Genomic DNA, 224,491 nt, shown 5'->3' on the forward strand with positions numbered 1-224,491 from the left:
ATCACCTTTGCCATTGGTATGGGGGTGTTCGGCAGTTTTATCTTTAAAGAGTGGAGTAAATTTAAAAACCGTAAAATTCGCTTTATGAAAGCCTTAGCCGATAACCTGTACTTTAAAAACCTCGATAATAATGCAGGCGTGTTTCATACTTTGGTCGATGCGGCCGAAGAAGAAGACGTAAAAGAAGCACTCCTAGCCTACACCTTTTTACTGCACGCAAACGCAGCCATGACTGCCAAGCAACTCGATGACACCATTGAAACTTGGTTTAGCAACAATCACCACTGCACTGTTGATTTTGAAATAGACGATGCAATTAATAAACTGGTCAATCTTGAATTGGTCAGTGAAAACAAGGGTCAATACCTTGCCGTTGATTTAAGAACAGCAAAACAACGCTTAGATAAACGCTGGGATGCGTTTTTCAACTTCAGTTAGTGCTGCTTTATCTCATTGTCCTTGCGTGATTTATGGTCAGCTTTTAGGATGAAATTTTACGGCTAAAAAAAGACGCTAACATGCAATTAAAAAAACACTTCATTATTGGGGCCAGTTTGCTGTGTGCTGCAACAACAGCGCAGGTTTACGCGAACGACAAATTTGTTTCTGAGGATATTTTCCAACTTGAATACGCGGGCGACCCGCAAATAAGCCCTGACGGTAAAAAAATCGTTTATGTGCGAAGTGGCTACGACATCATGAAAGATGGTAACAAACGCAGCTTTTGGCTTTACGATTTAAAATCAGGGCAACACACTCCACTTTTTTCTGATGAGCACAATTACAGTCAGCCAACGTGGTCGCCAGACAGCCAAAAAATTGCGTTCACCAGTAATAAAAGTGGCTCAAACCAATTACACGTTTACTGGTTAGCACAAGACAAACAAGCACTGTTAACGCAATTACCAAAATCAGTAGGCGACTTAACGTGGTCACATGACGCTGAGCACATTGCTTTTACAATGAGCATTCCTGAAGGTAAATCGGCGTTTGCGAAATCGGTTAAGTTACCAAAAAAACCGAAAGGTGCCGATTGGTCAAAACCGGTCAAAGTCATTGAAAAAGCGCGTTACCAAGCCGATGGTGCTGGTTTCTTAGAACCCGCTTATCGCCATGTATTTGTGATTCCTGTTTCGGGTGGTACACCCCGCCAATTAACGTCGGGCAACTACCAACACCGCGGTCCATTAGCATGGGATCCAACCAATACCAAAGTCGTCTTTTCTTCAGACCGCCATGACGAGTGGGAGTACCGCACCACTGAATCTGATTTATACGAAATAAATGTAAAAACGGGTGAACTTACGCAATTAACAGACCTTCCGGGTCGTGAAAGTAACCCTCATTACGCTAAAGATGCAGACGAGCTGGCCTTTATTGCCCGTGATAACGCCCCCGTGCCTTACATAAACTCGACACTGTCGGTGCTTGACTTAGATGATAAGTCAGTAAAACACCTAACAGAAAAGCTGGATCGTTCAGTGGCTGACTTCAAATGGTTTGGTGATGGCGATTTTGTTATTCAGTATGATGACTTCGGTAAGCGCAAGCTTGCTAAAGTATCAAGCCGCGGTAAAGTCACCGATTTAACCGACACGGTCTCAGGCACCTCGATAGGTCGCCCGTATGTCAGTGGTAGCTTTAGCATGGCACGCAATGGTGCCATTGCCTACACGACCGGCAGTGAATACCGCCCTGCTGATTTAGGTTACTTGTACAAAGGCAAAAACAAAACGTTAACCTCGTTAAACGAAGATGTTTTAGGCCACAAAAAACTGGGCAAAGTGCACGAACTGAATGTGAAATCACAATTTGATGGTCAAGCAATTCAAGGCTGGTACATCACACCGCCCGACTTTGACGAAAGCAAACAGTACCCACTGATGGTTGAAATTCACGGTGGTCCTCATTTAGCCTATGGCCCAAGTTTTACAGCCGAACTGCAACGCTATGCTGCTGAAGGTTATGTGGTTGTGTATGTAAATTACCGTGGTTCAACTAGTTACGGTAAAGACTTTGCCTTACTTCTTGATGGTAAATACAGCTCAAAAGAAGACTTTGCCGATCATAATACCGCCGTGGATGCCATGATTGAAAAAGGCTTTATTGATAAAGACAACTTGTTCATTGCTGGTGGTTCAGCAGGCGGCATTGCAACGGCGTATGCGGTGGGTTTAACAAATCGCTTTAATGCGGCTGCTATCACAAAACCGGTTATCAACTGGTTAAGTAAAACGCTAACAGCCGACAGCTACATTGGTCAAATTCGTAACCAATTCCCAGGAATGCCGTGGGATAATGTTGAACACTATTGGCAACGCTCGCCTCTGTCTTTAGTGGGAAATGTGACAACACCTTCACTGATCATGACTGGCGAAGAAGACCGCCGTACACCGATTTCTGAATCGGAGCAATTCTATCAAGCTTTAAAACTACGTAAGGTCGATACAGTACTAATACGTGTTCCGGGTTCACCGCATGGTATTGCGGGTCGTCCATCACGGATGATTTCTAAAATTGAATACACGCTTGCGTGGTTTAATCAATATAAGAAATAATCATTTTGAGCAGTAATGGGGTGACTCATTGCTGCTCAAAAATAATGATGACTAAGCGCAAGTTGAGCACTGCCTATTGACTGCGCTTTTTCACCACAGACCCCAACACTAACGTCACACAGACGCAGCCCTCTGCTGTCTAAGCGTGCAAATGCTTCAAGTGTTAATTGCCTTACAACATCCAATGCGTCTTTTGGTAACGGTGAGTCGATAACAACAGCCTGCATATCTAATAAACTTAAACTGTGATGCATTGCCACACTTATCGCCTCAGCCGCCTTTTTAAGCCAAGGTAGTATCAGGGCATAATGTTCTTTAAATTGACTATCTGTAAGCTGATACACCGATAAATTTAACTGTGCAGCGTCAAACTGTTTTTGTAATTCTAGCAACGAGCATAACGTAAGCAACTGTTCATGCTGAGCATTTAACATTGAACCGATTGCGCCCGCGTTGCCACTTTTACCCTCAAGAAGCTGGCGGTTAATCACGACCGCGCCACCTAAAAACGCACCCAAATAAACATATAAAAAATCACTGTAATTTTGACGATTACCTAGGCTAAGCTCTGCGCAGCACGCCGCATTATTGTCATTACTGATGTAAACGGGTAGCTCAAATTCAGTTTCTAGATACGTTTTTAAATCGAAATGTTGCCATTCAAGTAATTGCGCTTGTTGCTCAGGATTCTCAGCATGCCAATGCCAAATATCAAAAGGCATTGCCACTCCTAAACCACATACTCGCGTGCTTAAGTCACAGCCTAACTCTCGCAATAGCTGTGGGATATTGGTTTTCAAAAAAGCCTTGAGTTCGTCAATGTTAGGCACATTGACCTCAACGGATACACTGGCTCTTTGCGTGCTTTGTAAATCAATTACAATCAAATCAAAACGTCGGCGTCCAATCTTTAAACCAAAGCTAAAAGCGCCATCAGGATTCAGCCGAAAAGGCACACTTGGCTGCCCTACTCGCCCTTTTACAGGGGCATCACGAAGCAATAATTTATCTTCTTCCAACTTATTAATATTCACCGTAGCAGCTTGTGCAGATAACGAGAGCGCTTTCGCTATTTGTGCTTTGGGCAGCGTTTCACATTGCCTAATCAAGCTCAAAATAGCTCGTTCATTATTACTTCGCCTTGTCGGCAATAAACTACGCTTCATAGCATCCTTCTTAATACGGTTAAAGACCCACCTATTAGACCTTTTTGCCATACTATCCGCTAGTTAAAATAATAAATCAACTATGTTGATTTATTATCTGGAGTCGTGAATACTATCGGCCACAACAATATGAACACAACAATCTGGTGATCTATGCCAACACAATCAGCTATTGTATCGCGCCAAATGCTATGGCCATTTATCTTGCTCGCCACCTGTTTCGCTGCATGGGGTACAGCAGCAAACATGACCGATCCTTTAGTAAAGGTTTTCAGTAAAACGTTTTCGATGAGTGCGCTGCAATCAGCATTGGTGCAATTTAGTTACTATGGCGCTTATTTTTGCTTAGCGTTGCCTGCGGCTCTAATTAATCGTCGTTTTAATTACAAAACAGGTCTGCTGGTTGGTTTAGCCATGGCCGCATGTGGCGCGTTGTTGTTTTATCCGGCGAGCCAAACAATGCTATACAGCCACTTTTTACTTGCTTTATTTATTCTGGCTGGCGGGTTATCTATTTTAGAAACCTCTGCAAATCCTTATGTAATGCAGCTAGGGTGCGAAAAATCGGCCACTCGCCGCCTAAATTTGGCGCAAGCATTCAACCCAGTGGGCACCAATATCGGTGTATTTCTGGCCGCCACGTTAATTTTACCCAGTTTAAATCAGGCCGATAATGCACACCGAGCACTCATGAGTGAAAGCCAATTAAAGGCGATTGTGAGCAGTGAGCTCAGTGCAGTGATGGTGCCTTACGTGGGGATGGCGGGTTGTTTAATCTTATTATGGCTGTGTATCTTTTTTAGTAAATCTCCTAAAACAATAACGCACTCCCACACCCCATCACGCAATTTAACAAGCGCTTTTAAAACCTTATATCAAAATAAGCATTATCGTTTTGGTGTTGTTGCGCAGTTTTTTAACGTTGGAGCGCAAACATGTGTCTGGACCTACACTATCGGTTACACCATGGAGGCACTCACAACGAATGAAGTCACTGGGGGTCAAGTGCTACAGTATTCGATGCTCGTCTTTTTAATTTCTAGGTTTATTATGACGTGGCTCATGCGTTTTTTGAGTGGTGCTAAATTACTGCGGATTATGGCCTTAGTCGCAGCTGCGCTGTGTGTTTTGGTTATCACTCAAGTTAATTTACTGGGAGTGGCGGCACTTGTGAGTATTTCTGGCTGCTTATCGCTTATGTTTCCGACTATTTATGGCACGGCACTCGAGGGACTCGGCGATGATGCAAAAATTGGCGCTGCAGGATTAGTAATGGCGATTCTAGGGGGCGCATTTTTACCGTTACTCCAAGCAACATTAATTGATACATTGGATACGGCCAGCTCATTTATTATTCCTCTTCTGTGCTTTTTAATTGTCTCTCTTTATGGCCACCATACTCGGGGCACCAAAAATACACATAAACACGAATAAGTAGTAACAATACGATATAAAAAATAAGGCGCTGAGCGTAAATCAGTGCCTTATCGTATTGTACTTTATGAGTATAAAATGTGAAAATTAGCGCCTTTATCACTACCTAAAAGTAAGTATGAAATCGCTTAAGTCCGCTTTACAACCCCACATGTCTAAACTGTGCACTCAGCGCATTTCATATCATTTCAGCTTTTTTTTAGTTAAGTATATTTGTTTCTTTTGTGGCTGCTTTTTAAGCTTTATTTTGCACGATAAATTCAATGTTCCCATTGTAGTGGCCGCAGCTGGCACTGGGTTAATTGGCACTTTTATTCCTTTTTCACGCGTGTATAAGTCTCACCCCTATGCAGCTATTTATGCGGGCAGCTTTGCGGGTATGTGCTCATCAAGTTTAATTAATAATTACTGGGAACTGGGTTTAATTTCATTTTTTGGTGCGAGCTTATATGTCATGACAATGAATCTTTTTGCTGGTTTTGGTGGTCGCTTAGGCAGTGTCGCATTTGCCAGTGTGGCCCTTTACATGTTTACGAAAAGTGCGTTTTTATGAACCTCGCGATTACTTTATTGTCAATATTTGCCGCATTTGGCACCTATCTTCTTGCACAACAAAATCGCTTTGACGGCATTCGTGCATCAGCCTCGTTAACAATTATTGCTTACTGTGTGATGGTTTATATCACCCCTCACGCTGATTTATACAGTGTGGCGTTTTTTGGCGGCACTTTTATTGGCATGAGTGCCCCTAAACGCTTTGGTATTTTTACCATTACCATTGCAGCCTTACTTTTTTCTCTTCTTTTTGAGTATCTTGTGCCTCTTTTAAATGGCTATGGTGGGGCTTTGGGGATCAGTGCATTTCTCGCCGTGTGTCTATGCCATATTGGTATATTGCTAGGTGCTCCACGCAGTAAAAAACCACATTAGTTTTTCACTTTATGCTGCAACAAGCACGCTTATTCTTACACGCATTAACACCAACACTTTAACCTTATTAATTAAAAAATTATTAAGATTAAAACACTGCTAACAACCCTGTTATCGCCTCTCAGGCCTTGATTAAGTGCAGACCAAGGTCGCATATTATTTAACCAAAAAAGCGCCTACATTTTAAATATCCACGCTCCCACGTGATAGCACTTAACATTGCATCTTCAAGGGGAGCGGATATAAATCTCTCACAAATAAAGTATAGGAGCCTCTTTATGTCGGGCGAATATCAACAACAATATCAACAGTTTCAGCGCGATCCCGGTCAGTTTTGGCTTGAGCAAAGTAAACGTATTGCGTGGTTTAAAGCCCCCAGCGCACCGTATCAAAACGATGAAAACAATTTTTATCATTGGTTTGCCGATGGCACGCTTAATACCTGTTATTTAGCACTTGACCAGCATGTAGATGCCGGTTTCGGCGAACAAACAGCATTAATTTACGACTCACCCGTTACAAACACAAAACAAAAAATCAGCTACTCAGAATTGCAAAGTCGCGTTGCAACATTTGCAGGCCTAATGCATTCATTGGGCGTTAGTAAGGGCGATCGCGTGGTTATTTATATGCCGATGATCCCCGAAGCGGTTATTGGCATGTTAGCGTGTGCACGACTAGGGGCTATTCACTCGGTGGTTTTTGGTGGTTTTGCACCCCACGAACTTGCCGTGCGTATCGATGATGCAAAGCCTAAACTTGTGCTTAGCGCATCATGTGGGGTCGAAATCAATCATGTCATTGAATATAAGCCACTGCTTGATGAAGCCCTTGAAACCGCAAAGCATCACGTTGAACACTGCATTATTTACCAGCGTGAACAAGCAAAAGCCGATATGCAAGCAGGTCGCGATATTGACTGGCAATCGGCCAGCGATGCAGCCGCTCCTATAGAGCCTGTCGCAGTAAATGGGGATGACCCGCTTTATATCCTTTATACCTCAGGTACCACAGGCACGCCAAAAGGCGTGGTGAGAGAAAACGGGGGGCATGCAGTTGCAATGCATTACAGCATGGAGACGGTTTATGGCATGAAGCCGGGCGAGGTCTTTTGGGCGGCTTCCGATATCGGGTGGGTAGTCGGTCATTCATACATCGTCTATGCACCTCTTATTTATCGCTGTACCACCGTTTTATATGAAGGCAAACCCATTAGAACGCCCGATGCCAGCGCATTTTGGCGTGTGGTAGAAGAGCACAAGGTAACCGCGTTATTCAGTGCACCTACCGCATTTAGGGCTATCAAAAAAGAAGATCCGACAGCCGAAGGCTTTAAAAAATACGATACCTCCTCGTTAGAACGCTTATTTTTAGCCGGTGAACGCCTTGACCCTCCGACGTATGAGTGGCTTAAAGAGCACACAGGATTACCGGTGCTAGATCATTGGTGGCAAACAGAAACAGGCTGGGCCATTGCTTGTAATCCAATTGGCATTGAGCAGCTAGGCACAAAACCTGGCAGTTCAACGGTGCCCACACCGGGCTTCGATGTGCAAATTTTAGATATGAATGGTGAGCGTTGCGCACCAAATGAAAACGGCGCGGTTGTAATAAAACTGCCTTTACCTCCGGGTTGTTTACCCACTATCTGGCAAAATGACGCGCGTTTTAACGCGGGTTACTTGAGTGAGTACCCTGGTTATTACCTCTCTGGTGATGGGGGTTATATTGATGACGATGGCTATTTATTCATTATGGGCCGAACCGATGATGTGATTAATGTTGCGGGTCATCGCCTATCCACGGGGGAAATGGAAGAAATTGTCGCGGCTCACCCTGCCGTTGCTGAATGTGCCGTTTTTGGTGTAAGTGATTCACTAAAAGGGCAATTGCCAATGGCGATGATCGTTCTAAAAGATGATTACCTCGGTGATAGCAAAGAGGTTGAAAAAGAGTTAATCCACGCTGTTAGGCATCAAATTGGCGCAATCGCCTGTTTGAAAAATATTCTGCATGTTGAACGATTACCTAAAACACGTTCAGGGAAAATTCTTAGAAAAAACCTTCGTCAATTAGTCGATGGGGAAGAATTAAACATTCCATCAACGATTGATGACGCCTCTATTTTTGACGAAATCAACCAACAACTAAACAATCGCTAAATGCTTTTGTAATGTTACCAAAGGCCTTTTAATAAGGCCTTTATACTCTATTGAAAGCCACGCTATGTATTATTTACCCTACCGACAATAAGCTGCTTTAAAATAAAACTAAACGTACCCAAAAAACGAATAACACGCTAAACTTATTGAACTTATTTCGTATTTTTATGAGCCTTAAACACATGAAAAAATGGCTTTACCCTCTTTTGCCTTTGGTTGTTTTAACGGGTTGTACATCACTGAGTAAAGATGAATGTTTGCAAGCAAATTGGTATGGCATTGGCTATCAACATGGTGTTAATGGCACCCAATACCAAGATGGCGTAAATGCGTTAGCACAATGCAGTGAGTTTGGCGTGCGTGCAGACATAAACGAATATAAATCGGGTTATGATCAAGGTCTCAATGTGTATTGTGAACCCGAAAACGGCTTTACATTGGCCATGCAAGGCATGCCTTATAACGGCGTGTGTAACAGCACTGCGTTTCGTAAAGCATGGCAAGAAGGTAACGACCGCTACCAAGTACAGCAACGGCTTATTGATATCGATGATCGTATAGAAGAAATTGATCGTCGGCTACATACTATTCGTGCTGAACTAAACAATAATCAGCTCGATAATCAACAGCGTAAAAACCTCTACCATGAGCGTAAAAGTTTAGAAGATGAACGTAATGACTTGCGCAAAGAACGGGCGCTATTGCCGCTACTCAATAAACTGCCCAGTGTTGAAATATCAACCGAATGGTAACGATTTTGGTATCGATTTCATCTTATACATTTGCTTATCAGCCATGGTAAGCAACTCTTTCACATTTTTGCCATGATGCGGATACAGCGCAATACCAAAACTTGCACTGACAGGCTGGGCAGTGGCATAGTTTTTTGCAATTACTTCCACCGCTTTTTGACAACGCAATGCAATTTCTTCGCATACTTCAGGCTTTACTAAACTAGGTAGTACAATCACAAATTCATCACCCCCTATGCGTGCAAGAATATCTTGCTCACGTAGCTGTAACGCTATCTGCTGGCTAATCGTAAGCAATAAACTATCGCCTTGTTCATGCCCAAAGGTGTCGTTAACCAATTTAAAGTTATCAAGATCAAGGTAAATTAACGCAAACTTAGGGTTATTTGCCGTTGTACTTTGCGTGATTGCACGTAACTGAATATCTAACCCTCGTCGATTAAGTAACTTAGTAAGCGGGTCTTGATTTACCAGCTCAGTTAATAATTGACGTTTTTCTACTGCCAGCGAAATATCATCAAAAGCACCTATGTAATGACTTACACATCCTTTTTCATCATATAAAGCATCGATAGAAAGCAGCTCTGGGAAAATTTCGCCCGATTTACGCTTGTTCCACACCTCCCCCTGCCAGCGACCTTTACTCAGTAGTGTTGCCCACATTTGTTGGTACACTTCTTTTCCTTGCTTTTTAGCTGAAAGTATTGCTGGACTTTGGCCTACCACTTCAGATTTACTGTATCCGGTTATTTGTTCAAATGCGGGGTTAACATCGACAATGCGTGGCTCTGGGGTTGTAATTAAAATTCCTCGACTGGTGGTTGAAAAGACGGCGGTTAACAATTTTATTTTTTCATTACTCGTCACTTCTTCACTGACATCTTCTAAGTAACCATTCCACTCAAAACAACCATCATGGCGCGCAATAGGCGACGATTTACCTTCAACCCATATGAGCCCTTTTTTTGGGTGATTTACCCGATAGATTTGATGCCAGTCACATAATTCAACTCGCGAACGCTCAATACTTGTCAACACACGAGGCAGATCATCGGGGTGTATTACCTGCATGGCAAAAGCATCAGACTCTTTCAATTGGTCTGACGTACAGCCATAAATTTCTATTACTTTTGACGTTGTGAAAGGAAATGAACCGTGACCTTTTTTATCTATTACGTACTGAAAAACAAGGCCCGGTAAGTTATCAGTAAATTTTTGCAGTTTGTTATGTAAAGACTCTATTTCGCACTCTTTTCGCCACTGATTGGTTATATCTATGTGAACGCCAAACATCCATTCAGGCTCCCCCTCTTCATCCCATGTTTGCACTTGGCCTTTGTCGAGTACTTTAATCCAGTGCCCTTTTTTGTGCTTCATTCTGACTTCGCATATATAGCGCTCAGTTTCGCCACTAAAATGGGCTTGAAGGTGTCGATGCGATTTTTCGAGATCATCAGGGTGTGCATGCACAAGCCACGTATCAATAGAAACCGGATGCAAGTCAGCTAAACTATAACCAATAATTGCCGCCCATTTTTCATTAAAAATGGTTTCACCTGTTTTTATATTCCATAGCCATATCCCCGCATCGCTACTATCAAGTATAAGCTGGGCGATGTCTATTCCGAGCTTCGACTGGATCCCCTCGTATCCTTTACTAAATGCCATAGTTAACCTTTTGAGTTGGATCACGGTGAAAAAGTAAGCCTTTATTTCTATTTTAGATAACAAAATAAAAAAAGACTAAAAATGACATTTAGATTTTTGATTTAAATTAAAATTACTCATTTAAGGGCCAATCTGCAGCATCGTATATATCAACAACACGACTCACTGTTTTATCACCTTGCCATTTGCGAATATAACACCCTGTTGGGTCATATAATGCCGTTTGCTTATTAATATGGAAATGACGCCCACCTCGCGGATCCACGCCAACTCCTGCAATATATTGCCAGTTACCCCAGTTCGCAGCGACATCATAGTCAATGAGCTGTTGCTCAAAGTAAGCCGCTCCAAAACGCCAGTCAACCGCTAACTCATTGACCAAACAACTGGCTGCAATTTGCCGCGAACGATTCGAAATATAGCCCGTTTCATTGAGCTCATGCATTATTGCATTTACCAGTGGAAAAGGTGTGGTTCCTTGGCACCAAGATGCAAAACGTTGACTATTAAATGTTGTTAGCGGCGCTGTTTTTTTCTGGCCTTTAAAGCGATATAGCTGTCTGCCAACATGCTTAGCATGCCACTTAAAATACTCACGCCAGAGTAATTCAAATTTAATCCAATACGTTGACTCATTCGCACCATTTATATGCTCATAATGTTCAACCTCAGCATACACTTGTTTTGCACTAATAGACCCACCCGCAAGCCACAAACTAAACTTAGTCGTGTTACTGAAGCCGTCTAATTCATTACGTGTTTCTTTGTAGCAGGCCGGTGCGGGCGATGAAAAATAGTGCTGGCAATGTTGTTGAGCAGCAAACAAGCCACCAGACACACTTTCAGGCTCTGTCACTGCATCTGGGATTGGTTGAGCTGGGCAAAGCTGCACTGGGTGTGGCAAACGCGAAACCGCATCACGCGGTGCAGCAATAGCCGCAGGTTCTGCTTCAACTTTTTTACGAAAAGCCGTGAAATTTTTTGGTAAATCGGCAACTGAGAACGGTAAATCAGGTGCTGTAAATAAAGTGTCTTGCTGGTAGGTTTTAATGTCAAGTTCTGGGCATAACTCAGTTATTTTATTAAGCTGTTTTTGCTCGTAATAGCCCACTTGCTCTGTACAGACAAGCGTTGAAATACCGTGTTTTTTTATACGCTCGTGAATAACCACTTCGGGCTCACCTGTGACCACATGTAAGGTTTGCCCAAGCGCCTCCACAGCGTTAGAAAAAGCCTGTAGGCTCTGTATTAAAAAACGATATCGATGCTTACCAACAGGCCGTTGTTGATAATTGCTTTGTTTAAACCACCTAGGCTCAATCACATAAACAAGGTCAAGTTCACCATTAAAGTGTTCAAGTTCAGATAGTATGACGTTATCACTCATTCTTAAGTCATTTTGCAGCCAATATAAAACACGCTTTTTCATTGTTTACTCTTTTAGAAATCTTAATAAATCATACGCAAGCCAGCCTTTTACCGATTAATTTCACGCTAACGCATTATCTAAATCAAAAGTTATCAAGCTCTTACAATCTTCAACTAAGTTTCAGTTTTAGTTAAGTTTTTCTTAAGTTAGTTCTTTTATGCTTTCAAAATGAAGCGTTTTTAACGACTTAGGTTGATGTAGCATGACAACCTCATCGCTAAGTATTAAGTAGGCATAGTTCCAAATGTATAAAATAACACCTGTTTTATTATTCACATGCACTGCTACAGGGACAGCTTATGCAAACGAGCCTTTAAGCTTAGATGTCGTCTGTGAGGTAAAAAGCAAACCCACTGCTGAGTTAAGCGAAGACAAAGACATCACTGTTGATAAACTCAACATTGATACACATACTATTTTTGATCCAAACGATCCTGAAACGACCGCCCTACACCGCTTTATTAACTGGTTACACATAGATACCAAAAACAAAGTTATCAGTGAGCAAATTACCTTTAAAGAAGGTGAGCAAGTAAGTGAGCGTCAGTTACAAGAAGCAGAGCGTATTCTGCGCAATAAAAAATACTTAAGAGATGCCAAAGTTAGCTATACAAAAGATTGCCTTGTGGATGAGCCTAAAGTTGTACAAATAGATACCTGGGATACCTGGAGTTTATTACCAACCGTTAATTTTGGGCGAAGTAGTGGCAACAATAAATACAGCTTGGGCTTTAAAGAAGAAAACTTTTTAGGGTACGGTATTCGCGCATCATTAAAGTATAAATCTGATCACGAACGCTCGGGCTTCCATTCAGTACTGCAAATGCCAGTACCTTGGCAGCCTCATGCGACCCTCACTTTACAAGCTGATGATTACGATGACGGGCAAGTCTTTTTAGTGGATTATCATCAGCCTTTTTATCAACGCAGCAGTGACGCACTAATGCGCTACTTTGCACAATCTCAAAAGCAAAAAAGTTATATCTATCAAAATGGTATAACTCGTTCAGAGTTTTTTACTGATGAATTAATCGCCCAGTTTGCCTATGGTGGTATTTTATCGCAAGACAGTCAGCAAACCTTCCACTGGCTTGCAGGGATTGACTACCAAGATGTCAGCTACCGCCCTTTTCAAACAGAACCTTTACTTGCAGGTCTCAACGATTACAGCATTGCTGCACCTTGGCTAGGATTGCATTGGTTAGAAGACAATTACGCTGTGTTGCACGATATTGACCTAATAAACCACAATGAAGACGTTAACCTAGGCTGGGAGTTAAACTCAAAGTTTGCCATCGATACGGTTAATTTGGGGCAAGGCTTTTTATTTGATACTAACCTCACCAAAGCGTGGTTTAACAATAATGCCTTGTATCGGTTTGCCACAGGGGTCAAAGGCAATATTGGTACAGAGCTTGATGACCGCTTAGCTATTTACTCAAAAGCGCAAATGAACTATCGCTGGTCAGATTCATTTGCCTTTTATGCGCATTTAAATGGTCATTGGCAAAACCATGAGTTTGCAGATAAACCGCTGGCTGTAGGCGGTGAAGAAGGCATGCGTGGCTTCCCTGAAAGTTACCAACATGGTACTTCAAGCGTACAAGCAACCGCTGAGCTAAGAATGTACCCAAATATCAATCTGTATCAGTTTGTAGATGTAGGCTTTGTTGGCTTTGTTGATGTAGGCCAAGCATTTGGCAGCACTGAAACTGCGAATATATCAGATTCAATGCTAACCAGTGCAGGTCTTGGTATTCGCCTATATTCATCGCGCTCAAGTAACGACAACGTTATACATATTGACTTTAGTACGCCTCTTGGCAGTTACCAAGACGTTGATTCATGGCAAATAGGAATGTCGGTTGAAACAACTTTTTAAGCATCCTGCTCTTTACTCATCAACTCGCTCATTCGCTGCATAAGTTCTTGCTCACTGAGGTCTTCTTTGTGTGTGCCTATAGTCCAAATATGACCAAAAGGGTCTTCTAAGGTCCCAGCTCTGTCGCCATAAAACTGATCGTGAACTGGGCGCAGCTCTTTTGCACCCAGCGACAACGCGTTGGCAAATACAGCATCAACGTCTTCAACATACAGCATAATACTCACAGGTGTACCACCAAGCTGATGTGGAGACTTAAACTGCACATCGGGGCACATATCTGAAAGCATGATGTGGGAATCAGCAATTTTAATTTCGGCATGTGCCACGCCACCGTCTGGTAAAGGCATTTGCATCACCAGTTCAGCAGCAAACGCTTGCTTATAGAACTCTATTGCCTTCGTGGCACCTTCAATAATCAAATAAGGCGTTACCGCATGGTAACCTTTAGGTATTGCAGATATAGCCATATTGAACCTCGTGTTGGAACGTGTCTTCTCTAAAGGTAGCAGTTGTTCACAAAATCACTAGCTTATGTACAAAAACGCCCACGAACATTCATGACCGCAGGCGTTTTTTAGCAAGGTTTATTGGTTATTCAGGCCAGCTTTGCTCCCCGTCAACGGTAAGCATAGGATGGCTAAGCGTTGTGCAATAGCCTGTCGCAGAGGAAGCAAAATAAACATCACCCAACACCGTGTAGCCTTTGGATTTCACTTGCTGCCGTGCTTTATCTGAGGTTGTCATGCCCCACATACTGAAGTAGTCGCTCAAATCGAGCTCTGTTACTTCTGACAACGCTATTAATAGCCAATCATTGTTACCTATGCTCTGTGCCTCCGACAGACTGTAGTTCGAAAAACCAAGTGCATCTTTTTGCGCCAGCCAATTAGCCTCGCTGTTATCAGCTAGATTAAAAGCCCGTTCAATAATGTGTAAACGCGGATACAGATGCCAGCCGTTTTCAAGCGTATTGTATGCCTGTGCCGCCATCATAATTTGTAAGTAAATTGCATGGCTTTGTGACCACTCTGACATCGCTAACTCTTGCATATAAGCATAGGGATTAGCCGTTTGCTGACTGGCCTGTAAGTGATTAAATAAACCTTCAAATGGCAAGTTTTGACACGACGCCGAGAATCCCGTTTCATCTTCAAATTTAGACTTACTGTAGTAGGAGTAAAAATTGGTATTGGAGTGACCACCAAAGCCTTCGATACGGAATCGGTCTTTTTCAAGACCATGGCCTAACTCATGAATATCGCCATGCCCAGTCGGATTAAAATTCCACCCCGCGTCATACGGGTTACCCGAGCAGCCCCAGCCGCATGTGGGTTGGTCGGCATTCATGTGCTTAACAATATCAATGGTCTGTATTTCAAGATTGCGTGCACTAGCAAAGTCATGAATTTCGATAACTACATCAATACCTGGGCCTTTAAAACCCGCTAATACATGCGGGTAGTTATGAGTATAACGCTCCACGGCATGGGCAAAGTCAGAGGCAATTGGCCAGTAACCTTCGTTGATCGAAATACGCATTTTCTCAAGCTTTGAGTGTACTTCAAAACCGCCTGTTGCTACTTCGGCCCAATCGTAGTCGCCTTTTTCAAGTAGCTCAGCAAAACGTGTATCATCGCTGCTGCTTCGCCAATACGGATGCTCACCAACATTGTTAAATTCAAAGCTGACGTCTAAATCATTTTGATCGAACGCAATTTGAATTGGCCCACCATAGGGTGAGGTAAAGTACACGGTTTCATTGCTTGTCACTGGCACATGCACCGACTGCAATTTAGCAGGACGATTATACCCATTACTGCTCATATAGTGCGTTGCGCCATCACGTAAGGTATTTACAAACACCTTGGTGTTAACGGCTTGGTTGTCGGTGCGCTTTATCGAGAATGTTTGCCCGGGCAGCGCATACACACCTGTTGAGCGAAAATGCGCTTTACTTTGCATGTTTACTGTCACGCTTTTTGGCGTTACATGGCTAAAGTCACTGCGGCTAAAATTTCCCATATCACTTTGGGTTGGGTTCACTTTACGCACATTTAATACCGCATGATCAGCAAATAACGAACGGAAAAAAGCATTATTATCAGTACTAAGCTTATCCATCGGAAAACGCACATCTTGGCGATAATGATCGCCAAGCAGCGCTAATAATTGATAAAAGCGATAGCCTTGCTCTGCAAAAATATCGGTTTTTGCTTGGTCAAAGCCTCTAAATAATGAGTTCACTTTAGTGGCTGCATCGCTGAATTGTTGCTGGTATTGACTATCACTCGGACAACTACGGTTATCACAGGTGCTTAAATCTACAGTGAATTCACCTGTTTTAAAACGGTTCAATAGGGCTTTAATAGTAAGCACATCACTCGGTAGGCTGTTGCTGATTACACTTGGGTTCCATTCTGCGAGTTCTAATCGGTGCCAATAGTTATCACCAGCAACACTGACATGGAATAACTCAAACAAGGCGTTACCCAACGCTGTTTGACTACCATCGCGCTGAACATAAATCACGGCAATATCATTCGCTAGCGCCTGCTTTACTGCTGCAACCACATTATCAATATTTAATCCTTCGCGTTCATGCTGAGAGATAATTAATATATCGGTGTCATCAGTTAAACATCCCGCCAAGGCATCGTTATCACAGCTGGCTTTCTCGTTATAACGAACTCGGTCCTTGTAATGCGTATCGAACCATTCTCTAGTGAGAATGCGGTCTTGAAAATAATAGCTCTGATCAAGCTGTGCCATTACAAGGTTAAGAGGCTGCTCTTCAGTTGCTTCTCTGCCTGCAAGCCAGCTATGGCTGTTTTTCAAAAAGCTGAGCATTTGCTCATTAATCGTATTGCGATACGGGTTACTGCCGAATACGAGGTAGCGGCCGCGCTGTGCATCACTGCTACCCACCACGGCGAGGTTTCTTACTTTTGCTTCATAACCTTCTTGCCAACTATTATTGGTTAACAGTACGGGCTCATTAAATGGATAAGTGGCCCTTAACAGCGTTGCATCCCATGTTGGATACCAGCTTAGTGCATCCAAGGGTGACTGTGTGTCTAAACCAAATAAACGATTTTTAATCGTTTGAAAGCGCGCTTTGTGAGTGTCAATTTCATTCAGTGCCGCATCAAGTAATAAATCACTGTTTGGCACATCAAGGGCGTTTCCCGATGCAAGAGCTTGTGCCACATAACTTTGCACTATGTTTAACACAAATTCATAGTTCGCGTGTTCACGTGAGTCACTGGCTGTGATAGTGAACCGAAGTTCACCTACATCCTCATCGCTAGGCGTGCCCGATAAGGTATTTGTTTGCGCATTAAAGCTAAGCCATGCCGGTAAACCTGCCACCGTTAGGCTTACCTCATCATTGTCAGTGTCATTAAGGGTAAGCGTTAAACTAAATGCGTTTTCTGCACGCGCCTCTGCAGCGAGTGGGCTGATGCTAGGCAATGAATTAGCGCGAGGAGTCACAGTAAATATTTGCTCAGCAAGCTGCGATACTTCGCCATCTGAATAACGAAAACGAATGAGCTGCTCGCCACGGTCAGTAAATGCAGGCGTTCCCGAAAAGCGCTGAGTGTTATTATCAAAAATTAACCAATCAGGCTGTGCAACGTCACTCACTATAATCGTATCGTTTTGTGCGTCGCTAAATGTGAGCTGATAAGCGTAGGCTTGGCCTTCATTCGCATTAGCTGGCGTTGAAGTAAGCGTTGGCGATGTGTTTTCTTCCCGCGCTTTCTCCACCTTAATATCAATCAACAGCTGTGCTGATAACTGCCCATCCGATACACTAAACTCTATGTTTGAAAACACGCCTGCCTGCTCAGGTATACCGCTTATCGCCCCCGTTGCTTTATCAAAATTGACCCAATTAGGTAAGTTGCTCACCGAAACTGTGAGTGGATCATTATCTGGATCAGACACTTGTGGGTTAAAGTTTAGCGTATCGCCGACCTTTAACGTTTGTGACTGCCCACTGATTTGAGGTGCTTGATTTTGCGGTGTTTCAGTGACCGGAGGTGTAACGGGCGTTTCTTGTGGCTCTGAACCACCGCCACACGCCGTTACTAAAGCGAGTATTGCTGTGCTTAAAAGCGCATGCTGGTATGAAGAAAAAGGTTTGCTCATTAATCTTATATTCGATGTATACATTTTTTTAACATTATAAGCGGATGAGCCACACTATTAACTCGCACGAAAGACGTAAATTGACAACGCTATCAAAACATTTTCAAAAAATAGCCGGCTCAAATAAGTTCTGAATTTTCTGAGTGTGCGTCATGTATTAAAATAACCTTACTAGGGCTAGTATTAATGAAGGAATAAACGAGCAATTTGAATTTGGAAAACCATGAAATCTATTAGCGTGATATGTATCACTTTATTCTTTTTAATAACCAGCTATCCCACAAAAGCTGACATTGCTATAAACGCCACCCCTTTTGACTTTGCCACAACCCTAAGCTTTAACTCTGAAGTGTTGCATCAAGTTCGCTCTATAAATGTGTATTTGCCGCAAAGCTATGAAAAAAATACAGGCAAACATTATCCGGTCATTTACTTATTAGATGGTTCTAAAAATGAAGACTTTATTCATATAGCGGGCCTGGTGCAATTTGCGAATTTTTCATGGATCAACATGATCCCCGACACCATTGTTGTCGGGATAAGTAATATTGATAGAAAGCACGACTTCACCACAAAAAGTAACAACCACTTTGACCAGCAAGAACTTCCAAGCCATGGGGGGGCTGAACAATTTATCCATTTTTTACAACATGAATTAAAACCATTAATCGCCAAAGAGTACCGTACTAACGGCACAGAGACCCTCATAGGTCAATCTTTAGGGGGCTTGCTTGCAACTGAAATATTGTATAATCACAGTGCGTTATTCGATCATTACCTAATCATAAGCCCAAGCTTGTGGTGGGACGATGAGGCGTTATTAAAAAGCCAATTTAAACCAAATCATCCTCCTAAATCGGTGTACATTGCAGTTGGCAAAGAAGGCCATGTAATGGAGCGAGTTGCGAAAGAATTATACAAACAACTTGCTCATTCACTTAAAGACAAAAGCCAAGTGAAATTCCAGTTTTTCTCCGAACATGAGCACGGCGACACATTGCATTTAGCGGTTTATGATGCCTTCAAAGACATCGACTACACGCGTTGAGTCATCGCTATAACCAGCAATAATGCCTAACCATTTGAACTTATAATTTTAGCCACTTAAAACAAAGCGGCTAAAAGCGTTACCGTGCAAATATGGCTCTCGGTTGTTCGTGTAAGCGCAAGCACGTGCCGAGTTCAGTATGTTTTTGGCAGGCTTTGGCATCTCATGTTTTTATAAAACAATTTATAAAGGAATTTATAAAGGAATTTATAACTCATTAAAATTTAAACGTTTAAACAGCGTTTCGTAAGCTTATTCCCCCACTTCACTTTTTCAATTACTTTGCTGCCATTACTTTTCTGCAATAAAAGTAATGATAGTTAATTACCCGCTATCAGCCCCTTTTTAAATAAGCTCCGTGGAAAGCTGGCTTTAAAACAAACGTTCAAATGCGAATTATTCTTGATCTTATTTGTGTTTTGTATACTATAACCGCCATCTTATATGGACTAACAAAAAAAATTGGGATCAACAATGAAATCAATAAGACTTAGCTTATTAACTCTGGCAATTACCGCACAATTTTCAGCAATAGCAGATGATGCAAAGCCTAAGCAAGACATGGAACGTTTAGTTATTACCGCCACTGGTTTTGAGCAAAAAGTAACTGAAGCACCTGCAAGTATTTCAATTATCACAAATGAAGATATTAAATCTCACGCCTTTACTTCGGTGCTCGATGCAGTGCAGTATTTAGAAGGCATCGACATTGGTACAACCCGCGACAAAACAGGCCAAGGCAGTGTGAGTATGCGTGGTTTAACAGGTGAATACACCCTGCTATTGATCGATGGTAAACGTCAAAACAACCACGGTGATATATACCCTAATAACTTTGGTGGTAACGCCTTTAATCACGTGCCGCCGGTTGACGCTATTGAACGTGTTGAGGTTATTCGCGGCCCTGCATCGACACTTTATGGAGCAGACGCACTTGGTGGTGTTATTAATATCATCACTAAAAAGCACACTGATAACTGGAGCGGTGCAGTGTCATTTAGCCGTTCATTACAGCAAAACGACGACTTTGGTGATGACATAACCACCGACTTTAGCGTGATGGGTCCGCTTATCAAAGATGTTTTAAGCTTAGGTGTGCGCGGCAGTATTTATGAGCAACAAGCCTCCTCGCCAACATTTGAACCTGCGGTCGATCCTAATGGTGTAGTGCATACTCGCTCACTTGGCTTTGGTAGTGGTGGTCGTACTGTTGATAATACCAACGAACAATACGGCTTTACTTTAACTTACACACCTTTTGATTCTCATCATTTACGGTTTGATTATGACAACTCAAGCCAAGTGTATGACAACACGCCAAGCTACGATATTGAATCAGGCACTATTACTTACCCTTTAGGCACTAAAGATAATATTGAATCTATTTGGCAAGACAGCCGCGGTCAGGTTAATCCACGTGCAGGTTATGCCGCCGATCAAGAGTTTGACCGTGAGTGGTGGTCATTTAGTTATGATGGTGAGCTTGAATGGGCCACTATTAAAGCGTCGGTATCGTATGTTGATACGCAAAATAACGGCCGCACTTTGCCTCTAAGCGTTAGTGAGCGTATAGAGCTGCAAGCTATGTACGATGGCACTGGCGAATATGAAGGTATGGATGAGCAAGCACGTAAAGATTTAGCCGAAGACACCTTCTTACCCCGCCCAGCTCGCCCACTCGAAAGCAGTCAGTACACGTATGATTTACGCTTTGATATTCCAATCACTGGCGGTTTTGGCAGCCACAATTTAGCGATTGGTGGTCAGTTAATTGATGGTGAGTTAAAAGATGGTGTATTTGGTCTTGAAAGTGACCAAGCCGGTCAAGTTCAAGAACAAAACATGTACTCGGTATTTGCCGAAGATAACTGGATGGCAACCGATAACTTTACTTTCACTTTGGGTGCCCGTTACGACGACCATGATGTATTTGGCAGCCAAGTATCACCCCGTGTGTACGCTGTGTACAACTTATCCGACACTTGGACTTTAAAAGGCGGTGTTAGCACTGGCTATAAAACCCCACAAACAACCGACCTATACGACGGTATTACTGGTTTTGGTGGTCAAGGCACCAGCCCATTTGCTGGTAACCCAGACTTAGAACCAGAAACCAGTGTTAACTCAGAAATCGCGCTTTATTGGACATCACTTGAAGGTGATCACAACATCAATGTCACTTATTACAACACTAAGTTCGAAGATAAAATAGCCCGCGGCGATACCATTTTAAGCTGTGAGCAAACCAATGGTGTGCGCCCGTGTGTTAACTTAGGCCAATACGATCAACTGGGCTATGACAGCTATAGCCAAAAAATCAATATCGACGAAGTAGACCTACAAGGTGTTGAAATTGCAGGCCAATATACACTAACCAACACGGTGTCAATCAATGGTAACTACACATGGACTGACAGCGAACAAAAGAGCGGACCAGAACAAGGCAAACCATTAACTAACAGTGCTGAGCACATGGCCAACTTAACGCTAAACTGGGAAGCCACCGACTCAATCAACCTTTATTTACAAGGTGTGTATCGCTCAGATCGTTACCGTGGCTGGGATAACGTGCACGATAAAGCGCTGTATTACAAAAACTACAACCTACTTAATCTAGGTGCACAGTTCTATGTTAATGAGTACGTGCAAATTAACGCTCGCGTAAACAACCTACTCGACGAAGATTTCACCTCTTATAGTACGAGCTATACCGACTTAAATGGGGATGGAGAGTACGAGTACCTAACAGGTCGTGGCGTAGTGAGTGAAGTCACTTTCACTGATGACTACAACGTAAAAGATAAAAGCCGTAATTTCTGGATTGGCGTTACCGCTTACTTCTAATATTTTTCTCCCTGAATATAGGCAGCACTCACTGTTGTGCTGCCTACTTCGAGCAGGTCGTCCGACTGTCACTAAACTGCCAACAATGCCATTTATACTTCATTAACCTGCGTAAGCCTGTTAGTTAAATAATGGAAAATATTCTCACAGCCAGCGGTATATCTATTAGTTACCAAGATAAAGGTGACCTTGATGCACCTGTGATCATATTGATTATTGGCTTAGGCGCACAATTTACCGTGTGGCCAGAGGCCTTGTATAGTGGTTTAGTAGAAAAAGGGTTTAGAGTAATTCGCTTTGATAATCGCGATGCAGGGCTGTCATCATCGCTCGATGAATTAGGCAAACCAAGCCTTATTAAACATTGGCTGAGCCGCCGTTTACCGCTACGCACCCACCTCCCCTACTCATTAGATGACATGGCCCGTGATGTAAAAGAGTTGATGAATGCACTTTCTATCAAACAAGCGCATTTAGTGGGGGCATCAATGGGGGGCATGATTGCACAAATAGCTGCTGCAAAGTACAAAAAGCGCGTACTCAGTTTAACCACCATTATGTCGAGTAGTTCACCTTGGTCGTTTTCAGGCTCGAACATTAATTTGCTCATAAAACTAGCTAAAATACAGCCACGAAACCGAACTAAAGAAGCCGAAATAAAATACAACATACGCCTTAATCAATTAATTGGCAGCCCTGCTTACCCGCAAGATGAATGCGCTTTGTATGAAAACGCAAACCGTTATAGTAAGCGTGCCGCTCATAATCAACAGGGTTTCAAACGCCAACTAGCAGCCATTGCAGCAACCCCTTATCGCGAAAAACTATTGAAAAAAATTAAAGCCCCGACCTTGGTTATTCACGGCAGTGCCGACCCTGTCATCCCTCTTGAAGCTGGCATTAATACCGCACTTATAATCAAACGCAGTAAATTAAAAGTGGTGCCCGGCATGGGGCATGATTTTCCACCCGCTTTAATGAAAAAGATGACTAAATGGATAGCAAAGCATGCCCGTAGAGCATCAAAAAAGCCCCGTTAAATAACGCATACTCATTACGAATGAAAAACGTTATGAGCAGCGCTTTAATCAACCACTAAACTGATGCCAAGGACCTGTTATGGCGAGTGTTTTTGCTGGTGAGTAAACATTCACAAACAAGGTACTGCCATCGGGCGAAAAACAGGCTCCAGCAAGTTCTGTTTGCGCAACCAAACGCGCAAAATTATAAACCTGTCCTTCAGGAGTCACACCACGTAAGTGATTATCAACCACATCGGTGTATTGATCTTCACAAACAATTAAATGGCCATTTGGTGACACTGTTAAGTTATCGCCAAAGTTATAGAGTGTTTTGCTGGTACTCTCAACAAACAACGATATCTTGCCAGGTTGCTCAGCTTCTTTATTAGTGCCTTCAAATTCTGATGGCTGGTATTTCATTACCTGACCAAGTTGCTTTTTACCGCCATTAGTACAACAAAAATAAAGCTCTTTATCACCCCAGTGAATGCCTTCACCTCGCGCAAATAAAGCAGCGCCTTGCTTAAAGCCACGTAAGCGTAAGTCATCTTTCGGGCTTTCAGGGTTATCTAAGTCAATCCACTCAACATCCAACTCTTGATGCAGTGGCATGGTCTTACTATGCCAGTTACGGCTATCGAACTGTGGTTTCCCTTTAACGACCATTGCTTGTAATTGGCCGCCTTTGTGCAGCTTGCCATATTCGTTAGGAATGAAACGGTAAAAAACGCTGTCACCCTTATCTTCGGTTAAATACACAATACCAGTGCGAGGGTCGACAGCGGCCGCTTCATGATTAAAGCGTCCCATGGCTTTCAATGGCTCAGGTTTAATGAGGCCTTTACTATTGGCAGGCACCTCAAAAATATAACCATGATCTTGATTGAATCCATCGGCTTTGGTGTCGGTTGTTTCTTCACAAGTCAGCCACGAGCCCCAAGGCGTAATACCACCAGAACAGTTACGAATAGTGCCCACTAACGAAAGATACTCTTGCTCTTTTTGATGGGTTTTTAAATTATAAATAATGTGGCTAGTACCACCAGGAAGTGCGACACCTTCGCGGTTAGTATCGAAGGCGAATGGTGTTTTATGCTGTGCGATACTGGCTTCGGCTTTAGTTAAATCTGTTGGTTTTAATTCGTGGTTACGCACCAAAGCAACACGGTCATTGCCAAGGGCAAGACAGCCCATACCATCGGCTTTGTCGGGAACAGTGAAGCCATCTGACATTTTCTCACCTAAGCTCGAAATAATCTGATAACTAAAACCTGCGGGTAAATCTAATAGCGCATCAGGGTCAGGCAATAAAGGACCAAACCCTTTGATCGTTGTTTGCAAATCATTAAGCGACACTTTGCCAATGGCACTTTTTGATAACCCTAAAAAGGCTAACGTACCCGCCCCTACCAAAAATTCTCGACGTGAAACCATGCTAACTCCAAGCTGAAACCAGCTTTATCATACAAATAAAAAGAGCATTATAAAGCAAAGAAATCATAAAAAGTTACAGTATCACAATCTTCACGAAAATGTCATAAAGCACCTAATAACGACGTTTTAATCACTACGAGTTGTTGATTAGGCACAATAAAATTAAATAACGGTGATATTCCAAACTGCAAAACTAACCATTCACATAACCAGACTAGCCATTTTATGAATGCGCTTAAAAGTCATCATCACAGTATTGTGAAAAGTTAATGTTTTCTCTAGTGGAGTGTTTCAAACTCGGAATAAGCAATTATTTTCGAGATGCTTATATTTTTGCTAAGTCGCCACAACTCGTTACTTGATTACGACCTTGATGCTTTGAACGATACAACGCATCATCTGCACGTTTTAGTACTGTTTGCCAACTTGTTTCTTGTGGGTTCAACATTGCAACTCCGACACTTACTGTCAGATACACAGTTTCATCGTCTAAAATAAGCGGTGTTTTTGCAACTGATTTTCGAATACGCTGTGCCAATAACTCAACGTCTTGGCCGCTTATGTGGCTCACTAACACAGCAAACTCTTCGCCTCCTAAGCGAAAATATTGGTCATATTCCCTGAGTTGCTGTTTAGCAATTGCGGTTACATGCGCGATAGCTTTATCGCCAAGTATATGTCCAAACTGATCGTTCACTGATTTAAAGTGGTCAATATCAAACACTATAAAGGCTAACTGGGCGTCATTGCGTATACATCGCTTTAGCTCTTTATTAGCAAATATCTCAAGCGCTTTACGGTTATACCACCCTGTTAAATGATCCGTTAAAGAATACTCTCTTAACGCGAGTTCTTTACGCCAAGTCACCACAACAGAAAATGCTATCGTCAGTAAAAAGTAAAAAGCGATAACCGCTAAACTACCTATGTTTAAAAGTTGATGCTTTTCAATCCATGGCGTATTTTCAATACCTGTCAGTAACAAATAGCCTCTAAATAACTGTTGCGCCGAGAAAATAAACAACAAAATAATGAGCAAGTAATACGCTTTGCCCGCCTCTTCTTTTCGGTGCTTCCAAAGTGCTAGCATCGCCGAAATATCAAGTGCAGCAATCATCGGATACAAAACAACAATACGCAGTTCAATTGACTCATTCATTGCTGGCACAAAATGCATAACAAAAATGCCAACAAAAACGATCAGCACAACCCCCCACATCGAACGATTATATAAGCATTTAGATACGCCACTGAAAAGCGCTGCATGCCCAGCTAAATAGCAAGCATTCGCAAAAGCAGGATGGAAAAACGAAGGAAAATCGACATTAGTCGCGAGAATACCCGATAAATTGGAAGCGAAAAATAATGCACCACACACCAGCCAATCAATTAAATAACTTTCGTTACGACTCGCAATGTACAAAGCAGCCATTGTTAACATCATTATAAAGCTAACCAGTGCCGTACAAACGAGCAATGTGTGGAGATCCATTCTTATTATTATCCCTTAATTAGAATTAGGGGGTGGATAATAAACCAACAATTAAGGCAAGTTCAATAGCCAAACTTAGAATATAATCCTCGAATTGACTATTATTTGTTCTATAGCGTAAAGATATAAAATTGAATATATTTTTCCATAACTTAAAAATAACTTGTTATTTTTACCTATAGACAAAAGCCCTCTCATAAAAACCGCCTCTATAAAAACAGCAACTTTACATTTAACACATTGAAAAAAAATGAGTTTAGAAAGTAACGCCATGCTGTATCGGCTAAACAATGCCTAACAAAACAGGGGATTTCTGGACTTTATAAGTAACCTTATTTAACAGGTACATTCTCAACGTATTGATTAAACGTATGAGCAGTCTGCTGTATTCATAGAGTGATTAACATGATTATTAAAATGCTTAAGAGTCATTTATCACTCTTTTAATCTCTCCTATTATGCTCGCTCATCTTTAGGAGACCCCATCACCACATGTGACGTAATGGTTCTTACCTGAGGAATTGAACCGAGCACATCAGCATGAAATGCTTTATATGATTTTAAATCTGCCGTTTCTACCCGCAGTAAATATTCAAACGCACCGGTCACGTTATGACACTCTTTAACTTCATCAATAAACGCGAGTGCTTGCTCAAATGCGAGCTGCGAGCTTGTTGAGTGGTCGTTTAAACCCACGCCTACATAAGCGATAAAACCTAAACCAACAGCGTGATGATTAATCACTGCGCGGTACCCCGAAATCACCCCGAGCCGCTCAAGTTCTTGAACCCTTCTTAGGCATGCCGATGGCGACAACCCCACTTTCTCTGCTAGCTCAGTATTTGCTAAACGGCCATCACGCCTTAACTCATGCAATATTCTGTCGTTAATTCTATCTTTCTTCATTTTAAATTGTGATTTCAAACTACCAAAAACAACATTAAGCGCGATAATTGCGTGCATTTCAATCTATAATTGCAACTTAACAAACAGGGAGAGACTATGATGAGTTTTGAGATGATGACAGCACTGGCGTTATTCGCCCTCGTTTCGTCAATTACCCCTGGGCCCAATAACTTAATGTTGATGAGCTCAGGTGCCAATTTTGGTTTTAAAAGGACCACACCGCATATGTTTGGGGTAACGTTAGGCTTTATGTTGATGCTCTTTTTAGTTGGCCTCGGCATTATGCAGCTGTTTGACTTATTTCCGCTAAGCTACCTCATTCTAAAAGTGTTTTGTGTTGTTTATTTGTTATATCTCGCTTATAAAATAGCCACCAGCAACGGACAACAACACACACAAAATAAAGGTAAGCCTTTTACTTTTATTCAAGCGGCCCTTTTCCAATGGGTGAACCCTAAAGCATGGGCAATGGCGCTTAGTGCGATAAGCTTATACGCTCCAAACAAAAACGTATCAGCGGTATTAATCGTCAGTGCCGTATTTGGTTTAATTAATTTACCTTGCGTGAGCTCGTGGACCTTAGTAGGCGAAAAACTACAACACTGGCTTTCAAGCCCCACTCGTTTAAAACTATTTAACTACTTAATGGCACTACTTTTAGTCGTGTCGGTCTTGTTTAGTTTGCTTTAGTAACGGGCCTTATTTAAAAATGAGACCAAGATTACAGAAATTGAAACTGTTCTACTTGTGTAAGTTTTAACTTTTCAATTTCTTTTTTAGCGTTTTTACAATGGCGACGTAACTTAGATGGCACATCTTTATTGTCAATAATGCTTTTAAGCAGTGATTGATATCGTGCAGTTTGAGCATTGGCAAAAATTTTACAATAGTAAGCGATACCATCGAGCATATTACCATCTGTAGTTTGCTTATTGAGCCATAGTTTACTGGCTAAAGCATCTAAATATTGCTCATCATAGACACCTATCCTGTCATATTTCCGACCAATACGTTGCGTATCTATTCCATCGGCTTGGTTAACCACATCAATAAACTGATAATGCTCTTGACTACTTACGTTATGAGTAAGTCTAGAGTAAAACTGCTGGTCTGTCTGTGACTTAACCATTTCAACAGCCCCAATATCTTTATAATGATATAACTGTATTTCGGGGCTATTATTAAAAAAGCCTTTTTCAATTACACGGATATGATCAGGCTTTCCTAACTTTGTAACTACAGCATCGACACTCAACCCTCTCTCTAGAAAAAATAATGGGTTATCAAATGGTTGATTGGTAATTAAGATTGACTTTTTAGGTGTAGCTTGATTTTTTTCAGGCTCTGGTAATTTGACTTCCCCATCAGATAACATCGCAATTTTTGTTTTACTTTCGTCAGGGTCACCTTCAAGTACAATGGCATCTGAAACTTGCTTTCCTGACATATTTTCAATCCATACAGATGAAAAATCGGGGCTTAAATACCCTTTGACAACATAATGTTGATTAGCTTCGGGTGTAAAAGACACATCACCAGACACGATAAAATTGCTTCCCGCATTGAACATATAATTGATGGGGGCGGCATGGTGTACTTGTGCAACTAAAGTTAATGTCATTGGCTCTGTCGGTACTTCACGGCTAAATCCAACCGGAGTAAGTAGCATTCCTTGCCCATATGATGCCTGATGCGTAGCCCGAATAGAATTATTAACCTGTTTTCCATCAACTTTGCTTAAATAAAAAAACTGCCCAGAACTCGTGCTCCCCACCTTGTAAGTATCATCAAGTTTAGCCGTGTTGCCTTGGTAGTTTTTAGGGATCGGGTTGTATGTTGCTACACAGCCAACAAGTGATGAAGCCAGCATAATGATGGCAAAAAAGCTTGCTATTTTTCTCATTTTTAAACCTAACTAACTATTTTAATTATTATTTTAGCTTTCAGAAGCATACACTAAGTGTTGAATTTGGGAGCATTGAAGCTCAAGTGGCATGTAAAGCGTTTGCATATTCTTACGACTCAATGCGGCATGAAGTGGTAAAGTGGCAAGCCCCTTAATGGTGATGTTGGCAACATCAGGGGTTTTAATTAACCTAACAACCTCTCTGTCACCATATTGAGAGATAGAAGGTATAAAAGGCCGTAATTGCTTAATTAGTTTCTCTAATAAAATATCACTGACATCACCACCAATGATGATTGTTTGCGTATTCAAAAGTGACTCAAGCGTATGAATAGCAATGCGCAGAGGCTCGGCGGCTTGGTCTACCCACCTATCTAAATGTTTACTTACAGCTGATTGGGTAATAACTTCTTCTTGCGTTAAATCATTTAAATTAAGCATCGCTTTTAAGGATGTTATCGATGCAAAGTCGTTTAACCGTCCTAACTCGGCTGTGCTTTCATCTGTTTCTGGTGTTACAAAAATATCACCTAACGCGCCTGTTAGGCCATTTTGACCAAGCAAAATTTGCCTATCATACACCACCGCTGATTCAACTCTTGAGCCTAAGTGTACAAAAATAAAGTTGTGAAGTTGCTGTGCTTCTCCAAATAACATTTGAAAAGCAGCACACGCCGAAGCTGAGGTTTCAAGCGCCACGGGTAATTGCAACTTATTGGCTAAACGTTGCTGCCATTGCTTGTTAAATGTAAAACGATTAATCGCCGTATCATCACTGACTTCGAGTGATAACCCAACGCCTAAAATTAATGACTTATCAATATTATCGATTTGCACTAGCGTGTCGACTAAATACGCTGCTTTATCTAACAGCGCATCAGGTTCAACCAAGGTATGCAGTCGGTTTATTTGCTCACCATTTAAGTAGAAAAGTCCCACTTCTAGTTCGTTATTCAACACTCTTATCGCAATGCTATAGGCTGCTTTCTTATTTAAAACGAGCATTTTAGACGGTTTTCCTGCACCTTCTGCCTTTTTAATCCCGACTTCTTCTACTAGTTTTGCCGCTAGCAGCTCTTCAACCATATTGGTGATTGTTTGCTTTGTAAGCTGAGTATTTCGCGCAATTTCCACACGCGAAACAGGGCCTTGAGTAACAATTTGCGAGAGTACAAGACGCAAATTTATCGCTTTATTTTGCTTTGCGTTAGATCCTTTCACTGTAAGCCCACCTTTTTTACATCTTTCTTCGTTTACAACGTCTTACGCAGTTTAAGCTATCGTAACAGGAAACCGAACAAAAATTAATTAGTAAAAACATTTGACATATTTATACTCATGCATAAATATGATTATAAATAAAACAACTTAGAAACGTTACTTTTACTTTAATTTCACATTGCAAAACAAGCTTACCTATAAATTACAATTAGTTACAGTAGGCTATGATAATTAAGTCAAAGTACGTGCATTAAACAGGATTGTTTAACATGTCATCGACTAAAAAAAACAGCAAGCAAAGCATACTCAAATCAGCAAACCGCTACTTTTTACACGTATTATGCTCGTTATGCTTTTACAGCTTTGCTTTATCGGCACAAGATAGCCAAACAATAGACTGGTCAAAAGCAGCGAATGCCAGCGACATAGCGCTCTCTTCAGAACAAATAAAGACTATAAAAAATAAACACCTTACCGCAGCACTCGCTTGGCATGGCGCAAGCCCGTGGATCAATGCCGTTAGCCGCGGAGCAGAAGATGAGTTTAAAAAGCTTGGTATCAAAGTGATTGCACAAACCGATGCGCAATACGACCCTGCAAAACAAGTGGCTGATTTAGAGAATATTTCAACTCTAGAACCCGACCTCGTTTTATCTCTGAGCATTGATGGCATAAGCACTAAATTAAGCTATCAAAAAATACTTGCCGTCGGCGCCAGACTGGTTTTATTAAGTAACCCGATTCCAGGATTTAAACATAACCAAGACTATGTCGGTATTGTGACTGATGACATGTTTGGTATGGGAGAAGCAGCCGCAGAATTAGTCGCGCAAGCATCAAATAATGCGGGCAAAGTAGGGCTTATTTTCCATGATGCTAACTATTTTATTACCAATAATCGCGATCAGGCTTTTCGAAAGGCCTTAGCGCGCTACAGCAATATTAAAGTGATCAGCGAAAAAGGCTTCGTAAAAGAACATGAAACAAGCAATATCGCTGCAGCAATGCTCTTACAACACCCTGAAATAGATACTCTTTATGTATCATGGGATGCCGCAGCAGAAGGCGTTATTGAAACGCTACGCTCGATTGGCCGTAAAGATATAAAAGTTATTACCCATGATTTAGGAGTAAATAACCTGCTTGATATGGCGATGAATGGCAATGTATACGGCACCATTTCAGACAGACCCTACGACATTGGTAAAACCATGGCTCGCATTGCAGCTGGGGCTGAAATAGGTATTCAAGCACCTGAATTTACACTGGTCCCTTTCGACTCAGTGACCCACGAAAATATTGCCCCTATTTGGCAAAAAGCATTTAAAGCACCGCTGCCTAAATTACTTGATTTAGCATTAAAACAATAAGGAACGACATGAGCATAAATCAACTAACACTAAACCAAATAAAGGGGATCGCGTTGAAGCGAGAGTTCTTTATTTACTATATTTTTCTGACCGTGATGCTGCTATTTACCATTACGCTCCATGACAGTGGCTTCTTTAGCCTCACCAATTTCATGAATATCGTAAGACAAACAGCGCCCGTCACTATTATGGCTATTGGACTTACGTTTGCATTAGCCGTTGGGCATATTGACTTGTCAATTGGTGCCGTTGTTGCACTTTCGGCGTTAGTCGGCGCGATTTTGCTACAGCATGTAGGCATTCCTCTTGCTGTTGTTGGCGCCTTGAGCGTGGGACTCATTGTGGGCCTTATTAACGGCTTACTAATCGAGCGCTTGCAAGTGTCTTCATTGCTTATCACCTTAGGTACAATGGGCGTAATTACAGGCGTTGCACGACAAATTACTAATTTAGAATCTGTGCCAATTATCGACCAAACTTTCACTGCTTTATTTGGAGCGGGCGAGCTTTTTGGTGTGCCTTCCTTACTTATTTGGACTGTTGTGGTAGCAGCAATTGCCTACATTGTTCTAACAAAGCTTTCTTTTGGCCGTCATTTACTCGCCGTGGGAGGCAGTCCAAAAGCAGCCCTCGCCATGGGCATTAAAGTGACACGCATTAGACTTTATGCATTGGTTATTTCTTCTTTAGCAGCGGCGCTTGCAGGCTTGTTGTATGCCGGTCGTTTACATGGTGCACGCTACACACTCGGCGAAGCAGACTTATTAACTGTGATTGCGGCTGTTGCCATTGGTGGAACCAGTCTTTTTGGTGGTCGCGCTTGCATTATTGGCGCAATTTTAGGCTCGTGGTTAATGGGTATGATCAATAACGGGTTAATCCTTTCTGGTTTTTCCACCAATGAACAAATGATTGCGCGCGGTGTAATTTTAGTGATTGCCGTTGCTATTGGCGTCAAGGAGTTAAAAAATGGTTAGAACAGCACTCGACCAAGTGGCCTTAGAAGTCCGAAATATACAAAAAAGTTTTGGCGGTGTTCACGCACTTCAAGGGGTTAACTTTACCATTAACAAAGGCGAAGTTGTTGGCTTACTCGGCGACAATGGCGCTGGGAAATCAACCTTAGTTCGCTGTGTTTCAGGCATTCATAGCCCAGACGAAGGCGAAATAATCGTGAATGGTCAAGTGGTCAATATTGACTCCCCTTTAGATGCACGCAATGTTGGGATCGAAACAGTTTTTCAAGACCTCGCCATGGTGCCAGAGTTCAACATTACAGAAAATTTATTTCTGAACCGTGAAATAAAACACAAAAACCCTATTCTTCGTCGACTAGGCTGGCTTGATAAAAAAGCCATGGAGAAAAAAGCCAAAAAAGCATTAAACCGACTTAACAGCCGTATTCCTAGTTTTGAAGAACAGATTTACCGTTTATCGGGCGGACAGCGCCAAGCTGTGGCCATTGCCCGCGCTGTAAACTGGGGAGCTGATATCGTTATTATGGACGAACCAACAGCCGCTTTAGGTGTTGAGCAAAGTGCCCAAGTCAATGAGCTTATCAACCTTATCAGCTCTCAAGGCGTTGCCGTATTATTGATCAGCCATAATATGCAGCATGTCGTAGAAACATGTGACAGAGCGGTTGTACTTTACCAAGGTAGATCGGTTGCCGATGTTGCTGTATCCGAGGTAAGCAAAGAAGACTTAGTTAGCCTCATCACAGGCGCTAAAACAGCAGCATAAGGAAGTATAATCATGAGCATAGAAAAAAAAGTAGCCCAATTAATCGACACCTTGCCCTTAGCCGAAAAAGTGGGTCAACTGTTCTTACTCGCTTTTGCAGGTAATGATTACGAATACGCAAAAGCATTAGTCAAATACTACCATGTGGGTGGTTTTTATATCACAGATGACAACGCTGCCAATCCTAAAGAGGCAACGAATTTGGCGACTATGCTACAACAGGAAGCCGCTTTAAGAGCATGTGATGTCCCTTTATTACTCGCAGTAGATCAAGAAGGCGCTTGGGGAATACTCACACACCATACCGATTTAGGTCCCGGTAATCTGGCGCTGGGCCAAGCAAATGATCGCGCACTTACCGCAGACATGTACCAAGTTTATGGTGAGCAAATGCAGCAAATTGGTTACAACACCCTGCTTTCGCCTTGTGCTGATGTCAACGCAAACCCTAATAACCCGATTATTGGCTTACGTGCTTTTGGTGAAGAAACGGTTGGAGTTGCCCATCATGTCAGCGCTGCAGTCGAGGGAGCAAATAAGTCGGGAAACCTGTGTTGTGCAAAACATTTTCCTGGTCATGGTGATACACAGAGTGATTCACATCAAACCCTCCCCATTGTAGATAAATCTTTTACCGCACTCATGCAACAAGATTTAGTTCCGTTTAAAGCCGCTATTGAGCAAGGCGTAGGGCTTATTATGACAAGCCACATTTGCTATCCGCAAATAGACCCTAAAAACCCCGCAACTCTATCGAAGATCATATTGCAGGACATTTTACAAAAACAATTGGGTTTTAAAGGGCTAATTATTACCGACAGCATGAATATGTGGTCAATGAGGCATAATTATGAGCCTGCCGAAGCCGCTATTAAAGCGCTTGAAGCAGGTGCTCATATTGTCATGTTAAGTGAGGAGCATTACGAAAACAGCACAACCCCCTACAAAGAAATTCAAGCGGCGACTATTCTAGGGGTTATCGACGCTGTAAAAAATAACGTTCTGGATGAAAAAGTCATTAATGACCGGCTTCAACAGGTACTCGTGTTCAAATATAGGCACTTTGCAGATTCGCCGACGCCAACGAACAGTCTGCTTAATAAAGCCTCTGACATTGCAAAACTTGCAGCAGAGAAAGCCATAAAAGTATTAAGAAATGAACAAGGACTTTGGCCACTCAACACTCGTCCATTTACCTTAGCATTTGCTGCAAACCCGCAAGGTTACGAAAAAATAACTAACGATAGAGGCATAGGCCCCAATGATCCTTTATCGGCTCAACATGTCATTGTAAGTACGCTGCAACAACGCAATACGCCCCACACACTGCTTAGCTATCAGCAACTGTTAGCGGCTCTGAACAGCGACGACTTCGAACTCAACACCCCCCTTGTGCTAGTAACCGAAGATTACCCTTTGCCCGGCGAGTCATTTGATGTTTCTGAGCAACAAAAAATACTCAAAAAGGCAATCGATAAATGGCCCGATCAGCTTATCGTTATTGCCATGCGCTCTGACTACGAACTCGAAAACCACCCGCAGTTAAAAACGTATATTTGCGCCTACTCAAGCAGAGCGATTAGTGCAGAAGTTATAGCAAAACTGTTATAGAGCGTTCATAAAACAACCAAATTAAACTTGACAATTAGTCAAAATGATTTAATAAATAATTAGTAAATCAATTTTATTAATTATAACGATAACAAAAAAAGGATAACCTAATGAAAACAACCACTGCTTTAAAAACCCATTATTTAACGCTATGCATAATGACAGCGCTATCAAGCGTATCGCTGTCAACTTATGCTCAGCAAAGTGAATCACAGGCACAAGAAAACAAGGAAATGGAGACCATTGAAGTACGGGGTATTCGTCGCAGCCTGACCGAAGCATTAAACACTAAGCGCTTTGCAGATTCTGTTGTAGATTCTATTTCAGCTGAAGATATTGGCAAATTCCCAGACAAAAATATCGGTGATGCCATGCAACGTATCCCTGGTGTGACTGTCGTACGTACATTTGGCGAAGTAGCGGGTGTAACCGTACGTGGCACAGCACCAGAACAAAGCATGGTATTACTGAATGGCCAAAATGTTGCCAGTGTCGGTTGGTTTGATTTAGGTGGAATGAATCGAAGTTTTAATTTTGAAATGCTGGCAGCAGAACAAATTTCTGGAATGGATTTATACAAATCAGCCGAGGCCGATATCAACGAAGGCGCAATGGGAGGCACAGTTAACCTCAGAACAAGAAAACCACTTAACTTAGAAAGTGGCACCGTTTACGCTTCTGTTGAAAACAGCTATCACGCCAATGCTAAAACATGGTCACCCGCTTACTCAGGCCTTGTAAGTTGGAAAAACGACGATGAAAACTTTGGTGTTTTAGTTGCCTACTCTAATGAAGAGTCAAAAGTATACCGCGAAACGCTATCAAACTTTGGTCCCGCTGGTAACACCACATTTGTCGATACAAATGGTGTAGAGCGCCAATCATATGGTGCAATGTCATCCATTTTATTTGATGAAGACAGAGAGCGAAGCAGCTCACAAATCACGCTACAATACGCACCTAGCGACGCCTTAAGCATGGATTTAAACTACAACTTATTTGAACTTGAAAATAGCCATGTAAACTCAGCACAATTTGCTATTGTCGGCTTTGGGCAAATGCAAGGTGACTCTGTTGTTGTCAATGATCAAGGTATTGTCACAGCTGCAACATCACTTGCGTCGGGTCCTGGGCTTGCTCCCCTTTTCAATAATACCGTATTACGAACACCCAAAATGCAAACCGATGCACTGAATTTTTCGGTTAATTACAATGCAGACACATGGTCAGCAGACTTTGTAGTTGGTCGCTCTAATGCCGAAGGCCGTACTTTACAGTCAAGTACGTGGTGGGGTGATATTACCGACACTGCAAACTCAAGCTTTAGTTTTGACGTTGCAGGACCTTTGGAGTTAATTCCAACAAACCCTGATTATATGAGCGATCACAGTAACTTTGCGCTATTTCAAGAGTTCACATTTATTAACTACAAACGCGATAATACGATTGATTACGCCCAAGCTGATTTTACTTTCCAGCTCGAGTCAGGCTTGTTTACATCGATACAAGCAGGCTTGAAAGTGCAAGAGCAAGTTTTTTCATCACAAGGTGATTTCCAAGATTTAGATGTCGCTGCAGCTCAAGCAGATAACTTAACCCTCGCCGATTTCAATGGTGGCTTTGTATCAGGCTTACACAGTGCTGAAGGTCGTGCAGGCAGTTTGTCAGCATTCCCTGTTGCAAGCACCGCAATATGGGATTACGCACACAAAAATAAGCCTTCTGAAATCACCGTAAAAGATGCTTTTTCGATTGAAGAAGATATCACTGCTGCCTACGTGAAAAGTAATTTTTCGGGTGAAGGCTTTAGAGGTAACATCGGCTTACGCTATGTCGACACAGATATTCTCTCAACCGGCAGCATTAATGGCGAGCCAGATAAAATCAACAAAAGTTACAGTAACTACTTACCAAGCTTTAACTTAGCTGTTGATTTATCTGAAGAGATGATTTTTCGTTTCGCCGCAGGTTCTGCAATTTCACGCCCTGATTATGACGATATGAAAGTGGCAGATATCATCTCAGAAAGCTTTCAAACAGCCAATGTCGGCAGCCCCGAGCTTGACCCCTATAAGTCAGATCAATATGACATGGGTATAGAGTGGTATTTCAGCCCATCATCTATTATCGGTGCTACATTCTTTATTAAGAACATTAGCGACTACATTGAGCAAACCACCGTTAAAGAAAATTACCCTGGTTGCGGTCCTGAATGTCTTGTAACACGTTCAAGAAACGTCGGTACAGCCGATGTACGAGGCCTTGAATTACAATACCAACAAGACTTTGATAATGGCTTTGGTATTCAAGCAAACTACACCTATACAGACAGCAGCCGCACAAATTCAGCGGACGAAGAAGTTCCTATTGAAGAAGTATCACAAAACTCATTTAACCTATCTGGTTACTATGAAAATGAAATTTTCAGTGCACGACTAGCCTATAACTACCGCGATGACTGGGTTCGCCAGTATAACGGAAGTAGTTTAGACAGCATGAACGACCCGTATGATCAATTAGATGCATCGATTGTTTGGCATGCGACTGATTATCTAGATATCACCCTTGAGGCAGCTAACTTATTGAACGAAGCCCTCGTCTTACGCCAACCAAAAGCAGGCAACATTGTGCACAGCGTAGATGAATTTGGCACCCGTTACTTTGTTGGTGCAAGTATACGATTCTAGACACCTAATTATGCATATTTTTGCATAATTGTAAGCAGCCATCGGCTGCTTGCACAACAGATAAGGCTTACGTTTTTCCTTATCTAGCTCTTTTAGCTAACACAGAGCTCCATGCTCTACCATAAGGCAAGTTGCCCAGCTTGCCTTACTTTCACATCTCCCAAAAAAAGCCCCAACACATTAGTAAAAACATTTGACTTATTTTAAAGGTACAACTACTTTTAATCTCAAGGTGAATAAACTGTTAACAAAAAACACCTTAAACCCAAATATATGGATAGTTCATACCGTACTTTTAAATTTTTCAGTAATTCATTGGTATGTGTTGAAAAAGCCATGAATAACAACATAAGCAACAGGAATAATCGAATGAAAATTACAAAAACAGCGGCAATAGTAGGCCTTGTTCTCAGTAGCTCAGCGTCAGCAGGCACAGGTGTGCAAAGCTTTTTAGATAGCCTAAGAGACTTTGAATCTGGTATTAACCCAAACCTTGCAACCTTTTACACTGACAACCTCAATAACCCTGTTTATACATACGCAAAAGTATCTGCCCCGGGTCGCATGATCAGAGACTGTTCAACGGGCAGTATGATCCCAGAACCCACTACCATTAATGAGTTCTTTACTAAGCTTGGGGTTGACGACATTTACAACCCACAAACGCCTAATGACCCACAAATGTTCAAAAGCATGCAATATAACTCAATGAACGCATGGGGATTTGTTGGTTACCAACTAGGTGAAGCGGTCTTGATTGACGCTGGATACTACAGCCCAAAAGTTGTCGAAATTGATGGTGTTGAATACGACAGCTTTTATGTGTTTGTTGATGATTCAACCTGGATTGGCTGTGAAACCGAAGCACTAGTAGAAATTGTTGGCTCTGGCGGTAACATGATTCTAGCGACAGATGTAAACAAGTGGGAAGGTAATTTTGTTGGCAAAAATGGAGTTAACTCATTTCAAGACCTTCTAATTCCTGACAATCAAGAATTAGTAATGCGTGACGCGATGCGTTTTAATTATGGCGTGATGACACAGTTACTGCAGGATGCAAACATGACATGGTCTCAAGCATTAGCTAAAAGCTGGCCCGATACTGACGATGCTGGTAATGCAATCCAAGTTCAAGCAACTATGTCTGGATTATTAGCCGCAGCTCACCTACGAGGTGCATGGGGCACGGCCAGACTACTTACCAACGATGAAATAACCTGTGATGAATTAGGCACATGTATCACTAAATATGTTCATAAGTTTGGTGGCTACAATACACTATTTGATACCCCTGCAAATGACATAATAGAAGGCTCACAGTACGATGAAAGGCTCTCTGCTGGGTGGGGCAATGACAGCGTTATCACGGGCGGTGGCAGCGATATTATTGAACTTCATGAACAAGCAGGCTCAATCACAACATTAAACGACTTTACTATCGGAGATGATTTAATTGTGCTTAGAGACTGGCAAGTGGCGAGTCCTCTGGCTAATTTAACAATTGCTGATGTAGCCCAAGGCGTTGAGCTAACATTCTCAGGTCAAAGCGTTGTAATCAAAAATGCTTCTGCTAGCCAAGTAAATCAAAATACTTCAAATGTAATTGCAGAGTCAAAAATATACGAAATAGCATGGTCAGGCACGCAAACTGTTAATGGCTTTAATCCTTTATTAGATAAAGTGCGTGGTACCGCAGGTATTGGTTTCAAACATTTAAAAGCATACGAAACAGATACATCGCTTGTAATTGGCATTCAAGCACAGGATGGAGGAATTTACAGCTCTATTGAATTAGTAGGCTTAACATTGTCAGATCTTACGCCAGAAATGTTCGATAACGTCACAGGTGGCTTTGACCGTTTAGGCTACATTGTACCTTTAAGCAACCAAAACTGGGGCTGGAATGTAGAGTTAACAATCAATAATTTTGATATTGATAAAACGGTAATAAGTATGCCGCTATTTAATTACAGTTACTCTATGTTAGTGCTTACACAAGAAAATAATGACACCGTCATTACACTTAATGAGTCTTCATCTCAGGGGGACCAAAAACGGTTAATTTTGAAAAATGTTGATGTTTCCACCCTATCGGCTGCTAACTTTGAGTTCATCTCAGGTAACTTCAGTGAAGCAACTATTGATATCCCTGTCTATTTTGACATAACAGCTCAAGTTGTTGGTAACGGCGGTGTTATCTCACCGACGCCAGATGCAAGTAATGTTATTGCAGCTCAAGGTAATCAAGATTTCACTCTTAACTTTATTGCTGATGCTGGCTACCGTGTAGCCACTGTAAAAGTGGATGGTATGCTCATTGCTGATCCTCAAAGCTCATATACATTTAATAACCTATCGGCTGCCCACTCGGTGGAAGTCACATTTGAAGTGGGAACCAGTTGCCCTGCAGCGTGGAATCCTACAGCTGTGTATGTAGGAGGCGACCAAGCGACATACAATGGTCAAACCTATGAAGCCAAATGGTGGTCTCAAGGGCATCAACCAGACTTAGGTGACCCATGGAAACTAGTAACATCTTGTAATTAATGAATAAAAAGCCGGGGCATTTAACCTCGGCTTTTTAACCTATTAGCACTTTTTAACAAGCTTATAAAAAATTGGGAATAAATATCTCGTCTGTTCGTTACCTCTATGTCAATTCGTAAAAAAGAGGACGAGACAATGACTCACTTTAAACAAACTTTAATCGCAATGTGTGTAGTAACTTCAGCAGGTTTAACAACGGCGAGCTATGCTGCAGATGTGCAATTATCGGTATCAACCGACCAACAAGCTTCAAGTAATATGCAAACATCTCTTGCACCGGCTAATGCAAGTCAAACAAGCACGACATCATTGATGCAAAATAGCCAAGTTTCAGGCTCAGCGACAACTCAAAACTCAGCCACAGAAACAAACACGACTACGAGCAACAGTGCACAAACCAATACTGAAACAAACACGGCTCAAAATGCTGAACAAACGCCTACTGCAACTACCGCAAGCTCACTTAATAGCATTAATGAGTCTGCCAACTCAGTGAGTGTAACAGCGATATCAAACCAAGCAGGTGCAACTATTGATAACAGCGTATCGATGGTTAATGCAATGACCACAAGTAATGCGTTTAACCCTACAGCACTGACCTTGCAAAACCAGCTAGATCAGCAAACAAGTTCATTAACTCAAGCGAACATAACCGAGCTCCCACTGCTTGATGTGAACCAAGTATCTGCCATTAGCAACAACCTACAATCAAGCCTGTCAGGGAATGTGCAACAAGCCGCTATCGACTCTGTGCAAAGTAGTGTTGAGCAAACGGTAACTTCTACAGTGAGTAATAGTGTCAGCCAACAAGTTGCTGACCAAGTCACCGCGACCACAACAACAGAAGTGGTTAACAGTATCCAAAATAGCCTTAATTTAGGCCTTTAAAGTCGTGTTGTGCCGGGTTATTACCCGGCGCACTTTTAAGGAGGTCGCTATGCGTACACTAACAACACTTGCTGTAATGAGTGCAATGACGTTAAGCATTCATGCAACCGCAGCCGATGCAACGTTTAATACACATGCTCAGATTGGTTTAACGAGCAACTCAGATTTAGCAATAAAAGAGCTCGATGTCATTTCATCGCAAAGTGACACTGGCACCTTGCTGTCTGCGGGTCTAAGTGCAGAATTTAAAGCAACCGATGCGCTCAAGTTCACACCCAGTTATCGTTATGAAAACACCAATTACCATACCTTGGATCAATACGACTTATCGCTCCATCAATACGGGTTAGACACAAATTATAAGCTAACACACACTGACATTGGCTTTCGTTATGATGGTGCAACAGCCCAAGTGGCAAACAAAACATTTTTAACGCTCGACCAAGGAAGTCTTTACATAGGTCACTTTGTCAATAACACCACATATTTAAGAGCAGCATTGAAAGCGGGTGAAAAACAATTTACCACTCAACCTGCACGTGATGCACAAAGCCTTGGCCTTGACACCAGTCTTTTTTATTTTATAAATCAAGGTAATACCATGTTGCTACTGGGTGCGAGCCTCGACAAAGAAGAGGCAACTGAGCAACAATATGACTTTTCTGGCTGGACTTTAAATACGCGCGTTTCACACACGTTCACCGCTTTCGGCAACACAAATAAAGCGAGCATTGGTTGGCGATATCAAGATAAAGACTATCAAGAGAATCCAAACGATATGCTCACTGAGCCAACTCCATCACGTGATGAAAGCCGCCATATTTTAACCGCGCATTGGCAACTATCGCTGCTTGATTCGTTAAGTTTAATTACCGAAGCTGAGTATGGGGATTATCAATCTCAGTTAGAGGCAAATACGTACACACAAAGCATTGCGTCCATTTCTTTGCGTGCTGAATTTTAAGCCTTAATAAGTGATTGAGCCATGCCCAAACACGCTATCTTTTCCGGGTTTTCCTTTATCGACTGCACGCTCAACTAACTTATTATAGATAGAATGGGGTGTGTAATCGGGGTTCGCCGCCAAACATGCAGCAGCCGCAGTCACCTGCGGCGCCGCCATTGAAGTTCCTGATTCAATCCCTAAACCACCGCCCGAGTTTAGTGTTAATACGTTGACACCTAAGGCTGCAAAATCAATGTAGTCACCTTTATTTGACCAACGGTATATTTGCCCATTTTTATCAACCGCACTCACTGCAATAACATTTTCATACGCCGCGGGATAAAGCGGCAATGCAGCGGGGCCATCATTACCGGCTGCTGCAACAAGAGTCACTTGCTGCGCAATTGTCGCCTTAATTGCTGCCGCTAAAATAGCATTATCTGGCCCAGTAAAACTCAGGTTAATCACTGGAACTTGCGCAGCCACCAGCCAATTTAAGGCATCAACAATAGCAGCCAATGTGGCACCCTGTGACAAGTCTGATTGACGATAAAAAACCGCCGCGCTGTATAACGTTGCTTGGTTTAATAATGGCGATAACTTGGCCGTTTTACCAATCATAACACCGGCGACCGCAGTGCCATGTAAGTCAGGTGATGCCACGGAATTGGGCAGAAATGACCGAGTCTCAATGGTGCTCCCCACAAAACCAGGGTGCGCCAAGTTAAGTGCGCTGTCGATCATGCCTACCCGCACAGGCAAGTCGCAAACGGGCAGGTTTTTATGTGTATTAACGCCTTGCAAAGGACCTTGCTGCGCTTGATAAATGTGATTACGTCCTAATAAGGCCGCATCATCTATCGACAAAAGACGTTGTAATTGAGCTTTTGAATCAAACTGTTCAGGCACCACAAATCGTAATAAAACCATTCCCAAAGCATCGTATGATTGACGACTGACTATCTGTGCACCAATGTGCTCTAGCTTCGCTCTATGCTGCTCATTGGCTAACAAAATCCATTGCCGTTCGACGGCTCTAAAACCCTGCTCTGTTTCGATTTCTATGAATGCTGGTTTTCCTACCGTATTCAAAATGGCCAACCGGCTGGGTAATGCGCTTATATCAGTCGCAAGTTGTTGAATAGAATCAATGCTAGGCAATGCGCGACGTGGAATATCGAGCCTATCTTCAATACGTTCAATAGCTGGGTCTATCTGCTCTATAATAGGGCTGATCGGTTTTATAACCGCGGCATATAAATTACTCGACATGAGCAATAACGTGCCAAAGGCAACATCTTTTATTTTCATGTTACAGTCACTTCTCTTTTGACTAAGGTTAAAGGTATAACGTTTGAAATAAAAATAAATTGCATATTTAGGGAATAAAAACAGTTTCTACTCGTTATAGTAGTGCGTGTAGGCTGAATCATTCATGAGTCACTTAATTTATAAGGCCGCACGCCCTAACAAATAAGGGAAAACATGACTAATACACTAACCAGTTTATTACCTGCACTTAGGCGTTTTGCATTTTCGCTAACCGGCAACCAAGCTGATGCAGATGACGTTGTGCAAATTACCATCGAAAAGCTATTGGTAAAAGGAATTCCTGACGATATTGAGCCACTAAAGTGGGCGTTTAAAGTATGCCGTAATGTATGGATTGATGAATATCGCTCGCAAAAAGTAAGGTTAAAAGCGGTTCAAAATACCGATTTACAAGAACCCACATGCGATGATGGGCAGGAACACCTGGCGACCTCGCAAACTCTTAAACGCGTCAACCACGCTTTAACTACCCTGCCCGATGAGCAGCGTGCAATCATCTCGTTAGTTGCAGTGCAAGGCATGGCTTATAAAGACGTTGCACACACGCTAGATATTCCTGTTGGAACCGTTATGAGTAAGTTATCGCGAGCTCGAAGTGCCTTGTATCAATTAATAAAGCCTGACTTCACTAAGGAAAACGCCTAATGATTGACGACCAAACTCTCAGTGCCTTTTTAGATAATGAATTATCAGCGCAAGAAATGGAGCGAGTTCGCAGCGCCATAGCGCAAAATGAAGACCTTGCCATACGCCTTGCCGAATTAAGCGAAGTTGATTTACTAGTGAAACAACATGCTGAGCAAATTGATGCAATGCCACTGTCTAAATCGCTAGAAAAAACCCTTGGCAAGCAAACAAACGACACGGTTGTTTCACTGTCGAAGTGGCAAAAAATAAAACAAGCCAGCCGTAAGCAACTCGCTGTCGCAGCAGGTATTGCTGTGCTATTTACTGTGGGCGTTGCCAGTTTAACGCAACAACAGCAATTAAATATTGAACAGCCCATAGCAAATGCATTAGAGCAGCAACTAAGCGGTGACAAAACAAATATAGATAGTGCACGCTCACTTACAGCACAATTAAGTTTTATTAATTCGACGGGGGACTTTTGTCGACAGTACACCCTTTACCAACAACAAACACAGCAGTCTCATATTGCCTGTAAAGAACACGGTACTTGGCAACTTAAAGTCTCTACTGAGCAAAAGCCCTATGATCGACAAACATATAGCCTCGCGAGTAACACGTCAGCGCTCGACACCTTTATCGATAATACAATTAAGGGGCAGCCGCTCGACCGCACTCTAGAACAGCAAGCACGCGAGAATAAGTGGCAATAGGTAAAATAACCATGAAGTTTTTAATCACACTATTAATAACCCTTATTCTCAGTGGCTGCAGCAGCACAAATCAACATAATGACATTGATAATCGTGTTGGACTGACAATTAAGCCGCTCGCAGAAAACCAATATGTGCTTCGCTATAAAAGTAATAGGCTATCAAAGCAAGGCGTGCTTGATGCTAGTTTGCATCACGCCGCCAAACTAACTCTAAAACAAGGTTACGACTGGTTCGTTGTCACCACGCAAGATACACACATATCGCACAACAATACAGCGCTTAACTCGCACAGACAAACTGCAACTTATACAACACGCTGTGGTTTACTTACCTGTTCAAGGCAAGCTTCACCTTACCCTAGTGAGTCGCCACCCCACATTGCAAAGCGTGAAATTACAACACAGTTAATCATTGTTTTGGGAAAGGGGATCAAACCCAGTATTGATGCAATAGATGCTTATTCACATATTCATCACCCTGAATAATCAGGGATATATCTCTTTCTCGCGGGGAAACTTTCTGTGCTACTCTTTACTAATACAGCGCATTTCAGTGTGACTCATGACTGGTAGCATCGAGAACTATTTTTATCACGGGTTCTATATTTTCTTAATGATCACCGTTATTACCTGCTCGGTTATTGCCACAAAATTAATGACCAGTGGGTTTAACAGTCGATCAATCTCACTATTTAACCTGTATTTCTATTTAGGAATGGCGGGCTTTTCGTGGTTATGGATACAGAATATTTTTGAGCTCACACCTGACTTTCGCTCAGGTGTCGCCATGTACGTGCTCTCTATTATGTTGCTTCAGTTAGCTATTTTTAATTACGACGAAAAGTCTCGCTTCAACCTGCAAGTAATAGCCTTTAGTCTCGTATGCGCCGTGTTTATATTTTTTATGAAAACCATAAACCAATTAGCTATCGCGCAGCTAAGTTATACATTTATAACTCTGCCCGTTCTTATTTATGTCAGTTTCAAACGCGCCATACTAAAAAGTAATATAGGCAATGGGGTACTCGCCACTGCCCTGTGTATTTTATTGATCATCGCAATAAGCCAATTAGCCATTGTAGTCTCTGGGAACCTAACTGTTGCGGTGCTTTATTCGCTAACGGTTGTTGGGCATGCCACTGTGTTTGTGATGATAGGACTAGGCCTCATAACAACGTTACTTATCGACGAGAAAAAACGTTACTTAGACCTTTCTTTAAAAGATCCCCTCACCAATTTATACAACCGCCGAGGGTTACAGTTTATACTTGAACAACAGCGTTTATTAACCTCAAAACACAACTCAAAACTGTATGCCAGCGTGGTAGATATAGACTACTTTAAACGTATCAATGATAGTTATGGCCATGAAGGGGGAGATCTCGTACTTGAAGTATTCTCTGAACTGTTAAATCACCATTTAGCCAAACAAGACTTATGTTGTCGTTTGGGCGGAGAGGAATTCCTCATTTTGAGTTTTGAGCCCAGCGAAAATGCAGCCCAACAAAAGCTAGAGACGCTTCGGACTATTGTTGAAACCAGCGAAATTGTTTTTCATGAAAATAACATCACACTCACTGCCAGTTTTGGACTAACCCGTTGGCAACAAGATGACACATTCGATAACCTAATTAACCGAGCAGATAAAGCGCTCTACTCGGCTAAAAATAAGGGCAGAAACCGGGTTGAAATAAACCTTTAAAGCATGGCTTTTAAAGTCATATCTTTATCAATAAAGTGATGCTTAAGTGCCGCTAAGATATGTAACGACAGCGCGGCTGATAATAAATAACCACACAAAATGTGAACTTGCCATCCTGCCTCACTTAACCAAGCAATAGAGGCAACCGCCTCGCCTGCCTCATTGTAGTTACTAGCAATGAGTTGCCACGAAAACAAGCCAATACCAAAGCCGCCAAACCCACTATAAAATGCGCCAGAAACAAGCATGATAGCTAATAAAGTTAACAGCCCCCAATGATAAACATGCAACCATTTGGTAAGGTGATTTTGCACAGCTGATTGAAACGGATTTCGTATTCGATAGATAATTCTGGCTACCCATAGCATCGCAATCATAACCGCTATCGACTTATGCCAGTGGTATAAGCTGTAATCGGTAACCCAGGTCATGTAGTAACCCATTACAATCACAGTCAAAACCAATAGCGCACTCAACCAGTGCAAGAACTTATGCGTAGTTTGCTTGGTGTTTTTCATTTAATTAATCCTTAAACAATGATTTTCATGTGTTCAAGAATAATGATTAACCTTATGATTTATATAGAACTGTGACGAAATCACCTATTTTGTGATGAATGAATCTTCGACGCTGAGCAAATCAGATACACGGGCTTTAAACGACTTACTCACTGGCACACTAAAACCTGCAGCCATCGTCAATTTGCGCTTATTGAGCGCTAGATTAAAATCAGCAATCTGGCCAACATTAACAATATAACTACGGTGTACTTGGCAAAATGTGTCAGACGGTAGTTCAGAATATAGATGTTTAATGGTATCTCGCTTTAAGTAACGATTCTCAACGGTCTGTATCTCTAAGTAATTACCTGCTGACTTTATAAAAACCACTGACGCTAACGGCAGCTTTTTAGCGACTCCTTTATGGTTCACTTCAATATAGTCAGTCTTTTCAAGATGCTCAGAGTGTTCAGGTAGGACCGTCGCAGGTGTTGACTCTGCTTGTACCGTGAAAACATGCCACAGTATTAATACTAGAGTGCTCGCAATGAAGTATTTTGGAAAAAGCTGAGTAACCGAGGCTGCGAGCGCATAACCATAAAAATCAAAATCTATTAAAATACGTAAGCTAATGATCAATGAGATGCTCATCAATAACATCGTAGGATAAAAGTAAATTCTACTTTTAACGCGCGCTTTTAAATTAAAAAATGCAACAACTCCTATGCTAAGCACGCATAAGCTTCCCCACTCTTTTAACCAAAATAATTGTGAATCAAAAAATTGGTAATGACCGCCACCAATATAGTGACGCCAAAAAAAGCAATAGGCATTGAATAACAGAAAAAAAGCAAACCACGCACCTGCTGCGCGCTGCCAAGGCTCAGTGAGATGCCGCCATAATTTATTTATTGCCATAACTTTCTCCTTTTAAGCTCTAAGAAAGTAGCAAATATACAGCCGTGTTAAAAAGTACTTTTAGTTATATTTAAAAAGCAATGAAAGTAACAATGGCAGGCTGTCACTGCTGATCTAAAAAATTTCATCGATCAATAAAACTTTGATCTGAACAAAGTGTATTCAGCCCAATTAAAGCTAAACTTATACCTTATTAATTACTTTGTAGGGAATAAACCATGACACACCTCGTCGCCGACTTAATGACTCCAGACCCATTTGCGATTAGTGCGCACAACACCTTGCATGATGCCCACAATTTAATGAAAGAAAAAAACATCCGCCACATTCCCGTTATTAACGAGCACGGTGGCTTAGTAGGCATGCTCACGCAGAAAATAATGATTGCCCAAGTAATGAACATTATGGCCAACTTTAGCGCCAGCGCACTCGAGCGAAAAGAAAAGCAAACCAAAGTAGCCGATATCATGGCAACCGATTTCACCAGTATTTCTGCAAAGCAGCCACTGCATGAGGTGGCTAAATTCTTTGTCGAGAATCGTCATGGTTGTATGCCCGTTGTCGACGAAGACAATAACCTAGTAGGTATTTTAACCTCGTCTGACTTTGTTCGTTTAGCAGCTGCATTGTTATCTTGATATATAAACAAGTAATTATTTCTACCACCGCACACTGAATTTTTTACATTCAGTGTGCAGAGTTTTCATAATGAGCTAAACCCGCAAACCTCACGGCACACCTCAAAATAAAAAACAAACAAATAAAAACAACAACTTATAAATATCATTAATTTTGGTACAACGCTTGCTCCTCTTTAAATAACTTCGCTTTCTGGTCATTACAGAAAGCATCATGGAACAACTTTTTAAAGAAACTCGGAGGAGTAATGAGTAACACATCATCGAAAGTCGCAGAATTCACAGCACCCGGTGTTAATAACCAATCAGCCGCTGACACGATTGCTATTTTAGACCAACGTATGGTCGCTTTAATCGATTTACACCTCACTTTAAAACACATTCATTGGAATGTAGTCGGCCCTAACTTTATTGGTGTGCACGAAATGCTTGATCCACAAGTAAGTGCCGTACAAGAAATGACCGACACTATCGCAGAGCGTATAGCAACTATGGGTGGCGTGCCCGTAGGCACACCTCAATCGATTGTCGACCGTCGTAATTGGAAAGATTATTCAATTGGCAAAGGGCTCGTAACCGACCACTTGTCAGCCCTTGATAAAGTGTATAACGGGGTGAATAAAGATCACCGCCAAGCCATTGAAAAGTTAGCCGAGCTTGACCCTGTTTCTGAAGATATGATCACAGGTCAATTAGCAGATTTAGAGCAATTTCAGTGGTTTGTTCGTGCGCACATCGAATCGTCAACGGGCGAACTGAAAAGTTAAACCCTCCCTTCTATCCGAAGACCCCTTGCCCAGCATCTGCTGGGCTTTTTTATTTATTAAAACAACGTTATAACCAGCCTTTGTGTTTAAAAAATAAATAAGGGGCAAAACCCGACAACAACATCACGCCAATCGCGAACGGGTATCCCCATGCCCAGTTAAGCTCAGGCATAGAGTTAAAGTTCATACCGTAAATACTGGCAACCACGGTGGGAGGTAAAAACACCACTGAGGCGATTGAGAAAGTCTTAATTATTTGGTTTTGCTCAATATTAATAAAGCCCTGAGTAGAATCCATTAAAAAGTTCACCTTATCAAACAAAAAGGTGCAGTGAGACATCAAGGTATCGATATCGAGGACAATTTCGCGCAGAGACTCGCGGTCTTCGCTGGGCGCTCCCAAATTACGCAGTAAAAACGAAATGTTTCGTCGCGTATCCATTAAACATAAACGTACTTTACCGTTGTTGTCCTCAAGGCGAGAAATTCGGCTCACTGCTTCCTCAAGATCTGAGTCATCCTCTTCGAGTACATACGCACTGAGTTTTTCGAGTTGATGATGCATATCTTCAAGCATATCTGCATGGTTTTCGACCTTTTGATCGAATAAAGTCACGAGTAATTGTTTAGGGTTATCACATGCCACTTGCCCTTTGCGAGCACGTAAACGCAATAAACGAAAATCGGCTAATTCATCATCGCGAATCGTTAGCAAGCAGTTATCTTGCAGTAAACATGCGACCGTCACCGTATTAAAACGCCCTTCGTTAGGCGACATAAACAATGCATGCACATGCAAGCCTTCGTGGTCGATAAAACACCGCGATGATGCTTCAATTTCGTCTACATCATCCGCCGCAGGAAGCGTAATATTTAATGTGCTTGCAAGTGCTTGGCGCTCTTCTTCACTTGGATTAATGGTGTCTATCCAATGCGCATTTTTAATAGCGGTTGCTAAAGGTGTATCGGGGGCTGGCTCAGTTTCGGTGATCACACCTTGGTTAATAGAAAAAAATCGTAACATACGCCCTGCCCTAATTAATCAAATTACTGAAATACTATAGTTGTTCGTCATAATGAACAATGCTCAATTTGTTAAGGCTAAAAAAAAGCCCCAACAAAGGGGCTTTAAACTTTATAATGGCAGTATTGCTATGCACCGAGCTGTTGCATTTGTTCTACTTCATTTTTATTTGCACTGACAAAGTCTTCAATATTATCGACGCCGTTCACTGTGTTATTTTATAAAAAGCGAATATCCTGATGGTATATTGAGCCAGTAAAAGCTGGCATTAACAAAACTTGTCAGTATAAAGCTTAATAGCTACTTGATTGCATCGCAGGAAGTAAAATAGCTGCCACGATACCCAGTATAAATAAGCCACCAACAATCAGTACACCCCAAAATGACCATTGTTTTTGCACTCGTTGAAAATGCTCAACACTGTCCCATCGTTTGTTTTGCCACGCCATCTCTCGGCCTTTAAAGCCCAAGTAAATAGACACAATAAAACCAATATAAGGAACTAAAGCTAATAGGCCTATCCACGTACTGTTGCCAATTGCCCAAATCCAGCTTAAAAAGAACGCTCCCCAACTAAACCCCTTTACGCCTTCTGGTAACTCGCCCACCTTACCTTGTCCTGAGTTATTCTCTGTGGGAATTTCAAGGCTTGCTTCAGGTGGTGTGTAATTATCTGTCATATGATTATCCTTATTTTAAGACAACTTATAGTAAAACTAATCGGCACTTTAATTTATAGTAATGACGATATTTTAAGCAAGCAAAAGTCGACTTAAATTAATAGCGACGTGGTGTGTTTTGTACCATTTATCTGATTCTCTGTGCTTTACTTAGAAGCATTGGCGAATCAATCGTGCCTTGAAAAAAGCTCGTAGAAAATATCCATCAACAGTTTCTTAGCAAGGTTTTTCAGCGTCGCAGTGCTCCCTAGTAAGTGGAGCACTCTAACCGCCCCTACTTAAGCCCACTTAAAAATTAAGTTAATAATGAACGTAATTGTTTGAACCGTATTTAGATACAGAATACAATTGTTATGATGTAACATAACAAAGAGAAAGTAATGAAATTTAAAATCTCCCTTTTATGCTTAGGTATCTCTTCATCTATGCACGCAAATGAAATCGAACACATAGAGATAAAAAGCGACATAAAAGACTATTCCCCCATAAACCAGGTTGCTGTAGGTAAGTCTGTATTGTCTGGTGATCTTTTAGAGCAACAAAAAGCAACAACATTGGGTGATACGCTTTCACAAATACCCAGTGTTAGTGCCAGTTTTTTCGGCTCTTCGGCAAGTCGGCCACAAATTCGTGGGCAAGGAGGCCAACGAGTACTGATCACCAGTAATGGCATGCCTATTCGTGATATGTCAGCGGTGAGCGACGATCAACTCATACCTATTGAGCCTTTTTTTGCAGAATCGATCACGGTACTTAAAGGCGCTCGTGCAACAATTCCTTTTGGTGGTGAAGCCATGGCAGGGATTGTTGATATAAATGATGGCCGTATTCCCTTACAACAAGGTATTGAAAAAGAAGACAAACTTGAAATTCAAACGGGCTACAATGCCCCGTCCTCTGTGCTTGGCACCGCAAGCGGTCAAGAACACGACTTTGCGTATAACGTTAACCTTCTTTATCGCGAGCAGAGTGATTATAAAGTTCCTCATACTAGCAAAGCAGCAGACTGCTCAAATTGGGACTCGTTGGTTTTAAATAGCCAACAGGTAAGCCAATGCCAAGTTTCTTTGGCAAGACCGACATGGGAGCATGATGGCACTCAGTTTGTTGATGTCACCCCTATTGAGCAGCAAATAATTACTCATCAACTCGCTAACTCTAAAAATAAAGTAGTCAATTCAAGTTATTACCAAACAAACTTAACTTTTGGTGGCAGTCAGCGATTTGACGATGAGCAGTTATTTGGCATGTCTGTGAATTACAACTCCGCAAATAGGGCAATACCGGGGTTTGTTCACATAGCCCGTCCAGCAGTGCATTCACACGATGCACAACAGACTGAACAGTCGGGAAATATTCGTATTTACTCATCTCAATATCGTATTGATGCACTTTACCAAAAACATTTTTCAGCTAATCCATACTTAAATGAGTTCAATATAAAAGCGGTGTACTCAAAACAGCTAGACGACGAAAATCTCGACGAGAGCAGCGTGAACACATTCGTTTTAAAAAACTGGCAACTTAGTCCAACGTTAAATTATCAATTTACAGAACAATTCGCTGGTGCATTCGGACTCGTTGTCGATAGGAGTGAAAAACAAGGCAGTGGCAAAAACAATTACCTACCCGACATTAACGCTAAACGCCAAGGTGCATACATACTGCAAGATGCAGCACTTGGGCCTGTTTCGTTGCAAATTGGAGCACGTTACGAAAAAGTCAATTACACGCCAACTATTAACGACCACTATCAGCCCGGACGAGGTCAAGGAGCAGCCATAAAAGATAATGAGTTTGAGCTGTTTAATCATTCATTGTCTGCAAATTGGGATATTTCTTCGTTTTGGTATGTCGATGCAAGTACGACCCATGCCGAGCGCGCCCCCGGTATCAATGAACTGTATGCAAGTAACCCACATTATGCACTGTTAATTGAAGAGCAAGGTAATTCAAGCCTCGAAAAAGAAGTGAATAAAGCGCACGAAATTGGCACAGGTTTTCACTTCGACAACCTAAGCCTGACTGCAAGTTGGTACAAAAATAACTACGATAATTATATTTACCTAGGCAGCACAGGAGTATACAGAGGAGGTGTGTATGTTAAAGAATGGCGTCAAGCAGATACCTTAAATAAAGGCTTCGAAGTTGAGCTCAACTATACACTCAACACGCAAAATTTAGGCGATTTCACCTTTACTGCGTATGCTGACGAAACAAAAAACACACCGGTATATCAATTTGACGGAAGCTATGACCCTTTTACACCAGAGGCTTTTTTTAACCCTGATGAAGCCCAAGAGGCAGAGTATTTTCGCCGTCGACTCGAAGGAGATAGCATTCCTCGCACGCCTGCCGACAGCTATGGCGCAGCAATTCATTGGCAATTTGAAAATATAAAAACCACGATTGATTACCAACACAGCAAAGCGCAAGAGCAGCTTGCAAAGTTTGAACACGCATCACCAAGCTACTACAGTATGGGCATGAACATTCGTTACGCAAATTCACTTTTGGGATTTGATAATGAGCTGTTTATAACTATAGACAACCTAACAAACCAAGAAATACGCCCACATCAAAGCTATTTACGATATTTAGCCCCGCAGCCAGGTCGCAGTATTGCCCTCGGTATACGCACCGCACTATAACAAAAATGGGCCACGTATTTACTCGTGGCCCTTATTAATTCGATTCAGAAAAATCTATTCAGCGATTATAGTCTCACTGTATTTGTGCTATTTCGTTGAATATCACGAATGCCATCTCGGCCTTCTTTTTCCATTGCTGCAATTTGTTCTGGAGTACGACAAACACGCTTAGGTATATTGCTACCCGTTGGCTTTTCCATTTTACAAATTAAACCATCATTACTTGCTTGTTCATCACTTGAACTCGCACAACCGGTCATTAACACGGCTAAAAGAGCAACACTTAAAAACTTCATATACTTCCCTTTTTTTAATTAATTTAGCGCTCGATAAGAACATATTATTATACTACAGGCATAAAATAACAACATTATAGGTACAAAACCCCGTTTTTAATGCGGTTTTTTCACGCCATATCGCACCATATCTTTACCATTCTCGTATACGTCATGACTAATATACCGACCCAGTAATAGTTGATGATTATCATCAAGAACAGCGACAAATGGGCGACCATCACTGTTATTTGTAGCCAAGGCGACCCCTGCTAAATTTTCAAGGCCTAAGCCACCATTTTCGACAAGACGTAAAAATGTCTCTAATTCATCTAATGTTTCGATTACATCATTATCATTAATCATCTTAAACACTCAGTGATTGCTAATAAAGCTAGCATAACAGGATTAAAAATCGGGTGCGAATGACTGTAGACAAATAACATTCAAACATGTCGTTTTTTTGCAATATTTAAATCTATGCGTTTTCTAAACTGGCCCTAAATTGTTATTTAAGGAACCGTTATGAAACGTGCTAATTATCTTTCTTCATGCCCCGTGCTTATAAAGCACCTTATTAACCAAGAATCATTAATTAAAAATGCTGCTGAAACGACTTTCGGCTTAACAATATGGGAGCTGATAAAACTGAGGGTATCGCAGCTTAATCAATGTGCTTTTTGTATTGCAATGCATACTAAACAAGCACGCGAGTATGGCGAATTACCTAATCGCATTATTGGTTTAAGTGCTTGGCAAGACATGCCGCTTTATACTGAGCATGAGCGCCTTGCGTTAAAACTGTGCGAAAAATTGACACAAGCGCAACCAATTGATGATACTTTCTATCAAACACTGACTGACGCATTTTCAGCGCAAGGGCTTGTTGCATTAACGGTTGCCATTAATGCAATTAATAGCTGGAATCGTATAGTGAAAACATTTAAACCTGATGTCGAGTTTAATGAATAATCATTTAACACTTGAGCTCATGACGCCACAAGGTGACATAGCCGAAATTATTCAAGCTATCTGGTGTGCTTCGGCGCATTCAGAGGGTGAACAATGGCTCGCGTGCGATGGGGCAACTGGGGTTATTTTTCCTGTGGCTGGTGAGCTTTTTCTTGATGATCAGCCAGTCGCCCCACCCTATGCTTTTCAGCAAACATCGACACATGCATCAAAATTGAGTTTTTCAAAAGAGGCACGATTTTGCGGCATACGTTTTAATCCCACAATACTGCCGCAGCTGCACGCCACAACACATTCTTTAGTTAACGTTGAGTCACTCAATACAATAGCAACAGGCCTTACAAAAGACGCAAGCCTTAGTGCTTTTGTGGCTCTTTTAAGCGAGTACTTAACCCTACCCAAAGTGATTAATCGCGGAACTGAGCACTCTAAGCACTTAATTCGTAACCTAATTAATTTAACCCCACTCGAAACCGCCTATCAGCGAGCACCACTCAGTCAAAGACAACTTGAACGACAAGTTAAAAACCAGTGCGGAGTAACACCTAAGTATTTTGAACGCATTTATCGCGTAAAAATGGCCAAACAAGCCATAAAAGATCACCCTTTTATGAGTTTTGCCGATATAGCGCAAGCGTGTGGCTTTACCGATCAGCCGCATTTTATTAAAGAGTTCAAAGCGATTATGCACATTACACCTGCCAAGTACCGAAAGCTGCTTTCAGACTCACAGAGTAAACAAACAAAACTGATCCTAAGATAGTTGCACGCACGCTTTTTTGTCTGAATGTAGGCAATAGCGGCACTGAACGATTTTATTTGCGCTGGGCTTTTATCCATAGGATAGTTAACTTAGTCTAAAAACTTGCTGTAACTTAACAGGATAACTATGAAAAACGTTTTACTTGCTACCAGCCTTATTGCCTCATCATTTACTGCGTTTGCAGCAGAGCTAACTGTTGAAGAGCTTCGTATCGAAAAAGCGACAAAAGCCATGCCAACAGTGTTAGCTGCTTTTTCGAAAGAGGTCGCGCAATTTGAAAAAGACTGGCAGGCGGTGTCGAGCTACCAGCAAGCAAGTGATCTTATCGATGATTATTCAAAACAACTTTGGCGCAATGCAAGAGCACGTATCAGCAAAACAAATAGCTTTGATGACCGCGAACTATATTGGGCACGCCTCCTTTCAAGCAAAGTGATGCGTACCAGCAAACCACAGTTTGCCATCACAGACAGCGAACAAACCGAATTATTAATCATGCTTGAAAATGGCAGCCGTGGTCGCACCGATCTTGATTACAGCAAAAAAACCGACAAAAAGATCTTAATTACCGGCTTTGATCCCTTTTTACTTGATAAAAACATTAACCAAAGTAACCCATCGGGTGTGGCAGCGCTTTTGTTAGATGGTCAAGTAATTAGCTATCAAGGTATTAGTGCCGAAATAAACACGGTCATGGTGCCGGTACGCTATGAAGACTTTGATCAAGGTATTATTGAATCATTACTTGCACCGTATTATGCGCTGAATAATGTTGATATGATTGCTACGATCAGCATGGGCAGTAAAGATTTTGATCTTGAACGCTTTCCGGGTAAACGCCGTAGCGTCACTGCGCCAGACAATGCGAATATAGTGTATGGCGGTACTGCAACTGCACCAAAAATATCACACCTTCACGACCGCCCATTGCCGGGTAATGAATTTGTGACTTTCAGCCTACCTGTAGAGCATATGCAAAAAGCGAAAGGCCCATTCACAATCAACGACAATCATAAAGTGGTCACTCTTGAAAAAGCATTTGAACCACAATCACTGAAAGAGCTTGAAGGTGCAATTGCGGTTAAAGGTGGCGGTGGTGGCTACCTATCAAACGAAATTTCGTACCGGAGTATTCGCCTACGCGATGAGCTTAATTCAGACATTCCAACGGGTCATATTCATACGCCACGTATCGCACAATTTGAGCCCGAAACAGAAGCCAAAATCGTTGCACAAATAAAAGCCATGCTTGAACAGAGCTTAGTCGCACTGTAATAAACTTGCTCAGCGCCTGTGAAAAACATTCGCTGAGCAATAAAACGGGCTCTTAATCTATTGAGGGCCCGTTCCTCCATCTACTTGGCTACCCAAAGTATTTGCACTGTCTAATCGATATGGGTAAAGCTGCACATCACTAAAGACCGTTGCACCACTATCACGATATTGATCTGTTGCTGAACGTCCTGTGTAAATGTTTCCTGAGGCACTAAAATATCCAGAGCCTTGATTCCAATGAGGCTTTGCTGAGTTTTCAAAATAATTGTTCTCAACAAGTACTTCAGCACCATCACTCGCACTAATTGCAAAATAAGTAATGTTTTTCCAGTAATTATTAAACATATGAACGCGTGAATTATAGCCATCTATTTTAGGGTTTCGCCCTGCTGCTGTATCCCAAAAATTGTGATGAGCAGTCACCTGAGAGTTTCTGAATAAATGAGTGTACCAATGCTGATTAGCGCAAACTTGGGTGTTATAACCATAGAAGCGATTCCAACTCAGGGTAATATTCTGACTATTATCAATATCGATATAGCCATCACTTATTTTGTTAAAGGCCATATGATCAATCCAAACATGGCTACTATCATCAATTGAAATACCATCGCCCGCTTCTACAAGTGCAGGATTAATGTTTTCGAGCATGACGTTTTTAATAATAATATTTCGTTGCTTGCTTATAACGAGGCTGGCACCCACTATTTTTGAGTTTTTACCTAAACCTTGTAACGTTTTATTAGACTGAACAATAATACGGCGTTCATTACGCGTCACATTAACCGGTAAATTTGAAGAGCTGCCCAATTCACTACAGCTTTGATTCCCAACAGGCACTCGGTACCATGTTTTACCGTAATCGTTCCATTGACCACAGTCTAAGGGACATGCCTGCACAGTTCTGTTGCTGGTCTGGCAGTTAATCGTCGTGTTATCAGGTATGTGGATCACCGCAGGAGATGTCGAGCTTAACGCCGTATTTAACGCGTTACAGCTTGTTACCGTAATAGGTGTTGCATTACCGCCACCCGTCGTTGTTGATAAGCCATCTTGGCCTGGTTGTGCAGCAAATCCCACTAAATTACTTGGCGTTGGTTGGCTGCCGCCGCCACTGCTGCTGCCACATGTCGCATCAACAGGGTTTATGAACCATCTTTGAGAACTCATACCTGCGTCATCATTTTGATAAACATTAGCCGCATTGTTTGACCCTGCCACAGTCAATGACTTATTAGTTAGCTTATTCGTAATATTAAATCCGCCTGATGACGATGCTTTAAGTTGCCAGCGTTGATTTGCGCCCTGCCAATCATCATAAACAATAACGTTTGCTCCATTAGACTGAGACGAATCAAGCACATCTAACACTTTATTGTTGTACTTAGAGCGGATAATCCAATAGCCATCACTCTCTTTAATAAATTGAAACTTTTGATTATTGCCCCCCCAATAGTCATACGTTATGACATTAGGTGCAGCTCCCGAATCAGTCGTATTAATATCTAACGCTAAGCCAGAGCCTCGGTTAATAACAGAATACAATTGACCCGATTCAGGCATAGCATTGCAATCTTCAGCCTGCACTGAATAACAGGATAGCGATCCTAACAAAGCAAACCCCCACTGCAGTAGTGAAGTTTTTTTAGATTTTTGTGTCACTTTATACATAAAACAAATCCCTTCTCTAATAGTATTATTAAATTACATATTGGAGCATTAAGATTAATTCACATGTAAAAAATTAAAAACTAAAATGTATAAGTTTTGTAAACAGATGTATAAATAGGGAGAGCCTACCGCTACAAAAAGGCGTGTTTTTATAATCATATTACAGCAATAAATATTATAAAATTAGCGACTTAACACACAACAATTTCGGCCTTGGGCTTTTGCCTGGTATAGCGCTTCATCAGCCTGCTTAAACAGTGTATTTGAGTCAAACGGCTGTGATACAGCTTTACTGGCAATGCCAATCGATAATGTTACACATTTAACGTCCTTTCGCCCCTCATGCACAATGGCAGCAGACTCTATTGCTTTACGAAGTGTTTCAGCGACAGCGAGTGCTGCTTGCGCATCAGTGTTACTAAGCACAATAACAAACTCTTCGCCGCCATAACGTGCAACAAAGTCAGTTCCTCGTTTTGTAAATGCTTTTAGAACTTGAGCCACTTTACAAAGCGCTTTATCACCTTGGTCATGGCCGTAATAATCATTATAAAGTTTAAAGTGATCGATATCAGCAACGATCAACGACACGTTTTCGTTTATATTCTCAGGGTCATTCGCAAGCGTTTCTAAGTGAGTATCCAGCGCACGACGATTTGCCAAGCTTGTCATCGCATCGGTGTTGCTTATATGCCTTAACTTTTCGTGTCGCTCTATAATTTCTGCTCGCTGAGTTTCAATTAGCATAAATAGCTCATTCATCCCCCGACCTAACTGATGAAGCTCATTGTCGCCTTTATATTCTGCGCGCACAGTGAAATCTTTATGATTAAGCGCACTGCTCACCGACACAAACATTTCTGACAATGGCCGCAGTAACTGCTGATTAATATATAAATAAAACAACATAAATACCGAGCCCGATATAAGCAGCCCCGTGATCAAAGAACTGTCAAATAAACTTCTATCATAGGTGCGTTCACGCATTGGAATAGACAAAACAAATAGCAAGTTAGCGTGTTTATCTTGCACTCCTATATAGAGCTTTTTGTCATGCTCTATCGGCGTATTAACGGTATTTTCATGGCCAAAAAACGACGTGATGTACGCATTTAAAGCCTGTGCTTTTTCACCTTGGTAATACGTAATATCGTCAGCTAAGCCAGGGGTGAGGTTTTCAATAAATTCTTTATCAATAAAGCTCCACAATAATAGCGTACCAACAGGAGAACCTGTTCCGTCTGATTTAGTCACGTTATAAGCAACCGTCACCGCAGGTAACTCATTAATTTTTAAAAAGTGAATTTTAGAGGTCATGGCTTTTGAATCTGCGATGATCTCTTCAGGTAAAATAATTAAATCATTGTCTAAAAGGTGTTGGGGTACTTCGAGTATGTCTGGTGAGTAAGGTTGATAATTATTATCAAAGCTTCCTCCGCCAATGATCGTCGCGTTGGTGTCGTAAAGATACCAGCCATTAACGTCTAAACGCTCAAGTGCATCCGCTATTACATAATCATTGTTGAACCACGCTGTACGGCGGTTTTTGGCTGCATCGTACATGCTATCCCATGCCGCACTATCGAATACCATTTTCGATAACGCATCTATTTGCTGTTGAAGCTGAGATTCAACTCGCTGAATGTCTATCCGATCATTTTGTTTAGCCATCGTTTCAAAGGTAGGCAATATCCAAAAATGCCGAATAATCGTTTGCGCACTAAGAATAGCGATGCAGGCTGCTGTAAAAGCCAGTAATAATTGCTTTCTGAGTTTTGTGCCTATCACCATAAAATAGTATGCCAAATTGTAAAAAACGAAATTAGTATTAAAAAGTATAACGCTGTTTCGTGTGTTTGCTTATCAAGTTGCAATAAATCAGTAAATTAAACGCGTTCAAACCATCAAGGTTTGACCTTGAAAAAGGGAACGTAACAATTGAAATTAGGTAATCAATCGTGGAGTTTTTTGGCCTTAAACATACAAAAAACAATCGTCGAAAAGCTGTTAATACACTGCAATAGACGTAGTTAAATACACTGCAAAAGGCGTCGTTAGATACACTAAAAAGCCCTGTATGAGTACCTTGTATGAGTGCCTTGTATGAGTGCCTTGTATGAGTGCCTTGTATGAGTGCCCTTTGGGTGAACACTCGGGGGTATTTTTTAAATGGATACACACGTTTGCATTAAATAATTGCAAAAAAAATCAACAAAAATAAGGAGTGAAAAACTCACTCATCTACTCAGCAAGCTCAGGTAAACTTGAATTTTGCACCTTATCATTTTGTTTTCTAAACTCGTTTGGGATCACGCCCACGATGCTTTTGAACACACGATTAAACGTAGCCAAAGAAGCAAAACCACTTTCCAATGCAATACTCAAAATGCTCCAGTGCCGTGCTTCATCTTTTAGTAATAAGGCCTGAGCATGCTTAACCCGATACTGATTAATAAATAAATTAAAGTTAGCTACTTTGTAATAATGTCGAATTGCGCGACTTATTTTGTACTCTGGCACTGAAAGGGCTTGCGCAAGATCTGAAATTTTTAAGTTACTTTGTAGGTATAATTGCTGCTCATTAATCAATTGGTTTATCCCTTTAATGAGCTTTGGTGATATATCCATTTGCTCAAATGGCTCATCAACTTTAACACGATTCACTTCATCGCTTGTTTCGCTTTCAGTTTGATTACAGCAATGCGTTTTATCTCTACTTTGTAAAACCATGACAACCTGCATTGCTAACACAATTAATAAGGCAGAAGAAGTAATGATAAACGGCTCGTATGCTTTGATATCGGCTTCACTAAACAGGAATTTAGGCAGAATGCTGGCATTAAAAACCGCAAAAGCGTAACTACTAGCAAAAATAATTGCCTGTAATTTTTGGCTTTCATTTTTTTGTTTATAGCCCCTCAATGCTTCCCAAAATGACAGCACAAGAATACTGGATGACAGTAAAACTGTTATTTCATTCATGCCTTGCTTTAAACGCCACATTTGCTGGCTATCGGGGAAAGGTAAAGCGTCGATACTGACTAAGTAATGCCACGTTTGGTTGAACATAATCAGCCCTGCAATAGACACTGCAACTGCAATATGAACACCTGATATAGGCTTACTTTTACGAAATAATGTTCGTGATACTAGCCAAGAAACATTACACGTTGCACACGTAAATAACCCAATTAAATAGTGATAGACGCCAATCGTAGGAGCACTGAGCTTTTGTACCCCCACCATACACAGCGAGCCGCAAAATATCGCAAATAAATAATGAATAAGCTGCTTATCGCTTTTTAATGCATTAACCAGCATGAGCACCATACAAACAATCACAAGGAAGTAATAGGAGGAATTATTTTGCATAGCCGTTTATGCCTTTATAAAGAGTGTGCTTATTCAATTATCGAGCGTTACACGTATCTTACAAACTAACTTTCATCTTAGCAAAAAGACTTTGTTAGTGAATGTGTCTAATTAATTCAACACACAGGCAAAAATTAACACGATTTCATTGCTCAAATTTCGAATTTGAGAAGAAATTAAGCTGCAGCCCTTTATATTTGAGGCATTATAAAAGTGAAATGGAAAGAGACATGGCTCCCCATACAACAACACACACCCCTATTAACCTACTCGAAACAAGTAAAAAACTCTGGTTTATTTGCTTACTCCTTGCACAAGTCTGCTTTGTGACTTACCTGATCCTCGGTTATGCAGTAACAGGTATTACTCATGGTTTATCACAGTGGACTCGCCTGAATAATACAGCGTACATAGCAAATGATATGACCGGTAACGTCATGTACGCTGCTCATGTTTTACTGGCTGTTATTATGATCATCGGCGGGAGTTTGCAATTAATCCCCACATTAAGAGCAAAATATAAAACATTTCACCGCTATAATGGCTATGTGTTTGTTATATTGGCGTGTTGTATTTCACTCGCAGGATTGTACTTAATTATAGTAAGGGGAACTGTTGGTAATACACTGATGCATGCGCTCACCATGTTTGGAGGCTTATTGGTCATTGTATCGAGCATATTTGCAGTAAAAACGGCTAGAGCGTGTAATATCCATGCTCATCAAATATGGGCTATTCGTTTATACCTTGCTGCTAACGGCGTGTTATTTTTTAGGCTGATGATTTTTGCATGGTTTATCGTATTTGGTTCACTGGGAATAGATACCGCCACTTTCACCGGACCGACGGTCATCTTTATTAGTTTATGCTCCTACGTGTTCCCTATTTTAATTGCCGAGTTAGTGAGATATGCAGCTAAAAAAACCTCACATAGATTAATAACACTCACTTGTGCCTGCTTAATGTTACTGATATCTGCGATATTTTTGACCGGTTTATTCGGCGTAGTCCTCGCAAGCTGGTATCCCGCTATCGTTGCTTAATATAAATACAACAGAGCCACCTAATTAGGTGGCTTTGAATTTAGCGTAATGCTCATTAATACAACGCAAATAACGGTCTGCCATTTTCGTCATAGTTAACTTCCATAACACGCGCATGTCGATTTGGATCATAGAGTGGATCTTTAACAATCTCTTCAAGCGGACGCGTGTCGGTTTTTGGCACAACACTTGGTTCACCCACTGCGTGTTCGTAATCACGAGCATGGTAAATACACAGAGGTGTTTTATCGTCTTCGGCCACCGTAAAACAGTTATGACCCGGACCAAATATTCTCTTTTCAACACTTGTCTCAAGCACCGGCATACGCGTTTTTGTCCATGAATTGCGGTCTAACAGATCGCTGTTTTCATCGGCTTCCATGTAACCCATGCAATAGCATGCACCTGTTGCACTTGCAGAAAAAGCAATGAAGATTTTACCGTTATTTTTAAGTACGGCAGGACCTTCGTTAACCCAAAAATCAACACGCTCCCAATCATAGTCAGGCGTGGTCAGCATAAACTGTGTTGTTTTTAGTTTTATTGGCGATTCCATTTCCGCTAAATACAAGTTTGATGCAGCAAATTGACCACCCGTTTTTTCTGCCCAACAAAAATAACGCTTGCCGTTGTTTTCAAAAATTGTGGCATCTAATGAAAAATCGGTAAATGACTTATCGTCGCCATCGGCTGCTTGCATCATACCCAGCTCAACCCATTCATCATTTAATGGATCTTGGCCTTTACACTCAAGAACATAAGGACGTAATGCCCAAATATCGTCTTCTTGGCTGGCTGCAAAATAGATATACCATTTACCATCAAGATAATGGATTTCAGGTGCCCAAATATGACGGCTCATAGGGCCGCTGTCGTGCTTGAACCAAATATCAAACGTTTCTGCGTCTTTTAACCCTTCGAGAGTCTGTGATTTTCTAAGTTCAATACGGTCGTAGGTTGGTACAGAGCCAGTAAAATAATAAAAACCATCATTGTGCTTATGTACAAACGGGTCGGCACGCTGCTCGACTAACGGGCTATTTGTTTTTAATGTCATCTTGAAACCTGATCGTTAAATTTAATTTGTATTATTTTATTACTTTTAAGTAAGAAAACAAATATAACATCATTTTTAACAAACAGTGAAAAGAATTGTCGATAAGCGACCGACCTCATAAATGATACAAGCATGACCGACTCTCGACTCTGCGCACACCTTAAACTACATAAATAGCATAGTAACTTCTTTGCTGAATAAGCAACAAACCATTAGTCGCACTTATTCTGAAAACGAATTAATCCTGCAAAATATTGTTGGCCTCGTTAAAGCTTAGGTATAATCTCTTTTTCGACTGAATTTTGGTTTTTAAATGAAAAAGCTTTCTAAAGTACAACAAAAACAACAAGCGCTTGTATTAAACGTTGCCGATGCCCTTGAAATTCAAGGCCGCGCAGAGCTTGAAGGTATGGTGCAATGCTGGTTTGATGTTGAATATCACTTATTTCCTGGCTCATTATTGCTTTGTTTTCAGTTCGAAAACCAACAAACACTCGATGCTGCAACCCCAGAATTATTAACGTGGCAAAAGCGCCTAAGTGGCGCAATGCTAAAAAAAGGCGTGATTTTAAAAGACATGCGCAGGCACTTAGTATTTACCCTAAAAGGGCCTGATGATTAATCGTTAAAATATAATACCGGTTACAAGGGGCAAGCCTAATAGTCCTTGTAAGCAGAGTAAATTCACGCCTACGATTAAATAGCAACGTGTTGCAATAATCGTAGGCGTAACTTTAGCCGTAAAGGGCTTAGCTTAGCGCCAACCTCGTTAAAAGGTATATTTTAAGCTTAATTTATAATTTATTGGCTCGCCTGGCTGAGTCCAAATAGCAGAATAAGAGTTGGCGTAATATTTTTTATCCAATAAGTTATTTACATTAAATTGTATGCTTACATCATTGTTCACATGATATTTTGCAAACATATTTACTAAAGTGTAAGAAGGTAAATAATAAGTAGGATCAATAGTTTCACCTAGCCTTTCACCAACATATTGTACAGCGAGTCCAACCGTTGCATTTAAATCGACTAAGTCGTTTAAATCTCTTTTTATTTGAGCATTAGCGCTGTGTTTAGGAATATTAAGTAACGGACTCCCCTTTGGCAGTTTTACCCACCAGTCAGGGTTAACAGTGTCGTTTGCTGTTTTGGCATCTGTGTAGGTATAGGCAAAATCGAATGACATACTGTCTGTCATGTCACCATGTAAATCAAGCTCAACGCCATCACTTGTCACTTCACCTAACGCCGTTGATACACCTGCTTGCAAGTCTGTTGTTAACATATTGCTTTTTTCAGCACTAAATACTGTAAAACTACCACTGACACTATCGGTATTAAACTTGATACCGGCCTCGAAAGAAGCGGTTTCTTCAGGCTCAAATGCATCGCCGTTACTGTCGTAACCACTGTTGGGTCTGAAGCCTTCAGAATAACTCGTGTAGTACTGCAGGTTGTCTGAGTGGGCATACACTAAACCTACACGCGGGCTAAATGTACTTTGATCACTTTTAGACTGCTTTAGATTAATATGATTATCTATTTGCTGATCAAACCAATCAAAACGACCACCTACTTGTACTTTCCATTGCTCACTGACATCTATTTGATCTTGAATATAAACCCCATAGCTATGCTGTACTTCAGTGCTGTTATATAAAAGTGACCCTTCTGGCGCTGTTTTTCCATACACAGGGTTGTACATGTTAATGGCATAACGGGTATCTTCCAGTGTAGGACGGTATCGATACCACAGTTTATCAAAGTCGAACTTGCTGGCATCTGCGCCAATTAATAAATGGTGTGTAAAACCAGCGAGCTCAACACTCCCGCTAAGCTCTGTTCGCGCAGAAAGATACGCTGTTTGAAAGTCGCGTTGATTATGTTGCCGACTTAATGTTTCGCCATCTTTAAAATAAACTTGTCTACTGGGTGCCAGTTCGGCATCACTTGATTCACTTAAAAATTTTGAATCACTGTAACTAAAGCCATTCAAAAGAGACCATTGTCCAATTTGGTGTTCAAAAGTAAGTTGATGAGAAATAGCATCGACCTCTGTTGGCTTGTCACTGGGTTCACCTAAAAAAGTCTCAATGGGTAATGAATCAATTTTTCCATCAATGGCAACAATACCGCGGTCAAAGGTTGTGCTTTGATCGACATACTCAAGTTCATAATTTAACTTTGATGTGTCTGAAATTAACCATAATATTGAAGGAGTAACCACCCTTTTACTTGACTCATGGTAGTCTCGGAAACTTTCACCATCTTCGACAGCCCCGTTTATTCTAAAAGCAACGTGCTCTGAAATCGCGTTAGTATAGTCGGCTTCTGCACGGTAATTTTGCCAGCTTCCCCCCGTTACTTTTACATAACCCTGCTGTGCAAACTGTGGCTTTTTAGTAATAATATTAATTGTACCGCCAGGCTCAGAACGACCATAAAGCGCAGAACCCGGTCCTTTCATTACTTCTACGTAATCAATATTGCTCGTATCACGCGTACCGCTGAAGCTTCTCCCAGATGAGTAACCATTAATTAAAAAGCCTGACGGAATACTCTCATCACCGACTAATCCACGAATAGCAAAGCTTTCCCATAAACCGCCAAAATCATTTTGCTCAGCAATACTTGGGGTTAAATCAAAGATATCGGTGAGCGTGTTCACACCCGCATCATCAAGACTTTCAGTAGAAATAAATTCAACACTTTGCGGTTGCTCGTTCAGAGGAATATCCCCACGGAACGCTTGCCTAACACCCGATACAGATATTTTCTCTATATTCGGTGACGCTGTTGTTGCATTAACAGCAGGAGTTAAAAGCGTGCTAATAGCAATTGAAAGGGCTGACAAGTGGTATCGGTTAATTATAGTCATTCTATCTCTTGAGTATAAATACAGCTTAATCGGTTAAGTTCTCACTCAAATAGTGTCAATAAAACCCATAAGATACTGCGTTGAGTGAAGGTAAACTTACAGGCAAAGGCATGTTTATGAGTATAAAAACAACAACCATTATCATTTAGATAGATAATAACTAAACATAATAAAAAGCGCCACCCCCCTTCCATATAAATATTACAAAAGTATTGAATGACTAAATTAAGGGGGTTGTGAGGACTAACGAGTGAATTTTTAAAAACCTTTCGCACATCGCAATTTTACAGCAACGATTAAGCAACAGGCCATTGTAATCTTGGCATAACTGGCTTTCGTCGTGGGGGTTTTAATTCGGTATTTATAGTTGCTTACAGCTTTTCAATCGCCTGCTGTCTCACATGTTCAACCAATTCAGGGAAGAAAGCTAAAAACACGGCGTCTAAATCATGGTAATGACGGGCGATGTCTTCAGCTGCACCCGCAAAGTTATTAGCAAAGCGAATGCGTCGTGCAATGTTATCGAGCGCAAGACCTACTCCATCGAGAGTTTCGTACTCTTTAAACCAGTCATTTTCAGTCATGCTTTTTACAACATGCTGCATACGCAAAGGCATCATGGCGCGTCGCGCATTTAAAAGCGAATAACTCATGTGTTTAAAGTCATGCAATGGTTGGCTATTAAAACGCGACCAATGTTGAATTAAAAAATGATCAAACGCCACATCAAGTGCAACACTGGCAAAGCGTTTACGTGCAGGTGAAAAGTACTGTTTGGCCTCTTTAACGAGTGGATGCGTATCAGTAAATTTATCAACGAGGTAGTGATTTTCAAGGCCAAACTTAACGGGCTTAGGTAACTGTGCCAAATGCCTACGCCCACCAAAATCTCCCAGCAGATTGCCAAAATGCGAATCAGCTGTTGGTTTTGCTAAATAAAGATGAGCCAAGTAATTCAACGTATTCTCTAAGATAATGTGTTTGTGACAGTTTAAAAGATAACAGGCTGTAGAATCTAGAGTGAAGGCTAAACGTTAAAGCCACAAAATGCGGATTAAGACTCTTTGGCGCTAAATAAATTTCACGGCTACAAAAAGCATCCTAAATCACGGTTAACCCTAAAAGAGGCTTAACCGTGAATGGTTAAAGTAACGCGCCCAGCGCCTATAAACACAGTAATCTCGTTGCGGCTACACTAACTGCCCAACTAAGTTCACCGAATTATGCGCCAAAATAGGAAATACAAGGCTGCCTGTACGCTCTCTTAACCACAGTAAAATAAAACCATAGGTGCTCGTTAATGCGATTCTAAAGGTAGAAAAAAACCATTCTCCCTCGCTATACATGACCCCATGCGCTAAACCAAATAGTAAAACCAACAGTAAACCAGCAACATTTATTGGCGCACCCAGCAAGTTAAAACGCGTTGATATGACTGCTAAAGAAAAACAAAACAATAATACCCCTCTAAACATAGGCTCTTCATCAAATCCGGGGATGACTGCTTGATACAGTAATGTTTCAAGATCATAGTTAGGATCGCTTCCTAAAATCAGGGTGATAACTACCTGCAAAATAATAAACAAACCCATCATCATAAACGCAGGTTCAATAGAGCCTTCATTTTGCTTAAAGGTAAAACCAGCCTCTTTAATTTTAAAGTCTTTTTTAAAGCGAATTAAAGCAAGTAATACACCCCCCCAGAGGATAATGGCGGCTATTTTTCCTGACCAATTCCACCTAAGATCTGAGAACAATACGTCGAGTGGAATAATCGCTTTACCATTAAACAAGGCGAAGCAATAACAAATAAAAATGACTAATGATATGCATAACCAACGAGGGCTAATGGTCACTTTTTTAAGTAACGTTAAGAGCAAAACAATGAAAGCTATAAAGCCAATATTGGCCAAAACTGCTAAATAAATACCTGGCATTCCCTTTCCTTAGTAAAATTGTCAGTCCCACATTTTTATGTCCAAATTTTATCTTAAACATAAAAGGCGCATTATTAAACAGATATTTAGCCCTTTAGTGCGAAATAAATTTCACGACTTCAAGTAACTTAAAATACTTTGATACAGCTGAAATGGCTTTAGTCATTAAGAGGTGTAATCAACTTACTTAGGGGGTCATTTGCTAATAGCTCAGCCTTAAGGCACAAAAAAGCCAGTTTATGCACCGGCTTACAAATTGGTTAGTTGTGTTTATTGCCCCTGTGCAAACTTTAACATTCGCGTTTGGTCGGTAAGTTCAATATCCACCAGCTCAAACGGGGCTTTAGCAGCTTTTGAAACAGAAAATGGCATCATAAATTGATCATAGTTGTCTATTTGCTTAGCCACTTCTACTGTTGCTAGTTTTACGCGTTCGCCCTTATCGCCTTTACCGGTTAAAGTGGCACGAATAGCGTAACGTCCAGAGTCAGTAACTTGCACAGGCACCCATGCTTGGTACTGGTTGTTGCCAAGTGCCGTAACTTTAGCCTTATCCATAGTAATGGTTTGCGAACTGTTCACAAACGGCATTTTTATAGAGCGCTTTACAGTTTGCCCATTTACTTTTGTTTCGACATTCGCCTCAAGCTCATAATAGCCATTTGCTGCACCGAGGGTTTCAAGCGGGTATGTGAAAACTGCCTCACCATTTTCATAGCGTACATCAAGTTGCTCGCCTTCAGGGCTGTATAAGCTAAGTTGCACCTCGTTATCTTTAACGCGCTTTTGCCCCATACTCAACTGCATGCCTACGCGCTGCTGCTGGTCGTTTACTTTAAATTGCGTTTTGGCATGTAAGGCGTTACGCGAGCCTTTTTCAATAACATGTACTAAGTAGGTGTCGTTGTCGTTAAGCGCTTGGCTTGTTTTTAACATTGCCTTAGCGTTAACTTGGCCAAGCTTAAGGCCAACACTGCCATCAGTAAAACCGGCATTTTGCATTTGCTCACGCGCCGCAATAGCGTGCATTGGCAGCTGTTGCGCATTGGCATCACTCACTGAAAACTTATCGAGCTGCAAGCCGCGAGGTTTAAACACTTCACCGCTCTCAAAACGCGCTTTAGGGGCGATACGAATAAAATGTTCCGCTTGGTTCACAAACACCGGTACACCGCGCTTTAGCTCTTTGCCTGACACGCGTTGCCAATACTCTACGCTGTCTTTTTCAAGCATTTGTAACTGCGCTACAGACGCCGATTGAACCTCAGGAAATTGATAAACGGTTTGCTCATTTGCATTTGCCGCAGAGCTCACAAGCAGTATTGCAGCACATATTTTGCTTAAATTATTGATCATTGTCTGGCTCCTAAATTCGATTTTTAATCATGTCTGGCAAGCCAAAACAATTGCGACGACTTTGCTGGTGGCTTAAAGGCTCACTGCCTTTCGTGTGTGATTTATCTGTAAACCACACCACCCCCGCTAGCGACTGAGAGCTACAATTTAAAAAACCATCTGAACAGCTGTCTAACCAATTTTGTGTCACTTCAAGTGCCACTTGATTTTGGTATCCGCCGCAATAACTATCGCTATCCCACACAGCCGAATCAACATCACTGCCGACAACCGTTTCAAAACGAGATGGTAAACTTGGGCGGTTTGGTGTGCCGTACAACCACTGAGCGTTATACGATGCCATCCACGATACTTGTTGTTGTTTTACTGCATCGTTGCCATAGCCCAGTAACCACCCTAAGCTTTGCTCAAACGAGTTGCCCGCAACAACCGCATCAGCCAACGGCGTGCCACCACTTGATGGAGCCAGTGCAATGGTGCGCGTTACTTTATTAATAATATTTGGAAAACGGCTGTCCCATGTCGGGTTCGATAAAATCCAACGCACCACATTGCCACCGTTAGAATGAGTGATCAGTGTTAAGTCAGTAATATTTTTATTATTTATAAATGTGGTTAGCTGCCCAGCTAAACAGCCCGCGGCTCCATCGGCCCACATATACTGCTCAAAGTCACAATTGATCACCGTGTAGTTACTGGTGTTTGGTAAACCTTGGCGTACCGTATTAACAAAACTGCCTGTCCAATAGTCGTTATATGCATCTGTTTGCTGGCCTGTGCCGTGAACAAATGCAACCCCTTGCGCCGCAAACGCGCTGTGGCTCATACCCGCGGCCAGTACTAATGCCGGCACTAGTGAGAGTGTTTTTATTTTCATGTGTGTTCCTGTTGATTGTAATTATATCTATCAGGTTGGAGGAGTGACCTCCGATCAGAAAATAGACTAAACAGGTACGATTGCAAGAAAATATTTACAATTATTTAACTTTAGTGTTGTTTTTAAGTACAAATTATTAGGTTTTGGGAGAGAGGTTAGCGGTTAGCGGTTAGCGGTTAGCGGTTAGCGATTAGCGGTTAGCGATTAGCGGTTAGCGATTAGCGGTTAGCGGTTAGCGGTTAGCAAAATAAAAAATCATGCATTGCATATTACGAAATAGTGCTGCTGCACGAAAGTACTATATCCAGCCCTGTTTAAATTTCATACGTTGTAAAATAATTGTTAAACAGGAGAACACTCAATGAAACGCCTACTCACTTTATTTACCCTCTGCTTGGGTATGTGTACAACTGCTTTTGCAGCATGTAGAGATAATGTGGTACTGGTGCATGGCAACACTGCATCCCCCTCTAGCTGGAACAACACCATCAATGAATTAAAACGAAAAGGGTATGCTAGTAGTGAAATTTTCACCCCAGATTGGGGCTCAAAATCTTGCGCTAGTTGCAATGATCACAATGGCAGTGAAGAAACACCAGTACGCAACGCCATTCTTACGGCTATTAACCAATCATGCACAGGTCAAATTGATATTATTGGTCATTCAATGGGGGTCACACTGGCCGCACAACAAATTTATAAATTAGGCATGGCAGCATACGTTGATACCTTCGTTGGTGTAGCCGGTGCAGCTCGCGGCTTATTAAGCTGCGGCGTTTACCCGTACAACGTGTGGAATAGTACATGTGGTTACTATGGTTTGTCGGTGGGTAGCCCCTTACTCAACAGTATTTATGGCGAGGCATTGGGCGACAAAGTGTATTCTATAAAGAGTTACTCTGATCAAATCGTATGCTCAACGGGCACATGTTATGTGTACGGTATACACAGCAGCCGTTTATGGAATGAAAACGCCACTTACACTTATGTTTTAGGGCATTTTGGTTTGCAAACCGACACCTATGTAAAACAAGTAAGCTTAATTCAATAAAGCCAGATTCAAGCGTACAGAATATGCGCTCCGTACGCTTGAATACCCGCACTGTCAGCTTACTGATCAAAACACCTAAAGCAATTAATACATACCCAAACATATGTCATTTATCAATTCACTCAACACAGCTTGAGTCATGTTTACACTATAATTCGGCATTTTTATGTGAATACATTTTATGTAAGTTCAATAGTTTATCTTTAAGTCGTTGCGAGTAAGTCACAAAATTTGTCAGCGCGCCAGCGTCTTTTCTATTGGTATCGGCAAGCAGCATTAACAACTTTCGCTGCGCTTGATTAAGGTGCAATTGCAGTGACTTCGCTGCTTTTTCTATTTCATCATTTTTAGGTTGTTCAAGGTGCTCACTCGTATGGGTAAACAGGGTAAGCGTATCGCTCGAAAGTTCGCGGATCAAAATCAATATATCGCTTTTTAGCTCAATAAATTGCTCATTCATAATGCGTTTGCTTTCAAACAGATCGATGATGGAGTCGTGAATTTGAAACAAATAATCAAAGCGATTAATTTGCAGCATTAATTCTCGTGACTGCTCTTCATCATTGATTTTACTAACAATAGTCGTGAAATAAGTAATGTATTCCTTTTCAACAAAACTGGCATATTCCAAGCGCTTTTGCGCGGTGTCTTGAATACCCTTAAAGTTTGTTTCTAGGCTAAGCGTGACTTGGTTGTAATTCTCTTTCAAAAAGTTAAGCAGTTGTTGGTTCCCCGACTCCAGTTTATCAACAACGTGCTGAAACTCTTCATCTTCTTGGTAGGTAGGTAACTCAAGACGTTCAAAATCCATTTTGCCTTCGCCAAGCAGAAAATCCACAAATCGCGTAAAAGGATTAAGAAAAAGAATAAAAACCAAGCTGGCAACCACATTAAAAATAAAATGAATATTCGCCAACGCAATTGCTGGCTCCATCTTGATTTCACTTAACTTATTACCAAACAGTAAAATGAAAGGCAGAAACAACAGCACCCCACCCACATTAAACAAAAAGTGACTAAGCGCGGCTTTTTTCGCGGCGATATCCATGCCAAACACCGCAATCATGGCTGTAGCCGTGGTGCCAATGTTCGCGCCCATAATAAGTGGCACGGCATTCTCAAGCCCCAAAATACCTTGTTGTGTAAATACGATTGCCAACCCCGTTGTTACCGAGCTCGACTGCACCATAGCAGTAAATACACAGCCCACTAAAATCGCGATAAGCGGATTTTGCGGCTGCGTTAAAATTTCAATTAATGCGGGGTTATTTTGCAGCGGCGCAAGTGACGAAGAAATCAGGTTAAGGCTAAAAAACACAAAGCCGAAATAGAAAATAGCCTTTCCAAATATTGAAAAACGGTTACGAGTCAGCGACAGAAAAAAGCCAATAATAATGATCACAGGGGCAAACACAGTTAGCTTAAAAGCCACCAGCTGAGCTGTGATGGTGGTGCCCACGTTCGAACCGAAGATAATACCAACACTGTTTTTAAACGTTAACACCCCGGCATTTACCAGGCTAATAGTGATCACCGAAGTTGCAGAGCTCGATTGAATAAAAGCCGTCACCACCGCACCAATTAACACCCCTAAAATAGGAATATTCGTTGCGCGACTTAACGACTTACGAAAGTGCTCGCCAGATATATTCTCGATCTCCCGAGAAAAGTTCTCGAGACCAAAAATAAAAAGAATAATGGCGGTAAGCCCAGCCATGGCTATAGTAAGATTTTCCATTCGCTTATAACGTACTGATATTATTAATCAACATCGATACAAAAAAGTATAGATTTGAGTACCTTATAGCGCAATGATCGAAAACAAACTAACTGGTTTTAGGAGCGAGTTGCAAGGAACGAGATTCGAGTCGTAGGAGGCGTTTTAACGCCGAACAAAAAAGGAGATATTAGATATCAGTCGTTAGAAGTCAGATGAAAAACACAAGTTAGCGAGTTGCGAGTAGACATCGCGTGAAATAAATTTCACGCCTACGGTGCTAGGTGCTAGGTGCTAGGTGCTAGGTGCTAGGTGCTAGGTGCTAGGTGCTAGGTGCTAGGTGCTAGGTGCTAACAGCATAGTGTTGGTTTAGGATTGGTAAAGGAGTTAGAGAAAAAGAAAGGCCTGACCCCTTGGTTTTTGTGTTACCTAAAGTCCAATATGATATTTTTAAGTACTTTGCTATAGTCCTTTCCCCTTCGAAACTCAATCGAAACTTGATTTTTGCCATCTACCTTCTCAACACTTACTATCGCAAAGTTATTACGTTTAAATATTTTGGGCTTACCAAAGGCCGTTTTAATCACACTTTCTGAATGATATTTGGAAAACGTGGCATTACCATCTTCAACATGGTCTGCCCTCGCTTTCTTTGCTAATAATTTGCCCCAGTCAAAATGATCTTCTTGCAAGCCCAAAACAAACCAATGAAAGGCAGAAGATATGACATTAAATACTTTAAAATCTGGATCATCTTCATGAGTCAATTGAGCAGCGGCTGAAATATGCACGTCACCTGATAAAAACACTACTTGAGGGCGTTCATCAAGTGTTCGAATATAATCGAGTAACTCTACACGCTGCTTTGCGGCTAAGAACCATTTATCTTCAGGAGTGCCTAGTTTACCTCTGGTATCAGGAAATACGGGAATAGAACTAGCAATAAATTTAACGTTACCACTGCCATCACTTAGCCATGAACACAACTCAGTATATTGAGCATCACTCAAGATTTTCGGTTCAGTGGTGTGTTCAGCTTCATATTTTTTAGATCTTACTTCACTATCACCGCGCACATCTAGAAAGAAAAAGTCACTGTTGCTATGAGTAAACTTGTACCAATACTTTTTGCGGTTTTCGGTTGGATGGAAGGGGAAATTTTGTTGGATAAACTGTTCAGGGTCTTCAATTAGGTTAGAGAAGGCAGCTTGGTGTGCCTCATATGCCCTAAGGCCATATTTAAGAGTATTTTTATTGAACTGCTGATTAACTTTATTTTCGTCTTCTTTGAATTTACCTAATGACCAATCATTTTGTATTTCATGGTCGTCCATCATCATATAGCAAGGTAGTTGCCGAGTGACTTTGTTAAACATGTATAAACCAAACGCTTCGCTATATTCTTTGAAATAGTCTTCAATTTTAGGTCTAAATTGATACTTATCTAAAATATGCGCATGGTCGATGTATATTTGATCACCTAACATAAACAACATGGTTGGTCTTAGTTCTTCGTCAATTTCATCAAGGTAAGCATATATATTGTCGAATGTCTCCTCGCCTTTATTGCCGAGGTTGTCACGGCATGACCCCATAATAAATCGAGTAGTAGCATTATTTTCGTCTGGAAAAGTCGTTATTTGTCCATTTAAATCTGGAGTCTTTTCAGCTCCCCAAACCAGCTTATCTTCTTCAATTGCTTGATTTAGTTCAGCCAACGTATCGCAGATTACATAGCCGACTTCGTAAATGTAGGTCGTATTAGCTTCTAGCGACAAAATATCAACAATGCCCATATCATTGTAATAGGCACTGAAATGAAAAGTCTGAATGGGGAAAAACTGAGGTGATTCCGATTCTCTAACTCGAATAACACCAATACAACTATCAGCATTTAAACAACTACCACCAACACGAAAACTTGACGATGTAGTGTGCCCAACAATTGGACCAATCAATAAAGGTTTAACGAGCATCGCATATCCTTGCTTATATTTCTTATGTTCAAATAATAGGCAAGGTTATATTATTTCTCCAGACATTAATTCTCAATAATTCCGTTAAATAGAGAAAATTCATACTCTGCCCTAGTAAACTAACTACAAAAACAAACCTTTTAACGCATTGTAAATTAACATGATTATCAAGAATTTCACGGTTAATACGGAGGTCTTTCTTTTTGACTTTACTCTAACTCCTCCGCGCAAAATAAATTTCACGTTTACAGTCTAGTTTAGGCGCTAAATCTCTATTATTCGGTAAACCAATGTTTAGTTTTATTCACAATAGCTACAAGAGAAAGCATAACGGGTACTTCAACAAGCACGCCAACCACCGTTGCTAATGCCGCACCAGAATGTAAGCCAAAAAGAGAAATTGCTACTGCTACCGCCAACTCAAAGAAATTTGAAGTGCCAATTAAACAAGCAGGCGCTGCAATATTGTGTTTAAGCTTAAGTTTTACCGCAATAAAGTAAGCAATAATGAAAATGCCGTAGGTTTGAAGAATTAATGGAATAGCAATTAATACAATATTTAAAGGTTGCTCAATAATTGTATTCGCCTGAAAACCAAATAAAAGTACCACGGTTGCCAACAAGCCAATTACAGAAAACGGCTTTAACTTATCCAACAAGCCAGCAATAGACGCTTCGTCTCGCCCTGAACGATTAATACTTTTTCGTGTAAGTACACCCGCGATTAAAGGCAATAACACGTACAACACGACAGATATAAACAAGGTGCCACACGGTACATGAATATCTGTCACACCGAGTAATAAACCAGCAATAGGAGCAAAAGCAAAAATCATGATGATATCGTTTACCGACACTTGCACTAAGGTGTAATTAGCATCGCCCTTTGTTAATTGCGACCACACAAACACCATCGCCGTACAAGGGGCTACTCCCAGTAAAATCATACCCGCAATATATTCTTGAGCCGTTTCTGGTGAAACAAAGTCGGCAAACAATCCTTCGAAAAATAGCCACCCTAATGCAGCCATAGAGAACGGCTTAATAAGCCAATTAATCACCAAGGTTAATACCAGACCTTGCGGGTTTTTACCGACCTCTTTAATGGTTGAAAAGTCGACCTGCACCATCATTGGGTAAATCATCACCCAAATAAAAACAGCAACAACCACGTTGACATGTGCAACTTCGAGCTTTGCAATCGCTTCAAACAAAGGCGGATAAACAATGCCTAACGCAACCCCTGCGGCAATAGATATCGCGACCCATACAGATAAATAGCGCTCAAAGATTCCCATACTTACACTCCCTAGTTACAGTAGCTCGCCATTCGAGTTATGGCGTTTTACCCAGCATATTTTATAAAGCTAACTCATGTTCATTGAAGGTCATACTCCTTAAATCTTACTTATAGCTATGGTGAAACAAACACTTTCAACTCAACATCATTATTGTGAGCTGTTGCTAACCAACTGTTTAATAATTGAAAAGCTTGTAAGGTTTCGCCATTGGCCTCTGAGCCTAACTTTAATTGCTGCTCAAAATGTTCGGCAGAAAAACCATTAGCAACAACAACCCAAATCTCTTTTTTTACTGCTGTTGAGCGCCTTCTTGCGGCAACTGTACTCCACAGCTCATCTAATTTTTCTAACCTTTCCTGCTCATTTTGAGCAGTAAACCTAGCACCTTGGAAAATTCTAATTCTCTCAGGAATGTTTGGGTTATCATTCGGTCTAGGCCATGCCGTATACAAACTATTCCAGTTTGAAGGTTTTAAATTAACATCACTACTAATAAGCATTTCGATATTTTTTATGGCTTGAGACCCAACTTCAGCAAGAGCTCCTGCTGATGATCGGGGGGTTATTGCACTGCGACATTTAACATGAACGAATGCTAACTTGTTTTTTGACGATACAATAAAGTCAGCAGGTTCGGTTCCCATATCAGTGTTAATCAGCAAGTCTGCATCGGGTATGTAAGGAGCAAATGGACCTAGTTCGTTTTTTGTTGGGTTGGCTAAGCCATTAGCTTTCAATTGATCCACTAAATAGAAAATCGAATCACTGCTAAAGCCTCCATCAACAACCTGAAGAACACCATTTTGATACCCTTTCTCATCTAAATTTTCACCAGTAAGAGATTCAAGTCCAATAACAACATTGGCAAGGTTGGAATCAACTAATTCAAAACTCTCAGCAACAGGAAGCGTTAATTGATAGAACTTACCATTTGAAAAACTTACGCCATCAGCTAGAAGAGCTTTGTGTAGGTGCTTGTTAAGAAAGTCAGTTATCTCTTGGTATTCCTCACCTTCAAGTGAATATAGTATTTCCGCTTCTGACACAATTTCTAGATACGGTTCTTCTTGCTTAAAGTTTGCTAAAACTCTACTTTCTTCAATACCATCAATAAGCAAAGCGCCGTTGTCATAAATTAAATAGATAAAAGAGTTGTCAAGTAAATAGGATTCCCCGTCTATCAAAATACTTATTGGGGACACTAACCCTGTAAAAAAATCAAAAATTAAACTTTGAACCTCAAAACTTTTATTCACAGGTATTGGTTTTGCATATGAATGAACCAAAGCATTATTTATATCAATATTAGCAGATATAACGTTATCGATACCGATAAGCCAATCATTAAGGTCATCCAAAGTAAACGATGACTCTTTTTGATCTGAGATTCGTCCAGAATCAGCACCTACATAATAACTACCTTTCTTTTTATTGAATTGGTCATAGGTATCACAACGCATTGTGGCTAACCGATATGAAGCATTAGCTTGCATGTCAGCCATTTGCTCTAAGTTACGTCCTTTTACCGCGATGCTTTCAGGACGTTTTCTAGCAGAACTAATCGATTTACTACTCGCTTCTTTCGTTGAGGCTGATTCACCTAATGACATTACCTTAAGCAGTTTATCTAGAGATACCGCAGAGCCGAGTTTTAAATCTTTCTCACCATTAAACCTGCGGCCTCGGCTATCATAAATTGCAACAATATTGTTCGAGAGCTGTTTGCATAATGTTATTTCAAGTGAAGGCTCAAAGAAAAACTGATCTGTTAAAAACCGAGACTTATTGAACGCAATTGATATAACACCATGAATACCAGACTCTGTAGAAAATGTTCTCGCGAGTTCACCTGCATTATTACATCGCCAATATAGATGATCTGATAAAAGTTGAACGTTGAATCCCTGCGACTGATTCAAAAAACAAATTGATGCTGTTGGGATATTAAGAGAACTTTTCGGCTCGAAAGTATTAAGATCAAACTTACTTACAAATCGGTTTCCGTAATAACTCACATCAGGAAACGCCTCTAGGTAACGCTCAACCAACTTGTTGCTGTCTAATGATGCTATGAATTTTTTAACTGACTCGGTGGTATTAAGTGAACGGTCAAATCTTCGGTAGTTTTGCCACATTTGGCTATTTGCATCGTTTTCAATTTCCAAAATCTTAGGTTCAATATCACCATACAGACGAACTACTCTTCCGATGGTTTGAACTAGTTCGCGACCACTATTAACTGCATAGGCCAAAACCAATAACTTAGCTTCGGGAATATCGACCCCTTCATCCAGTTTTCGCTGGTGAATAATAACTTGATAATCAGAACCTTTAAGATTCGCTGGCACGGAAACTTTTACATTATCTCGTTCATCTTTAGTAAATTGTTCATGTATTGCTAACACCGAAAAGCCATCATTTAGCAAATCGTAGTAGCTTTTTATATCTTCGAACTTTTCACATTTGATAATGCACTTTGTTCCATCATTAGCCTTTAAGAATTCTGTGATTGTTCCGCTTAACTCAGATAAAGCAATTGACTCAAAAGTTGGTTCTTTTAAAACACCATCTGCAAGTGCTCTCTCAAAGGTATAAATATAACTAGCGTCTTCGGTAACATCGAATTGATACAAGTCATTCCTGTACGGAGTAGCAGTTATAACAACTTTATGAGCTTTAATACCACGTACCAAGGTGCTCCATACTGGAGAAGGTTCGGCGTGCCCTTCATCAATAATAATAAGATCAATATTTTGCTTTAGCAGCTCAAGCTGAGCATTATCGAAAGTTTGTAGTTTCTGGAAGGTTGATACATAAACGCCGTTTTTAGAGGTATCGTTCACATCACTATAAACTGTCTTTAGCTTGATGACCTCACCTTCAACACGATCCCTAAAGAACTTTCCATTTATTTCTTTAAAGAGTTGATCACACACAGCGCGTCGATGACATAATACCAACACTCGTTTTTGGGTTGCTTTGTGAGAGATAATACCTATTACACCTGACTTACCAGCACCTGTTGGCAAGCTAATAAGGCAAGAGTTCGCATTTTCATTTAACGGCTTTTTCAAGTAACTTAACGCCGTTTGAATACTTTCTTGCTGGCAGTATCTTAGACTTTGCCACAAATCTTCATTAACGATGAAACCACTAACATTCATTGAAACGTCCTTGTTGTTATTTTTAAATTCCAACTATTTAAACTCATAAAGTCAATAACCGTTCAAATTAATCAAGCTTTGCTCTAACTTCTTTCATATAAATAATAAATATTTATCTTCTTAAATAAAAATATCTGTAATGGATAAAAAAGAAGGTACCGACCTGTATTGTCATTGTGTAGAAAGAGGAAAAAATCCATACCGACCAATTTCTTTGTTCTTAGAGAAGTGGTAGTAAGTCATTTTTGGTTTCAAATCTTCATCTGGTTCTTGGTTCTCAAACACAATTATTTGCTTATCTTTAAACGAATCACAAAGATCAATGTAGAAAGCAAAAATCATATCTTTTTGTAGTTGAACCTCATCATCATTCTCATCATTGTCACCCGCTCGATAAGTGGTCAAAGGAGAATCCAGAATTACAAAATTTGGATGGCGTTCATACTTAGACAAGTATTCCATTAAGCCTAGTGAAAAAGCTGCATACGAAATTGCTCGGTATCCTTTACCAAAATGGGATCTTGGCTTGCCACTAATTACCAAATCCCTAGCTTTCATATCAAAAGTAACGTCTTCATATCCGGGAAATGACCAACGCTGTAAAATTGCACTAATGTTCTTACACAAAGCTGTTAACTCGGCACTAAAATCAGGAAATACGTATTTTTCAGTTCTGTCTTCAAGCTGGACACGCAGTTCACCTATCTCTTTTAATAAGCTTTCACGAGAATCCACTATGGCTCTTTGTTTCAAAAATTCAATCTTTTTACTATTTAATAGCCGAATAGCTACGTTATAGTCCTTAAACTTTGAAGATATATTCCCTTCTATTATTTCTGATAGCTCTTTAACTACTGCTTCTTTTTGAACTATCTCTTTTGCAAGCATTTGATACTCTTGCTTTAGGTCCTCAATTGAATCAGTTAACCCATTAACTTGAAATTTATTTTTATTAATTTCCGCCTCAGTGCTTTGCACTAATTGCTTTAGCTCTTTTGCATCTTTTTCTTGTTCAAACTCTTGTCCGCAAGTAGGGCAATTCGACATCTCGTATAGCTCAACAAAAGAAGCGGCTTCAGCTCCTGCCTCTAACCTTTCCAAATCTGAGTTATATTTATCAACTAAAAGGCTAAATCTCCCCTGTAAAAGAAGGTTTTCTTTTTCTGATTCACGTAATTTACTTAGATCCCCCCTGAGTTTATTTCTTTCAGAATCAAGTTCACTATTGGCTTCAACCAGTGCGGTTAGTTCGTATTGAGCCTTAGATAACGATTCCTCTAACTCATTCAGTTCTGAGTCTAACTTTTCTGTTGAGGACTTTACTTCTTCATGGTTAGAAAATTTCTTGGCAACATATTCCTCCAGAGCTTTGACACGCGATTCCACAGCTCCTTCAGTATCTTGTTGTTGTTTCAACTCTTTAACTACTGAATCATCTGCACCAGTGAGTAAAGTTTTAAGTAGTGATGTTTCTTGAGTATAGTCTCGCTGGCCTTCACCCAGAGGTGAAGATTCGGTAATTATTCTGCCTTCATCGACCAAAAATAATTTACTAAGTACGCGCAATGTCAAAGAAGAGGTTTTTAAACTCTGTACACCGTTTACTAATACTTTGTCGTTTAAGCCCAATTTTTCGAGTATATGTGCTGATAGATTATTTTTTCCTTTGTGGCTTGGATTTAAAACAATTGTTTCTGACTCTGTGCCATCTGGCTCAAGTTCAATTAGAGTAACTTTGGGTTTGGCAGCCGATATCTCCCTTCGAAGAATAAAGCTTTCATTTTCGTCAACTTGAATTTCTGCTTCAATGGTATTGTAACCTTTAGCTTCGTCAATATCTTTAGGAGGCTCTTCACCACCAAAAATATACTGAAAACACTTGATGACATATGACTTACCAGTATCAGATGCACCAGCAACAACATTTAGTCCTTTATCAAAGCAAAGTTCAGCCTTCGGTTTGCCTTTTCCTATTACGGATATTCTTTTAATAATCATGCCGAACTCGATACTCCTTTTCTTAACTCCATTATTGGTATCTGGATAATCCGATTGTAATGCTCAGACAACCAACTTAATCGTTCCCAAATTTTGATGAAATAACTTGAATTTAAGCAGCTAACAAAGCTATTTGTATTTTCATTCGCACAAAAAGATTTTCCATTTTCATCATAGTGAACATCAATTAGCCCTTTTTTAATAAAAAACAAAAGCGACTTAGGTAACAGCTCTCTCCGTTGTGCAATTTCTGCCAAATGATTTGGGACAGCAGGATGAAGGTTTGATGGCCCATTAAATTCGCTTGAATATAACAGCGCGTAATCTAATAAGACCAATTCATCTATGTCGAATTTCTCACCTTCCATACTCGACAGTATCAGTGCGGCTCTAGTTGCCAATTCAACATCACTATTAAATATCTGAGGGACTTTAAGTTTTACTTGTTCCATTTAAAAGATCCTTTATTCACCAATTGGTGGCAAGCGCCTTTCTTGTCACGAACACTCATGTATAGATTTAATGGATGCGATGAAAATGAAACTTGTGTTACGTGGTTCGAGATAGCCAAATATTTATCCCAGCCATTGTTGTGAACCATCAGAACGAGGCTAGAAATTGCTTCATAACAATCTTCAAGCAAATTTTCGTATGTATTAGGAGGCATTGAGTCTCTGGAAAATTTTTCTAAGCTTTCCGCTGAATAGAAGTTTTTACGCGCACTTTTTAGTTCCGTTAAAAACTCAGGAAAGGCTTCTAAATCATCAATAGAACTCACCTGAGATTCTATAGATTCTATTGCCTTTAGTAACTCTGCAATATATTTCAATTCATTGCTTTGAATATCATTTGGAGGTGTTGAAGGGGCTGGACGATCAAACTCTAATGCTCCAAATCTTCTTATGTAATAAGGAGTATGATTTTTATGTAATTCGATAAGCTTCAACTGTGGGATTTGATCAAATATTGTAAAATCAACATCATGCTCAACAAACTTAAGAAAATCGCCTTCGAGGCTTACACTCTTTTTCTTGGTGATTTTGTCTTTGCACTTTTTATCCCAACCAGAAATGAGTTCTGCTTTCAGCTTACTTGAATCTTTAAGGGCATTAAGACTAATGCCATTTAAGCCACTCTTAGCAACAAAGTAATATTTTGCAGGCATAGAAAAATGCCCTTGATGTGAGTGGTAGCAAAGCTTACCAATTTCTAAAAGAACATCTGTCAAATTCAATGATGAGCTGTAATATTTACACTGAAAATTTTCCCAACTTCCATCTGGAGTGTAAGCAATAACATCACGCCCCATATCACCAGCCCCCCCAACCCGATTGACTCGCAAGTACTGTGTTTTCCAATAAGTTGCTAGCTCGCAGGTAAATTCTTCCCAATCCTCTTCGTCCATATGCTGTAATCGCTTTAATGGCGATATGACTTCACCAGCTAAAGCGGATACTGCCGACAAGGGAGCATTCGCACTTTTTGGGGAGGGGATCTCCGATTCTAGTTCCATCTAAATAAATCTTCCAAACGTAATATTATTGTTTTTGTTGAGAGAGTATCGTATCAAGGAAAAGATTCAACTCTAAACATTTTCTCACTGGCTCTAAACCTAAATATAGCACTAATATACTAGTCGCCAACATACTAACAAAACTAAACACTCATAATATTGAATAATTGAGAAAAACCTTAAGGTGGATATTCACAAACAAAAAAGATGAGCTAATTTTCTCATCTTTTCAAGAGTTATAGTTTGGGAAAATGCAGCCTCAAAATGCTCATTTTCCTTTATCCAATTTTAATTTATAGATTGGGAATCTATTTATTAAAAATGAGTTCTCTATTATTAGCCATAATTAAAGTTTGGGAATCATAAACAAGTGAAATTCTCTATCTATATCTAGGCTTTCTCAAATGCCAACCACTACCTACGGGACACCTATAAGCTTCGAGCTCTCGATTGGAGCGCTCATATAAATCATCAGCAGCTCTTTCTGCTTCAATAGAGATACCGTAAATTCGCTTTTTAATACCATCACCAGAGACACACTTTTTACATGTCGTAATACCTGACTGAGCTATTCGAGCTTGGTCATCATGAACACCTGACCCAAATTTCAACATTTGGTAGTCAGACTCAATATCAGCTTCTATTTGTCTAATGTGTTTTTTAAATAAATTTTCAGAAAAATTAGGCATACGTATACTCCTTGACTGGCCATATTGACCGTAAAGTTTTTACATGGCGGACGACTAGCGTCAAAGTAAGGGCATCAGGCTCTAGTACACCAAGTTTAGTTTTTAGATAAAAGGTAATTAATAGTTATGGGTTGCGCATTAGATTACGCCTAGTTCTTACGGCCTTTTCAGAGTCAGTTTCATAACCTAACTCAGTTCGCTGACACATAAGAAGCCACCATTCAGCAGCATTGATGCTTCTTTTTATATCTTGAATAGTGGGATCTTTCTTAGCATGTCTTCGAACTGCCTTATAACACTCGCTGGCAATAGCTCGCACATCCTCATTGGGATCTGATTTTTTAGTGAAGTTGACTGTTTTATGGACTTTTCCATTCAAGTCTAAACCTAATTCAGTAAGAGCTTTTAAGTAACCTTGCCTCCAAATTGATGATTGCTCTGTTACTTGGCTCGTTTCATATTTATCATCTTTAGCTTTTTCACCTCTACGAAGACGAAGGCGGCTTAGGAAAAATTCAGCTAATTGTTGGGAAAATTGTACATAAAAGTCTTCTTGAAATTGTTTATGCTTAGCTGTTGTAAGATTTCTATGCTCATTTATTTTTTTTGCACACTGATCTGCTGCTAGTTGTTTTAAAGAGTCGTACCATTTACTAAAACCTTTTTGCTCATACGAATAATCAAACTTTGAAAGAGCCTCATCAGAGAATGGTTCGGTCGAAGAGCGCATTAGAAAAAGGCGATGTCGTAAAGCTTTATCTGGTGCAGAACGATCTAAAAAACTAAGTAACCTATCAAGTTTTTGATGATATGCCTCAAAATTTTCTTCATTCTCCTCTTTTACGATTTCACCACGTATTATCCCAATGCTTTTGTCTATATAGGGAACCACCTCTTCTCGTTCTAGCCTTTCAATTCCGGCAAGAGCCCAATTAGGTATTAAAGCTTTAGGAAAATCTTTAGCGTCAATCAAGTCGGTAAAAAGTTCATTCCACCAAGCAGCGCATTCAGGATATAAATCCTCGGCTCGACTACTATCGAAAGGAATATGACAAGATAAAATTCGCAGTTTACTTTGATAGTCTAATTCTTCAAGAGCGACTAAAAATACATTTTTCCATAAGGTGAAATACTTACCATAGCCCCACAAATTAACGCTATCCTTAAATTCACCTCGAAGATTGCTAGGCTTTGATTCAAGCAACCTTCGAAAATCTTCTTTTACAGAAAACTCAATCCAAGCCGATATTTGTAGCGGTTTCAATTTTAAACAAAACTCATGATGAGCATTGTCTTTACACTTATAAAAATCATGAATATTTGAGCTGTTGTGGTTATAGTGCCTTTCGAACTTATGATACGTAAACGAGCTATAGTATGCATCTAGGTCTCTAGCCCACTGTTCATGCATTTCTGATGGAACAATATCTAAATCAGTATTTATAAATTGTAAATTTTGAAGCTCAAGCTTCGTGTTCTCAAGCCATTCATAATTTAAAGCTTGAGTTTCATCACTATCTATAAGCTCAAGAGATATTGAATCACCAAGATTAGAGAAGGACTTATTGTAACAGTATAAAAAGTCAGACCAATTATGATTAAACCTACCAGCTTGAGAGTCGTACGTAATCCATGCCCTTAGAAAATCTAAACCACGGATTATATTAGTTGAAGTGCTAGTTACCTCTTCAGTTTGAGGGCCTTGCACGACGTTTGAAGTAGCTATATAAGTCATAGCTTTATATAAACGCTTGCTATCTAGTAACTGTAATCGATGAGATATTTCATCAAAGAAACTCCAAAGTAGCAAAGCTCTATCTCTATTGTTTAACAAACATAATGAAGTATCATCAAAAAATGCTTTAGTAAGGCAGTAATCCTTTCCATATAACCATGATGAAAACATCATATAGCTACCACATTTATCCATATAGTCATTAAATAACCCAAACAGTGCATTTGGGTAATAAATGTCAGCTACATCCTTTAAAAAGGCAATTATTGCCTTATCATCCAAAGTGGGTAAATAATATCCGTAATAGCTTGAAATACTATTTTCGATAGTTTTTTGTTGAGTCAATAAAATAGAAATGCACTTTGCTGAATCAGATGAATGGGGTTTTGTCTCAGATAAAGCGTCTTCTAAGGCTTCTACACTTCTAAATACATTAATCCATGCATCAGCAAAGTGTTTAATCATTAATGTTCTGAGATTGCCTTGTATATCAAACTCATCTAGAGCTTGTATAAAGCGTTCTTTAGGATCGTTTTTCTCATCGAAGGTGATATTACCAAAAGGCGCATCAATCCTGCACATAGTATTCTCCAAAAATAATGAAGTTAGGTTTCACAAAAGTACCCGGCATTACCGGTTTGCAGCTGAAACCTCCCGTGCAATAGAATGGGAGCGGAGTATAAAGTTAGAGCAAACATGCTCTGTAGCCGACTGCAAAAGTCTTATTTACTATAAATAAACTTCCTTAATAATGTCAATAAAATGTTGCTGTATTTTTAATTGGAAATCTAGGGGCCAGGTCTTGCTCTTTGATTTTACTCTAGCTTATTCGCGTGAAATAAATTTCACGCCTACTGCAGCGGGATTAGCCATAGCGAGTACAGGCACAATCCAACTTATAGTTCTTTTCTTTCAACCTGACTTCTAACCACTGATATTTAATAACTCTTTTTTCGGCGTTAAAACGCCTCCTACAACTCACATATCGAAATTCGTTCCTCGTAACTTTCCCCTCGCAACTCGCTAACTTTCTCCAACAAAAAAGCCGTTACATTGCTGCAACGGCTTTTTGGCATTTGATTTAATCAAACCTTAGTCACGGTATGTCTCAACCGCTGGGCATGAACAAACTAGGTTACGGTCGCCGTATACGTCATCGATACGGGTTACTGTAGGCCAGAATTTGTCTTTTGCTACGCTTGGTACTGGGAATGCTGCGTAGAAACGGTCGTATGCACGGTCCCACTCATTGCCTAGTACGTCTGCTTGTGTATGCGGTGCAAACACTAGCGGGTTGTTTTCAATTGACCATTCGCCAGATGCGATACGGTCGATTTCTGACTTGATTGACACCATGGCTTCGATGAAACGGTCAATTTCAACTTTAGACTCAGACTCAGTTGGCTCAATCATCAGTGTGCCAGCCACTGGGAATGACATAGTTGGTGAATGGAAGCCGTAGTCTTGAAGACGTTTAGCTACGTCCATTTCTGTCACGCCTGTTTGCTCTTTAAGTGGGCGTAGGTCAACAATACACTCGTGCGCAACGCGGTTGTTACGGCCACGGTATAAAATTGGGTAGTGTTCGCTTAGCTTCTCAGATAAGTAGTTAGCGTTCACGATAGCCATTTCTGTTGCTTGTTTTAAGCCTTCAGAGCCCATCATGGCAATGTATGCCCACGAGATTGGTAAAATTGCTGCTGAGCCGTAAGGGGCTGCAGAAACCGCGCCGTTACCAATGTTTGTGCCAGCAACGTTAATTACGCTGTGGTTAGGCATAAATGGCGCTAGGTGAGATTTAACACCGATTGGGCCAACACCTGGACCACCACCACCGTGTGGAATACAGAATGTTTTATGTAGGTTAAGGTGCGATACGTCAGAACCGATTGAACCTGGGCTTGTAACACCTACTTGCGCGTTCATGTTTGCGCCGTCCATGTACACTTGACCGCCGTGCTGATGCACGATGTCACAGATTTCACGAATTGTTTCTTCGTAAACGCCGTGTGTAGATGGGTATGTGATCATAATACACGATAGGTTTTCAGATACCTCTTCGGCTTTCGCTTTAAGGTCTGCCATATCAACGTTACCGTTTTTATCACAGTCAACAACCACGATTTTCATGCTTGCCATTTGTGCAGACGCTGGGTTTGTACCGTGCGCTGAACTTGGGATCAAACATACGTTACGGTGACCTTCACCGCGTGACTCGTGGTATTTACGAATAGCGATTAAGCCTGCGTATTCACCTTGTGCACCTGAGTTAGGTTGCAGTGAAACGGCATCGTAACCTGTGATGTTTACTAACCAATCATGTAATTCAGTCATCATGATTTGGTAACCCGCTGCCTGATCAAGTGGGCAGAATGGGTGTAGGTTTGCAAACTCAGGCCAAGTGATTGGGATCATCTCTGCTGTCGCATTAAGTTTCATGGTACATGAACCTAATGAGATCATTGAGTGGTTAAGCGCTAAATCTTTGTTTTCTAGACGCTTGATATAACGCAACATTTCAGTCTCGCTGTGGTACGAGTTGAAGTTAGGGTGCGTTAGAATTTCGTCATCGCGTACAAGGCTTGCAGGAATTGAGTTGCTGCCGTTTACTTCGATTTCGTTCGCAAGTGCGTCAACGCTTAGGCCGTGGTCGTCACCTAAAATGATGTCGAATAGCTCTGCTACGTCTGCACGCGTTGTTGTTTCTGATACAGAAATTGAGTATTCACCCGCACGGTTTGACGCAAAGTTAACGCCATTTGCTACTGCGCGTGCAACAACTTCGTCTTTGTTGTCTGCAACAACGGTAATGGTGTCGAACCATGTGTCGTGCTTAAGGTTTACGCCTTTCGCTTTTAAGCCAGTCGCTAAAATATCAGCAAAACGGTGAATACGCTGAGCGATTGTTTTAAGGCCTTCTGGACCATGGTAAACCGCGTAGAACGCAGCCATGTTCGCGAGTAATACTTGCGCTGTACAAATGTTTGAGTTGGCTTTTTCACGACGAATGTGTTGTTCACGTGTTTGCATTGCCATACGTAGTGCGTCGTTACCTAAACGGTCTTTAGATACACCGATAATACGACCCGGTAATGAACGCTTGTACTTGTCGCGTGTTGCAAAGAATGCAGCGTGTGGACCACCGTAACCCATAGGTACACCAAAACGCTGTGCTGAACCAAGTACTACGTCTGCGCCAAGTTTACCCGGTGCTTTAAGTAGTAATAAGCTCATGATGTCTGCGGCAACACAGGCAATTGCTTTTTTGCTTTGAACACCAGCGATTAAATCGGTTACGTCTGTAATTTCACCCGTTGTTGATGGGTATTGGAATAACGCACCAAAAATGTCGTGGTCTAGCGCTTCTGCCGCTTTACCTACGATAACGTCAAAACCGAACTGCTCTGCACGTGTCGCAACAACGTCGATTGTTTGTGTGTGTACGTCATCAGCGATGAAGAATGCATTTGATTTTGATTTAGCAACACGCTTTGCAAGGCCCATTGCTTCAGCCGCAGCTGTAGATTCGTCAAGTAACGATGCGCTTGCAAGGTCAAGACCAGTTAGGTCTAGGGTCATAGTCTGGAAGTTTAATAATGATTCTAAACGACCTTGTGCAATCTCTGGTTGGTATGGTGTATACGCCGTGTACCAGCCTGGGTTCTCTAGTACGTTACGTAAAATTACGTGTGGTACGTGAGTTGGGTGGTAGCCTTGACCAATGTAAGATTTGAACACTTTATTTTTGCTTGCTACAGATTTTAAGTAGCTTAGTGTTTCAACTTCAGTGCGGCTTTCACCAATTGATAAACCTTGCTCTAAGCGAATGCTTGCAGGTACCGTTTGACCGATCAGCTCTTCAACACTCGATACTCCAAGAGCGCTCAGCATGTCGCTTACTTGCGCTGGGCTTGGCCCAATGTGACGGCGAATAAAATCTTGCTTCTGCTCTAATTGTTCAAGAGATTTGGCGTTTGACATTTGTCCAGATTCCTATGATCCAAAAAAAAGTGGTTACTGCCAATGGGTAACTGGCAATAACTTAAAAACAGGGTGATTCAATAACTTACAGCGTATGGAAAGGTAAGCTATAAAATCATAAAAGCCCCTATGAAACCCAAGCTACGCATTTAATTAGCTGGGGATCTAGACGGGGCTTTTAGTCGGCGTGACTAATTAATTAGTCTTCGTCGATTGTGTTAGCGTAGCCTTCAGCGTCTAACAGGTTATCAAGCTCTGATGTGTCAGATGCTTTGATACGGAATAACCAACCGTCGATGTATGGGTCGTTATTTACTGTTTCAGGCGAATCTTCAAGATCTTCGTTGATTGCAACGATTTCACCGCTGATTGGTGCGTAGATGTCAGATGCTGCTTTAACAGACTCTGCTACTGCGCAGTCTTCACCCGCATCAACTTCATCACCAACTTCTGGTAATTCTACGAATACCATGTCGCCAAGAAGTTCTTGTGCGTGCTCAGTGATACCTACAGTAAACGTACCGTCACCTTCGTCGCGAACCCACTCGTGTGAAGTAGCATATTTTAATTCGCTTGGGATATTGCTCATTTTTTTGTTCCTTTGGTTTATATTGGGTGATAACACCAAATTTTTTATATTACTTAGATAACTGATTTACCGTTACGTACAAAGCAAGGTTTAACAACCTTAACGTTAACCAGTTTTTTACGCATCTCTACTTGAGCTGTTTCGCCAGTTGAACGCGGAACGCGTGCAAGAGCGACACTGTGACCAAGTGTTGGTGAGAATGTACCAGAGGTAATCACCCCTTCACCACCTTCAACGATGACTTTTAAACCGCTACGCAATACGCCTTTTTCTTCAAGCACTAAACCAACTAGTTTGTCTGTGCTTTTATCAGCGCGTTGCTGTTCTAATACTTCACGACCGATAAACTTACGATCTTCTGGCTCCCACGCAATCGTCCACGCCATGTTAGCAGCAAGTGGTGATACGCTTTCGTCCATATCTAGGCCGTAAAGGTTCATACCTGCTTCTAGACGAAGTGTGTCACGTGCTCCTAGACCCGCTGGCGCTACGCCTGCATCTAGAAGTTGTTGCCACAAATCAGCAGCTTGATCATTAGGTACTACGATCTCATAACCATCTTCGCCAGTATAGCCTGTTGTTGCAATAAATAAATCACCAGCTTGCACACCAAAAAACGGCTTCATACCTTCAACAGCAGCTTGTTGCTCTGCAGTAAGTACAGTGGCCGTTTTAGCACGTGCATTAGGGCCTTGAACGGCAATCATTGCAAATTCAGGACGCTCAGTAACCGTTACGGCGAAATCAGCCGAAACTTTAGCTAAATGCGCTAAATCTTTTTCACGGGTTGCTGAGTTAACAACTAAACGGTAGTCAGTTTCTGAGAAGAAGTAGATGATAAGGTCGTCGATTACGCCGCCTTCTTCGTTAAGCATACCTGTGTAAAGTGCTTTACCCGGTACCGTTAACTTAGCAACGTCGTTTGCTACTAGCTTACGTAAGAACGCTTGTGCTTGTTCGCCTTGCACATCAACAATTGTCATGTGCGATACGTCAAACATACCTGCATCTGTGCGAACCGCATTATGCTCTTCGATTTGTGAGCCGTAGTTGATTGGCATTTCCCAGCCGTGAAAATCAACCATTTTTGCGCCAGCTTCAAGGTGCTTAGCATGTAAAACTGTTTTAGAAGTCATAATATTCCTTCACTTTTAAATTAACCCACTGAGTGGGCGTGGCCTCAATTTAATGAGGGGGAATAACATGGGCGGCGATTATACATTAGTTGCACAGTTGTCACACCCAAATTGCGATTTGTAACTACAAAAAACAGCTAAACACCCAAGTGTGTAGCTGTTTTTAAAATTTATACTTTAAGCAACATCCGCTAAGGTTAAATCAAACCCGAGCTGCTGTAAGTGCGCTTGCCATTTATCAAGCTCTGCTTGGCGCGCTACCAGTTGAAACTGCTGCTGATCTTGGTTATCAATCGCGGTAATAAATACCTCACCGCTTTGTGCACCATAACAGCTGCGCATGTCAGATAAACGCAGGCCTGGTGTTAGCTTAAAGTTATCTACCAAGGCATCAAACGCTTGCTCACCACTTAAGGTTAACGCGCTTAAGTCGTTACGCATAACATAATCAATATCGTAACGCAGTTGTTGCTCGTTTATTAGCGACTGTAGCTGCACGCTGGCGTCTTTGGCGAGTACAAAACGAAAAGCGGTTTCGTTAAAGTAATACAACGCATAAGCGTAGCTGCTTGTTAGGTCATCGTCTAATGAGCTGCGTAAGCCTAAACCGCTGGCGGTTAGCTTATTAATATCAAGACCTAAAATAGTCGTTAAAAATGGGATTGCTTCAGTACCACTAAAATCCATAATGGCAGTATCGCTATTTGCTTGTAGCACGTTGTTTGCTGGCGTATTAGCTTGGCTGTGGCGAGCAAACATTATTGGCGTAAAAGTCATATGTGACACCTATCAATCTTTAATGCTTGAAGTATATTGCCCCGTGCTTGCAACAACAAATTGTAATTATTTATCAATTGATAAATAATACTTATATATGCAGCCCTATAAATAGAATTTTTAAATGAAAAATATTTCTACCGATAGTTTACGCACCCTCGTTGCGGTTGTTGAAGTAGGTGGTTTTGCCAAAGCTGGCGAGTTATTAGGGCTGTCACAACCGGCGGTTAGTCTGCAAATAAAACGGCTTGAAGATATGCTTGGCCACAAGCTATTTAAAAAGCAGGGGCAACGCCAAGTACTCAATCAATACGGTGAGTTATTGCTGCCTTTGGCAAAACAAATGTTGCAACAAAACGATGCCATTTTGCAGCAGTTCACCAGCGAAAACGTAACCGGTAAAGTACGCTTAGGTATTCCCAGCGAATTTGCTGCGCGTATCTTGCCTTCTATTATTGGCGACTTTGTGGCGCTCTACCCTGATGTATCGCTAGAGGTTCGCTCGCGCTTAAGTAAACATTTATTGTCGGTATCGCGCCAAGATCAGTTTGATCTGGTGCTTGCTCTAAACGAAGAACTCGAGTCGGCCAAGTTCCCTATTTTTATGCAAGATCAACTGGTGTGGGTAGGCGATTTAAACCTAGCACAAAACGATGTAGTTACCCTTGTTACCGCTCCCGAGGGGTGTATTTATCGTCGCCGCGCGATTGATGCATTGCAGCACGCAGGGATTAAATACCGTATTGCGTACAGTAATGCCGATTTAACAGGCCTTACTGCGGCATTAAAAGAAGGGTTAGGTATTACCGTTTTAGCAAAAAGCACCGTACCGAATGAGCTAAACTATCAACTACACACCAAGGATCTGCCTGAATTAGGCCAAATAGGGATTAGTTTAATTAAGCGGGCTGACGAACCGGGCAATGCGGTTGATAAACTTGCCGAGTTTATTGCGCTGCGTTTAACGTAAGCGAGTGGCGATTAATTCATTGATTGAATGTTTCGATGGATGAGTATTTCGATGAGTGTTGTTTTATTTCACCTTGAAAGTCTTTTTTCGGCATTAAAACGCCTTCTATGTTTCGTATTAAGCCGTTTCTCGCAAAATAAATTGCACGCCGACACCTAATCCCCCCCCTGCAATACCCTACTTGTGTGCACGGTTTTCGCCGTGCAGGTTTAAACTTATAACCTGCAAGTGGTTAGCGTGTTATGCAGCAACACATATTACCTTTGCATCATACTCACCCAATTAGCACATCGTTAAGTATTACTTAACGAGGTATCGCACACAAATAATACTACAATACTACTGTATTTATTATTTTCATTTTAATTCATGAACTTATGCTTTATATCAATTTTATTACAAATAGGATTGATTCGCATTACTTTACATGTTTAAATTGCGCCGGTTAAAAAAATCTAAACATACACAGGACGCACAATGAAACCTACGTTTATTGTTTCAACTCTTTCTACTGCCATAGCGTTATCACTTAGCGCTAATGCTTTTGCTAAAGATGTAACTAAAGAAGAAAAGAACTTCGAGCAAATTACTGTCATTGGCTCTGCATCTGCTATTAACGATATTCCGGGTTCTGCTACTTTCATCAGCGAGCAAGATCTTGAAAAGTTTGAATACACCGACATCTCACGTGTTTTAAGTGCGGTACCCGGTGTATACGTTCAAGAAGAAGATGGCTATGGTCTTCGCCCTAACATTGGTATGCGTGGTACAGGTACTGGCCGTAACGATAAAATCTCTGTAATGGAAGACGGCGTTCTTGTTGCTCCTGCTCCTTACTCTGCACCATCGGCTTACTACTTCCCTACTATGGGCCGCATGGAGTCTATCGAAGTACTTAAAGGTGCTGCATCGGTTAAATATGGTCCACGTACAACGGGCGGTGTTTTAAACTTAGTATCACGCAGCTTACCGACCGAAGGTTCTAAAGGTTTATTAAACGCTGAACTAGGTAGCGATGGTTTTTACAAAGGCCACGCATACTTCGGTAAAAAGAAAAACAATGCAGCAGGCTTAGTTGAAGTATTCACTTACGGCGCAGATGGCTTTAAAGAATTACCGGTTGGTAGCGATAACTCTGGTTTTGAAAAGAACGACTTCTTATTAAAGTTTGGTTTTGATTTTGGTGATAACGAAGCTCACAGCCTTGAAATGAAAGTTAAATACTCAGACGAGCGCTCTGATGAAACTTACATGGGCTTAACCGATGCAGACTACCAAGAAAACCCATATCGTCGTTATGCAGCCTCGCAAAATGATGAAATGAACACACAACACAATGCATACCAAGTTAACTATGCATATCGCTTTGGTAAAGGTTACGAGTTACTTGCAACTGCTTACTTAAATGACTTCCACCGTAACTGGTATAAAGCGAGCAAAGTAAGCTCAAGCTACCTTGAACAGTACAGCGAATTTGAAGCAAACCCAACCAGCGAAGGTATCGAAGGGGTTGCTGTTAAAGCAAATAACCGTGACTACCAAGCGAAAGGTTTACAAACAGAGTTCCATATTCCTGCGGGTAACCACTACATTACAGTGGGTGCGCGTTACCACGAAGACGAAATGGATCGCTTCCAATGGCAAGACAAATACACGCTTAATCAAGACCTTTCAATGACGCTAACTGAAAAAGGCGTACCAGGTTCAGATAGCAACCGTGTAGATAGCGCTGAAGCTACAACGCTATTCATTCAAGATGAGTGGTCATTAGACGCATTAGTAATTAGCGCGGGTCTGCGTTATGAAGATATCACGATTAAACGTGAAGAATGGGCAAAATCAGATCCAACACGTGCAAACGGTTTAACTAAAAATATCAGCAACGACACTGAAATTTTAGTGCCGTCACTGGGCGCAACATACACTGTTAGCGATAGCTTAACGCTACTTGCTGGTATTCAAAAAGGGTATGCGCCAGCAGCACCAGGTAATGCTGATCAAGAAGAAGAAGAGAGTGTTAACATTGAGCTTGGAGGTCGTTACGACTATGCAGGCTTTAATGGTGAAGTGATTTACTTTAACTCTGACTACACGAACATGCACGGTAACTGTACTGCTGCTGTAGGCTGTAACGACAATAACATTGGCGACCAGTACAACTACGGTGAAGTGTCGGTATCTGGTTTTGAAGTGAGCGCCGGTAAAGTGTTTGCAACAGATACAGCCTCATTCCCTGTGCGTTTAACGTATACTTACACAAACTCTGAGTTTGAAAATGACTTTGAATCAGATCTTTGGGGCAGCGTTAAAAGTGGTGATGCTATGCCATATGTGCCAGAAAACCAGCTAGCGCTTTCGTTTGGTGCCGAGTTCTCAAGCTTTGTGTTTGATACGCAAATGCGTTATGTGTCTGATGCACACGCTGACTTATCAACTTCAGGTCGTAACGCAATTGACAGCCGTGTAGTGTGGGATTTAGCCGCTAAATACCTTATCGACGACAAACAAAAAGTATACCTAACGGTCGACAACCTGTTTGACAAGACCTACGTTGCAAACCGTGCAAACGGAGGTATTCAACCTGGTAAGCCACGTACCCTTCAAGTAGGTTACAGCTACTCTTTTTAATACCCAAGCGTATTAATAAGAAAGCCGCGTGATGAAAGTCACGCGGCTTTTTATTTTGCTTTTTTCAAGCATAACTTTTCACACATAAAAAAACCTCCCGCAGGAGGTTTTATCAGTCTAAATAAACGGTGTGTTTATTATTGACCTTTCACTTCTTTAAGACCATTGAAAGGTGCTTTTTCACCTAACGCTTCTTCAATACGAAGAAGTTGGTTGTATTTAGCAACACGGTCAGAACGGCTTAATGAACCTGTTTTAATTTGACCAGCCGCTGTACCAACAGCAAGATCTGCAATTGTTGCATCTTCTGTTTCACCTGAACGGTGAGAGATAACAGCAGTGAAACCAGCATCTTTTGCCATTTTAATCGCAGCAAGCGTTTCAGTTAATGAACCGATTTGGTTGAACTTGATTAGGATTGAGTTAGCAATACCGTTATCAATACCACGCTTTAAGATTTTCGTGTTTGTTACGAAAAGGTCGTCACCTACTAATTGAACTTTATCGCCAATTAGTTTTGTTTGGTGTGCGAAACCGTCCCAATCAGACTCATCTAGGCCGTCTTCAATTGAAACAATTGGGTACTGCTCTGTTAGGTCTTTAAGGAAATAGTTAAATTCTTCTGACGTGAATTTTTTACCTTCGCCTTTCAGGTCGTAGATGTTTGCTTCTTTGTCGTAGAACTCAGATGCAGCACAGTCTAGCGCTAAAGTAATGTCTTTACCTAGCTCGTAACCTGCATTTGCAACAGCCACTTTAATTGCAGCAAGTGCCGCTTCATTTGATTCAAGGTTTGGTGCAAAACCACCTTCGTCACCTACTGATGTAGAGTGACCGTCTGCTTTAAGTACTTTTGCAAGACTGTGGAATACTTCTGCGCCCATGCGCAGTGCTTCACGGAAGTTTGCAGCGCCAACTGGCTGGATCATGAACTCTTGGATATCAACAGAGTTATCTGCGTGCTCACCACCGTTGATGATGTTCATCATTGGTAATGGCATAGAGTAAACGCCCGGCGTACCATTTAAGTCAGCGATGTGCTCATAAAGCTCAACACCTTTAGAGTTTGCAGCTGCTTTAGCTGTTGCTAAAGATACCGCTAAGATTGCGTTAGCACCTAATTTTTCTTTATTTTCAGTGCCGTCTAAATCTAGCATTACTTGGTCAACAGCTTGTTGATCAAGTGCGCTTTGGCCTTTAAGAGCCGCTGCGATTTCGTTATTGATATAACCTACCGCTTTTAAAACACCTTTACCTAAGTAACGTGCTTTATCACCATCACGTAATTCAAGCGCTTCGCGAGTACCTGTTGATGCACCAGAAGGTGCTGCAGCACGGCCCCATGAACCATCAGCTAAATGTACATCAGCTTCAACAGTTGGGTTACCACGCGAGTCCATGATTTCGCGACCAATCACTTTTACGATTTCTGACATCTTGATTCCTCTTTTCCCGAAAATGGTGAGTTTATGCCAACTTTGTTAATTCGTTGGCTTTTTAAAACAAATAAGCCGTGCATATAGCACGGCCTATTTAAATTACGATGACGCTTTTTGGTGAGTGTGTGCAGCTGCAACAAACCCTTCAAATAACGGATGACCATCACGTGGTGTTGACGTGAATTCCGGGTGGAATTGCGCGGCAATAAACCAAGGGTGATCTTTATTTTCGATAATTTCGACTAGTTTCTTATCTTCAGATAAACCAGTGAAACTTAAACCTGCTTTTTCAAGCTGTTCTACGTAGTGGTTATTTACTTCGTAGCGATGACGGTGACGTTCAACAATTTCGTCACTACCGTATACTTCACTTACTTTAGAGCCTGGCGTTAAGTGACATTTTTGTGCGCCTAAACGCATTGTGCCACCAAGGTCAGACTGCTCATCACGTACTTCAACGTTACCGTCGGCATCTTGCCACTCGGTGATTAAGCCAACCACTGGGTGTGCTGATTTTGCATTGAATTCCGTTGAGTTTGCATCTGCAAGGCCTGCAACGTTACGCGCATACTCAATAAGTGCCACTTGCATACCTAAACAAATGCCTAGGTAAGGTACTTTGTTTTCACGTGCGTATTTAGCCGCTAAAATCTTACCTTCAACACCACGACCACCAAAACCACCTGGTACTAAAATAGCGTCAAGGTGAGAAAGCATCTCAGTGCCTTTGCTTTCTAAGTCTTGTGAATCAACGTATTCGATGTTCACTGTTAAACGGTTTTTAAGACCCGCATGCTTTAATGCTTCGTTTACTGACTTGTAAGCGTCTGGTAGTTCAATGTACTTACCTACCATACCAATTGTCACTTCACCCGTTGGGTTAGACTCTTGATATAATACTTGCTCCCACTCAGATAAATCTGCTTCTGGGCACTCAAGGTAAAAACGACGACACACAAAGTTATCAAGTTCTTGTGACTTAAGTAACGCAGGGATCTTGTAGATGCTTTCTACGTCTGGTAATGAAATAACGGCTTTTTCTTCCACGTTAGTGAAAAGTGCGATTTTCGCGCGCTCGTTATTAGGTAATTTACGATCAGAACGACAAATTAAGATATCTGGTTGGATACCAATCGAACGTAATTCTTTTACTGAATGTTGTGTTGGTTTCGTTTTAACTTCACCTGCAGGGCCTAAGAATGGCACTAGCGTTAGGTGAATAAACAATGCGCGCTCACGGCCGATTTCTGTGCCAAGCTGACGAATTGCTTCTAAGAACGGTTGTGACTCAATGTCACCCACTGTACCACCAATTTCAACGATGGCTACATCGCGACCTTCGGCACCGTCGTATACACGTTGCTTAATGTCGTTTGTGATATGTGGAATAACCTGAATTGTTGCACCAAGGTATTCACCGCGACGCTCACGTCGTAAAACATCTTCATAAACACGGCCTTGTGTGAAGTTGTTGCGGCTACTCATCTTAGTACGGATGAAACGCTCATAGTGACCTAAATCAAGGTCAGTTTCTGCACCGTCTTCAGTAACATATACTTCACCGTGCTGAATTGGGCTCATAGTGCCTGGGTCAACGTTGATGTAAGGATCCAGCTTTAAAATAGTCACGTTTAAACCACGTGCTTCTAAAATTGCGGCTAACGACGCTGCTGCAATACCTTTACCCAACGAAGAAACAACCCCGCCAGTAACGAAGATAAATTTTGTACTCATGCGAACCCTAGAATATCAGGAATTAAAAGGAATAATATAGAATCAAGACGGGGCGATATTATAGCAAAGGCACTGCTATCAATCCAGATAAAATTAGCAAATAAGTGCACAAAAAACGAGCGCGGCATTCCTGTCCCTATGCTGTGTCATTGTGGGTGCTTTTTAATGGCTTCCCACGCGCTGTCCATCTCTTCTAAACTGGCGGTCTCTAAACATTGCCCGCGCTCACTTAAATAAGCGGCCACTTTTTCAAAGCGTGCCATAAACTTAGCGTTAGCACTGCGTAATAATTGCTCAGGGTCGCGCTTAATATGACGGGCCACATTGACCGTTGCAAATAACAAATCGCCCAGCTCTTCTGCGCTGTGTTCTGAGTACGGATCATGCGCAAGCGCTTCTTTCACTTCCCCGACTTCTTCGGCCACTTTATCAAGTGCCCCCTGATAGCTTGGCCAATCGAAGCCAAGACTTGCCACCCGCTGCTGAATCTTTTTCGCCTTAGTAAGCCCTGGCATCGCATCGGGAATGTCTTGCCATAAACTCAGTTGCTGTGTGGGTGCTTTTTGCGCCCGCTCTTGTGCTTTTATTGCTTGCCACTGCTGTGATAATTCAGCCTCTGTGAGTGTTGTTTTTTCAGCGAACACATGAGGGTGCCTGCGCACTAGTTTTTCGTTTAATGTGCTGACAACGTCATTAAAATCAAATAGCCCCTGCTCTTTTGCAAGCTGCGCGTAAAACACAACCTGAAAGAGTAAGTCACCCAGTTCACTTTTAAGCTCACTCAACTCGCCCTTTTCAATGCAGTCAGCAACTTCGTAAGCCTCTTCAATGGTATGAGGCACTATCGATTTAAAATTTTGTTTTAAATCCCACGGGCACCCAGTATCTGGGTCCCGTAGTTTTTCCATGATCGCTAATGAGTCATCAATACTGTGTTTATCTGTCATTACGCATGCCCACGTTTTGCTTCATGGACCCCTTCAATTTGGTGAAGTTTAGACAACAAGCGGTTTGTGCTTGATAAGTCGTGAACTTCTACCTGCATTGAGAAAAGTGCTAATTGCTTGTCTTCGACTGTGTTGACGTTCATGTTCAGCACATTTACTTTTTCATTGGCAAGTACAGAGCTAATATCACGAATAAGCCCTGATCTATCGGTTGCCTCTACTTTAATGGTTAGCGTGTAAGAGCCATTTACATCGTCTGACCAACTTACTGAGATCACACGCTCTGGGTGCTTTTCTCGCAGTTTTTCAAATGAATCACAGTCTTCACGGTGAACGGCAATCCCCCGCCCTTGCGTGATATACCCAATAATTTCATCGCCGGGAACAGGGCGACAACATTTAGCCACGTGGCTCAATAAACTGCCGACGCCATCAACTACAATGCCATTTTTATCACCGTTGACACTTTTTGGTTTTTTAAACCTGATTTGTGGCTCGTCGTCATCACGGTCGCTAATAAAGTTAAGCAACTGATTAAGACGCACATCACCTGCGCCAACAGCAACCATTAAATCTTCAAGACCCCGCAAGTTAAAGCGCTCTATCGCGGGGGTAAGATCTTTGGTTGTAAGATCGAGCTTGTGTAGTTCTGTTTCTAGAATTTCTTTACCGGCACTTAAGTTTTTATCGCGGTCGAGCTGCTTAAACCAATGATGAATTTTCGAACGTGCTCGCGACGATTTAATATAGCCTAACGACGGATTTAACCAATCTCGGCTCGGGTTCGCTTGCTTTTGCGTTAAAATCTCAACCTGATCGCCCGTACTTAGTTGGTACGTAAAAGGCACAATTTTGCCAAATACTTTTGCGCCAATACACCGGTGCCCTACATTAGAGTGGATGTAGTAGGCAAAATCGAGCGGCGTCGCACCGAGTGGTAAATCAAAAATATCGCCTTTCGGGGTAAACACGTAAACACGGTCTTCCACCACCTGATTTTTAAGCTCTTCGGCTAAGTCGCTGCCATCAACAACTTCTTCTTGCCATTGCAGTAACTTACGCAACCAGCTAATTTTTTGCTCATAACCTGAGCCACGCCCCGGTAATGCGCCTTCTTTGTACATCCAGTGAGCCGCGACACCGAGCTCGGCATCTTGGTGCATCTCGCTGGTACGAATTTGAATTTCGACGGTTTTACCTTCAGGACCAAACACCACGGTATGAATCGATTGATAACCATTTTGTTTTGGCGTTGCAATGTAGTCATCAAACTCTTTATTTAAATGACGCCAGTTTGTGTGAACAATCCCCAAGGCCGCGTAGCAATCTTGCAAACGCTCAACCACAATACGCATGGCACGAATATCAAATAATTGATCGAACTCGTAGTTCTTCTGCGCCATTTTTTTATAAATGCTGAAAATATGTTTCGGGCGACCATACACCTCGCCAGCAATGCCCGCTTCTTGGAGGCGTGCTTTAACCAGTGCCACCATATTTTCCATGTAGGCTTCGCGGGCAAGCCGTTTATCGTCTAATTGCTTGGCAATATTTTTGTAGGTGTCTGGGTGCAAATAACGAAAAGATAAGTCTTCTAGCTCCCACTTAAGCTGACCTATCCCTAAACGATTGGCGAGTGGCGCAAAAATATCGCGCGTTTCTTTTGCTGCTATTACGCGCTCTTCTTCACTGCCATTTTTCACTTCGCGTAGGTAACACACTTGTTCAGCCAGTTTAATAACCACCGCACGCACATCTTCAACCATTGCCAAAAGCATACGGCGAATATTATCAATTTGAACGGTGCCTTTACCTTGATGTGCTAAGGTGCTGATGGTTGCCATTTGGCTCACACCAGTAAGCAGCAAGGCAACGTGGTTACCAAGCTTATCTGTTACTGTGTCGATAGAAATTTTTTCAGCTAAAAAATACGGCGTTAAAAAGGCGGTTGCCAATGAATCAGCATCTAAATTTAGCTCAGCTAAAATCTCCACCATTTCAATGGCCATATTCTGGCGTTTAACATCATCGCAATGCAGGCACAATTGATGCGCCTGTTCTAATAAGGTAGATTTATCTTCTGTTAGCGCTAACAGCTCTATACGGCTGGTAAAATCACTCGGCTTAGTAAGCTGATGTGACTGTCTAGTGGCTACCATAGTGCGCTTTACCTCCTGTGAAATAACGCCATCGTTTCAATATGCCCTGTATGCGGGAACATATTCATAAGCCCAATTTTTTCAATGCTGAAGCCTGCTTGTAAAATAATTGCACTGTCACGGGCTAAAGTAACAGGATCACAAGAGACATATAAAATCGTTTTAAACTGAGTAAGTGGTAACTGCTCTAAAATAGCCATAGCGCCAGTTCGTGACGGGTCAAGCACCAATACATCAATGTCTTTGCTGAACCTCGCAGCTGATTGCATTGATTGAGTTAAATCAAAGCAATAAAAATCGGTATTCGATAATGAGTTAGTTTGCGCATTTTGTTTCGCTAATGCAACCGCAGAATCCACTCCTTCGACACCAATAACGTGTTTTGCATACTTTGCAATCAATAATGAAAAATTACCAATACCACAAAATAAATCCAATACCTGTTCATGACCCTGTAAATCAAGCCACTCTTTTGCTTGATGTAACATGGCTTGATTAACATGCGGATTTACTTGCACAAAGTTCTCTAAGCCAAACTCAAAGGTTAAGTCGTACTCTGGTATAGTGTAGTACGGCATTGGATGATGAGTGTGATCAATCTCACCGCTGTGTGATTGCCATACTAGGCACCATTGATACTCATCACAGGCTTTCTCAACAACCGTTTTAAGCGTATTGCTAATTGGTTTTGTATGGCGAATGACAACATAAGCGGCATTGTCTGCCTCGCACAGTTGTAAGTGACTAATACAGGTTAGCCCTGCGTGGTTATTTATCAGTTCATCAAAGACCGTAAATAACGCGCTAAATTTAGTTGAAAGCACATCACAACGCTCAATACTCACGAGCTGCTTTGACCCTTGAGCACGATAACCAACGCGCATTTTTTTCGCGGCTTTATCATGCATTACGGCAACACGTGCCGACCGTCTGTAATGACGCGCTTCACTAACAAGCGGCGCTTGCCAATTTAAATTCTCTGCTTTGGCAAATTTACTGAATAGCTGGCTCACAGCTGCTTGCTTTTCAACTAATTGCTGCGATGCATCGAGGTGTTGTAACTGACAACCACCACATACTTGATAATGCTGACAAAAAGGCGTTACTCGATGCGCTGACGCGCGCAATACTTTTTTGCAATCAGCACTGGCAAAACGTGCCTTATCGTCAATGAGCTGTGCTTTAACTTCCTCGCCGGGCAGCGCACCGTTCACAAAGCACACTTTACTGCCTTGCTTTGCAACACCTCGTCCTTGGTGATCCATGGCCGAAACGGTGAGTGTGAGCATTTTTTGTGAGACGGATTTCTTTTTAGCTTTGAAAATCTGTGCCATCGGGCAACACCTTAATTATTGATAAAGCGGGAGTAAGTATATACTCTTAAACTACGATAATAATGATAACAACATCTTTTATGACTAAATTTGGCTTACGTGACTCAGTCTTAACCCTCACACTTATACCGACTGTGATCATAGGCTTGTTGCTGGGCGGTTATTTTACAATAAATCGTTACATTGAGCTCGATGAAATTTTGTATCAACAAGGCGAGACCATCATTGAGCCGCTTGCTATTGCTGTAGAGCAACCTTTACTTAAACGAAATAAAGCGCTGTTAACTCGTTTAGTTAGTCATACTCACAACAAACACTCGCCTGCTATTCAATCTATTGCTATTTTTGATGAAAATAACGAGCTGGTTATTTTCAGTAAATACCAAAGTGAATTTAGAGAGCTGATGAACACGAACAAACCGATATTAGACGGTGTTCATATGCAAAGCTCAGAACATTATTTAACCTTTTCAACGGCTATTATTAATCATAGCCGCCAAGACATGATATGGAATCACCATAGTTATCAGGCTTCTTTAGGCACTGTGGTGATCATGCTCAATAAGCAGCAAGCCATCATTGGTCAACAACGTGCGTTATTAGTGAGTGGTGTAGTTATTTTACTGGCGCTTGTTTTAGCAACCGTGCTGGCGTTTAGATTATCGCGTATGTTTATTCAACCTCTTAATAAGTTAGTACTTGCTACAGATAAACTTAATGAGGGTAAAGTCGATACAGGCCTTGATCAAAAAATGTTTGGCGAATTTGAGCTCCTTCGTGAAGGACTTAATACGATTTCAGACACCATGGTGATGCAACGCGATGAAATGCAAAAGCACATTGACCAAGCCACTGCAGATTACCGAGAAACACTCGAACAGTACGAAACACAAAATATTCAGCTGAGTATTGCAAAAAAAGATGCTCAAGATGCCAACCGTGTTAAATCAGATTTCTTAGCGAAAATGAGTCACGAATTACGTACTCCTTTAAATGGGGTTATTGGCTTTACGCGTCAGCTATATAAAACGCCTCTGAATAAACACCAAAAGGATTACCTCGATACGATTGAGTTGTCTGCTAACAGCTTAATGACCATTATCAGCGATATTTTAGATTTCTCGAAATTAGAAGCCGGTGCGATGGAACTCGAATCGATGCAGTTTCAACTGCGCGATACCATCAATGAAGTATTAACATTGCTTGCTCCTAGCGCCCACGAAAAACAACTCGAGCTATCTATATTTATTCACCCGCAAGTGCCCGATAACTTAACTGGCGACCCGACTCGCTTTAAGCAAATTTTAATTAACTTACTCAGTAATGCGATAAAGTTCACCGAAAAAGGGTCTATTAAAGTCGATGTCGGTTATCGTTTGCTTGATGAAGAGCGAGCCTCTATTTTGGTGTCGGTAACCGATACCGGTGTGGGTATTCCTATGGATAAGCAAGATGCTTTATTCACACCATTTGGCCAAGCCGATTCAAGTATTACCCGCAAATTTGGCGGCACAGGCTTAGGGTTAATTATTACCAAGCATATTGTTGAAGCCATGAACGGCCGCATTACCTTAAACTCAGCCCCCGGTAATGGCACCTGCTTTACGTTTAATGCGGTGTTTAGAACGCCGTCTAATTCAATCACTAGTGACTTACCAACTCAATCACTGATTAATAAACGCATTCTATACTTAGAACCGCACGAACATACGCACCAAGCAACCTTGTCATTGTTGAATGAGTGGCAAACACAAGTTACCGCCTGTACCGATGAAGAAAGTTTCTTAAACGAGATAAACAAAGACTTTAGTTACGATATTTGTATTATCGGTCACACCGCAACAATCGATGATATGCAGCAGCTTAAAGGCTACGTTAAAGCGGTAAGACCTGTCACTGACTATTTATACATTATGCTCAATACGGTGTCGCATAATATGCGTGAAGCCTTTGTGGGTAGTGGTGCTGATGCCTGTTTAAGTAAACCACTTAATCATCGTAAATTATGTGAAGTATTAGCAGCCCCGTATCGCCTTGACCATCCGGTACACAATATTGAGCAAGGCGATGAAAAACTACTGCCATTAAAAGTGCTGGTTGTTGATGATAATGACGCAAATCTAAAACTTATTTGTACACTATTAGATGAACAAATTGAGCTCATTGATACCGCCCATAATGGTTCACAAGCCTATAGCTTAAGTAAAAGCCATAAATACGACTTAATATTTATGGATATTCAAATGCCTATTATGGATGGCATTACAGCGTGTAAGCTTATTCGTGAGTCATCACTTAATGAAGACACCCCAATTATTGCGGTAACAGCGCATGCGTTGGCTGGTGAAAAAGAGCAGCTGCTAAAAGATGGCTTTAAAGGTTATTTAACCAAACCGATTGACGAAGATATGCTAAAGCAGATCATTAGTGATCATAGCCCACAATCCCCTATTAACCGAGAGCGAAGCAAAACAGTTGCCGTTCAATCTGAACCTCCATTTGAGAGCACACGCCTAGATTGGCAGCTTGCGCTACAGCGCGCAGGCGGCAAAGAAGAACTCGCTCTTGAAATGCTCAATATGCTGTTACTCAGCGTGCCTGAGACCTTGCGTCTACTCAATGAAGCAATAGAAAATGAAGATTGCGAGCATGTACTTAGCATCGTGCATAAGTTCCATGGCGCATGTTGTTACACCGGCGTACCAAAGCTAAAATCGCTTGCCGAAACCCTTGAAACGTCACTAAAAGGCGATTGTGATTTAAATTATATTGAACCTGAATTATTTGAGCTTATTGACGAGCTGAATAATTTGTTAAGTGATGCAGGCATGGTAGAGCAGCAACGATAAAAGCCGCTCAATAAAACGATATAAAGGAATATATAAATGAAAAGTTATTTAATTTTAGCGGGCAGTTTACTTGCCTTTGGCTGTGCTTCAACTGCAGATAAACCGATGACACTAGAGTATGCGGATTTATCAGTTAGCTATGATGAATTGAAAACACCAAAATGGCAGCAACTTGAGCGCTTTCCTGCCAGATACCCAAAAAAAGCAGTTATCCAAGCAACAGAAGGGTGCGCGACCATTGAGTATGTTATTACGCCACACAATGAGATTAAAGATATTCAGGTAGTTGCCTCTACTCACCCTGTATTTGCCGATGCAGCAAAAGAAGTAATCACGCATTGGCACTGGAATGAGCTGCCGCAAAATATTACTGATAAAGCGGTGAAAACCCAAACTCGTTTTGATTTTTGTTTTGACACACCCGAGCAATCTTGTAGAACACTAAAACCTAATTATTCATGCCCTAGTCGCGATATTATTTATTCTACGGGTACACGAATTGTGAAGTATTAAAGGGAGCCTGCTTTGTATTTTATCTTACTTATTCTCTTTAGCGCTATTTCACTCACGTGGTTTTTCCTTCGCTATAAAAAACTAAGTAAAGAAGCTAATAACTACGTAAAAATCAATTACGCTGAGCAGTGGCAAACATACGAAAGTAAAGCCCGCTTAATGAGAGCAACACCCAACTCAATTGTGTTTCATTCAATTAAACAAGGCGAATTGTCGGCCATTAATGATGGTGTTTTAAAAAGCTTTAAGAAAAAGCATCAGTACATAGTCACTCTACTCTGTATTTCACCTTTGTTATCATCATTGCTTGCACAATTTATTGCGTATTTGATGAAATAAAAAGCGCGCTGGATACAACATCCACCGCGCTCTCAATTCAATACTTGCTTAAAAGTGCTTGAAGCTTATATTTACAAACGCGCCTCAATCATCAGGCGTTTCATATCACGTACTGCTTTGTCTAGACCATCAATCGCGGCACGCGCAATAATCGCATGACCAATGTTTAACTCGTAAATTTCTGGCATTGCAGCAATTGGTTTTACGTTGTGGTAGTGCAGGCCATGACCAGCATTTACAATTAAACCAAGACCGTGGGCGTATTGTACACCGCTGCGAATACGCTCAAGCTCTGTATGTAGCTCTTCGTCGTTTTCTGCATCTGCATACGCGCCAGTATGAATTTCTACATACGGTGCGTTACAGGCTTTAGCAGCATCAAGTTGCGCGTTATCAGCATCAATGAATAACGATACTTTAATACCCGCTGCCGTTAATTTTTCAGTCGCCGCTTTTACTTTTTCAAAGTTACCCACTACGTCTAGGCCGCCTTCTGTTGTTAGCTCTTCGCGTTTTTCAGGCACTAAACACACATAAGCGGGTTTTACTTCAAGCGCAATATCAATCATTTCATCAGTCACGGCAACCTCAAGATTCATACGCGTTTGAATGGTTTTAGCCATTACATACACGTCACGGTCTTGAATATGACGACGGTCTTCACGCAAATGAATGGTGATACCATCTGCACCGGCATGCTCTGCAACACTGGCTGCATGAGCAGGATCTGGGTAACTTGTGCCACGCGCTTGGCGTAAAGTGGCAATATGATCAACGTTTACACCAAGAAGAATATCTTTCATTTTTTTACCTGTTTAAAACAACGATTAACGGCTGCTATTCAGCCTACTTAATAAATAACTCACGACTTTTTAATGGCTTTTTACCGAGTAAAGGCTTGAGTAAGTAACGACTTAACTGCTTTGCCATATATAACACATCAGGCGCGCTGAAGTCATGGGCAGCAATGGCATTTAATTGCGCACCTGAAAAACCACTGTGCGGGTCGTCATGCAGCAAAAAGCCATATTCAGCAAAGTACTGGTAACTGGCACTGCCAATGATCTCATCACCGTGCGCGTCGACACTAAAATCAACCCCATAACCGAGCAATTCGAGTAACTGAAATTCATACGAACGTAACACTGCTTGCAAGTGTTGAGTACCCGATAAATCACTCAAGTGCTGTTTATACAAATGGTAAACACTTTCCATGGGTTCATTGATAGGTACGATACGATTGGTTAATTCGTTTAAATAAAATCCACAATACAACTCATTCCCCGTGAGCATGGTTTGCGTGCCATGGGGTTCAAAACGATTAATGTATTTTAAATCTGATTTACCGCTGTATTGTACCAGCAGTGATTGGAAAGGTTGCAGTTGTGCTTTATGTTTAGTGGCCTGGCGACCACTAATTCGGGCCAGCATTCTAAGCTGACCCACGCCTTCTACCAGCATATCAAGCATTACTTGTGAGTCACTAAATGGACGTCGGTGCAACAAGTATGCTGTGTAGAAATCGCTATCCATGGCGTCTCAAGCTAAGCTTAATCTTCACCATAGCCTAAGCTGCGTAGCGCACGCTCATCATCAGCCCAGCCAGACTTCACTTTAACCCAAAGTTCTAAAAATACTTTGTTATCAAGCATCTCTTCAAGGTCTTTACGTGCTTCACGGCCAATAACTTTTAGCTTTTCGCCTTTATTGCCAATAACCATGCGTTTTTGCGTTTCACGCTCAACTAAGATCAGGCCATTAATTTGCCACACGCCGTTATCGAGCCATTTAAACTGCTCTATTTCAACGGTAACAGAATACGGTAATTCATCACCCATAAAACGCATTAGCTTTTCACGGATAACCTCTGCCGACATAAAACGCATCGAACGGTCTGTCACATAATCTTCAGGGAAGTAAAACTCACACAGCGGAAGACGCTTGGTTACTTCTGCTTTTATAAGCTCAATGTTTTTACCCTGTTTTGCTGAGACAGGAATAATGCCAACAAAATCAAATTTATTGCCTAAAAACTGCATGTGCGGAAGCACTAAGTCGCGGTCTTTTACTTGGTCAATTTTATTCATAACCAATAACACTGGACGACCACTTTGACGGACTTTATTCAGTACCATCTCGTCATCTTCATTCCAGTGAGTGCCTTCAACCACAAAAATAATCAGCTCTACATCACCAATCGAACTGGATGCAGCACGGTTCATTAAACGGTTAATGGCACGCTTTTCTTCAACATGTAGACCCGGTGTATCAACGTAGACTGCTTGGTATTTACCTTCAGTATGAATACCCATAATACGGTGACGCGTGGTCTGTGGTTTGCGCGAGGTAATACTCACCTTTTGCTCAACAATGTAGTTAAGTAAGGTCGATTTACCCACATTTGGACGACCAACAATGGCCACCATCCCACAGTGCGTATCAAGCTCTGCAGGTTCTTTGCTAATTAAATCATCAAGATTCATTTTTAAGTATCTTTAAGGCTTTTTCAGCAGCTTTTTGCTCGGCTTTACGACGCGAGCTCCCTACTGAGATAATGCTATCCATCCCTTCAACAATACATTCAACCGTGAATGTTTGATTGTGCGCTTGGCCTTTTGTATCAATGACAGTGTAGCCCGGTAACGATAATTTGCGCGCTTGTAAGTACTCTTGAAGTAATGTTTTTGGATCTTTTTGGTTTAAGCCAGGAGAAATTGCATCAAGGCGTGATTCATACCAATTTAAGATTAACTCACCACATTGTTCAATGCTTGAGTCTAGGAACACGGCACCAATAATGGCTTCTACTGCATCGGCAAGAGTCGATTCACGACGGAAGCCACCACTTTTCAGCTCGCCAGGCCCTAAGCGTAAGTAATCGCCCAGACCAAATTCAAGGCCAAACTCAGCCAGTGTTTGACCACGTACTAAGGTTGAGCGCATGCGGCTTAAGTCGCCTTCACGTGCTTTTGGAAATTTAGTATAAAGCGCATTCGCAATCACGAAGCTCAAAATCGAATCGCCTAAAAACTCTAAACGCTCGTTATGTTGACCTTTGTGGCTGCGGTGCGTCATTGCCTGTTCAAGCAAAGCTTGATCAGTAAATGTATAACCTATTTTGTTGTATAACTCTGTTACGTTTTTTTTCATCGTTACTGAATATTACCTAGGCGTTCAAAACGAACACCAGTTGGAACCCAGCCTGGTAAAAAGTCATCTGGGCCATTTTCAAATTCAAAACTCATCCATATAAAGACGGCTTTACCTACCAAGTTTTCTTTTGGCACAAAGCCCCAAAAGCGACTGTCTTGGCTGTTATCACGGTTATCACCCATCATAAAATAATGATCGGCAGGAACAACCCACTCGTCAGAGCGTGTACCCGGTTGTTGATAATAACGGCCTTTCATTTCAAGCGCCTCTGGGTTAATCAAAATGTTGTGATTCAATGGGCTTAGGTTTTCTTCTAAACGCACTAAATTCATTGACCCTTGCTTGAACTCGTCACTATTGAGAATTTCCATATCTATTTTATTGTATTCATTACACAGCAAATCACCTTGCTGTTCGACACCTTCTTCACATTTTGGCTGAATATAAAGGTGTTTATTGCGATAAACAATTTTATCGCCAGGTAAACCAATGGCACGTTTAATGTAATCAATACGCTCATCTAATGGGTATTTAAATACCACAATATCACCGCGTTCTGGCTCATCCACATCCACTAGTTGGGTGCGCCAAATTGGGTCTTTAATGCCGTATGAGTACTTTTGTACCAAAATAAAGTCACCAACAAGTAATGTTGGCATCATTGAGCCTGATGGAATTTGAAACGGTTCAAAAATAAATGAACGGAAAATAGTAATAGCCGCAATCATCGGAAAGATTGATTTAGCCGTTTCAGTAATACTTGGCTCTGGTGCAATTAATGCAGCGGTTTCTTCGTCTAATTCACCACCCGCCGCGTTTTGAGCAAGGGCGATACGCTGTTGACGTTTAGGCGCAAACATAAAGTGGTCAATTAACCAAATTAAGCCTGAGCCTAGTGTTAACAACACTAAAAAAATCGAAAAGTAACCCGCCATGCATTAATTCCTTTATTTACTTCTAATTATTTACCAACTTTGAGGATAGCTAAGAATGCATCTTGCGGTACTTCAACGTTACCTAGTTGCTTCATTCGCTTTTTACCTTCTTTTTGCTTCTGAAGAAGCTTTTTCTTACGGCTCACGTCACCACCGTAACATTTTGCAATTACGTTTTTACGTAATTGTTTAACCGTTGTACGCGCTATAACATGCTGACCAATTGCCGCTTGAATTGCAATATCAAATTGTTGACGCGGAATTAGCTCTCTAAGCGCTTCAGCTAACTGACGACCACGCGATTGTGCAATATCACGGTGTACAATAATAGCTAATGCATCTACACGTTCACCATTAATAAGTACGTCAACACGTACCATGTCTGATGCTTGGAAATGCTTAAAGTTATAATCAAGCGAAGCAAAACCGCGGCTTGTTGATTTTAACTTATCAAAGAAATCCATAACCACTTCAGCCATCGGTAATTCATACGTTACCGCAACTTGCTTGCCGTGATAGTTCATTTTAGTTTGTACACCACGCTTTTCAACACAAAGCGTAATAACGTTACCTAAAAACTCTTGCGGAACTAATATGTTAGCTTCAACAATTGGCTCACGGATTTCAAGAATGTTGTTTACCGGCGGAAGATCAGATGGATTATCAATCTGTTTAACGCCCTCTTTGGTTTCTACTTCGTAGATTACCGTAGGTGCCGTAGTAATAAGATCAATGTCGTATTCACGCTCAAGACGCTCTTGAATAATCTCCATGTGTAGCATACCTAAGAAGCCACAACGGAAACCAAAACCAAGTGCAGTTGAGTTTTCTGGTTCGAAGAATAACGATGCATCGTTCAAGCTAAGTTTATCTAGCGCATCACGGAATGATTCATAATCATCCGATGAAATTGGGAACATACCCGCGTAAACCTGTGGTTTAATGCGTTGGAAACCCGGTAGACGCTCTGGTGCAGAGTTGCGCTGTAACGTAATTGTATCGCCAACAGGTGCACCATGAATCTCTTTAATACCAGCAATAACAAAGCCTACTTCACCGGTTTTTAATAAACCTGTGTTAGTTTGTTTTGGAGTAAAAATACCCACTTTATCTGCAATATGAACTTGTTCGTTCGACATGATCTTAATTTTATCGCCCGCGCGTAATTCACCGTGTTTAATACGCACAAGTGACACAACGCCTTGGTATGGGTCAAACCATGAATCAATAATAAGCGCTTGTAATGGCTTATCTTTGTCGCCAACTGGTGGCGGAATATCTTTAACAATAACTTCGAGTACGTCTTCAATACCCACGCCTGTTTTTGCACTACAACGCACGGCTTCAAGCGCATCAATACCAATAATGTCTTCGATTTCTTCTGCAACACGAAGTGGGTCCGCTTGCGGTAAGTCGATTTTATTCAGTACTGGAATAACTTCTAAATCCATTTCAATTGCTGTGTAGCAGTTAGCAAGTGTTTGCGCTTCTACACCTTGACCAGCATCAACAACTAAAAGCGCACCTTCACAGGCAGCAAGCGAACGTGATACTTCGTAAGTGAAGTCAACGTGTCCTGGTGTGTCGATAAAGTTTAATTGGTAGGTCTCGCCATCTTTGGCTGTATAATTAAGTGTTACACTTTGCGCTTTGATGGTAATACCACGCTCACGCTCGATGTCCATTGAGTCTAACACCTGCTGCTGCATTTCACGGTCTGTTAAACCACCACAAACTTGGATAAGACGGTCAGAGAGAGTCGATTTACCATGGTCGATATGGGCGATGATCGAAAAATTACGGATATGCTTCATAAACTGGATTCTAAACTTCTATATAAAATGGACTAAGTGTATAAAGCGGCAATTTTACATTTAATTGGCTTTAATCACCATCTATTTGAGTGAAAGGAATAGTAATTGGGTGAATTTTTATTACTTTAATATCATGTTTTAGGCTCTTAACCCTTGATTTAGCTATCGCATAGCCAGTTAAGCCCCCTAATACAGCAGCTAAAATTTGCCAGCCTTCAGCAAGCGAAAACACTGAAAAAGCAGCCAAAGCAAACCCTAAACTAAATAATAACGGCAACATGTACACGGCCATTGCGTGTTTTACAAGGTGGCTATCGTCTAGTGCTAAGGTGACTTTTTGTCCGACTTTTAGCTCACTGTCGAAAGTGTATGGGAATGTTTTTTTGGCAGTACCAAATAACTTGGCAAAGATTTGCGAGCCACAACGGCCATTGCATCCTGCGCAGGCTTGTTTTTGCTCGGCTTCTAAATCGGCTGTCGTGCCTTTTACCGACACGACAGTGAGTGTTTGTTCTATCATTATTTAAAGAGGTCGCGCTACCGACTCTGCAATGGCTTTGGCTGTCATAGCGGGGATATTACCAACAACCGACACGTCAAAGCTACCACCATTGTGAACATACACGGTTGTCGCACCCGATGACAGCGCCCCACTGGGTCGTTTACCAGGCAGTGGTCTTTGTACGAACACAGAAACCTCAACAAAACCATCAGAGTACAAGTAGTAATCGGTTAGTTCGTTATTTAAATCTAACTTGTGACGGTCTGACTTTAATAATTTAAAGCCTGCTGGCAACCAGCCAATTTTCCAATTATTAACCGCACTGCCTGTGCTTTCGTTATCAATTTCACTGACCGGAAGCGGAGGAGGAAAATCACGATTTTGCATTTCTAACAGCATCTGTGCAGGTTGCTCTGTTACACTAATGTGGGTCAACTGTAATTGCTCAAGCATTTCACCTTTGTGGTTCACATACGCTGATTTCAATAACAGTGATGATTCTAAATCTAACCATATCCAATAATTGAATTTGTACTCATCTTTTGACTCAATACGCACAAGCTGCGCTGAGCGCCCTGCTATACGACCTTTTCCGCCTAGTACAAAATCGTACTGCGCACTTAAACGCTCTATATCTTTAAAAAGTACTTCAGGAATAGGCCCTGCAATTGAATCAGTTTGCACAGAATATGGCTCTGAATGGGGCTCAAAATAAGTCACTTGATCGTTTACGCGAGCCATTTCAAGCCCTGCGCCATTCAGTAAACTTAAATGTTCAAGCTCTACATTACCTTGCTTGGCATGCAGCCAGCGATAAGGTTCCATTGCTTGGCCTTTAACGACGACAAACGATGCGTCGAAATTGCGGGTATGAACGGCTTCAGCCATATCGAGTAATAATGCTTTGGCGGGGTTTTCGTCGCTGGCAAAAGCGGGAGCTATTAACACCAGCGACAAAATAAAAGTAAACACTTTCATTTAATTAGTTTTTTTCCTCATCTGCGTTAGCCGCAGTTTGTGACTTTTCAAGCGAATATGCAACACGTGCTTGACGTTGGTGTTCAAGTACAAGCGCACCAATACGTTGCTGTTGTAATTCGCGTAAACCTTGTTGGGCATTTTCAAGTGCAGGTTGCTCAGATGAGTAACTGACAGGTGATGCCACACCGGTTAGTGGTGTTGTTTGTAATAAAGGAATTTCGCTCTGCGGTGATTCGCTGTTTTGCGGCAGTGTTTGTACACCAACAATCGCAAACATAGCCACACTTGCAGCAATCGCTACTTGGGCAAAGGGTCGACGCCAATTAAATGCAACGACATTGTCGGTGCCTGTTGCCGCCACGATTTCTTCGCTTTTTGGTGCCGTTGTTTTATTCGCGAAATCTGCGTACACAGGTTCATGTTCGAGTGCATCTGCCACTGCATCAGCAATGTCAAAATTGAAGGCGCTGTTATTTGCCTCAGCACGCATTACGTCACCGATCATTGCATAACGACCAAATGTTGTTACATCGTCGTTTGTAATCGCTTCATCAGTTAACTGCTGCTCGCCGTCAAGTAATGCGGATAACTGCTCATTATCCAACTTGTTAACGTCTGCTTTTGTCATACTAAGACTCACCTATTAATGGATTTAATTTATTGTCAATCGCTTCACGGGCACGGAAAATACGCGAACGTACCGTCCCCACGGGGCAATCCATAACCACGGCTATTTCTTCATAGCTCATACCTTCGATTTCACGAAGGGTAATCGCAGTTTTAAGATCTTCAGGCAAACTATCAATCGTATTAAAAATTACAGCACGTACTTCGTCACTTAATAACAGGTTTTCTGGCGATGCGTTTGAACGCATTGCGTCTGCACTGTCATAAAATTCTGCTTCTTCGGCATCAACATCGTTAGCTGGCGGCTTACGCCCCTGAGCAACTAAGTAATTTTTAGCACAATTTACGGCGATACGGTACAACCAAGTATAAAAGGCGCTATCACCTCTAAAGTTAGGCAAAGCACGATAAGCTTTAATAAAGGCTTCTTGTGCGACATCAGCAACATCACCTTGGTTTGAAACATAACGTGAGATCAAACCTGCAATTTTATTCTGATATTTTCTAACTAATAGGTTGAAGGCGTTTTTATCTCCTTGCTGGACCCTTTTTACTAGCGCTAAATCCAAATCCTGCTCGCTCATTCGAGCCGGTACTCCTCTGTTTGATTCTTGCTTGCTATTCATATACTCGCCATTGTTTACACAAACTATGACTGCACCATGAATATAAAAGTTCAGTTTAAAATAATTTTTTTATAAAATAGCACGCAAATAATGTGAGTTATACCAATCTTATTACTCGACAATCCTAGTAACTGCTGATAATTCAACGGTTATCTCTATTCATAGTCAGTTTGATTCACAATGCTAAACAGTTAAAAATTCGCTGTTTAAGTGACGATAAACCTAATAATATTGGTATAACGTATTAAAATGACTAATAGTGTTACGGCAAATATGGTACATATACGTATATCATATACAATTTTTTTTGCTCATACTTTTAGCACTATTTCCAGAGCATTGTAACTGCAAAGACCACAGACATGAACCAAAATAAACATCACATTACTGATGTCGCTATTATCGGCAGCGGCGCCGCTGGCCTCTCGCTTGCTTTATCACTTGCTAATCACTGTAACGTCACCGTGCTTAGCAAAGGCGCATTAACTGAAGGCTCTACTTTATATGCACAAGGTGGTATTGCCGCGGTTTTTGATAAAAAAAATGACAGTATTGAGTCACATGTTCAAGATACGCTCGATGCTGGCGGTGGTTTATGTGACCGCGACGCTGTGCACTACACTGCCAGTAATGCCAAAAAATGTTTAAAATGGTTAATTGAGCAAGGTGTGCCTTTTGATATGGAGTTTGATTCAAAAGGCAAAGAACGTTTTCATTTAACGCGCGAAGGTGGTCACAGTCACCGCCGCATTTTGCATGCTGCCGATGCGACAGGTCGCGCCGTTCAAACTACGCTTATCAGCCAAGTGCAAGCCCACCCAAATATCACTTTATTAGAAAACTACAATGCCATTGATTTAATTGGTGATAAAAGCTTAGGCCGAAAAGGTAAACACATCCACGGTCTGTATGTGTGGAATTGTGAAGACAAAAAAGTAGAAACAATTGCAGCCAAGTTTGTTGCGCTGGCGACAGGCGGTGCGAGTAAAGTGTATTTATATACCTCTAACCCCGATGTATCGAGTGGCGATGGTATTGCCATGGCATGGCGAGCGGGCTGCCGTGTTGCCAATATGGAATTTAACCAATTCCACCCTACGAGCTTGTACCACCCTGAGCTGCAAAACTTTTTAATTACCGAAGCAATGCGTGGTGAAGGTGCGTACTTAAAACGCCCCGATGGCACACGCTTTATGAAAGACTTTGATGAACGTGAAGAACTGGCTCCCCGCGATATTGTTGCCCGCGCGATTGATTTTGAAATGAAACGCTTAGGCGCTAATTGTGTTTATTTAGATATTAGCCACAAAGATAAAGATTTTATTATTGAGCATTTCCCGACAATTTACGCAAAATGCTTAAGTGTTGGTTTAGATATCACCAAAGAAGCTATTCCTGTCGTCCCTGCAGCCCATTATACCTGTGGGGGTGTCATGACTGACTTTAATGGACGTACTGATTTAGATAACTTGTATGCAGTTGGTGAAGTTGCTTATACAGGTCTGCATGGTGCAAACCGAATGGCAAGCAACTCATTGCTCGAATGCATTGTTTTTGCCCACGCAGCAGCACAGGATATTCTGAGTAAAATTGATGCAAGTCCTGCACTTGAAACACTACCGCTGTGGGATGAAAGCCGCGTTACGAACTCTGACGAAGAAATTGTTATCACGCATAACTGGCATGAACTACGGTTATTTATGTGGGATTACGTTGGCATCGTGCGTTCAACTAAACGTTTAGAACGTGCATTGCATCGTGTTGAATTACTGCAACAAGAAATTCACGACTACTACGCTAACTTTAGAGTTTCTAACAACTTATTAGAGCTACGTAACTTAGTGCAAGTCGCTGAACTGATTATTCGCAGTGCGCTGGAACGTAAAGAAAGCCGAGGCTTGCATTACACCATTGATTACCCAGCGCAAAATGAAAACCCAACGCCTACGGTACTTACACCGAAGTCGGTTGCTGCACAGCAATAATTGCCCGTTTTAAGCGTGAAAAGCTTATCTCATCAACACTGGCTGCCGTTATAATCAGCCAGTGTGATTTATAAAATCCCGCTAGTTTTATAACCACAAAACTCGAAAAGATCTTACTCTTGGGGCTTATCGCACCTTGCATTTGCACACGATTATTTAAAAAACGAAGCTGTGACTGTTCTAAAATAATAGCGCCATGTGCTGGCTGTAATTGCGTTACTTTTTTATAGCTAATCACCCCAATAATAAAGCTTGAGACGAAAACAAGACATTGAGAAAAAAGTTGCTGATACGCAAAGCTAAGTATGATGGCTATAAAGCAAAAAAAGACCACAAAGGGTTTGTGGTCTGGTGTGTTCTGTTTAACGCTAAATCTATACACGAACTCGGTCTAAAATTAATGAGACCATGCTATTAAGCTCGGGATCTTTACACGTTTCGTGACCCATGAACCATGCAAACAAGTCTGGATCATCGCATTCTAGTAAGCGTTGAAATGTGGCATGTTGCTCTTTGCTTAACGAGTCAAACGCTTCTTCAACGAATGGCATAAATAAAACATCAAGTTCTAACATGCCACGACGGCATGCCCAACGAATACGTTCTTTACTGTGAATTTCAGTCATTTTAAACCTCGTACTTATTTGTCAGCAGTTTAACAAATTGCTATCGAATAAACAGCTATTTAAATTGCCACCCTAACTAAGTTATCATTAGCACTCATTTATATCGTAAAGAAGGTTTTTATGTCGACTGTTTACGCAAGTCCATTATCTCATACGCTTATCAGCCTGACTGGTAAAGATAAGTTGTCTTACCTTCACGGACAAATTACACAGGATATCAATAAGCTCACTAACGATACGTTCTTGTGGGCAGGTCACTGTAATGCCAAAGGTAAGCTTTGGGGCGTTTTTCGCTTGTTTACCTACCAAGACAGTTACTACCTTGTTGGTTCTAAAGCCGAAGTTGAGCAGTCTCTGGTTGAGTTAAAAAAATATGCGGTCTTTTCTGCTGTTGAAATAGAACCCTGTGAAAAGCCATTAATTGGTTTGATGGGTGATGACCTCTCAGAGGTGCTAGAGGCACTTAATATTCAATTTAATGATGAGCAAACGGCTGTCGATTTTGCCGACGGTAAAGCCCTTAAGCTTGCAGAAAACCGCGTGTTACTCATGGTCAATAGTGACTTTAGTTTACCCGAAAACGTTATTGCACTCGATAACGATGCCCAATGGCAACAAGCAGCGATTGCCGCGGGTGAGCCTTCACTTAACAGTGAGGCCATTGGCGAATATGTGCCACAAATGGTTAACCTACACGCGATTGGCGGTATCAGCTTTAGAAAAGGCTGTTACACAGGCCAAGAAACCGTTGCCCGTATGAAGTATCTTGGCAAAAACAAGCGCGCCATGTATATCGTTGCGGGTGAAGCAGATGGTTTACTCGATGAGCTTGAACTCGAAACACAAATGGGTGAAAACTGGCGTCGCGCTGGCAAGCTTATCAGTCAAAGTTATAATCAAGAAACGCGCACTTTAATGGGACTCGTTGTGTTACCGAATGACAATGAAACAGGCCAATTATTACGTGCTAAACACCTCCCTCAGGTTGAGCTATCGATTCAAGCTCTGCCTTACTCTCTCGAAGATGAATAAATAGGAATGACTATGATCGCAGCAGAAAACAAAGTGGTAAAAATGCATTATTCAGTATTGGATAATAACAAAAACACCATCGACAACTCGTTTGATGGTGAACCACTGGTGTTTATCGTTGGCACAGGTTACTTGATCCCAGGCCTAGAAAACGCACTACTAGGTAAAGAAGCTGGCGATACTTTCAGTGTTACCGTTGAACCAGACCAAGGCTATGGCGAGCGTCACGACGACTTAATGCAAGCGGTGCCTAAGTCAATGTTTGAAGGGATGGACATTGAAGTGGGTATGCAGTTTCGTGCAACAACCGATGCAGGCGATCAATCAGTGATGATCATCGATATCCAAGATGAAGAAGTGATTGTTGATGGTAATCACCCATTATCAGGGATTACTTTACACTTTGATGTTGAAGTACTTGAAGTACGTGATGCAACAGAAGAAGAGTTAGCACATGGTCATGTGCACGGTGAAGGCGGTTGTGGTCACAGCCACTAAACACCCGCAGTATAAAAAAGCGCCTGAGGCGCTTTTTTTATACCAATTCGCTTAATTAATCATCCACTTGCTCTGGTTCTGGTTTATGTTCCGGCTCTGGCTTAGATTCAGGTTCAGTTATGTGTGCCTGCAATGCCGCTAGCAAGCCTTCTTGGTCGTTGGTGCCTAAACGATAGTGAGTGCCATCTTTCATTGCTAATTCTACAGCTTTAAACCCTGATACACTGTAAACCCAGCCATCGTGAGTTATTCGTAAACCAATTCCATGGCGAAATGAATTACTGACCGCTCTGACTGATTCAATGTCGTCAAAGCTCACCGTTTTACCAAATACACCCGGCCCAAATGCCCAGCTCACTGTTTTATCGGTTACTTTAATAGTTAAGCTATGAAATAAAAAAGCCACTAACACTAAAATAGCGCAAAACCCCATTAATGGCACATCTGCGCCGATTAAGTTCCACGCCAAGGCAAGAAAACCACCTATCCAGCCCAAAACAACAAAAATGAACACTGCGTATTGCTTATGTTGATACATAAAGAATTCTCTAATTAGAAGCTATAAACAAAGGTCGCACTTAGCTCTGAGTCATACTTAAGCTTGTCTTCCTCTGGTTTTGAGTTGTAGCGATACATGTAGGTAAATTTAAGTGACACATCGCCCATAATCTTACTGATCAATGATGTTTCTGACTTTAATCGCGAGTTAAGACCTGACAAAGATTGCTCGTAACTCACATCTTGATTAAAGCGTGTGCGCTCTGAAACGGTACGCTCCCATTGCAACGCTAAACGAAGCAGATAACCGGTTTTTGTTTCGTCTTCTTCCGTTGCAATTTCTTGATCGGCAACTGAACGATAAAGGCCCGGCCCAACGTCTATATCGACTTTATTTTTACTGCCTTGATAAATACGATTGCCATACCCTGTTGCAACCGTACTCTTAAACTCAAGACCACTAAATTTATCTTCTTCGTAATCTCCGTAAATGAAAAAAGACTCATTTTTCACGTTCAGCTTATAGTTTCCTTGCCCCGAGACAAAAATACGATCTGCTGATACTTCTTCATCGCCGGTTTCTTCATTGCGATCGCGTTTGTAAAGCGTGTCTATTTTGAATTGATTACGCCACTTTTCAAAGTCTTGATAAAGGTTACCTTTGAACTTGAAACTCGTTGAATTGGTATTGCCTCTACTTACCATAAAACCGAACTCCATATCACCATATAGCATTTCGCCTTTATGGATTTTATGGATTTCTTCTTCTGACAACTGCCCGTATTCATGAAAATCTTCAAATGGATCAACAGCAATAGCCTGCCAACTGCTAAGCAGTAAGGCGGCTAAAAAAACACGTTTAATTGTACTAAGACAACAAAAAGTAGAGTCAAACATCGGCTGGAGAGTTATTCGCTATCTTTCCAGAGAATGTGGCAAAACGGTGCATCTTTATCTCGGCTAATTAAAATCTTGGCAAATAAAATATCTTGGTTATCAAACTCAAGCCCTACTAAGACTTGTACAAACAGCTCAGGTTCAATTTCTAATGCAACAAAATCTTGCCATTGATCGTCAGGCTCACTTTCTTCGATAAAACCTAACTCTTCTCTGTGCTCGTTAAAATCATTAATATCTTGTTCGCTTAAGTTATCGGGTGCTAACTCTAAAAAGATATCATACGCCTGATGTGTTACTTCTTCTTCACTATATAAGCGTGGACCAGCCATTCCTTAAACCCTCTGCACATGCAAACTGCGTTATTTTAGGTATGATAACAAACCTCTTTTCTGTTTTGCCAAAAAAAAAGCCAGGTTACCCTGACTTTTTTATCGTTAGTGTCTCTTTTTTAGTTTTCGACCCTTTGGCCTTTCACTTTTTCACGCATAGCTTGCACTAATGTATAAAATAGCGGAACAAGCAACGTGCCAAAAATAGTGGCCGCTAGCATACCAAAGAGCACAGTCACACCTAATGATATTCGGCTGCCTGCCCCTGCCCCACTCGCAAACACAAGCGGTAATACGCCAAGCACAAATGACAAGGCCGTCATTAATACCGCTCTAAAACGCAATTTTGCTGCGTTGAGTGCTGCCTCAACGATGCCTTTTCCGGCGGCACGCTCTTCCATCGCAAATTCAACAATTAATATGGCCGTTTTCGTCGACAGACCTATCAGCAACACTAAACCAACTTGCGCATAAATATTGTTTTCCATCCCAATCACGTACAGTGCAAGCATGGCACCAAACAAAGCTAAAGGAACAGCTGCAATAACTGAAAATGGAATAGTCCAGCTTTCGTACTGCGCAACTAAGAACAAGTAAACAAATACGACCGCTAAACCAAATAAAATTGGCGCGACGTTGCCCGCTTCAATTTCTTGCTTAGATTGCCCTGCCCACTCATACACGTACCCAGAGGGTAGCTTAGCGGCCAATTCTTGCATAACAGCAATCGCATCCCCACTTGAATACCCTTGCGCTGGCTGGCCACTGATACTGGCACTTCGGTACAAATTAAAGTGCGTTAAACTTGTCGGGCCAAGAATCGGTTCAAGTTTGGCCAGTGTTGTTAAAGGAACCATTACCCCTTCGTCGTTACGCACGTAATAGTACTGTAAGTCTGCGGGGTTTTGACGATACTGACTTTCGGCTTGCATTATGACCCGATACGTTCGGCTAAATTGATTAAAGTCATTAACGTACAAAGAACCTAGCTGTGCTTGCAGCGTTAAGAAGATATCACTCAACGCCACACCTTGTGCTTTGGCTTTATTACGGTCAATTTCTAAAAAGTACTGCGGAACATTTGCTCTGAATGTACTGTACACATTTGACAGTTCAGGCCGTTGATTAGCCTCGTATACTAAGCCGTTAAGCACCTGAGAAAGCGCAGCGGGTTCACGCCCTTCACTGTCTTGCAGTCTAAATTCAAAACCGGCACTGGTGCCAAGCCCCGGTATTGATGGCGGGTTAAATGCCATTATCTGTGCGTCTGGCATCGCCCAAAACTGCCCCATCAAACGACCTAACACCGCTCGCAGACCTAAATTAGCGTCTGTGCGCTCTTCCCAATCTTTTAGTACCACAATACCCAAGGCATTATTTGAACCTGCACCGCCTAATAATGAAAAACCTGAAACGGCGATAAAATCAGTTGCTGCGGGTTCATTTTTAATAATATCACCCAATTTATGCATGACTTCTTTGGTGCGGTTACTTGCCGCAGCATCTGGCAGTTGCACATCAACAAATAGAAAACCTTGGTCTTCGGCTGGCACGAATCCGGTGGGGACTGTTTTAACTAACCATCCCGCGGCCGCAAAAATGATAACCGCAAACAGCGCCATTCGTGCGCTACGCTTTAGAATAAAGTTAACGACTTTACTGTAGCCACTGGTCGAGCGCGTAATAATATTTTCAAATGGGGCTAGCCACTTAATCGGTTTCATCGCTTTTTCATTCAGTAATAGCGTACAAAGCGCCGGACTCAAGGTTAATGCATTCACCGAGGAAATTAGCACTGCAAATGAAATAGTCACCGAGAACTGTTTATATAACTCTCCGGTGATGCCAGGCATAAATCCAACCGGTACAAACACCGCTAGCAACACCAGTGTGGTTGCAACAATAGGCCCAGACACTTGTTCCATTGCTTTAGTAACGGCTTCTTTTATTGGTAGTTTCTCTTCTTTTAAAATACGCTCAACATTTTCTATAACGATAATCGCATCATCCACCACAATACCGATTGCCAGTACTAAACCAAATAAGGTGATTAAGTTGATGGAGTAATCCATCATCATCATAAAAGCAAACGTCCCCACCAAAGACACCGGAATAGCAACAGTGGGAATCAGGGTTGCGCGCCAATTTTGTAAAAACAAAAATACCACTAAAATAACCAAACCAACCGCTTGTAAAAGGGTTACCACTACTTCTTCAATAGAACGGTTAATGAATTCGGTTGTATCGTAAGGAATAGAATACTCGATGCCATCGGGTAACTGCTTTGCCAGCTCAGCCATACGGGCTTTAACATCCTCTGCAACCTGCGTGGCATTGGCTTCTGTTAACTGATAAATAACGATAAATGCTGTATCTTGCTGATTCAATTTAGCGGAGGTGCTGTAGCTTGCCGCCCCCATTTCGATACGGGCAATATCATGTAAACGAACAAAGTTACCGTCTTTACTCGAACGAATAATGGTTTGGCCAAATTCCTCTGGGGTTTTTAAGCGCCCTTTTGCTTGAATCGAATATTCAAATTGCTGACTGGGCCCCGTAGGAGCCGCGCCTAACTTACCTGCTGCAACAATGGTATTTTGCTCTTGCAATGCGCTTCGAACATCGGCCACCGTTAAGCCTAATGATGCCATTCGATCTGGGCGAAGCCATAAACGCATCGAATAGGTTTGCTCACCCATCACCTCCGCAGAGGCAACCCCATTAATACGACCAAGTGGCTCCGTTAAATAGTTTGTTGCATAGTTACTTAGAAAAATAGCGTCGATATTATCTTTACTCGAGTAAAGGTTAATCCCTAACAACATAGAGCTCGACTTTTTCTTAACCGATACCCCTTGGCGCTTAACTTCCTCAGGTAATCCTGCTTCAGCAAGCGCAACACGGTTTTGCACGTTCACTTGTGCTATGTCTGTGTCGGTACCAACCTTAAAATAAACAGTAATATTTGCCGTGCCGTTATTTGTCGAAGTCGATTCTATGTACATCATGTCTTCAACCCCATTGACTTGCTCTTCAATGGGCCTGATCACCGACTCTTCCACTATTTGAGCACTGGCTCCGGGGTAACTTGTCGAAATTTGTACTTGCGGTGGCGTGATCTGCGGGTACATATTCACCGGCAATAATGTCATTGAGATTAAACCCGCAATCGTAATGACTATCGATATTACCAGCGCAAATTTAGGGCGAGATATAAACGTTTTACTAATCATCTCTGCCCCCTAAGAGTTGGCTTTGCTAGTAATAGTGCCCGTTGTTGCATCAACATTTTTTTCAACGGCTTTGACTTCTGCACCTTGGCGGACTTTTTGTAAGCCTTCAATAATCACCTTTTCGCCTGCTTCAAGGCCTGACTCAACCACCCACATCGCGTTAATACGGCGACCAAGTTTCACAACGCGCATCGATACTGTGTTTTCATCATTAACAACAAGTACAAACTTACCTTGTTGATTTTCTTGTACTGCAACTTGTGGAATCAAGGCTAATTCTTTTTTGTTGGTGCTCTCGACTATTAATGTAACAAACAAGCCAGGCATAACCATGCCGTCGGGGTTGTCGAACGAAGCCCTTAATTCAACGGTCCCCGTGTTTCGATTTATTTTAGTATCCGCAAAATCAAGGACTCCCTTGCCTGGAAAAACGGAGTTATTTGGTAATCGTAAACTTAAATCAATAGGTACATCACGTGGGTCGCGATCTGGGGTTTGATGTTGCTGTCGGTAGCTTATGTAGTCAGCCTCTTCAACTTGAAAGCTCACATAAATGGGGTCTACATCAGTCAGCTCTGCCAGTTCATTCGATGAGGGCCCAATAATGTTGCCCACATCGTAGTTCACTTTACCTATACGACCCGCGAATGGGGCTCGAATTTCAGTGTAGCTTAAATTCAACTTTGCCTTTTCAAGCTCAGCTTCGGCCGCTTTCACCGCGGCTGTCGCTTGTTCAAAGTTAGTTAATAACTTGTCTAAATCGGACTGCGAAATAAACCCTTGAGAGGCAACATCTCGACCCCGTTTTAAGTCTCTTTGAGCAGCACTTGCAGCAGCCTTTTTACTTTTAAGATCGGCTTCAACCTCGGCCACCGTGGAGCGGTATTCAGACGGGTCTATACGCAATAATAACTGATCTTTTTCAACCGCAGATCCTTCGTCAAAGTGACGCTCAATGAGCTCCCCCTCAACACGGGCTCTAATTTTAACTTCTTGAAACGCTTCAGTGCGGGCGACAAACTCTCGATAATCTCCGACTTCTTGGGTAACAACATTAAAAACAGATACCGCCGGTGGCGGCGTAGCCTGTTTCGTTGATTTATCATCGGAACAGCCTACTAAAGCCGAGCTAAAAGCCACGGTAAATAAGGCGGTTGTTATAAAAGATGATGATTGATTCTTTATGCGAGCTGTTTTGCGCATCAGCATATGTATACTCCTTGTAGCGCGACTTAACGCTAAGTCTAGTCGTGTCGTGGTATTTTGCGAAAGTTTGAGCCAGTATCTTACCGATAGCAAAATTGAGCTAGTTGAAAACCTGCTTCTTTGTTTTAAAAATATACATCAATTTGTAATCAAGCATATGACAGAGTTACCGTTTTTTGAAAAAATTAACGTTTCTTTGCGACACATCAGCATTTCTTTACATACTTGTCATTAGCTCGTAAGCTCTAACACACAGGTCAGAGGAGTTGCCATGATAAAGCTAGAAATAAAACAACACGTCGCTTGGGTTTACCTTGCTCGTCCAGAAAAGCAAAATGCGCTTAGTTTTGATATGTTTGTCGAGCTGTCACGCGTCATCAAAAAAATTAAACGTGACCCTCGCTTACGCGCTGTGGTGATTAGTGGTGAAGGTGAACACTTTTGTTCTGGGCTCGATGTCGCAGCCGTTATGAAAAAGCCCAGTAACATCATGAAACTGCTTTTTAAGTGGCTGCCGGGCAATCAGAACCTTGCGCAAAAAGTGGTCTTAGGCTGGCAAGATTTAAGTATTCCTGTAATCGCAAAAATTTCGGGGCATTGCTTTGGCGGAGGAATGCAAATAGCACTCGGTGCCGATTACCGAATTGTAGATAAACACGCCAAACTGGCGATTATGGAAGCACGCTGGGGGTTATGCCCCGATATGGGAGCAAATGTGGTGCTTGCAGGATTAATGAAACGTGACCAAGCACTCTGGTTGGCAAGTCATGCCGGTCCCGTATCTGCTGAGGACGCTAAAGACTATGGGCTTGTTACCCAGCTTACAGATGATGTTGATAAACACACCGCGGCAATGCTCGAAACCCTCATGGCGCGTTCACCAGATACATTGGCAGCAATTAAGCGGCTTACTCAACAGAGCTATCGCTCGCAGCAACGTAAAATCTTAGCAAAAGAAACCTGGAGCCAAATTCGCTTATTAATGAACCCAAATACCAAAAAAGCCATTGCTAAAGCAAAAGGAGCAGATGATATTGAGTTTAACAACGCCAAGTCATGGTAAGCTAAAGTCGCATAGTACTACTGACAAGGGTATGATGTAGTTGAACTTTCACAAGCCATTTTCCATCTATCATGAAATACCTGTTCAGTAGTGCCATTATTCTTGCGTGCTTAGCGGTCGCTAAGTATTTAAGCCTGTTACTTAACAGCTCTTTTCCTGCGCCATTGCTCGCTATGGTCATGTTACTTTTACTGCTATTAACGGGGGTTGTTAAAGAGCATCAGCTAAAACCGACAGCCAGCCCTCTGTTAAATTACATGCCATTATTTTTTATTCCAGCGGGCGTTGGCATCATTGAGCACCTTGGTTTAATTGGTCAACATTGGTCGCTTCTGCTCACTGTATTTATTATTGTGCCTTTGAGCAGCGTATTGCTCATTGGTGGCGTTATCGCCTATTTTAAGGGGCGTGAAAATGACGACTAATTTATGGTGGTTAAGCGTTCCAGTCATTATTTGCCTTTTTTTGTTACTAAGAGTCCTCAACAACAAAACAACTCACGGTGTTTCAAAAGCACTTAGCAACCCTGTTTGCTGGGCTATTTTGATTATTGCTGCGTTACTTGTAACACTCGACTTACCTTATGCGCCGTTTGCTGAGCACAGCAAAATACTCAGCTGGTTATTAGAACCAGCGATAGTCGCCCTCGCTTTGCCGCTGTATCAGCAGTTTGTGCACGTAAGAAGAAACCTATTACTCATCGTGATTAGCTGTAGCTTAGGGGTGATTAACGCCACTGTTGTTGCCTCACTCATTTGCTATTTTTTTGCTGCCCCTGCTGAGCTTAGTGCATCGCTTGCCAGCCTTTCTGTTACAACGCCCATCACGTTAATTGTCACGGATGCACTGGGCGGTATTCCTTCTCTTGCTGCTGCAATGGTTATTTTTATTGGTGTACTGGGTGGGATTTTTGGCAATTTAATTTTTTCGCTATTAAACATCCGTAATGCACAAGCTAAAGGTGTTGCCATCGGCACCGCGTGTCATGCTATTGGCACCGCCTCACTTATTACTGAAGAGGCAAAAGCCGGCGCATTTGCATCGGTCGCAATGGCACTGAGTGCGCTTTTAAGCGCTATAATAGTGCCCTTACTCTATCCTGTTTTACAACATGCTCTGGTATAGTCAGGGCAAGCAGTAACCTTGTTAGGAAAACACATGATCGATTCTGAATTACAACAAGTTGAAAAATACTACCACTTGATTACCGAATACCTCGTTACCTACAGCATGCAAATTTTTGGTGCCATCTTAATCCTGTTCTTTGGTTTATGGGTCGCACAAAAAGTATCAAAAATGATTGCTGGATTAATGCAACGGCACAACATTGACATAACCTTAACTAACTTTGTCAGTAACGTTGTTAAAGTACTGCTTATTATTATGTTTTTGGTTATCGCACTGGGTAAAATAGGCATCAGTGTTACACCATTTGTTGCAGCAATCGGTGCTGCATCGTTAGGGGCTGGTTTAGCACTGCAAGGTATGCTGTCAAATTATGGGGCTGGTCTTGCAATCATTGCCACGCGCCCTTTTGTTGTTGGCGACACGATTGAAGTAAAGGGCGTTAGCGGACAAGTTAAAACTATTGAACTTGGGTATACTATTTTGATTAACGAAGAAAAAGTCGAAATCACTATCCCAAACAAACACATTGTTGGTGAAATTTTACATAATTCGTTTAGTTATTCACTGGTAAAAGGTGAAATTGATATTGCCTACGATGCCAACGCAGACTTAGCAATTGAACTCATCGAAACAGTATTAAAAGAGCACGAATTAGTTGCCGACGAGCCTCATTCACAAGTGGGTATTGAGCGCTTTGCAGACAGCGGCGTGACATTAAGTTATCGTTATTGGGTGCCGACGACCAAAATTATTGAAACCAAGCTCTCGGTTAACCGCAAAGTATTCAGCGCTATTCAGGGTGCAGATATCGACATTCCCTTCCCACAGCGGATCGTTACACTTAATCACACACATGAGAAAGGTGCTGAATAGCACCTTTTTTACCTCGCTACGACAGAGATTGTGTTTCATTAAAGCTTTGTAGTACAATTTGAATGATAACAATTACTATCATCAATTAAATGTCGGGCTATTTTTCATGAGTAAACGTCTTTGGTTCCAGCTACACGGTTGGTTTTCGCTGCCTATCTGGGTGTTATTCTGCTTTATCTGTGTTACGGGCACAATTTCAGTAATAAGCCATGAACTGACGTGGTTAACCAACAGCGAAGCACGCGCAACTAACCCTAATAATTTACCGGCGATGCCTGTTGATCAGGTTATTGAAAGCGTAGAAAGTGCTTACCCAAGTGCCGATGTTATGAGTGTACTTACTTATGAGCCTTACCTTGTAAACGCAGTCATTTTTACCGACACAGACAAACCTTATGCTGTTGCTTACGTCAATCAATACACTGGCGAAGTGCAAGCTGTAAACAGCACCATTTCGTTTATTGAGTTTATGCGTACCCTGCATGGTTGGTTATTTTTCCCTTGGCAAGAAGGCTACAGCATTGGTTATTACTTAGTAAGCGCAATGGCATTTGTTATTCTGGGTGCTCTAATCACTGGCTTAGTAATTTATAAGAATTTCTGGCGTGCATTCACGCAACCAAAATTGCGCTTTAATCAAGGCCGTAAAACCTTCCTCAAGGACTTACATACACTCAGCGGAGTATGGTCAATTTGGTTTATGGCAATCATGGCGTTGACTGGCTTATGGTATTTTGTACAAGCCTTTATGTGGCACAACGAAATTGATATTGAAGAGCACGCCCCGTTAGTGGCGGTGTCGACATTGCCCGCCACAAAACAAACACCACCAACTGATTTAAAAGCCGCATTAGCAGCCACAAAAGCAAAGTATCCCGACTTTAAACCGAGCTATGTGATGCTACCAGAGCATAATCGCGGTATGTTCAACATTATGGGCAGTGGTGATACGATTTTTTATGATAACTATGCGTACTCAACCTCTGTTAATCCATGGACCGGTGAGATTGCAGCCAGCAAAAGTCCAGAAACAATGACAGGATTACAAACTCTATCGCACATTACCGACCCCCTTCATTACGGTAATATTGGTGGCCTTTGGACCAAAGTTATCTGGTTTATCTTTGGCTTAATTTTAAGTGGTATGTCGGTCACAGGGTTTATGATGTACACCTCGAAATTGGTAAAAAATAAACCTGAAAAAGCACGCCAAGCTGCGCCCGTTAATAACATTCAGGAGGCAAACTAATGGCACGTTTAAACGCAACGTGGTGGCAACGTAAAAAGTACCTGTTACATGCAATTGTGCTCGCCTTACCGGTGTGGTTTATTTACCAATCGCTCAACCCACAATTCCCTGCTCTTTGGCAAGAGCAACAAGCTGGTGAGTTTAAAATTGCGCCAATGCCACTTAATGAAGATGCCCCCTATTCGCATCATAACGAGTATGTAAAAGATTTCTTTATCGCCTTTAATCAAGGTGATATTAGCAATATACGTCAAGCCTATTTAAATATAGGTGAAGCGCCGCTGCCACTCACTGAATTTGCAAAAGATGAAGAAGGCCTTATGCATGGAACGGCACATGGTCAACACGCACATGCAATAGCCCCGAAAGCTATTTCGGCCGATGACAAATTGTGGGTCACAATTCAGACATGGCAGGGTCAATTACACACCCTACAATGGGACATTCCTAATCAGTTTATTAGTCAATAATTTTTAAAGCCACTCACTGAGTGGCTTTTTTATAACTTCCCTCTCTAACCGCCACCAAGTAAATTATTTGTTAATTTATTTCACCAAAACCTTTACAAAAATAATAATATAATAAAGTATTATAAATAGTTTGATTTCTTCAAACTAATCCTAGGATCAGAACACACCAAGGAAAGCTCAAAAACAATGATTTGGAGACACAATGATACTTTCTAAAAATACAGTTGGCGTTATCGGATTAGCCGCCAGTTTGCTGTTACCGAGTGCCTATGCCATTGATAACGGCGTCTATACGATTAAATCGAAATACAGTGAAAAACTTGTCGAAGTTGGTAACGCCCAAACCAATGATGGCGCAAACGTGAGTCAATGGGGGAATACGAACCACGATACACAGCGCTGGCTAATTACCAACATTGGCGGCAGTAATTATTCGGTCATTAACTTGAACAGTGGTAAAGCTCTCGAAGTATTTGATTTCTCGACTGACGATGGAGGCAACGTTGTACAATATGAGTATGCAAACATTGCCAGTCAGCACTGGCAAATCAATGAAGAAGGCAGTGGCTATTATAGCTTTATCAATGATCACAGCGGTAAAGCACTCGACTTATATGAATTTAATGGTAATGATGGCGCGAATATTAGTCAGTGGAGTTACAATGGCAGTGATGCTCAGCAATGGCAACTTACTAAACTCGCCAATGTAGAATCCACTCCTTTTGACCCATCGACCACCAATGGTGCAGCCAATCACTGGCCATTAACAGGCAGTTTAGTGACCCATGATCCGACTATTGGTTACGAAAATGGCACATGGTGGATTTTTCAAACAGGTCCCGGTATTTACGGCAAATACTCAAGTGATGGCGTAGATTGGAATGATGCTTTACCTGTTTTTCCAAACGGACTTGCTTGGTGGGGCAACTATGTACCTGATCATGATGGAATAGATGTGTGGGCGCCTGAATTAAAACGATACAATAATCGCAGCTGGTTATACTACGCTATTTCGACATTTGGTTCACGAGTCAGTGCCATCGGTTTAGCATCAGCCAGTAGCGTGGCCGCAGGCAATTGGCGTGATGATGGCTTAGTGATCAACACCACAAATAGCAATAATTACAACGCGATTGATCCCGATTTAATCGTGGCTAAAGATGGTGCGCCTTGGCTTACATTTGGCTCATGGAATTCAGGGATCAAGCTTACGCGCATTAACCCAATGACCATGAAACCCTTTGGCGAAATTTACTCATTAGCGAGTCGCTCTGGTGGTATAGAAGCCCCTACTATTATCTATCGCCAAGGTTACTACTACTTATTCGTTTCTATGGGTAAGTGTTGTGAAGGCACTAACAGTACCTATCGAATTGCATACGGCCGTTCAACTGATATCCGTGGCCCTTACCTTGATAAAAATGGTAACAACATGCTATCAGGGGGCGGTAGTATCCTTGATGCAGGTAACAGCCAGTGGGTCGGTCCAGGTGGACAAGATATCCTTAATACCGATGTGATTGTGCGCCATGCATATGATGCGGGTGACAATGGCAGACCAAAGCTGCTTATTAGCACACTTAATTGGGATGCGAATGGGTGGCCTAAATACTAGTTTTCTTTCATGAAGCGCGTGCAAACGCGCTTTTTAGAACCTTTCAAAAATACTGCGAATAAAGTCAGAGTTTAAAATTTGTGTGACAACGCCACTGCCCCACACATATGCTCGCTGTAGCGGGTATCCTTTAAAAATCCAGCGTTTACGAACATGATTAAAGTCATGCAAATACGCCGCTTTTGCTTGCGGTAATGAGTCGTTTGCTAGTTTTTGCCATGCTTTATAAACCCCACTCATATCAGCCCCTCGCATAAAGCGCTGCAACCAACGTGGAAAACGAGCAAACCGAATTGCCGACTGAAAATCAATGATATAGGGCTTACCGTCTTGTGAACAAATCACATTACCCAGATTACGCAGGTCTAAGTGCACCACACCGTGGCGATGCATTTTTGCGACTAAACGCTCAAACTCTTTAAAAAAGTCGCGCGGTAATTGCTGCTGTTGCAATGCAAGCTCCCTTAGTGGTGTACCTTCAATAAAATCATAGGCAATGGCAATAGGCGATAAACGACAAAAGTGGTCTACCACACCGTCAACACCTTTAAGCCGTGACAATCCCTTGTACTCTTGATTTATAAACAGTGGAGCAATGGTTTTTCTAACCCACCACGGGCTATGCTGAAAATCTTTAATGATTAAATCGTGTTGTGCATCTTTATAACGATACACAATTGCATTGGCAAAGCGCCCTGTATGCAATACAGACAAGCCTTCACGACTAAATTGATGTGATGGAAACTGAGCTTGAAGCTGAGCGAGTAACGATGATTCAAACATAACAACCCAGTATTTATTAAATTAAATGCCTAGGCAACTATATTATCAAAACGACACGGCAGCGACAATGTACCGCTTAGAGAAATTTATGCTTTTAAATTATGAATCGCTCTAAAGAGTAAGCTGGCAAGTTGGTTTTTCTCATCCTCAGAAAAGCCCGCTAATGCCTCACGGTAAATATCATTAACGGTGGGCAGTATCTCAGGATAAAGCTGTTTGCCCTTTTCTGTAAGGCATAAAATGGTTGAACGGCGATCTTCTATTGACTGCTGTTTAGCCACTAACCCTTTATCTTCTAAACGGCTTAATAGGCGACTCATGGCACCACGGTCATACACCATGTGCTCGCACAGTTCAGCCAACGTTGTTACTTTTCCTCGAGCAAGCAGTACCACCACAATGTATTGTGCCGAAGTCAGTTCTTTACTTTTTAGAGCACAGTCTAGGTGAGTCACTAAATTAGAGCGCAAATACGACACCAATCGCCCGAGATCTTGAACGGGATCTAAGTCTTCAATACGGCATTGCCCAATAGATACAGGTTCTTTCATAGTTCCTCACCGCAGTTAATCGTCATTCATAGACCGTTAACCACTAAAATAATTCAATCTGAGTTCATTGCTTCAACGCCTATGATTAGTGTAGCGTAGGTAAGCGTACAAATTTCAGAGGGCGTTATGCTAAGTAAACAACATATTATCAAGTATTTAAGCCTCATAGTACTGTTACGGCTGTGTTGGTTAGAACAGTTTCAGCAGTATATTATGAGCTTTATTGACAGCGCCCTGCTGCAATCGACTCTTGTGTATGCGTCTTCACGTACCGTCAATGCGGCAATTTCTTTATTACAATCCGCCGAAGTCGGTATTGGTATAGCCAGTATTCAACCAGCTCAGCTACTTGACCCCGTCAACGATTTAGCGGAGTACATGTCGGATGCGATGCGTCTTGCCATTGGCTCACTATTTTTACAGCGAATTTTATACACGATTTCATCCGGCATCATATTTAGCAGTGTTTTTACAGTATCAGTAATTGCATACCTTATTTGTGAGTGGCGTGATTTTTACCCAACGCTTCGCCATAAATTAATGGCGAGCCTGATCCTTATTCGCTTTTTAGTTCCTGCGGTGGTGCTAACGACGGGGTTGGTAAGCCAAGTATTTTTAGACGAGCAAATAAACCAACAAAGTGAGCAAGTCAGCGAAAAAGTGGCTACCGTAAATAATAATGCCAGCACAACGTCGGCACTGTCAGCAAAGCTAAAAGCCGAAGTCGACAGTCAAAAACAGACCCTCTTCGACAAGCTATCGTTACTTAATGATCAGCAAATTAAAAACCACCAGCAAGCGACCGAGCTCAAACTACAAATGGCTGAACTCGACAAAAAAATAGAAGCGATTCAAGCCACTCGCAGTTTATCTGAGGTAATCACTTTTAAAGAACTAGCCAAAGCAAAACCATTACTCGATCAAAAGCAGCAACTCACCGCCAAGTTTAATGCTGTGCTTGAACAACAAATGGCGCTTAATCAAGAAAAAGACGCCTTAAACGAGCAACTTGACACCCTGAATGCGTCGCTTAACCACGATTCATCATCACAAGTGAGTAAAATTATCGACACCGTCACCTCGGGCATTAGTAATATGGTGGCCACCGTTGAAGACTTGTTTATCGACTTTTTAAATATTTTGTCGTTGCTTATTTTAAAGCTGCTATTAATGCCTTTAATATTCTTATACTTGTTCAATAAAGCATTCAACGCTATTTGGCAGCGCCGTTTTATCGATGTCATAAAGCAAACAAAAGAACAGGCTTTTAATCACTGATAATTAGTCTAAAGTTATAAACTGAATTCATTTTTAAAGGATATAAGTATGACTGAGCAACGCCACAACCACATTCCCCAAGAAGCCTTCGATTGGTACGACGAATATGCCCATGGCTTGATAGACCGTCGTACTTTTATGAAAAAACTCGGTGGTCTTGTGGCTCTTGGTTATTCGATGGCAGTATTAAGTAGTGCTCTACTGCCTAATTACGCCTTAGCAGAGCAAGTATCCTTTAACGACCCAGACATAAAAGCCAGCTATAAAACCTTCGACTCCTTTAAAGGGCATGGCGAGGGTAAAGGCTATTTAGTCGAACCGACAAATTTAACCTCTAAGCGCCCTATTGTACTCGTTATTCACGAAAATCGTGGGCTTAATCCTTATATTAAAGATGTCGCTCGCCGCCTTGCCAAAGCAGGATTTATTGCGTTTGCCCCAGATGCGTTGCACCCGTTAGGTGGCTATCCTGGTAACGATGATGAAGGCCGCGCAATGCAGCGTTCAATGGATAAAGAAAAAATTCAGCAAGACTTTGTCGCCGCAGCAGAGTACTTAAAACAACACCCAAACAGCAATGGCAAACTTGGCGCTGTGGGCTTTTGCTTTGGTGGTTATATGGTGAATTACTTAGCCGCTATCGACAGCACGTTAATTAATGCAGGCGTGCCTTACTATGGTACGCCCGCGGTTAAAGAGCTTAGAAAAAACATCAAAGCACCGTTATTGGTACATTTAGCTGAATTCGATACACGTGTGAATGAGACTTGGCCAGATTATGAGGCTGATTTAAAAGCTCACCAAGTCCCCTACACGATGCATATGTACGAGAAGGCAAACCATGGTTTTCATAACGATTCAACATCACGCTATGATGAAAAGCAGGCAGAGCTTTCTTGGCAACGCACACTCGCATTTTTTAACGAGCAATTGATTTAAGCGGAGCAATTACATACACTCTCGAAAAAATTTAAAGGCTAATAAGTACATGGAATCAGAGGTTCGTTATCGCTTTGACTCTCAACAAACCGCTAACCGCTTTTTAAATAAACTCAGACACTGGTCTGTGGCTAATGTTAAAGCCAGCCTATGCCAAGGCGGTTTTGGCGTGAAGATTCGCTATGAAGCGGATAACTCAGGGTTTGATTATACCTTAGCCGAGCTTGATGACTTGGCCATGCAACACGAAGGCATAGAGTTTTAATTATCAGCATTAAAAACGGCTAACCTAGGTTAGCCGTTTTGATAAATAGAGGGGGTTCTTTTTACAGATCAAAACTGCGCGAAATAGACGCGACGATACGCTCATCGGCAGTATCCCAGTCTAGACTGGTGTTTTCACCTGCAAGCTCAAAGTCAAAACCTGCAAAACTAGTTTGGTACGCCAAACGATAATGGTTATAAGATTTATCGTTGCCATCCCACGCAAATTTATTACCATCTAACGAGTTAGAAATATCAAAACTTGCACGTATCGCATGATTCGGCGCAATTTCAACCGTGTGGGCAATCATAGAAATCACATGGCCTGCATCGGTACCAAAATAATCCCATGCATACCAAAAGTTCAACTCTGTGAAACCTAAGCTGTTGGTATAACCAAATTTAGCGTAGGTTTCAAAGTAGTTACCATCGCTAGAATAATCTTCACCGTGGTACGAGTAATATGCAATACCATAATCAACACTGAGGGCCTCATTGAGCTCAACAAAATGACCTAAGTAAGCATCCCATTCAATGTCGGTGCCTTCACCAAAATCAACATTTGAGGCCCACGTACCGACATACATGCCTGAATCTGCAAAGGCATAATCTAGGCTGCCCTGAATAGCAGGGTCGTTCATCGTTTGACTAACACCGTTGAAGGTATAGTCAGATGCAAGTGTAACGGTGGTAGATAAGTCAGCCATCGCTGATGTCGAAAGTAGTGCCAATGGCAACGCTGTTGCTAATACTGTTTGTCTTGTTGTCATGTTGGTTTCCCTTAGCTAACTGTTTCTATTTTTGTAAAATCTAATTTGTTGTCTTTTGGCGAGCCTTCGATGTTTTTCACGGTTTTATATTTGCTATAGCCAATAAACACGGCGCAGCCGAAAAATAACGCGATAACTAACGCACCAACCCATTGGATCTGTAAAAAGTCGAACTTAAACAGCAGAGTCAGTAATGAAAGCGCAACCACATTTAAGGCAATATAATTAAGTTTGCCTAAACGCTTCACCGTTAAGTTTAGATTATCTGTGTATAAACGGATCAAAGAATCGAGTGAGTTAATCACAAACACCACACCAACAAATACCATCGCTATGTTTTTAAGGCCCGCAGTGGCAATACCCGCTTCGTGGTACTGGTATAAAACACTAAACCAAATAGCAATAGGAATAGACGGAAAAATTAACATTGCAGCGAGTACTTGATAGGTTTTTAAACCACCTACAAAACGTGACGTAAATTGACCAATCATAATACTCCACGCAAACCACCAAAATAGATAAAAAGCATGGTAATCATTTAGGGGTAATACAAACTCATCGATGTTGCCAAAATAGCCACCTATTAACGCTAAGTTATCAACAAATGCTGATGTTTGCGCTTCAGAGCCAACAAATGCACCGACCCACATAAACGCAATTAATGCGATAAATAACCACGTTGTAGAAATACTTAAAAAGCGCACATATTTAATGTCAGTACTTGAGTACACCGCAAAACAGATTGCTGCAAACACCAGTAAGTAGAAAGTCGGAATAATTGACTCACCATCACCTAATGAAGGTAAATACCACGGTAAGTTCGACAGTAGTAAAAATGCAGTAAATGCGCATGTACCAATAATAACGATGTTATTAATTAGTTTTACCCAAGCGATTTCAAAAAACTTCACTTTGGGTTCTATTACACAGAAATAAAAGCACGTAAGGAAATAAAATCCCCAGATCAAGAAGCCCCAAAAACCAAACTCAATGGCTAATGGATTGGCAAACGCATACTCTGGGCTTGCTTTTATGTCTGCATAACCTGCAAACTCTGTCAGTGGAAACATAATCAAGCCAACGTCTAGGCCTGATGTAAATAAAATTGCTATGAACGTAAATGTTCTCACCGGTGTGACACCTACACACCTTACAGTACCCCATTTAAATAAAATAACCGCAATTGCTAATAGGGTAAAAATGATGCCAGCACTAAGCCATAAGGTCATAGTTACCCCCCCAAAATAAGTAATAATACTTCATTGTTTCTCCCATTTTTTTCCCTCGCATTAACGCATCATAAACAACTTATGATGCGCGCCACTGCAAGCCCCACAGCCGACACTGCGGGTGGCCTTATTAAATCTCCGAACTACGCTGCGTTGATTGCCATTGTTTTTCCATAGCAACATCTGCGCTTGATGCCGTTAATAAAGGCTTACCTAAAATTAGATCTGCCGCTTTTTCTGCCACCATAATGGTAGGCGCATTTAAATTTCCGTTTGGAACGGTTGGGAAGATAGACGAATCCACGACCCTTAAACCTTCAATGCCGTGTACTTGAGTTTGCGAGTTAACAACTGCCATCTCGTCTTCACCCATCTTGCACGAACACGAAGGATGATAAGCACTTTCGACCGCTTGACGAACAAATGCATCGATTTCTTCGTCGCTTTGCACATTTTTACCCGGTTGAATTTCATCATCGCGATACGCATCAAAAGCGCTTTGTTCAATGATTTCTCGAGTTAAGCGCACGCAAGCTCTAAAGCCTTCAATGTCATCTTTGTGTTGTAAATAATTAAATTGTATTTTAGGTGCAACCCTAGGATCAGCCGACTTAATCGTCACCTCACCACGGCTTTTAGGTTTGTTATGACCAACATGCACTTGGAAGCCATGCCCATCAAAAGCACTTTTACCATCGTAACGAATCGCTGCTGGTAAAAAGTGATATTGAATATCTGGCCATTCGACACCGGGTTTTGAGCGAATAAACGCACACGATTCAAAGTGGTTCGTCGCCCCTAAACCTGAGCGGTTTAATAACCAACGCGCCCCAATTAAGCCTTTCGAAATAAGCCCTAACTTGCCATTTAAAGTAATTGGCTGCTTACACTTATATTGAAAGTAAAACTCCAAATGATCTTGTAAGTTTTTGCCCACACCTGGTAAGTGGTGTTTAACCTCTACACCCGCTTTAGCGAGTGCCTCTTTATCGCCAATACCAGACAACTGAAGAATATGCGGCGAGCCAATTGGACCGGCACTTAAAATAACGTCTTTTGTGGCAAACGCTTGCTGTCTAGTACCCGATAAAGAAAATTCAACACCCGTTGCTTTTTTACCTTCAAGCAATACTTTTTCAGCTAATGCGCCGGTTACCACGGTTAAGTTTTTACGTGACTTAACGGGGTCTAAATACTCACGACTTGCCGAACTGCGCACACCATTTTTCACAGTCATGTGCATTGGCCCAAAACCTTCTTGCTGTGCACCGTTATAATCATCGGTGTGAGCATACCCTGCTTGTTGGCCCGCTTTGATAAACGCTTTGTATAAAGGGTTCGCCATTTCATTACCGTTATTAACCCCTAATGGGCCGTTATCACCACGGTAACTATCTCCCCCTAAATAAAACGATTCAGCGCGTTTAAAGTAAGGCAAACAGGCTTGGTAATCCCAACCTTCAGCGCCATGCTGCTGCCACTCATCAAAATCTTTTGCATGGCCTCGGACATACACCATGCCGTTAATAGATGACGAACCACCTAAAACTTTCCCGCGAGGACAGTGCATTTGGCGGTTATCTAAATAAGGCTCTGGCTCAGTGTGAAACTGCCATGCATATTTATCAGTATTCATTGGAATTGACAGCGCTGTAGGCATCTTAATAAAGATGCTTTTATCGCTACCACCCGTTTCAAGTAATAACACCTTGTTTGAAGGGTCTGCTGATAGTCGGTTAGCCAACACGCAGCCTGCTGAGCCTGCACCGACTATGATGTAATCATAGTTCTGTGTACTCATTAAAATGGACTCTCTATATTGCTCATACCCACGTAAATCGATTTTGTTTGGGTGTAGTGTTCAAGTGTTTCAATGCCGTTTTCGCGACCAATGCCCGATTGCTTATAACCGCCTACAGGCATTTCTGCTGGTGAGTTACCATAGCTATTAATCCAACAAATACCCGCTTGTAATTGGTGAATAACACGGTGGGCACGTTGAATATCTTTCGTAAACACGCCCGCAGCTAAACCGAGGTGAGTATCGTTCGCACGGCGAATCACATCGTCTTCGTCATCAAAGACTAATACGCTCATTACCGGACCAAAGATTTCTTCTTTAACAATGGTCATGTCGTCTTTACAATCAACGAAAATGGTCGGTTCTACAAAATAGCCGTTCGGTGCTGAGGCAGGTGATAAAGCCTTACCACCGGTTAATAACGTCGCCCCTTCTGAAATACCTTTATCGATATAGCTAAGCACCAACTCTTGGTGTTTTTTAGAGATCAGCGCCCCTAAATTCACCTCAGGATCCATTGGGTCGCCAGCAATAATATTTTGCTCAGTGCGTGTTTTCAGCTCATCAATAAACTGCTGATACACATTTTTGTGCACATAAATTCGTGTACAGTTAGTACAAACTTCGCCTTGAGTATAAAAGTTACCTAGCATTGCGGCACTTACCGCTTGTGAAACATCTGCATCATCAAACACTAACAGCGGTGACTTACCGCCAAGCTCCATGGTCACGTCTTTTAGTGAACCCGCAGCACTTGCCATCACTTTTTTACCTGTGCCTACTTCACCCGTAAACGACACTTTTTCGATGTCTGGGTTTGCTGTTAGCCATTGACCTACTTCACCAGCCCCTTGTACAACATTGAATACACCTGCTGGTACACCTGCTTCGATAAATATTTCAGCAAGTTTAATGGCACCCAGTGGGGTTTCTTCTGATGGTTTAAAAATCACCGCATTACCTGCAGCGAGTGCGGGGCCTGATTTCCAACACGCAATTTGCAGTGGGTAGTTCCATGCGCCAATGCCCGCACAAATACCTAAAGGTTCTTTACGCGTGTAATAAAAGTCATTACCGACCATTTGCTGCTGACCTACTTGAGCAGGCGCAAGACCAGCAAAATACTCAATCACGTCTGCGCCAGTTTCTACATCAACACACTCAGCTTCTTGCCATGGTTTACCCGTATCAAGCACTTCAACTTTTGCTAGTTCATCATTACGTTCACGCAAAATAGACACCGCTTTTAATAAAATGCGACTACGCTCAATCGGGGTCATTGCAGACCAAGCAGCAAAGCCTTGCTTCGCACTTTCAATAGCGGCGTTTTGAATAAACTCATCGGCCACTTCAACGTGATAAATCACCTCGTCTGTCGCTGGGTTCTTTACCGCAAAGGTATCGCCACTTTGATTCTTCAAAAAGTGGCCATTTATAAAATTTTCGTAAACAGGTGTGGTCATTTTAGGCTCCATACTGTTTTATTAGTGAACGAATGTAGTCTTTTACTAATTGCTCACAATGTTCAAATTGATCTTGGTCTGACTTACTTAATACGGCTCTTAACCATAAACCATCGATCATGGCTGCACTTAACTCAGCAGCTAAATTAGCATCGCTATCGCTCATTAACTGTTTGAATGAGCTCAATAAATTACTAAACAAACGTTTACTATTAACGTTTTGTAAGCGATGCAATTGAGCGTCGTGCATTGAATGCGCCCAAAAGCTCAACCAGGTTTTGGTGTTATTGCTTTGCTGCTGAGTACGCGAAAAGTTTGCTTCAACGATAAACATCAGTCGTTGCTCAGGGCTGGTTTGTTGCGTTACTCGATTCAATAAAGCACTCTTTAAGCTCGACAATAAATAACGCACAGTGGCTTCAATCAAGCCCTGCTTACCACCAAAATAATGACTGATAATGCCCGACGATAAGCCGGCCTTTTTACTAATGCTATTTATGGTGGTGCCTTGCAAACCAAGCTCTGCAACCGACTCAATTGTGGCGTCAATTAACTGCTGACGGCGAACAGGTTCCATTCCAACTTTCGGCATAATTTTTTATTGATTGAACGTTCAATTAAAATAAATGGTAAGGTAATCAATTTGCCAATTCAAGGTTGACAAATTGTAAACACCCGAAAACCGTTCCACTAAAGTTTAGCTAAGCCTCTGTTATTCAGTTTATTATTCGAGATATAAAAAAGTTTTAAATTTATGCAAAATAAAGTCTAAAAAGTATGAATTTAGGCAAATAAGTAGGAAACGGAGGTTATTTTTTGCGGGCTGTTTTTATTAAAAAAGCGCTTATTCAAGCGCTCACGATACGTTAAAAGTACAGCTAAGATCATTCATGGTATTTTCGAATAACGGCTACCTTGCCATTTTCTATTTCGAGTACATCCATGATGGTTTGCGTGTACTCAATGGCTTGCTGATTTTGCGGGTGGATACCTTTTGCGTGATGGGTGTAACGCAACGCAATGGCTGAGTCATTAAAAATGAAGGTATCTAGTAAGTTGGCTTGATATTCAGTGTGTGCACCAAGGTAAAAAGTCATCCCTTTGCGCATCATCGCTTTACCATCTGGCTCTCTTGAATCATCAGTTTGATAAGGTAAATGTTGGTTTGCTACATCGTCTGTTAATAAAGCTAAAAAGGCCTCTAATTCTTTTTTAGTGGCGTTAGGCGCTTGCGTTGCGACCATGGTATTAAAGTATTGCTGTGCCAGCGCTGCGAGCTCCGGGTTAGCTTGCTTTGCTTGGCTGCTAAATGCGCTAAGCAGGCAAATAGCTAAAAAATAAAGATGCTTCATTGTTATTCCTTGTTCGTTATTCTATTAATCTTAAACCTAAAATAACGACAAAGACTGTAATTAGCAATTACTTAGTTAAAGACACTGCGGCTGAGTATTAAAATAACCACATTATATTTAAAGCATTTAAAACAGTAAGCTCGTCAACCAATAGCTCAGCACCACAAAACTAATGTTGGCGAGCGCCCTTACCCACCAGGGGGCAAAGCTAAACTGTAATTGACTAAATTGAGTAATAAGCACCACCACAGCCATGACACTAAACCAGGGAGTAAAAAAGAACACCGGTTTTAACTTTACTATACTCACCGCTAAATCATGTAAAGCGCCGCTAACGGCAAAGGTTACCAGTACAGCACACCAAACTGGCAGCACCTCATTACTGGGTTTCATCACGTAGCGCGATAAGTAGTAGCTCCAAATGGGATTCCAATAACGCCAAAATAAATAAAACGAACTTGCACCTAACGAACGACTCAGCATATTACGCATCGAGTCTTTATGCCCCAGCGGCACACCGGTGCGTTTTTTAACGTATTGAGCTAGGGTTATAGGCGTAGACACTGGCATTCTCTTTTGCTATTGACCTTATCAGACTACTAAAGAGACAGTAAAAACGAAACCTATACAATGCAGGAAATTGTAACGGGTTATGACCATGGCAAACTTAATTAGATGGGTCACTATAAAGCCCCGCTACTCGCTTGGCTTGCTATTTACTTCACATTTTACTTTTTACTTTATTTGTTGCTTGGCTCGTAGCTGGGTTGTCTGGCCAAAAGTGTTTTGGGTAACGCCCTTTCATCTCTTTTTGTACGTCGCGGTAACTGGTTTGCCAAAAATTCGCTAAATCTTGAGTAAGCTGCAGAGGCCGTTTTGCAGGTGATAAAAGCTCCATTAATAACGGTAACTTACCTTGTGCAAGCAAAGGTGTGCTGGTCATGCCATACACTTCTTGCATACGCACACTCAGCTTTGCAGGGCCATCGAGCTGGTAGGTAATTCTTACATTAGAGCCACTTGGCACAGTTAAACGCAATGGCAGTAACTCATTTAATGCACTTTGTTGCTGCCAATCAAAACAATTTTTTAGTGCTTCGCCGTAATTAAACTTTTTTAACTGCTCAAGATTTTTAATATCACTCAGGTAAGGCGCTAACCATTGGCTATGTGCACGTAGTTCGTCTCGATTAATGGTCGGAAATGACTCTGGCAACAGCGTGCTTGCCAAACTCATACGAGTGAGTAACTGTTCATTGTCAGTTTGCTCATTAAATAACTGAAAACCATGCTTGCTAAATAAGTTTAACCACGCTTGAGTGCGCTGAGCTTTATCAAGCGGCTGTTTACTTGGCTGACTTGATACTGTGATAGCCCCTAGTTTTACTTCATCTTGATGGATGAAACGTCCTGTTTTTTCGTCGTATTCACATCGCGTCTGCGATGTGAATAAATGGCCGAGTTCATCTTCAAGTTCACTGGGCACAAACGCCACGCCAGCAAATACGCGACTCCCTTTATGGCCGCCCATGCTGGCAATGGCAATGTAGTCATCGTTATGCCAAAACTCTTCACTTAAATCAGCACCTGCGCCATTAGCAAGTAAGTAACCATTACCGCGTTTTTTCGCCAATCGGTCAGGAAATGCAAACGCCACCAGCAAGGCAAGGTATTGCGTTTTAAGCTCAAAGGCTGCTTTCAATTGCAAACGTGATAACCAATAGTTTAATTGCTGTTTAAACACGGGATGCGGCTTTGTATGCTGGCTATGCAGCGCCAAATTAAGATCGGCAGGCATCGTTATGCGGCTTTCGAGTAAGGCGATTAAATACGCCGCTAGCTCATATATGCCTGGCATCGTTACTTGTAATTTTTGTGCTTTAATCAGCATATGTGACAACCGAATATCGGCACCAAAGCTGAGCATTTGACTGCCAAGCGGTGTCAGCTTGTCATTTTCATCTATGGCTTCCAGCATTTTCAACAGCGCTGTTGCTTGCTTAATTTGTTGCGTGCTTGGTACATCAAGCAGGCTTAGCTCTTCAAGTGAAGCGCCCCATTGCTTTGCCTCAAGTAATAACTGGCTAATATCACTGGTGAGAATTTCAGGTGCGTCGTGATTATTGCGACGCTCAAAGGTTTGCTTACTCCCTAAGCGATACACCACGCCCGGTTCAATACGCCCTGCGCGACCGGCTCGCTGCACCGCCGATGAGCGCGAAATATTTTGCGTTATAAGCTCTGTAACACCGGTTTTTAAATTAAAGCTGGCTGCACGGCGCTTACCACTGTCAATTACAATACGTATACCTTCGATGGTTAAACTGGTTTCAGCTACATTGGTGGTCAACACAACTTTACGCTTCCCTTTCGTTGCAGGGGCGATTGCAGCTTGTTGTTCTGCTTTGTTTTGTTCACCAAATAAAGTAAACACCTCGCACTGATCTGCAAGGTCGCTTAGTGCTTGCTGCACCCGTAATATTTCGCGCTGTCCGGGTAAAAAAACTAATGCGCTGCCAGCTTGCTCATTGAGCGCTTGTTTAATAATTGCGGGTATACCATCGAGCCATCGGCTTTCGTCTTTGAGTGGAATATACACTTCATCAATCGGGTAACTTCGCCCTTCAGAGGATATTATTGGGCAGTCAAAAAACTCACTGTACCGCTCACCGTCTAAGGTGGCCGACATCAGTAATATTGTTAAGTCGTCTCTCAATGCCGCTTGCGTTTCAAGGGCAAAGGCAAGCGCGGTATCTGCAGCAATTGAACGCTCATGAAACTCATCAAAAATAAGTAAATCAACGCCACTTAGCTCAGGATCGTTTTGCAGCATACGGGTCAGCATACCTTCGGTGACAATCTCAAGCCGAGTGGCGGGGCTCACTTTTGACTCCCCTCGAATACGCAAACCGACACTTTCACCGACTTTTTCGTTTTGTTGGCTCGCCAAATACTGGGCAATATTACGTGCAGCCAGACGTCTTGGCTCTAACATGACAATGTGTTTAAAGTGCCCTTCACGCATTAATGTGAGTGGCAGCCATGTTGATTTACCTGCGCCCGGTGGTGCTTGTAATAAGGCCATAGGGTTATTTTTTATTGTTGTTAGCAGGGATTGATAAATATCTTCAACTGGCAGCACGTCTGGCATCTCTTACTTTCTTTTTGCCCATTGTATCAAAAAACGATGAACAGCCTCTCATTGAATGAAAGAATTACAAGGTTTTCCTTAAAACCCAGTACAAATTGCAGGCATGTAACACTCTATGTCTAATCATAATAATAAAAACGATGTAATTCAGTTGGTTATATATAAACCATGAATGGCATAACGATTGCTTTTATTAAAGTGAATGTTTAACAAAGTAAGGAGATTATGATGAACAGCGATCGTTTAGAAGGCAATTGGAAAGAGTTAAAAGGTAAAGCACAACGTAAATGGGGTGAACTTACCGATGGCGATTTAGATAAAATTGAAGGTAGCCGTAAAGAGCTTGTTGGTAAAATCCAACAAAAATACGGCAAATCGAAAGAAGAAGCTGAGAGCGAAGTCAGTGACTTTGAAAATAGTCACTAATTTTGCACATAAAAAGACCCCCAGTAATTGGAATGTCCAACTATTGGGGGTCACTTCATTTTGGCGGTTTTTTATTACCTAAGCAGGTGAATGTGTTTCACTATCTAGCTCAGCAACGGTTTGGTTTTTACCGTGTGATTTAGCAAGGTATAAACACTTATCTGCCACACTTAAACAGTGATCAATGCTCTCGTTAGAAGCCCGCTGATGAAGCCCTATGCTCAGCGTCACTTTAAAATTATGAACCCCTTGTTGGAATGCATGTTGCGCCAATTGCTGGTGAATGTTTTCAGCTAATTGTCTTGCTCTACGCTCATGTCCTTGCGGGGTCACAATAAGGAACTCTTCTCCGCCCCAGCGAGCAACAATGTCTTCTTCGCCACTCACACTTTTGAGGATTGAAGCAATGAAAGTGAGCACATCATCACCAATTTGATGACCATAGGTGTCATTCACTTGTTTAAAGTTATCTACATCAATCAACAAAAAGACAGCCCCTTCGTTAAAACGCGCATCTTGCAAGCATTCAGTAGCATAACGGCGATTAAACAAATCGGTCATGGCATCAATACGGGCTAATTTTTGATTTATTTTTAGTTGCTCAATAAGCTCTCGACTGTACTTATTACGGTAATACTCGTAGAAACCACCAAGAATACAAAGAATCGAAAAACACAGCATGACACGGGTCGTAAAATAATGATTCGGATAGCTGTAATACCCAAGCTTATCGGTGAAGTAAAACAGCACTGAAATCACAATAGCCAGTATGATTAAGTCAAATGCGCCGCGTTTTAAACCTCGTATAAAAAAGGTAACAGGCGATACAATAAATAACCACAAAGGCCCAGTTCCATTATTACCACCCGACACAATCAAAAAGCACATCATCGAGTACAAGGCATAAAGCATTAACACAGCAATAGCACGGTCGCGATTTTTAAGGACAAAGGGCGATACAAAAACAAAGCCGCCAATAACCAGTAAAAAACTGAGCGTTATGTAGCCATCTTGGTAGCTTGTAACCGACATTACAAAAGAAGTAATGGCACCAATAAATGCAAATACGCGTAAAAATAGCGCTTTATCTTTGTCACTTGCGCTGCTTGAATCAATCACACCTTTACCCTAATTTCCTTGCTTTACACTAATAACTTTAACACAAATATTTAAATTTGAAGGATATTGGCCTCATTTCACATGCTAAATGCTGATTAAAAGGAAGAAAGTATGATTTTAAAGCGCGTTTTAACGGAGGTAGAAATGCAATTTACCTTAAATAAAAACAAAAAAGCACCGTAAGTTAAGTACTTACGGTGCTTTTGAATAGCACGTTATTGCTTTTTACTCTGGCTCATAGCCTAAATTAGGCGATAACCAGCGCTCTGCTTCTTCAAGCGTCATGTTGGTGCGCTTAGCGTAGTCTTCAACCTGATCTTTTTGAATCTGCGCCACGGCATAGTATTTAGAATCCGGGTGAGAAAAATACCAACCAGACACCGCCGCTCCCGGCCACATTGCGTAAGAGCTCGTCAACTTCATACCTATGCGATTTTCAGTATCGAGTAGCTGCCAGATTTTCTTTTTCTCTGTGTGCTCAGGGCACGCAGGGTAACCCGGTGCAGGACGAATACCTTGGTAATTTTCGCGAATAAGCTCATCATTCGATAAGTTTTCATCGCTTGCATAGCCCCAATACTCTTTACGTACCTGCTCATGCAAATATTCCGCAAAAGCCTCTGCTAAACGGTCTGCAACGGCTTTAACCATAATTTTGTTATAGTCATCTTGTTTCGCATCGAAGGCATCAGCAAGGTCGTCTTCTTCAAGCCCTCCGGTTACGGCAAAGGCACCAAAGTAGTCGGGGACTCCTTTGGGGGCGATGTAATCCGCTAAACAATAATTCGCAAAATCGGTTTTTTCTGTTTGCTGACGCAGATGGCACGAGGTTGTTAACACGTCTGTACGCGTTTCATCGGTGTAAATTTCAATGTCATCACCCACTCGGTTTGCCGGGAATAAACCAATCACGCCCAGTGGTTGTAGCGCACCTGACTGTTCTAAATCGTCAAGCATCGCATTGGCATCAGCAAATAAGCTTTGCGCTTGCTCACCCACAATTTCATCGTTAAGAATACGCGGATACTTCCCTGCGATTGACCATGTCATGAAATACGGTGTCCAATCGATGTACTGTCTTAACGTGGCAATCGACACATTTTTAAACTCTGTCACTCCGAGCTTTTTAGGCACGGGTGGGGTGTAGTTATCCCAGTCAAGTTGTGCGGCATTATCGCGAGCACGTTGAATGGTGACAGGCTTCGAGCGTGGTTTTTTACGCGATTGCTGTTCACGTACTTTTTCGTACTCCGCTTTGGTTTTTTCTAAAAACGCAGGTTTTAACTCTTTAGACAATAGGTTAGAGACCACACCAACAGCACGACTGGCATTATTTACATACACCACACCTTTATCGTACTGTGGCTCAATTTTCACTGCGGTATGGGCTTTCGAGGTAGTAGCACCCCCAATTAATAAGGGTAAGTCGAAACCACGACGAGTCATTTCTTTAGCAACATGCACCATTTCATCTAATGAGGGCGTAATAAGGCCTGATAAACCGATAATATCGGCTTTTTCGTCAATCGCGGTTTGTAGAATTTTTTCCGCAGGCACCATCACACCTAAATCGATCACGTCGTAGTTATTACATTGCAGTACTACGCCAACAATGTTTTTACCAATATCATGTACATCGCCTTTAACGGTCGCCATAACCACTTTACCGTTCGTGGCACCTTCTTCTTTTTCTGCTTCGATATAGGGGTCTAGGTAAGCCACTGCGCGTTTCATTACGCGCGCCGATTTAACCACCTGCGGTAAGAACATTTTACCTGCACCAAATAAATCACCCACCACATTCATGCCATCCATCAGCGGGCCTTCAATCACATGAATAGGCTTATCAGCTGCAGCTCGGCACTCTTCAGTGTCTTCGTCGATATACTCAGTAATGCCTTTTACAAGCGCATGTTCTAGGCGCTTTTCAACGGACCATGTACGCCACTCTAAATCTTCAACTCGCTCAGCTTGCGCCATCCCTGAGTATTTTGGAGCCAGCTCTACAAGGCGCTCACCCGCACCGGGGTCGGTATTCAGTATAACGTCTTCAACGGCTTTTCTAAGCTCAGCCGGAATATCGTCATACACAGCCAACTGGCCTGCATTCACAATCCCCATATCCATGCCCGCTTTAATGGCATGGTATAAAAATACTGAGTGGATCGCTTCACGTACGGGGTTGTTACCACGGAACGAGAACGACACGTTTGACACCCCGCCCGACACTTTACAGTACGGTAGGTTTTGCTTTATTCGGCGCGTGCCTTCAATAAATTCAACAGCATAGTTGTCGTGCTCTTCAATCCCGGTTGCTACTGCAAATATATTCGGGTCGAAGATAATGTCTTCTGGTGGAAAACCAATCTCGTCCACTAGAATACGGTAACTCCGCTCACAAATTTCAAATTTACGATCTGCGGTTTCTGCTTGTCCGTCGGTGTCAAACGCCATGACGACTGCAGCAGCACCAAAACGTTTAATTAACTTTGCCTGACGAATAAAAGGCTCTTCACCTTCTTTCAGTGAAATTGAGTTTACAATCGCCTTGCCTTGAATACATTTTAAGCCGGCTTCAATAACTTCCCATTTTGATGAGTCGATCATGATCGGTACTTTAGAAATATCTGGCTCAGAGGCAATCAAGTTCAGAAACTTCACCATCGCGGCTTTTGAATCCAACATGGCTTCATCCATGTTGATATCAATGATCTGTGCACCATTTTCGACTTGTTCACGGGCAACATTAAGGGCGGTTTCGTAATCTTCTTCCATGATCAATCGCTTGAACATGGCTGAACCGGTCACATTGGTACGTTCGCCGACGTTAGTAAATACTGCTATTTGTTGTGTCATTTCGGCTACCTTAGTTTAAGTTACACGCTTCAAGGCCCGATAAGCGCATACGCACTTCAAGCTCAGGCAATGGACGAGGCTTAACTCCTGCAAGGCCTTTGGCAAAGGCTTTAATGTGTGCAGGGGTTGTACCACAGCAACCACCAACAATATTAATAAAGCCTGACTTGCCCCAATCGATTATTTCTTCAGCCATTTCAGGTGCTTCTAAATCGTACTCACCAAACTCATTGGGTAAACCTGCATTAGGGTGAACCGAGGTAAAAGTTTCACAAACGCGTGATAACTCTTCGACATATTGGCGTAATAAATCCGGACCCAGTGCGCAGTTAAGACCAATAGATAACGGCTTAATATGACGAATCGAATTATAAAAAGCTTCGGTCGTTTGCCCCGATAAAGTTCGCCCTGAGGCATCAGTAATGGTGCCTGAGATCATGACAGGCAACGTGCGCCCTGCTTGCTCAAAGGCTTCTTCTACTGCGAACGAGGCCGCTTTTGCATTTAAGGTATCGAATATGGTCTCGATTAAGATTAAATCAACTCCCCCTTCCATCAGTGCCAAGGTTGATTCAACGTATGCTGTCACTAACTTATCAAAGCTAATGTTACGATAACCGGGGTCATTGACATCAGGCGAAATAGAACAAGTTTTTGACGTTGGCCCTAATACCCCCGCCACATAACGAGGTTTACTTGGATCTTTTGCTTCAAATTCATCGCAGACACTGCGAGCAAGCTTGGCTGATTCTAGGTTGATCTCACGGCTTAAATTCGCCATGTCGTAATCTTCCATCGAAATAGTGGTGGCATTAAACGTATTGGTTTCGATAATGTCGGCACCTGCATTAAGGTATGCGCGGTGAATATCAGCAATAATCTTTGGCTGAGTAAGGCTTAATAAATCATTATTGCCTTTAATAAGGACATGCCAGTCTTTAAAACGCTCACCGCGATAGTCTTGTTCTTCTAATTTATGTTCTTGGATCATGGTGCCCATCGCGCCATCGAGGATCAAAATTCGCTGCTTGAGCGCCTCGGTTAATTGTTCGCGTTTATTCACTGCATTACTCGGCATAGTTGTTAGTCCTTACGTCTTGGCTAACTAGGTTAATATCATACGGTGTTGTTTGGTACACGTAGTAGTTTAACCAATTCGAAAACAATAAAAAGGCGTGACTTTGCCATGTTTTCGACGGTTCGTTATCTGGGTTATCGTCAGGGAAATAGTTTTCTGGTTTTGGCGCATCGTCTGACTTTTCGCAGTCGCGTAAATATTCCCCTTTTAATGTATGCGCATCATACTCAGGATGGCCCGTTATATATACTTGGCTGCCTGATTTATTCTTAATTAAATACGCCCCAACACGCTCAGACCCTGCTAATACTACTAAATCATCACAGCTGTTAATTTTTTCAATATCAATGTGGCCATAGCGCGAGTGCGGAACTAAAAAGGTATCATCAAAACCGCGCGTTAACGCGGCATGCTCAAAATAACTTTTGTGCGTAAACACGCCACTGAGCTTATTAGGCATTAACTCTCGTTTTAAACCATAGTGATGATAAAGCCCTGCGTGAGCCGCCCAACATGAAAATAATGTTGACGTAACGTGGTGCTCAGCCCAGTCTAAAATCACTTTTAGCTCATCCCAGTAAGCAACGTCGTCATACTCTAAATGTGCAAGCGGCGCGCCTGTGATGATCATGGCATCGTAGTTATTGTCTTTTACTTCAGAAAAGTAACGATAAAACGTATCGAGGTGTTGCTCTGAGGTACTGCTACTTCGGTGGGTGTCTAAACGCAGCAGCTCAACATTCACTTGCAACGGTGAATTAGCCAACAACCGAATAAACTGCACTTCGGTTTCCACTTTATTCGGCATTAAGTTTAAGATGGCCAAACGCATTGGACGAATTTCTTGCGTTTTCGCACGACTTTTAGGCATTACAAATACGTTCTCTTGACGTAATTTTACAATTGCGGGCAATTCATCTTTGACTGTAATGGGCATAGTGGGCTCCGAGCATACTTATTAGACTGCTAATTATGAACGGATAGTTAGAAATTTCAACCTCTAGATGTTTAGATGTCCAAATGATTTTTTTATTTGTGCTAAAGCAACCTCTTAGGAAGCCAGTTTCGTTGATGCGCAGGCCCTTAAATTGCTAAAAGCAGTGCCTCTGCGAATGACGGTTGTGTTTAATCACGATAAAAGAGTAAGCATCTCAAAAAGTGGCTTGTTATTGTGTTTAAGCCAACACCGCTGTAAAAATGACTTTTAAGCCTTTGTGCAATGCTTATAAGGCGCTTACTCTGCATTTATGCTCCTTAAATGCATGCGCTATTTTTGCAAAGCAGTACCATGATATTAAGCCCCTGATAAACGCTGAATTCTGTATTTTGAGGTGGTTTGGGTATACAATAGTGGCTGTTAATTTTTCTTATAAATTGAAGGCTCTTTTCATGGTGTTACCAGATAAGTTTATATTCTCGATGAGTCGAGTTTCTAAAGTTGTGCCGCCTAAGCGCACTATCTTAAAAGATATCTCTTTACACTTTTTCCCGGGCGCAAAAATTGGTGTGCTTGGTCTAAATGGCGCAGGTAAATCGACGTTACTTCGCATTATGGCAGGTGTTGACCAAGACTTTGAAGGTGAAGCTCGTCCACAACCTGGCACAAAAATAGGTTACTTACCGCAAGAGCCTGTTTTAGACGAAAACAAAACAGTACGCGAAACCGTTGAAGAAGCCGTAAGCGAAGTAAAAAATGCGCTAAACCGTCTTGATGAAGTATACAACGAGTATGCTATGGAAGATGCTGACTTTGATGCACTTGCAAAAGAGCAAGGCGAGCTTGAAGCAATTATCCAAGCACACGACGGTCACAATATCGATAACGTATTAGAGCGCGCAGCAGATGCTCTTCGTTTACCACCGTGGGATGCTAAAATTGAACACCTTTCGGGTGGTGAGCGTCGCCGTGTTGCAATCTGTCGTTTACTGCTTGAAAAACCAGACATGCTGATTCTTGACGAACCAACCAACCACTTAGACGCAGAGTCTGTGGCATGGTTAGAGCGTTTCTTACACGACTACGAAGGTACTGTGGTCGCTGTAACCCACGACCGTTACTTCTTAGATAACGTTGCTGGGTGGATTCTAGAACTTGACCGTGGTGAAGGTATTCCGTGGGAAGGTAACTACTCATCATGGCTTGAGCAAAAAGATTTACGTTTACAACAAGAACAAAAATCTGAAAAAGCACGTCAAAAGTCAATTGCACAAGAACTTGAATGGGTTCGTTCAAATCCGAAAGGCCGTCAAGCTAAGTCTAAAGCGCGTATGGCACAGTTCTCTGAGCTACAACAGAACGATTACCAAAAACGTAACGAAACGAATGAGCTATTCATTCCACCGGGTCCACGCTTAGGCGACCAAGTTATTGAAGTAAAAGGTCTTAAGAAGAGCTTTGGCGATCGTGTTTTAATCGACGACTTAAACTTTGCGATGCCAAAAGGTGCAATCGTAGGTATTATCGGTGCCAATGGTGCGGGTAAATCAACCTTATTCAAAATGTTAAGCGGTGAAGAAAAGCCAGACAGTGGTGAAATCCTTGTGGGTGAAACAGTTGAGCTTGCTACCGTTGATCAGTTCCGTGGCGACATGGATGAAAGCAACACCGTTTTCCAAGAGATCTCTAACGGTCAAGACGTATTAAAAATTGGTAACTTTGAATTCCAAAGCCGCGCCTATGTTGGTCGCTTTAACTTCAAAGGTAACGACCAACAAAAATTCGTTAAAGACTTATCAGGCGGTGAGCGAAACCGTTTACACCTTGCAAAGCTATTAAAAGCGGGTGGTAACGTATTACTACTGGATGAGCCGACTAACGATCTTGATGTTGAAACACTTCGTGCACTTGAGAACGCAATTCTAGAGTTCCCAGGCTGTGTAATGTGTATCTCGCATGACCGTTGGTTCCTTGACCGTATCGCTACGCATATTCTTGATTACCGTGACGAAGGCCAAATTAACTTCTTCGATGGTAACTACACAGAATACGAAGAGTGGTTGAAGAAAACCTTAGGCGCAGAAGCCGCACAACCTAAGCGTATTAAATATAAAAAGATTGGTTAATTTACCGTCTTATTCAAAAGCCCCTTCTTGGGGCTTTTTTGTGACCGATAACGTTTACCAGCAATCGTTTCACTCACACCTTGCATATTGAACTATACTGATTTTAGCGAATTAAGTTTATGAAACGACAATGACTTGGGGATCACACCATGAATGAGCGTAGACAGTTTTCTCGGGTATTATTTTCTTGCCCTGCAACGCTTTGTATTGATGAGTATAAGTATCAATGTCAACTGCTTGATTTATCCTTGCATGGTGCGCTTATAACCAAAAGCGATTCATTTTTAGTTCCTATCCACAGTAAAGCCGTTTTATCGTTTACCCTACCCGACTCAACTGTAGAGATTAAAATGCGAGTCGAGTTGTGCCATGTAGAACAGCAGCATGCTGGACTTATTTGCGAACATATTGATATCGACAGTATCAGTCATTTGAAGCGCCTGATTGAGCTGAACTTAGGCGATGAAGGCCTATTACATCGTGAGTTAGCACACTTAATTCACGTACCAGAGTAAACAACGGCGAATAAATTCGCTATGCTGTAGCAAATCCCGTTATTAAATGAGTTATGTACTTAAACCCCCACTTACCCTTGGTATATCACCCTAATTATTCCTTTAGCTTCGATCCTAACCATCGCTTTGTAATGAGTAAATTTGCTTATTTATATGACCATGTTCAAAGCCTTGGCCTGATCAGTGATAATTTAGTACAGCCGATATTAGGCAGCCCCGCACCACTGGAACTGGTGCATTGCGATGACTACATTAATGACCTGTGGCATAACCGCTTGGATGAAAAAGCCATGCGCCGAATTGGTTTACCTTGGTCTGAACAATTGATGGCACGAACATTCACAGCCCCACTTGGCACCTTACAAACCGCACGCCTCGCTTTAAAACATGGGCTTGCCTGCCACTTAGCTGGCGGCACTCATCATGCCCATTATGATTTTGGTTCGGGTTATTGCATGGTAAACGATTTAGCGTTCACCAGTGAAACACTGATAAAGAGCGGCGAAGTGACCAATGTGCTGATTTTTGACTTAGATGTTCACCAAGGTGATGGCACTGCAGCCATGCTCACCCATCAACCCTATGCGTATACGTGTTCGATTCATTGTGAGAAGAACTTTCCATTTCGCAAATCAGCCAGTGATCTCGATATTGGCTTAAACCCGGGTGTTAGCGATAAAGAGTACATTGGCATCGTTGATGATACGCTAAGTTACTTACTAAAAACCCTTAATCCAGATTTAGTACTTTACGATGCAGGCGTTGATGTATGGCAGCAAGATGGCCTAGGAAAATTAGATATAAGCTGGCAAGGTATTGAACAACGCGACCATTTAGTCCTTAAGCGTTGCCTTGAACATAATGTGCCTGTCGCAACGGTCATTGGTGGTGGCTATGATAAAGATCATCGCCGCTTAGCCGCTCGCCATGGCATTGTGGTTGAGCAAGCTGCACAGTTTTAGTGATACCACTTGTAGTCACACGAAAGATAGTGAGGGGTTAGTTAAAAAATTGGTCTAACTCGTTTTATTAACTAACGAAACGAAAAAAGGCCCGGTGGAGAAAAAACCGGGCCTTTGCTACTGTAACATTGGGATATGTTAGCAACTTTTTTCTAAGTTAAAACCAGTAGCTGAGGAGCTACTGAGTGGTAATCTAAAGCCATCGCTATGCTCAAAACCGTAATATTTACTATCGAAAAAGCAAACACTTGGCGCGCCCAACCGCTTACATCAATATTGCGACGATAACCTCTGAGCGCCATAAGCAACCACCAAAAACTCGTTGTACAAGCTACAGCCATGAAAGCTAAACCTGTATAACCACTAATGGTTAATAACATCACAACCAACGCATACACGGCGATATATAAAACAATGTGATGCTTTGCCTTTTCGATCCCTTGCGCTACGGGTAACACGGGAATTCTGGCCGCTTGGTAGTCGTTATAACGAAAGATTGCAATTGCATATGAATGAGGCATTTGCCATAAACTAAACATTACCAATAAAATCAAAGCACCGGCATCAAACTGTCCCGTTACCGCACAATAGCCCACCACAGGTGGAACTGCGCCCGATAAACTACCGACAAAGGTGCCATACACAGAACGACGTTTCATATATAAGCTGTATACACCGACGTAAATGACGTAACCAAACGTAGCAAATAAGAGTGCCACCACGTTGGTATAAACGGCTAATAATGTGAAACCAAAAACACCCAGCACGATGCCATGTGCCATAGCGGCCTTTGCTGACATTTCGCCAGTGACTGTGACGCGTTTGCGAGTGCGCGCCATTGCAACATCAATATCACGATCAATCACATTATTGATAGCGCATCCAGATGCCACAACTAAAGATAACCCAAGCAAAGTTGCGACCATTAACCATGGGTCAACATCGCCACGAGAGGCTAGCAAGAATCCCCCCGCAACAGAGATTAAATTGCCCATGATAATGCCAGGTTTAGTGACATTTAAATAACGTCGAAACACTTCCTCGACTCCTCTAATATTCTGCACAAACGCAAAATTACGAAAGAAACTAGCTAATAACAGACTGTCAGAACTGGAGACATAATCTCAAACTAACCAGCTCCTTTCGTAAATCTTTATATCAATTACATAAAAATAATTGTTATTTAATACATCATCATGGCGTTCGATTCGTAGATGATCCACACCGACAAACCAACCACCATCACGATAATTATGGCGCTGAAGATAAATGACAATGAGCTGGCTTTGCCGTCTTCAGTTTTAAAGCTTAAATGCAAGAAGTACTTTAAATGCACCCAAATTTGCACAACCGCCATAGTCACAATGCACCACACGGTGGCTGGTTTTGAAAACGACCCACTCATCACAGCCCAAAATGGAATAGCCGTTAAAATCACTGACAACACAAAGCCAATAAAATAGTCTTTCATACTGCCATGTGATTGTGTGTCGTGTGCGTGTACTTCTAAGTTATTAATGACATGCGATTCACTGTGACTCATTACATTGCTCCCATTAAATAAACAACGGTAAACACACAGATCCACACCACATCTAAAAAGTGCCAGAACAAACTTAAACAACTTAAGCGTGTCACTGTTTGCGGGTTTAAACCACGACGAACAACTTCGATCATCATGATTGTCATCCAAATTAAACCCGCTGTTACATGCAGACCATGTAAACCGACTAAAGAGAAAAACGACGTTAAAAAGGCACTGTGTTGCGGGCCATTACCGTGCGCAATTAGGTGATGAAACTCATACACTTCCATACCAATAAACACAGCACCAAAAGCAAAAGTGACAAGTAACCAGGTCAATGTTGCTGCCTTTTTCTGCGAATGTGCAGAAATCATCGCAAAGCCAAATGTAATACTACTTAGTAGGAGTGCCGCGGTTTCAACCGCGACAAAATCAAGTTCAAAAATGTCTTTGCCTGACACGCCGCCGGCTGTGTTCATAAACAGCACGGCATAAGTTGCAAAGAAAGAAGCAAATAATAAGCAGTCGGTCATTAAGTAAAGCCAAAAACCGAATACCGTGTTGCCACCTGTGTCGTGATGCTCACTATCATGTGCTTCAACATGACCTTGAGCATTACTTAAGGTGTTTAAATCTGCAGTGATAGTACTCATGCATTCACCCCTTTAGTCGCGGCGGTATTGTGCGCCGTTTCAAGTTCAACAATTTCATCTGGTTGCACGTAATAATCAACATCAGTTGTGTAACAACGTTTAATAAATATCGCGATAGCACCCAGTAAACCAAAGGCTGCAAGCCACCATATATGCCAAATCATGGCAAAACAGAACGTTGTTAATGCTCCGCTCATCAATACACCCGCTGGCGTATTTTTTGGCATGTGAATTGGGCTATAAGATGCTTCTTGTTTGTAAGCTAAGCCTTTTTCTTTCATGTCAGTCCATGCATCAATGTCATCAACATGGGGAATTTTTGCAAAGTTGTAGTACTGCGGAGGTGATGCAGACGCCCATTCAAGCGTATGACCATTCCATGGATCACCTGTTGTATCATCTAATTGCTCGCGGTTTTTAAAACTCACAACAAGTTGTACTACTTGGAACAAGATACCGAACATGATGATCACCGCACCGCCTGCTGCAATGTATAACCACATGTTCCAATCTGGGTTATTTGTGTGGTTTAAACGACGAGTCATACCTAAGAAACCAAGCACGTATAACGGCATGAATGCCACAAAGAAACCAATTAACCAGCACCAGAAAGACCTTCTGCCCCAGCGTTCGTCAAGTTTGAAGCCCATTGCTTTAGGGAACCAAAATGCGAAACCTGCTAAGTAACCGAACACTGCACCACCAATAATGGTGTTATGAAAGTGAGCGATTAAAAATAAGCTGTTGTGTAATACATAGTCAGCACCAGGGATTGCAAGTAATACACCGGTCATACCACCAATGGTGAATGTCACCATGAAACCCAGAGTCCAAAGTACGGGCACTGTGATTCGTAAACGACCACGGTACATAGTGAATAACCAATTAAAGAGTTTTACACCCGTCGGCACTGCAATCACCATGGTCATGACACCAAAGAAGGCATTAACGTTCGCACTTGACCCCATAGTGAAGAAGTGGTGAAGCCATACGATGAAACCTAAAATAGAAATCGCACCACTTGCATAAACCATCGACTTGTAGCCAAACAAACGTTTACCAGCGAAAGTAGAGATAACCTCTGAGAAAATACCAAACGCAGGTAAAATGAGAATGTAAACTTCAGGGTGACCCCACGCCCAGAATAAATTGATATACATCATCGCGTTACCACCTAATTCATTGGTGAAAAAGTGGAAATCGAGATAACGGTCAAGTGTCAGCATTGCAAGCACAGCAGTCAAAATTGGGAACGAGGCTGCAATTAAGATATTTGCCCACGTACATGCCCACGTAAAAATAGGCATTTTCATTAAGGTCATGCCGGGTGCACGCATCTTGAAAACTGTCACTAAGAAGTTAACCGACGTTAGCAAGGTACCTAAGCCGGATATTTGCAAGGCCCAGATATAATAATCGACCCCCACGCCCGGACTAAACGACAACTCGGATAATGGTGGATAGGCAACCCAGCCTGTTTTTGCAAACTCACCGAAAAACAGTGAAATATTTATTAATATCGCACCGCCAGCAGTTAGCCAAAAACTTAAATTATTTAAGAATGGGAAAGCAACATCACGTGCACCAATTTGCAGTGGCAAAATAATGTTCATTAGACCAATCATGAACGGCATCGCCATAAAGATGATCATGATCACCCCATGCGCCGTAAAAATTTGGTCGTAATGTTCAGGTGGTAAGTAACCACTTGCACCGCCCGTAGCCATTGCTAATTGTAATCGCATCATAATGGCATCAGCAAAGCCGCGGAATAACATAATAAGCGCAAGAATGATGTACATAACCCCTAAGCGCTTATGATCAATTGACGTGATCCAGTCGTGCCAAAGCACGCCCCATTTTTTATATTTTGTTACTAAGCCTGCAACTAGCAAGCCTAAGACAGCAACCACCGTCATGGTAACCATGATAATTGGTTCATGAAACGGGATTGCGTCTAATGTTAATTTACCTAACAACGACATGATTATTCCTCGTCCTCGCCGTGCCCTTTATGAGCAGAGTGCTCAGGCATTGCGTGTTGCATTGCACCGTGTGAGCCATGCGCTTGCATATACTTCATTACAATTGAATGAAACATATCTTTGTCGACACTGGCATAGTATTTAACTGGGTCGTATTCACTTGGCTTAGCTAGTTCAACATAGGTCTTTTTAGTAAGTGCAGACCCTGAATTTTTCACCTTATTTACCCATGCATCAAAGTCTGCTTGGGTTGGCGTGGCGATGGCATTAAACTTCATGCCTGTGAAACCTGCCCCACTGTAGTTAGCAGAGAAACCTTTAAAAGTACCCGGTTCATCAGCTATTAGATGCAGTTTGGTTTCCATGCCTGCCATTGAATAAATTTGGCTACCAAGCTGAGGTATGAAAAACGAGTTCATGGTGCTTTCTGAGGTAATCTTGTATTGAACAGGCACGTTAGCGGGAAACACCAACTCGTTGACTGTCGCAATGCCTTGCTCAGGGTAGATAAATAACCATTTCCAATTTAAAGACACCACTTCAACAGTGAGATGCTCACCTTTACCTTCTAGCGGTTTATAAGGGTCAAGCTCTTGCGTTGACTGCCAGGTGATCACACCTAAAATAACCACGATGATAATAGGAATAGCCCACACCACCGCTTCAATCTTGTTAGAGTGAGCCCACTTAGGAGCATAAATTTCTTGGTCTCGTCCATCACGGTATTTCCATGCAAAATAAATTGTCATGGCAATCACTGGGATTACAACAATCAGCATTAATACCGTTGCTACGATGATTAAATACTTTTCGTCGGCCCCAATTTGACCTTTTGGATCAAGTACCCCGCCTTCACAGCCAGTCAAAGCCAGCACTAAAGACGCTAGAGCAATATTACAAAGGTTACGAATTGACAAAGGAATATCCTACAACCTAAAAGTTAACACTTGTCGATAAGTACACGACGCTTTTCTGTAGCAACGAACGGCCACAGATATCCCTAGCCACATAACGAGCACAATTTATCGCCACGTTAAGAGAGGGAATAGTTAGGTCAGCTGACTGAAATTTGGACGTAGAAAGCCCACTAGGTGCTTAGTAAAGACAACTTAGAAAACGACTAAAATGGCTGAACTTAAGCAACAAAGCTTATTTACAGACAACCACTTACACGAGGAGGAGCACGACAGCCATGTGCGCTGTGTACTACTAAAGACTTTATCGTTTCACGTGCAGCGAAGGCCGCTTTACGTAAAATGACACCTGCACGACGCGCAGGAAAGAAATGGAAGACCAACCAGCATAAGCCAATTAATAATTGGCAAGACACCACGGGGTAAGCTAAAAAGCTCAATACATTAAGTAACGGTGTTTCATACAAAGCACCTTCGCTTAATAAACTTCTTAACTCATGTGCATCTTCTACCGCACCGTTAATTAGCATGGCTGAATTAATGATCAGCAAGGCTAAAACAGACAACAGTTCTTTGCCAGCAAAAAACGCACGCGCAGCTAATTGCAATCTAGCGAAACTAGATTGTTTAACACCTTGTGACGGATTAATTACTCGCAAAACACATGCCTTTTTATAACTTTAGCCGCAATAAAGGTAGACGCTCTACCCTATAATTAAGCGCGGCAACTTGATCTTCATCAATAAAGTTTCAGTAATTACTGAAATTTCGATGTGGAGTATAACAAAGTCAACGTACGGTACAAGTAGAATTTAACAGCACTGCGTTAAGTATTGTTTATTCAACTGATAAATAAATGTAAACAACCCCAAAATATGAAGCTAAGCATCTAAAAAAGCTAGAGTATTTAATATAGCAAAAAGCAATGCCTAAAAAGAAAATTGCATAAAAATGGCGTTTAAACACATACCTACTCAGTATCTACTTGTATTGTGTTACTGAACAAGGATTAGCCAAGAGAGCTAAAATATAATATTCTTCATTAAAACACGATTAAGAATAATAGAGTTATATATGTACCAGTATGCACTTACCACCGCCTTATTACTTAGCAGTTCTCATGCATTTGCAAACAGCATTGAAGACACAAGAGTTCATGGATTCGATAAGCCAGCAATTTATTACATCGATATAGAACCCCAACTAAAAAAAGCTGCTATGCACCCTGCAATTACTTTGCAACAGCTAGGTAGCTCATACCAAGGGCAACCAATAAATGCACTTGATATTGGCTCAGGCGCTATTAAAGTAATGATGTGGAGCCAAATGCATGGCGACGAAAACACCGCAACGGCAGCACTAATGGATTTTTTAACCTTTATCACAGCGCCTGAAAACGCGGCATGGTTAAAAGAGTGGCAAACAAAGCTTACACTGCGCATTATTCCTATGGTTAACCCTGACGGTGCCGCCATTCAAACGCGCCACAATGCACAAGGGATCGATCTTAATCGTGATGCGAAAGCTCTGCGCACCCAAGAAGGGCAAATTTTAATGGCGGCTGCAACGCAATTTAAGCCTGATTTTGGCTTTAACTTACACGATCAAAATGCCTATTATGGGGCTGGCAAAAAAGGCAAACAAGCAACCATCTCTGTGCTCGCACCGGCTTATAATGAAGCACGTGAAATTAATACCACGCGTGCAGAAGCGATGCAGTTTACGGCCCATTTGGCAGCCACGGTAGAAAACATGATCCCCGGCCACTTAGGCAAATACAACGACAGCTACTCATACCGCAGTTTTGGTGATACGTTTTCTGAAAAAGGGATTCGCACTATTTTAATTGAATCGGGTGCTTACCCTCAGGATCCAAACCGTCAAGTAGCGCGAAAAGTTAACCGTGTTCTTTATAAAAAGGCGATTGATTCTTTAGTAACGGGTGATTGGAAAAAAGCCACCGTAGCGCAGTATCATGCAATCCCATTTAATGCGAAAGATAATTGGGTCGACCTACTCATTGATGATGTGATTGTAAACAGTGAGATGGGTGACTATCAGATTGATATTGCCATAAATGATAAGGGTAGATTGCCTACCATCAAAGAACTCGGCGATATAAGTAGTATTCGCCAAGGTTACCAGACATTAGATGCCAGCAAATTGAGCTTTAATATAGGCAACAGCTACATTATTACGAAACCAATCACATTGACTGACAGCACTTATAAGGCGTTATTAAAAGAAGGCTATAGCTGTTTCTCAGGTCAGGTGCATAAACTCACGAATAACTCACAATGGCCTATATATACGTGTCCAAGAGTGTTCACCTCGATTCCAACACTTCATGCTCCTGCAGCCTTTTTGCTAACAGCAAACCATGCAAATCAATATGCAGTCCTGGGTGCTAAATTAATTGGGTTGAACTAGGTGCCTATTCGAGAATAAAAAATCGCGGGCATTAAAAAAGCGCCCCTTAGGCGCTTTTTTGTGTGGTTACAGAATTTGATTCTCTTTCCACGCTTGTTCTTTTGCCATGCGCTTTTTACGCTTGTCACATGGATCATCACAGTCACAGGCTTTATCGATACCCACGGCACCTAAGCCACCACAGCTACTGGCCATTGATTTCTTTTGCACAATCATGCCCACAGCCATCGCTGCCACAATTAAAATAAGTAGACCAAAAGTAAGAAGAAAAAGTGACATTGCTTTGCCCCTATCGTCAGCAATTAAATCAAGCCCATTCGACTGGGCTGCACGTATTATAAACTGCTTCTTGCTCTGCTACAAATATGGTTTAAAGGCAGGACTAGAATAAGTGACCAAGCCATTGTCTGACTTAGCAATTAAATACACTGGCAGGTCATGTTGTTCAGCGTATTTTTGCGCCCGCTCCATTCCCATTACCGTCAATGCTGTTGCTAAACCATCAGCCGTCATTGCCGAAGGGTGCAATACGGTAACAGATACCAAATCATGGCGGCTTGGCATCCCCGTCTCAGGGTCGATTAAGTGGCTATAGGTTACCCCATCCATCTCGTAGAAAATGCGATAATCACCCGACGTTGCAATGCCATTCGTGCCCGGCTCAATCACTTTATGTACTTTGCGCACACCCGGCTCAGCGTCGGGTTGTTCGATAGCGATTTTCCAGGTGATATTATCTGGCTTGATACCAGACACACGAAGCTCGCCGCCAATTTCGACCATATAATTTTCTAAGCCATGGCTTTCAATTACTTGCGCAACCTTATCAATACCGTAGCCTTTTGCTGTTGCTGAAAATGACAATTCTAAGCCATCCACCGTCTTCAGAAGACCAGCATCGCTTAACTGAAGCTTATCAACACCAATTTTCGCGACCATATCAGCCAGCGCTTCATCGCTTGGGCGTTTAGTCGGTTTTTTATCTGGACCAAAGCCCCATAAATCAATTAGTGGACCCATCGTCACATCAAGGGTTTTTGTAGATTCACCCAAACGAATAGACTCCGCAACGACCTGACGAAAATCATCACTGATCGGCATAACCTGCCCTGCAGGCAAGCGATTAAATTGATTAATTTCTGAGTCTGGAATATACGTCGACATAGATTGATTAACCTCTTTCAACACTTGCTTAATTTCAGGGTGCAAATCAATCCCTTCTAGCTTAGAAGGTTCAGCAAATACTTTAATGTGGTATGTCGTTCCCATGGTCTTACCTTCAAGATAGAGCTCTTGGGCTTTATCTGCTTGGCTGCAACCAGCCATGAGTAAAGTAACAGTTAGTAGGAAAAAGGCCACAAAGCCTTGGCGATAAAACACTTTATTCATAGCAACTCACCTTTTGGATACCAATCGACAGTGGTATAGAAATAAAAAAGCCTCGTAACACGGTGTGCTACGAGGCTTGTATTCTAACCAAAACTAATTGTTTTGTGTATGGGTGTTAGCCACCGAAGTCATCTAATAAGATGTTTTCGTCTTCTACACCTAAGTCTTTAAGCATGTTGATAACAGCTGCATTCATCATTGGAGGACCACACATGTAGAACTCACAATCTTCTGGCGCTTCATGATCTTTCAAGTAGTTTTCATAAAGTACGTTATGGATGAAGCCTGTGTAACCTTCCCAGTTATCTTCTGGTTGTGGATCAGACAGTGCTGTATGCCATACAAAGTTATCATTTTCTGCTGCTAAGCCGTCGAAATCTTCAACATAGAACATTTCACGCTTAGAACGCGCACCATACCAGAAACTCATCTTACGCTTAGATTTTAAGCGCTTAAGTTGGTCAAAGATATGTGAACGCATTGGTGCCATACCTGCACCACCACCTACGAATACCATTTCTGCATCAGTGTCTTTCGCGAAGAATTCACCGAATGGACCAGAAATAGTAACCTTATCGCCTGCTTTAAGTGACCAAATGTACGACGACATTTTACCACATGGAAGGCTTAGGTCTCTTGGCGGCGGCGTAGCGATACGCACGTTAAGCATAATAATGCCTTCTTCTTCTGGGTAGTTAGCCATTGAGTAAGCACGAATTGTTTCGTCGTCTACTTTAGACTCCAGATCGAAGAAACCAAAGTGGTTCCAGTCGCCACGATATTCTTCAGGAATATCGAAGTCAGCGTATTTAACGTGGTGCGCAGGGGCTTCGATTTGAATATAACCACCGGCACGGAACGGAACTGATTCGCCATCAGGAATTTGTAACTTAAGTTCCTTGATAAACGTTGCTTTGTTATCGTTTGAGATAACTTCACAATCCCACTTCTTAACACCGAAAATTGACTCTTCAAGTTCAATTTCCATGTCGTTTTTAACATTAACCTGACACGCTAAACGGCAGCCTTCACGGGCTTCACCTTTAGAGATGTGATCAAGTTCTGTTGGTAAGATATCGCCGCCACCTTCTTTAATGTGTACACGACACTGGCCACATGAGCCACCGCCACCACATGCAGATGATACGAAAATACCTGAATCAGACAGCGCGCCTAATAGCTTGCTACCTGCAGATGTTTTAATAGCTTTTTCTGGGTCGCCATTAATACCGATGATGATATCGCCGCTTGCAACTAACTTAGATTTAGCACCAATGATGACTAAAACTAGTAGTACAACGATAGCGATGAAAACACCAACACCTAAGAAAATCTCATTCATGATTTATCCTCGCTACCTTAAAGTGAAATACCAGAGAATGACATAAAGCCAAGACCCATAAGACCAACAGTGATGAAGGTAATACCTAAACCACGTAAGCCATCAGGAACGTCTGAGTACTTCATTTTTTCACGGATACCAGCAAGTAATGTAATTGCTAGTGCCCAGCCCACACCTGAACCGATACCATAAACAACAGACTCGCCGAAGTTATAGTTACGCTCAACCATGAAAGATACCGCACCGAAGATCGCACAGTTAACTGTGATCAAAGGTAAGAAGATACCTAACGCGTTGTATAGTGCAGGGAAGAACTTATCTAATGCCATTTCAAGAATTTGTACAAGTGCTGCAATAACACCGATAAATGTCAAGAAACGTAAGAAGCTAAGGTCTGCTTCTGGGTAGCCAAGCCACTCTAATGCACCCGGTGCAAGAACAGCGTGGTAAACCAAGTTATTTACTGGTACTGAAATACCCAATACCACGATAACTGCCACACCTAGGCCGATTGATGTGGTTACTTTCTTTGATACTGCAAGGAAAGTACACATACCTAGGAAGAAGGCTAAAGCTAAGTTTTCAATGAAAACCGCTTTTACAAATAAACTAATATAATGTTCCACTGCTCGCCCCTTACGCTTTTGCTTCTACTTGGTCTTTCTTAACGGTACGAAGTACCCAAATGAATAAACCAATAATGAAGAATGCACTCGGTGGTAAAATCAATAGACCCATTGGTTGATACCAGCCACCATTTTGTACAAGTGGGATAATATCAACACCGAATAGTGAACCTTTACCGAATAACTCACGGATGAAACCAACCGTTAATAGCACGACTGAGTAGCCTAAACCATTACCGATACCGTCTAAGAAAGACATCAGTGGTGGTGATTTCATTGCGTATGCTTCCGCACGACCCATTACGATACAGTTAGTAATGATTAGACCAACGAATACAGATAGCTCTTTTGCAGTTGCGTAAGAGAATGCCTGTAAAACTTGGTCAACAACGATTACCAGTGACGCAATGATCGTCATTTGCACGATAATACGTACAGATGATGGGATCTGGTTACGAATACATGAGATAAAGAAGCTAGAAAACGCAGTTACAAGTGTCAATGCGATTGACATGATTAGTGCATTTTTTAAGCTTGATGTAACCGCTAGCGCAGAACAAATACCAAGTACTTGAAGTGCGATTGGGTTATTTGCGAATACCGGGCCAAATAGGACCGACTTCATTTCTTTAGTATCAGCCATTATTTCAACGCTCCTTCACGTACTTTCGCAAGGAATGGACCAAAGCCATGCTCGCCAGTCCAGAAGTCAACTGTATGATCAACACCGTTTGACGTTAACGTTGCACCTGAAAGACCATCGATTTGATGTTCATTGCTCGCACCGCTCTTCATGATATTGATTGGTAACTCTTTACCTTGCCATTTAGCAGTCCATTGTGGGTTTTGAATCTCACCACCAAGACCAGGCGTTTCATTGTGCTTGAAGAAATTGATGTTCTTAACAGTTTCACCATCGCTCTCAAGCGCTAAGAAGCCATACATTACACCCCAAAGGCCGTAACCTTGGATAGGAAGAATGATTGCATCTGTAGAACCATCTGCTTTTTTCGAGATATAAACAGGTGAATTTTTCGTCATACGCTGGATACCCGCGATGTCTTTAATTCCTTCTGCTTTCAACGCAAAGCTACGCGCTTGGTCGAATTTAGATTTCTCGAAATCAAATGAGTTAGGATCAACACCTTCAACAAACTCACCTGTGCTCATATCTACTACGCGTGCTTCAATTTTTGAGTTGAAGGTATCTGAAACAGTACCCGAAACTTCAATGTCTGCAGCCGCTAAGATATTACGCTGAATATCTTGTGTTTTGTTAGCTTGCTGTAAAGGACGAAGCTGAACTGAAGCAAACGATACGATGATTGCACACACTAAACATAGTGCAACAACAACGGTTAGCGTTTTGCCGATTGATTCGTTATTACTAGACATTACGTGCCAACCTCCGCTTGATATTAGCTTGCACTACAAAGTGATCGAATAATGGCGCAAATAAGTTAGCAAATAAGATTGCTAGCATCATACCTTCTGGGAATGCCGGGTTAACAACACGGATCATTACAACCATAAAGCCGATTAACGCACCGTAAGCGAACTTACCTTTGTCTGTGAATGATGCAGATACTGGGTCTGTTGCCATGAAGAACATACCAAATGCAAAACCACCCAATACTAAGTGCCAGTGCCAAGGCATAGCAAATACAGCGTTCGTTTCAGAACCAACCGTGTTTAGTAAGAATGACGTTGCAACCATACCTAGGAAAACACCTAGCACGATACGCCATGACGCGATACGCACATAAATCAGGAATAAACCACCGATTAATAGTGCAAGTGTTGATGTTTCACCAACAGAACCTTGAATGAAACCGTAGAATGCATTCCACCATAGTTCCATGTTGCTGTAATCAAGTGAGCCAACAACTGCCTGACCTAGCATAGTTGCACCAGAGAATGAATCTACTGCTGTCCATACTGTGTCACCTGAAATTTGTGCAGGGTATGCGAAGAATAAGAACGCACGACCAGCAAGCGCAGGGTTTAGGAAGTTACGGCCTGTACCACCAAAGATCTCTTTAGCGATTACAACACCAAACGTAATACCTAGCGCAACTTGCCATAGTGGAATCGTTGCAGGCAGGATTAGTGCAAATAATACAGACGTTACGAAGAAACCTTCATTTACTTCGTGCTTACGCACTGAAGCAAATAATACTTCCCAGAAACCACCGACAATAAATGTTGTCGCGTAGATTGGTAGGAAGAAGCAGGCACCGTAAAACATTTTCGCGCCCCAACCTGATTCAGCAGATAATTCACCGCCAAACAATTGGAACAGACCAACTTGCCATGAGTTTGCTAGTTCAAAACCTTGTGCAAGCGCACCTGCGGCCTGATGACCGATGTTGAACATACCAAAGAACATAGCAGGGAACGTCGCCATCCACACTAAAATCATCATACGTTTTAGGTCGATGTTATCGCGAACGTGTGTTTTGCCTTTATTTACGTAACCAGGCGTGTAAAAAATAGTCGCTGCAGCTTCGTAAAGCGCATACCATTTTTCGTGTTTACCACCCGGTTCAAAATGCGGCTCAATATCTTCTAGAAATTTCTTTAAACCCATCTCTCTAGCCTTCCTTCTCGATCGTAGTCAAGCAATCGCGTAGGATTGAACCGTACTCGTATTTACCTGGACAAACGAAGGTACATAACGCTAAATCTTCTTCATCAAGCTCTAGAGCACCTAACGTTATAGCACTATCAAGATCACGTGCGATTAAGTCACGTAGTAATAATGTAGGTAAGATGTCTAAAGGCATAACACGCTCATAGCTACCAATTGGAACCATGGCACGCTTAGAACCACCTGTCGAAGTCGTCATGTTGAATAGACGGCTTGGCGTTAGGTGAGATAAGAAGGTACGTGTTACTGAGAACTTGTCAGAACCTGGCGCAATCCAACCAAACAATTCTTTTTCGCGACCTTCAAGTAATACAGATACTTGAACATGGTAACGACCTAAGAACGCATGTGGACCTTGTGAAATAGAACCTGATAAAACAGAACCAGAAATAACACGGTTATCACCGTCTTCTAATTCACCAGCGACTAAATCATCTAAAGAAGCACCTAACTGAGTTTTCACTAAGCGTGGGTTTTTAACACGAGGACCTGCAAGCGAAACAACACGATCTGTGAAGATTTCACCTGTTAGGAATAAATTACCAAAGGCAATAACGTCTTGGTAACCTAAGTGCCAAACCTGCTTGCTAGCAGAAACTGGGTCTAAGTGATGAATGTGTGTACCCACTAGGCCTGCCGGGTGTTTGCCACCAAACTCATGTACTTCTACTTGAGGGATTGATGAACTAGGCACTTGGCTACCAGCGTGTTTACAAACAAATACTTTGCCGTCAGTTAAACGAGATACCACCGCTAAACCCGCTTCAAATGCTGCAGAATTCTCAGCAATAATAACTGCAGGATCTGCAGCTAACGGGTTAGTGTCGATAGCCGTTACAAAAATAGAGCTAGGATTTGCATCCAACGCAGCTATTCTGCTGAATGGGCGAGCACGAAGTGCTGTCCATTGGCCTGACTGAACAAGTACTTCTTTCACTTTTTCACGGTCTAAGCTCGAAAGCTCGTCGGCCTTGAAAGAGTCAAAGGTGATTTGCTCACTGCCATTAACTTCAATAACAACAGATTGCAGCACACGTTTAGCACCACGATTAATTTCTTTAACTACCCCAGAAGCTGGTGCAGTAAATAATACGCCTGGGTTCTTTTTGTCTTCAAAAAGTACCTGGCCTTTTTTGACTTGGTCATCCACGCGGACATGCATGGTTGGACGCATACCAATATATTCTTCACCTAGCACAGCTACACGTTTGACGGCAGAGCCATCATGAATAACTTGCTGAGGTGCGCCCTCTATCGGTAAATCCAGACCTTTTTTTATGTTGATCATACGCACTTGCATTACATTAACGGAAAGAAACTGAAAAATCGTACCAACTACGTCGCTCTTTGATATGCTCAAGTCAAATTCTTAGTATCTAAGAACAGCTTGTTTAACACACCAAACAAGCAACGCAGTAAACTCCTCACATATATTGCCCGAATTTTAACATCAATCAGGGTGACTATGCGAGAGCAAATATTAAATTTATACGACTGATGTGATTATTTAGACTACAAAATCCATTTGAATAAAATTCAATATAGACCAAAGTGCTATTGATGCCGTTTTATTTTAGAGAAAAAACAAAAAAGTCGCTTAAAAAAGCGACTTTTATAAATTTAACGTTTTTTATCGATTAATCGATCAACTGAGAAATTTCAACAACAGGATTCACATCTTGCTCGTAATCAACGCTGTCGATACCAAAACCGAATAAACGTAAAAACTCATTATGGTAACCCACGTAATCGGTTAATTCGTCAATCGTTTCTGTATCAACGGTATCCCAAACATGTTGTACGCGCGCTTGCACATCGTCTTCCAATTCTTTGTAGTTTTGGAATAAATGACCACCGTCATCAAAACGAGGTGTGGCGCCATAAAGGTTTTCAGTAAATAGCGCGTGAATTTGCTCAATGGTGCCTTCGTACGTACCGTCTGCTTTCATTACTTTAAATAATGCAGAGATATAAAGTGGCATAATTGGAATTGCCGAGCTTGCCTGCGTTACCACAGCATTTAAAGAAGACACATACGCTTCGCCATTTAAGTCTTTTGTTGACTCTTTAATCGCTTGCGTTGCACGGTCAAGGTCTTCTTTTGCTTTACCAATTGTCGCATGACCGTAAATTGGCCACGTTAACTCTTTACCAATATAGGTATACGCTGTTGTTTTGAAGTTATCAGCAAGTACATCGGCTTCTTTTAATGCATCAATCCACATTTCCCAATCTTCACCGCCCATTACTTTAATTGTATTGTCGATGTCTTCTTGGCTTGCCGCTTCAACCGTTACTTCATCAATCACACGCTTAGACGTATTTAAGTTTTTAGTCGTGATATCTGAACCGATTGGCTTTAATGTAGACGAATATGTCTCACCCGTATTTGGGTCTGTACGACGTGGTGACGCTAAGCTGTAGATAACTAAATCAACTTTACCTAAGTCTGCTTTGATAGTCTCAATTGCTTTTTGCTTGATTTCATTTGAAAACGCATCGCCATTGATGTTTTTAGACCACAGACCAGCTTCTTCCGCAGCGGCTTGAAATGCAGCGGTGTTGTACCAGCCAGCAGACCCTGTTTTACGTTCTGCCCCTTCTTTTTCGAAGAAGATACCTAAGGTGTTTGCGCCGCCACCAAATGCAGCCGTAATACGTGATGCTAGGCCGTAACCTGTTGACGCACCAATGACTAATACATTTTTAGGTGCATTGCTTAGTGGTCCTTGCGCTTTCACATAATTAATTTGTTCTTGTACGTGCTCAGCACACCCTACTGGATGCGCGTTAGTGCAGATAAATCCACGAATTTTAGGCTTAATGACCATTGATCATCCTATATCTATCACAATAAAAATTAGCGCTAGTTTAAAGGCTAATAGTAAAAATACAGGTCTGATCAGTCATATAAAATATATAACTGATCACACCATCCAATTAATCAAACTTAGAACCGCCCATACACGCAGGTGATTCAGGCGCTTGCCCTTGATGTTGTGCAAATTCATCAGGCGTAAACGTGTGTATCGCTAAAGCATGAATATGATTAGCAAGCTCATCTTTTAATAACTCATTTATTTGACGATGACGGGCTAGTAAGCGCTTACCTGCGAACTCTTCACTCACTACAATCACTTTAAAATGTGAATCAGTGCCGCGACTATGCATATGACTTTCATTAACAACATTCAGGTGCTTGCACTGAATACCCGCGGCGAGCTTTTGCTCAATTTGTTGTTGCATTGACATCTGTCATAAACCTTTTAGCAAAATAATTGAGCGTTACTATATCAAGGGGATGGTTCATTTTTCCAATGATTTTACATTATTGATCTAAAGGTCAGGTTAATTCGAGGGTGCTTAAGCTTTTGCTGCTTAGGTAAACTATGCAGATAATCCCGTTGGCTTGTGCCATTCATTATTAAGCAACTGCCACTTTGTAGCACGATACTCTGTTGCTCATTGGTGTGTTTATGTTTTATTTTGAACACACGCTCAGCCCCCAGCGAAATAGACGCAATCGTCGGTTGCTTGCCAAGTTCGGGTTCATCATCACTGTGCCACCCCATACAGTCGTGGCCATCTCGATACAAATTAACCAATAAAGCATTAAAAGGTATCTGTAACTGCGCCGTTAAACGTTTTCGCATGGCATCCAGCACATCAGGCCAAGGTTCAACAATCAATGTTGATCCTGAGTAAGCGTAATTAACGTTTTCATCAGCAATAAAACATTGCAAGCGTGGGATAACATGACGTTTGCCATACACCGTAATTTCGGGCTGTTGCCAATGTAGGTTTTGCTCTAAGTAATAAAATAAGTCGAGGCTTTTTTGGGCACTAAGAGCTTGGGCCTGATAAGAAAAGCCATTTGGTAGATGATTAGGGTTGGCGTTTGGCTGTTGCATGTTAGAATTTACCTATACTTAAATACTTATCGTAAAAACATGATGACCACCCAAGCACAGCTCGGTGATAGCACCTATACCCTTGAACGTTTTCCTTTAGATCAAAAAAATCGTAGCCTCCAGGCCTGGGACTCTGCTGATGAGTACCTAATTGATTATGTACATGAACACCATTCACACGCAAATTCTGTCCTTATTCTCAATGACAGCTTTGGGGCATTGGCATGTGCATTTAACCAGTTAACCGTTTATTCAGTTAATGATTCGTATATTGCCCATCAGGCCACCCTTTATAATTTAAACGCCAATGAGTTAAAAGCGGATTCGTTAACGCGCTTAAACTCACTTGAGAGTTTACCAAACCACGTTGATTTAGTGATCTTAAAAGTGCCACGAAATTTAGGCTATTTGCAACATCAATTAGCAGCGATTAGTGCAGCATTACCTGCTGGTATTGATGTAATAGCCGCGGGAAAAACTAAAGAGATTCATAACTCGACAATTAAAGCGTTTAGCCAGTTTATCGGTGAAACAACAACCAGCTTAGCCGTAAAAAAATCACGCTTAGTCATAAGTAAAACAAGTGGATTAGATAAACACGCTGCATTTCCGGTTAGCTGGCCACTGGAGGGCAGCGAATTTGAAATTCAAAATCACGCAAATGTTTTCTCGCGCGATTCATTAGATATCGGCGCCCGCTTTTTCTTTAACTATTTACCACAAACCAGTAAAGCGCGCAGTATCATCGATTTAGGTTGTGGCAATGGTGTGGTGGGTTTAATGGCTTTAAAACGTTGCCCTAAAGCACAGCTTACGTTTGTTGATGAATCGTATATGGCGGTTGAGTCAGCACGACTCAATGTTGAAACTAATTTACCCGAACAACTAGCACACTGTGAGTTCGTGCAAAACGACTGCTTAACCGATTTTGCAGCGAATAGTGTTGACCTGGTGTTATGCAACCCACCTTTTCATCAGGCGCAAGCTGTCACAGACCACATTGCTTGGCAGATGTTTAAACAAGCTAAACAGACGCTTAAACCTGGCGGCGAGTTAAGAATAATTGGTAATCGTCATTTAGACTATCATGAAAAATTAAAGCGTATGTTCGGCAACTGTAAGTTATTAGGTTCTAATAAAAAGTTTGTCGTGCTTAGTGCGATTAAAAATAATTAATGGAGCAATATAAATGAGAAAAATACTTCCTTTATGTGCGGTGCTTTTGCTGGCTGCGTGCAGCAATCAACCAAATCAGTTAATTTTAAACCCCGTATATCAAAGCGGTAAAATCACTCAAATTAATAGTAATGTGAGCACCAGTGTCATTGATTTACGTGGTGACAATGTGACATTAAAAATTATCGAATCAGATAAAACCAAAACGCTTGCAAGTCCAGGTATTACCGACTCTGTTAAAAGTGCACTTGATAGCGCGTTGAGCCGCAATGGTGTCAGTATTTCTAATCTTGCCACCACGCGTTTCGAAATTGATATCCATAAATTACAAGCAGTGGTCACTGAAAAAATGATGACTCACACCAGCGCCGCAAGCATCGAGTTTGGTGTGCGAGTTATCAGAAACGACAGTAGCTTCAGTAAAGTCTACCATGGCAATGCGAACCTTGAAGGCCCTCTAAGCCATGACCGAGCCAAAATTGAGAGTCAGCTGAATAAGTTGACTGAACAATTAATTACCCGCATTGTATCTGACCCAGAATTAATCGCCTATTTAGAAGGTTAACTATGAAGCGCATTTTATTACTTAGTTTTATTTTATTATTTGCTCACAGTTCATTCGCGGCAACTGAAGGTAAATTTATTCAAAAAGACAACATGTTTCCACGGGTCGAAATAGTGACCACGTTGGGAAGTATTGTTGTTGAAATGGATCGCTCTCGCGCCCCTATAACGGTCAATAACTTCTTAACTTATGTGGCCGACGGCAGCTATCAAGGAAGCGTGTTTCATCGCGTTGAACGTGATGAAGATAATGAACGCGACTTTGTAATTCAAGGGGGAGGTTACGATAAAGACTACGACGGTCTGCACGAAAACGACCCTATCTTCAACGAGAGCGGTAACGGTCTAAAAAATGACATGTACAGTATCGCCATGGCCTATCAAGACCGCAAACCGCACTCAGGTACACGTCAATTCTTCTTTAACATGGATGACAACGATCACTTAAATCCGGGCCGTGATTGGGGATTTGCTGTGTTTGGTATGGTTATGGATGGTTATGAGACCTTAGACAAGATCATGCGTGTTGAAACTGCATTCAATGAAAAAATAGGTTACAGCTTTGTGCCTAAAACCCCTGTCGTTATTTTAAATGTAAAAGTACTCGAAGCTAATCAATAATAATTAGGGGGCTTGGCGCCCCCACAAACACGGCAACACTATGACAAAAACCCTTTCAATTTCAGAGTACTTTTCGTACTTCAAAGACAAACGTCTGATCAATATTTTTATCTTCGGCATTAGCAGTGGCTTTCCTTGGGTACTAATTGGCTCGGTGATGTCAGCATGGCTGAAAGATGAAGGGTTAAGCCGCAGCATGATTGGCTTATTTGGCATTGTGTTTGGTGCATACAGTATTAACTTTTTATGGTCTCCGTTGGTCGACCGCGTAAAGTTGCCAGTATTATTTAAATGGCTTGGCCAGCGTCGCAGCTGGATTTTGCTTTGTCAGTCAGTGATTTTTATAGGCACTTTTTCACTGGCAGGACTAGATATCAAAGCGAACCTTTGGTTTGCAGCTGCACTGTGTTTAGTTATCGCCATTGCCTCTGCCACTCAAGATATAGCCATTGATGCGTTTCGTATTGATACCTTAAGCGAGAATGAAAGCCATAAAGCGACCGCAGCCGCCGCTATGGCGACATCAGGTTGGTGGAGTGGCTACGCACTGTTAGGTGCCCTGCCCTTTTATATGGCAGATATTCCATCCATTGACTGGCCCCAAGTTTATTTTTTCTTATCCGTTGTCATGCTGCTATTAATGAGCAGTGTTTTTTGGGCAAAAGAGCCTGAATCAAACCGTGAAGTTGTCCAAGCTGAACTTGAGCACACCTACCAGCAAAAACTCGCTGGGGGACAGCAAACGCGATTTGCCAAAGTACTTGCATGGTTAGCGGTAACCGTTTTTGATCCATTTAGAACCTTCTTTGCACGCAACGGGGTAAAAACCGCGCTCGCGCTACTAGCGTTTATCTTCTTATTTAAAATAGGGGAAGCATTTTTAGGGCGCATGTCTATCGTGTTTTACAAAGAGATTGGCTTTAGCAATAGCGACATCGCTACCTTCTCAAAAGTGGGTACCGCTTTTCTTACTATCGCTTTTACTTTCGTGGGTAGTCTATTCAATCAGCGCTACGGCATTGTAAAAGGCTTATTTATCAGTGGTATTGCAATGGCTGCTTCTAACCTAGCCTTTGCGTGGATTGCCGTGGCAGGCCCTAAATTAAGCCTATACGCGTTTGCTATTATTGTTGATGGCTTTACACAAGCTTGGTCACTCGTTGCCATGGTGGCGTTTATATCAATGCTCTGTGACCGAGCCTTCAGTGCAACGCACTACGCCTTGCTTGCCTCATTAGGAAATTTAGGCCGAACTCTACTCTCAAGCTACAGTGGTGTGGTGATTGATGACTGGTTATCAGGGAATTGGGCACTGTTTTTTGTGCTTACTGCCGTTATGGTTATTCCGTCGCTGGTATTTTTATTCTTAATACGCCACAAACTTTATGCATTAGAAAGCAACTATCATAAGAGCAATTAACAAAATAAGAACGTATGTGATTAAATGTAACCTGTATTTAGAGGGGTCTTAAATAGTGCATCCATGCACTATTTGCATTACCACGCACGCTAAGGGCTGCCTGCGTGTAATGAATAATTAAGCTTCTTTAAGTAAGTTAAGACCTTCGTATGGGTCCACTTCTAGCGCATCACAATAGCGCATAAATTCGATTACATCTAAACGACGTTCTTGGTTTTCAATTTTACCAATGAACGAATGCGGCGTACCTAAAACCTGTGCTAGGCTGCGCATTGTATGGCCTTTCTCATGGCGTTTAGTTTTTAACCATTTTGTTAATTTTGAGTTTTCTTCAGAAGAAACTGTTTTACCCATCATAAAATACATCTCCTACTAGATGATTCAAGTTAATAAATTTAGAGCGAAATTTTGCCCGTCTCACTCTTGGATACATTATATACTAATAACTTTTTCTGTGAACGGTTAATTATACAAATGTCCACTTTTTAGGTATAGACCGTTTTTGTTAACAAGTCTAAGTTTAAGCTAAAATTAAAGCACAAGCTCTATTATTAGTTGCTTAACTGTACCAAAAAATCGTTCAATTGGAACCTTGTAAAATTGAAAATATAACTTTAAAAATTGCATACTTATGCTTAAAGTGTATGTAAATACTGAAAAAGGCTAGGAAATGTTTCGTATATTATTTTTGTTGCCAATTGTACTCTGTGTAGCGTGGTACCTTTTTTTAAAACAAAATCGTGTACCAATTAAGCAAGGCAAAAAAGGGTTCGTCTATATTTTGATCATATCTGGAGTGGTTTTAGGCTTTTTCTTACTAATGATTAAAGTGACCCAACACTAGGGTCACTTTCTATTAACTAGCGCGCGCGATCTCGTAGCATAAGCAAGCAGGGTGTTAACACCAGCGTTAAAACTGTTGCAAATGTTAACCCGCCCGCTACGGCCGTTGCTAATTGCACCCACCACTGCGTAGAAGGTGCCCCAAAGTCGATTTGGCGATTAAATAAGTCAATGTTGACCTGTAGCACCATCGGCATTAAGCCAAGAATTGTCGTAACGGTAGTAAGCAGTACGGGCCGTAAACGCTGTGCCCCTGTTCTGAGGATTGCATCTTTTGCAGCCAAGCCCTGCTGACGCAACACGTTATAAGTGTCAATCAGCACAATATTATTATTAACGACAATCCCTGCCAGTGAAATTACACCAATACCCGACATAACAATACCAAAGGGCTGTTGAAGTACAATTAAACCTAAGAATACACCAACAGTTGAGAATAACACGGCACTTAAAATTAAAAATGCCTGATAGAAACTATTGAACTGAGTAACTAAAATAATCCCCATCACGAACAAAGCAACTACAAATGCTTGCTCAAGAAAAAGCTCTGACTCATCTTGATCTTCAGTTTCACCCCGCACTTTAATTTTTACTCGCGGGTCGAGACCTTGCTCTTCTAATTGCGCCTGTAAGCGTGGCAGCGCTTTGGCAAGCTGCTCACCTGGCTTCATGTCGGCATTAACGGTAACTACTCGCTGTGAATCAACTCGGCGAATTGTATCAACTTTAGGAGCGGCTTGGCGCTCAACAAAATGACTAATCGGCACTTGTCCGTGTATGGTTTTGACACGTAACGTTTCTAAGCGGCCTAAATCTCGTTTATCGTGAGGAAAACGAACTCGAATATCAATTTCATCATCGACATCATCTGGTCGGTACTCGCCGAGCTTCAAACCATTTGTAATAAGCTGCACATTCGCACCTAACATACTTGCATCGGCACCAAAACGCGCTGCATCTGAGCGATTGAGCTCAAGCTGCCACTCAATCCCCGGCTTAGACGCTGTATCGTCTACATTACGAAACGCCCCGTCATCTTCAATCGCTTGCCGTACTCTTTTTGCCTCGCTATTTAATACGTCTACAAACTTTGAACTTAGCTCAATACTCAGTGCTTTGCCGCCACCGGGCCCGTTTTCATCCTTGCGTAGTTCAATTTCAACACCCGCGAAACCGGCTGTTATTTCCGTTACTTGGCTAATAATATTCTCGGCTGGCGGTCGTTCATCCCACTCTTTAAGATTCATTCTGAACGTCCCCACCTGATCTTTGCCCCCAGTCCTTGCATACAAGGTTTTTATACCTGGGACTTCTAAGATCCTTGATTCTATCTCTTTCATGATCACATCTTTTTCATAAATAGATAAATCGCTGTACGAACGCACCTTAATATTGACGCCATTAGGTTCAACATCGGGGAAAAACTCAACCCCTAATTTTGATACGGCAAAAGTAAAAAACACCAAAACAGAGAATATAATCGCAGCAGTTAAGCTCCACCACGGTCGCTGCGTAGCAAAGTCAAGCATTCGGATATAACGCCCAAGCACCCCTTTTATTTGCGTTAAATCGCCCGACTCAGCCAGTGCCAAGTCAAGTTTTTGCTGTGCAGATAATGGCCTCGTTTTACCAATTAAGCCGCCAATTGTAGGAACAAATACAAGGGCCATTAACAGTGATGCCGATAACGTAGCAATTAATGTAATTGGTAAGTATTTCATAAACTCGCCCATCATTCCCGGCCAGAAAATCAATGGCGCAAATGCAGCTAAGGTTGTGGCTGTTGACGCGATAATAGGCCAAGCCATTCGCTCGGCTGCATGACGGTAGGCTATTTTGCGAGGTTTTCCTTCACTCATTTCCCGATCAGCAAACTCACTAACCACAATCGCACCATCAACCAGCATCCCCACGGCCATAATAAGTGCAAATAGCACCACAATATTTACCGTTAAGCCAAACATGGAGATGACCAAAATCCCGGTGAGGAATGAACCGGGGATAGCAATGCCAACTAAAAAAGCGGTACGAGCACCTAGTACAGCCACAATAACAATCACCACCAGCAAAACGGCCGAAAGCACGTTGTTTTGCAAATCTGACAGCATCATTTTAACGTCTTTCGACATATCACCGGTGTAGTCCACACGAACATGCTCAGGCCAACGCTTTTGAGCTTCATTAACCACATGTTTAACCTGCTCAACGGTATCAATAATATTTTCACCTGCGCGCTTTTTAACTTCTAACGAAACAGCCTGTTGACCATTAATCCGCGCTATTGAGGTTGGGTCTTTATAGGCTCTGCGAATTTTTGCGACATCCATAAAGCGCACAACGCGGTCACCCACGACTTTGACAGGTTGCTCCATTACATCTTGAATCGTTTCGAAAACCGACGGTATTTTTACCGCAAAACGACCTTTGCCTGTATCGAGGGTTCCTGCTGCGACCAAACGGTTATTATTCGACAGCAGTTGAATGATATCGCTTGGTTCTAGCCCATATGAAATCATGGCTAATGGGTCAACTTCAATTTCAACCATGTCTTCTCGGTCACCACCGACATCGACCTCAAGGACACTAGAAATACTTTCAAGCTCATCTTTAAGGTTTCGCGCTAATGTGAGTAACCCTCGCTCTGGCGAATTACCTGACAACGTTAAAGTAATGGTTGGTTGCTGATCTTCCATCAGTATTTCATGTACTTCTGGCTCTTCTGATTCAGAGGGTAACTTCGCTTTTGCCAAACTCACTTTATCGCGTACATCTGCCAACGCTTCTTTAGGGTCCATACCGGCAAGAAACTCAAGTGTGACCGAAGCATGGCCTTCGCTTGCTACGGCTGTCATCTCTTTAACCCCTTCGATTGAGCGGAGCTCTATCTCCATAGGCCTTACAAGCAGGCGCTCGGCATCTTCTGGCGAAATGCCATCATGAATAATCGAAACATATATAAAAGGAATGGTGACATCTGGATTGGCTTCTTTTGGAATGGTTTGATAAGTCACCCATCCCGATATCAACAATAGAATAAAAATAGATAATACCGTGCGGGTATGAGTTAACGACGCCTCAATTAAGTTTTTCATACTTACTTGCTCGCTACCTCAGCAAATACAGGCTCAACTTTATCTCCTGCTCTGACAAAGCCCTGCCCTAAAGTTATCACATTTGCTTGCTCACCTAGGCCCCACAACCACACACCTTCTTCGGTAGTTTTTGCTAAATTTACCGATTTAAATTCTACCCTATTATCATCATTGACTATTTTTACCCCGATATTGCCTTGCTCATCCAATGCCATAAAAGCAGGGCTTAAAAGCATGGCAGGTTCTGCGGGTAACTCGATATTTAATTGTGTCGAAAACCCGGCTTTGTAGTGCATACCTGGGTTCGCAAATGCAGCCTCCACTCTGAATGTATTTGTGCTTTCATCTGCGACGGAGGCGATGTAACGAATTTTTCCTGGGTAGGTTTTATCATTAAGAACATGGGCAAACGTGGCTTGACCAACCTGTAAACCTTGAATTTCTTTTTGTGTCGCATCGGCTCTCACTATCAGAGGGTCTAGGTCAACCAATTGCAGAATTGGGTCACCAATGCCAACATAATCACCGATTTGTACTAAGCGTTTGTTGATCACACCATCAAATGCCGCTCGAATATCTGTGCGCTGATACATCAGCTCTAAACTCGCAAGCGCCGCTTTAGCTTGTTGCAATAATGCTTGAGCACGCATCGTTTGTACTTTATTTTGCAGCCCTTGCTGATTCAGTTTTAATGCGCCTTCATATTCAGTTTCATATTGAGCAACCAGCGCTTTGGCCGAGGTTATTTGAGCTTTTAAATCTGATTTATCAAGCCGTAAGATAATCTCATTTTGTTTTACAAACTGCCCCTCTTCAACCAAAATTTCAGTTACTTGGCCTGCTTGTCTGGCACTAATATTGGCGGTTTTATCTGGCTCTGATTTACCATAAAAAGTAAGGTTTTTATTTATATTTTGTGCGGTTAACCGCACCACCTGTACTTTGGCAATTCGGTCTGAATTTGTAACTTGGTGATTATTTTCATCATCGACTTCCGGTGACTCAGTCATGCCAGAAAGCATCCAAAGTACAATCACAAGTACAATAAAAATAGCTAAAATATAAGGTTTCTTTTCGAGTGCTGTTCTTAGATTTAGCAACGCAAAATTCCTTCTAATGATGCGTAAGTATAGTTAGGCTGGGATAATTAGGAAGTGTAAGCAATAAAAAAGCCACATCAAGTGGCTTTTTTCAAATTATTTTTTAAACGCTGAAGCTAGCGCCGCAACCGCAGGTTGTTGTTGCGTTGGGGTTGTTGACAAAAAAGCGTGCTCCTTCAAGGCCTTCAGTGTAATCCACTGTGCCATCGACAAGGTATTGAATACTCATTGGATCAACAACTAAGGTCACCCCGTTTTTTACAATTTCTAAATCGCCAGGGTTGGCTTTTTCATCAAAAGTAAAACCATATTGGAAACCTGAACAACCACCACCTGTTACATAAACACGTAATTTTAGATCTGGATTCTCTTCTTCTTCGATTAACTGTTTAACACGAACAGCTGCTGCATCGCTGAACTTTATTGGCAACTCATCCGACATACCAAAACCCTCAAAACCTATGATATGACGATTATCTAATACCCGAGTGTTTTAATCAAGTATCGCCACAAAGTCATCATATTTTACGAGACCGAATTGGCCAACCCATTAGCATTGAGCTAATGTTTATTTGTACTACTTTTGAATTAAGCAAAATTTAACGATGAGGGATCATCATAGTGATAGATCATTTAAGGCTCCATTTTATTAATGCCAATATAGATAGCGCACCGGTTATCCCCGCAAGCTATGATGGTTTATTGGTTTTTGCCTCGATAATTACTGCGGTGTTCGCATCGTATGTGTCTTTTTTACTATCTAGTCGCATTAAAAGCTCACACTTAAAAAACGAAAGCTTAATATGGACAATACTGGCTTCCTGCTTTTTAGGGATTGGCATTTGGGGCATGCACTTTGTTGGTATGCTGGCTTATACCCTCCCCATTGCCATTGAATACAACACCACCATTACTTTACTCTCGGTACTACCCAGTGTATTTGCAAGCTACATTGTATTGTCACCGGCACTTAGCCACGGTCGAAGACTCATATTCAGAAGTATTTTAATGGGGGCTGGGATCGGCTGTATGCATTTTGTTGGCATGATGGCCATGATGATGCCAGCTCATATGGCTTATGAGCCTTGGTTATTCTCTTTGTCTATTTTGGTTGCCATTGTTCTTTCGGGTATTGCGTTAAAAATTAACGATTTGAGACAATCTCGAGGCATTCATCACACCCGCATTAATCTGCTTGGCGCAATTATAATGGGCAGTGCTATATCGGGCATGCATTATATTGGTATGATTTCGATGTCTGTATTTGAAACAGAGCACACCGTATATATAAACACACACGACAACTCCACCCTTGCACAACTTGTGATGACTGTTTTATTGGCGCTGAGCCTTCTTGTGCTGGGGATTGTTGAATTAAGAGCCCGAAGTTTATTATCCGCCAAACTCAAAGCCGTGCTTAACACTGTTCAAGATGTCGTTATAAGCTTTAATAGCACGGGAATTATAGAATTTGCGAATCCAGCCGTGTTACCTGTATTTGGCTACCGGTCCGATGATTTAATTGGTAAACATATTCACCTTCTTATCCCTGAAAAATCAGCTGAACTCAGCGATATATTTAACGGCTCTCAACTTAACATACCAAACGCAAAAAAAAGTAAAAGTCGACTGTTAAAAGGACAAAGAGCAAATAAACAGTTGTTTCCCATCACACTCACAATCAGCTCGATAGGCAAACAAGAAAAAGGCCCCTATGTCGCCACGATTAAAGATTTAAGTGACATCCAAAATCAGGAAGCATTCACACAAACCATTTTTGATAACTTGCCCATCATGCTGTTTGTAAAAGAAGCTGAGCATTTAAGTTTTAGCCATGTAAATAAAGCTGGCGAAGAACTGCTTGGCAGACGTAAAGAGCAATTAATAGGTCTGAATGATTTTGATATTTTTAGTAATGACGAAGCTGCAAACTTTGCCCAAACAGACCGAGACGTGCTTAATAAAGACGGAATAATCACATTAGATGAAAAGCCAGTAACGGTTGACGGTAAAACACATTACTTACGTACTCGTAAACTGGCTATTAAAGACAGTAATGGAAAAGCACGATATTTACTCGATGTATCAGAAGACGTGACAGAGCTAAAACAAGCCAAAACAGAACTTGAAAACTTGCATCAACGCATGTCGATGGCTGCCGATGCAGCGCACATTGGTATTTGGGAGTGGAACTTTGAAACCAACGAATTAATTTGGGATGACTGGATGCATACCCTGTTCGAAATACCCAAGTCACAGTTTAAAGGCGATTACGCAACATGGGCTAATACTCTGCACCCTGATGAATATGAGCGAGTTACCAATAAACTCAAGATTGCTCTATTAAACAACGAAGAGTTTCATGCTGAATTTCAAATAGTATTACCCTCTGGGCAAACTCGTTACCTAAATGCCGATGGACGTATTTATGGCAACCGTATGATTGGGGTTAACTTTGACATTACTAAACGGGTAATGGCAGAGAAGAAAATAAGGCAGTTAGCACAAACAGATCATTTAACAGGCCTTGCTAATCGAAATGCACTCAGTAAGTTCATAAAACACGAATTTGATCGCAGTGAACGCACCGGGGCAAAGGTGGGATGTTTATACTTTGACTTAGATAAGTTTAAACCTATTAATGATACCCACGGCCATTTAATGGGTGACTTTGTTCTTGTTGAAGTAGCCAAACGATTACAAGATACGGCTCGTAAAACAGATTGTGTCGCGCGTATTGGTGGCGATGAGTTTGTTGTTGTCATAACCGATATCGAAAACCTTAGCCAAGTGAAACGGGCACTTACACGGTTTATCAATGCTATTTCGGCTCCTATCGCCTCTGAAGTTGGCTATTTAAATATTGCCACGAGCGTTGGCTATGCCATCTATCCTGATGATGCTAAATCACTTGATGAACTACTTCATAAAGCCGATGAGCGCATGTATAAACAAAAACGCAGTAGCCATGAAAGCATACCCCAGTACAAATGAATAATTAAAAAGATAAAATGTCTGCAACGTGTTTTTTTGCGTATACTTATTAAACGATTAATAAAAAATATTTTCCATGCGCGCACCCTATTTATCCGTCATTCTATTTCTGCTTTGCATATTTCATGCTGCTTTCACGAGCGCTAATGAGCAACAAACATGGAAAATAATCTCGTTAGAATGGCCGCCTTATGCGAGCAGTAAAATGGCCAATGGCGGAGATGCAATCGCCTTATTAAGAGACTCACTTGCCGCAGAAGGGATAGCGCTAAGCGTGGAATATTTACCGTGGCAAGATGCACTAAAAAAAGCAGAGCAACCGGGGTATCTAGGTTACTATCCCGCGTGGCTTTCTGAGATACAAGCAGGGTTTATTGCTTCATCCCCCATTTTAACTTCACAACTTGCTGTGATGACCAGCCAAAGTAGCGTGCAACACTATGAAAGCATTGAGCAACTATTTAGTAAAAGTAAAGTGGGTATCGTTGGTGCTTATATTTACCCTGATGAAGTTGAAAAGGTCATTCAAGCTTACGAAAGCAGTATTATTCGCGCCGCAAATGATGAAGAGCTTGTTCACTTACTTCAGACAAACCAAATAAACTTTGCCATTGCAGCCCCTGAAGTATTCAACTACTTTGCCACGCAGAAAAATGTGTCTAAACCCCATATTGTTAGCCAGTTTGTCGATTCCCCTTTAGTGATAGGCATTCGTAATGCGCCTGAAAACCGCGAAAAAGCCACGCGTTTACAATCGTTATTTAGCATCAATAACCTCGAAACGATGGTCTACACAAAACCAAAAAAGCTGCTATTAACCTATATAGACATACCGAGTATCTCACCGTTTAATGAGTTCATTAGCCAAATATATGATGACATTGGCATTAAAACCCAAATACAAGCAACGCCTGCACGAAGAGGGCTTTTGTTGCTCAACGCGGGGATCATTGATGCAGACGTTGTCAGAGCTAAAAGTATTATTAAAGAGTTTGAAAATGTCGTTGTCGTAGAGCCAAGTCTCAGCGTGATAAACATTGTATTATTATGCCGACAAGCGTTACCTTGCAGTCGAGAAATATTGTACGATCCTAGCAAGAATATTATCAGCACCACTGGCAATACTGAGCTTTTAAGTGAGTTTGATATTAAAGCGCGTATTACGCACAACGAAGCGCTCAATCACAGCCTTGATTTATTAAGAAAAAAACGAATAAATTATATTCTGTATCCCGCACTTGAAAATGAACTAGCCTCTTTAAAAAAAGAATTTCACGTAATCGTATTACGTCAGTTAGCAGTCAATACCGTGATAAATAAAAAACACGCAGCGCTGATACCTGAACTATCAAAAGCAATTAAAGCACGGCTACCCGAATTAAAAAGGCAACTAGACAAAGACAACATAAAACAGTCAAATTTACCCAAAAACTAGATAAATTTATAAAATCCCAACGACTTAGCGAGTTTGATTTGCTAAACTTCAGGCTCAAAAGTGCTGTGAGGAAGAATGCATGTGGCTTGAAAGGCTAAGGCGTCGATTAGCAAAGCCTAAAACATCTGTGCAATTGTGCTTACTTGGTGTAAGTGCGGGACTAATTGCGGCAGTGTTGATCATATTATTTCGCCTCACGATCATGTTTTTCCAAAGCTTATTTTTAGAAAAACCTGACGACTTTACGACTCTTCCCACACTTGAACGTGTATTACTCCCTGTCGGCGCTGCCTTATTAATTGCTTTATTTGCCGCATTAACGGGTTTTAAACACTACCGTTTAGGGATCCCCTTTGTAATTCACCGAATCAAAAAGCATTATGGCCAAATGCCACTGTACAACACCGTTAACCAATTTGTTGGTGGAGCGTTGGCGTTAATTAGTGGTTTTTCAGTGGGTCGTGAAGGTCCTTCTGTCCACATGGGAGCAACGGGTGCAAGTTTGCTTGCCGATAAATTGCATTTACCCCACAATGCCATGAGAACCCTGACTGGCTGCGGTGTTGCAGCGGGTATCGCAGCCTCATTCAATACCCCACTTGCTGCGGTAATCTTTGTAATGGAAGTCGTACTTAGGGAATACAAAGTACACATATTTGTGCCAATTATGCTTGCCGCGGTGACAGGCGCACTCGCCACCCAATTTGTGTTTGGTGATGCATCTGAACTGGCGCTTATTACCATGAACCCACTCAGTGGCTGGCATTACCCATTTTTAATCTTATTTGGTATGGCGCTGGGAGCAGTTGCGTATGCGTTTAATCAAAACTTAATGTTGATCATTCGCACTTTTAAACCATTAAGCATGTTTCCACGTTTATTACTTGCAGGGTTAATTGCAGGTTTAATTGCCTACATGGTGCCGCATGCGATGGGCTCTGGTATGAGTGCAATTACCATTGCCATTGAATCACCCGATGATGTGCAGTTTTTGACGACCATTTTAATTGCCAAGCTATTAGCAACTTTATTTGCTATTGGCTTGGGGATACCCGGCGGTATTATTGGCCCCGTGATTGGATTAGGCGTACTTATGGGCACGTTAATGGCATTTTTTGCGCAGTTTATTAGCCCAGGGGTTGATATTGCAGGTACTTACAGCATGCTTGGAATGGCAGGCTTACTTGCGGCCACCTTACATGCGCCGCTTGCCGCACTTACAACCGTGATGGAGCTAACTTCAAGTCCTGAGATTATTGTGCCTGCCATGCTCGTTATCTCAACAGCGTATGTTACCGCGCTGCAATTCTTTGGTAACCGCTCTATCTTTATGCAACAACTGGATTTCCAAGGACTTGAATATCAAATTTCGCCAGCAACCGAGGCGTTGCAAAAAGTGGGTGTGATGGAAGAAATGGATGAGCATTTCAAACTGCTATACAGCGATGATAAAGAACAAATAAAAGCATCTCTCGATGCCATTGACAGTCAAACACCATTAATTGTTCACGATGACGAAAATGGCTATCGCCTAGCAGAATATGACTTGAGCTTGATGTCAGATCAAAACAGTAATATTAAATATGTCAGTCTCGCAGGTTTAAGTAGCCAAGCCACACTCGCGGATGCCTTTGACTTGCTTAAAGATAAACGAAGCGGTGCGGTGTATATATATAACTTACTTGATAATCAGCAAATTATGGGGCTTTTGCGTTGGGACCAAATTAGACATATTCTGACCATACGCAATAGCCTGTTATAACAATTAAAATGGATCAATAAATGAGTGCGCTATTAATTTACAAAACGTTTCATGTATTTTTTATGATTGCTTGGTTCGCTGGTATTTTCTACTTACCACGATTATTTGTTTACCACGCCATGAGCGAAGAAAAAGCCTGTAACTCAATGTTAAAAGTAATGGAGCGACGCTTACTGTTATTCGTTACCCCTTTTGCGGTATTAACACTGGTTTTTGGGGTACTGACAATTGTTGAATATGGCCGTGAATGGTTCAAATACAGCATGTGGCTTCACTATAAGTTAGTGCTCGTTATTATCTTATATATCTACCATGCCTACTGTTTTAAGTTATTGGCTGATTTTAAGCATGATCGCAACACACGTAGCGATCGTTTTTATCGCATTTTTAATGAAATTCCGGTGCTGATTCTATTGGCGATTGTCGCATTAGCAATTATTAAACCTAGCTTATAATTTGCTGCTGTGTACGCTAAAAATTTGCTATAGTACGGCGCAAATTTATGCGACCTCCCATCAGAGTGTCAGCGCCTTTATAAATGTGATTAGGAACAAGCCCCATGTTAAGTTTCCAAGGTGAAAATATCCTGTCGGTCAATCAACTTGATCGCGATTGTATTGAACGTATTTTTGCAGTTGCTAAGAAAATGGAGCCCTATGCTAAAAAGCAAAAGCGCACCAATGTGTTAGAAGGCGCTATATTAGCTAATTTATTCTTCGAGCCAAGCACGCGAACACGTGTCAGCTTTGGCACCGCCTTTAATCTACTCGGTGGTTTAGTGCGTGAAACTACGGGCATGCAAAGCTCAGCGTTAGCCAAAGGTGAATCACTGTACGACACAGCACGTGTTATTTCAGCTTATGCTGATGCCGTTGCAATGCGTCACCCAGATGCAGGCTCGGTAGCCGAGTTTGCAACAGGCTGTGATGTACCTGTCATTAACGGCGGTGACGGTCCTAATGAACACCCCACTCAAGCACTACTCGATTTATTAACTATCGAACGTGAACTGGGGCGTTTTAATCAACCAATAGACGGTATGCACATTGCCCTTGTTGGTGATTTAAAATATGGCCGTACTGTTCACTCGTTATCTAAATTACTGTGCCACTATAAAGACATTAAATTTTCAATGGTCGCGCCTGACGGCTTACAAATGCCAGACTATGTTTTAGATGCTGTTGATAATGCGGGTCATAAAATTCAACTGGTTGACAAAATGGAAGGCAACCTTGCGGCAGATATTGTTTATCAAACCCGCATCCAAGAAGAACGCTTTCCTTCGCAAGAAGAAGCAAACAAATACCGTGGTGGTTTCCGTATCAGCCAAGCAATTTACAACACACACTGTAAGCCAAATTCAGTACTGATGCACCCACTCCCACGTGACAGCCGTTTAGAAGCAAACGAGCTTGATAACGATTTAAACAGCAACGATAACCTTGCAATTTTCCGCCAAGTTCAAAACGGCGTATTAATTCGCATGGCCTTGTTTGCTCTGACCTTAGATGTTGCTGACAAAGTTGAGCAATATGAAGTCAACGTACCGTGGTTTAGCCGTAAACGTAACAGCTAATAATCTACGTTTAGGGCTCGCTTGAGCCCTTGCAAACCTCTCATTTAACGTGACAACCAAATAGGACTATTCATGACAATTAGCCAAGATCTTTTTAATCGCGCGCAAGAATCAATCCCAGGCGGTGTTAACTCACCCGTTCGTGCATTTAATGGCGTAGGCGGCACCCCTCTTTTTATCACCAAAGCCGAAGGTCCGTTTACGTTCGACGCCGATGGTAACCGCTACATTGACTATGTCGGTTCTTGGGGCCCAATGATCATGGGGCATAATCACCCAGCTATTAAACAGGCAGTACTCGAGGCAGTTGAAAATGGCTTAAGCTATGGTGCCCCCACTGAAGCCGAAATTTTAATGGCCGAAAAAGTAAAAGAGCTTGTTCCATCAATCGAAAAAGTACGTATGGTGAGCTCAGGCACTGAAGCAACAATGAGTGCGATTCGCCTTGCTCGTGGCTTCACTGGCCGTGACAAAATATTAAAGTTTGAAGGCTGTTACCACGGTCACGCTGATTCACTGCTTGTTAAAGCAGGTTCAGGTGCATTGACTATGGGCGTGCCTAACTCACCGGGCATTCCAGAGGATTTTGCTAAACACACATTAACGGTGTCGTTTAATAACTTAGACGAAGTAAAAGCCATTTTTGCCAAATACGCCGACGAGATTGCCTGTATCATCGTTGAACCAGTTGCTGGCAACATGAACTGTATCCCACCAGTACCAGGCTTTTTAGAAGGTCTACGTGAGGTGTGTGATGAGTACAAGTCAGTGCTTATTTTTGATGAAGTGATGACAGGTTTCCGTGTTGCTTTAGGGGGCGCACAAGCATATTACAACATCAAACCAGACCTTACTTGCCTTGGTAAAGTTATTGGTGGCGGTATGCCAGTGGGTGCTTTTGGCGGTAAAAAAGAAATCATGGATTATATCGCGCCCGTTGGTCCGGTTTACCAAGCAGGTACTTTATCAGGTAACCCAATAGCCATGGCTGCCGGCTTAAAATCGCTTGAGCTATTAAGTGTTGATGGTTTACATGATGAACTTGAAGCTAAGAGCAAAGCGTTATGTGACGGCTTTGAAGCAGCAGCGAAAAAAGCAGGCATTCCCCTAACAACCAATTATGCTGGCGGCATGTATGGTTTCTTCTTTACTGATAAAGAGAAAGTAACCAGCTACCAACAAGCAACAGAGTGTGATTTAGAGCGCTTTAAAAAGTTCTTCCACTTAATGCTTGATGAAGGCGTATACCTAGCACCTTCTGCATTTGAGGCAGGCTTTGTATGTGCAGAGCATTCTGAAAAAGAAATTGCAGACACCATTGCAGCAGCAGAGCGAGCTTTCGCTAAATTATAATATCTGAACAGACCACCTTATTTAAGGTGGTCTTAATCCTAATAGTAACTTCATCTCTTTTGTCACATCATGATCCGCTTAATAATCAGATAAGCAATACAAAAAAATCAGATAAAAACACATTATAAATTACAAATAAAACATATTTTATACATAAAAACCTTCTCCTTCCCGATTGTTATCTTTATAAAAGAATCTACTCGCAAACTTGAACCTAAAACCTTACTTTAAAATAACTTAAAGTATAATTAAGAAAAAATTAAAGCAATTACATATAGTTACATATGTTTATTTTATGTGTAAATAAACATTATAAATAAAAATTAGATCGTTCCAAGGCGTTTTTTTGTTGGTTTATCGTATTTATAATATAAAAGATTGATCTGTATGTTCCCGCCATGTTACCAATTTGTTTCACCCTTTTATTTAAAGTGAAAAACACAAATAAAAAAATACAAGGCGTGAAAGTTATTAACAAATAACAACAATTTACAATTAAATTTTCACAGGGAAATCTCAATGAAAAACAACTTTTCAAAAACATTTAAGCGTTCGTTCACGGCTGCAGCCGTTGCGATGACCTTAAGTGCAGCTATGCCTGCTATGGCTGATAATGTTAATGGGGCAATAAAAGGTAATATTACAACTCAATCAGGTGTTTCTTTAGCTGGCGCAACAATTACTATTAGTGATAAAAGCAAAGGTTATGAAAAAACACTTACTGCAGATGCAAATGGCCAGTTTAACCTTAACCAAGTACCTGTTGGTAAATATGATGTAGTGGTGTCACAAGCTGGGTTTGAAAAAGCACAGATAAATGATGTAATCATCGGTGTAGGTAAAACAGCCCTTCTCGAAATTCCATTAGTCGAAGGTAATATTGAACGTATCGCCGTTGTAGGTGGTGCAGTTCGTGCCGTTGATGTTTCTGTTACTGAATCATCATTAAACATTAGCTCAGAAGAACTTGAATTATTACCAGTTGCTCGCTCATTAACATCGGTTGCTTTACTAGCGCCAGGTGCAACTGAAGGTGATAGTCGCTTTGGTGATCAAGCATCATTTGGTGGCTCATCTGTCGCCGAAAATGCTTATTACGTAAATGGCTTGAACATGACTAACTTTCGTAATGGCTTAGGCGGTGCAACCATCCCATTCTCAGCCTACGATAGTTTTCAGATAAAAACTGGCGGCTATTCTTCTGAATTTGGTCGAACAACGGGTGGCTTAATCTCTGCAGTTACAAAATCAGGTACTAATGACTTTCACTTTGGTGTTGAATCAATTTATTCGCCTGATTCATTAAGAGAACAAGCACCAAATTCGGTTTACTTACAAAATGAGCGTTGTGAGGATGCTGATGGCCACTGTATCGGTGACTTATTTGTTAACAACCAAGATGACTATGCAAACTCATTTGAAACAAATATTTATGCATCAGGTGCGTTGATTGAAGATACACTTTTCTTCTATGGTATTTATACATTCCGTGATAATGAAACAGAGTACGGTAACGCTTCTCAAACCTCTCTAACAAAAGAGAAAGATGATGACCCTTATTATCTAGCGCGTATTGACTGGAACATTAATGAGGATCATCAATTAATGCTCTGGGGATTTAGTGATGAACGCACATACTCAGAAAGCACAATCGAAGATCCTAATGGCACTGGTAACTACACTTTAGACGGCGGTACAGCTTATCACAAGCGCGGTGGTGAAAGTTTTGCAGTACGTTATACAGGTAACTTGACTGATGACTTAAGCATGTCTGCAATGTACGGTGAAGTTAAATTTTCAGAAACTGATTATTCAGATTTTGATGACTGCCCTACTGGCTATGATGCAGACTTAGGTGTTGATACTACTTGTTATGTAAACTTCACTGTTGGTGCTAACGAAGATAAGCGCGAGCAATTGCGCGTCGACTTTGATTGGTACTTAAATGATGAGCATACGCTAAGATTTGGTTATGACTCAGAAACCAATTCATCGAATGCAACGACAATCAACTCAGGCGGTATTTACTACTACTACAGAACATACGAAGAAGGTGCTCGTCTCCCAAATGGTTATGTTCTTACTGAGGATATGAAGACAACCCGCGTACGTAATTATAGTAATGGCGGTGAATTTGAAGTTGAAAACTGGGCTATTTACCTTGAAGATCAATGGGCCGTTACTGAAAACTTAACGCTTACCTTAGGGCTTCGTAATGACAGCTTCACAAACTATAATGCTGATGGTGACGAGTTTGTTTCTATTGATAACCAAATTGCACCAAGATTAGGTGCATCTTGGGATATCAACGGTGATGGTGACAGTAAGTTATTTATTACTGCTGGACGTTATTATTTACCTGTTGCAGCAAACACGAACATTCGTTTAGCTGGCGCAGAAACCTATATTCAAACTTGGTATGAATATGAAGGTTTAAATGCTGACGGTACTCCAATTGGTCTAAGTAACCAGTTAGGTGAACCTGCGATTTCAAACGGGGGTGATGGTACTGCAAAACCATCAAATACCTTAGCAGATAAAGATCTTGAGCCAATGTACAATGATGAAATTATTGTAGGTTATCAAGCGGCTATAAATGATGACTGGTCTTGGAGCATCAAAGGGACATACCGCACACTTGGCAATCAAATTGATGATGGCTCATATATCTTCACTGATGAAGATGGTGAAAAACTTGGTGAAAATTGGTTCTTATTTAACCCAGGAAATGGTGCAACATTTAACTTTGACCTAGATGGTGATGGAGTAACTGAAGAATACAGTTTCACCGCCGAAGAGCTAGGTTATCCTGAAGCTAAACGTCGATACGCTGCCGTTGACCTATCTATTGAGAAAAGCTGGGACAGTGTTTGGTCTTTAAAAGCACTATACACTTGGTCACATAACTACGGTAACACTGAAGGTTTTGTTAAATCTGATAATGGTCAAGATGATGCTGGTTTAACACAAGATTGGGATTACCCTTACCTTATGGATGGTGCTAACGGTAACTTACCTGCAGACCGTCGTCACAATATTAAAGTTTACGGTGCATTCGCAGTTACTGAAGACTTCTTAGTAGGCGCAAACTTAAATGTTTCTTCTGGTCGCCCTTGGACAGCATTAGGTGCGGGCTATACACCAAACCCAGACTTATATGATTATGGCGATACCTATTATGTAGGTGATAAACGCTACCCTCGCGGCAGCATGGGAACAACTCCCTGGACAGCTCGATTAGATCTTAACTTTACGTACAACTTGCATTTCAATGACCAAAAAGTGCGCTTCGCATTAGATATTTTCAATGTATTTGATGCAGCTACAGCAACTCGTTACGACGAAGTCGCTGAAATAGCGGCTGGTGATGACAGTGCAACATTCGGTCTACCGCAAAGTTATCAATCTCCTCGTCGAGTCCAAATATCTGCTTCTTACGACTTTTAACCTCAGTTAATTGAACAAGATAAGTAGATAACCTAAAAGCCTCTCAATGAGGCTTTTATTTCATTTTTAATGTTTTAAGTGACTCTGTATTCAATAAAAATATGATTTTCCCTCTCTATTATGAGTATGAATTAACTACTCTATATAGTTTTAAGCTAGTACTTTTACAAAGAGGCTGGTGATAAGCGTATCTAAGTTTAACTATTTAACTCTATTAAACTTTTCTCTACTTCAAATTACTCGTCTTTAAAAACTAATTTAGGTAAAACAGCATTCATACGAAATTCTTAAAACTCTGCAAGTACTCTTTAAAATGCTGTATACCAATTTGCTTAATTAAAAGAGCTATTTTAAGCCAAGTTCCAGTAATTAGTTACTCTTGGCAGTTGCTCTGCCTCCATTTAGCCACCAATGAAAAACTTTTAACGCTGGCAGTTCGGCCGTGGTTCAAACTCACTGGCGCGAATTGGTAACTGCACTACTTTGCCGCAGCCTGGCGGTGCTTGTAGTCCGGTTTCTTCATTAATGAATGCCCAGCGAACTGATGCTGGACGCGTGTCAGCTATCGCTTCAGGATTGAGCGGTTTAAGATAACGAATATAGGCTTCAAGTGCGCCAACACTGCCCGTTAACCCCGTGCTCTTGTTATCATCGCGACCAATCCATGCCACCGTCACTGTATTTTGATCGAAGCCTGCAAACCAGCTATCACGTAAATCGTTACTTGTACCCGTTTTACCAGCCAGTTGAATAGATGGAAAGTGGGCATTCAAACGTTTAGCAGTGCCATCTTTTGTTACCCGCTTCATGGCATATTTTGTCATGTATACAGAGGCATCATCAAAACGCTTCTGCGATTCAACATCATGTTTATAAAGTACTTTACCAACCGAGTCTGTTAACGCTGAGATAGACGTAAGCTCACGATATTGCCCATCTGCCGCAAGCGTTGTGTAAAGCTGAGCCACTTCAAAACTTGAAAGCTCTAACGCCCCTAATAACAGTGACGGGTATTGTTCGATACGTTCATCAACGCCTAAGCGCTTCAGTGTATCAGCCACTTTATCAACACCTACATCTAACCCCGTATTGACCGCTGGGATATTTACACTGTTACTAAACGCTTTATAGAGTGGCATTGGGCCTCGGAATTGCTTATCGAAGTTTTCAGGCTGCCACACTTTTCCTTGTTCATTTGTTACTTGTAGTGGTGAATCATCCACTAAAGTTGCTACATTAAATTTTCCGCTTTCAAAGGCCGTTAAATAAACGGCGGGTTTCACTAACGAGCCAATGTTACGTTTTGTATCAAGTACACGGTTAAAGCCAAAGTAACGCACATCTCGGCCTGCTACGAGTGCCGATACCCCCCCCTTCTCAACATTTACAGAGATCATGGCTGCTTCAAGTTCTTCTGTTTTAGGGCGTTTTTCTAAGTAAGGTAGACTTGCTTCTATCGACTCTTCCATCGCCGTTTGTTTTTGAAGGTCAAAATAGGTAAAAACTCGCACACCCGCATCTAATACCTGTTGATCGGGCAGTAATCGTTTTAGTTCACGATTAACCAGTTCTAAATAACCTGGATACGACTTTTGCAGGCTGTCTTTCATAGGTGCAATGTCGATTGGACGCTTTAAAGCGGCGCGATATTCACGCGTATCAATGAGTTTGTTCTCCACCATTAAGCGCAATACTAAATCTCGTCTTTCCATGGCGCGTTCACTGTAACGACGAGGGTTGTAATACGATGGGCCTTTTACCATGGCAACAAGTAGCGCTATTTGGTCGTACTCAAGTTCATCGACAGGCTTTGAAAAATAAAAATCAGCGGCAAGCCCCATACCGTGTACACCTTGGTTATAAGACTGACCTAAGTACACTTCGTTTAAATACGCTTCGAGAATTTCATCTTTGCTGTAACGGTAATCTAAAATCAGTGCTATTAATGCTTCATTAAATTTACGCACTAATGAACGCTCACGCGTTAAATATATATTTTTTGCTAATTGCTGAGTCAGCGTACTGCCACCCTGCACGGTTCTACCCGCTTTAATATTACTGTATAAAGCGCGCATTATTGACCAAACAGACACACCGTGATGTTGATAAAAATTACGATCTTCGACCACCAGCAGCGTGTCTTTTAACATCGCTGGAAACTTATCTAGCGGGACAAATTCACGGTCTTGTTTTGAGTCGTTACCAATGCGCGCAATTTGCACCGGCTCTAGGCGCGCGGTGTTTAAACGACGACCGAATTTATCTTTAATGGTTGCTAACTTTTGCCCAGAAAAACGCAGCTCAATAACATGAGCCTCTTCAAGGCCATCGTAAAACTCAAATTCACGGCGATATACTTTAATGGTGTTAGCTGATTTTACATACTGACCTGTACGACTTAGTTTATTTACTGACGAATAATTTAAACGATTTAACTCCCAAACAACCTCTTGTTGAGACAAGAACTGTCCTGGGTAAAAGCTCATTGCGCGCGCATAGACTTGGGCGGGAAGTTGCCATTTGTTGCCTTCAAACTGACGGGTAATTTTGGCATCTAAATAAATAAGATAAAGCACCATGGTAATGACCACAGCCAACGAAAGCTTCCAAAAAATTGACCACATTTTTCGAAGCACGCGTACTTTAGTTGTCGGTTGAGATGCGTTTGAACGCTTTGCAGTTGAACGTTTCGTTGCCGTCGTTTTTTTACCTGACGACTTTTTTGCAGGAGTTTTTTTATCAGCCATTGAGTTCGCTATTGGTCAGTTAATTTTACAGGGTTATATTTTGCATAACAGCGCAATACTAACACCTGCAAAATTAACAGTCACTTAAACTCGGTTAGCGTGTACACAACCAAAGTGAGTGAATGACAGCGGGGATGAAAAAGATAAAACACAAAATAATATTGATGATTAAATCTTTACCTACGCCCGCTTTCAGAAATACCGCAACAGGCGGTAAAAATAACGATAAAATGATTAGTAACAGTTTGTTATCCATGTTTTTCCCTTTTTAGTTAAGTGTTATCAGCATAGTCAATAAAACCACCTCTCGCCTATAAGAAAACACTTATTTTTAACGCAAAAAAGCTCTACCAATAGTAGAGCTTTGATTTGAACACACAATGATATTATTTAGCGTGTGCGCTGGGCACACGCATTAAAATTAGTTACTGCGAACTGATACAAACTCAGGGTAAGCATCAATACCACAGTCATGTTGATCCATACCGCTTAGTTCTTCTTCTTCGGTAACACGGATACCCATGGTATTTTTCAGAATTGCCCATACGATTGATGACGTGATGAACACAAAACCTAAGATACACACTAAACCAATTAACTGATTAACAAAGGTTGCATCTGAGTTTGATAAAGGCACTAACATGATACCTAATGCACCACACACACCATGAACCGAGATAGCGCCAACTGGGTCATCAATTTTCGCTTTATCAAGTGCAACAATGCTAAACACCACAAGTGAGCCACCTAATAAACCAAGTAAACATGCTAGCAATGGAGAAGGTGACGCTGGCTCAGCTGTAATCGTTACAAGACCTGCTAATGCACCATTTAGCACCATTGTTAAATCGGCTTTACCCCATAACACTTTACAGACAACCAATGCGGCAATTGCACCACAGGCAGCGGCAGCATTTGTATTAAGGAAAATTTTACCTACAGCGGTGGCGTTTTCAGCATCAGAGATCAGCAGTTGTGAACCACCGTTAAAACCAAACCAACCCATCCACAGAATTAATGTACCCAGTGTTGCCAGTGGTAGGTTTGAACCTGGAATTGGGTAAATTTCACCGTTTTTACCGTATTTACCTTTACGAGCGCCTAAGAAAAGAACCCCTGCTAATGCTGCTGCAGCGCCTGCACCATGTACAATGGCCGAACCTGCGAAATCAACAAAGCCCATTTCTGATAAGAACCCGGCACCCCATGTCCAATAACCTTCAATTGGGTAGATAAAACCAGTTAGAATAACCGCGAAGATTAAGAATGCCCATAGCTTCATACGCTCAGCTACGGCACCCGATACAATAGACATCGCCGTTGCAACAAATACCACTTGGAAGAAAAAATCAGATTCTAAAGAGTGATTAGCATCTGACGCCTGCGTGCCAATTAAAGCACCAAACGAAGGAACAAAACCCCCTTCTGCGTTATCAACATACATAATGTTGTAACCCACCAGTAAGAACATAGTGCAAGCAATAGAGAACAGTGCAACGTTTTTAGTTAGTATTTCTGTTGTATTTTTTGCACGAACTAAACCTGCTTCTAACATGGCAAAACCAGCTGCCATCCACATGACTAATACACCCGACATTAAAAAGTAAAATGTGTCGAGCGAGAACTTCAACTCTACTATCGTGTTTTCCATAAATCCCCCTTAAATTGCTTCTTCGTCTAGTTCGCCCGTTCGGATACGAACAATTTGGTCTAGGTCGTAAACGAAAATTTTGCCGTCACCGATTTTGCCTGTTGAAGCAATTTTTGTGATGGTATCAACGACGCGTTGACAATTTTCGCTACGCGTTGCAATTTCAAGTTTGATCTTTGGAATAAAATCGACTTGGTATTCAGCTCCACGATATAGTTCAGTATGACCACGTTGACGGCCAAAGCCTTTAACGTCGACAACTGTCATCCCCTCAATGCCTAAATCAGCCAACGCTTCACGTACATCATCAAGTTTGAATGGCTTTATTATTGCACTAATCATTTTCATAGTGGCCCCCTTCGGACGCTTATTGTTATCCTGTTGGTTTATGTAATCCAACCTTTGTGCCACTATTTTTTATTAAATAATTTCAATAAGTTAAGAGATAGCCACGACGTTCAAACAAAAAAAATGCACCCTCATGGTGCATTTTTTTAACAATTTACCAGCACTGGTGCACTTAATTGGACTGTAAGCTAACCACGCAATTACGTTGTTGCTGTTTTGCCTGATATAACGCTTTATCTGCTAAGCGCATAGCACCAGTCAGTGATACTTTAGAAAATGGCGTAATCCCTATACTCATGGTTAATGAATAAGGCTCGCCATTGATAGAAAACGCGTGCTCGGCCAGTTGCTCTCTAAAGGTATTCAACCTCAGCTCTGCTTTTTCAAGCCCCATATTGTCCAGCACAACCGCAAATTCTTCGCCGCCAATACGTGCAATCGTAAAGTCATCAAATTTTGTTTTTAAGAATGAAGTGACCTGTTTTAATGCTTGATCGCCCGCCTCATGACCAAACTGATCATTAATATTTTTGAAAAAGTCGATGTCTAATAAGGCAAGCACATTGTCTTGCTCAACATGTTTCAGTACTTTTTCTGCATATTGATAAAAATAACGACAATTATACAAACCCGTTAAGTGATCTCGGTATGCGCTTTCTTTTATGTCGGCAATTAAAGCGAGTTGCTCCATGGTTTGCATAACACGGCAATGGAACTCTTCGTTCATAAAAGGTTTTGTTAAGAAGTCATTTGCACCATATTTGATAAAGCGTGCAGATAAGCCGTGTTTGCCCGCCCCCGATAACCCAATAATGGCTAAATCATCACGGCCTCTAAAATTACGTACCGCTTTAACAAGTTCAAAACCGTCCATTGTTGGCATGGCATAATCTGTGAGCAACAATTTAATTTCAGGATCGTCTTTGAGCATTTGCAATGCTTGTTCACCGTCGTGGGCATCACTTACTTCAAACAACTGTTTTTCGAGCATTTGTTTCATTAACGTGCGGCTAAGTACAGAGTCATCAGCAACCAACGCCTTACAACCATGATTACGCAGTAACTGCGCAACGAGTTTAATAGCGTAGTGATAAGAGTCTCTATTATCTTTCACAACATAATCAACCACACCCAACTCTAACATTTGTTGGCGAATGTATTCGTCAATCTTTGAGGTTAAAACCACTGTTGGGATATTTTTTGATAGTGTGTATTTAGCCACCTCACCATTCATCGCGTCGGGCAAGGTTAAATCGACCAGCGCCAAGGTATATTCATGCTTAGCAATTAAGGAAATGCCTTCTTTTAGAGACCACGCAAAGTCGACATCCACATCTAAATAGTGGGCAGCCAAGTGACGTAACACCTGCTGTACTACTTTACTGTCTTCAACCACTAACACTCTTTGCATCGCAACTTCTCTTTTATAAGCATGTATTACAAATCATAAAACTTGCTAAATATACGTTATTTTTCAATTTAGCTAAATATTTAACCAAACTATCTTTAATAAAAAAACGCGCTTTTTGGTATTTTCTCAGCCATTCTCATTATTTCTCTGTTTAACGACTAATATTGGTGACTAGTCTCAATAGTTTGTCATCGCGCGCGCTTTTCTTTTTAATGACTGCAATTCGAATAATAAGGAATCAACATGAAACTCGTTAGTTTTATTGGTTTGTCTGTAACCGCCCTAACATTGACCTTTAGTACGCCTAGTTTTGCTGAGAACGAACGTCGTATCGACGTAGACAGCAATGTCGTGACTGAACACAAAGCACGTATAAACGGTGAGCGCTTCTCTTACACTGCAACCACTGGGACCCAGCCTGTTTGGGATGAACAAGGAAATGCCGTCGCCACGTTACAATACACCTATTATCAGCGCGATAAAGTAGACGATCGTACAAAGCGCCCGCTGGTGTTTTCGTTTAATGGTGGACCGGGCTCTGCGTCAGTGTGGATGCACCTTGCTTATACTGGACCACGCGTATTAAAAATTGATGACGAAGGTTACCCTGTGCAACCTTATGGCGTTAAAGATAACCCATATTCAATTTTAGATGTTGCAGATATTGTTTACATCAATCCCGTGAATACAGGGTACTCTCGCGTATTAGAGAACGAAAAAGGCGAACTACCAAGTAAATCTGATCAACAAAAAATGTTCTTTGGTGTTAATGCCGACATAAAATACTTAGCGGAATGGTTAAACACCTTTGTATCGCGCAATGAACGCTGGCGCTCACCCAAATTCTTAATTGGTGAAAGCTATGGTACAACCCGTGTTTCAGGCCTAGCTCACGAACTACAAAACCGTCAATGGATGTATATCAACGGCGTTATTTTAGTCTCACCAACTGAAATTGGCATTAAGCGCGAAGGCCCTGTAGAAGCAGCTAATCGCTTACCTTACTTTGCAGCAACCGCGTGGTATCACAAAGCTTTAAGTGCTGATTTACAAGCTAAAGACTTAGATGAGCTACTACCAGAAGTTGAAGACTTCACGGTAAATAAGTTCCTTCCAGCGATTGCTAAAGGGGGCTTTTTAGCGGCTGATGAAAAACGCGCTATTATCAAGCAAGCAGCTAAATATGCTGGCTTATCAGAGAAATTTGTTGAGCAAAACAACCTTGATATTCCAACTGATTTTTTCTGGAAAGAGCTGCTACGTGACCGCGGTCAAACGGTGGGTCGTTTAGATTCACGCTACTTAGGTATCGATAAACGCGATGCGGGTGAATCACCAGACTACTGGGCAGAGCTCACGTCATGGTTACACTCATTCACACCCGCAATTAACTACTACCTACGTGAAGAGTTAAATTACAAAACTGATATCAAATACAACTTATTTGGTAATGTTCACCCTTGGGACCGCTCAGGTAATAACACTGGCGAAAACCTGCGTTTAGCAATGGCACAAAACCCGTACCTGAATGTCATGATCCAATCTGGTTACTATGATGGTGCAACAAACTACTTTGACGCTAAATACACAATGTGGCAGTTAGATCCAAGTGGTAAAATGAAAGATCGCTTAAGCTTTAAAGGCTACCGCAGTGGTCACATGATGTATTTACGTCATGCCGACCTTGAATCATCAAACAATGACTTACGTGAATTTATTTTGAAATCGCTGCCGGCAGAAGGCAAAGCCGCCAAATACTAATCACGCAAAGTAAATTCCAAAAAGAAAAAAGCCCGTTTTTACGGGCTTTTGTTTATCCATTGATCTATTTAGGTTTATACTTTCAGCCATACACTCTAGAGATTTGGAAATCACAGCATGGCAGAAAAATTTCGTGTGATGTTTGCCGGGCTTGAATCAGGCATAGATCAAACACAAGCGACTGAGCAACTTGCCGCAAAATTAAAAACCAGCACAGACAAAGTTGCAGGGCTTTTTGAGCACAAACCTTTGTTTGCTCCGAGCGATCAAGAAAAAGCACTTAAGCAAGCTAAACTACTGGCCAGTGTTGGCATAAAAGCTAAATTACAACCAGTTAGTCAGCAGCCTGCGAGTATTGGCCTTGACGCAAAGCAACGTGATGAGCGTATTTTTGATGCGCTTGACTACATAACCAGTAGTCTTATTCGCTTAGAAGAAAAGCTAGACGACCTTGAGCAACGGCTCCCTGAACTTGAAAACAGCAGTGAACTAAGCAGCACCGATAAATGGCAAGAAGAAGATTTGCTTGATGAAGAAGCATATTGCGAACCTGTTAAAAAGCGTTCAAACACCCTGCTCTATTCATTGATTGCCATGGTGGTTGTGTTGTTAATTGCGCTGGGTATTGTGGAACTGTTTCCTGACCTATTCTCATTTTTAGAAAGTTAATATACATATTGACATGAGCAACATACGAGCAGAAATAAGACAATCTATTCGCAAAAAGCGTAATTCTCTTAGCAAAGAGCAACAAAAAAATGCAGCAATTGCGCTGAAAATGAATTTTACTCAACACCTAAAATCATTAAATACATCCCAAAATCCCCGTATAGGCATTTATTTTAGCAATGATGGAGAACTAGATACCTCATTGTTAATTAAAGAATTATGGCACAAAAAAGCGCCCCTTTACTTGCCTATAATCCACCCGTTTAATGGCACTACTTTGTACTTTCAAAGGTATGAAGAAAATTCACCCATGACTGCAAATCGCTATGGTATCTTGGAGCCCAAGTTGAATTGCAGTCAAATATGTCCTTTAGACAAGCTTGATATTTTATTAATGCCACTCGTGGCATTTGATGATCAAGGTAACCGTTTAGGTATGGGCGGTGGGTTTTATGACAAAACATTAGCACGATACTACCAAGAGAACTGGCAAAAGCCGATATTAATCGGTCTGGCGCATCAATGTCAGCATGTGTCTTCTTTACCAATAGAATCTTGGGATGTTCCGCTAAAACACATCATCACCCCAGAGAAAATCTACCAATGGTAGCACTTCTCTCTGTATACTATGAACACTTGAATAAGTATCTCTCTGACAGCCAACTGAGCACATAATTATGACGCAAGATGAATTAAAAAAAGCCGCTGCCTGGGCAGCACTCGAATTTGTAAAAGAAAACACCATTGTTGGTGTTGGCACAGGTTCAACAGTAAATCATTTTATTGATGCACTAGACACGGTAAAAGACACCCTTGTGGGTGCTGTTTCAAGTTCAGAAGCTTCAACTGAAAAGTTAAAAGCACTTGGTATTGAAGTATTTGAGCTTAATGATGTGCAAAGCCTTGATGTTTATGTTGATGGCGCTGATGAAATCAACCCACACAACGAAATGATTAAAGGCGGTGGCGCAGCGCTAACACGCGAGAAAATAGTCTCTGCGGTAGCAAAACAATTTGTATGTATTGTTGATGAATCAAAAGAAGTTGAGACATTAGGGGCATTCCCACTGCCAGTTGAAGTAATCCCAATGGCTCGCAGCTACGTTGCTCGTGAACTCGTAAAACTTGGGGGTGATCCAGTGTACCGCCAAGGTGTAGTGACAGACAACGGCAACATCATTTTAGATGTGCATAACCTTGATATCAGCAATGCCAAAGAATTAGAGCTAACAATCAATCAGATTGTTGGGGTAGTTACAAACGGCTTGTTTGCCCATCGCGGTGCAGACAAAGTTATTATCGGCACCAAAAATGGGCCGCAAATCAAGTAAATAGGAATGAGGATATGAGTAAGGTATCGTTAGCAAAAGACAAAATTAAAATTCTCTTGCTGGAAGGCGTGCACCAAAGTGCTGTAGAAACGCTAAAGCGTAATGGTTACAGTAACATTGACTACGTGAAAACGTCCTTACCTGAAGACGAGCTCATTGAGCGCATTAAAGATGTGCACTTTGTTGGCCTTCGTTCTCGTACTCATATTAATCAAGCGGTATTAGAAGCAGCTGAAAAGCTTGTTGCAGTAGGCTGCTTCTGTATCGGTACAAACCAAGTTGATCTGCAAGCTGCACGTGAGCGTGGTATTGCTGTATTCAACGCACCATTCTCAAACACGCGCTCTGTTGCAGAGTTAGTGCTTGGTGAAATCTTATTACTTCTTCGTGGTATTCCACAGCGTAACGCCCTCGCTCATCGCGGTGGTTGGTTAAAATCAGCCAACGGTTCATTTGAAGCCCGTGGTAAAACGTTAGGTATTGTTGGTTACGGCCACATTGGTACACAACTCGGTATCATGGCTGAAAACATCGGTATGAACGTAGAGTTCTTTGATATCGAAGACAAACTATCGCTTGGTAATGCGACACAAGTACATAACCTTACCCAGTTATTGCAACGTGCCGATGTAATTAGCTTACACGTACCAGAAACGCCGCAAACTAAAAACCTAATTGGCATGGCTGAGCTTGAAGTCATGAAGCAAGGCGCGATTTTAATCAATGCCTCACGCGGTACAGTGGTTGATATTGATGCGCTTGCAGAAGCACTGAGCGAGAAAAAGCTAAGCGGTGCTGCCATCGACGTATTCCCTGTTGAACCAAAATCGAATGACGAAGAATTTGTTTCACCTCTGCGTGGTTTTGATAACGTTATTTTGACCCCACACATTGGTGGCTCAACGCAAGAAGCACAAGAGAACATTGGTATTGAAGTTGCGGGTAAACTTGCTAAGTATTCAGATAATGGGTCAACAATTACAGCCGTGAACTTCCCTGAAGTATCACTGCCTGAACTCGCTAACCGCAGTCGCTTATTGCACGTACACCAAAATAGACCCGGCGTGTTAACGCAAATTAACCAAGCGTTTGCACAGCACGGTATCAATATCGCAGCACAGTACTTACAAACTGACGAAGCGATTGGTTACGTAGTAATTGATGTAGACACAGACCATTCAGAAGTCGCACTTAAAGAACTAAGTGCAGTTGAAGGTACAATCAGAGCACGTATCTTACACTAATCGCTCACACAGCGAATAAGCAAAAAGCGCAACCAGTTTGACTGATTGCGCTTTTTTGATGTTGAGCTTAAGCCACCCTCTCTCAGTTGATTTTGTGTGAAGATAAGAGCGGAGCGAAACCCAGCAAAGTAAGCCTCGCTGTAAGCCGTAAGTTTTAAGCGCCAAGTCAAAAATAGCTCAGCGTAGGCGTAAATTTATTTCGCGCGAGGCGGTTACTTATAAGTAACCAATACCAACCATTCTTGAGTAAACAGCAGATGGTAGTTCAAGCCAATTTTGGACAAAAGCATTTCATAACAGAAGGACGGCTCTGTGCCATTAGCTGTCGCTCACTGACTCATGCTTTACAGTATGATTCCCATTCTTCGAACTTAACTTGAAGGAAGCTTTCAATCTGAGGTATTAAATGCAGGTCGTGCGCCTGAACGTCATAAGTAAAGTAAAAATCTTTATATATGAAGCTTCTTTTGCATCTAAAGTTCATAGGCTTCTTGCCAATACAGCTTCCAATAAACCAATCATCAGGCATTGCATCTAGACGCGGATTAGGCGGGGTTTTAGCTAAACTCCACCACGTATCAATAAATCTTCTGTCGCCTATTTCATATAAATTTAAGCTTTCATTAAAATCTACTGCTGGCTCAGTTTTTTCTGTTTGGACATTCCATGCAGCTTCTGCGACACCATTTGGTTTTCCTATTTGATTTAGCCCCCAAATGATCCCTGTTATTTCATGTTTTAAATCAACGTTGTATTGGTTTATATGACTATAAGTATAACCAGTAATTGAGTCAGCTACTTCTTGTGCTGATATTTTATAAAGACCACCAGCGGCATTTTCATCTAGATCTTCATCATCAATAAACCAAAGATAAGGCACATTGACTATGAGTTCGTAGGATTTTGGAATGCAAAGCTTGGAGTTCGATACATTGACGATTCCATATTCCCTAAATGATTCTTTGACATAATTAAAGCCAATAAAAAGCACAAGTAATATTGCTAGATATTTAAAAAACGTTTTCATTGAGTGTGTAACAATCCTTGATACTGTTATTCTGTGAAACACGATAGGAAATCATTAAGGTAGCTTCCGCTTATCGCTCACAGCCGAATTTCGCATACATGCTATTAGCGGTCTTAAGGCCATCATTGAGTGTGAGCAGACGTTGAGTATAACGCATATTTGGACAGAAACGTTTTAGGTCGTCGGCTATTAGGTGAATTTCACATAAATATTTCTATAGAGCAAAACGCCCTGTTAATTGTCGGTTTACGCTTGGCTATAATTAGCGAAGAATGAGCGCCAGCCAAGCAGTAAAGCGTCCATTTTAAACAGCTTGTATGTACCGTTTACTCACCAGCCTTTATTTTGGGTAACTGAATTTGCAACATAACAAAAGCAGGAATGAGTGGCAAAAACGCTAACCAAGATAATTCAGAAACAACCCAAAACCAAATGAACCATGATTCTGCAGCAATTAGCAAAAGCAACTTTATGACGCGCTTAAAAAGCATTAGATCGCCCATAGCTGCTAACGGCAAACCAAAGCCTAGCGAGCCGACTGAAACTATAGCTGGGTGAATTGACTCGAATTCAGTATTTTGTATAACTGAAAAATAAAATTCGTAGCCATAGCTAAATAGCAAAGGGCTCAATAGACAAAACATCCAAACCGTGTTCCAGCTAGTACTACGCTGATGCTTAGAGTGGATTTTATTTTTTTCTTGAAGCTTGCTCAATGCATCCATTTAACTCAGTCTATCCCTAGGTATATAACATTTTATAGTGCGCTCGTCGCGCATCTTTGTGCCGATGTTACGCGCATGTATTAATGAATCTATTTTTAACAAATAACGTAATGCATTGCCAACTATAATATTTTTATTGACACTAAAGGTATTCAGAAAAAGAAAATACACTTGTCGCTCAAAAAATTAGTGGAATATCAGATTATGGGGTAGCGCCAATATCATTAGATGAATAAGACTGTATCTAATAGCTCAAAGCCAACCTATAGAGTAATTACGTTAACTCACTTTGGGGCGTGCGACGTGAAGTCGTATGAAGCGCTGTTCACCGCTTAATGAGTGAACCATCTGTATCACCAGATGATCCTAGGAGCCTGAATAAAGTAGCGGCTCTGACAATGTAACGAAGGTTGGTATGCGCCAATCGGGATCTTAATCGTGAGAGGACGATCCTCCTGATAACCACAAATCGGGTGAGTGCTAGGCAGTCAGTATGATGAACATAAGTGAATCCGCGTAAGGTGCGTTATATGATGAAACAGCGGAAGTGGTTAATACGCTGTAGCCAAAAGGCGCGAGAGTCGGAAAGAGATTGCCCCATGCTCTTTCGTGATCACTGAACTCTCCGCACTATAGCGGGCATCTAACCTGACATTGCGCAACATACGGAACACGGTAAGCCTGTATCACTCCCTTTGGGAAAGCTTATATAGCCGATAGTGATGCAGGTAGAGGATGTTGGAGAAAGCAAAGGCTGGATTGTAATGATGCAGATACAGACGTCTGTCTGGCACGAAAGTGAGCTGACTTCCGACTGGTCTTCCTTTGCAAGAGAATTTGAAGAACTTTATTCAAGGAGAAACGCAAATGATGATTTCAAAAGAGATTAGTGCCTCTCCTGACAGTGCTCAATGGCAATCCATAAATTGGAAAACTGTTGAGTCACACGTTTTAAAGCTTCAGATGCGTATTGCAAAAGCAACAAGAGAAAGTAAACACGGCAAAGCGAAAGCGTTGCAATGGATACTGACTCACTCGCATTCGGCAAAACTTCTTGCTGTTAAGCGAGTATCACAAAACAAAGGCAGTAAAACGCCCGGAATAGACGGCGTCATCTGGAATACGGATACGCGCCGCATGAAAGCAGTCAATCAATTGAGCAGAAAAGCTTATCAAGCCAAACCGCTCAAGCGTATCTACATCCCTAAGAAAAACGGCAAGCTCAGACCTTTGGGTATCCCGTGTATGGTCGATAGAGCGCTGCAAGCGCTTCATCTTCTCGCACTAGAGCCTGTGTCAGAAACACTTGCTGACCCAAATAGTTACGGCTTTCGGCGCAACAGAAGTACTGCTGATGCTATTGCTCAGTGTTTTCTCTGTTTGAGTAAAAAGCAATCCGCACAATGGGTTCTTGAGGGAGATATTAAAGCCTGTTTCGACAAGATTGGGCATCAATGGCTTATGAATAATATAGCTGTAGATAAACGAATGTTGGAACAATGGTTAAAGTCTGGTTTTATGGACAAAGGGCTGTTCTATCGCACTGACGAGGGAACACCACAAGGCGGGATCATATCTCCAACCTTGATGCTGATGACTCTTGCAGGTCTTGAGCAACGCATAAAGTCCACCGCACTTAAAAATGGGGCGAGAGCCAACTTTATAGGATACGCTGATGATTTCGTCGTCACTTGCACTTCAAAGGACGTGCTGGAGAACGATATCAAACCGTTGATTGCTGACTTCTTAGCACACAGAGGCTTAACGCTCTCCGAAGAGAAAACGCACATTACTCACATTAGCCGTGGTTTTGACTTCCTAGGCTTTAACCATAGGAAGTACAAAGGAAAGCTGCTCATTAAACCGAGTAAATCTAACACGTTAATATTTCTGAGTAACTTGCGCGAACTCACTAAAAAGCACGCAACCACCCCCGTTAACGATCTAATCAAGTTGATAAATCCGAAACTCAGGGGTTGGTCGAATTACTATCGCCATTGCGTTGCCAAACAAGTATTCGGATATGTGAGCCACAAACTATTTCTAGCGTTATGGCATTGGGCTAAAAGGCATCATCCAACAAAATCAAAAACTTGGATCGCCATGAAGTACTTTATCAACCGTCGAGGCCAATGGCAATTTCACGGTTGGCAGAAGAGCATGAATATGGATTGTCAGTTTAATCTATTTCAAATAGCTAAGGTGCCAATAGAGAGACATGTGAAAATCAGGAGTGAAGCTACGCCTTTTGATCCTTTATACCAAGAATACTTGGCAAAGAGAAAAGCAAAGAGGCAATGCCGCAACTCTTGGAATGAGCCTAATCTCGCTGCTTTATAAGTTGCTGGGTACCAATTAGGTGCCTTCGTGAAGGCTTGAGCCGTATGCAGTGAAAGTTGCACGTACGGTTCTTAGGAGGGCGACACTTGGTAACAGGTGTCGTCTATCCGACAGAATCGGTTTGGCTTGGTTAGACTGAGAATAAAACGGAAACAACCACCCGCTCACGTACACTTCCCTGTGTAAATCACGCCGGTGAGTCAGTAAATTTTACTTATCGGCTGGCTTTGCATCCGCGGCCTTATCTTGCTGTTTTTCGCTGATCATGGTGTTTAATTTTTCGCCGCCTTTAATACCAAAATCTAACGTGCGGATTGGGAATGGAATGGTCATATTAGCTTCGCTTAAGGCGTTTCTAACAGCCACAACAGCTTTGTGGCGTAAAGTCATAAAGTCAGCTTCACCGGGGTACTTAATCCAAAACCACACCAGTAAATTAATGCTGCTATCGCCAAAGCTTTCGGCGTACACGGCGGTCTCTTCTTGCTTGATCACAAAATCAAATTCATTGATTTTTTTAACGATAACCTCTGCAGCTTGCTCTGGGTCATCGGCATACGAAATACCCACAGGCACCTCAATACGGCGAACGCCTAACGTACTGTAATTACTAAGTATGTTTCTAAATAAAATTTTATTCGGTACGAGAATTAGTTGTCCATAAAAATTCTCGATAAGGGTGTTTCTGAGGTTAATCGCGCGCACTGTACCAAATACACTTTCCGTTCGAATGACATCACCTGCTTTAAAGGGTTTACGAATACCCATGGCAATACCTGCGATTAAGTTTTCGGTCATATCCTGAAAAGCAAAACCGATAGCAAGACCAACAATACCAGCACCTGCGAGTAATGAAGTCACGGTGCCTCTGAGGCCTAAAAAATCGAGCGCAACAAACAGCCCTACACAAAGAATAACCACTTTTGCAATAGACGACATCAAATCAGCAATTTGCGTTGATTCCAAAGAGCGACGTAAGATTTTACGCAGCATTGAGCCACACACTCGCGCTAAAAGCGAAAATAAAATGGTTATTATGATTGCGACGATGAAGTTAGGAATATGACTTATAACAATATCAATCCAACCACCAAGCTTCTCTTCAATGAGCTTTTCAGCTTCACTAACGGATGGAATTTTTAGCATGTTTATACCTTGTTATCTTATATTAACTAACTCGGTAATTTGCAAAATGAACGCCATGTTTAATCAGACAAATAAAAACCATAAAAAAAGCCGTGCATCGCACGGCTTTTAACACACTAAAGTAGGCTCTTTTTTCTAGTGCTGTTCTTCTCGCAGAAAAACAGGTTCGAGCTCTTTCGCGGTTGCATCGCTACTGAAGTAATAACCCGCTACTGTGAAATCTTTTAAATCACTCAATTGAGTAATTTTATTCTCAATAATGTAACGCGCCATCATGCCGCGGGCTTTTTTCGCGTAAAAGCTGATCACTTTATACTGGCCGTTTTTACAATCTTTAAAATGAGGTGTTATAATTTGTGCATTCAAGGCTTTTTTATCAACTGCTTTAAAGTACTCATTTGAAGCAAGGTTTACTAAGTACTTACTGTCTTGCTCTGCCAAGACTGTATTGAGTTTTTCGGCTATCACACTCCCCCAAAACTCATACAAGTTTTTACCGCGTGGATTTTCAAGCTTAGTGCCCATTTCTAGGCGGTAAGCTTGCATTAAATCGAGCGGCTTAAGCACACCGTAAAGGCCAGATAAAATTCGTAAGTGAGACTGTGCATAATCTAAGTCAGAGTGTGTTAACGACTGTGCATCTAAACCACCATACACATCTCCATTAAATGCAAGGACGGCTTGTTTTGCGTTTTCTGTTGTAAACGGCTGTGACCACTGTGCGAATCGCGCTGCATTTAAACCGGCTAGTTTATCGCTGATTTTCATTAAACTGCCAATTTGAGCAGGGGTTAAATCATGGCAAACTGACATTAACTCTTCGCTGTGCTCGAGTAATTCAGGCTGAGTGAATTTGTCGGTCGTGGCTGGTGTTTCATAATCTAAATTTTTTGCAGGTGAAATAACTGTGATCATAGATAGCTATTGACTTGTAATTTGTTTGATGTCAATTTCAACATTAAATGAATCAAAATGCACGTTTTGTTTCGCCCCGCCTTAATTCGCTGCATTTTCACATCTAATGCCTTAGTTTTCTTAGTTAAGGACATTTGACCTATTAAACACTGTCATAGTGTTGCAGCATTAAGGTGGCTATAATGGATTTTCTTTTAACTTGCTTGGAATGAGGAAAGCAAATGACTTCAGCACTACAAAGGCTTAAACAGCATTCATCTATTGTTGCAGATACAGGTGATATTGAAGCTATCAAAAAGCACCAACCAGAAGATGCAACAACTAACCCATCTTTACTTTTAAAAGCCAGTGAAATTGAAGCGTATAAACCTTATCTAGACAAGGCATGGCAATACGCAAAAGAAACAGAGCAAGATGCAGCCAAGCAACTTGAACTTGCTTGCGATTATTTTGCCGTATTAATTGGTAAAGAAATCAGCGAAATTGTACCGGGTTATATCTCGACAGAAGTCGATGCGCGTTTATCTTTCGATACACAAGCGACGATTGATAAAGCACATACTTTACTTAGTCTTTACGAAAAAGAAGGGGTAAGCAAAGATAAAATTCTTATTAAAGTTGCATCAACGTGGGAAGGCATCAAAGCTGCCGAGCAATTAGAAAAAGAAGGCACTAAGTGTAACTTAACGCTGTTATTCTCAGAAGCACAAGCACGTGCCTGTGCCGACGCAAATGTATTTCTAATTTCACCGTTTGTTGGCCGTATTCTTGACTGGCATGTAGCGAATGGTATGGAAAAACCGACTGATCCAATGCAAGATCCTGGTGTACAGTCTGTTCGTAGTATTTATGAATTCTACAAACGCCATGACTATAAAACAGTCGTGATGGGTGCAAGCTTCCGTAACACGGGTGAAATCATCGCGCTTACTGGTTGTGATAAATTAACAATCAGCCCTGCATTACTTGAAGAGCTTGGTGAGCTTACAGACGCACAAGAGTACTTACTTGAAAGCGACTTTACCGTTGAACCAAAACCAGCACCACTGACTGAAAGTGAGTTCCGTTGGTTACATAATCAAGATGCCATGGCGACAGAAAAACTAGCTGAGGGCATTCGCTCTTTTGCCGAAGCGCAGCTTGAATTAGAAGCACGCTTTAAAGCAATGTAATCTGCAAAAATCATTGTAAATGAACGCCACCGCTCTCGGTGGCGTTTTTGTTTATATACCATACAAAATTTTGATCTATTCATCTAGCAATCACATTCCTGTAACAATATCGTCACTTTTTTATTCTATTTTTGTCTAGCCTGTGGTATAGATATTTCCGAGGTTCAAAATAATCAATAGGAGAAGTTCATGGATAGCCTAGACGATATTTTAGAAATATTAGAAGGTCCTAGTACAACAAAAAAGACCTCTACAAAAAATAAAAAGAGAAAATGGCGCGAAATCGAAGCTTTGAAAGATAAGCACAGATTACGTAAAGAACTACAGGAGTTAGACTACTTTACAGACAGTATAGCGATTGATGAGCTAGACTTTTAAATCAAGGCCCGCAAGGGCCTTTTGTTTGCATTAAATTTTAGGAAGGTGCCAATTAATCGGTGTTTTATGCTGTTCGCTCAGTCGCTGATTAATCGTTGAAAAATGCTTACACCCAAAAAAACCTCGATGTGCAGACAAAGGTGAAGGATGTGGGCCTTGGATCACGTGATGACGCGATGTATCGATGTGTTTACCTTTCTTTTGTGCATGTGCCCCCCACAAAACAAACACAACTCCCTCACATTGCTGATTGATCAGTGCGATAACTTGGTCTGTAAACTGCTCCCATCCCAAATGCTTATGTGAATGCGCGTTTCCCTGCTCAACGGTCAGTACTGTATTCAATAAAAACACGCCCTGCTCTGCCCAGCTTTGTAAGTAACCATGCTCAGGTATTTCGAATCCGTCGATATCTGTGGCCAGTTCTTTATAGATGTTTTTAAGTGAAGGCGGCAGTTTTTTAACCTCAGGTTGCACTGAAAAGCATAATCCATGTGCCTGCCCTTCACCGTGATAAGGGTCTTGCCCTAAAATAACCACTTTCACATCGTTTAAAGGAGTGGCGTTAAAGGCTGAGAAAACCTGTTCTTCAGGTGGGAATACAACAACACCCGCAGCGCGTTTATCAGCAACATAGGTTAGTGTGTCTTGCATATAGGGCTTGGCTAATTCAGCCTTTAAAAAATCTTGCCAGTTGGTCATTTTGAAGCCTGTATTTGCTTTCTTGAAATGTCTATTTTACCACACATCTCGCTCAAGCCATCAAGCATGCGGGTTGTAAAGCGATGTAATAAATCAGCGTTAACACTTATAAATTGGTTATGCTGAACGGCCGGTAATTCAGGCCATTGTCGCCAATCTATTTGAGGTTGCGGCTTTTTCGATTTTTCATCGGGGATAATAATCACCTCGGGTTTACTTACCAGCACATTTTCAATACTGATACGCGGATAATCGGTTTCACTGTTTGCAAATACATTGTCAGCATGGCAAATCGTTAATAACTGATTAATCCATGTGTTACCCCCCACCGTCATCATCGGCTCTGGCCATAACTGATAAAACACACTCACTGGGAGTTTATCCTGCTGTGAAGCACGGATGGCAGCAAGCTTTACTTCAAACTCAGTGGCTACTCTATCGGCTCGCGTTTTTAAATGGGTTAACTCACCTAATTTACGTAACTCATCAGCCACATTATCCACTTGGTCTGGGTTACTGTAAGCAACCGGAATACCTAATTTCTCAATGTAAGCAAGATCTTCAGCTTTATTACCGGTCTTCCATGCAAGAACAAGATCAGGTTTCAGCGATAAGAGCCTTTCCATATTGATGCCGTAGTAACCACCCACTCGTTCAATTTCATTGGCTTGTGCAGGGTAATCGGCATAATCGACAGTTCCAACGATGCGATCTCCAGCACCAATTGCAAACAGGTTTTCGACTATATGCGGAGCCAAAGCAACGATACGCAGAGGCTCTTTAATTTCATGTGCGTAAGAAAACTGAGCCAACCACATCAATGCCCATAAGCAACTAAAGGTCAGTGCTTTCATATTAGTAATCAAACCCTTTTTGTGCCTTTATGCCAGCATCAAATGCATGCTTCACGTTACGTACTTCACTCACGGTGTCTGCAAGTTCTGTGAGTTTTCGGTGCGCGCCTCGCCCTGTAATAATCACTGATTGCATTGCAGGTCGCGAACTAATTGCAGCAATGACTTCATCTAAATCAATGTAGCCATAGGTAATCATATAAGTGATTTCATCGAGCATCACTAAATTAATAGACTCATCTTTTAGCATTCGTTTTGCTTCTTGCCATGTTACTTGCGCTGCCGCTGTGTCAGAGTCTTTATTTTGAGTCTCCCAAGTGAAACCCGTATTCATAATGACAAATTCGACGCCTGCTTTTTCGAGTAAATTACGTTCACCGCACTCCCAAGTGCCTTTAATAAACTGACAAACAGCTGCTTTCATGCCATGACCCACAGCACGCGCTACAGTACCAAAGCCTGAGGTTGATTTTCCTTTCCCGTTACCTGTAATGACCTGAAAAATACCTTGCTCTTTTTGAGCCGCGGCGATGCGCTCGTCTACTTTTTGTTTTACTTTTTGTTGGCGCTGTTGGTGCTTATCTTGGTTGTTTTCGCTCATTATTTTTCCTTACTAAAGGTGTCATAAATATTGATAATTTGCTCAATATCCATATGTTTTTCCACTACGTCTGCGAGTCTATTTAACTGCTGTTCGCGGTGTTGATTAAGATCGATAGGTGTCAATTTCGTCTCAGGCTCTAGCCATCTGACCAACTGATTTACTGCATCAGGTGTATCAAAAAGCCCATGTAAGTAAGTACCTGCTACTTGATTATCATCGCTAATAAAGCCGTCATGGGTAAAGCCATTCGGATGCTGTTCAAACGTTATAAAAGGCTGTTCAAGCGCTGGCCCCTCACTTATTCCGGCATGTATTTCATAGCCACAAACTTGCTGTTCGCTGCTGTTTAAATGCAATATTCCAGTTACTTGTGTCAGCACTTTTTGTTGGCCTAACTGAGTTTCAAAATTAGCGATTCCCAACCCTTTTGCTTCCCCTAATGTAGACTCGACAGAATGAGGATCGGCAATTCGCATCCCTAACATTTGTAGGCCACCACAAATACCCAGCACTTTGCCTGAGTAACGAAGATGGCGGTGTATTTGTTTGTCCCACCCTTCATTTTTTAGAAAGGCTAAATCGCTTAACACATTCTTACTACCTGGAATAATAATTAGATCAACATCAGGAATCGATTGTGTATGACGGACATAGTGAAGGTCTATTTCTGGTTGCAGTCTGAGGACATCGAAATCAGTGTGATTACTAATATGAGGTAAAAGAAGAACAGCAATGTGTAACTGTGGCTTAGCAACTTTATTAGCAATAGCCACGGCATCTTCGGCATCTAAGGCTAAATCATGTAAGTATGGCAAAACCCCCAAAACAGGTTTATTGGTGTATTGCTCAAGCCAATCTAAACCACTTTGTAACAGTGCTATATCACCACGAAAACGATTTATTACAAACCCTTTTACGCGCGCTTGCTCTGATTCAGATAACAACGCTAACGTCCCAACCAGGTGAGCAAAAACCCCGCCTTTATCAATATCGGCAATAATGATCACTGGGCAATCGACAGCCTCAGCATACCCCATGTTAGCAATATCATTTTCTCTGAGATTAATTTCTGCTGGACTGCCTGCGCCTTCAACAACTAATAGCTCAAACCGTTCGCTTAAGCGCTTTTGAGAGGTGAGTACAGCGTCCATAGCGACCTTTTTATAATCGTGGTAACTGCCGGCTTCCATATTTGAAAGCGCTTTTCCATGCACAATAACTTGTGCACCCGTATCGCTATTTGGTTTTAGTAAAATAGGGTTAAAATCAACCTCAGCGGGCACATTAGCTGCCACTGCTTGCAGTGCTTGTGCACGCCCTATCTCGCCTCCATCGGCGGTTACAGCACTATTAAGTGCCATGTTTTGCGGCTTAAAAGGCGCAACCTTAATGCCGCGTTTAGCAAAAATGCGACACAATGCCGCCACTAAAGTGCTTTTACCTGCATCAGATGTCGTGCCTTGCACCATAAGGGTTTTCATCATTGCTCCCTCTTTAATGTTTGTGCAAGGCCAGCAATAATAAACTCAACCCGAGCAACCTGCTTGGCAAGTGATTGGTGTAACCAACCCGAATGATCAACAAACTGGCGGCTCAATTCACCCAATGGCACAATACCATGGCCTACTTCATTGCTAACAAAAATAACCTCGCAGGGAAGCTCTTTAAGCACATCAAGTAGTGCTGCTTTTTGCTCTAGCCAATATGCTTCACCGTGCTGACATAAACAATTACTCAGCCAAAGTGTTAAGCAATCAACCAAAATACAGCGGTCTGCTTTGCCATGCTCTTTGAGCACTTTAGCCAATTGCAGTGGCTCTTCGATAACTTGCCAACGACCATCGCGCTCTAATTGATGACGTGCAATGCGTTCAGCCATTTCACTATCACCCGCATTGGCTGTCGCAAGATAAATAATCGATTTGCCTGAATTGCTAGCTAGTTGCTCTGCAAAGCGGCTTTTACCACTGCGTGCGCCACCTAAAATCAAGGTATGTGGTTGCTTCATAACATGCTCACTAAGGTTAAATATACAGCCAGCTCAGCAATTTGTTGTGCGGCACCTAGGCAGTCTCCGGTATAACCTGATAACTGTTTTTTGAACCAGTGAATTAATATAAAACGCGTTATAGTAAGTACAAGGATTACAGTGAAGATGTGCCAAATACTGAGCACTGAAAATAACCATGCGAAAAGTATCACTGCCCCGCCAGTCGCAAGCAGTATTTGGTAACTTTCGGTGCTTAAGTACATCGCAACGGGTTTTACTTTGCTGGTTGCATCGTGACTAACATAATCCATGTCAGCAATTAAACTCGTTGCGACAATTCGGCTTAAACTCTGCCCTAATAGCAACGCAATAAGTAGCAAATTTAGTGACTCAGACAACACAACTAAACTTTGAAACTTAATAAGCAGCACAATAATAAGCGCAGCCGCTCCGTAGGTTCCTAAACGGCTGTCTTTCATAATGGTCAGCTTATCTTCAACTTTCCAGCCACCACCAAAGCCATCCCACACATCTGCTAACCCATCTTCATGAAATGCCCCCGTCAAAATTAACCCTAAGGCCATAACAAGTGCCACGGAAATTGAAGCAGGAAAAAAGTAACTAAACACGAGATAACCTAAACTTAAAATCCCCGCAAGTAGAACCCCTACCAAAGCAAAATAGCGACTGGCTTGGTTCAATGCCGTCGTTGATACCTCAAAATTAAACCTCACAGGTATACGTGTTAAAAAACTAACAGCTAGCAATAATAGCTGCTTTTGAGAAGGCGATGAGTTGTGTGTATTCATTGCTTAAACAACCTGCTCAACATGTGCATCTGCAAAACTTGCCATTTCGTTATAAAATGCAAGCGATGATTGTAATAATGGTAACGCCAAGGCGGCACCACTGCCCTCTCCTAAGCGCAAATTAAGGTTTAATAATGGCGATGCGTCTAACGCTGCCAGCATGGCTTTATGTCCTTGCTCATCTGAGGCGTGAGCAAAAATCATATAATCACGTGCATGCGCGTTTATACGTGTCGCAACCAATGCTGCGGCACTGCAAATAAAGCCATCAATAACCACCACCATGCCTAATTCTGCCGCGGCTAAAATAGCACCTGTTATTTGAACTATTTCAAAGCCACCCAGCGCCGCTAATGTCATTAATGGATCGTTTAGATGCGCCCGATGCAAATTAACGGCTTGTTCAACAACCGCAATTTTTTTAGCTACCACCTCATCCGTTACGCCCGTGCCCTTACCCACACATTGAGCGGCAGGTAATGATAATAGAGCAGCCATTAATGCTGCCGCACTGGTTGTGTTACCGATCCCCATTTCACCGAATGCGACGGTATTACACCCTGTATTTTTTATTGCATTCACACGCTGCTTAGCAAACTTAAAGCCTTGTTCAACTTGCGCTGGCGACATCGCCATTGAGGTATTTATTGACTCAGTAATATGCCCTAAACGTTGATTATGAACACTAATATGATGCTGTTCTGACAAAGTGCCTGCATCAACGACCTCAAGCAGCCATCCAAGTTGACGACAAAATACATTAATTGCTGCTCCACCATGCGCAAAATTAGCAATCATTTGTGAAGTCACACTGCTTGGCGCAATCGAAACCCCTTGGCTAGCAACACCATGGTCACCTGCAAAAACGACGAGTGTTGGTGCGTTAATAACGGGTTTAAATTCATCTACAGCGTGCTCTGAGTTAAGAGATTGACTTAAAATGAGTGTCAACGTTTTTGCGCACTCTTCTAATTGACCAAGCGCTCCTAAAGGTTTGGTTTTAAGATCTATTTTTTGTTGAATTACAGATGCATACTGCGAGTTAAGAGGTGCGATATTAAACATGGGCTACCTACGCTGTTTACGAAAATAAAGTAAAGATAAAAAGAACACACTGCCTATAGCCGCAGTGATCACACCCACAGGCAATTCTTGATTAGTCAGTAAAGTACGACAAAGCACATCGACCCATACCATAAATGTACCACCAACAAGGCTCGTCATTAAAAGGTTGTGGCTTGAGCCTTGCGACGTAAAGTAGCGGACAATATGCGGGATCATAAGCCCAACAAAGCCAACCCCCCCACACATAGCGACCAAAACAGCAGTAATTAACGAACTAAGTAGTAACATTAAAATACGAAAACGTTGAGCATGAATTCCCAGTGTTGCCGCGCTTTCATCACCAAGCAACATAGCGTTTAACTGACGACGAAAAGCGATCATTAACGTCATACACGCAATGATTACGGTGAGCGGGATCCAGAGCGTTCCCCACTCAGCACGTGAAAAACTTCCCATAGTCCAAAATAAGATAGCTGTAATCGCCTGAGGATCGCTAAAATAAAGTAATAAACTGGTTAAAGCACTAAACAGAAATGACAGTGCGACCCCCGCCAATAACATCGCTTCAACTTGCCCTACATGGCGACGCCCAGCAATGCCAATCAACAAAAACATAGAGAGTAAGCTGCCCAAAAATGCAGCAATCGACATACTAAAGCCAAAACTCACACCGGTAAGCGATATAAAGCAAACCACACCAAATGAGGCACCTGAAGAAATACCAAATAAGTAAGGGTCTGCCAACGGGTTTCGCGTTACGGTTTGTAATATAAGCCCAGCAAGCGCGAGCCCAGCTCCAGCTAAAAACGCCAATATCATACGTGGCATGCGCAGTTGCAAAATAATACGTTGGATAAATTCATCACTGCCCTGGCTGATTAAACTATGCAGCACATCACTCATTGATGTACTCGCGGCACCAAAACTGAGTGCTAAAAAGCAACTAACAAGTGCAACGCATACACAGAGACTAAAACGCACCCTATCAGTCATCTTGATGCTCCTGTCTGTTATAGCCGTAATAGTAGGTAATATGTGGCACGAACTCATCAAACGAGGTTGACTGAGGATGAGCAGACACTCTTGCACAAACACCAAAAACATCACTTAACAGCTGCTCGGTAAGCACCTCTTTTGGTGTGCCTTGCGTAATTAATTGACCTTCATCGATAACAAGTAACTCATCACATACGCTAGCAGCTAGATTTAAATCATGAAATGAAGCGAGCACAGTGACATCAAGTGACTTAGCAAGCTCCATAATTTGAATTTGATACTTAACGTCAAGATGGCTGGTTGGCTCATCCATAATCAATAACTTTGGTTGCTGAACAATTGAGCGGGCTATAAGTGCACGCTGTTTTTCTCCACCCGAAAGTGAATCAAAGCTTTGCTGTGTGTGATGACTTAAACCAACCTGCTCGATTGCTTGATAAATACGCTTTTTATCATCGGCATTAGTCGCACTAAACAGGGTTTTGTGTGGGGTGAGACCTAAACTAACTACATCGAAAACAGATAAATTAAATTGCGAAGGAGACTCTTGTAAAACCACAGCAACATTTTTTGCGAATTCATCAGCACTGATTTGCCAAATATTATCGCCAGCTAAAAAGACTGCACCTTGTTGTGGTTTTAAATAGCGATATAAGCAACGCAATAAACTTGATTTACCGGCGCCATTAGGTCCCAGCAAACCAATAAATTGACCTGCATTTAACTGCAAATTGATTGATTTAAGAATTGTTTTATCAGCAATTCCCCAGCTTAAATCAGATACTGAAATTAAAGGGGTTATGCCTTGGCTTTTTAATTGCAAATTACACTCTCTTGGCGAGTTTTATCAACGCACCAGAAAGCACTGACCTATATCAGTAGATAACGTGAGTTGACCCGCTCAATGATACTAATTAGTTTGAATATTAAATCGCTCAAATCGATAAACACTCTACTGTATTAGCATAATAAGACTAATTGTTGTTGCTAAGTATCTGGCTGACCATGTTCATCATGGATTACAGTTGCGGGAACAGCTGGAGAATCTCACCCCATTCCATAGCATATAGATATACCTAAACGACCTCATGATGCGAGTTTCTGTTGGAATTAAAGCAATATAGGCAAGAAATTGATTACACAGAATGGTTATTCCTTTCCTAAAATCAATAACGCGGAATTAATCGCTTTAAACCAACCCGCAGAACGTTGTTCAAAAACTTACTTTCTAAGTTGTTACTTATAAACGTGCTGCAAAGTAACGCCTTGATATAAAGCCCCTGTAAAACGCCGAAATCTAAATTTTGAGGTAGTTCGGTATATTATGGCGGGCTAAGTAAATAATTCAATGAATATCACTCTAGATGGCTAAAAAACTATTTTAGGCCACGCTTGCCCTTGTTCATCTATATATACATCTAACGTTATTAACCCTGCATAAGGTAAATGAAAAACATTAAGGTGAGTATTCGTTTGTTTAGGCATATGACAAATAATAGCGAGGATTTGTTTAATTACACCGGCGTGGCTAATCACTAATGATTGCGTATGTTTGGACTCTGTAAGCGAAACTAAAAATGCCTGCCACCATGCTTCGACTCGCGCGTAAAAGTCAGCCATTAATTCACCATTGGGCACTTTAACCTGCCACGGATGTTGCCAAAAATCACCGACATGAGGTTTACCATTTTGTTGCCAAAGTTGTTGGTAATCTTGGCCATCCCAGTCACCAAAATTAAACTCTTTCAATGCATTGTTATATTGCACATTGATTGTATGCTGACGAGCTAAGAATTCTGCATGCGTTGAACAACGTTTTAGCGGAGAGCTATAAATAGCATCGAAGCGAGATAATTTTGCGCTTGCTAGACGCATCTGTTCATAGCCTACATCTGACAAAGCAACATCAACGTGCCCACAAAGAATGCCCGGAGTTGCAATTTCGCCATGACGTAGTAAGTAAACCCGTGAAGTAAATGCGTCCATAAATATCCTTAATCAGCCATACAAGACGGTAACGCGTTTCTAGCTCAGTGTCGAGTTAGGCTAAACGAATTAAGCGAACATCAAAATGCAGCACTGCATTTGCACCAATTTTACCACCATTCCCCTTTTTACCCCACGCAAGCGCAGGAGGGATCACAAATTCATAGCGAGATCCTATATTCATCAACAAAAGCCCCTCTCTTAGGCCTTCAATCGCTTCCGATAAAGCAAACACCTCCGGCATACCCGCTTTATAGCTATCGGCAATAACATGACCGTCAGCGAGCATAATTCGTTGATTAATAACAACAGTATCAAACTCTGTGAGCTTGTCACCTGCCGCATCCTCTACAACTTTATACATCAAACCCGATGGGCACACTTGTGTATCTGGATGAGCTGAAAATTTGCTGATAAATGCTTCACTATTCTTACGGTTTAAACCTGATGAGCCTTTCGATTTTGTTGTTTTCTTACGAGACACAAAACACCTTAATTGTATTACAAATATAAAACGCTTTATCGCATAACAAAGATAGGGAAGCAAGGAGTTTAAAGTAGAGTAGCAAGCGCTAAAAGCTCAACAATGTCTTAATCTGAAAGATACACTACAGTGGCAATTCAGAGACTTTTCAGCACTAAAGTGCCTTTTACGTCCTAATTATCTCAGCGTGAGGTGAAATAAGCGATTTAAGAGAACCTTTCAATCTGTGTGATCATACCATTCCGCTTAATTAAGTGGTCTATTTTGAGGCAATAAAACCGCGTTGATAACAAGGCAAAAATTTAGTTATTTAGTTGTTCTAAATCAGAAATTTTTAACGCAGGTAGCGACTGGTTTGATCACTCAAAATGATTAAGTATTTTTGCGGATTGGTATCAGACATCTATTTTCTGACATCCGATATAGTAGAAAGCATTAAACACAAAAAAGCCCGATTCTTTCGAGTCGGGCTTTCTTTAATTAGGATCCTGGCGATGTCCTACTTTCACATGGCAAATGCCACACTATCATCGGCGCTGTTTCGTTTCACTACTGAGTTCGGCATGGGGTCAGGTGGGTCCAAAACGCTATTGTCACCAAGAAAATTCTTTTCAATTTTCTTATTATTAATTTTTAAATTTAAAGTCTTTCGACTAAATTAGGAGCCTGGCGATGTCCTACTTTCACATGGCAAATGCCACACTATCATCGGCGCTGTTTCGTTTCACTACTGAGTTCGGCATGGAGTCAGGTGGGTCCAAAACGCTATTGTCACCAAGCATATTCTGGTCGTTAATCGCATTCGCAATTAACTAAAATTCGGAAATCTGATAATCGTAAATCTACTTTAGTATACTAACTTCTGTCTGTTACGCTGTCATAAAACGCGTTTGGCGTTGTATGGTTAAGCCTCACGGGTAATTAGTACAGGTTAGCTTAATGGCTCACACCACTTCCACATCCTGCCTATCAACGTTGTAGTCTTCAACGGCCCTTCAGAGACTTTAAAAGTCTA

Annotated in this window: 191 protein-coding genes, 3 rRNA genes and 1 riboswitch (1 of these 195 only partly in view); of the genes, 75 read left to right on the plus strand and 119 right to left on the minus strand. The window is 41.6% G+C overall.

Annotation, left to right across the window (positions count from 1 at the left end; all coding sequences use genetic code 11):
- Together LPA49_RS02645 and LPA49_RS02650 are read left to right on the plus strand one after the other, a co-directional pair.
- Positions 1-438: the final stretch of a TMEM143 family protein gene (locus tag LPA49_RS02645; RefSeq protein WP_075593765.1), read on the plus strand. It extends 795 nt beyond the left edge of the window; the window shows 438 of its 1,233 coding nt (coding positions 796-1,233); its start codon lies beyond the left edge, outside the window; it ends in the stop codon at positions 436-438.
- An 80-nt stretch (positions 439-518) separates the two neighbouring features.
- Positions 519-2,558, plus strand: a complete 2,040-nt coding sequence (locus LPA49_RS02650) for a S9 family peptidase (RefSeq protein WP_075593766.1) — start codon at positions 519-521, stop codon at positions 2,556-2,558.
- Positions 2,559-2,593: 35 nt separating this feature from the next.
- On the opposite strand, the gene LPA49_RS02655 is transcribed toward LPA49_RS02650, so the two are convergent.
- A complete protein-coding gene (locus tag LPA49_RS02655) occupies positions 2,594-3,724 on the minus strand; it encodes an ROK family transcriptional regulator (protein ID WP_065978599.1) in 1,131 nt (376 codons plus the stop codon).
- 153 nt (positions 3,725-3,877) lie between these two features.
- Between LPA49_RS02655 and fucP the strand changes: the two genes are divergently transcribed.
- From fucP to LPA49_RS02680, 5 genes are all read left to right on the plus strand, one after another.
- On the plus strand, positions 3,878-5,158 hold the full coding sequence (gene fucP / locus LPA49_RS02660; protein WP_075593767.1) for an L-fucose:H+ symporter permease: 1,281 nt from the start codon (positions 3,878-3,880) through the stop codon (positions 5,156-5,158).
- 247 nt (positions 5,159-5,405) lie between these two features.
- Complete coding sequence (locus LPA49_RS02665) at positions 5,406-5,711, plus strand: hypothetical protein (protein ID WP_075593808.1); 306 nt, start codon at positions 5,406-5,408, stop codon at positions 5,709-5,711.
- Positions 5,708-6,088, plus strand: coding sequence for a hypothetical protein (locus tag LPA49_RS02670; RefSeq protein ID WP_075593768.1), 381 nt, complete (start codon positions 5,708-5,710; stop codon positions 6,086-6,088). Before LPA49_RS02665 ends, LPA49_RS02670 begins: the two co-directional genes overlap by 4 nt.
- A gap of 257 nt (positions 6,089-6,345) precedes the next feature.
- Positions 6,346-8,250, plus strand: a complete 1,905-nt coding sequence (locus LPA49_RS02675; RefSeq protein ID WP_256719298.1) for a propionyl-CoA synthetase — start codon at positions 6,346-6,348, stop codon at positions 8,248-8,250.
- 182 nt (positions 8,251-8,432) lie between these two features.
- A complete protein-coding gene (locus LPA49_RS02680; RefSeq protein WP_083633647.1) occupies positions 8,433-9,002 on the plus strand; it encodes a DUF2799 domain-containing protein in 570 nt (189 codons plus the stop codon).
- Here LPA49_RS02680 and LPA49_RS02685 read toward each other — a convergent pair.
- Together LPA49_RS02685 and LPA49_RS02690 are read right to left on the minus strand one after the other, a co-directional pair.
- The gene (locus tag LPA49_RS02685) at positions 8,988-10,670 is read right to left on the minus strand and encodes a sensor domain-containing diguanylate cyclase (protein ID WP_036966797.1); all 1,683 of its coding nucleotides are present in this window, start codon (positions 10,668-10,670) and stop codon (positions 8,988-8,990) included. The genes LPA49_RS02680 and LPA49_RS02685 overlap by 15 nt on opposite strands.
- Positions 10,671-10,782: 112 nt before the next feature.
- The gene (locus LPA49_RS02690) at positions 10,783-12,099 is read right to left on the minus strand and encodes a DASH family cryptochrome (RefSeq protein ID WP_075593770.1); all 1,317 of its coding nucleotides are present in this window, start codon (positions 12,097-12,099) and stop codon (positions 10,783-10,785) included.
- Positions 12,100-12,343: 244 nt separating this feature from the next.
- Here LPA49_RS02690 and LPA49_RS02695 point away from each other — a divergent pair, with 244 nt between their 5' ends.
- A complete protein-coding gene (locus tag LPA49_RS02695; RefSeq protein WP_074988998.1) occupies positions 12,344-13,981 on the plus strand; it encodes a hypothetical protein in 1,638 nt (545 codons plus the stop codon).
- Here LPA49_RS02695 and LPA49_RS02700 read toward each other — a convergent pair.
- Positions 13,978-14,451 carry a VOC family protein gene (locus LPA49_RS02700; protein ID WP_036966768.1) on the minus strand — a complete coding sequence of 158 codons (474 nt, stop codon included), beginning with the start codon at positions 14,449-14,451 and terminating at the stop codon, positions 13,978-13,980. The genes LPA49_RS02695 and LPA49_RS02700 overlap by 4 nt on opposite strands.
- A gap of 124 nt (positions 14,452-14,575) precedes the next feature.
- Entirely contained in the window at positions 14,576-18,136 is a 3,561-nt protein-coding gene (locus tag LPA49_RS02705) for an ImpA family metalloprotease (protein ID WP_075593771.1), read from the minus strand.
- A 223-nt stretch (positions 18,137-18,359) separates the two neighbouring features.
- Here LPA49_RS02705 and LPA49_RS02710 point away from each other — a divergent pair, with 223 nt between their 5' ends.
- The 3 genes from LPA49_RS02710 (at position 18,360) to LPA49_RS02720 (ending at position 23,068) form a co-directional block, all read left to right on the plus strand.
- A complete protein-coding gene (locus tag LPA49_RS02710; RefSeq protein ID WP_075593772.1) occupies positions 18,360-19,184 on the plus strand; it encodes an alpha/beta hydrolase in 825 nt (274 codons plus the stop codon).
- A gap of 474 nt (positions 19,185-19,658) precedes the next feature.
- Positions 19,659-22,028, plus strand: a complete 2,370-nt coding sequence (locus LPA49_RS02715) for a TonB-dependent receptor (RefSeq protein ID WP_075593773.1) — start codon at positions 19,659-19,661, stop codon at positions 22,026-22,028.
- Positions 22,029-22,159: 131 nt separating this feature from the next.
- Positions 22,160-23,068 (plus strand): alpha/beta fold hydrolase, encoded by a 909-nt coding sequence (locus tag LPA49_RS02720; RefSeq protein ID WP_075593774.1) that lies wholly within the window; start codon positions 22,160-22,162, stop codon positions 23,066-23,068.
- 48 nt (positions 23,069-23,116) lie between these two features.
- Here LPA49_RS02720 and LPA49_RS02725 read toward each other — a convergent pair whose 3' ends face one another.
- The 3 genes from LPA49_RS02725 to LPA49_RS02735 form a co-directional block, all read right to left on the minus strand.
- Complete coding sequence (locus LPA49_RS02725; protein ID WP_065978608.1) at positions 23,117-24,484, minus strand: alkaline phosphatase PhoX; 1,368 nt, start codon at positions 24,482-24,484, stop codon at positions 23,117-23,119.
- A 325-nt stretch (positions 24,485-24,809) separates the two neighbouring features.
- On the minus strand, positions 24,810-25,976 hold the full coding sequence (locus tag LPA49_RS02730; protein ID WP_051501733.1) for a GGDEF domain-containing protein: 1,167 nt from the start codon (positions 25,974-25,976) through the stop codon (positions 24,810-24,812).
- A gap of 456 nt (positions 25,977-26,432) precedes the next feature.
- Positions 26,433-26,882 (minus strand): Lrp/AsnC family transcriptional regulator, encoded by a 450-nt coding sequence (locus LPA49_RS02735; protein ID WP_036969104.1) that lies wholly within the window; start codon positions 26,880-26,882, stop codon positions 26,433-26,435.
- A gap of 99 nt (positions 26,883-26,981) precedes the next feature.
- On the opposite strand from LPA49_RS02735, the gene LPA49_RS02740 reads away from it, so the two are divergent.
- Positions 26,982-27,572 (plus strand): LysE family translocator, encoded by a 591-nt coding sequence (locus tag LPA49_RS02740; RefSeq protein WP_074989061.1) that lies wholly within the window; start codon positions 26,982-26,984, stop codon positions 27,570-27,572.
- Positions 27,573-27,603: 31 nt separating this feature from the next.
- Here LPA49_RS02740 and LPA49_RS02745 read toward each other — a convergent pair whose 3' ends face one another.
- Both LPA49_RS02745 and LPA49_RS02750 read right to left on the minus strand, forming a co-directional pair.
- On the minus strand, positions 27,604-28,785 hold the full coding sequence (locus LPA49_RS02745) for a hypothetical protein (protein WP_230235392.1): 1,182 nt from the start codon (positions 28,783-28,785) through the stop codon (positions 27,604-27,606).
- 33 nt (positions 28,786-28,818) lie between these two features.
- A complete protein-coding gene (locus LPA49_RS02750; RefSeq protein ID WP_074989007.1) occupies positions 28,819-30,009 on the minus strand; it encodes an ROK family transcriptional regulator in 1,191 nt (396 codons plus the stop codon).
- Between the two features lie 269 nt (positions 30,010-30,278).
- On the opposite strand from LPA49_RS02750, the gene LPA49_RS02755 reads away from it, so the two are divergent.
- The 8 genes from LPA49_RS02755 (at position 30,279) to LPA49_RS02790 (ending at position 41,819) form a co-directional block, all read left to right on the plus strand.
- A complete protein-coding gene (locus LPA49_RS02755) occupies positions 30,279-31,379 on the plus strand; it encodes a substrate-binding domain-containing protein (protein WP_074989008.1) in 1,101 nt (366 codons plus the stop codon).
- A gap of 8 nt (positions 31,380-31,387) precedes the next feature.
- Positions 31,388-32,356, plus strand: coding sequence for an ABC transporter permease (locus tag LPA49_RS02760; RefSeq protein WP_230235394.1), 969 nt, complete (start codon positions 31,388-31,390; stop codon positions 32,354-32,356).
- The gene (locus tag LPA49_RS02765) at positions 32,349-33,122 is read left to right on the plus strand and encodes an ATP-binding cassette domain-containing protein (RefSeq protein WP_074989010.1); all 774 of its coding nucleotides are present in this window, start codon (positions 32,349-32,351) and stop codon (positions 33,120-33,122) included. Before LPA49_RS02760 ends, LPA49_RS02765 begins: the two co-directional genes overlap by 8 nt.
- A gap of 12 nt (positions 33,123-33,134) precedes the next feature.
- Positions 33,135-34,733: a glycoside hydrolase family 3 protein gene (locus LPA49_RS02770; RefSeq protein ID WP_230235395.1), complete on the plus strand. Its 1,599-nt coding sequence runs from the start codon at positions 33,135-33,137 to the stop codon at positions 34,731-34,733.
- A 110-nt stretch (positions 34,734-34,843) separates the two neighbouring features.
- Positions 34,844-37,420 (plus strand): TonB-dependent receptor, encoded by a 2,577-nt coding sequence (locus tag LPA49_RS02775; protein WP_230235396.1) that lies wholly within the window; start codon positions 34,844-34,846, stop codon positions 37,418-37,420.
- A gap of 369 nt (positions 37,421-37,789) precedes the next feature.
- Positions 37,790-39,967, plus strand: coding sequence for a carbohydrate-binding protein (locus tag LPA49_RS02780; RefSeq protein WP_230235398.1), 2,178 nt, complete (start codon positions 37,790-37,792; stop codon positions 39,965-39,967).
- Between the two features lie 135 nt (positions 39,968-40,102).
- Entirely contained in the window at positions 40,103-40,855 is a 753-nt protein-coding gene (locus tag LPA49_RS02785) for a hypothetical protein (RefSeq protein ID WP_230235399.1), read from the plus strand.
- 49 nt (positions 40,856-40,904) lie between these two features.
- Positions 40,905-41,819, plus strand: coding sequence for a hypothetical protein (locus tag LPA49_RS02790; protein ID WP_036966753.1), 915 nt, complete (start codon positions 40,905-40,907; stop codon positions 41,817-41,819).
- A 3-nt stretch (positions 41,820-41,822) separates the two neighbouring features.
- On the opposite strand, the gene LPA49_RS02795 is transcribed toward LPA49_RS02790, so the two are convergent.
- Positions 41,823-43,112, minus strand: coding sequence for a S8 family serine peptidase (locus LPA49_RS02795; RefSeq protein WP_230235400.1), 1,290 nt, complete (start codon positions 43,110-43,112; stop codon positions 41,823-41,825).
- 174 nt (positions 43,113-43,286) lie between these two features.
- On the opposite strand from LPA49_RS02795, the gene LPA49_RS02800 reads away from it, so the two are divergent.
- From LPA49_RS02800 to LPA49_RS02815, 4 genes are all read left to right on the plus strand, one after another.
- Positions 43,287-43,778, plus strand: coding sequence for an RNA polymerase sigma factor (locus LPA49_RS02800; protein ID WP_036966749.1), 492 nt, complete (start codon positions 43,287-43,289; stop codon positions 43,776-43,778).
- A complete protein-coding gene (locus tag LPA49_RS02805) occupies positions 43,778-44,473 on the plus strand; it encodes a hypothetical protein (protein ID WP_036966746.1) in 696 nt (231 codons plus the stop codon). Before LPA49_RS02800 ends, LPA49_RS02805 begins: the two co-directional genes overlap by 1 nt.
- A gap of 11 nt (positions 44,474-44,484) precedes the next feature.
- The gene (locus LPA49_RS02810) at positions 44,485-44,961 is read left to right on the plus strand and encodes a hypothetical protein (RefSeq protein ID WP_230235409.1); all 477 of its coding nucleotides are present in this window, start codon (positions 44,485-44,487) and stop codon (positions 44,959-44,961) included.
- 76 nt (positions 44,962-45,037) lie between these two features.
- The gene (locus tag LPA49_RS02815; protein WP_065978617.1) at positions 45,038-46,177 is read left to right on the plus strand and encodes a GGDEF domain-containing protein; all 1,140 of its coding nucleotides are present in this window, start codon (positions 45,038-45,040) and stop codon (positions 46,175-46,177) included.
- On the opposite strand, the gene LPA49_RS02820 is transcribed toward LPA49_RS02815, so the two are convergent.
- Complete coding sequence (locus tag LPA49_RS02820; RefSeq protein ID WP_065978618.1) at positions 46,174-46,695, minus strand: cytochrome b; 522 nt, start codon at positions 46,693-46,695, stop codon at positions 46,174-46,176. The two genes, LPA49_RS02815 and LPA49_RS02820, sit on opposite strands and share 4 nt — an antisense overlap.
- 84 nt (positions 46,696-46,779) lie before the next feature.
- Entirely contained in the window at positions 46,780-47,595 is an 816-nt protein-coding gene (locus tag LPA49_RS02825; protein WP_230235425.1) for a LytTR family DNA-binding domain-containing protein, read from the minus strand.
- 218 nt (positions 47,596-47,813) lie between these two features.
- Between LPA49_RS02825 and LPA49_RS02830 the strand changes: the two genes are divergently transcribed.
- Together LPA49_RS02830 and dps are read left to right on the plus strand one after the other, a co-directional pair.
- A complete protein-coding gene (locus tag LPA49_RS02830) occupies positions 47,814-48,233 on the plus strand; it encodes an HPP family protein (protein WP_036966736.1) in 420 nt (139 codons plus the stop codon).
- 248 nt (positions 48,234-48,481) lie between these two features.
- Positions 48,482-49,000, plus strand: a complete 519-nt coding sequence (dps, locus tag LPA49_RS02835) for a DNA starvation/stationary phase protection protein Dps (protein ID WP_036966733.1) — start codon at positions 48,482-48,484, stop codon at positions 48,998-49,000.
- A gap of 67 nt (positions 49,001-49,067) precedes the next feature.
- On the opposite strand, the gene corA is transcribed toward dps, so the two are convergent.
- Together corA and LPA49_RS02845 are read right to left on the minus strand one after the other, a co-directional pair.
- Positions 49,068-50,024 (minus strand): magnesium/cobalt transporter CorA, encoded by a 957-nt coding sequence (corA, locus tag LPA49_RS02840; RefSeq protein ID WP_065978620.1) that lies wholly within the window; start codon positions 50,022-50,024, stop codon positions 49,068-49,070.
- Positions 50,025-50,317: 293 nt separating this feature from the next.
- On the minus strand, positions 50,318-50,704 hold the full coding sequence (locus LPA49_RS02845; protein ID WP_051501730.1) for a hypothetical protein: 387 nt from the start codon (positions 50,702-50,704) through the stop codon (positions 50,318-50,320).
- A gap of 380 nt (positions 50,705-51,084) precedes the next feature.
- On the opposite strand from LPA49_RS02845, the gene LPA49_RS02850 reads away from it, so the two are divergent.
- Positions 51,085-53,355 (plus strand): TonB-dependent receptor, encoded by a 2,271-nt coding sequence (locus tag LPA49_RS02850; RefSeq protein WP_230235439.1) that lies wholly within the window; start codon positions 51,085-51,087, stop codon positions 53,353-53,355.
- Between the two features lie 65 nt (positions 53,356-53,420).
- On the opposite strand, the gene LPA49_RS02855 is transcribed toward LPA49_RS02850, so the two are convergent.
- Positions 53,421-53,651: a hypothetical protein gene (locus LPA49_RS02855; RefSeq protein ID WP_036966724.1), complete on the minus strand. Its 231-nt coding sequence runs from the start codon at positions 53,649-53,651 to the stop codon at positions 53,421-53,423.
- A gap of 96 nt (positions 53,652-53,747) precedes the next feature.
- Positions 53,748-53,996: a hypothetical protein gene (locus LPA49_RS02860; RefSeq protein WP_230235441.1), complete on the minus strand. Its 249-nt coding sequence runs from the start codon at positions 53,994-53,996 to the stop codon at positions 53,748-53,750.
- A gap of 159 nt (positions 53,997-54,155) precedes the next feature.
- Between LPA49_RS02860 and LPA49_RS02865 the strand changes: the two genes are divergently transcribed.
- The 3 genes from LPA49_RS02865 to LPA49_RS02875 all read left to right on the plus strand — a co-directional run bounded on the left by LPA49_RS02865 (position 54,156) and on the right by LPA49_RS02875 (position 56,640).
- On the plus strand, positions 54,156-54,602 hold the full coding sequence (locus LPA49_RS02865; RefSeq protein ID WP_230235464.1) for a carboxymuconolactone decarboxylase family protein: 447 nt from the start codon (positions 54,156-54,158) through the stop codon (positions 54,600-54,602).
- Positions 54,595-55,365 (plus strand): AraC family transcriptional regulator, encoded by a 771-nt coding sequence (locus tag LPA49_RS02870; RefSeq protein ID WP_230235467.1) that lies wholly within the window; start codon positions 54,595-54,597, stop codon positions 55,363-55,365. The genes LPA49_RS02865 and LPA49_RS02870 overlap by 8 nt, the downstream gene beginning before the upstream one ends.
- A gap of 126 nt (positions 55,366-55,491) precedes the next feature.
- Positions 55,492-56,640, plus strand: coding sequence for a hypothetical protein (locus LPA49_RS02875; protein WP_230235471.1), 1,149 nt, complete (start codon positions 55,492-55,494; stop codon positions 56,638-56,640).
- Between the two features lie 57 nt (positions 56,641-56,697).
- On the opposite strand, the gene LPA49_RS02880 is transcribed toward LPA49_RS02875, so the two are convergent.
- The 3 genes from LPA49_RS02880 to LPA49_RS02890 all read right to left on the minus strand — a co-directional run bounded on the left by LPA49_RS02880 (position 56,698) and on the right by LPA49_RS02890 (position 61,683).
- On the minus strand, positions 56,698-58,311 hold the full coding sequence (locus tag LPA49_RS02880) for an RICIN domain-containing protein (RefSeq protein WP_230235474.1): 1,614 nt from the start codon (positions 58,309-58,311) through the stop codon (positions 56,698-56,700).
- Positions 58,312-58,494: 183 nt separating this feature from the next.
- Positions 58,495-60,102: a diguanylate cyclase gene (locus tag LPA49_RS02885; RefSeq protein WP_230235487.1), complete on the minus strand. Its 1,608-nt coding sequence runs from the start codon at positions 60,100-60,102 to the stop codon at positions 58,495-58,497.
- A gap of 450 nt (positions 60,103-60,552) precedes the next feature.
- On the minus strand, positions 60,553-61,683 hold the full coding sequence (locus tag LPA49_RS02890; protein ID WP_230235496.1) for an AraC family transcriptional regulator: 1,131 nt from the start codon (positions 61,681-61,683) through the stop codon (positions 60,553-60,555).
- A gap of 230 nt (positions 61,684-61,913) precedes the next feature.
- Between LPA49_RS02890 and LPA49_RS02895 the strand changes: the two genes are divergently transcribed.
- Positions 61,914-62,726, plus strand: a complete 813-nt coding sequence (locus tag LPA49_RS02895) for a DUF2306 domain-containing protein (RefSeq protein WP_230235498.1) — start codon at positions 61,914-61,916, stop codon at positions 62,724-62,726.
- Between the two features lie 55 nt (positions 62,727-62,781).
- Here the strand turns inward: LPA49_RS02895 and LPA49_RS02900 are convergent, their stop codons facing one another.
- Positions 62,782-63,783: a family 43 glycosylhydrolase gene (locus tag LPA49_RS02900; protein WP_036966707.1), complete on the minus strand. Its 1,002-nt coding sequence runs from the start codon at positions 63,781-63,783 to the stop codon at positions 62,782-62,784.
- Between the two features lie 313 nt (positions 63,784-64,096).
- Here LPA49_RS02900 and LPA49_RS02905 point away from each other — a divergent pair, with 313 nt between their 5' ends.
- Positions 64,097-64,405, plus strand: coding sequence for a hypothetical protein (locus LPA49_RS02905; RefSeq protein ID WP_036966705.1), 309 nt, complete (start codon positions 64,097-64,099; stop codon positions 64,403-64,405).
- A 147-nt stretch (positions 64,406-64,552) separates the two neighbouring features.
- Here LPA49_RS02905 and LPA49_RS02910 read toward each other — a convergent pair whose 3' ends face one another.
- From LPA49_RS02910 to LPA49_RS02930, 5 genes are all read right to left on the minus strand, one after another.
- Positions 64,553-66,661, minus strand: a complete 2,109-nt coding sequence (locus LPA49_RS02910) for a TonB-dependent siderophore receptor (protein ID WP_230235512.1) — start codon at positions 66,659-66,661, stop codon at positions 64,553-64,555.
- A gap of 371 nt (positions 66,662-67,032) precedes the next feature.
- The gene (locus LPA49_RS02915) at positions 67,033-67,620 is read right to left on the minus strand and encodes an ACP phosphodiesterase (RefSeq protein ID WP_230235515.1); all 588 of its coding nucleotides are present in this window, start codon (positions 67,618-67,620) and stop codon (positions 67,033-67,035) included.
- A gap of 231 nt (positions 67,621-67,851) precedes the next feature.
- Positions 67,852-68,598, minus strand: a complete 747-nt coding sequence (locus tag LPA49_RS02920) for a CPBP family glutamic-type intramembrane protease (protein WP_182395288.1) — start codon at positions 68,596-68,598, stop codon at positions 67,852-67,854.
- 270 nt (positions 68,599-68,868) lie between these two features.
- The gene (locus LPA49_RS02925; protein ID WP_230235518.1) at positions 68,869-69,954 is read right to left on the minus strand and encodes a DUF4785 family protein; all 1,086 of its coding nucleotides are present in this window, start codon (positions 69,952-69,954) and stop codon (positions 68,869-68,871) included.
- Between the two features lie 10 nt (positions 69,955-69,964).
- Positions 69,965-70,831, minus strand: a complete 867-nt coding sequence (locus LPA49_RS02930) for a hypothetical protein (RefSeq protein ID WP_230235521.1) — start codon at positions 70,829-70,831, stop codon at positions 69,965-69,967.
- Positions 70,832-71,192: 361 nt separating this feature from the next.
- Between LPA49_RS02930 and LPA49_RS02935 the strand changes: the two genes are divergently transcribed.
- Positions 71,193-71,882, plus strand: coding sequence for an alpha/beta fold hydrolase (locus LPA49_RS02935; RefSeq protein ID WP_036966687.1), 690 nt, complete (start codon positions 71,193-71,195; stop codon positions 71,880-71,882).
- 148 nt (positions 71,883-72,030) lie between these two features.
- Here the strand turns inward: LPA49_RS02935 and LPA49_RS02940 are convergent, their stop codons facing one another.
- The 13 genes from LPA49_RS02940 to LPA49_RS03000 form a co-directional block, all read right to left on the minus strand.
- On the minus strand, positions 72,031-73,620 hold the full coding sequence (locus LPA49_RS02940) for a Na/Pi cotransporter family protein (RefSeq protein WP_036966685.1): 1,590 nt from the start codon (positions 73,618-73,620) through the stop codon (positions 72,031-72,033).
- Between the two features lie 404 nt (positions 73,621-74,024).
- Complete coding sequence (locus LPA49_RS02945) at positions 74,025-75,575, minus strand: alkaline phosphatase D family protein (protein ID WP_065978634.1); 1,551 nt, start codon at positions 75,573-75,575, stop codon at positions 74,025-74,027.
- A 275-nt stretch (positions 75,576-75,850) separates the two neighbouring features.
- Positions 75,851-76,873 (minus strand): ACR3 family arsenite efflux transporter, encoded by a 1,023-nt coding sequence (gene arsB, locus LPA49_RS02950; RefSeq protein ID WP_118844520.1) that lies wholly within the window; start codon positions 76,871-76,873, stop codon positions 75,851-75,853.
- Between the two features lie 116 nt (positions 76,874-76,989).
- Entirely contained in the window at positions 76,990-80,040 is a 3,051-nt protein-coding gene (locus tag LPA49_RS02955) for a DEAD/DEAH box helicase (RefSeq protein WP_180311027.1), read from the minus strand.
- Positions 80,041-80,211: 171 nt separating this feature from the next.
- A complete protein-coding gene (locus LPA49_RS02960; RefSeq protein ID WP_180311028.1) occupies positions 80,212-82,038 on the minus strand; it encodes an AAA family ATPase in 1,827 nt (608 codons plus the stop codon).
- Positions 82,035-82,490 carry an ABC-three component system middle component 2 gene (locus LPA49_RS02965; RefSeq protein ID WP_180311029.1) on the minus strand — a complete coding sequence of 152 codons (456 nt, stop codon included), beginning with the start codon at positions 82,488-82,490 and terminating at the stop codon, positions 82,035-82,037. Before LPA49_RS02965 ends, LPA49_RS02960 begins: the two co-directional genes overlap by 4 nt.
- Entirely contained in the window at positions 82,478-83,551 is a 1,074-nt protein-coding gene (locus LPA49_RS02970; RefSeq protein ID WP_180311030.1) for an ABC-three component system protein, read from the minus strand. The genes LPA49_RS02965 and LPA49_RS02970 overlap by 13 nt, the downstream gene beginning before the upstream one ends.
- Positions 83,552-83,931: 380 nt before the next feature.
- Positions 83,932-84,240, minus strand: coding sequence for a hypothetical protein (locus LPA49_RS02975; RefSeq protein WP_180311031.1), 309 nt, complete (start codon positions 84,238-84,240; stop codon positions 83,932-83,934).
- 124 nt (positions 84,241-84,364) lie between these two features.
- Positions 84,365-86,557, minus strand: coding sequence for a hypothetical protein (locus LPA49_RS02980; RefSeq protein ID WP_180311032.1), 2,193 nt, complete (start codon positions 86,555-86,557; stop codon positions 84,365-84,367).
- 510 nt (positions 86,558-87,067) lie between these two features.
- Complete coding sequence (gene gcvP, locus LPA49_RS02985) at positions 87,068-89,956, minus strand: aminomethyl-transferring glycine dehydrogenase (protein WP_180311033.1); 2,889 nt, start codon at positions 89,954-89,956, stop codon at positions 87,068-87,070.
- Positions 89,957-90,155: 199 nt separating this feature from the next.
- A complete protein-coding gene (gene gcvH / locus LPA49_RS02990) occupies positions 90,156-90,545 on the minus strand; it encodes a glycine cleavage system protein GcvH (RefSeq protein WP_036966655.1) in 390 nt (129 codons plus the stop codon).
- Between the two features lie 53 nt (positions 90,546-90,598).
- On the minus strand, positions 90,599-91,681 hold the full coding sequence (gene gcvT, locus LPA49_RS02995) for a glycine cleavage system aminomethyltransferase GcvT (protein ID WP_036966652.1): 1,083 nt from the start codon (positions 91,679-91,681) through the stop codon (positions 90,599-90,601).
- Positions 91,682-91,858: 177 nt separating this feature from the next.
- On the minus strand, positions 91,859-92,458 hold the full coding sequence (locus LPA49_RS03000) for a hypothetical protein (protein ID WP_036966649.1): 600 nt from the start codon (positions 92,456-92,458) through the stop codon (positions 91,859-91,861).
- Between the two features lie 124 nt (positions 92,459-92,582).
- On the opposite strand from LPA49_RS03000, the gene LPA49_RS03005 reads away from it, so the two are divergent.
- Both LPA49_RS03005 and LPA49_RS03010 read left to right on the plus strand, forming a co-directional pair.
- A complete protein-coding gene (locus tag LPA49_RS03005; RefSeq protein WP_065978637.1) occupies positions 92,583-93,428 on the plus strand; it encodes a LysR family transcriptional regulator in 846 nt (281 codons plus the stop codon).
- A 477-nt stretch (positions 93,429-93,905) separates the two neighbouring features.
- A complete protein-coding gene (locus LPA49_RS03010) occupies positions 93,906-96,056 on the plus strand; it encodes a TonB-dependent receptor (protein ID WP_036966643.1) in 2,151 nt (716 codons plus the stop codon).
- Between the two features lie 137 nt (positions 96,057-96,193).
- On the opposite strand, the gene eno is transcribed toward LPA49_RS03010, so the two are convergent.
- The 5 genes from eno to rlmD all read right to left on the minus strand — a co-directional run bounded on the left by eno (position 96,194) and on the right by rlmD (position 103,669).
- Positions 96,194-97,492: a phosphopyruvate hydratase gene (gene eno, locus LPA49_RS03015; protein WP_036966640.1), complete on the minus strand. Its 1,299-nt coding sequence runs from the start codon at positions 97,490-97,492 to the stop codon at positions 96,194-96,196.
- Positions 97,493-97,594: 102 nt separating this feature from the next.
- Positions 97,595-99,229, minus strand: a complete 1,635-nt coding sequence (locus LPA49_RS03020) for a CTP synthase (protein WP_036966637.1) — start codon at positions 99,227-99,229, stop codon at positions 97,595-97,597.
- Between the two features lie 146 nt (positions 99,230-99,375).
- Positions 99,376-100,176 carry a nucleoside triphosphate pyrophosphohydrolase gene (gene mazG / locus LPA49_RS03025; RefSeq protein ID WP_036966634.1) on the minus strand — a complete coding sequence of 267 codons (801 nt, stop codon included), beginning with the start codon at positions 100,174-100,176 and terminating at the stop codon, positions 99,376-99,378.
- On the minus strand, positions 100,176-102,335 hold the full coding sequence (gene relA / locus LPA49_RS03030; RefSeq protein WP_036966631.1) for a GTP diphosphokinase: 2,160 nt from the start codon (positions 102,333-102,335) through the stop codon (positions 100,176-100,178). The genes mazG and relA overlap by 1 nt, the downstream gene beginning before the upstream one ends.
- An 8-nt stretch (positions 102,336-102,343) precedes the next feature.
- Positions 102,344-103,669 (minus strand): 23S rRNA (uracil(1939)-C(5))-methyltransferase RlmD, encoded by a 1,326-nt coding sequence (gene rlmD / locus LPA49_RS03035; RefSeq protein WP_230235544.1) that lies wholly within the window; start codon positions 103,667-103,669, stop codon positions 102,344-102,346.
- Between the two features lie 80 nt (positions 103,670-103,749).
- On the opposite strand from rlmD, the gene barA reads away from it, so the two are divergent.
- From barA to LPA49_RS03050, 3 genes are read left to right on the plus strand one after another with little or no spacing between them, the layout of a single operon-like run.
- The gene (gene barA / locus LPA49_RS03040) at positions 103,750-106,518 is read left to right on the plus strand and encodes a two-component sensor histidine kinase BarA (protein WP_036969088.1); all 2,769 of its coding nucleotides are present in this window, start codon (positions 103,750-103,752) and stop codon (positions 106,516-106,518) included.
- Between the two features lie 36 nt (positions 106,519-106,554).
- Positions 106,555-107,031, plus strand: coding sequence for an energy transducer TonB (locus tag LPA49_RS03045; RefSeq protein WP_075593794.1), 477 nt, complete (start codon positions 106,555-106,557; stop codon positions 107,029-107,031).
- 12 nt (positions 107,032-107,043) lie between these two features.
- Entirely contained in the window at positions 107,044-107,370 is a 327-nt protein-coding gene (locus LPA49_RS03050; RefSeq protein ID WP_074989036.1) for a hypothetical protein, read from the plus strand.
- A gap of 71 nt (positions 107,371-107,441) precedes the next feature.
- Here LPA49_RS03050 and pdxJ read toward each other — a convergent pair whose 3' ends face one another.
- From pdxJ to rpoE, 10 genes are all read right to left on the minus strand, one after another.
- Complete coding sequence (pdxJ, locus tag LPA49_RS03055) at positions 107,442-108,173, minus strand: pyridoxine 5'-phosphate synthase (protein WP_036966619.1); 732 nt, start codon at positions 108,171-108,173, stop codon at positions 107,442-107,444.
- 43 nt (positions 108,174-108,216) lie between these two features.
- A complete protein-coding gene (gene recO / locus LPA49_RS03060) occupies positions 108,217-108,903 on the minus strand; it encodes a DNA repair protein RecO (protein ID WP_036966616.1) in 687 nt (228 codons plus the stop codon).
- A gap of 17 nt (positions 108,904-108,920) precedes the next feature.
- Positions 108,921-109,853, minus strand: a complete 933-nt coding sequence (gene era, locus LPA49_RS03065) for a GTPase Era (RefSeq protein WP_036966614.1) — start codon at positions 109,851-109,853, stop codon at positions 108,921-108,923.
- A complete protein-coding gene (gene rnc, locus LPA49_RS03070; protein WP_036966612.1) occupies positions 109,843-110,520 on the minus strand; it encodes a ribonuclease III in 678 nt (225 codons plus the stop codon). Before rnc ends, era begins: the two co-directional genes overlap by 11 nt.
- A gap of 2 nt (positions 110,521-110,522) precedes the next feature.
- Positions 110,523-111,458: a signal peptidase I gene (gene lepB, locus LPA49_RS03075; protein ID WP_036966610.1), complete on the minus strand. Its 936-nt coding sequence runs from the start codon at positions 111,456-111,458 to the stop codon at positions 110,523-110,525.
- 26 nt (positions 111,459-111,484) lie between these two features.
- Complete coding sequence (gene lepA / locus LPA49_RS03080; RefSeq protein WP_036966608.1) at positions 111,485-113,272, minus strand: translation elongation factor 4; 1,788 nt, start codon at positions 113,270-113,272, stop codon at positions 111,485-111,487.
- Positions 113,273-113,342: 70 nt separating this feature from the next.
- Entirely contained in the window at positions 113,343-113,792 is a 450-nt protein-coding gene (locus tag LPA49_RS03085; RefSeq protein WP_036966606.1) for a SoxR reducing system RseC family protein, read from the minus strand.
- A 3-nt stretch (positions 113,793-113,795) separates the two neighbouring features.
- Positions 113,796-114,752: a MucB/RseB C-terminal domain-containing protein gene (locus LPA49_RS03090; RefSeq protein ID WP_036966604.1), complete on the minus strand. Its 957-nt coding sequence runs from the start codon at positions 114,750-114,752 to the stop codon at positions 113,796-113,798.
- 4 nt (positions 114,753-114,756) lie between these two features.
- Positions 114,757-115,383, minus strand: a complete 627-nt coding sequence (locus LPA49_RS03095; RefSeq protein WP_036966603.1) for a sigma-E factor negative regulatory protein — start codon at positions 115,381-115,383, stop codon at positions 114,757-114,759.
- A gap of 1 nt (position 115,384) precedes the next feature.
- Positions 115,385-115,966: an RNA polymerase sigma factor RpoE gene (gene rpoE / locus LPA49_RS03100; protein ID WP_036969086.1), complete on the minus strand. Its 582-nt coding sequence runs from the start codon at positions 115,964-115,966 to the stop codon at positions 115,385-115,387.
- Between the two features lie 404 nt (positions 115,967-116,370).
- On the opposite strand from rpoE, the gene nadB reads away from it, so the two are divergent.
- Positions 116,371-117,993 (plus strand): L-aspartate oxidase, encoded by a 1,623-nt coding sequence (gene nadB, locus LPA49_RS03105; RefSeq protein WP_036966601.1) that lies wholly within the window; start codon positions 116,371-116,373, stop codon positions 117,991-117,993.
- Here nadB and LPA49_RS03110 read toward each other — a convergent pair.
- Both LPA49_RS03110 and LPA49_RS03115 read right to left on the minus strand, forming a co-directional pair.
- A complete protein-coding gene (locus LPA49_RS03110) occupies positions 117,962-118,375 on the minus strand; it encodes a hypothetical protein (protein ID WP_180311034.1) in 414 nt (137 codons plus the stop codon). The two genes, nadB and LPA49_RS03110, sit on opposite strands and share 32 nt — an antisense overlap.
- Positions 118,368-118,619 carry a succinate dehydrogenase assembly factor 2 gene (locus tag LPA49_RS03115; RefSeq protein WP_036966599.1) on the minus strand — a complete coding sequence of 84 codons (252 nt, stop codon included), beginning with the start codon at positions 118,617-118,619 and terminating at the stop codon, positions 118,368-118,370. Before LPA49_RS03115 ends, LPA49_RS03110 begins: the two co-directional genes overlap by 8 nt.
- Positions 118,620-118,739: 120 nt before the next feature.
- Between LPA49_RS03115 and ygfZ the strand changes: the two genes are divergently transcribed.
- Both ygfZ and LPA49_RS03125 read left to right on the plus strand, forming a co-directional pair.
- Positions 118,740-119,651, plus strand: a complete 912-nt coding sequence (ygfZ, locus tag LPA49_RS03120; RefSeq protein WP_065978643.1) for a tRNA-modifying protein YgfZ — start codon at positions 118,740-118,742, stop codon at positions 119,649-119,651.
- 12 nt (positions 119,652-119,663) lie between these two features.
- Complete coding sequence (locus LPA49_RS03125; RefSeq protein WP_036966596.1) at positions 119,664-120,149, plus strand: peptidylprolyl isomerase; 486 nt, start codon at positions 119,664-119,666, stop codon at positions 120,147-120,149.
- Between the two features lie 55 nt (positions 120,150-120,204).
- Here LPA49_RS03125 and LPA49_RS03130 read toward each other — a convergent pair whose 3' ends face one another.
- From LPA49_RS03130 to LPA49_RS03150, 5 genes are all read right to left on the minus strand, one after another.
- Complete coding sequence (locus LPA49_RS03130; protein ID WP_074989039.1) at positions 120,205-120,687, minus strand: hypothetical protein; 483 nt, start codon at positions 120,685-120,687, stop codon at positions 120,205-120,207.
- A 14-nt stretch (positions 120,688-120,701) separates the two neighbouring features.
- Entirely contained in the window at positions 120,702-121,544 is an 843-nt protein-coding gene (locus tag LPA49_RS03135; RefSeq protein WP_118844560.1) for a YdiY family protein, read from the minus strand.
- Positions 121,545-121,555: 11 nt separating this feature from the next.
- Positions 121,556-121,876, minus strand: a complete 321-nt coding sequence (locus LPA49_RS03140) for an HI1450 family dsDNA-mimic protein (protein ID WP_036966590.1) — start codon at positions 121,874-121,876, stop codon at positions 121,556-121,558.
- Between the two features lie 119 nt (positions 121,877-121,995).
- A complete protein-coding gene (locus LPA49_RS03145) occupies positions 121,996-125,109 on the minus strand; it encodes an efflux RND transporter permease subunit (protein ID WP_180311035.1) in 3,114 nt (1,037 codons plus the stop codon).
- 9 nt (positions 125,110-125,118) lie between these two features.
- A complete protein-coding gene (locus LPA49_RS03150; RefSeq protein ID WP_230235559.1) occupies positions 125,119-126,318 on the minus strand; it encodes an efflux RND transporter periplasmic adaptor subunit in 1,200 nt (399 codons plus the stop codon).
- A gap of 268 nt (positions 126,319-126,586) precedes the next feature.
- Here LPA49_RS03150 and LPA49_RS03155 point away from each other — a divergent pair, with 268 nt between their 5' ends.
- The 7 genes from LPA49_RS03155 (at position 126,587) to LPA49_RS03185 (ending at position 132,713) form a co-directional block, all read left to right on the plus strand.
- Positions 126,587-127,378, plus strand: a complete 792-nt coding sequence (locus LPA49_RS03155) for a crotonase/enoyl-CoA hydratase family protein (protein ID WP_036966584.1) — start codon at positions 126,587-126,589, stop codon at positions 127,376-127,378.
- A gap of 71 nt (positions 127,379-127,449) precedes the next feature.
- Complete coding sequence (locus tag LPA49_RS03160; RefSeq protein WP_180311036.1) at positions 127,450-127,803, plus strand: CidA/LrgA family protein; 354 nt, start codon at positions 127,450-127,452, stop codon at positions 127,801-127,803.
- Positions 127,793-128,503, plus strand: coding sequence for an LrgB family protein (locus LPA49_RS03165; RefSeq protein WP_036966578.1), 711 nt, complete (start codon positions 127,793-127,795; stop codon positions 128,501-128,503). Before LPA49_RS03160 ends, LPA49_RS03165 begins: the two co-directional genes overlap by 11 nt.
- Positions 128,504-128,536: 33 nt before the next feature.
- Entirely contained in the window at positions 128,537-129,379 is an 843-nt protein-coding gene (locus tag LPA49_RS03170) for a mechanosensitive ion channel family protein (protein ID WP_075593798.1), read from the plus strand.
- Positions 129,380-129,485: 106 nt separating this feature from the next.
- Positions 129,486-130,628 (plus strand): PepSY domain-containing protein, encoded by a 1,143-nt coding sequence (locus LPA49_RS03175; protein WP_036966573.1) that lies wholly within the window; start codon positions 129,486-129,488, stop codon positions 130,626-130,628.
- Entirely contained in the window at positions 130,628-131,098 is a 471-nt protein-coding gene (locus tag LPA49_RS03180; protein ID WP_036966570.1) for a hypothetical protein, read from the plus strand. Before LPA49_RS03175 ends, LPA49_RS03180 begins: the two co-directional genes overlap by 1 nt.
- 202 nt (positions 131,099-131,300) lie before the next feature.
- Positions 131,301-132,713 (plus strand): family 43 glycosylhydrolase, encoded by a 1,413-nt coding sequence (locus tag LPA49_RS03185; RefSeq protein WP_118844563.1) that lies wholly within the window; start codon positions 131,301-131,303, stop codon positions 132,711-132,713.
- A gap of 33 nt (positions 132,714-132,746) precedes the next feature.
- Here LPA49_RS03185 and LPA49_RS03190 read toward each other — a convergent pair whose 3' ends face one another.
- Positions 132,747-133,496 carry an RIO1 family regulatory kinase/ATPase gene (locus LPA49_RS03190; RefSeq protein ID WP_036966563.1) on the minus strand — a complete coding sequence of 250 codons (750 nt, stop codon included), beginning with the start codon at positions 133,494-133,496 and terminating at the stop codon, positions 132,747-132,749.
- A gap of 86 nt (positions 133,497-133,582) precedes the next feature.
- Positions 133,583-134,047 (minus strand): MarR family winged helix-turn-helix transcriptional regulator, encoded by a 465-nt coding sequence (locus LPA49_RS03195; protein ID WP_036966560.1) that lies wholly within the window; start codon positions 134,045-134,047, stop codon positions 133,583-133,585.
- Between the two features lie 213 nt (positions 134,048-134,260).
- On the opposite strand from LPA49_RS03195, the gene LPA49_RS03200 reads away from it, so the two are divergent.
- The 3 genes from LPA49_RS03200 to LPA49_RS03210 are packed head-to-tail and all read left to right on the plus strand — an operon-like array spanning position 134,261 to position 136,529.
- The gene (locus LPA49_RS03200; RefSeq protein ID WP_230235567.1) at positions 134,261-135,325 is read left to right on the plus strand and encodes a hypothetical protein; all 1,065 of its coding nucleotides are present in this window, start codon (positions 134,261-134,263) and stop codon (positions 135,323-135,325) included.
- Positions 135,326-135,373: 48 nt separating this feature from the next.
- Positions 135,374-136,264, plus strand: a complete 891-nt coding sequence (locus LPA49_RS03205) for a dienelactone hydrolase family protein (protein ID WP_118844565.1) — start codon at positions 135,374-135,376, stop codon at positions 136,262-136,264.
- A gap of 49 nt (positions 136,265-136,313) precedes the next feature.
- Positions 136,314-136,529, plus strand: a complete 216-nt coding sequence (locus LPA49_RS03210) for a hypothetical protein (protein WP_036966555.1) — start codon at positions 136,314-136,316, stop codon at positions 136,527-136,529.
- Between the two features lie 61 nt (positions 136,530-136,590).
- Here LPA49_RS03210 and LPA49_RS03215 read toward each other — a convergent pair whose 3' ends face one another.
- The 8 genes from LPA49_RS03215 to hrpB form a co-directional block, all read right to left on the minus strand.
- A complete protein-coding gene (locus tag LPA49_RS03215) occupies positions 136,591-137,298 on the minus strand; it encodes a TorF family putative porin (protein ID WP_036966552.1) in 708 nt (235 codons plus the stop codon).
- A gap of 11 nt (positions 137,299-137,309) precedes the next feature.
- A complete protein-coding gene (locus tag LPA49_RS03220) occupies positions 137,310-138,527 on the minus strand; it encodes a choline transporter (protein WP_075594441.1) in 1,218 nt (405 codons plus the stop codon).
- A gap of 130 nt (positions 138,528-138,657) precedes the next feature.
- Entirely contained in the window at positions 138,658-140,328 is a 1,671-nt protein-coding gene (gene betA / locus LPA49_RS03225) for a choline dehydrogenase (protein WP_180311038.1), read from the minus strand.
- Positions 140,328-141,791, minus strand: a complete 1,464-nt coding sequence (gene betB, locus LPA49_RS03230) for a betaine-aldehyde dehydrogenase (RefSeq protein WP_075594439.1) — start codon at positions 141,789-141,791, stop codon at positions 140,328-140,330. The genes betA and betB overlap by 1 nt, the downstream gene beginning before the upstream one ends.
- A gap of 1 nt (position 141,792) precedes the next feature.
- Complete coding sequence (gene betI, locus LPA49_RS03235) at positions 141,793-142,383, minus strand: transcriptional regulator BetI (protein WP_036966541.1); 591 nt, start codon at positions 142,381-142,383, stop codon at positions 141,793-141,795.
- 292 nt (positions 142,384-142,675) lie between these two features.
- Positions 142,676-143,143 (minus strand): nuclear transport factor 2 family protein, encoded by a 468-nt coding sequence (locus LPA49_RS03240; protein WP_075594438.1) that lies wholly within the window; start codon positions 143,141-143,143, stop codon positions 142,676-142,678.
- 126 nt (positions 143,144-143,269) lie between these two features.
- Positions 143,270-143,707 (minus strand): acyltransferase, encoded by a 438-nt coding sequence (locus LPA49_RS03245; protein ID WP_075594449.1) that lies wholly within the window; start codon positions 143,705-143,707, stop codon positions 143,270-143,272.
- A gap of 157 nt (positions 143,708-143,864) precedes the next feature.
- Positions 143,865-146,285 carry an ATP-dependent helicase HrpB gene (gene hrpB / locus LPA49_RS03250; RefSeq protein ID WP_180311648.1) on the minus strand — a complete coding sequence of 807 codons (2,421 nt, stop codon included), beginning with the start codon at positions 146,283-146,285 and terminating at the stop codon, positions 143,865-143,867.
- 237 nt (positions 146,286-146,522) lie between these two features.
- On the opposite strand from hrpB, the gene LPA49_RS03255 reads away from it, so the two are divergent.
- Positions 146,523-146,720 carry a CsbD family protein gene (locus LPA49_RS03255; protein ID WP_036966535.1) on the plus strand — a complete coding sequence of 66 codons (198 nt, stop codon included), beginning with the start codon at positions 146,523-146,525 and terminating at the stop codon, positions 146,718-146,720.
- Positions 146,721-146,798: 78 nt separating this feature from the next.
- Here the strand turns inward: LPA49_RS03255 and LPA49_RS22350 are convergent, their stop codons facing one another.
- From LPA49_RS22350 to metA, 4 genes are all read right to left on the minus strand, one after another.
- Entirely contained in the window at positions 146,799-147,839 is a 1,041-nt protein-coding gene (locus tag LPA49_RS22350) for a GGDEF domain-containing protein (protein WP_180311039.1), read from the minus strand.
- Between the two features lie 225 nt (positions 147,840-148,064).
- Positions 148,065-150,695, minus strand: coding sequence for a methionine synthase (metH, locus tag LPA49_RS03265; protein WP_180311040.1), 2,631 nt, complete (start codon positions 150,693-150,695; stop codon positions 148,065-148,067).
- Positions 150,696-150,705: 10 nt separating this feature from the next.
- Complete coding sequence (locus LPA49_RS03270) at positions 150,706-151,773, minus strand: homocysteine S-methyltransferase family protein (RefSeq protein ID WP_065978650.1); 1,068 nt, start codon at positions 151,771-151,773, stop codon at positions 150,706-150,708.
- The gene (metA, locus tag LPA49_RS03275) at positions 151,763-152,710 is read right to left on the minus strand and encodes a homoserine O-succinyltransferase (RefSeq protein WP_036966526.1); all 948 of its coding nucleotides are present in this window, start codon (positions 152,708-152,710) and stop codon (positions 151,763-151,765) included. Before metA ends, LPA49_RS03270 begins: the two co-directional genes overlap by 11 nt.
- A 452-nt stretch (positions 152,711-153,162) precedes the next feature.
- Between metA and ettA the strand changes: the two genes are divergently transcribed.
- From ettA to LPA49_RS03290, 3 genes are all read left to right on the plus strand, one after another.
- The gene (ettA, locus tag LPA49_RS03280; RefSeq protein WP_036966523.1) at positions 153,163-154,836 is read left to right on the plus strand and encodes an energy-dependent translational throttle protein EttA; all 1,674 of its coding nucleotides are present in this window, start codon (positions 153,163-153,165) and stop codon (positions 154,834-154,836) included.
- A gap of 149 nt (positions 154,837-154,985) precedes the next feature.
- Complete coding sequence (locus LPA49_RS03285) at positions 154,986-155,351, plus strand: PilZ domain-containing protein (protein WP_180311041.1); 366 nt, start codon at positions 154,986-154,988, stop codon at positions 155,349-155,351.
- 53 nt (positions 155,352-155,404) lie between these two features.
- Complete coding sequence (locus LPA49_RS03290; RefSeq protein ID WP_180311042.1) at positions 155,405-156,313, plus strand: histone deacetylase; 909 nt, start codon at positions 155,405-155,407, stop codon at positions 156,311-156,313.
- 152 nt (positions 156,314-156,465) lie between these two features.
- Here the strand turns inward: LPA49_RS03290 and cyoE are convergent, their stop codons facing one another.
- The 6 genes from cyoE to LPA49_RS03320 all read right to left on the minus strand — a co-directional run bounded on the left by cyoE (position 156,466) and on the right by LPA49_RS03320 (position 162,049).
- On the minus strand, positions 156,466-157,350 hold the full coding sequence (gene cyoE / locus LPA49_RS03295; protein WP_180311043.1) for a heme o synthase: 885 nt from the start codon (positions 157,348-157,350) through the stop codon (positions 156,466-156,468).
- Between the two features lie 146 nt (positions 157,351-157,496).
- Positions 157,497-157,856 (minus strand): cytochrome o ubiquinol oxidase subunit IV, encoded by a 360-nt coding sequence (gene cyoD / locus LPA49_RS03300; protein WP_065978652.1) that lies wholly within the window; start codon positions 157,854-157,856, stop codon positions 157,497-157,499.
- On the minus strand, positions 157,856-158,491 hold the full coding sequence (gene cyoC, locus LPA49_RS03305) for a cytochrome o ubiquinol oxidase subunit III (RefSeq protein WP_036966507.1): 636 nt from the start codon (positions 158,489-158,491) through the stop codon (positions 157,856-157,858). Before cyoC ends, cyoD begins: the two co-directional genes overlap by 1 nt.
- The gene (cyoB, locus tag LPA49_RS03310; protein WP_036966505.1) at positions 158,488-160,476 is read right to left on the minus strand and encodes a cytochrome o ubiquinol oxidase subunit I; all 1,989 of its coding nucleotides are present in this window, start codon (positions 160,474-160,476) and stop codon (positions 158,488-158,490) included. The genes cyoC and cyoB overlap by 4 nt, the downstream gene beginning before the upstream one ends.
- A 2-nt stretch (positions 160,477-160,478) precedes the next feature.
- A complete protein-coding gene (cyoA, locus tag LPA49_RS03315; RefSeq protein WP_065978653.1) occupies positions 160,479-161,393 on the minus strand; it encodes a ubiquinol oxidase subunit II in 915 nt (304 codons plus the stop codon).
- A 236-nt stretch (positions 161,394-161,629) separates the two neighbouring features.
- On the minus strand, positions 161,630-162,049 hold the full coding sequence (locus LPA49_RS03320) for a hypothetical protein (RefSeq protein WP_036966501.1): 420 nt from the start codon (positions 162,047-162,049) through the stop codon (positions 161,630-161,632).
- Between the two features lie 415 nt (positions 162,050-162,464).
- Between LPA49_RS03320 and LPA49_RS03325 the strand changes: the two genes are divergently transcribed.
- The gene (locus LPA49_RS03325) at positions 162,465-163,820 is read left to right on the plus strand and encodes a M14 family zinc carboxypeptidase (protein ID WP_230235569.1); all 1,356 of its coding nucleotides are present in this window, start codon (positions 162,465-162,467) and stop codon (positions 163,818-163,820) included.
- Between the two features lie 66 nt (positions 163,821-163,886).
- On the opposite strand, the gene nqrM is transcribed toward LPA49_RS03325, so the two are convergent.
- From nqrM to LPA49_RS03380, 11 genes are all read right to left on the minus strand, one after another.
- On the minus strand, positions 163,887-164,099 hold the full coding sequence (gene nqrM, locus LPA49_RS03330) for a (Na+)-NQR maturation NqrM (RefSeq protein ID WP_036966498.1): 213 nt from the start codon (positions 164,097-164,099) through the stop codon (positions 163,887-163,889).
- 78 nt (positions 164,100-164,177) lie between these two features.
- Positions 164,178-165,209, minus strand: a complete 1,032-nt coding sequence (locus tag LPA49_RS03335) for an FAD:protein FMN transferase (protein ID WP_075594433.1) — start codon at positions 165,207-165,209, stop codon at positions 164,178-164,180.
- A 115-nt stretch (positions 165,210-165,324) separates the two neighbouring features.
- On the minus strand, positions 165,325-166,551 hold the full coding sequence (gene nqrF / locus LPA49_RS03340; RefSeq protein WP_036966491.1) for an NADH:ubiquinone reductase (Na(+)-transporting) subunit F: 1,227 nt from the start codon (positions 166,549-166,551) through the stop codon (positions 165,325-165,327).
- Positions 166,552-166,568: 17 nt separating this feature from the next.
- Positions 166,569-167,177 carry an NADH:ubiquinone reductase (Na(+)-transporting) subunit E gene (gene nqrE, locus LPA49_RS03345; RefSeq protein ID WP_016708692.1) on the minus strand — a complete coding sequence of 203 codons (609 nt, stop codon included), beginning with the start codon at positions 167,175-167,177 and terminating at the stop codon, positions 166,569-166,571.
- Positions 167,178-167,187: 10 nt separating this feature from the next.
- A complete protein-coding gene (locus LPA49_RS03350; protein WP_036966488.1) occupies positions 167,188-167,820 on the minus strand; it encodes an NADH:ubiquinone reductase (Na(+)-transporting) subunit D in 633 nt (210 codons plus the stop codon).
- Positions 167,820-168,572, minus strand: a complete 753-nt coding sequence (locus LPA49_RS03355; RefSeq protein ID WP_036966485.1) for a Na(+)-translocating NADH-quinone reductase subunit C — start codon at positions 168,570-168,572, stop codon at positions 167,820-167,822. The genes LPA49_RS03350 and LPA49_RS03355 overlap by 1 nt, the downstream gene beginning before the upstream one ends.
- On the minus strand, positions 168,565-169,767 hold the full coding sequence (locus LPA49_RS03360; RefSeq protein WP_036966483.1) for an NADH:ubiquinone reductase (Na(+)-transporting) subunit B: 1,203 nt from the start codon (positions 169,765-169,767) through the stop codon (positions 168,565-168,567). The genes LPA49_RS03355 and LPA49_RS03360 overlap by 8 nt, the downstream gene beginning before the upstream one ends.
- Positions 169,768-169,771: 4 nt before the next feature.
- Positions 169,772-171,115, minus strand: coding sequence for a Na(+)-translocating NADH-quinone reductase subunit A (locus LPA49_RS03365; RefSeq protein ID WP_036969071.1), 1,344 nt, complete (start codon positions 171,113-171,115; stop codon positions 169,772-169,774).
- A gap of 349 nt (positions 171,116-171,464) precedes the next feature.
- Positions 171,465-172,658 carry an enoyl-ACP reductase FabV gene (gene fabV / locus LPA49_RS03370; RefSeq protein ID WP_118844574.1) on the minus strand — a complete coding sequence of 398 codons (1,194 nt, stop codon included), beginning with the start codon at positions 172,656-172,658 and terminating at the stop codon, positions 171,465-171,467.
- Between the two features lie 109 nt (positions 172,659-172,767).
- Positions 172,768-173,079: a BolA family transcriptional regulator gene (locus LPA49_RS03375; RefSeq protein WP_074989043.1), complete on the minus strand. Its 312-nt coding sequence runs from the start codon at positions 173,077-173,079 to the stop codon at positions 172,768-172,770.
- Between the two features lie 71 nt (positions 173,080-173,150).
- Positions 173,151-173,738: an alpha-ketoglutarate-dependent dioxygenase AlkB gene (locus tag LPA49_RS03380; RefSeq protein ID WP_180311044.1), complete on the minus strand. Its 588-nt coding sequence runs from the start codon at positions 173,736-173,738 to the stop codon at positions 173,151-173,153.
- A 42-nt stretch (positions 173,739-173,780) separates the two neighbouring features.
- Between LPA49_RS03380 and LPA49_RS03385 the strand changes: the two genes are divergently transcribed.
- Genes LPA49_RS03385 through LPA49_RS03400 form a run of 4 tightly spaced genes read left to right on the plus strand, consistent with a single transcriptional unit; the run spans position 173,781 to position 177,519 of the window.
- Entirely contained in the window at positions 173,781-174,914 is a 1,134-nt protein-coding gene (locus LPA49_RS03385) for a methyltransferase (protein WP_074989066.1), read from the plus strand.
- Between the two features lie 13 nt (positions 174,915-174,927).
- Positions 174,928-175,479 carry a YajG family lipoprotein gene (locus LPA49_RS03390; protein WP_036966471.1) on the plus strand — a complete coding sequence of 184 codons (552 nt, stop codon included), beginning with the start codon at positions 174,928-174,930 and terminating at the stop codon, positions 175,477-175,479.
- Positions 175,480-175,481: 2 nt separating this feature from the next.
- On the plus strand, positions 175,482-176,099 hold the full coding sequence (locus LPA49_RS03395) for a peptidylprolyl isomerase (RefSeq protein ID WP_036966468.1): 618 nt from the start codon (positions 175,482-175,484) through the stop codon (positions 176,097-176,099).
- 40 nt (positions 176,100-176,139) lie between these two features.
- A complete protein-coding gene (locus LPA49_RS03400) occupies positions 176,140-177,519 on the plus strand; it encodes an MFS transporter (RefSeq protein WP_036966464.1) in 1,380 nt (459 codons plus the stop codon).
- Between the two features lie 117 nt (positions 177,520-177,636).
- Here LPA49_RS03400 and LPA49_RS03405 read toward each other — a convergent pair whose 3' ends face one another.
- The 4 genes from LPA49_RS03405 to erpA form a co-directional block, all read right to left on the minus strand.
- Positions 177,637-177,876, minus strand: a complete 240-nt coding sequence (locus LPA49_RS03405) for a helix-turn-helix transcriptional regulator (RefSeq protein ID WP_036966461.1) — start codon at positions 177,874-177,876, stop codon at positions 177,637-177,639.
- 503 nt (positions 177,877-178,379) lie between these two features.
- Entirely contained in the window at positions 178,380-181,454 is a 3,075-nt protein-coding gene (locus tag LPA49_RS03410) for an efflux RND transporter permease subunit (protein ID WP_180311045.1), read from the minus strand.
- A gap of 2 nt (positions 181,455-181,456) precedes the next feature.
- A complete protein-coding gene (locus LPA49_RS03415; RefSeq protein ID WP_036966455.1) occupies positions 181,457-182,554 on the minus strand; it encodes an efflux RND transporter periplasmic adaptor subunit in 1,098 nt (365 codons plus the stop codon).
- Between the two features lie 103 nt (positions 182,555-182,657).
- Complete coding sequence (gene erpA, locus LPA49_RS03420) at positions 182,658-182,996, minus strand: iron-sulfur cluster insertion protein ErpA (protein ID WP_036966451.1); 339 nt, start codon at positions 182,994-182,996, stop codon at positions 182,658-182,660.
- Between the two features lie 179 nt (positions 182,997-183,175).
- Between erpA and LPA49_RS03425 the strand changes: the two genes are divergently transcribed.
- From LPA49_RS03425 to LPA49_RS03455, 7 genes are all read left to right on the plus strand, one after another.
- Positions 183,176-185,548, plus strand: a complete 2,373-nt coding sequence (locus LPA49_RS03425) for a diguanylate cyclase (protein ID WP_083633686.1) — start codon at positions 183,176-183,178, stop codon at positions 185,546-185,548.
- 205 nt (positions 185,549-185,753) lie between these two features.
- On the plus strand, positions 185,754-186,983 hold the full coding sequence (locus LPA49_RS03430) for a transporter substrate-binding domain-containing protein (protein ID WP_230235571.1): 1,230 nt from the start codon (positions 185,754-185,756) through the stop codon (positions 186,981-186,983).
- A gap of 79 nt (positions 186,984-187,062) precedes the next feature.
- Entirely contained in the window at positions 187,063-188,745 is a 1,683-nt protein-coding gene (locus LPA49_RS03435) for a chloride channel protein (protein WP_036966445.1), read from the plus strand.
- Between the two features lie 20 nt (positions 188,746-188,765).
- Complete coding sequence (locus LPA49_RS03440) at positions 188,766-189,200, plus strand: CopD family protein (protein WP_036966443.1); 435 nt, start codon at positions 188,766-188,768, stop codon at positions 189,198-189,200.
- A gap of 104 nt (positions 189,201-189,304) precedes the next feature.
- A complete protein-coding gene (locus LPA49_RS03445; RefSeq protein ID WP_036966441.1) occupies positions 189,305-190,321 on the plus strand; it encodes an aspartate carbamoyltransferase in 1,017 nt (338 codons plus the stop codon).
- A 72-nt stretch (positions 190,322-190,393) separates the two neighbouring features.
- Positions 190,394-191,674: a glutamate-1-semialdehyde 2,1-aminomutase gene (gene hemL, locus LPA49_RS03450; protein ID WP_075594428.1), complete on the plus strand. Its 1,281-nt coding sequence runs from the start codon at positions 190,394-190,396 to the stop codon at positions 191,672-191,674.
- A 519-nt stretch (positions 191,675-192,193) separates the two neighbouring features.
- Positions 192,194-195,121, plus strand: a complete 2,928-nt coding sequence (locus LPA49_RS03455) for a TonB-dependent receptor (protein WP_075594427.1) — start codon at positions 192,194-192,196, stop codon at positions 195,119-195,121.
- Positions 195,122-195,543: 422 nt separating this feature from the next.
- On the opposite strand, the gene mrcB is transcribed toward LPA49_RS03455, so the two are convergent.
- The 5 genes from mrcB to LPA49_RS03480 all read right to left on the minus strand — a co-directional run bounded on the left by mrcB (position 195,544) and on the right by LPA49_RS03480 (position 201,278).
- Positions 195,544-197,868, minus strand: coding sequence for a penicillin-binding protein 1B (gene mrcB, locus LPA49_RS03460; RefSeq protein WP_075594426.1), 2,325 nt, complete (start codon positions 197,866-197,868; stop codon positions 195,544-195,546).
- A 94-nt stretch (positions 197,869-197,962) separates the two neighbouring features.
- On the minus strand, positions 197,963-198,124 hold the full coding sequence (locus tag LPA49_RS03465) for a YqaE/Pmp3 family membrane protein (protein ID WP_074989046.1): 162 nt from the start codon (positions 198,122-198,124) through the stop codon (positions 197,963-197,965).
- A gap of 165 nt (positions 198,125-198,289) precedes the next feature.
- Positions 198,290-199,519 (minus strand): ammonium transporter, encoded by a 1,230-nt coding sequence (locus LPA49_RS03470; protein WP_036966432.1) that lies wholly within the window; start codon positions 199,517-199,519, stop codon positions 198,290-198,292.
- A 9-nt stretch (positions 199,520-199,528) separates the two neighbouring features.
- Entirely contained in the window at positions 199,529-199,867 is a 339-nt protein-coding gene (locus LPA49_RS03475; RefSeq protein WP_036966429.1) for a P-II family nitrogen regulator, read from the minus strand.
- Between the two features lie 172 nt (positions 199,868-200,039).
- The gene (locus LPA49_RS03480) at positions 200,040-201,278 is read right to left on the minus strand and encodes a response regulator (RefSeq protein WP_230235573.1); all 1,239 of its coding nucleotides are present in this window, start codon (positions 201,276-201,278) and stop codon (positions 200,040-200,042) included.
- A gap of 243 nt (positions 201,279-201,521) precedes the next feature.
- Between LPA49_RS03480 and LPA49_RS03485 the strand changes: the two genes are divergently transcribed.
- From LPA49_RS03485 to serA, 5 genes are all read left to right on the plus strand, one after another.
- A complete protein-coding gene (locus LPA49_RS03485; protein ID WP_036966423.1) occupies positions 201,522-203,039 on the plus strand; it encodes a S10 family peptidase in 1,518 nt (505 codons plus the stop codon).
- Between the two features lie 117 nt (positions 203,040-203,156).
- Positions 203,157-203,708 (plus strand): hypothetical protein, encoded by a 552-nt coding sequence (locus LPA49_RS03490; protein WP_180311046.1) that lies wholly within the window; start codon positions 203,157-203,159, stop codon positions 203,706-203,708.
- A gap of 13 nt (positions 203,709-203,721) precedes the next feature.
- Positions 203,722-204,318 (plus strand): 5-formyltetrahydrofolate cyclo-ligase, encoded by a 597-nt coding sequence (locus tag LPA49_RS03495; RefSeq protein WP_180311047.1) that lies wholly within the window; start codon positions 203,722-203,724, stop codon positions 204,316-204,318.
- A 67-nt stretch (positions 204,319-204,385) separates the two neighbouring features.
- On the plus strand, positions 204,386-205,039 hold the full coding sequence (gene rpiA, locus LPA49_RS03500) for a ribose-5-phosphate isomerase RpiA (protein ID WP_065978661.1): 654 nt from the start codon (positions 204,386-204,388) through the stop codon (positions 205,037-205,039).
- 14 nt (positions 205,040-205,053) lie between these two features.
- Positions 205,054-206,283 carry a phosphoglycerate dehydrogenase gene (serA, locus tag LPA49_RS03505; RefSeq protein ID WP_036966411.1) on the plus strand — a complete coding sequence of 410 codons (1,230 nt, stop codon included), beginning with the start codon at positions 205,054-205,056 and terminating at the stop codon, positions 206,281-206,283.
- A 337-nt stretch (positions 206,284-206,620) separates the two neighbouring features.
- Here serA and LPA49_RS03510 read toward each other — a convergent pair whose 3' ends face one another.
- Both LPA49_RS03510 and LPA49_RS03515 read right to left on the minus strand, forming a co-directional pair.
- Positions 206,621-207,310 carry a hypothetical protein gene (locus LPA49_RS03510; protein WP_065978663.1) on the minus strand — a complete coding sequence of 230 codons (690 nt, stop codon included), beginning with the start codon at positions 207,308-207,310 and terminating at the stop codon, positions 206,621-206,623.
- A gap of 326 nt (positions 207,311-207,636) precedes the next feature.
- Positions 207,637-208,035, minus strand: coding sequence for a hypothetical protein (locus LPA49_RS03515; protein ID WP_036966403.1), 399 nt, complete (start codon positions 208,033-208,035; stop codon positions 207,637-207,639).
- 867 nt (positions 208,036-208,902) lie between these two features.
- Between LPA49_RS03515 and ltrA the strand changes: the two genes are divergently transcribed.
- Positions 208,903-210,375, plus strand: a complete 1,473-nt coding sequence (gene ltrA, locus LPA49_RS03520) for a group II intron reverse transcriptase/maturase (RefSeq protein WP_065978664.1) — start codon at positions 208,903-208,905, stop codon at positions 210,373-210,375.
- 210 nt (positions 210,376-210,585) lie between these two features.
- Here ltrA and LPA49_RS03525 read toward each other — a convergent pair whose 3' ends face one another.
- A complete protein-coding gene (locus tag LPA49_RS03525) occupies positions 210,586-211,521 on the minus strand; it encodes a mechanosensitive ion channel family protein (protein ID WP_180311048.1) in 936 nt (311 codons plus the stop codon).
- A gap of 135 nt (positions 211,522-211,656) precedes the next feature.
- The gene (gene yaaA / locus LPA49_RS03530) at positions 211,657-212,436 is read right to left on the minus strand and encodes a peroxide stress protein YaaA (RefSeq protein ID WP_180311049.1); all 780 of its coding nucleotides are present in this window, start codon (positions 212,434-212,436) and stop codon (positions 211,657-211,659) included.
- 221 nt (positions 212,437-212,657) lie between these two features.
- On the opposite strand from yaaA, the gene tal reads away from it, so the two are divergent.
- Positions 212,658-213,608 (plus strand): transaldolase, encoded by a 951-nt coding sequence (gene tal / locus LPA49_RS03535; protein ID WP_036966394.1) that lies wholly within the window; start codon positions 212,658-212,660, stop codon positions 213,606-213,608.
- A gap of 189 nt (positions 213,609-213,797) precedes the next feature.
- Positions 213,798-213,986 (plus strand): DUF3545 family protein, encoded by a 189-nt coding sequence (locus tag LPA49_RS03540; RefSeq protein ID WP_036966391.1) that lies wholly within the window; start codon positions 213,798-213,800, stop codon positions 213,984-213,986.
- A gap of 30 nt (positions 213,987-214,016) precedes the next feature.
- On the opposite strand, the gene ung is transcribed toward LPA49_RS03540, so the two are convergent.
- The 14 genes from ung to LPA49_RS03610 form a co-directional block, all read right to left on the minus strand.
- Positions 214,017-214,688, minus strand: coding sequence for a uracil-DNA glycosylase (ung, locus tag LPA49_RS03545; protein ID WP_036966388.1), 672 nt, complete (start codon positions 214,686-214,688; stop codon positions 214,017-214,019).
- Positions 214,685-215,506: a cobalamin-binding protein gene (locus LPA49_RS03550; protein WP_230235595.1), complete on the minus strand. Its 822-nt coding sequence runs from the start codon at positions 215,504-215,506 to the stop codon at positions 214,685-214,687. Before LPA49_RS03550 ends, ung begins: the two co-directional genes overlap by 4 nt.
- A gap of 37 nt (positions 215,507-215,543) precedes the next feature.
- Complete coding sequence (gene cobO, locus LPA49_RS03555; protein WP_036966385.1) at positions 215,544-216,143, minus strand: cob(I)yrinic acid a,c-diamide adenosyltransferase; 600 nt, start codon at positions 216,141-216,143, stop codon at positions 215,544-215,546.
- Positions 216,143-217,627 carry a cobyric acid synthase gene (locus LPA49_RS03560; protein ID WP_180311649.1) on the minus strand — a complete coding sequence of 495 codons (1,485 nt, stop codon included), beginning with the start codon at positions 217,625-217,627 and terminating at the stop codon, positions 216,143-216,145. The genes cobO and LPA49_RS03560 overlap by 1 nt, the downstream gene beginning before the upstream one ends.
- A complete protein-coding gene (gene cobU / locus LPA49_RS03565; RefSeq protein WP_075594420.1) occupies positions 217,627-218,154 on the minus strand; it encodes a bifunctional adenosylcobinamide kinase/adenosylcobinamide-phosphate guanylyltransferase in 528 nt (175 codons plus the stop codon). Before cobU ends, LPA49_RS03560 begins: the two co-directional genes overlap by 1 nt.
- Positions 218,151-218,945 (minus strand): adenosylcobinamide-GDP ribazoletransferase, encoded by a 795-nt coding sequence (locus tag LPA49_RS03570; RefSeq protein ID WP_180311051.1) that lies wholly within the window; start codon positions 218,943-218,945, stop codon positions 218,151-218,153. The genes cobU and LPA49_RS03570 overlap by 4 nt, the downstream gene beginning before the upstream one ends.
- Before the next feature lie 3 nt (positions 218,946-218,948).
- The gene (gene cobT, locus LPA49_RS03575) at positions 218,949-220,010 is read right to left on the minus strand and encodes a nicotinate-nucleotide--dimethylbenzimidazole phosphoribosyltransferase (protein ID WP_180311052.1); all 1,062 of its coding nucleotides are present in this window, start codon (positions 220,008-220,010) and stop codon (positions 218,949-218,951) included.
- 3 nt (positions 220,011-220,013) lie between these two features.
- Positions 220,014-221,003 (minus strand): iron ABC transporter permease, encoded by a 990-nt coding sequence (locus tag LPA49_RS03580; RefSeq protein ID WP_074989056.1) that lies wholly within the window; start codon positions 221,001-221,003, stop codon positions 220,014-220,016.
- Positions 220,996-221,829, minus strand: coding sequence for an ABC transporter ATP-binding protein (locus LPA49_RS03585; RefSeq protein ID WP_180311053.1), 834 nt, complete (start codon positions 221,827-221,829; stop codon positions 220,996-220,998). Before LPA49_RS03585 ends, LPA49_RS03580 begins: the two co-directional genes overlap by 8 nt.
- A gap of 149 nt (positions 221,830-221,978) precedes the next feature.
- A riboswitch (cobalamin riboswitch) is annotated at positions 221,979-222,101 on the minus strand.
- Positions 222,102-222,374: 273 nt separating this feature from the next.
- Positions 222,375-222,992, minus strand: coding sequence for a histidine phosphatase family protein (locus tag LPA49_RS03590; protein WP_074989058.1), 618 nt, complete (start codon positions 222,990-222,992; stop codon positions 222,375-222,377).
- A gap of 55 nt (positions 222,993-223,047) precedes the next feature.
- Positions 223,048-223,476, minus strand: a complete 429-nt coding sequence (locus LPA49_RS03595; RefSeq protein ID WP_065978673.1) for an FKBP-type peptidyl-prolyl cis-trans isomerase — start codon at positions 223,474-223,476, stop codon at positions 223,048-223,050.
- A 486-nt stretch (positions 223,477-223,962) separates the two neighbouring features.
- Positions 223,963-224,077, minus strand: a 5S ribosomal RNA gene (gene rrf / locus LPA49_RS03600).
- Between the two features lie 63 nt (positions 224,078-224,140).
- Positions 224,141-224,255, minus strand: a 5S ribosomal RNA gene (rrf, locus tag LPA49_RS03605).
- Between the two features lie 121 nt (positions 224,256-224,376).
- Positions 224,377-224,491 (minus strand): 23S ribosomal RNA (locus LPA49_RS03610); the annotation flags it as partial.

This window comes from Pseudoalteromonas sp. MB41 (genome assembly GCF_020966275.1).
In the GTDB taxonomy this organism is placed as follows: Bacteria; Pseudomonadota; Gammaproteobacteria; order Enterobacterales; family Alteromonadaceae; genus Pseudoalteromonas; species Pseudoalteromonas lipolytica.

Coding starts and splice junctions, on each gene's coding strand:
- serA (WP_036966411.1), top strand. CDS start 205,054: ATGAGTAAGGTATCGTTAGCAAAAGACAAAATTAAAATTCTCTTGCTG.
- LPA49_RS02880 (WP_230235474.1), bottom strand. CDS start 58,311: ATGTATAAAGTGACACAAAAATCTAAAAAAACTTCACTACTGCAGTGG.
- LPA49_RS03155 (WP_036966584.1), top strand. CDS start 126,587: ATGATAAAGCTAGAAATAAAACAACACGTCGCTTGGGTTTACCTTGCT.
- LPA49_RS03145 (WP_180311035.1), bottom strand. CDS start 125,109: ATGATTAGTAAAACGTTTATATCTCGCCCTAAATTTGCGCTGGTAATA.
- era (WP_036966614.1), bottom strand. CDS start 109,853: ATGAATCTTGATGATTTAATTAGCAAAGAACCTGCAGAGCTTGATACG.
- LPA49_RS02800 (WP_036966749.1), top strand. CDS start 43,287: ATGACTAATACACTAACCAGTTTATTACCTGCACTTAGGCGTTTTGCA.
- LPA49_RS02925 (WP_230235518.1), bottom strand. CDS start 69,954: ATGATCAATAATTTAAGCAAAATATGTGCTGCAATACTGCTTGTGAGC.
- pdxJ (WP_036966619.1), bottom strand. CDS start 108,173: ATGAAAGATATTCTTCTTGGTGTAAACGTTGATCATATTGCCACTTTA.
- LPA49_RS02785 (WP_230235399.1), top strand. CDS start 40,103: ATGACTCACTTTAAACAAACTTTAATCGCAATGTGTGTAGTAACTTCA.
- cobO (WP_036966385.1), bottom strand. CDS start 216,143: ATGAGCGAAAACAACCAAGATAAGCACCAACAGCGCCAACAAAAAGTA.
- LPA49_RS02870 (WP_230235467.1), top strand. CDS start 54,595: ATGAATAATCATTTAACACTTGAGCTCATGACGCCACAAGGTGACATA.
- LPA49_RS02760 (WP_230235394.1), top strand. CDS start 31,388: ATGAGCATAAATCAACTAACACTAAACCAAATAAAGGGGATCGCGTTG.
- LPA49_RS02905 (WP_036966705.1), top strand. CDS start 64,097: ATGAAAAAGCTTTCTAAAGTACAACAAAAACAACAAGCGCTTGTATTA.
- recO (WP_036966616.1), bottom strand. CDS start 108,903: ATGGATAGCGATTTCTACACAGCATACTTGTTGCACCGACGTCCATTT.
- LPA49_RS03170 (WP_075593798.1), top strand. CDS start 128,537: ATGATCGATTCTGAATTACAACAAGTTGAAAAATACTACCACTTGATT.
- fucP (WP_075593767.1), top strand. CDS start 3,878: ATGCCAACACAATCAGCTATTGTATCGCGCCAAATGCTATGGCCATTT.
- LPA49_RS03290 (WP_180311042.1), top strand. CDS start 155,405: ATGTACTTAAACCCCCACTTACCCTTGGTATATCACCCTAATTATTCC.
- LPA49_RS03220 (WP_075594441.1), bottom strand. CDS start 138,527: ATGACCTTATGGCTTAGTGCTGGCATCATTTTTACCCTATTAGCAATT.
- LPA49_RS02860 (WP_230235441.1), bottom strand. CDS start 53,996: ATGATTAATGATAATGATGTAATCGAAACATTAGATGAATTAGAGACA.
- LPA49_RS03455 (WP_075594427.1), top strand. CDS start 192,194: ATGAAAAACAACTTTTCAAAAACATTTAAGCGTTCGTTCACGGCTGCA.
- LPA49_RS02790 (WP_036966753.1), top strand. CDS start 40,905: ATGCGTACACTAACAACACTTGCTGTAATGAGTGCAATGACGTTAAGC.
- rpiA (WP_065978661.1), top strand. CDS start 204,386: ATGACGCAAGATGAATTAAAAAAAGCCGCTGCCTGGGCAGCACTCGAA.
- LPA49_RS03435 (WP_036966445.1), top strand. CDS start 187,063: ATGTGGCTTGAAAGGCTAAGGCGTCGATTAGCAAAGCCTAAAACATCT.
- LPA49_RS03525 (WP_180311048.1), bottom strand. CDS start 211,521: ATGCTAAAAATTCCATCCGTTAGTGAAGCTGAAAAGCTCATTGAAGAG.
- LPA49_RS02730 (WP_051501733.1), bottom strand. CDS start 25,976: ATGGATCTCCACACATTGCTCGTTTGTACGGCACTGGTTAGCTTTATA.
- LPA49_RS03440 (WP_036966443.1), top strand. CDS start 188,766: ATGAGTGCGCTATTAATTTACAAAACGTTTCATGTATTTTTTATGATT.
- LPA49_RS02885 (WP_230235487.1), bottom strand. CDS start 60,102: ATGGTGATAGGCACAAAACTCAGAAAGCAATTATTACTGGCTTTTACA.
- LPA49_RS02700 (WP_036966768.1), bottom strand. CDS start 14,451: ATGGCTATATCTGCAATACCTAAAGGTTACCATGCGGTAACGCCTTAT.
- nadB (WP_036966601.1), top strand. CDS start 116,371: ATGAACCAAAATAAACATCACATTACTGATGTCGCTATTATCGGCAGC.
- LPA49_RS02735 (WP_036969104.1), bottom strand. CDS start 26,882: ATGAAGAAAGATAGAATTAACGACAGAATATTGCATGAGTTAAGGCGT.
- LPA49_RS03240 (WP_075594438.1), bottom strand. CDS start 143,143: ATGAAGCATCTTTATTTTTTAGCTATTTGCCTGCTTAGCGCATTTAGC.
- LPA49_RS02795 (WP_230235400.1), bottom strand. CDS start 43,112: ATGAAAATAAAAGATGTTGCCTTTGGCACGTTATTGCTCATGTCGAGT.
- LPA49_RS02935 (WP_036966687.1), top strand. CDS start 71,193: ATGAAACGCCTACTCACTTTATTTACCCTCTGCTTGGGTATGTGTACA.
- cobT (WP_180311052.1), bottom strand. CDS start 220,010: ATGTTTAATATCGCACCTCTTAACTCGCAGTATGCATCTGTAATTCAA.
- LPA49_RS03215 (WP_036966552.1), bottom strand. CDS start 137,298: ATGACAACAAGACAAACAGTATTAGCAACAGCGTTGCCATTGGCACTA.
- LPA49_RS02970 (WP_180311030.1), bottom strand. CDS start 83,551: ATGGAACTAGAATCGGAGATCCCCTCCCCAAAAAGTGCGAATGCTCCC.
- LPA49_RS02895 (WP_230235498.1), top strand. CDS start 61,914: ATGGCTCCCCATACAACAACACACACCCCTATTAACCTACTCGAAACA.
- LPA49_RS03190 (WP_036966563.1), bottom strand. CDS start 133,496: ATGTTTGAATCATCGTTACTCGCTCAGCTTCAAGCTCAGTTTCCATCA.
- LPA49_RS03395 (WP_036966468.1), top strand. CDS start 175,482: ATGAAGCGCATTTTATTACTTAGTTTTATTTTATTATTTGCTCACAGT.
- relA (WP_036966631.1), bottom strand. CDS start 102,335: ATGGTAGCCACTAGACAGTCACATCAGCTTACTAAGCCGAGTGATTTT.
- LPA49_RS02725 (WP_065978608.1), bottom strand. CDS start 24,484: ATGGTTTCACGTCGAGAATTTTTGGTAGGGGCGGGTACGTTAGCCTTT.
- cyoD (WP_065978652.1), bottom strand. CDS start 157,856: ATGAGTCACAGTGAATCGCATGTCATTAATAACTTAGAAGTACACGCA.
- gcvH (WP_036966655.1), bottom strand. CDS start 90,545: ATGAGCAATATCCCAAGCGAATTAAAATATGCTACTTCACACGAGTGG.
- hemL (WP_075594428.1), top strand. CDS start 190,394: ATGACAATTAGCCAAGATCTTTTTAATCGCGCGCAAGAATCAATCCCA.
- lepA (WP_036966608.1), bottom strand. CDS start 113,272: ATGAAGCATATCCGTAATTTTTCGATCATCGCCCATATCGACCATGGT.
- cobU (WP_075594420.1), bottom strand. CDS start 218,154: ATGAAGCAACCACATACCTTGATTTTAGGTGGCGCACGCAGTGGTAAA.
- LPA49_RS02945 (WP_065978634.1), bottom strand. CDS start 75,575: ATGCTCGTTAAACCTTTATTGATTGGTCCAATTGTTGGGCACACTACA.
- LPA49_RS03210 (WP_036966555.1), top strand. CDS start 136,314: ATGGAATCAGAGGTTCGTTATCGCTTTGACTCTCAACAAACCGCTAAC.
- LPA49_RS03115 (WP_036966599.1), bottom strand. CDS start 118,619: ATGACTGAAATTCACAGTAAAGAACGTATTCGTTGGGCATGCCGTCGT.
- LPA49_RS03140 (WP_036966590.1), bottom strand. CDS start 121,876: ATGGCTGGTCCACGCTTATATAGTGAAGAAGAAGTAACACATCAGGCG.
- LPA49_RS02820 (WP_065978618.1), bottom strand. CDS start 46,695: ATGAAAAACACCAAGCAAACTACGCATAAGTTCTTGCACTGGTTGAGT.
- LPA49_RS02670 (WP_075593768.1), top strand. CDS start 5,708: ATGAACCTCGCGATTACTTTATTGTCAATATTTGCCGCATTTGGCACC.
- LPA49_RS03400 (WP_036966464.1), top strand. CDS start 176,140: ATGACAAAAACCCTTTCAATTTCAGAGTACTTTTCGTACTTCAAAGAC.
- LPA49_RS03010 (WP_036966643.1), top strand. CDS start 93,906: ATGAAACCTACGTTTATTGTTTCAACTCTTTCTACTGCCATAGCGTTA.
- LPA49_RS03150 (WP_230235559.1), bottom strand. CDS start 126,318: ATGCTGATGCGCAAAACAGCTCGCATAAAGAATCAATCATCATCTTTT.
- LPA49_RS02720 (WP_075593774.1), top strand. CDS start 22,160: ATGGAAAATATTCTCACAGCCAGCGGTATATCTATTAGTTACCAAGAT.
- gcvP (WP_180311033.1), bottom strand. CDS start 89,956: ATGTCAAACGCCAAATCTCTTGAACAATTAGAGCAGAAGCAAGATTTT.
- metH (WP_180311040.1), bottom strand. CDS start 150,695: ATGACACAACAAATAGCAGTATTTACTAACGTCGGCGAACGTACCAAT.
- LPA49_RS02955 (WP_180311027.1), bottom strand. CDS start 80,040: ATGAATGTTAGTGGTTTCATCGTTAATGAAGATTTGTGGCAAAGTCTA.
- LPA49_RS02690 (WP_075593770.1), bottom strand. CDS start 12,099: ATGAAAAAGCGTGTTTTATATTGGCTGCAAAATGACTTAAGAATGAGT.
- LPA49_RS03270 (WP_065978650.1), bottom strand. CDS start 151,773: ATGCCGAGTAATGCAGTGAATAAACGCGAACAATTAACCGAGGCGCTC.
- LPA49_RS03480 (WP_230235573.1), bottom strand. CDS start 201,278: ATGCAAAGAGTGTTAGTGGTTGAAGACAGTAAAGTAGTACAGCAGGTG.
- LPA49_RS03195 (WP_036966560.1), bottom strand. CDS start 134,047: ATGAAAGAACCTGTATCTATTGGGCAATGCCGTATTGAAGACTTAGAT.
- LPA49_RS02975 (WP_180311031.1), bottom strand. CDS start 84,240: ATGCCTAATTTTTCTGAAAATTTATTTAAAAAACACATTAGACAAATA.
- yaaA (WP_180311049.1), bottom strand. CDS start 212,436: ATGATCACAGTTATTTCACCTGCAAAAAATTTAGATTATGAAACACCA.
- LPA49_RS03285 (WP_180311041.1), top strand. CDS start 154,986: ATGAATGAGCGTAGACAGTTTTCTCGGGTATTATTTTCTTGCCCTGCA.
- LPA49_RS02710 (WP_075593772.1), top strand. CDS start 18,360: ATGAAATCTATTAGCGTGATATGTATCACTTTATTCTTTTTAATAACC.
- LPA49_RS02770 (WP_230235395.1), top strand. CDS start 33,135: ATGAGCATAGAAAAAAAAGTAGCCCAATTAATCGACACCTTGCCCTTA.
- LPA49_RS02875 (WP_230235471.1), top strand. CDS start 55,492: ATGAAAAACGTTTTACTTGCTACCAGCCTTATTGCCTCATCATTTACT.
- LPA49_RS03125 (WP_036966596.1), top strand. CDS start 119,664: ATGATCGCAGCAGAAAACAAAGTGGTAAAAATGCATTATTCAGTATTG.
- LPA49_RS03135 (WP_118844560.1), bottom strand. CDS start 121,544: ATGTTTGACTCTACTTTTTGTTGTCTTAGTACAATTAAACGTGTTTTT.
- LPA49_RS03335 (WP_075594433.1), bottom strand. CDS start 165,209: ATGAATAAAGTGTTTTATCGCCAAGGCTTTGTGGCCTTTTTCCTACTA.
- rnc (WP_036966612.1), bottom strand. CDS start 110,520: ATGAAAAAAAACGTAACAGAGTTATACAACAAAATAGGTTATACATTT.
- erpA (WP_036966451.1), bottom strand. CDS start 182,996: ATGTCGGATGAGTTGCCAATAAAGTTCAGCGATGCAGCAGCTGTTCGT.
- LPA49_RS03165 (WP_036966578.1), top strand. CDS start 127,793: ATGACGACTAATTTATGGTGGTTAAGCGTTCCAGTCATTATTTGCCTT.
- LPA49_RS02745 (WP_230235392.1), bottom strand. CDS start 28,785: ATGAGAAAAATAGCAAGCTTTTTTGCCATCATTATGCTGGCTTCATCA.
- LPA49_RS03180 (WP_036966570.1), top strand. CDS start 130,628: ATGGCACGTTTAAACGCAACGTGGTGGCAACGTAAAAAGTACCTGTTA.
- ltrA (WP_065978664.1), top strand. CDS start 208,903: ATGATGATTTCAAAAGAGATTAGTGCCTCTCCTGACAGTGCTCAATGG.
- LPA49_RS03385 (WP_074989066.1), top strand. CDS start 173,781: ATGACCACCCAAGCACAGCTCGGTGATAGCACCTATACCCTTGAACGT.
- LPA49_RS03005 (WP_065978637.1), top strand. CDS start 92,583: ATGAAAAATATTTCTACCGATAGTTTACGCACCCTCGTTGCGGTTGTT.
- LPA49_RS02845 (WP_051501730.1), bottom strand. CDS start 50,704: ATGACAGATAATTACACACCACCTGAAGCAAGCCTTGAAATTCCCACA.
- LPA49_RS02910 (WP_230235512.1), bottom strand. CDS start 66,661: ATGACTATAATTAACCGATACCACTTGTCAGCCCTTTCAATTGCTATT.
- LPA49_RS02650 (WP_075593766.1), top strand. CDS start 519: ATGCAATTAAAAAAACACTTCATTATTGGGGCCAGTTTGCTGTGTGCT.
- LPA49_RS03085 (WP_036966606.1), bottom strand. CDS start 113,792: ATGATAGAACAAACACTCACTGTCGTGTCGGTAAAAGGCACGACAGCC.
- LPA49_RS02980 (WP_180311032.1), bottom strand. CDS start 86,557: ATGTGCAGGATTGATGCGCCTTTTGGTAATATCACCTTCGATGAGAAA.
- ygfZ (WP_065978643.1), top strand. CDS start 118,740: ATGTCGACTGTTTACGCAAGTCCATTATCTCATACGCTTATCAGCCTG.
- eno (WP_036966640.1), bottom strand. CDS start 97,492: ATGTCAGAAATCGTAAAAGTGATTGGTCGCGAAATCATGGACTCGCGT.
- lepB (WP_036966610.1), bottom strand. CDS start 111,458: ATGGCGGGTTACTTTTCGATTTTTTTAGTGTTGTTAACACTAGGCTCA.
- LPA49_RS03485 (WP_036966423.1), top strand. CDS start 201,522: ATGAAACTCGTTAGTTTTATTGGTTTGTCTGTAACCGCCCTAACATTG.
- corA (WP_065978620.1), bottom strand. CDS start 50,024: ATGTTACGATTTTTTTCTATTAACCAAGGTGTGATCACCGAAACTGAG.
- rpoE (WP_036969086.1), bottom strand. CDS start 115,966: ATGAGCGAGCAGGATTTGGATTTAGCGCTAGTAAAAAGGGTCCAGCAA.
- nqrM (WP_036966498.1), bottom strand. CDS start 164,099: ATGTCACTTTTTCTTCTTACTTTTGGTCTACTTATTTTAATTGTGGCA.
- LPA49_RS02965 (WP_180311029.1), bottom strand. CDS start 82,490: ATGGAACAAGTAAAACTTAAAGTCCCTCAGATATTTAATAGTGATGTT.
- LPA49_RS03445 (WP_036966441.1), top strand. CDS start 189,305: ATGTTAAGTTTCCAAGGTGAAAATATCCTGTCGGTCAATCAACTTGAT.
- LPA49_RS03045 (WP_075593794.1), top strand. CDS start 106,555: ATGAAAAGTTATTTAATTTTAGCGGGCAGTTTACTTGCCTTTGGCTGT.
- gcvT (WP_036966652.1), bottom strand. CDS start 91,681: ATGACTTCTAAAACAGTTTTACATGCTAAGCACCTTGAAGCTGGCGCA.
- betB (WP_075594439.1), bottom strand. CDS start 141,791: ATGACCACACCTGTTTACGAAAATTTTATAAATGGCCACTTTTTGAAG.
- LPA49_RS02960 (WP_180311028.1), bottom strand. CDS start 82,038: ATGATTATTAAAAGAATATCCGTAATAGGAAAAGGCAAACCGAAGGCT.
- LPA49_RS02810 (WP_230235409.1), top strand. CDS start 44,485: ATGAAGTTTTTAATCACACTATTAATAACCCTTATTCTCAGTGGCTGC.
- LPA49_RS03470 (WP_036966432.1), bottom strand. CDS start 199,519: ATGGAAAACACGATAGTAGAGTTGAAGTTCTCGCTCGACACATTTTAC.
- betI (WP_036966541.1), bottom strand. CDS start 142,383: ATGCCGAAAGTTGGAATGGAACCTGTTCGCCGTCAGCAGTTAATTGAC.
- LPA49_RS03355 (WP_036966485.1), bottom strand. CDS start 168,572: ATGTCTAGTAATAACGAATCAATCGGCAAAACGCTAACCGTTGTTGTT.
- LPA49_RS03410 (WP_180311045.1), bottom strand. CDS start 181,454: ATGAAAAACTTAATTGAGGCGTCGTTAACTCATACCCGCACGGTATTA.
- fabV (WP_118844574.1), bottom strand. CDS start 172,658: ATGGTCATTAAGCCTAAAATTCGTGGATTTATCTGCACTAACGCGCAT.
- rlmD (WP_230235544.1), bottom strand. CDS start 103,669: ATGGCACAGATTTTCAAAGCTAAAAAGAAATCCGTCTCACAAAAAATG.
- LPA49_RS03550 (WP_230235595.1), bottom strand. CDS start 215,506: ATGTGGTTGGCTCAGTTTTCTTACGCACATGAAATTAAAGAGCCTCTG.
- LPA49_RS03375 (WP_074989043.1), bottom strand. CDS start 173,079: ATGTCAATGCAACAACAAATTGAGCAAAAGCTCGCCGCGGGTATTCAG.
- LPA49_RS03205 (WP_118844565.1), top strand. CDS start 135,374: ATGACTGAGCAACGCCACAACCACATTCCCCAAGAAGCCTTCGATTGG.
- nqrF (WP_036966491.1), bottom strand. CDS start 166,551: ATGAATGAGATTTTCTTAGGTGTTGGTGTTTTCATCGCTATCGTTGTA.
- ettA (WP_036966523.1), top strand. CDS start 153,163: ATGGTGTTACCAGATAAGTTTATATTCTCGATGAGTCGAGTTTCTAAA.
- LPA49_RS03020 (WP_036966637.1), bottom strand. CDS start 99,229: ATGAGTACAAAATTTATCTTCGTTACTGGCGGGGTTGTTTCTTCGTTG.
- mrcB (WP_075594426.1), bottom strand. CDS start 197,868: ATGGCTGATAAAAAAACTCCTGCAAAAAAGTCGTCAGGTAAAAAAACG.
- LPA49_RS02680 (WP_083633647.1), top strand. CDS start 8,433: ATGAAAAAATGGCTTTACCCTCTTTTGCCTTTGGTTGTTTTAACGGGT.
- LPA49_RS03175 (WP_036966573.1), top strand. CDS start 129,486: ATGAGTAAACGTCTTTGGTTCCAGCTACACGGTTGGTTTTCGCTGCCT.
- ung (WP_036966388.1), bottom strand. CDS start 214,688: ATGACCAACTGGCAAGATTTTTTAAAGGCTGAATTAGCCAAGCCCTAT.
- LPA49_RS03000 (WP_036966649.1), bottom strand. CDS start 92,458: ATGACTTTTACGCCAATAATGTTTGCTCGCCACAGCCAAGCTAATACG.
- LPA49_RS03590 (WP_074989058.1), bottom strand. CDS start 222,992: ATGGACGCATTTACTTCACGGGTTTACTTACTACGTCATGGCGAAATT.
- LPA49_RS02765 (WP_074989010.1), top strand. CDS start 32,349: ATGGTTAGAACAGCACTCGACCAAGTGGCCTTAGAAGTCCGAAATATA.
- LPA49_RS03465 (WP_074989046.1), bottom strand. CDS start 198,124: ATGGATAACAAACTGTTACTAATCATTTTATCGTTATTTTTACCGCCT.
- LPA49_RS02685 (WP_036966797.1), bottom strand. CDS start 10,670: ATGGCATTTAGTAAAGGATACGAGGGGATCCAGTCGAAGCTCGGAATA.
- LPA49_RS02850 (WP_230235439.1), top strand. CDS start 51,085: ATGAAATTTAAAATCTCCCTTTTATGCTTAGGTATCTCTTCATCTATG.
- LPA49_RS03160 (WP_180311036.1), top strand. CDS start 127,450: ATGAAATACCTGTTCAGTAGTGCCATTATTCTTGCGTGCTTAGCGGTC.
- LPA49_RS03130 (WP_074989039.1), bottom strand. CDS start 120,687: ATGTATCAACATAAGCAATACGCAGTGTTCATTTTTGTTGTTTTGGGC.
- cyoC (WP_036966507.1), bottom strand. CDS start 158,491: ATGAGTACTATCACTGCAGATTTAAACACCTTAAGTAATGCTCAAGGT.
- LPA49_RS03515 (WP_036966403.1), bottom strand. CDS start 208,035: ATGGATGCATTGAGCAAGCTTCAAGAAAAAAATAAAATCCACTCTAAG.
- LPA49_RS02825 (WP_230235425.1), bottom strand. CDS start 47,595: ATGGCAATAAATAAATTATGGCGGCATCTCACTGAGCCTTGGCAGCGC.
- barA (WP_036969088.1), top strand. CDS start 103,750: ATGACTAAATTTGGCTTACGTGACTCAGTCTTAACCCTCACACTTATA.
- LPA49_RS02830 (WP_036966736.1), top strand. CDS start 47,814: ATGACACACCTCGTCGCCGACTTAATGACTCCAGACCCATTTGCGATT.
- tal (WP_036966394.1), top strand. CDS start 212,658: ATGACTTCAGCACTACAAAGGCTTAAACAGCATTCATCTATTGTTGCA.
- LPA49_RS03475 (WP_036966429.1), bottom strand. CDS start 199,867: ATGAAAATGATTAGTGCAATAATAAAGCCATTCAAACTTGATGATGTA.
- LPA49_RS02715 (WP_075593773.1), top strand. CDS start 19,659: ATGAAATCAATAAGACTTAGCTTATTAACTCTGGCAATTACCGCACAA.
- LPA49_RS03380 (WP_180311044.1), bottom strand. CDS start 173,738: ATGCAACAGCCAAACGCCAACCCTAATCATCTACCAAATGGCTTTTCT.
- LPA49_RS02695 (WP_074988998.1), top strand. CDS start 12,344: ATGTATAAAATAACACCTGTTTTATTATTCACATGCACTGCTACAGGG.
- LPA49_RS03580 (WP_074989056.1), bottom strand. CDS start 221,003: ATGACTGATAGGGTGCGTTTTAGTCTCTGTGTATGCGTTGCACTTGTT.
- LPA49_RS02865 (WP_230235464.1), top strand. CDS start 54,156: ATGAAACGTGCTAATTATCTTTCTTCATGCCCCGTGCTTATAAAGCAC.
- LPA49_RS02775 (WP_230235396.1), top strand. CDS start 34,844: ATGAAAACAACCACTGCTTTAAAAACCCATTATTTAACGCTATGCATA.
- LPA49_RS02930 (WP_230235521.1), bottom strand. CDS start 70,831: ATGAAAATAAAAACACTCTCACTAGTGCCGGCATTAGTACTGGCCGCG.
- LPA49_RS03350 (WP_036966488.1), bottom strand. CDS start 167,820: ATGGCTGATACTAAAGAAATGAAGTCGGTCCTATTTGGCCCGGTATTC.
- LPA49_RS02890 (WP_230235496.1), bottom strand. CDS start 61,683: ATGCAAAATAATTCCTCCTATTACTTCCTTGTGATTGTTTGTATGGTG.
- LPA49_RS02855 (WP_036966724.1), bottom strand. CDS start 53,651: ATGAAGTTTTTAAGTGTTGCTCTTTTAGCCGTGTTAATGACCGGTTGT.
- metA (WP_036966526.1), bottom strand. CDS start 152,710: ATGCCCATTACAGTCAAAGATGAATTGCCCGCAATTGTAAAATTACGT.
- LPA49_RS03560 (WP_180311649.1), bottom strand. CDS start 217,627: ATGAAAACCCTTATGGTGCAAGGCACGACATCTGATGCAGGTAAAAGC.
- LPA49_RS02920 (WP_182395288.1), bottom strand. CDS start 68,598: ATGCCAGGTATTTATTTAGCAGTTTTGGCCAATATTGGCTTTATAGCT.
- LPA49_RS03325 (WP_230235569.1), top strand. CDS start 162,465: ATGTACCAGTATGCACTTACCACCGCCTTATTACTTAGCAGTTCTCAT.
- LPA49_RS03255 (WP_036966535.1), top strand. CDS start 146,523: ATGAACAGCGATCGTTTAGAAGGCAATTGGAAAGAGTTAAAAGGTAAA.
- LPA49_RS03405 (WP_036966461.1), bottom strand. CDS start 177,876: ATGATGGGTAAAACAGTTTCTTCTGAAGAAAACTCAAAATTAACAAAA.
- LPA49_RS03430 (WP_230235571.1), top strand. CDS start 185,754: ATGGCCAATGGCGGAGATGCAATCGCCTTATTAAGAGACTCACTTGCC.
- cyoB (WP_036966505.1), bottom strand. CDS start 160,476: ATGTCGTTGTTAGGTAAATTAACATTAGACGCAATCCCGTTTCATGAA.
- LPA49_RS03365 (WP_036969071.1), bottom strand. CDS start 171,115: ATGATCAACATAAAAAAAGGTCTGGATTTACCGATAGAGGGCGCACCT.
- LPA49_RS02780 (WP_230235398.1), top strand. CDS start 37,790: ATGAAAATTACAAAAACAGCGGCAATAGTAGGCCTTGTTCTCAGTAGC.
- LPA49_RS03095 (WP_036966603.1), bottom strand. CDS start 115,383: ATGACAAAAGCAGACGTTAACAAGTTGGATAATGAGCAGTTATCCGCA.
- LPA49_RS02755 (WP_074989008.1), top strand. CDS start 30,279: ATGTCATCGACTAAAAAAAACAGCAAGCAAAGCATACTCAAATCAGCA.
- dps (WP_036966733.1), top strand. CDS start 48,482: ATGAGTAACACATCATCGAAAGTCGCAGAATTCACAGCACCCGGTGTT.
- LPA49_RS02940 (WP_036966685.1), bottom strand. CDS start 73,620: ATGGAAAATCTTACTATAGCCATGGCTGGGCTTACCGCCATTATTCTT.
- LPA49_RS02805 (WP_036966746.1), top strand. CDS start 43,778: ATGATTGACGACCAAACTCTCAGTGCCTTTTTAGATAATGAATTATCA.
- LPA49_RS03185 (WP_118844563.1), top strand. CDS start 131,301: ATGATACTTTCTAAAAATACAGTTGGCGTTATCGGATTAGCCGCCAGT.
- LPA49_RS02900 (WP_036966707.1), bottom strand. CDS start 63,783: ATGACATTAAAAACAAATAGCCCGTTAGTCGAGCAGCGTGCCGACCCG.
- LPA49_RS03090 (WP_036966604.1), bottom strand. CDS start 114,752: ATGAAAGTGTTTACTTTTATTTTGTCGCTGGTGTTAATAGCTCCCGCT.
- LPA49_RS03495 (WP_180311047.1), top strand. CDS start 203,722: ATGAGCAACATACGAGCAGAAATAAGACAATCTATTCGCAAAAAGCGT.
- betA (WP_180311038.1), bottom strand. CDS start 140,328: ATGAGTACACAGAACTATGATTACATCATAGTCGGTGCAGGCTCAGCA.
- LPA49_RS03570 (WP_180311051.1), bottom strand. CDS start 218,945: ATGAATACACACAACTCATCGCCTTCTCAAAAGCAGCTATTATTGCTA.
- mazG (WP_036966634.1), bottom strand. CDS start 100,176: ATGACAGATAAACACAGTATTGATGACTCATTAGCGATCATGGAAAAA.
- LPA49_RS03490 (WP_180311046.1), top strand. CDS start 203,157: ATGGCAGAAAAATTTCGTGTGATGTTTGCCGGGCTTGAATCAGGCATA.
- LPA49_RS03540 (WP_036966391.1), top strand. CDS start 213,798: ATGGATAGCCTAGACGATATTTTAGAAATATTAGAAGGTCCTAGTACA.
- LPA49_RS02655 (WP_065978599.1), bottom strand. CDS start 3,724: ATGAAGCGTAGTTTATTGCCGACAAGGCGAAGTAATAATGAACGAGCT.
- arsB (WP_118844520.1), bottom strand. CDS start 76,873: ATGGGAATCTTTGAGCGCTATTTATCTGTATGGGTCGCGATATCTATT.
- LPA49_RS03360 (WP_036966483.1), bottom strand. CDS start 169,767: ATGGGTTTAAAGAAATTTCTAGAAGATATTGAGCCGCATTTTGAACCG.
- LPA49_RS02740 (WP_074989061.1), top strand. CDS start 26,982: ATGAGTTTTGAGATGATGACAGCACTGGCGTTATTCGCCCTCGTTTCG.
- LPA49_RS02815 (WP_065978617.1), top strand. CDS start 45,038: ATGACTGGTAGCATCGAGAACTATTTTTATCACGGGTTCTATATTTTC.
- LPA49_RS03390 (WP_036966471.1), top strand. CDS start 174,928: ATGAGAAAAATACTTCCTTTATGTGCGGTGCTTTTGCTGGCTGCGTGC.
- LPA49_RS02705 (WP_075593771.1), bottom strand. CDS start 18,136: ATGAGCAAACCTTTTTCTTCATACCAGCATGCGCTTTTAAGCACAGCA.
- LPA49_RS03510 (WP_065978663.1), bottom strand. CDS start 207,310: ATGAAAACGTTTTTTAAATATCTAGCAATATTACTTGTGCTTTTTATT.
- LPA49_RS03200 (WP_230235567.1), top strand. CDS start 134,261: ATGAGCTTTATTGACAGCGCCCTGCTGCAATCGACTCTTGTGTATGCG.